Source organism: Nonomuraea sp. NPDC003804 (genome assembly GCF_040610675.1).
Taxonomy (GTDB): domain Bacteria; phylum Actinomycetota; class Actinomycetes; order Streptosporangiales; family Streptosporangiaceae; genus Nonomuraea.
On the sequence record NZ_JBEXMT010000013.1, the window covers coordinates 57,672 to 230,019 of the forward strand.

The window sequence follows — 172,348 nt, forward strand, 5'->3', positions numbered from 1 at the left end:
TGAAGCCGTTGGCGACGTGCCAGTTGATGGCCGCCGCGTCCGGGTCGGCGGGCCTCGGCGTCTCGAAGGCGCCGTAGGTGGCCAGGTAGAACTGCAGGACGACGAGGGCGAGCTGGACCACGGTGCAGACGACCAGAACCTTGCGCATGTCGTGCTCCTCGGGGGGATCGGTCCTGCCATGCTGCGCCCGAGACACCCGGCCGGGCATGAGTAGGCCCATACTCAGCTGTCCGGTAGCGCGTGGTACTCTCCTGCGCAACACGTTGAGGGAGACGAGTAACCCGGATCGTCAACGGCCGAGAGAGCCGCCGGAAGCTGGGAAGGCGGTCCCGCGACCCCGGGCGAAGACACTCCTGAGTGCGGGGAGGAAATGCCCCGCCGGGCTGACCTCCGTCACAGGGTCGGATGAGGCCGCTCACGAGGCGGCGAAGGCGCGGTGGCACCGGGAGTTCCCTTCTCCCCCGCGTCCCCAAGGGATCATGCGGCTCAAGGAGTTGTGATGATCTCTCGTGTCCTGTCGGCAGAGCTCGCCGAGCATGCCGGGCAACGAGTGAAGGTCGCCGGGTGGGTGCACCGCCGGCGGCAGCTGAAGTCCGTTTCGTTTCTCATCGTGCGCGACCGCGCGGGTCTCACGCAGGCGGTCACCTCGGGTGACCTGCCGGTGGAGGAGAGCGTCGTCGAGGTCACCGGCACGGTCACGGTCAACCCGCAGGCGCCCGGCGGCGTCGAGCTGACCTCGCCGGAGATCGCCGTGCTGGCCGAGCCCGCCGTCGCGCCGCCGTTCGACCTGTACCGGCCGGGGGTCCCGGCGTCGCTGCCCACCGTCCTCGACCACGCGCCCGTCGCGCTGCGGCACCCGGCGTTGCGCGCGCCGTTCGAGATCGCCGCGGCCGGCGTGGCGGGATTCCGGTCGGCGCTGGACGCCCTCGGCTTCACCGAGATCCACACGCCGAAGATCGTCGCCTCGGCCACCGAGTCGGGCGCCGACGTCTTCGGCATCGACTACTTCGGCCGGCCCGCCTACCTGGCCCAGTCGCCGCAGTTCTACAAGCAGGCGATGGTCGGGGTGTTCGAGCGGGTCTACGAGGTCGGCCCCGTCTTCCGCGCCGAACCCCACGACACCGCCCGCCACCTGGCCCAGTACACCTCGCTCGACGCCGAGCTGGGCTTCGTGCGCGACCACCGCGACGTGATGGCCGTGCTGCGGGAGGCGATCGCCGGCATGACCGAGGAGGTACGGCGGCGCGCGGCCCAGGCCGTCGAGACGCTGGGCGTCACGCTTCCCGAGGTGCCGCAGGAGATCCCCGCGATCCACTTCACCGAGGCGCAGGCGCTGACCGGCGAGGACGAACCCGACCTGTCACCCGCGCAGGAGCGGTGGCTGTCGGAGTGGGCGCGGCGCGAGCACGGCTCGGAGTTCCTGTTCGTCACCGGCTATCCGATGGCCAAGCGGCCCTTCTACACCCATCCCGACCCGGAGCGGCCCGGCTACTCCAACGGCTTCGACCTGCTGTTCAGGGGCCTGGAGCTGGTCACCGGAGGGCAGCGGCTGCACCGGTACGCCGACTACCTCGCCGCGCTGGGCGGCGACACCGGGCCGTACGAGGGCTACCTGTCGGCGTTCGCGCACGGCATGCCGCCGCACGGCGGCTTCGCGATCGGCCTGGAACGCTGGACCGCCAGGCTGACGGGGGCCGCCAACGTCAGGTCCGCGACGCTCTTCCCGCGAGACCTGCACCGGCTCGCACCCTGACCAGCACGGCGACCGCCGCGCCGAGCACGCACAGCGCGGCGGTCGCCACGAACATCTCGCTGTACTCGGTCCGCAGCGCCGCCTGCACCTTCGCGGTGTAGTCGGCCAGCTGCCGGGCGTAGGTCGCCGCGTCGACGCCGAGCGGCAGCGGGGTGTCGAGGTCGGCCGTCAGCGACTGGAAACGGTAGAACCCCCACGCCGACACCGCGGCGATGCCGATCAGCATGCCCATCATCCTGGCCACCACGACCGCGGCGGAGGCGACGCCGTGCTGGGCGGCGGGCATGACGCGCAACGCGGCGGAGGAGACGGGCGCGATCACCACGCCCAGCCCGGCGCCGGCGATCACCAGCTCGAGCGGGCCGGTGAGCGAGCCCGACAGCAGCCAGTAGCCGGCCGTCGCCACCAGCAGGCCCGCCGCCATGACCGGCGGCTCGCCGTACCTGCGGGTCAGCAGGCCGCCGGCGAGCGCGCCGGCCACCAGCGCGCCGAGGAACCAGGCCAGCGTCAGCGCCCCGCCCAGCGCGTCGGCCCCGAACAGCGTCTGCGCGGCCAGTTGCACGAACACCATCGTGACCAGCAGCGCCGCGCCCGACAGGAAGCTGACGCCGAGCGTGGCCAGCAGCGGCCGCTTGGCGATACCGGTGAGATCCAGCAGCCGGACCGGTGAGCGGATCTCCCACCACACGAACGTCGCCCCGACCAGCAGGCCGGCACCGATCAGCGCCGGCCCCCAGGCGGGCAGGACGGCCTTGGCCGGATCGGGGTTGTACAGCCCCGCCACCAGCAGCCCGAGCGCGACGGCCAGCAGCGCGCCGCCCGTCACGTCGACCCTGCCGCCGCCCGTCGCCGAGGGCGGGACGGTCCGCTGGACCGCGACCGCCGCCAGCCCGGCCAGCGGCACGTTCAGCCAGAAGATCGCGTGCCAGCCGCCCAGGTCCACGCCGAACAGCGTGAAGGCGGGCAGCAGAGCCACGACCGCGCCGTAGAGCGGGCCCAGCGCGCTGCCCAGCTCCTGCGCCGCCCCCACGGCGCCGAGCGCCACGGGCCGCTCGTCGTCCTCCCACAGGTCGCCGACCAGCGCCATCGTGATCGGCAGCAGCGCGCCGCCCGCGATGCCCTGCACGGTACGGCCGGCCACGACCATCGGCAGGGACGCCGCCAGCGCGGTCAGGACCGAGCCGAGCGCGAAGCAGGCCAGGCAGGCGTGGATGAGGGGACGCCTGCCGTACCGGTCGGACAGCTGGCCCAGCAGCGGCATCGCGGCCACGTAACCGAGCAGGAACCCGGTGACCACCGGGGTGGCCCGCTCCAGCCGGTTGACGGGGACGCCGACGTCCTGGGCGATGCCGATCAGGACGGTGACGACCACGTAGGCGTCGAGGGCGGCCAGCAGGACGGCGGTGCCGCCGACCCCGAGGGCGACGTTGCGGCGCAGGCTCATCCGGCGGGCGGGGTGATGGTGAAGCGGGCGTCGTAGTCCGCCAGCGTCACGGTGACGGAGCCGCCGTCGAGCGGCAGGTCGATCCGGTTCAGCCGGCTGGAGGCGGCGTCGATCCAGAGCTTGCCCTTGATGTCGGAGGTGACGCCGGGGATCAGCGTGCCCATCGTCCTGCCGGGGAAGGTGGCCGCGACGCGGTAGGAGCCGTCCTCCTCCGCCTCCGTGACCGGGTCACCGAGGCCGCCGAGGAGGGAGGAGATGCCGGTGTCCGGGTCGAGGAGCGTCGACGGGTCGTAGCCCACGCCCGCCATCAGCAGCCGCTTCGGCAGCTTCTGGTAGCCGCCCGTCATGGCCTTGAAGTGGACGGTGTCGCCGACCACCACGAAGCTGAACTCCTGCAGGCTGTTCATGAGAAGGACCTGCAACGTGCCGTCGGCCTCGCCGGTCGCGGTCAGCCTGCCGTCGGCCCGCTTGAGCTGGATCTTCGGCGCGCCGTCCGTCGTGATCGCGAACGAGGCGCTGGTCACCGCCTTCATCGCCGCCGCCGACTTCTTCACCAGCTCGGGGCCCGGCGGCAGGGTCTCCTGGCCGGCACAGGCCGTCAGCGCGAGCGCGAGGACGACGAGGAGGAGCTTTCGCAGCATGCCCGGATCGTAGCGCTCAGCGCAGGCTCTTGAGGTGCTCGAGAATCGGGTTGTAGGCCTGTTCGAGCGCCTGCAGCTGGTCGTCGGTCAGCAGGTCGACGAAATGGTCGCGGACGCTCTGGACGTGATACGGCGCGACGCGCTGCATCGTGGCCCACCCGTCGTCCGTCAGCACCGCGAAGGTGCCACGCCGGTCGTCGGCGCAGTCCTCCCTGGTGACCAGGCCGGCCGCCTCCATCCGGGAGATCTGGTGCGACAGGCGGCTGCGCGACTGGATCGTGGCGTCGGCGAGGTCGCTCATGCGCATGCGCTTGCCCGGAGACTCGGAGAGGTTGACGAGGATCTCGTAGTCGTTCACCGACAGGCCGAACTCCTGCAGGTCGATGCCGAGGCGGTGCATGAGGAGCTTGTGCACGGCGAGGTGGGCACGCCAAGCGCGCTGTTCTGTCGTGGTAAGCCAGCGAGGCGTGCTCATGATCCCAATTTACCTCTCCGGCGGCGCTCACGACCGCGTCGCACCCCAAACGCCTGCCGCGCAGGGGCGGGGACGACGAGGGCCTAACCGTGGAAATGCACGACGACCCTATTTCGCCGGGATCCGGACGGCAGGACGGTCGGTGATGACCGTCACCAGCACCGACCCGGGCGCCGTCCACTCCAGCAGATGACGGCCCCGCCACTCCTGCCGCTCCAGCGCCGCCAGCTCCGACAGGTCCACCTCGCCCAACCGGTCGAGGGTCAGCTCGCCGCGCTTGACCAGCGCCTCCTTGCGCGCCCAGATCCTGATGAGATCCGCGTTGCCGGTGACCAGCGCGCGCTCCCTGCCGGTGAGCGCCTGCCCGGCCAGAGCCTCGTCGAGGGGCCCGTCGGCCACCCGCTCGGCGTCGACGCCGACCTTTCCCTCACCGACCGCCGCGCAGACGTAGCCGTGGGTGTGGCTGAGGCTGACACCCAGCTCGGGATGCCCCTCCAGGTACGGCCGGCCGTGCCCGGCGCCGTGCACGTCGCAGTGTTGCAGCAGGGTGACCCGGTCGGGCGGCAGGTCGAGGTAGGCGGCGGCGCAGTGCCGTACGAGGAGGTGGGCGGCCACGAACGCGCGCCGGTCCGCCTCGCGGACGAACCTGGCGGCACGCTCCCGCTCGGCACCGGTCAGCCACCCCTCCGAACCGGTGATCTCCTCGACCGGTCCGCCCATCGCCAGAGGATCACGCATCCGCCCAGCCTAGAGGTCGGGAGGGGATGGTCCTAGCCCTTCTTGTCGAGCTTGGTCTCGGTCTCCTTGGCCGCGCCGAGGACGGTGACGTCGCTGACCTTCCACACGCCCTTCTGCTTGATCATGACCAGCTTCAGGTGCGTGCCGAGGACGTTGCGCACCGCCTCCTTGCTGGTGACCTGCTGGTCCACCGAGACCAGCGCCTTGGCGGAGGCGTCGTCCAGCTCGGACAGGTACACCTCGCGGACCGTCGCCTTGGAGACGGCCTCCAGCTTCACGATGACCTGTTCCATCGGGCCGCCGAACGCCTCGTCGTAGGTGGCCAGGAAGTCGCCCGCGGTCATCGCGATGACCTTGCCGCGGGTGGTCTGCAGGTCCTTGTAGTCGTAGCTGAGCAGGGTGGTGGCGAACGCGCCGGCGGCGCCCGACACCTCCAGACGCAGGAGGCGGTCGTGCTCCAGCGGGGCCAGCCGGTCCTGGAGGCGGCCCGCGCTGATCCACTGGAGCACCGCGGTCGCGCCCGCCGTGGCCAGCACCAGCGCCAGCACCGCGCCGATCGCCACGCCGCGCCACCGCGCGCCACGTCCTCCACCCGTACGGCCGGCACCCCCGTCCCCGGTCTCCCTGGCCGCGTCCCCGGTGGCGTCTCCGGTGGCGTCCCCGTTGGCGTCCCCGGCCGCGGTGCTCGCGGTCTTGGAGGCGACGGGCGGTGGATCGACGGCCTCCGAACCCTCTGCCTCCGGACCGTTGGTTCTCGAGGCCGGTGCCGCCAGAGTCTGTGCCCCCGGAGTCTGTGCCCCCGGAGTCTGTGCCTCTGGGGTCTGTGCCTCTTGGGTCTGTGCCTTCGGGGTCGCCGCGCCCTCGGGGACGCCAGCCTTCGGGGCGTCGGTCGTCGAGGGACCGGCCTCCGGGACATCGGGCCGCGCGGTCTCGGCTCCCGAGATGTCGGCCTCCGGTTCCTCGCGGGTCGTCTCCTCGGCGAGGGACTGCTTGGTGGTCATGTGTCGTCACTCCGTTCCGCGGCGGCGAGAGGACCGTCCCACCGCGATCCAGCCCAGCACCCCGCCGCAGACGACGAGGGCCAGCAGGATCGCGACGACGAGCGGTGCGAGGTTCTGGGAGGCGGCGGCCGTGGGTGCCGCGCCCTCGGCGGCCGGGGCGGACGGGCCGGCGTCCCGCGGCAGAGCCTCACCGGCGTCGCCATCCGATCCGGTATCGCCGTCGGTGCCGGGACCGGCGTCGGCGCCGGTCTTGTCCGCGCCCGTCGTGGCGTCCGTGTCGGCCTGGGCGTCGGCCTGGGCGTCGGCCTGGGTGTCGGCCTGGGTGTCGGCCTGGGTGTCGGCCTGGGTGTCAGCGGGCTCGGTGTCGGGTGCGGACTCCTGCGGGGCGGTGCCGGTCTCCGGTGCGGTCGTCGGGGCGTCCTCGTCCTCGTGCGGACCCCGGTCCACCGTGAAGTCGACCGTGGTGACCGGCGCGTGCTTCGGGCACTCCAGCAGCGGCGCCATCCTCGGCGGCCCGATCGGTTTGTCGTACTCCTCGGCGGGCTGCGGGCCGCCGGGGACGCTGAAGATGAACGTCGTCCTGCCGTACACGGTGCCGTCCGGGCGCTTGTCGCTGATGTCGTCGGTCAGGCTGAGCGCGGTCGGCACGACGCTGAGCAGGTGGTGGACGTCGCGTTCGGTCGCGGCGGAGAAGGCCGGCCGGTGCGGCAGGCCCGCGGCGGTGAGCGTGCACGACAGGCCGGGCCTGGCCCTCCTGATGAGGGTGTCGATCTGCCCGAACACGCCGGGCCCGTGGTCGAGGAAGGCGTGCAGGTCCTTGCGCGACTCGCGCAGCGAGCCGGTCACGGTCGCCAGGTCGGAGATGCCCGAGGCCAGCTTCTCCCTGCGGCCGGCCAGGGTTCCGGTCAGCCGGGTGAGCTGGACGGCCAGCTCGTCGAGGGTCCTGGAGTTGTCGGCGAGGGTGTCGGTCAGCCCGTGGGCGTCGTCGATGATGCTCCTGATCGTGGGCGCGCGGCCGTCCAGGGCCACCGCCAGCTCGTGGGTGACCGTCTTGGCGTCCTTGGCGGGGACCGCGTTGAGCAGCTTGCCCACGCCTTCGAACAGCTCCTTGTAGTCGAGCGGCACGCTCGTCCTGCGCACCGGGATCACGTCGCCCGGCGCGAACGAGGGCCCGTCCACGCCGGTCTCGGGCGGGGTCAGCTCCACGTACGGCTCGCCGATGGCCGACTTGCGCCGCACCTCGGCGGTGCTGGCCCTGGGCAGCCTGATCTCCCTGTCGATGTCGAGCCCCACGACGATCTTGCCGGGCGCGAGCCGTACGTCGCCGATCTTGCCGACGCGGACGCCCAGGTAGGCGACGTCGAAGCCGCGCACCAGGCCGGGGGAGGAGACGAACTCGGCGGTGATCCGGTACGGCTGGGTGATCACGTCGAGCTTGATGATCGTGCTGAACGCCCAGACCGTCATCACGACGCCGAGCAGCGCGAAGAAGCCCAGGTTGAGGTAGATGCGGGGTCTCATCGCGGCGGCTCCCACAGCAGCCGGAAGTCGTCCTTGCGGTTGGGCTGCGGGCCGGGGTCGACGTCGGGCCGGTTCGGGATGACGCCCTTGTTCTTCGGCAGCAGCAGGCCCTTCAGCCAGATGTAGATGAGCACCTGGCCGTTGACGGTGATCGGCGGGAGGTCGATGTAGGCCTGCATCCTGGTGACCAGCGTCTTGAGGTCCTCCTTGCCGCGCAGCATCGACGCGCTGATGGCGTCCACCTCCCGCAGCAGCGTACGCAGCCGGGCGGCGTGGCGCGGGTAGACCGTGACATTGGCCTCTTTCGCCAGTTTCGTCAGCGCGACGATCGCCTTCTTGATGTGTTTGCGGCCGTGCTTGACCCGGTCGGTGGCGGCGGCGAGGGTGCCGGGCAGCCGGTCGAGCTCCTTGCTGCCCTTGGCGAGCTGGCCGCCGAGCGCGGCCAGCCCCTCGATGGTGGCCGCGATCTCGGTCCTGGCGGCCGCGTAGCTGTCGGTGACCTGCGCGGTCTGCCTGATCAGCCGGTTGAGGTCGTCGCCCTTGCCGTCGAAGGCGGTGGCGGCGGCGTCGAGGATGGCGTTGACGTCCTGCGCGCCGAGCGCCTCGATCAGCGGGCCCGCCTTGGCGGTGACCTGCTCGATGTCGGGCTCGACGCTGGTGTCGGTGATCGTCGCGCCGCTGGGCAGGAAGGGCCCGGTGGCCATGGTCCTGCCCTTGGGCAGGGTGAGCAGCACGTAGTTCTCGCCGAGGATCGAGGTCTTGGCCACCGTGGCGCTGGTCCCGGTGGGGACCCGTTTGTCCTCCTCGATGGCCATCGTCACCCTGGCCCGGTAGCCGTCGAGCCGTACGTCGGTGACCGTGCCGACCCTGACGTCGGAGATCTGCACGCTGTGGCCGACCACCAGGCTCTGCACGTCGGAGAAGGTCGCCGACAGCGTCAGCTCGCCCTGCGTCGCGCCGACCGTCTGCAGCGTGCAACCCGAGGTGGTCAGGGCCAGGGCGAGCGCGGCGTGTCTGACTCTCATCGGCTCCCTCGCTCGTAGGGGCAGTTGCTCAGGCCGCCCGGCAGGCAGCTCATCCTGGGCAGGTTGAGCGACTCGAACAGGGGCGCCAGCCACGCCCTGGTCATCGCGTTGAGCACGACGCGGATCTTGAGGACGTGCTGCTCCTTGTCCCAGGCGTCGACGACCACGTCGGCGAAGTCGGCGGCGCCCTTGATGGCCTGGGCGAGCTGCTCGCTGTTGGCGCGCACGGTGAGCACCATCTCCGACAGCGTGGCGACGCCCTGGGGCAGGCGCTCCTGGTAGGCCTCGATGAGCACGTCGCCCCGCCGTACGAACTCGGCCATGCCGGCGACGAACCCGCGCAGCCGCCGGCGCTCCTCCGCCAGCGTGGCGCTGGCCTCGGCGAAGGCGTCGATGGTCTTGGTGACCTGGCCCTCCCGCTCGTTGAGGCTGGTGGCCAGCCTGTTCAGGCCCTTGGCCAGGTCGATGAGCTGCTTGTCCTGGGCGGCGAGCGTGCCGGTCAGCTTCGCGGTGTCGGCCAGCGCGTTGTTGATGGTCTTGCCGCGGCCCCGTACGCCGTCGGCCAGGTCGCCGGCCACGTCGCCGAGCTTGTCGGAGTCGAGGGCCTCGGTGAGCTTGGTGAAGGCGTCGAGGGCGTCGTCGATCTCCACGGGCAGGTCGGTGCGCCCGAGCGGGATGACCGCGCCGGGGGCGATCTTCGGCTTGCCTGGCTTCCACGGCGGGTACAGGACGACGTTGCGTTCGCCCAGGGTGTTCTGCGGGGCGACGACGGCCTTCACGTCGTCCGGCAGCGGGATCTCGGGGTAGACCGACATGTCCACCCTGACCTTGTCTCCCTCGATGGTGATCTTCTCCACGGTGCCGGCGTCCAGCCCCATGACCTTGACCCTGGCCTGCTCGTAGAGGCTCGGAGCCTTGGCGAAGATCGCGGTGAGGTGGTAGGGCGCGGGGCCGAGCAGCGAGCAGCCGCCGGTGGCGGCGAGCAGGACGGCCATGACGAGCATCGCCATGCCGCGCCGGGCGAGGGTGCGCGGGCGCCGCCGCGTGCCGGGGCTCATCGGTCGTTCTTCCTGTCCTTGGCGATCGCGGCCAGCACCTCGGGGTTGATCGGTCCCAGCCCGGTGGCGATGGCCTCGATCCACGGCCCCTGCCCGCCCATCGTCGACAACCCCGCGAACGTCGGGCCGGCCCACCCCAGCACGGAGTTGAACTCCTTTCTGCTCCCGGTCAGCTTCGTGGTGATCGCGCTGGTGTTGTCGAGGGTGTCCACCAGGCTCTTCTCGTGCTCGACGATCAGCTTGGTGGTGCCGGCGACCAGGTCGCTGCCGTCGCCCAGGAGCGTGCGCAGCTCGGCCCTGCGCGCCCGCAGCTCGTCCAGCATGACCTCGATCGAGTCGATGAGCCGCCCGATCTGCTTGTCCTTCTTCTCCAGGACGTCCATGATCTTGGTGCCGTTGTCGAGCAGGCGCTGCAGGTCGGGCTGGCTCCTGCTGATCGTGTCCGACAGGTCGCCGATGTTCTTCAGCAGGCGCGTCACCCGTCCCCGCTTGGCCAGGTCCACCTTGCCCAGCTCGGTGAGCAGCTTGTCGACCGCCTCGGTGTCGAGCCGTTTCACCAGCCTGGTGGCGTCCTTGAGCGCGTCGTTGACCAGGACGGGGGTGCCGGTGCGCTCGACCGGGATGGTCCGCTGCCCCTCGGGCAGCTGGTCCAGGTACGGCGCGGCCACCGGCCCGGTCAGCTTCACGTAGCGCCCGCCCAGCAGGTTGGACAGCGTGATGTCGGCCCGGGTGTTCCTGCCGAGCCGTACCTCGCTGTCGACCTTCCAGGTGACCACCACGTGACCCTGCCCGTAGTCGGGGCGCACCTCGGTCACCTCGCCCACGCGCACGCCCGCCACCCGCACGTCGTTGCCCGTCTTCAGGCCGCCGGAGTCGACGAAGATCCCCGACATGTAGTAGCCGCCCTCGAGCAGGCCGAGCGTGCCGACCAGGAACGTGCCGACGAACAGCGAGACGAGCACGCCGAGGGAGACGAGCCCCACCGCGATCCTGTTGCGGTCGCGGAACGATTTCAGCGCCATCACCCACCCACCATGAGCCTGCGCAGGTCCTTGGAGCTCTGGATCCTCAGGCTCTCCCGCAGCGGCGGCGGCGACTCCATGGGATAGGGGCACGGCTGGGGCCCGAGAGCCACGCACGGGACCGCCGAGATGAAGTAGTGGCCGCGGTTGACGCTGGCGTAGGCGCGGCTGAACAGCGGCCGGATGGTGTTCACCGTCCTGTCGACCTTGTTCACGTTGCGCCGGATGCCGGAGGTGAGCCGGGCCAGGCTGTCGGTGACCGCGCCGAGCTCCTCGGCGTTCTTGCCGAGCACCTCGTTGGAGACGCGGAAGGTGGTCGACAGCTCCACCAGGGACTCGTCGATCAGCCTGCGGTTGTCGGCGAACGACTCCGACAGCGTCACCAGGTTGTCGACCAGGCGGGAGATCTGCCGGTCGCGCCTGGCCACCACGCCCGTGACGGTGGCGTAGTCCTTCAGCAGCTGCCGGATGAGCTCCTTGCGCTGGTTGACCGTGCCGGTGATGTCGTTGACGTTGTCGAGCAGGCGGGGGATGTTCTCGTGGTTGCCCTCCAGGGCCTTACCGGCGGCGGTGAGCAGCTGGTTGATCTGCTCGGGGTCCAGGCTCCTGGTGAGCGGGCCGAGGTCGCTGACCAGCTCGCCGATGTCCACGACGGAGGCGGTGCGCGCGATGCGGGCGCCCGGCGCGAGCCGGTCGGGGGCGGTGCCGGGGACGAGGTAGACCACGCGCTGCCCGACGGCGTTGCGCCACCTGATGGCCGCCTCGCTGTCGGAGGGGATCCGCACCGCCTCCTGCACCTCCAGCGTCACCTCCGCCCTGCCGTCGACGACCCGGATGGAGCGCACCTGGCCGACCGGCGCGCCGGCGATCTTGACCTGGTCGCCCACCAGCAGCCCCGAGACGTCGTCGAAGGTGGCGACCAGCGGGTATCCGGCGTCCGTGCTGACCCGGGCGATCTGTACGGCGAGCACGGCGATCAGCGAGACGGTGACGGCGAAGAACAGGCCGAAGCGCAGGAGCGTCCAGCGGCGCACGACGCGTTCCCTGGAGACGGCCATCTCAGCGCTTCCTCCCGTCCGTCGGACCGCAGGAGCCGACGATCAGCTCGCAGATGTCGGTGGCGACGAACGCCTCCACCTGGAGCTGGCGGTTCCCGTCGGGGCCGGGCGCCTCGATGAGCTTGTTGAGCAGGTCGACCAGCGTCGTGATGCCGCGCACCCCGTCACCCGCGAGGCCGAGCTGGGCGTAGATGAGCGCGGTCACCCGCTCGGCGGAGTGCACGCCCTCGCGCAGGTTCCGCCGGTGCTTGCGCAGGCCGTGGGCGCCGAGCGCGGAGACGTCGGAGATCTGGTCGAGCAGGACGCGCACCTTCTCGGCCCGCTCCAGCAGGCCGGGGGTGATGGTGTTGACGTCGGCGCCGATCGCGACGATCTCGTCGCCCTTGTCGGCGAGCGTGGCCGACAGCGCGGCCGCGTCGCCGAGGAAGCGCCTGGCCCGCTCGCGGTGCCGGTGCGCGACGCCGACCACGGTGCCCGCGTCGTCGACGAGCTCGCGCATCTTGCCGCCCTTGCCCTCCAGACCCTTGGCGATCGTGTGCACGATGACCGTGACCTCGCGCGGGTCCACCGCGTCCAGGCCCCGGTAGGCGTCGCCGAGCGAGTCGGACAGGTCGAGCGGACCCTCCGTGTCGGTGATCACGGCGCCGGCCCCCAGGTAGGGGCCGCGCGCCTCACCGGAGCCGAGCCGCAGGTCGACGAACTTGGGGCCGAAGACCGAGCTCGGCTCGATGGAGGCGGCGGTCGTCTGCGGCAGCCGGACGCCGGGCTGGATGTGCATGGTGACGACGGCCTGGCCCTTGGCGTTCAGGTCGACCGCGGTCACGTCGCCCACGGTGATGCCGCGGATCTTGACGGGGGAGTTGGTGTCCATGCCCTGTCCCGCGCGGTCGAAGACCGCCTGGACCTTGGTGCCGCTGATCTCGGTGACGCCGCGCACGAGGAAGAAGCCCGTCGCCACCAGGACCACGACCACGACCAGCGCCACGGCCATGCGGGCGGGCAGGGACAGCTCGTGACGGCCCATGGCTCACCCCGTCAGCTTCACGCCGCTGCCGTCCCCCCAGAACAGGAACGACAGCAGCAGGTTGAGCAGGACGATCGTGACGATCGACTGGCGGATGGCGCGTCCCGCGGCCACGCCCACGCCGACCGGGCCGCCGGTGGCGTAGAAGCCGTAGTAGCAGTGGATGACGATGACCACGAACGCGAAGACGGCGACCTTGATCACGCTGTAGACGATGTCGCTGACCGGCAGGCCGATGTAGAAGTAGTAGTCGTAGACGCCGGGCGCCATCCCGAACAGCACCGTGCACATCAGCCGGGTGGCGAAGAAGCTGGCGAACAGCGCGATCAGGTAGATCGGAAGCAGCGCGACCAGCGCCGCGACGACCCGGGTGCAGATGAGATAGGTGAAGGCGTTGATGCCCATCACCTCGAGCGCGTCGATCTCCTCCGAGATCCGCATCGCGCCGAGCTCGGCGGTGAACGACGAGCCGACCTGTGCCGCCAGCGCCACCGCCGCGATGATCGGGGTGATCTCGCGGACGTTGGCGAAGCTGCCGACCAGGCCCATGAACGACTCGGCGCCGATCGCCTGCAGGCCCTGGTAGCCCTGCAGACCCACGGTCGCCCCCACGACGAAGGCCATCGTGAACACCACGAAGATCATGCCGCCGCCGACGACCGTCGCGCCGACACCCACGACCACGTCGCTGACCTGGCGCATGACGACCTTGAAGTACTTCAGGCGCAGGATCACGTCGCGGACGGAGTAGAAGAGCACCTTCCAGACGAACAGCGGCCAGTCGGCCAGGCGCGCGAAGCGCTCGCCCGCCTCGCGGCCGGCTGCCGCCAGGCGCAGGCCCGCCGTACGGGTGACCATCACAGCACCTTCGGGGGGAAGGCGAGGAAGTAGATCGCGGTGATCACGTAGTTCATCGCGAAGACCAGCATGAAGGTGACGACGGTGGCCCTGTTGACCGCGCGGCCCACGCCGACGGGGCTGGTGGCGCAGGTCATGCCCATGTAGCAGGACACCGCGGCGGCGACGAAGCCGAACACCCACGCCTTGAACAACGTCACCACCAGGTCGGTCGGGACCACCAGCGACAGCGCCCCGTCGAAGTAGGCGCCGGGGGTGACGCCCTGGACGACCACGTTGAAGAAGTAGCCGCCGGCCGCGCCCGCCACGATCACCAGCGGGGCCAGGCACACCGCGACCGTGCTGGCCGCCCACATGCGCGGGGTGACCAGGCGGTGGATCGGGTTGACCGCCATGACCTCCATCGCGGCCAGCTCGTCGCGGATGTGGCGGGCGCCGATGTCGGAGGTCATCGCGCTGCCTCCGGCGCCGGCGATCAGCAGCGCGCTGGCCATGGGGGCCACCTCGCGCACCAGGCCGACGAAGACCGCGCTGCCGGTGGCCGAGGAGGCGCCCAACTGCCAGGCCAGCTCGCCCACCTGCAGCGCCACGGTGGCGCCCAGGGGGAGCGAGACCAGCAGCACGGGCACGCTGGTCACCCTGGCCAGGAACCAGCACTGGGTGACGAACTCCCACCACCAGGCCTTGACGTCCCAGGTACGGCGCAGGCCCTCCAGGGCGATCACGAACAGCTCGCCCACCTGGCCCAGCACGCTCGCGGCCTTGCGGCCGACGTACCCGGTCAGCGCCATGACCACCTCGGGGGCTCGACTATGGATCAGTCACCTTACTGACGGGTAGTCCAGTAAGTCGATGGTTCCCTGGGAATTTGAGGAAAAGGTATGAGACGCAGCTCACAGGTTGTCAGCCCGCCACGAAAAGTGACGGCCCTGTGACCTTCGGGCGTCCACCGCCGCGGGAGCGCGCGGGCCGGGGCAAAGCGAAAGGCCCGGCCGTGATACACGGCCGGGCCTTTCCGAAGTAGCGGGGACAGGATTTGAACCTGCGACCTTTGGGTTATGAGCCCAACGAGCTACCGAGCTGCTCTACCCCGCGTCGACATGCATAAGACTAGCAGCTCGGCGGGAGTGCTCGGACACGTTTGCCTGAGTGCGCGGCCGCGCTCAGCCCAGCAGGGTCGCCATCCAGCCCTCCACCTCGTCAGGGTGACGGGGCAGCCCCGCCGACATCAGCCTGGCGCCGTCGGCGGTGACGACCAGGTCGTCCTCGATCCGCACCCCGATGCCGCGGAACTCCTCCGGCAGCGTCAGGTCGTCGGCCTGCAGGTAGAGGCCGGGCTCCACGGTGAGGACCTGGCCCTCCTCCAGCACGCCGTCCAGGTAGCTCTCGGCCCTGGCCTTGGCGCAGTCGTGGACGTCGAGGCCGAGCATGTGGCCGCTGCTGCAGACCGTGTAGCGGCGGTAGAGACCGCTCTCCATGAGCCGGTCCGGCGAGTCCTTCAGCACCCCCCAGTCGTGCAGGCCCTCGCAGATGACGCGCATGGCCGCCAGGTGGAAGTCGCGGAAGCGCGCGCCCGGCCTGAGCGTGGCGATGGCCGCGCTCTGCGCCTCGTACACCAGCTCGTACACCTGTCGCTGGACAGGGGAGAAGCGCCCGGACAGCGGCAGCGTCCTGGTGATGTCGGCGGTATAGAGGGAGTCGGTCTCGATGCCGGCGTCCAGCAGCAGCAGGTCGCGCTCGTCCAGCCTGCCGTCGTTGCGGATCCAGTGCAGCACGTTGGCGTGCGCGCCGGAGGCGACGATGCTGTCGTAGCCGACGGCGTTGCCCTCCAGGCGCGAGCGCAGGCCGAAGACACCCTCCAGGTACCGCTCGCCGCGCACCTGGCCCAGGGCCGCCGGTACGGCCCGCACCACGTCCTCGAACCCGCGGGTGGTCGCGTCGACCGCGAACTGCAGCTCGGCGACCTCCCACTCGTCCTTGAGCAGCCGCATCTCCGACAGGAAGGACTCCAGCTCCGCGTCACCCTCGCCCGGCGCGACCCTCGCGTCCACGCTCGCGTCGACGCCGCGCAGCACCCGCGCGGGCCCGCCCAGCGACAGCTCGCCGATGTGCGCGGTCGCCACCTGGTACAGGTCCTGGGCCTCGCCCAGGTCGGGACGGCGGCCCACCCAGAACTCGCCGAAGCGCCGGTCGCGGTAGAACTCCTGGCTGCCCGCCCGCGGCGAGCGGGGGCGCAGGTAGAGCACGGCCTCGCCGGTCGGCTCGATCACCAGCACGTCGTCGGGCTCGGTGTCGCCGGTCAGGTAGGCGAAGGCGCTGTGCGTCCTGAACCGGTAGTCGCTGTCGTTGCTGCGCACCTTCAGCGAGCCGGAAGGGATGATCAGCCGTTCGCCCGGGAACCGGGCGGCCAGCGCGGCGCGCCGCTTGGCCGTCCAAGGCGCGACGGGAAGCGGCTCGAGGCCGGTCTGCCGGGTGTCCGCCCAGCCCGTCTCCATGAAGGCGGCCAGCTCGTCGGTGATGGGCAGGTCGTGGCTGCCGGTGTTCAGCTTCTCGGACAATGCTGATCCCTGGGGTAGGAGGTGATATTTCACATGGTACGACGCCCGCGCCCCCCTGCACCTTAACGGCAAAAACAATGTCGCTCGTGATTGGTCCGAGTGAGCCCAGGGGAGAGTCAGGGGTACCTACAGCCGAGGCGGTGGTCCATGCTCATCGGAACGATCTTGCGGGGCAAGGGATCAGACGTGGTGACGGTGCGCCCGGACGCCACGGTGCGAGAATTGCTGACCAGGCTTGCCGACTACAACATCGGCGCCGTCGTCGTGTGCGGGGACGACTCGGTGATCACCGGGATCGTGTCCGAACGTGACGTCGTGCGCAGGCTCAACGACAGGGGCCCCGAGGTCCTCGACGCTCCTGTCTCGGACATCATGACGGCCGAGGTGCGCACCTGCCAGATCGACGCCAACGTCGACGAACTGCGCAGGACGATGACCACGCACCGCATCAGGCACGTGCCCGTGATCGACGCGGGACGCCTGGTCGGCATCGTGAGCATCGGAGACGTGGTCAAGAGCACCATCGAGCAGCTCGAGACGGAGAAGGCCTCGCTCGTCGACTACCTGCACCGCTGACCGGAGGCGGGGGGACATGGCACGCTTGTCCCCGTGACGTACGGCCACCCCCCGCCACCACGCGCCTCGAGCAGCCCGACGCTGATCCTGCTCGCCTCTGGGCTGACCGGGATCCTCGGCTTCCTCATCGGCTTCTTCGCGGGCCTCGGATCGTCGGAGCCCGCCGCGGCGCCGCCGTACTCGGCGCCGGAGATGACCGTGACCATGGAGAGCCCGTCGGAGAGCCCGTCGGAGAGCCCGTCGGAGACGCCGACGGGCGGGATCGCCACGGCACCGACGGGAGCGCCCACGGGAGGCACCGCCACGGGCCCGGCCACCGGCGGTCCGGCGCCGAGCCGGCCGCCCGCCGCGGTCCCCTCCGGGGAGTCGTCCGTGCCCTCGGCGGGGCCTTCAGCGGGGCTGCCGCTGGGCAGCGGCATCCAGGTGGTCGGCACCGACATCCAGCCGGGCACCTACAAGACGGAAGGCCCCGCCGCCGGCCAGCCGTTGTGCTACTGGGCCCGGCTGAAGGGCACGGGTGGCGATCCCGGCGACGTGATCACCAGCGGGATGCCCAGCGGGCCCGCGACCGTCACCATCGAGGCGACCGACAAAGCCTTCCAGAGCGGGGGCTGTGGACCATGGGTGAAACTGTGAAACTCAAGCTCGACCTGCACGACATCTACAACAAGGGCGACCAGATCGACAGGGCGCTGCGGGGCATCATCGACGAGGCCATCCGCAAGCGGGCCACCGAGGTCGAGATCATCCCGGGCAAGGGCAGCGGGCAGCTCAAGAAGAAGGTGCTGCGCTTCCTCGACCAGAAGGAGATCAAGGCGCTCTACCACCGCATCGACAAGGACGCCAAGAACCACGGGCGGCTCTTCGTGTACTTCCGCCACAAGTGAGCGCGGGGCGGAGCAGCCGATCAGGTGCCGGGAACACGCGCAAGCCGCTGTCCGTGGGAGGAACCGGGGGAGCGGGGAATGATGCGAGCATGTCGATCCTGCGAAACTTCCTGGAAAGCGTGCGCACCGGCGGCATCGAGGTCATCGACCTGACCGCGCCCCTCTCCGACCAGACGCCGATCCTTCAGCTCCCCGAACCCTTCGGGAACACGATCCCCTTCCGGCTGGAGGAGATCAGCCGCTACGACGACCGCGGTCCCGCCTGGTACTGGAACGACATCCACACCGGCGAGCACACCGGCACGCACTTCGACGCCCCCGTCCACTGGGTGACCAACCGCGACGGCCAGGATGTCTCCCAGGTGCCCGTGCAGCGCCTGCTCGCGCCCGCCGTCGTCCTCGACTTCGCCGCCGAGGCGTCCAAGGACCCCGACTTCCTGCTCGAGGTGGAGCACGTCGAGGAGTGGGAGCGGGTCAACGGGCCGCTGCCCGCGGGGGGCTGGCTCCTCTACCGCACCGGCTGGGACGCCAGGTCCGACAGCCCCGCCGACTTCCTCAACGAGGGCCACTCGCCCGGCATCTCGGTGGAGTGCGCGCGCTGGCTGGCCAGGCAGGCGCCGATCATCGGCGTCGGAGTCGAGACCGTCGGCACGGACGCCGGCGCCGCCCACTCCTTCGACCCCGCCTTCCCGTGCCACTCCTTCCTGCTCGGGGCAGGCAAGTACGGCCTGACCCAGCTGCGCAACCTCGACAAGCTCCCGCCCACGGGCAGCGTCGTGGTCGCGCCCCCGCTGCCGATCGTCGGCGGCTCGGGCAGTCCCGTCCGCGTGCTCGCGCTGGTCGAACGGTGACCGTCGCGGCGCTGGTCGGCCGGATCCTCGCCGAGCTCGGCGTGGAGACGGTCTTCGGCGTGGTCGGCAGCGGCAACTTCCACGTCACCAACGCCCTCGTGGCCGGCGGCGCCCGCTTCGTGGCCGCCCGGCACGAGGGCGGCGCCGCGACCATGGCCGACGCCTACGCGCGGATGAGCGGCCGGGTCGCCGCCGTCTCGGTGCACCAGGGCCCGGGGCTGACCAACGCGATGACCGGCATCGCCGAGGCGGCCAAGAGCCGTACCCCGCTCATCGTGCTGGCCGGCGAGGCGACCCAGGTCCGCTCCAACTTCCACGTCGACCAGGACGCGATGGCCCGCGCCGTGGGCGCCACGGCCCTGCGGGTCCGCTCGGCCGGGACCGCCGTCGAGGACACCGTCGAGGCGTTCCTCACGGCGCGGGCGGGCCGTACCGTCCTGCTCAACCTCCCCCTGGACGTGCAGAGCGAGGCCGCGGACCGGGACGAGGCGTGGAAGGCGGCCGTCCTGAGCGCCCGCACCGCCGCCGAGCCGCTCTCCGCCCCGTCCGAGGAGGACGTGGCCCGGCTGGCCGGCCTGCTGTCCGGCGCCGAACGGCCGGTGTTCGTCGCCGGTCGCGGCGCCAGGCACGCCCGCCGCGAGCTGGAGGCCCTCGCCGACCGGGCGGGTGCGCTGCTGGCGACCTCCGCCGTCGCCAAGGGCCTGTTCCGGGGCAGCCCGTGGGACCTCGACGTCAGCGGCGGCTTCGCCTCTCCCCTTGCGGCCGAGCTGATCGCGGGCGCGGACGTGCTGGTGGGCTGGGGGTGCGCCCTCAACATGTGGACGACCAGGCACGGCAGGCTCATCGGCCCGCGCGCCAAGGTCGTCCAGGTCGACCTCGACCCGGACGCCATCGGCGCCCACCGGCCCGTCGAGCTGGGCGTCGTGGGCGACGTCGCCCGGGTGGCCACGGCGGTGACGGCGGCGCTCGGCGGCACGCCGTCGCGGGCCTCCTGCCGCACGCCGGAGCTGGCCGCGCGGATCGCGGGGGAGGTGCGGTGGCGCGGCGTGCCGTACCAGGACGAGAGCGGGGACGGCAGGATCGACCCCAGGACGCTCACGATCGCGCTGGACGACCTGCTGCCCGCCGACCGCGTCGTCGCCACCGACTCGGGCAACTTCATGGGATATCCGGCGATGTTCCTCGACGTCCCCGACGAGCGGGGGTTCTGCTTCACGCAGGCCTTCCAGTCGATCGGTCTCGGCCTGGCCACCGCGATCGGCGCGGCGGTGGCCCTGCCGGACAGGCTTGCCGTGGCCGCGCTGGGCGACGGCGGCGCGCTCATGGGCATCGCCGAGCTGGAGACCGTGGTACGGCTCGGGCTGCCGATGGTGATCGTGGTCTACGACGACGAGGCCTACGGGGCCGAGGTGCACCACTTCGGGCCGTCGGGGCACCCGCTCGACACGGTCACCTTCCCCGCCGTCGACCTGGCCGGGATCGCCCGCGGGTACGGCTGCGCGGCGGTGACCGTCACGGAGCGGGGTGACCTGGACGCGGTCGCCTCGTGGCTGGAGGGGCCGAGGGATCGGCCGCTCCTGGTCCATGCGAAGGTCAGCGGGAGTCATGGGTCGTGGTGGCTGGAGGAGGCGTTCCGAGGCCACTGACCGCCCCCTCGGGCCGGCGGGGTGCCGAACGGCGGGCGTCGGGCTGGGGTGGCCGGGCCGGGCGGCGGTCAGAGCTTGCGGTAGGTGCGGGCCTCCTCCGCGGCGGCCAGCACCTGGGCGAGCGGCGCGCCCGCGGCGGCCGTCACGGCCGCGGCGATCGCGCCCTCCACGAACGGCACGTCGGCCAGCACCACCCGCCCCGGCTCCTCGAGGAGCTTCGCGGTCAGCACCGAGCTGCCGAGGTCGGGAACGAGCAGCACGCCCGCGCCGCCGTCCACCTCGGCCACGGCCCGCTCGATGCGGTCGAGGCTGGTGCCGAGCTCGCCGTCCTCGGTGCCGCCCGCGCCCGCCACCATCGCCTCGGGCCCGGCGATCTGCCGCGCCAGCGCGGCCGCCTCGGCCGCCAGCGCGGCGCTGTGCGACACCAGGACGATCCCCACCATGCCGCTCACGCTCGCCTCCCGGGCCGGCCCCGCCGGGCCGTCACCTTCGTCCTCCCGCCACCACCGGTGTCACGGGCCGGCCCCGCCGAGCCGTCACCTTTGTCCTCCCGCCACGGGTGTCCCGGGCCGCCCCCGCAGGGGAGGTCACGGGCGCAGCGCGGAGACGAGGAGGGCGGCCGAGGCGGCGCCGGGGTCCTCGTGGCCGACGCTGCGCGGGCCCAGGTAGCTCGCCCTGCCCTTGCGCGCCTGCAGGGGGATCGTCGCCTTGGCTCCCTCGGCCGCCGCCACCGCCGCCCGCTCGAGCGCGTCGTCGGGTCGCAGGCCCTCCCGCGCCGCGTCGGCCAGCGCGCGCGAGGCGGGTGCCAGCGCGTCGACCATGGTCTTGTCGCCCTCCGCCGCCTTCCCGAGCCGCCGCACCGCGTCGATCGCCGTCGCGAAGGCGGTGGCCAGGTCGCCGAGGGAGACCTCCCGCGCGTCGCCCAGCGACTTGCCCAGCTGGCGGAACAGCGTGCCGTACAGGGGGCCGGAGGCGCCGCCGACCCGGCGGACCAGGGTGGTGCCCACGAGGGTGAGGAGCTGCCCGGGGTTGTCCTGCGGGCTCTCGGCCAGCGCCTCGCGGACGGAGGTGAAACCGCGGTCGAGGTTGGTGCCGTGGTCGGCGTCGCCGATGGCGGCGTCGAGGCGGGTCAGCCGGTCGCGGTTGACCGACACGACCCGGATGGTCTCCTGGATCCAGGCGGTGAAGAAGGCGAGGTCCATCAGCGGCCCCACCGCAGCGCGGGCGTCTGCACGGGCGCGTCCCACAGGCGCGTGAGGTCGGCGTCGAGCCGGCACACCGTCACCGAGAAGCCCTGCATGTCGAGGCTCGTGACGTAGTTGCCGACCAGCGAGCGGGACACGCGCGCCCCCTTCGCCTTGACGTAGGCCGCCACCTCGGCGAAGGCGACGTAGAGCTCGATCAGCGGGGTGCCGCCCATGCCGTTCACCATGACCAGCAGGTCGCCGGCGAGGGGCAGGTCGCCGTGGATCGCGTCCATGGCGACGGTGGCGAGCTCCCGCGCGGGGGCGAGGGGCGCGCGGGAGCGGCCCGGCTCGCCGTGGATGCCGATGCCCAGCTCGACCTCCGTCTCGGGCAGGTCGAAGGTGGGCTTGCCGGCGGCGGGCACGGCGCAGGAGGTCAGCGCGATGCCGAACGACCTGCTGCGGGCCGCGACCTGCCCGGCGATCCGCGTGGTCTGCGCCAGCGGCGCGCCGCTCTCGGCCAGCGCGCCGGCGATCTTCTCCACGAACAGCGTGGCGCCCGTGCCCCTGCGCCCGGCGGTGTAGAGGGAGTCCTGGACGGCGACGTCGTCGTCGACCACGACGCTGGACACCGTCATGCCCTCCTCGGCGCACAGCTCGGCGGCCATCTCGAAGTTCATGACGTCGCCGGTGTAGTTCTTGATGACGTGGAGCACCCCCGCTCCGCCGTCGACGCGCCTGGTCGCCGCCACGACCTGGTCGGGCACCGGCGAGGTGAAGACGTCACCGGGGCAGGCGGCGTCGAGCATGCCGTGGCCGACGAACCCCGCGTGCAGCGGCTCGTGTCCCGAGCCCCCGCCCGAGACCAGCGCCACCTTTCCCGGCCGTGGGGCGTCGGCCCGCCAGACCACCCGCCCGCCGACGTCGACCCGCAGCGTGGGGTGGGCCGCCGCGAGCCCCGCCAGCGCGTCGGCGACCACGGACTCCGGGTTGTTGATGAGCTTCTTCACGCGCATCCTCCTGCCCGCTCGTTCCAAGGGACGTGCGATCACGCCGACCTCTTCTCCGGTTTACGCCTGGATGCGGGCCGAAGCGCCTCTTTACCTCAATCTTGACCCGGAGTTCTGACGGCTGTCCAGGAGGGCGGGGCCTCCAGTGATCACGCGCCGGTGCTGAGCGCTCGGCGAGTGCGTTACCTTCTGCACATGGCTGAGATCGTGTACCCGCCGGTTATCGCCACCGCGCGGACCCTCTTCCGGATCATGGACTACCGCTTCCACATGGAGGGGACCGAGCACATCCCGCGCACGGGCGGGGCGGTGCTGGTCAGCAACCACATCAGCTATCTCGACTTCATCTTCGCCGGCTTCGCCGCGCTGCCGGCCAAACGGCTGGTGCGCTTCATGGCCAAGGACGACGTCTTCAAGCACCCCGTCTCCGGCCCGCTCATGCGCGGCATGCACCACATCCCCGTCGACCGCGGCGCGGGCGCGGGCTCCTACGCCACCGCGCTGCGCATGCTCAAGGCGGGCGAGATCGTGGGCGTGTTCGCCGAGGCGACCATCAGCCGTTCCTTCACCGTCAAGGACATCAAGAACGGCGCCATCCGCATGGCCCAGGCCACCAAGGTGCCGATGATCCCGGTGGCGCTGTGGGGCAGCCAGCGCCTGTGGACCAAGGGCCGGCCCAAGCGGCTCACCCAGCGCCACGTGCCGCTCACCATCCTGGTGGGCGAGCCGATGCACCCCAAGCGCGGCGACGACATGGCCGAGCTGACCACGCAGCTGCACACCAGGATGTCGGAGCTGGTCGACCGGGCGCAGCGGACCTATCCGGAGATCCCGCCGGGCGTGTGGTGGCAGCCCGCCCACCTCGGCGGCACCGCGCCCACGCCCGAGGAGGCCGCGGCCATGGACGCCGCCGAGGCCGAACGCCGCAAGGACGACGAGTAGCGATCTTCTGGGAGGCTGGCTGCCAGCCGTACCGAAGGGGTCGAATGTTTGGGATCGTCCGCCCGTGCCGCCATGCGTTATGCGGTGGGTTGTTCAAGCAGTGGATGGCGCACCTGTGCGGGTTGTGCCTCGCGCTGCGCGACGAGCACGGCCATGCCTCCAGGCTGGTGACGAACTACGACGGGTTGCTGGTCTCGGTCCTGACCGAGGCGCAGACCGTCGCGGCGGCGCCGCGCAGGCGGGCGGCGCCGTGCGCGTTGCGCGGGTTCAAGGGCGCCGACGTGGTCGAGGCCCAAGGTGTACGGCTGGCGGCGTCGGTCTCGCTGGTCCTGGCGGCCGGAAAGCTGCGCGACCACGTCGCCGACGGCGACGCCCTCTACCGCCGCCGCCTGGTGGCCGCGGCCGCCGAGCGCGTGGCCGCCCGCTGGTCGCGGGCAGGGTCCGACACGGCGGGCGCGCTCGGCTTCGACCCGGGGCCGCTCACGCTGGCGGTGCGCGAGCAGACCCTGCTCGAGCGCACGCCGGGCCTGTCGCTGCTGGAGCTGACCGCGCCCACCGAGGCCGCGGTCGCCGCCGCCTTCGAGCACACGGCGGTGCTGGCCGGAAAGCCTCACAACCGGCAGACGCTGCGGGAGGCGGGCCGCTTCTTCGGCCGGCTGGCCCACCTGCTCGACGCGGTGGAGGACCTGCCCCGCGACCGGGCCCAGGGCGCCTACAACCCGCTGGCCGCCACCGGCACGGACCTGGCCGGCGCCCGGCGCCACTGCGACGACGCCCTGCTGGGCCTGCGGCTGGCGGTGGAGGACCTCGACCTGGAGCGGCACGGCCTGGTCCGGGCGCTGCTGGTCAAGGAAGCCGGCCACGCGGTCACCCGCGCGTTCGCGGCGACCGATCAGGACAGCCCCGAACGCGTCAAGCGGCGCCCGGTGGACCCCGGAGGGCTGCTGTCGCTGGCGTGCACGACGCTGAGCTGCTGCACCTGCGGCCTGTACCGGCCGGAGTGGGACGAGGAGCACGAGCGCAGCTGCTGCTCCCGGTTCGACTGCAGCGGTTGCGAGGCCTGCGGCAACTGCGGCGACTGCTGCTCGTGCTGCGGCGACGGGTGCTGCGGCGACGGCTGCTCCTGCGGCTGCGACTGCTGAGCGGCCCCCTCGGGGGGCCGCCTCGTCAGATCGCTTCCTGGTAGCTTCCCGGCGCGCGGACACTGGCCAGCATGCCCGCCACCCGCTCCGGCGAGGGACGGCGCGCGGGGTCGTGGTGGAGCAGACCCTCGATGAGCGGTCGCAGCATCCCCGCCCGGCGCGGGCGAGGGAAACCGCCCTGGCGGTAGAGCGCGAGGACGCTGGCGGCGTCCTTGCCCGGGTACGGCGGCCGCCCTTCGACCGCGCTGTAGAGCGTGGCCCCGAACGACCACATGTCGCCCTCCTTGGTGGCCATGCCGCCGGACAGCCGCTCGGGCGCCATGAAGGCGGGGGTGCCGCGCAGGCCGCCCGAGCGGGTGGAGGTCAGGTCGGCCTCGGCGGTGGCGATGCCGAAGTCGGTCAGGACGACCCGGTCGCCGGTCAGCATGACGTTGGCCGGCTTGACGTCGCGGTGCAGGACGCCTGACGTGTGCGCGTGGCGCAGCGCCGCCAGCAGGTGGCGGCCGAGGCCGGCGACGGAGGTGTCGGGCAGCGTGCCGACCTGGGAGAGCAGGTCGTGCAGCGACAGGCCCTCCAGGTACTCCATGACGATCCAGAGCCTGCCCCGCTCCTCGACGAGGTCGTGGACGGTGACGATGCTCGGATGGGTCAGCCGCGCCGCCAGCCTGGCCTCGCGCAGCACGCGCCTGCGCACCGCCTCGGCCTCGCCGACCAGTGTCAGCTCCTTCAGCGCCACCTCACGGTGGAGAAGCTGGTCGAACGCGCGCCACACCACGCCCATCCCACCCCGGCCCGCCTGCTCGCCAAGCCGGTATCGCCCGCCGCCGATCTCCCGCATGTCATCCCCTCGTCGCTAGGGGTAATGATGTCAAATGATCGCGAAGGATATGCCGCCTCGACTGATCTAGATATATGCGCGTTCGTAGGCATGCAGGTCAGAGCGGTAAGAACGTCGAGTCCGAGTCCCAGATCACTTTTCCTGACGGGTCGGTCAGGACCGCGTTGCCGTCGTCGCGCAGGACCAGTTCGCCGCCGGGCGCGCCTGCCGTACCGGAGCGGAAGGAGACCAGGTGGCGCCTGCGGTCGCGGGCCGCGCGGTAGACGACCAGCGCGCCCTCCGGCTGGAGCACGCACACGCTGCCGCGCTGGGGTGAGGTCATCCTGGCGTGGCGGCGGGCCACGCCGTCGGAGAAGAGGGTCAGCACGCCCTTGTCGGTGATCTCCAGCGAGTGCCTGCCGTCGGGGGAGCGGATGGGGAAGCCGTGCTCGATGGACTCGAAGCTTCTGATCCGGTTGTAGGAGGCCTGCCTGATCTCGGTGCCCGTGCACGGCGACCAGACGGGCCTGCCGTCGGGGGCGTAGATGACGAGGTTGCCGTCGTCGTGCAGGACCAGGAAGGAGCCCTCGGGGTGGCGGAAGGCGGGCTCGGGCCAGACGGCGCCCGCGGCGTTCCTGAGGCCGAGCGAGCGCCCGCGGTCCATGGTGAGCCTCCCGCCGGGCACCCAGTGGTCGGTGGCCCACAGCGGCCTGCCGTACCTGTCGCTCGGCAGGGTGCCCTGGTCGTAGAGGACGAGGTTGCCGTCGGTCTGATACTCCAGCTTGAACTCCCGCCGGCCCTGTGCGGTCCTGCGCGAGAGGATCCGGTCGCCGGGGTTCATCGACTCGCCTGACTTGAGTACGCGCGTGCGCTCGGCCATACCACTCACACAGCCACAGGCTCGGGTGTGCGGGCAAGAGCCCGGGCGGCGAGAGGCATGGCCGTGAGGCAGAGGACGACCGCCCCGACGAAGACGACGGGCAGGCCCGCCACGCCGCCGACGACGCCGCCGAGTGCCGCGCCCAGCGGGTTGCCGCCCATCCCGATGAGCCGGTAGGCGGAGTTGACGCGGCCCAGCAGCTCCTCGGGGATGATCCGCTGGCGGAAGGAGACGACCAGCACGTTGCCCGCCGCGCTGGTGGCGCCGAGCAGGAGGCCGGTGACGTAGACCGACGGGACCGTGGGCACGAGCACCGGCAGCAGCAGGGAGAGGCCGTTGACGGTCCAGAGGACGACCAGCGGCCTGCCCTCGCCGAACCGGCGGGCGGGCCGATGGGCGAGCAGCGAGCCCGCGATGGCGCCGACGGCCAGGACCGTCATGACCGCGCCGTACTGGCCGGCGGTCATGCCGATCACCGACTCCTCGCCGACCGCCCACAGGACGAACACCGACAGGTAGGCCGAGCTGCACATGTTCATCACGCCCGCCGCGACGGCCAGGTCGCGGACCCTGCGGTCGCGCACCAGGTAACGCAGGCCGGTGGCGATGTCCTGGCGCAGGGGCGCCGTGGAGACGGTGGCGGGGCGGTAGCGCCCCCGCATGCCGAGCAGGAGCAGCCCCGCGGCGGTGTACAGCAGCGCGGGCGCGCCGAACAGGGCGGCCGGCGCGAGGGCGGCCAGGAACCCGGCCACCGGCGCGCCGACGAAGCTGTTGCCGATCGTCTGCGCCGCGATGACGCGGCCATTGGCCCTGCCGAGGTCGTCCTTGCCGACGGTCATCGGCAGCACGCTCTGCGCCGCGGTGTCGTTGAAGACCTCGCAGGCTCCTGAGATCAGAAGGATGGCCAGCAGGAGCGGCAGGCTGAGCGCGTCCATGGCCACGGCGACGGCCGTGCCGGCCAGGGCCACGGCCCGCGCCCACGCGGTGACCACCATGATCCGGCGGCGGTCGCCGCGGTCGGCGAGGGCGCCGGCGTGCAGCGCCAGCAGGAGCCACGGCAGCGTGGTGGCCACACCGGCCAGCGAGACCAGCGCCGGGTCGCGGGTCAGGGTGATGGCGAGCAGCGGGGCGCCGGTCAGGAGCACGCCGTCGGCGAGGTTGGCCGAGGTCGTGGCGGCGAGCAGGTATCTGAAGGAGCGTCCCACGGTCTATCCTTTATGCGTAGGAAGTTGTGCACAGGTTTCTTTGCAAAGATAAGGCTGCACACTGTGGAAGGCAAGACCGTCAGAGAGATGGACGCCCAGGCGCTGAAGGCGTTCACGCATCCGGTCCGGATGCGGCTGTACGAGCTGCTCGAGGAGTACGGCGCGGCGACCGCCACCATGCTGGCCGGCCGTATCGAGGAGAACACCGGGGTGACCAGCTACCACCTGCGGCAGCTGGCCCGGCACGGGCTCGTCGTCGAGGTGCCGGAGAAGGCCAGGGGCAAGGAGCGGTGGTGGCGCGCGGCCGGCTTCACCAGCGACACCGACAGGTTCCGCAAGGACCCCGACACGGCCGAGGCCGCCGAGGTGCTCATGGCCGGTCTGGTACGCCAGCGGCACGCCGAGCTGGCCCGCTGGGTCGAGCAGTCGAGGACCGCGTCCCGCGAGTGGATCGAGGCGGCCACGCACACGCGGCGCCACCTGCGACTGAGCCGGGAGCACCTGGCCGAGCTGGGCAGGCGGGTGCAGGAGCTGCTCGACTCCTACGACGACGACGGTGACGACGGCGAGCGCGTCGTCGTCCACTTCGACGCCTTCCCGCTGGGCCTGTCCGGCGATCAGGCGGACGGCTGACCGGCAGCCGCCTCGGCGGACGCGGGCGGGCGGCGCCATCGTTCGGTGAACAGCCTCCCGGTCGGGGCCGGCCCGGGCAGCGGCTCGCGGTGCACGGCGCGCAGGCCGTCCACGGCGATGGCGACCAGGCGGGCACGGGCGGCGGCGGCCTCGGCGAGCATGTCGCCGCGCCCCTGCTTGCGCAGCTGGTCGAGCAGGGGAGAGCTGCCCAGCTGCTCGATCAGCAAGGAGACGTCGACGGCGGTCACGCCGGGCCGCAGCACGCCCGCCTCACCGGCCCTGGTGACGAGCGCGTCGAGCAGCTCGTCACCCCTGTCGTTCTTGACCCGCATCTCCTGCGTGCCCTCGACCGTGCCGGCGACCGGGCTCAGCGTGCCCTGGCCGAACTCCACGCAGGCGGTGATGAAGCCGGCCAGCCCCTCCCACGGGTCGTCGGTCGCCAGTCCCTGCTCCGCGGCCGCGATCCACTGGTCGAGGGAGAGCACCAGCAGCCGCTGGAAGAGCTCCTCCTTGGTGCGGTAGCGCCGGTAGAGGCTGCCGATCCCGACACCCGCGCGGGCGGCGATCGCGGCCACGGAGGCGTGCGCGCCGTCGGCGGCCAGCACCTCCCTCGCCGCCTGGAGCAGCGCCCGGTCGTTACGCTCGGCCTCCGCCTGCCGCCTGCCGCGAGGTCTGCTGTCGGTCATGACGCACAGCCTACGACGGCTCGCGGAGCCCTTCACTCCGGCCGGACTCAGGCCGCGCTCCGGCCGGACTGGGGCCGTACTCGGGCCGGACTCGGGCCGCGCTCCGGCCGCGCTCGGGCCGCGGCCGGACCTCGCGAGTGGGTCAGAGCCCCACCGGACCCGCGGGCAGGGCGTCGGCCAGGTAACCGTCCAGGTCGGGGACCTCGGGCGCCAGCATGTGGCGGACGAAGGCGCTGCGCTCGTGCTCCAGCGGCGGCAGTTCCCACACGCAGCCGATCCACGGCCGCTCCAGCGTCATGAAGTTCGTCGGATCCTCATCAGGGCAGCCGACGGCCGGCTGCCCCGCGCACGCGGTGTGGATCTCGATCACGTTGTCCCACACCCACGTGTAGACCAGCACGTAGGCGCCGCTGTCGCCGCCCCGGTGCAGCACGATCCAGCCCGCGGGCGAGTCGTCGGCGGGCGGGGGGACCAGCCGCGGAACGTACGCGTAGGCCGCCTTCTCCACCTCGGGCTCGATCTCGTGCCCCTCGCAGTCGACGTGATACCGCTTGTACGGCCTGCCGCCCAGCGTGACGGGCGGCAGGGAACGCAGATTCTTCTCCAGGAAAGCCATGACCCGGACGATAAGGATCATCCACTGACATCTATTGTCAGTGGATGCGCGCCTCCCGCCTGCTTTCGGTCCTCCTCCTGCTCCAGACGCGCGGCAGGATGACGGCGCAGCAGCTGGCCGACGAACTCGGCGTCAGCGTCCGCACCGTCTACCGCGACGTCGAGGCGCTGCACGCCTCCGGCGTCCCCCTGTACGGCGAGGCCGGCCACGAGGGCGGCTACCGGCTCGTCGACGGCTACCGCACCAGGCTGACCGGCATGACCGAGAAGGAGGCCCAGGCGCTCTTCCTGGCCGGGCTGCCAGGGCCGGCCGCCCAGCTCGGGCTCGGCGCCCTGGCCGCGGCGGCCGAGCTCAAGATCGAGGCGGCGCTCCCTCCCGACCTGCGCGAGGGGTCGCGGTACGTGCGCGACCACTTCCACCTCGACGCGCCCGGCTGGTACCACGACGGCGACCAGGTGCCGCACCTGCCCGCCCTGGCCGGCGCCGTGTGGAACAAGCTCGTCATCGACGTCCGCTACCGGCGCTGGCGGGAGCCGTACGAGGTGGAGCGGACGCTGGAGCCGTACGGGCTGGTTCTGAAGGCCGGCAAGTGGTACCTCGTCGCGCGCAGCGGCGACAGCCTGCGCACCTACCGCGTCAACCAGATCCTCGACCTGCGGGTGACCGAGCGCGCCTTCGACCGGCCCGAGGGGTTCGACCTGGCCGCCCACTGGCGCGCGCACCTCAAGGACTTCCGGGCCCGCCTCGTCCAGGGCCACGCCGTCGTACGGCTGTCGCCCGCCGGCGTCGAGCGGGCCGGCGAGGTGATGAGCTCAGCCGTGATCGAGGCGATCTCCAGCGGCGTGACGGGCTCGGACGGCTGGGTCACCGCGACCGTCCCGATCGAGTCGCTGACCCACGCGCAGACCGAGTTCCTCAAGCTCGGCGCGGAGGCTGAGGTGCTGGAGCCCCCGGCCCTCAGGGACAAGCTGGTCGCCACAGCCCGCGCCATGGCCGCCCTGTACGCGACCTGACGGCGGGTCCAGCTACGGCGTCCCGGCGGCGGCGAGCGTCTCGCGGATGACGTGGCGGGCGTTGGCGGAGATGACCGGGTTCGTCGCGCGGTAGTACGGGAGCTGGATGACGGCCATGGACAGCGCCCAGCCGCGACCGCGCGCCCAGGTGGCGTGGTCGACGTCCAGGGCGTCCCTGAACACGCTTCTGGCCGGGCCCTGTCCTGCGGGGGGCTCACGGCTTGCGGTAGGCGAGGAGCTGGCGGCGCTGGGTGATGGTGCCCACCCAGTGGGACACGTCCAGCAGGGCCGCCAGCACGATCCAGAACCACTCCCAGCCCCGCAGCCCGATGCCGGGCGTGTACAGGATGACGTACATCAAGGTAGCGAACGGCAGGAAGATGAGCCCGAGCAGCGGCCAGATCCAGGTGTGGAACGCCGCGTCGACCAGCAGGGGACGCGCCACCCAGATGATGAAGAGCCCCAGCCGCGGGAAGAGTCCCGCGAACACCGCGAACAGACACCCCATGCCGCCACCTCGCCGACCGCGGATATTCACCCCGAAAGGGTTGTAGAGAGGAAATCCCCGGTCCCGTGCTCTCGCGCTCCCAGCGCCTCGTCAAGATTGCGTCAGACATCCTTGACGAGCGCGGCCCGCATCATCGGGTGGCCGGCCCGGCGCTTCCCTCAGGGCAGGCTCGTCCAGAGGCCCTCCAGCCAGTCAAGGGCAGGATCGGAAAGCCAGTTCACGACAAAGCCGAGGACGAATGCCAGAACCAGGAAAACCGCTTGCTGAGCGAGTCCGGATCGATTCTGGCCCACGAACTGCCGCTGCAGCGCTTTCTCCAGCGCCTTCACCTGTTCGGGAGTGAGAGCTGCCAGGCGTTCCTTCTCCTCCACCTGGGCGCTGAGAGCGTCAAGGGCGGCGAGCCGTTCCTGGAGGTAGAGTTCCAGCTCGTTGGAGACCGCCTTGGCTTCCGTGACCACCGTGGTGAGCACCTCGATGCGGTTCGTGAGAACGTCCTTCCGGCGAAGGATCAGCTCTTCGCGACGCCTGCGGGCGCGTACCATCCGCTGCACGGCGGTGACGACGGCGAAGATGACGAGCGGGACGCCCAGCAAGACGGAGAAGAAGTACAGAAGGAAGATCGACCACTCCCCGTCGAGCCCGTAGAGCAACATCGCCATCACGAAGGCCGCCGCGCACCAGGCGCCAAGGACGGCGATCGCGATGGCGCAGCCGCCGCTCGTGTCCGCCTGTCGCTTCCCGTTCTCGGAATCAGGCGCGTCCGGTGCAGATGTCGCGGCGGTCGTCTTGGCGGTCGTCTTGGGGGGCGTCTTGGGAGGCTCGGTGCCGGGTTCCGGTTGGTCGGGAGATGCCGTCACGTAGGTAGAGTGCCGGTTCGCCGACCACACGATCAACCCAGATCCGCAGATCCACGATCCTCGGCGGCGGTCGATTCCAGCGAAGGTGTGGCCGCGCCGGCACCGGACCTGACGTCGTTCCCGGCAGGCTATCGTGGCGGTCATGGTCATCCCCCCGTCGTTGGAGCCCGCCGTCTTCCACGCGGCACTGCGCGATCAGTTCGAGGCGTTCCTCGACGAGCACCGGTCCGCGCTGAACGACAGCTTGACCGGGCTGACCGAGGAGCAGGCGCGCCGGTCGCTGGTCACGTCCAAGACCACGTTGCTGGGCCTGGTCAAGCACGCCACGTTCGTCGAGAAGGTCTGGTTCGACGAGGCGATCACGTGCCGGTCCCGCACCGAGATCGGCATTCCCGACTCGCCTGACGAGTCGTTCGACATCGACGACGGCGACACGATCGCCTCTGTCCAGCGGGCCTACCAGCAGGCCTGCGCGGCCTCGCGTCGGGCCACGGCGGAGCTGACGCTGGACGACCTCCTCCTGGGCAACCGCCGGGGCCCGCTGCCGCTGCGTTGGGTCTACCTCCACATGCTGCGTGAACTGGCCCAGCACTGCGGCCACGCGGACATCCTCCGTGAGCAAGTCCTCGGCGGCACCACACATCGCGGATAGCCGGGGAGCACCTCAGTCCGGCCTCAGCTACATCGAGGCGTGGCAGTTATGGCTGGACGGCAGCTCCACGGTCGGCAACGACCTGCTCGGTCTGCCGATGATCTGGTGGGGGCGCGCGGGGAAGATCCTGTCCTTCATCTCCGGAGCCGCGATCATCGTGGACCTTCTCGGTCCCGAGAAGCTGGCCCGCTACGGCGCGCGCGTGACGCGCTCGTGCAGAACGCCTCGCCGTGCCTGCCATCCGAGGAGCCGGCGCTACTCCGCTGTGATCTCTCGGCATCCGATGCCTGGCCGAGGGGCGGGCGGCGACGCCGACGGTGACGTCCAGGCGCGCGGCGGAGCGCCGGTCGCGACCCGTCAGGAGTTGCTCTCTCCGAGGATGTCGGGCGGCGTATCTTCCTCCTGGGGATCCCACACCTGGTCGGCGGATGGTGGGTCGATGACGACCGTGGATCCCCAGCCGGTGAACCGGACGTCGACATGGGTCCGGTAGACCTGACTGAGCTTGAGGTCGTTCGCGGACACGAGGCGGGTTATCAGCCCTTTCGAGTTGAACCAGAGCGTCCAAGTGATCTTCGGGTCGTCCTTGTAGGGACACGTCGCCTCACGAAGCCCGTCCAACTGGCAGGTCGTCGTCACGCCTTCGGCCATGCCGTCGCGACGGACGGTGGCGTGGTCCAGCAGGATGCGCAACTGCCGCGGGTCAAGGACCTCGATGCTGGAGTGAGTCGAGGAGGGGCCGAAGCCCTTTCTGACCATCCAGCTCTTGCCGGCGGGCAGGAGGTCCGCCCAGATGCCTCCGCGATGGTAGACGGTCTTGCCGATGACGATCTGCCGGCTGGGCCGGTAGATGGCCTTGTCATCCTCGTCCATCTTCCCGAGGTAGCGGTGCCTGAGGGTCTTGTCGGTGGCGACGACGCCGCGCGGGGCAAGAGCGACTTTGCCCTTCTCGTAGGAGATGAGATAGGTCTTGCCGTTCTTGGCGGTCTTGATCGTCGCCGACACCATGACGCCCTTGCCGGAGGCAAGCTGGGCGGTCAGCGCCTTCACGGGGTCGGGCGCGGCGTGCGCCGGTACGGCAGGCACCAGCGCCACCCATGCGGTCACCGCGAGTAGCACGGATCTCATGCGATTCCTTGGGGTCAGGCCGGAGTGCTCCGGTCATGATCGATGCGGTCGCCCGCCTGTTCGGTGAACGCCGAGGTTCGCGGAGCGAGCGGGACGGAGAGCGCCCCGCGACGGGAAGATCATCCCAGTCGGAGATCACGGGCTCATCTCGCGAACCAGGTCGCGTCGCGCCCGGCCGCCGCCCCGAACAGGTCACCAGGCGCACGCTCGCCCGGGCGCGGGCGGGTGGCAGCAGGCAGGCGCCGAGGGGCAGCGGTAGTGCGCCGTCGTCCGCCTCGACTCGGTTCAAGGCCGAGCACGGTCGTGCATGCCGTCAAGGTGACGCGGCGGTGGTGCCGAGCTCGACGCAGCACGCGCCCGGCCGGGGGACCAGGGCGGCCGTGATCGTGGTGGCGCCGAGCCCGTCGCAGTAGGCGGCCAGGAAGGCGTGGTTGATGCCGCAGACCAGGTCGGGGTCCTTGGCCGCCAGCGGGTGGAAGGGGCAGTTGTTCAGCTGGATCCGGGTCGGCGTCACGCGGACGGGTTCGAAGCCGTGGCCTTCCAGCATGTGCCCGACGTAGGTGAGGGCGCGTTCGGCGCCGAGACGGCCCGGCTTGAGCCGTTCGCGTTCGGCGTGGCCGAGGGCGTGGCCGCGGTGGCTCGCCACGCGCACGGCGGCCTGCGGCCCGCTCTCTTCCGGCCGTTGCGTCCGGATCGCGTCCATCAGGATCTCGGCGAGCAGGCCGTGCTCGCGCTGCGGGATGCTGATCCGCACCTCGAGGTCGGTGGGCCGGTAGACCTTGGGCGCCCGCCCCACCCGGCGTACCGCGTCGGGCTTGCCGTACTCCGCGGACAGCAACCCCACGTCGACCAGCTTGTCCAGGTGGAAGGCGGCGAGCTTGCGGGAGATGCCGGCGTTCTGCGCGGCCTCGTCCCGGGTGACCGGGACCGGTGATCGCCGGATGAACTCGTACATGCGGCGCCTCAGCTCGTCGCCGAGCGCCGCTACGGCCTGCACCGCGTCCCGCGTCACCCGAACACAATAACACCCACCCTGGTGGTCGAAACCGCGAAGCACTTGACCGTCGCGGGAATAAGACTAAGACTTGTTGGTGAAATTGGAGGTGGTGCCAATGTCCGATCAGCTGCATCAGGCCAAGCGTCCCGTCACGATGCTGGCCGGTCCGTACGGGCATCCGCTGCACCCGATCCTGGTCACCGTGCCGATCGGCGCCTGGGTGACCAGCCTCGTCTTCGACCTGGCCTCGCACGTCGTCGGCGACCCCGGCTTCCTCGCTCGCGGATCGCTGTGGCTGATCGCGATCGGGGTGATCGGCGCCCTGGCGGCGGCCATGTTCGGCTTCCTGGACTTCCTCGCCATTCCCCCCAGGACCGCCGCCTTCCGCACGGCCCGCGTCCATCTGGTGCTGAACCTCGCCGTCACCGCCGCGTACGGCGTGGCCTGGGCCTGGCGGTCCGGCGACCACGCGGGGCCGGTCCCCGTCGGGCAGATCGCGCTGTCGGCGATCTGCCTGGCCGTCCTGTCGGTGTCGGGCTACCTGGGCGGGATGCTGGCCTACCGCTACGGCGTCCGGGTCGCCGACGAGACCACCCAAGCAGAAGGCTTCCGTTCCTGACCTCAGGGAGGCAGATCATGGCCGTCGCCGCACTCGTCACCTGGTTGCTCACCGCACTGGGCGGCTTCTTCATGCTCGGCGTGTGGATCTCCCACGGCGGGCTCCGCCGCAAGGAGGCGGCATCCAGCCACTTCCCGCCGCCGGTGATCTTCGGTCACATGCTGCTCGCCGCGACCGGGCTGATCTTCTGGATCCTCTACCTGGCTCTCGACAGCGGGGCCCTGGCATGGATCGCGCTGATCGTGCTGCTCCCGGTCGCGCTGCTGGGCTTCGTCATGCTCGCCCGCTGGATCCCGGTGTACCGCGCCCGCGCCGCCGCCACGGCGGCGCCGCCCGAGCGGGCCATCCCGGTCCCCGTCGTGGCCGGGCACGGCCTGCTCGCCGTCGTCACCCTCGTCCTGGTCCTGGTCACCGCGGTGACCGGGGGCTGACAGGCGGTCTGGCGGCAGGCCCGCGAGGGGTGGGCCTGACGCTCCTCGACGATCATCCCTGCCGCCGGTTTCTGCACCTGACTCCTCGAAGTCCGGGCCGGATCCGCGGTGGCCGCCGTGCCAACCACCGAACGTGTCCTGCCGGCGCGCTCAACGACGATGCTTCTCGCGGCGTCGGTGCTCTTGCACAGAGGCACGGACTGCGTCGTCTCCACTGTCGATCGCCCGGCGGTACCAGGTGCGAGCCGCCGCCACCCGGCCCCGCTCAGATTTCAAGACGCCGAGATCGAACATCGCTGAAGGCGCAAGGTCGGTGTGGCCACTGTTGACCGCTCGCTGGAAGATCGAACGTTCACATCCATCGAACATCTCAGTCGTCGTGGGCGATGAGCGTGAGCTGCCGCCACAGCAGCACCACGAACACCGCGGAACCGGCGAAGGCGAACCAGAAGGGCGCCGCGACACCGAGGCGGGTGGCCAGGACACCGCCGATCAACGAGCCGACCACGAGCCCGGCGTAGACGCAGACGGTGTTGACGCTGCCCACTCGGCCCTGCAGTTCAGGTGGGACCGCGCGCTGGCGGACGGTGACCGAGGTCGTGCCCCATATGAAGGCGTGCGCGCCGAAGGCCAGGAAGATGCCCCCGGCGACCCACGGCGAATGGGTCAGGGCCAAGCCCAGGTGAGTGAACGTTTCGATGATGAGCCCGATGCGCATCAGGGCGCCGAGGCTCACCCTGCGGGTGATGGCCCCGTAGAGGCCGGTGCCGATCAAGCCGCCGATCCCGCCGATGGTGGTCATCAGACCGAAGCCCAGGGCGCCGAGTCCGAGCTGCTCCTGGGTGTAGAGGACGAGAACCGACCAGGCCGCGCCGAACGTGAAGTTGAAGATCAGGATGGTGAGCGCCAGCGTGCGGACCGCCGCGTGGTGGATCGTCCAGCTGAACCCGGCGATCAGTTCCCGCGCGGTGTCAGGCACGCGATCGTCGGCCTGCCGGCCGTGTGGTGGCAACCTGATCCGGGAGACCAGGACGATCCCCGCCACCGCCAGGAGCAACTGGCCCGCGAACGGCCAGGTCAAGCCCAGGCCGAACAGCGCCGCGCCGATCGGCGGCCCGGCGAGCTGATTGAGCGTGATGAACCCCGTGCCCAGGCGGGCGTTGGCGATGACGAGATCGTCCTTGCTGACCATCATGGGAGTCAGCGTGGCCGTCGCGTTGTCGGCGAACACCTCGGCGATGGACCGGAGCGTGAGCGCCACCAGCGCCGTCGCCACGGTCACGGTGCCAGTCACCATGAGCGTGACGAGCGCCGCCAGTACCACGGCCCGCACCGCGTTCGCGACGAGCACGATCCTGCGCCGGTTGTACCGATCCGACAGCACGCCCGCGTACAGGCCGAACAGCAGCGGCGGTGCCCAGCCCACCAGGGCCGACAGCGAAATCATCAGCGGGTCGCGCGTCAACGTCGCGATCAGCAGCGGGCCCGCCGCGGCCGCGACCCCATCGCCGAGATTTGTCAGCCAGCTCGAGGCCAGCAACCATCGGAATCCGGTCCCCAGCCGGGCAGGCAGGACTCGCTCCACCACTGTGATCACGAGCGCAAAACCATACGTTTCGAGAGCATCAACGGCAACGCGTTTTCGCGTCTACGCACGGTGCGGCGAGTGGTCGTAGACGACAGTCTGCCCAGCTCACGCTGCGACAGGCGCGATCCCCCTTGCCGCCACCGCCGGAGTCCAGGCGGTGTGCGCGCGTGCCGTAACCCTGCCTAGGAGATCTTGACGTAGCCGGTGGCTTCGGCGATCCGGCCGTCCCGGAGCCACATGAGGTTGACGCCTCTGGTCACTGTTCCGTCGGCCGACCTGGCGCGCCAGCGGATGGTCGCCCGCTCGCCGTCGCCGGTGACGTCCTCGACGGTCCAGGTGGTGCCGTGGTCGGCGGCCAGCGCCGACCAGAATCCCAGCGCCTGGCCCGGACCGGAATAGGTGGCGCCGTCAACGTTCTCCAGGACGCAGTCCTCGGCCACCACGTCGGCCAGCTCGGACGCGTCGTGCGTCTGGAAGGCCGCGTTGAACCGATCGATCACTTCGCTCATGGAAGCGATCCTGCCGAGGTGGCCTGCCGCCGGGCAATTCCCCCCAGGGAATCGTGGCCTGGAAAACGGCGGCGCCCCGGGCCCGTGCGGGGACCCGGGGCGCCGGTACGCGGTGCGCGTGGGTGCGCGCGCTGGTCAGGGGAGCAGGAATCCCCCAACTCACCGCGTGTGCGGAAATATCAGCCCATGTGGGGGTAGCGGTGGTCGGTCGGCGGCACGAACGTCTCCTTGATCGTGCGGGCGTTCACCCACCGGATCAGGTTGAAGATCGAGCCCGCCTTGTCGTTCGTGCCCGAGGCCCGCGCCCCGCCGAACGGCTGCTGCCCGACGACCGCGCCCGTCGGCTTGTCGTTGATGTAGTAGTTGCCCGCGGCGAACCGCAGCCGCTCCGACGCCGACGCGATCGCGTAGCGGTCCTGCGCGATGAGCGACCCCGTCAGCGCGTACGGCGAGGCGGCCTCCATCTGGTCGAGCACCGTGTCGAAGGACGAGTCGTCGTAGACGTGCACGCCGAGGATCGGCCCGAAGTACTCCTTGACGAAGATCTCGTCCGTCGGGTCGTCCGACACCAGGATCGAGGGCTTGACGAAGTAGCCCACGCTGTCGTCGTAGGAGCCGGTGAGCACGTCGATGGAGCCCGTCGCCCTGGCCCGGTCCAGCGCCGCCTTGTGCTTGGCGAAGGCCCTGTCGTCGATGACCGCGCCCATGAACGTGGACAGGTCGGCCGCCACGTCACCCACGGTCAGCGACTCGGCGGTGGCCACCAGGTCGTCCTTGATCCGCGACCAGATGGAGCGCGGGACGTAGGCGCGCGAGGCCGCCGAGCACTTCTGGCCCTGGTACTCGAAGGCGCCCCTGATGAGGGCGGTCGACAGCACGCCCGGGTCGGCCGACGGGTGCGCGAGCACGAAGTCCTTGCCGCCCGTCTCGCCCACCAGGCGCGGGTAGCCGCGGTAGCGGGCGATGTTCGCGCCGACGGTGCCCCACAGGTGCTGGAAGGTCGCGGTGGAGCCGGTGAAGTGGATGCCGGCCAGCTCGGGGTGGGCCAGGGCGACCTCGGAGACCGCCTGGCCGTTGCCGGTGACCATGTTGATGACGCCCGGCGGCAGGCCGGCCGCCTCGAGCAGCCGCATCGTGTGGTGCGCGGCGAACTGCTGGGTGGGCGACGGCTTCCACACCACGACGTTGCCCATGAGCGCGGCCGAGGTCGGCAGGTTGCCGGCGATGGCCGTGAAGTTGAACGGCGTGATCGCCAGGATGAAGCCCTCCAGCGGGCGGTACTCCATGCGGTTCCACACCCCGGCCGAGGAGGTCGGCTGCTCGGTGTAGAGCTGGCGGGCGTAGGCGACGTTGAAGCGCAGGAAGTCGATCAGCTCGCAGGCCGCGTCGATCTCGGCCTGCTGCACCGACTTGGACTGGCCGAGCATCGTGGCCGCGTTCAGCGTGGCGCGCCACGGCCCGGCGAGCAGGTCGGCGGCCTTGAGGAAGATGGCGGCCCGCTCGTCGAACGACAGCGCCCGCCAGGCGGGAGCCGCGGCCAGCGCCGCGTCGACGGCGTCCTGCACGTCCTGAGCCGTAGCGTCGTTGGTACGGCCCAGGACGGCGGTCCTGTTGTGCGGCTGCACGACGTCGAGGGCCGCGCCGCCTCCCATCCGCTGCGCACCGCCGATGGTCATGGTCAGGTCGATCGAGGACCCGGCCAGTTCCTTGATGCGGTTCTCCAGCGTGGTGCGCTCGGCGCTGCCGGGCGCGTAGCCGTACACCGGCTCGTTGGCCGGCGTCGGGACGTTGCTGATCGCATCCATGATCACTTACCCCCAAGGGCACGAAGGAAGAAGGCGACGTTGGCGGGACGCTCGGCCAGGCGGCGCATGAAGTAGCCGTACCAGTCGTCGCCGTAGGGGACGTAGACGCGGACCGTGTGGCCGGCGCCCGCGAGGGACTCCTGCTTGTCGGTCCTGATGCCGTAGAGCATCTGGTACTCGTAGTCGCCGACGGCGCGGGAGAACCTGTCGGCGAGCAGTTCGGTGATGGCGATGAGCCGGTCGTCGTGCGTGGCCACCATGGGGTAACCCTTCCCCGCCATGAGGATCCGCAGGCATCGCACGTAGGCCTTGTCGACCTCGGCCTTGCTCTGGTGGGCGACCGAGGCGGGCTCCCGGTAGGCGCCCTTGACCAGGCGCACCCTGCTGCCCTCGACGGCCAGGTCGCGGCAGTCTGCCTCGCTGCGGAACAGGTAGGCCTGGACGGCGACGCCGGTGGAGGGGAAGTCCTCGCGCAGCGCGCGCAGGATGCCCAGCGTGGAGTCGACCGTGGTGTGGTCCTCCATGTCGAGGGTGACCGTGGAGCCGTTGGCGGCGGCGGCCGCGCAGATCTCGCGGGCGTGGTCGAGCGCCATGGAGTCGCTCAGCTCCTGGCCGACGGCCGACAGCTTCACCGACACCTCGGCGCGCGTGCCGAGGCCCAGCGGGCGCAGCGCCTCCAGCAGCGTGAGGTAGGCCTTCGCGGTCGCGGCGGCGGCGCCCGCGTCGCGGGTCTCCTCGCCCAGGTGGTCGATGGTGACGGTCAGCCCGCCGTCCACCAGGCGCTGCACGGCGGAGCTCGCCTCGGCGACGCTCTCGCCGGCGACGAACCGGTCGACGACCTTCCTGGTCGGCGGCAGCCCTGACACGGTGCGGCGCACGAGCGCGCTGCGCGACCCGGCGAGAAGTACGTGACCCAGCATGTTTCCAGGCTAAAACCCCTGCTCACGAGGGGCCCATTGACGTCCGTAACGCGGGTTGTGGCAGGCTGTCATACAAATGCACAACACCGATGACCTACAGGAGACCGTCGACGAGATCGCCCGCGTTCTCGGGGTCTCCGCGACGCTGGAGGACCGCTCCTTCCGGCTGCTGGCGTACGGCGCGCAGCACGGCGACATCGACACCGTCCGCCAGGAGTCCATCCTGCGCAGACGCGCCAGCCGCGAGGTCCGCGACTACTTCGAGCGCTTCGGCATCGCCAGGGCGGAGGGCCCGGTCCGCATCCCCGCCGACCGGGAGCTCGGCGTCCTGGCCAGGGTGTGCGTCCCGCTCCGGCACACGTCGGTGACCTACGGCTACCTGTGGCTGCTCGGCACGCTCGGCGATGCCGAGCTGGCCCGCATCAGGCCGCTCACGTCCAGGGCGGCCGCCATGCTCGCCCAGGAGGCCCGCAGCCGCCACGACCTGGGCAGGGAGCTGACCGCGCTGCTGTCGTCGGACCCCGAGGAGCGGGCCGGAGCCGCCCTCGACCTGGCCGGTCCCGTGACCGCGATCGCCGTCAGGGAGTCGCAGGAGCGGGTGGCCGCCCTCTGGACGCTGCCGCGCGGCGTGCTGGCCCGCGCGGGCCAGCCGGTCGCCGTGCTCGCCCCCGCGCACCTGGCGGGCGAGATCGCGGGCAACCTCCAGGCCGCGTACGGCACCGCCGCCGGCATGGGCGCGCCGCGGGCTGATCCGGCCGACGCCTGGCAGAGCTTCCGCGAGGCCAGGCACGCCCTGCGGATCGCCGAGCACTTCCCGCGCTTCCATCCCGTCGCCTGCTGGCCCGATCTCGGCGTGCACCGGCTGCTGGCCCGGCTCGGCGGCGCCGACCTGCGCGAGCTGGCCGCCGAGACCGCGCCGCTGGACACCGAGCTGGCCCACACCGTCGAGACCTACCTCGATCTCGGCGGGCACGCCCAGAAGGCGGCGGCGGAGCTGGGCATCCACCGCCAGACCCTCTACTACCGCCTGGGCAAGGCCGAACGCCTGACCGGGCTCGACCTGTCGGACGGCGACGACCGGCTGGCCGTCCACCTGGGGCTGAAGGCCGTCAGGCTGCTCCGGTGAACCGGTAGACCTTCACCCAGTCGACGTACATCGACACGGTGTCGGGGGTGGCGGCGTTCCTGCACGGCGACCACTCGTTGCAGACGACGTCGTTCTGCAGGGCCAGTCCCATCTTCCTGCCCTCGGGCACGTGCGGGCCGCGGTAGTCCCACACCTTCCGGCCGTCGAGCCAGAACGTCAGCCGTCCCGGCAGCCAGTCGACGGCGACCGTGTGCCACTGGGTGAAGTCGGCGCGCAGCTGCTTCTGCGCCCGCTCGCGGCCCGCGTGGACGAAGATGCCGCCGCCGCGCCGCTGCGGGTCGACGATCTCGGCGAAGTCGATCTCGGCGTAGTCGCCGTCGCTCTGACTGTCGGGCCACAGCAGCGCGACCGGGGTGTAGCCGGCGCCGGCCTCGGCCTTGAACCTGACCTCCCACCTGCCGTACTCCTGGGACGAGCGCGTGGCCAGCCCGCCCGACAGGTCCTTGCCGCCGTAGAAGCCGCCCTTCAGCCGGAGCACGCCGCCGGAGACGGACGTGGCCTTGCCGGTGCGGGGGTTGGTCTCGGCGCCGGGGGAGTGGTAGACCATCCACCTGCCGGTGTCCAGGGAGTCGAAGCCTTCGGTGAAGACCTGCTCGAACGGCGGCCGCTCGGTCGCGGTGGTGGCGGCGGGCGTCGCCAGGAGCGCCGCCGCCACGAGATAACCAGGAATCGACATGAGTCTCAGGAAAGCACAGATTGCGCTTTGGTAACGGCGCTTTCGACCCTCTCGCGGTGTTCCGCGGCTTTGTGGCCGTCGTCCGTGACCGTGCCGCGCCCCTCGCCGACGGCCGGCCGCAGCCCGGGGAGCGGCGGTCGGGACGCGGGGTGGCTCACAGCGATTCGTACACCCGGAGCAGCTCCTGGCTGACGCGCTCCCACGAGTAGCGCGACCGCGCCCGGTCGGCGCCGGCGTAGCCGAGCGCCGTGCGCCTGGTCGGGTCGGCGAGCAGCTCGCGGATGAGCCTGGCGGTCTGGGCGGGCCGGTCCGGCGGCACCAGCAGGCCCGTCACGCCGTCGACCACGGCGTCCAGGTGCGCGCCCACGGCAGAGGCGATGACGGGGACGCCGCAGGCCATGGCCTCCAGCGCGACCGTCCCCTCGGGTGCCTCGCGCGGCAGCGACATGACCAGGTCGGCGCTGCGCATGAGCTTGGGCACCGACGTCTTCGGCACCCGGCCGAGCACGCTCACCCGCTCGGCCACGCCGGCCTGCCGGGCCAGCATGCGCAGCCGCCTGGCCTCGCGGTCCTCCTCCAGCCCCTCGGCCGGGGGCCCGCCGGCCAGGACCAGCTCGGCGTCGGGGACGGCGGCCAGCGCCCGCACCACGGTGTGCGCGCCCCGGTCGGGGGAGAGGGGACCGACGTGCAGCAACCGCCTGCGGGTGCCGCGGGCCGCCGCGCTGCCCTGGCGGCGGAACCTGTCCACGTCCACCCCGCAGGGCACGACCGCGATGTGGTCGCGGGGGACGCCCATCCTGATGAGTTCCGACTCCTCGTCGCCGCAGCCGGCGATGACCGCGTCGGCGCGCCGGCCGAGCACACGCTCCAGCCTCAGATGCGCCGGCGGTACGGCGACGCCCAGGTCGTGGTGGAAGGTCTGCGTGACCGGCACGCCCAGCCCGCTGGCCCCGGCCACCGCCACCAGCCCCCCGGTCCACGAGTGGGCGTGGATCACGTCGGGCCGTTCCTCGAGCCAGCGGCGCATCAGGTAGGCGCCCACGTCCGACAGGAACGGCACCACGTCGTCGGCGGGCAGATCCTGGGCCGGGCCCGCGGGTATGGACTCGACGGTGACGCCATGGCACACCTTCGTCCTGAGCTTCGCCTGGGCGTCACTGCGGCGGGAGAAGATCGTCACCCTGTGTTCGCGGCCCAGCTCGCGGGCCACGGCGAGGATATGAGTGCGCCGCTGGTCGGAAGCGACGATGGCGATATGCATGACACACCTCGGGCAGGTGACAGCTGCGGGGTGTGCCTGCGTCTTAGGCACTCACTTCCTTCTAGGCTTACCCCGGTGCCCGGGAAAAGTAAACCTGCTCGGGGGGCCCAAACCGGGCGGCGGTCACGCCACGCGGAGCGCGAGCACCACGATCTCGTCCCACACCCGCCCGCCGGAGAAGGCGTGCCTGTCCTGCTCGATGGACTTCACCACGGTCGAGGGCGGCTGCTGCACGCTGCGGGCCAGCACGTCGGCCAACCGCTCCTCCCCGTACGGCTCGCCGTGCTCGCCGCGCGAGGAGACCAGGCCCTCGGAGTAGAAGACCAGCGTCTGGCCCGCCGCCAGGGTGATCTCCTCCACCGCCGTCTCGGCCTCGGCCGCGATGCCGAGCGGCACGCCGCCGCCGGAGACGAAGCGCACCCCGCCGTCCGGCTGCACCAGCGCGGCCGGATGGTGCCCGGCAGAGCTGACGGTGATCGTCCTGCCCTTCACGTAGCCGGCCGCGGCCATGACGAACATGCCGGAGCGCTGCGCGACCAGCGCCTCGTTGACCTTGCGCACCGCGATGTCGGGATCGCTCTCCCACACGCTCAGCACGCGCAGCCCGCCGCGCACCATCGCGCTGACCGAGGCCGCCTCCTCACCGGAGCCGACCGCGCCGCCCAGCGAGAACCCCCATCCGTCCTTGACGGGGAACACGTCGTAGAACTCCGCTCCCACCGAGGCGCCCTGGTGGTAGATCGCCGCCGCCTCGAAGCCGGGGATCTGCGGCAGGTTGCGCGGCACCACGCTGGCCGTCAGCGCGTCGGCGGCCTGCGAGCGGTCGCGGAAGCGGTCCCTGGCCGCCATCGCCATGCCCAGGTGCGCGCCCAGCTCCTGCACCAGCCCCAGGTCGGCCAGCGTGTACGGCTGGCGGTCGTGCGAGCGCACCAGCGTGAGCACCCCGCGGACCGCCCCCTCCACGCCGATCGGCACGCACAGCATGGAGCCGGCGCCCATCGTGGTCAGCAGCGGCCCGTCGGCGGACGAGCCGAGCAGCGACTCGTCCTCGACCATCTCGTGCACCACGCCGGTGCCCTGGTCGAGCACCTGCGCCACGAGCGGGCCGGCGGCCGGGTCGGCCCGCTCGACCAGCCGTACCAGCTCGGCCACCGGCTGGTCCTTCGGCCCCAGCACCACCGACCTGCTCAGCAGGTCGTCGCGCAGGACGTCGCCGATCACCCAGTCGGCCCACTCCTCGGCCAGCAGCCGCGCGGCCCGTGACAGGGCCACCGGCAGCCGCAGGCTCTCCTCGTCGAGCAGCAGCGACGTCATCCGGGCCAGCAGCTCCTGCCGCTTGGCGGCCGTCATCAGCAGCGCCGCGTCGGACAGCTCGGGACGGGGCGTGCCGGGCTCGGACACCTGCACCTGCGTCGGCAGCGCCACCGCCGCCACCATCTGCTGCGGCTCGCCCGGCATCGTCAGTTTGGTCAGCACCAGCTGCGCGATGTGGGTGCGGCCCTGGTGGGCCAGCCTGGTCTCGAACGCGGCCGACTGTCCGGTCTGCAGCACCGCTGTCAGATGGGAACGGAAGGCCGCCCGCCGGGGCACGTCCACCAGCAGCGGGAACGACCTGCCGATCAGGAACCCGTCGGGGCTGCCGAGCAGCGCGGCCGTCTCGGCGTTGATCCGCCTGATCACGCCGCCGCCGTCCAGCACGATCACCGGCACGGGGAACACCCTGAACACCTGGCGCAGCAGTTTCAGCTCCCGCTGGGAGGCGCCCTTGCCGGCCTTGTTCCTGGCGGCGCCGGACAGCTCCGCCTTGGCCGCGGCCAGCAGCTCGGTGGCGGTGTCGAGTTCGGCCAGCGCGGCGTCGAGCGTCTGCGCCAGCTCCCCCGGGTAGGCGGACCGGGCCGCGCGCAGCGACGAGACGCGCCCCCCGAGCTCATCGAGGGCGTGTTCGAGGGCGGCCAGGCCGATGGGTTCGGTCACCTGTTTAATCTAGGCTCATCGGGAAGGGATTCGCCATGGCGAGAATGATCACCTCCGTGCTGGCGCGCGACCTGGCTGCGCTGGGCCGGGTCGGCGACGACACCTCGAGTGAGAGCGTACTTCGCGGGCTGACCACGACCCTGGCCCGGGGGGTGCCCGGCTGTTCGGGAGGGTCGGCCGAGCTGTGGCGCGACGACCGGGTGCTGGTGTCGGGGTCCCACAGCGAGCTCATCATGCTGGTCGAGGGCGAGCGGCGGATCGGCGAGGGGCCCTCCATCGAGGCGCGGGGCACGCGGCGCCGCGTGGTGGTCGCCGACGTGCTGCGCGACCGCCGCTGGGCGCGCTACGCGGGCCTGGCCACCCGGTGGGGCGTCCGTTCGGCGTTGGTGCTGCCGATCGAGATCCAGCCCGTGCTCCTGGTGGTGGGCCTGTACTCGGTACGGCCGGGCGCCTTCACCGCGCAGGCCGCCGCGCCGCTGTCGGAGATGCTGTCCGAGCAGGTCGGGGTGGCGATGGCGAACATGTGGGAGTTCGACGAGATGCGCACCGACGCCGCACAGCTGCAGGAGGCCATGGCCGGGCGGTCCGTCATCGACCAGGCCAAGGGCATCATCATGAAGACCAGCGGGTGCGGCGCCGAGGCGGCCTTCGAGGAGTTGCGCAGGGTTTCCCAGCACCATCAGGTCAAGGTCGCCGACCTGGCCCGGCTGCTGGTGGAGGAGCACCAGCGCAAGGCCCGCTGAGAGGTGCAGGTCCTGGAGCGGGGAGAGCATCTACCGGCCCGGCGCGAGGCCGGCCGGGAGGTGCCGGTCAGCTCAGCGCGGCGAGCGCTTCGTCGAGCGTCTCGTACAGCGGCAGCCGCTGCGCCAGCCCGGTGATCCACATCACCTTCGACGGCGAGTAGCGCACGCCCACCAGCGCGAACCTGCCACCCGCCGACGTGCACCCCTGCCAGTGGTGCACGATCAGGCCGAGCGCGCGAGAGTCCATGAAGGTGACCCCCGCCAGGTCGAGGATGAGATCGTGGCCGTGGACGGCCACCACCTCGGCCAGATGGTCGGCGAACTGCTCCCTCGTCGTGGCGTCGAGCACGCCCTCCACGGCCACCACGGGCAGTCCGCCGGCGATCGACGACGTCAGACTCAGGGCGGCCTTCGGCCACTCACCGTTCTCCGACACCGTCACCCGAAGCCTCCTCCGTCGTCCCCTGTCTGGCAGGGCAACCCTACTGTCACCGGCCAGGGGTTGAATACTCCATCCCAAAGGGGGAAAACTGAAGTCGAAGTCCAGCAGAGGGCTTCCGAGCGACCTCTCGTGAGGCGCGCCTCTGCCTGGGCTTTTTCGCTGTGCGGGGGCGGGCTGCGACCATATGAGGAGCAGACGCCAATGGCTGTTCAGGAACGCGTCCTCGACGACATGACCGCGGAGGAACTCCTGGCCGAGATGGTCAGGGACGGCACCCCTGACTCGGTGCGCGAAAGGGTGCGTGAGCGCGTCGTCGAGATGCACCGGCCGCTCGCGATGGAGATCGCCAGACGCTACCGCTACCGGGGCGAGCCGATGGAGGACCTTCTGCAGGCCGCCTACGTGGGCCTCATGAAGGCCATCAACGGCTTCGACGCGGGCCTCGGCCACGCCTTCAGGGGCTACGCCGTCGTCACGATGACCGGTGAGGTCAAGCGGCACTTCCGCGACCGCACCTGGGCGATCAGGGTGCCCCGGCTCTACCAGGAGCGCCGCTCCGAGCTCAACAGGCTGGTCTCCGACCTCAGCCAGGATCTCGGCCGCGCCCCCACGGTGGCCGAACTGGCCGCCAAGATGAACATCTCGGAGGAGGACGTCCTGCTCACCCTCGACGCCTCCGCCGCCTACAGCACGCTGTCGCTGGACGCCCCGCTGGGCGCCGACGACGACGCCGCCTCCCTGGGGGACGTGATCCCCGAGGACGACGACACTCTCAACACCCTGGTCGACCAGCAGGCCGTCAAGCCTCTCATCGACGCGCTGCCCTCCAGGGAGAAGAACATCCTGCTGCTGCGCTTCTTCGGCAACATGACGCAGGCCGAGATCGCGGCGGAGTTCGGAATCTCGCAGATGCACGTCTCGCGCATTCTGCGCAAGGTTCTCGACCAGCTCAGGGCAGAACTGATCGCGGAGCGCTAGGTGGGGGCTTCCCATGGACGGGGAACAAAGGAACGCCCTGATCAGAGAAGTGATCTTCCGGCTGTCCGACCTGCCGGAGGTCCGGGGTTTCGCCGCGGACCAGGCGCGCGCGTCGGGCCTGTCCGAGACGGAGGTCACCGACCTCCTCGTCGCGGTGAACGAGGTGACCACCAACGCGGTCACCCACGGCGCCCGGGACAAGGCCCGCCTGCGCATCTGGCGGGAGGACGACCAGGTCGTCGTGGAGGTGCACGACGACGGCCGGTGGAAGCTCGAGGGCGAACCGGGCGCCACACCGCCCGCGCCCGACGCGACCAGAGGCATGGGCCTGTGGGTGGCCCGACGGCTCGCCGGCAGCGTCGACATCCGTACCGGCGAGCAAGGCAGCACGGTTACGATGCGCTTCGGGGGTAGAGGAGCGCGATGACTCCTCGCATCGTTATCCTTGGCGGCGGCTCGGTGGGGATGTTCACCGCGCTGCGGCTCCAGCGCCGGCTTCGCGCGGGCGAGGCGCACATCACCCTCATCGACGTCGACTCCTACATGACCTACCAGCCGTTCCTTCCCGAGGCGGCGGCGGGCAACCTGGAGGCCAGGCACGTCGTCGTCTCGCTGCGCCGGGTGCTGCCACGTTGCACGATTCTCAACGGCGTCATCGAGGACATCGACACCGGCAGGCGCGAGGTGAGCTTCCGGCCGCACCGGGGTCAGGCGCGAAGCGTCGGCTACGACCTGCTCGTCGTGTGCCCCGGCTCGATCTCCCGCACCCTGCCCGTCCCCGGGCTGGCCGAGTCCGGCATCGGGTTCAAGACCGTGGAGGAGGCCATCCACCTGCGCAACCACGTCCTCGGCCAGCTCGACCTGGCCGCCTCCACCGACGACGAGGCGATCAGGCGCGAGGCGCTGACCTTCGTGTTCGTCGGCGCCGGTTTCGCCGGCGTCGAGGCGCTGGCCGAGCTGGAGGACATGGCCCACGACGCCTGCCGCTACTACCCGGGCGTCGAGCCGTCCGACCTGAAGTGGTACCTCATCGAGGCGACCGACCGGATCCTGCCCGAGGTGGGGCCCGAGATGGGCGCCTGGACCCTGGAGCAGCTGCGCGCCCGCGGCATCGACGTGCGGCTGAAGACCAGCCTCGAGTCGGCCGTGGACGGGCGGATCGTGCTCGACGACGGCTCGGTGTTCGACGCGGCCACGCTGGTGTGGACGGCAGGCGTCAAACCCAACCCGGTCGTCGCGCACGGCGACCTGCCCCTCGACGGCAAGGGCAGGGTGCGGGCCACGCCGTTCCTCAACGTCGTGGGCCACGACGAGGTCTTCGCCGCAGGTGACTGCGCCGCCGTACCCGACCTGACCAAACCGGGCCAGTACACCGCGCCCAACGCCCAGCACGCCATACGGCAGGCCAGGGTGCTGGCCGACAACCTGCTGGCCACGATCAGGGGGACGGCGCGCAGGCCGTACCGGCACGCCTACGCGGGCTCGGTCGCCAGCCTCGGCCTGCACAAGGGCGTCGCGCAGATCTACGGCGTGAAGTTGCGAGGGCCGCTGGCGTGGTTCGTGCACCGGACCTACCACCTGTCGCGGATGCCCACCACGAACAGGAAGGCGCGGGTGCTCATGGACTGGACGCTCGCGCTGTTCTTCCGCAGGGACATCACGGCGCTGGCCGCGCTGAGCGATCCCCGCCGGGAGTTCGAGTACGCCGCCATGACCGAACGGACCGTCTCCCACGCCCGCTGAGCACGTGCCAGGCCGGGCACGCACGAGGGACGCCCTCCCGCAGGGCGCCCCTCGTGATCTCAGGGTGGATCGTGGTGGCGCTAGCGCCTGGTACGGCGCCAGCCGCCGCGGTAGCCGCTGATGCCGGCCGTCCCGATGCCCGCCTGGTGCAGGGCGAGCAGGCACAGGCCGAGCAGGACGAAGGCCATTCCGCTGATGCCGGCGATCCTCGTGTTCAGCAGGTCGAGTAAGAACCCGAGCCCGAACACGATCGCCGCGACGATGGCGAGCATGTCATGTCACCTTTCCGCCGGGGTGAGAGTGAGGAGCAACTGGTCGACCATCAACCGGTATTCACGCAGGGCCTGGCGCAGCACCTCGGTGTCGCCCCCGCCGGCGTTCTTGCACCGGTCGCGCAGCTGGGCCGCACGGGAGGTCAGGGTCGCCAGCAGCTCCTCCACCAGCGCGTCGGCCCGGTCGACCGACTCGCGGGGATCGTCGACGAAGTAGGCCTGGACCTCACGCCAGCGGATGCGCACCTGCTCCGGGTCCTGGTCGAGCAGGAACCCGCCCGGCTCGGCGCCCTCGCGGCGGATGTCCTGGCCCGCGGCGGATCCCGGCCCGGCGGGCCCGGCCGTGGCCGGCTGCGTCCGCTCCGGCTCGGCCGTTCCCGCGCCCTGCCCGGCGGCCTCCGGCCGGGCGGTCTCGCCGCGGTGGCCGGCGAGGACGTCGTCCGGCGCCTGCGTCTCGTAGGGGTCGTGGTAGCGGGTGTCCTCCTGCTGACGGCCGGCGTCGGCGTCCATCATCGGCTGGTGCCGCTCCTCGTGGCCGCCCTCCCACGCCTGGCCGGCGCGCGCCTGGTCCTCCTGGGCCAGGTCGTCGCGCGTGCGGCCCTGCCACTGCCGCTCGGCGTTCTGGTCACGCGATTCGGCGGCGGTGGCCTGGAAGTCGCGGTCGGTGGCGTCGGGATCGTTCCTGGCCTGGTCGGCGCGCGGCGGGGGCACCTGTAGCGCGTCCTCGGCGGGTCTGTGCTCGGTCATATCGTTCACCGTCCTCTGGGTTCCTGACGGGGGAAGTGAGGGGCGTCGTCGTGCAGCAGGTCCTGGAACAGCGCGCGGTAGTGCACCATGGCCTGGCGGAGTTCCTCGGTCGAGGCCTCCTTCCTGGCCGCGCGGCCGCTGATCTCGTGGGCCTTGCGATAGTGGTCCAGCGTCGTGGCGTGCGCGACCGACAGCGTCGAGACCTTGTCGTCGTAGTCGCCCGTGGGGTAGCCGCGGTCACCCATCACCGAGGTCACCAGCTGGTCCGCCTCGGTCACCGCGAACCCTGGCGCGTCGACGAAGCGCTCCTGCACCTCGCCCCAGCGCACGGCGTAGACCTGCCGGCTGCCCTCGTCGAGGGGCCTGATGTCGAGCTCGGAGAAGCGCTGCTCCCGCGCCATCAGTTCCTGCTCCGCCTCGCGCGTGCTGTCGTGTTCGGCGACCGCGCGCTCGTATTCCGGCCCGAACCTGTCGCGCAGGCCGGCCCGGCGTCTTTGCTGAAGGATGACGTAGCCGACCGCGGCGATGGCGAGAACCACCACCACGATGACGGCCACCCAGATCAGCGTTGAGGTGGTCATCAGACGCCTCCGGGGTCTGTCGGGATGTGCCGTGATCGGCCTTCCGACTGCCCCGGAGGCGCGTGCCGAAACGCCTCTGTCAGCTACCCTCGACGGCCTTCACGGCGCGGCCCAGCACCTCGGCGACGTGCGAGCCGGACGGGGCCGCCGGGACCTCCGTGAACCCCTCCACCGGGTCATAGGCCACGTCGAGCCCCTGGTCCACCAGCCGCCGCGCCCACCGCAGGGCGGTGTTGAGCCGCTCGGGCGCCACCGGCCTGCCCTGCGCCGCCGCCGACAGGTTCCGCAGGTTGGTGGCGGGCCCCGACTGGGCGTGGGTACGGCTGAGCGTCCACGGCAGCGCCCCGCCGTGGTCGAGCTGCGCCTTGGCCAGACCCGCGGCCCGCTTGGCCTGCAGCACGCCCGACTCGCTCACCCCGAAGTGGGCCGCCAGCTCCCGCACGCTCATGCCCTCGCTGACCAGCCGCGCCAGCTCCGCCCTGTCGATCGTCGGCCTGCGCCCCACCACGTCCTCCAAGCTCGCCGTGGCGTCCAGGGTAGGCGCTCGCCGCCTGCCGGGTCACGAAAGGATCACCGGCGCGGATCCGATAGCGTCGATTCCATGCGGCTTCACGTGGGATGCGCGATGTGGACTCATACCCCATGGCAGGGGCGTTTCCTGCCGCATCCGCTCCCACCGGGCGAGCGCCTGCGCGCCTACGCGAGCTGGTGCGACGCGGTGGAGGGCAACACCACCTTCTACGCGACGCCGACGCGCGCCACCGTGGAGACGTGGGCCGCCCAGACCGGCCCCGACTTCCGCTTCGTGGTGAAGCTGCCCAGATCCATCACGCACGAGCGCCGCCTGAGCGGCGTCGAGGAGGAGCTGAGCGCGTTCCTGGAGGCGATCGAGCCGCTGGGGCCGCGGGCGCACGCCCTGTGGGTGCAGCTTCCCGGATCGTTCGGGCCGGCCGACCTCGGCGGCCTGGCCGCCTTCCTCCGCCGCCTCCCGCGCTCCCACCGGTACGCCGTCGAGGTCCGCCACCGCGCCTTCTTCGACGACGCCCGCTCCGAGCGGCTCCTCGAACAGGTGCTGGCGGGCGTCGAGGCCGAATGGATCCCGTTCGACACCACCACCCTGTTCCGCAGCCCGCCGACCAGCGACGCCGAACGGGACGCCTGGACGAAGAAGCCTCGCGTGCCCCGCCGGTCACGCGCGCTGACCGGCCGTCCGATCGTCCGCTACCTCGGCAGGGACGACACCGAGCGCACCGTCGAGGGCTGGCGGCACTGGATCGGTACGGTCACCGAGTGGCTGCGCGAGGGCCGCTCGCCGACCGTGTTCATCCACACGCCCGACAACGCCGACGCGCTGCCGCTGGCCCGCCGCTTCCACGACGAGGTGCGGGCCCGCCTGCCCGAGGTGGAGCCGCTGCCCGAGCCGGTGCCCGCCGAACCGCTGACCCTCTTCTGACCCGCACGTGCCGGCTTCGCGCCGCGTGCGTGGCCGCCGGGCGTCCACGGCGACGGGCAGCGGCACGCGTGGGGGCGGGAGACAACCGCGGGAAGGCGTGACATGATCGACGATCTCCAGGATCCTGGACGGCGAAGGAGTCGACCCATGATGCCCAGAGCCCTGCCGATCCTCGCCGCCGTCCTCATCGGCGCGGGGGCGGTCGCCGGCTTCGTCCCGGTCTCCGCTCAGGGCGTCGGCTGCGGGAGCGCCTTCGTCGCCGGCAACGCGCCGGTGGAGGCCGACTATCGCCATGTGCGGGCCCTCAAGGCCGCCGGCCTGCCGATGGACGTCATCGACCCGTACGCGGCGGCCTGCCGCGACGCGCGCGGCCGTGTCCTCCTGCCCGCGACCGCTCTGCTGGGCGCGGGCGCGGCGGGGCTCCTCGCCGGACAGATGTTGGCCAGGCGTCGTGTCAGACGCGGAACTCCGCGCTGAAGCCGAGAACGGCGGTGGCCCTGGTCAGCTTCAGCGGGACGGTGCGCCCCGGCAGGGGGCAGCGGATCTCGGCGGCGGGGTGATAGCGGCGGAGCAGATCCTCGGTGGGGTGGGAGACCAGGGTTTCCGGGGCCGCCACGGTGACGACGTGGAAGCCGGCGGGGCTGAGGCCGAGCAGGCACGCCCGGGCCGCGTCGCGGGTCTCGAGGTAGGCCCACAGGCCGGGCGCGTGCAGGCCGGGGTCCAGCTCGCACCGTCGCGCGAAGTCGAGGAGGCGCTCGTCGAAGCCGCCGACGTACGGCAGGCGCAGGGCGACCACCGACATGACGTAGCGGCGCGACATCATCTGCGCGGTCAGCTCGTCGACCTGCTTGGACAGCGCGTAGGGATCCTCGGGCCCTGGCGGTTGCTCCTCGTCCACGGGGACGTATCGCGGGTGGAGGGTGCGCGCGGCGAACGGCAGCCCCGAGATCGCCGTGCTGCTCGCGGTGCACACCCGGGTGATCCCCGCCTTGCCGGCCTGCTCCAGCACGGTGTAGGTGGCCTGGGTGTTGGTGGCGAAGACCGTCTCGGCCGGATGCCGCTCGGGGGTGGGGATCGCGGCGAGGTGGATCACCGCGTCGGCGCCCCTGAGTGCTTCCCGCACGGCGCGCGGGTCCGTCGCGCTTCCCTCGACGACCAGCTCGGCCCTGAGGTCTCCGGGATCTTCCAGCACGAGGGCGTTGGCCGGGATCCCCCGCTGGCCGAGCAGGTCGAGGACAGCCCGGCCGATACGGCCGGCCGCACCGGTGACCAGGACACGCTTCATGGGTCTACTCATACACGCGAACCGCCACGACATGGGCGTACGGTGTCCCGTTGCCGGCCTCGACCACGATCCTCAGCGCGTCGGCGGCGACCGGCTCGAGGTCGTGGACGTTGCGGCGGCGGCGGTTGCCGCGCACCTCGGCCACCGTCCGCCAGCCGCCGTCCTGCCGTACCTGTAGCCGGTAGTCGCGAAGCAGCGTCGGCATGATCTCGAACGGCGTGCGGTGGTGGTGCAGGTTGATCAGGTCCTCGTTGACGTCGTCGTCGGCCAGCACGTCGACGCGGCCGATCGTCACCGGCGACGGCCAGGACAGTTCGAGGGTGGCGGGCAAGGTGTCCGACACCCACATGTGGGGTCCGGCGTGCGGACGCTGGAAGCCGTCGAGCGCCCTGGACGGGGCGAAGGCGTCCGTCGGGCCGGCCCGGAAGCAGAAGGCGCGGCGCAGCAGACCGGCGTCGGACCACTCCCGCAGCAGCTGGGGCGCCTCGTCCTGGGGTCGCAGCGGGACCCGGGTCAGGCAGAGCACGCCAGGCGTCGGCTGGTCGGCGACATGGAGGCGGACATCAGGGTTCGCCCGGATCAGCAGGAACGCGTTCTGCGCCCGACCGGGCCGGAAGGACAGATCCACGCGGACCCACTGGTTCTTCCCCGGTTCCACCGGTACGGCATGCGAGGCGATCAGCTCCCGCGGCACGTAGTTCTGGCCCAGCACCGGATCGTAGAGATCCACGACCAGCTCGGTGCCGGCAGCCGCGTCGAGCAGGAGCTCGATCGCGTCCAGAGCCGGGTCGACCGGCACGACCAGTCCGGCGTCCGCCTCCAGCGGCCACACCTCGGCCGGGGTCTCGACCGCGAATCGGGTCAACGTGCTCGACGCGGAGGCGGTGGCGGCCCGCGCGAGATCCGAGGGGTCCTCGTACGGCAGGCCGATGATCGAGCCGTCCTCCTTCAGGAGGGTTCTCTGAAGGTCGCGCGCGTCCAGCTCGCGAGGTGAGAGACCGCCGGCCACGCACAGGGCGGCCGCGGTGCCGGCCGCCTGGCCGATCGTGGCGCAGGTGGCCATCACCCTGGTCGAGCCGAACGCCACGTGCGACGCGGAGATGTTCCGCCCGGCCATGAGCAGGTTGGGCACGTTCCGCGAATAGAGGCACCGGTAGGGGATGTGGTAGATCCCGTCGGCGTAGCGCTGCTTCGCGCCGTCCTCCTTGGCGTACATGCCCTGCGGCGGGTGCAGGTCGATCGACCATCCGCCGAAGGCGACCCTGTCGTCGAACGGGGTCTGGCCCAGCACGTCGTGCTGGGTGAGCACGTGGTCGCCGAGGAACCGGCGGTACTCCCGCTTGCCGGGCAGCGACCCCACCCACTCCAGGGTCATGGTCTCCGCGTCGAACTTCCCGGAGTTCTTGATGTGGTCCCAGATGCCGTAGATGACCGACCACAGCTCGTCGCGGATGCGGTCGTTGTCGTGCACGGTGTCCAGCTCGCCGCCGAACTCGATCCACCAGTAGGCGCAGCCGTTGTCGCCGGCCCTGATGATCCGCCGCTCGGGGATCGACGTCCCGGTGATGTCCTTGGCGAAGCTGGGCGGGACGTAACGGACCGGCTCGCCCGCGTCCTTGGTGTAGAAGAGCAGCGTGCTGCCGAGCGTGATGTCGTCGGGCACCTCCGGCGCCCACGGCTCGCCGTACTCCGCGCGTCCCTCGCGGCCGACGCGGTGGCTCGCGCCGGCCAGGTGGCCGACGAGTCCGTCGCCGGTGCAGTCCAGGAAGATCGGCGACTCGAAGGTGATCAGCCGCTCCGAGCCCATCATCCAGCCGGTCACGGCGCTGATCCGGCCCGCCGGGCACGACACCTCCCGCACGTCGGTGTTGAGGAAGAGCGCGATGTTCGGTTCCTGCCGGACGAGGTCGAGAACGGTCGTGTCCCAGAAGTAGGGATTGCCGTGCGGGTTCCTGTACTGGTTCTCCAGGAAGAGCTCGCCCATGATGCCGCCCTCGCGGGCGTGGTGGTTCCTGCCGTGCCCGGTCGCCCCGACCACCCAGACCCGGACCTCGCTGCTGGAGTTGCCGCCGAGCACGGGCCGGTTGGTGACCAGGGCGACCGTACGGCCCAGCCGGGCCGCGGCGACGGCGGCGTTGACGCCGGCCAGACCGCCGCCGATCACGGTCACGTCGTGGGAGAGGGATTCGGTTCTCATAGCTCCAGCCCGTAGTAGAGACGCGGGGCGCCGTCCAACGTGACCTGGACGCGGCGGCCCGTGGCGGTGATCGTGCGCTCCTGCCCGATGCAGTCGATCTCCCGGATCGCCGGACCGGAGGACTTCAGCGACACGCACGTCTTGGTCGGCCAGTGGTCCACCCAGCCTTCGGGGTGCGGGTACCACTGGTCCGCGCCGTGGTCCCGGTTGAGGATGTAGCCGTCCTTACGGCTCCACAGGACCGCGAGCTTGCCGCGCGGAGTGTCGAAGAGCAGGCCCTTCAGGTCGGGGTCGGCGAAGGTGAGCCAGCGCTTGAACGTCGCGCCCTCCAGATGGCGCGTGGCCGTCGCGAACGCCAGCAGCGCGGGCTTGGCGCTGGTGTCGCGGTTCAGCAGCCCGAAGTGGTATTCCGGGTTGTTCGGATCGGCCTCCTGCGGGTGGTGGATGGTGCTGTCGTGGGGCTGGTACCAGTTGACGCCGTCCACGCCTTCCGACAGGCAGAGCGCGAGCTGGAGCAGCGTGTTCTCGGCGGCCTGGCGGTGGGTGTCGTTCCACCAGCGGTTGGGTCTGGTGCAGGCGTAGGCCTCGGTCAGCCAGAGCTCCTTGTCGCCGCCGTACTCGTCGAGGGTCTGCCTGGCCTTGCGCAGCGCGCCCAGGAAGTTCCAGTAGGAGCCGTTGGCGCCCTGCTCCCAGTCCTCCGGCGGCGGGGCGTAGTCGGCGGTGAAGTTGCCCCGGCCGGGATGGAAGGCGAACGCGTCGATCAGGTCCCAGCCGCCGGCCGCGTGGAAGTTGGCCGTCCAGCGGTAGTCCATGCCGCCCAGCCCGCAGTTCATCAGCTTGACGCCGGAGTCCTTGAGCCTGTCGTGGATGGGTTTCAGGCCGTCGCGCACGTATTCGGCGGCCTTCTGCCCGGACATCCAGGGCTGGTTCAGCTCGTTGGCCACCTCGAAGTAGGCGGCACCCGACTGCACGGCGATCCTGGCCCGGTCGTCGGCCCAGGCGGCGATCTGCTCCGCCGTACCGTTGAAGATCACCCCGCCGAGCTGGACGTTGTGCCTGATGCCCAGCGCGTCGAGTTCCGCGGGCGGGATGCCCGGTGCGCCGTCGTAGGCGATGCGCACCCATCTCACGCCGATCCTCTGCATCAGCCGGCCGACCTGCTGCTTGTCCGGGACGAGCAGCCAGGTGTAGTTCGCGATGCCGAACCTGCCGTCGGCGCGGTAGGCGTAGGGCTTGAGGGTGGCCAGGTTCGTCCGCGCGAACGCCTCCTCACTTCCCGAGGTGGCCTTGACCTCGGCGAACACGAGGCCCTGCGCGGGCCCCCGCACGGTGAGCGTCTCCTGCCAGGCCGCGCCGGGCTCGACGGTCCTGGTGAGCCGGCCGGTGCCGAGCACGGTGCCGTTGAAGTCGCGGGCCCACCAGGTCAGGGTGACGGGCTTGGCGTCGGCGGCGCCGTTGACCACCTGGGCGTTGACCGCCATGGTCGCGCCCGGCTCGTAGAGGCCGAAGGGCTGGTCGCTCCACACGTCGACGCCGAGCGGCGCGGCGGTCGCCACCGCGTTGGCCGCGCTCGGCCGCAGGTCGCCGAGGACCAGCTCCACCCGGGTCGCTCCGTCCTGGCCGGCCGGCGCGTGGATCCAGGTGGCGTTGGTGAACGACGGATTGGAGGCCGCCAGCCGGAAGCAGGCGCGCGTGCCGGCCCACGTCTCCTGGTAGAGCGAGCCCGCGTTGACCTCGTACGGCACGCCGCCGCGAGGGTCCTTCGTCCAGACGGTGGCGGGCACGTACTTCTCCGGCGCGGTGTTGCCGACCAGAGCACGGGAGAACATGTAGCCGGTCGGGGAGAGCGTGGCGCTGCCGGTCACCTCCCAGCTCATGCTCGCCCGGCGGGCGGCCACGGTGAACGTGCCGCGCACGGTCACCGCCGAGGCGCTCGCCGGCATCGTGTAGGCGACCTGGAGGGCGGGCCGGCCGTTCACCGTGGTCAGGCTCGGCGTGCCGCCGAACGTGCGCTGCTGCCCGAGCACGGTGTCCTTGATCATGAAGTGGCCGATCCTGAGAAGATCGGTCCCCGAACCGTCGCGGACGAGGATCGAGCCGCCGGCCTCGGCGACGAGCGTGATGCCGTCGGCCGAGATCGACAGGGCGTCCGCCTGGGCGGGGGTGACGGTGAGCGCGGAGGCCGCGCCGGCGAGCGCGGCGGTCTGGAGAAGGGTGCGGCGGGAGACATCAGGCATGGGGGGTCCGCCTTTCGGGGGGTTAGCCTTTGACGCCGGTGAAGCCGAGCCCGGCGACGACGTACTTCTGGAAGACCGAGAACAGGAGAACCGGCGGGGCCAGCGCCATCGCCATGCTGGCGATCAGGAGGTCCTGCGGCGCCTGGTCGGCCAGCGTGGCCAGGGCCACGCTGATGGGTTGCTTGTCCGGGTCGGTGATGGCCACGAGCGGCCAGATGAAGTCCTTCCAGCTGTGCATGATCGCGATCAGGCTGATGACGGCCAGGATCGGGCGGCTCATCGGCAGCACGATCCTGGTCAGCAGCTGCCAGGAGCCGGCGCCGTCGACCCGGGCGGCGGCGAAGAGCTCCGGCGGCAGCGCGTCGAAGAAGCGTTTGGCCAGCAGCACGTTGAAGGCGCTGGCTCCGGCGGGCAGCCAGATCGACCAGTAGGAGTCGACCAGGCCCAGGTCGATGATGGTCAGGAAGAGGCTGGCCATGGAGACGGTGTAGGGGACGAACATCGTGGCCAGGATCGCGCCGTAGATCAGCCTGCCGAGCCGGGGTTTCAGGACCGACAGGGAGTAGCCGGCCGTGATCGCGACGACCAGCTGGACGGCCCACGAACCGCCGACGACCTGCACCGTGTTGAGCAGGTAGTGGCCGATGCCCAGGTCGTTCCAGGCGGTGCCGAAGTTCTCCGGCCTGGGGTCGCCGGGCCAGAGCTGGAGCGGCTCGGCGATCAGGTCGGTGGCCGGGGAGATCGCGCCCTTGACGGTCATGTAGAGCGGGCCGACGCCGATCAGCAGGAGGACGGCCAGGGTGAGCCACTGGACCGCGCGCACCGCCGCCCTGACCGCCGGGCGGCGCTCCTCGACGTGGGAGATCAGGCTCATGAGGAGCTCCAGGCGCGGGTGGCCCGCAGGTAGATCGCCGACATCAGGCCCAGGAAGATCGCCAGGAGGAAGGCGAGCGCGGCGGCCTGGCCGTAGGCGCCGTCCCTGAAGGCGTACCTGAAGATCAGCAGGAGGATCGTCAGCGTGCTGTTCTCCGGGCCGCCGTCGGTGAACACGTAGGGCTCGGTGAAGACCTGGGTGGTGCTAACCAGCTGCAGGAGCAGCAGCAGGCCGATAGTGGGGCGGAGCTGGGGCAGGGTGATGTGCCACAGCCGGCGCGCGATCGACGCGCCGTCCATCTGCGCCGCCTCGTAGAGTTCGGCGGGGATGGTGACCATGGCGGCGAGGTAGATCAGGACCGTGCTGCCCATCCAGGCCCAGGTGGACTGGATGACCAGGCTGAGCATCGCGGTCCTGGGCGACTCCAGCCAGGGGAAGGGGCCCAGGCCGGCCAGGCCCAGCAACTCGTTGAACAGGCCGTGCCCCGGGTCGTAGAACCACTTCCACAGCAGGATCGCCACCACCGGCGGGATCACCACCGGGAGGTAGACGAGGAAGCGGTAGATCCCCGCGCCCTTCCGCACCGTCGACATGACGGTGGCCAGGATCAGCGGCGCCGGAAACCCGATCAGCAGGCCGAGCCCGACGAACAGCAGGGTGTTCGCGATCGCCGTGGAGAGCAGCGGGTCCCGCAGGAGCGCGGCGAAGTTGTCCAGCCCGACCCAGGTGGCCGGGTCGACCAGGTTCGTCTCCTGGAAGGAGATCAGCAGTCCCCGGATCATCGGCCAGTAGGAGAACACCCCGAAGGCGACGAAGGCCGGGATGAGGAACAGGAACGCCATGACGGTGTTCCCCCGCCTCCTGGCGCGCGTCGCGACGGTCACTGCCGGCTCGCGGCGAGCTTGGCGTTCACGTCGGTCTCGGCCTTGGCCAGCAGGGCGCTGACGTCGGCGTCCCTGTCGGTCAGGACGGCCTGCACCACGCTGTCGAGCACGGCGTAGACGGCCTGGGCCTGCACCGGCGGCTCGGCGCGGAGCCGGAGCCTGGGGGTGCCCTCGATCCACGGCCGGAAGTGCTCGAGCTTGACGTTCACGTAGGGCCTGACGGCCTCGTCGATCTTCGCCTGCCGGGTGGCGTCGAACATCGGCAGCGTCGGCACGCCGACGGCGGCGTTCGGATCGGCCGCCAGCGCCTTGGCCCGTTCGGCGGCGGCGCCGGTGTCGTACTGCGGCTGGGCGTAGGCGAACAGCAGCCACTTCACCGCCGCCGCCGTCTTCCCCGCGGAGGCCGACCTGGGCACCATGTAGACGTCACCGCCGGTCAGCGTGGCGTTCCCGCCGGCCTGGGGGAGCGGGCCGATGCCGAACGCGTCGATGTTCCGCATGCCGTAGGTCATCTTGGCCAGCCGGTAGGTGCCGGGCGTGCCCAGGTACATCCCGACCTCGCCGGCGGCGAACCGCTTGATCACGTCGTTCTGGTCGTTGAGCTGGTTGGCGCCCATGGAGTCGTCGGTCCAGCGCATCTCCTTCAACAGGGTCAGCGCCTGCCGGGTGGGCTCGGCGTTGAAGGCGGCCACCCACCTGTCGCCGTCCAGCCGCTCCATGTCGCCGCCGAAGGTGTAGGTCAGTTTCGTGAGCTGCCAGCCGCCCTGGTTGTTCTTGGACTCGTGCACGAATCCGGCCTTGCCGGTCTTCTCGGCGATCCGTTCGGCGTGGGCCCGCACCTCCTCCCAGGTGACCGGCGGTTTGTCCGGATCGAGGCCCGCCTTCTCGAACAGCTCCCTGTTGTAGACGAGTCCCATCGCGAAGGGCGACTGGGGCACGCCGTACACCTGGCCGGCGGCGTCGCTCAGCGGCCGCAGCACCTGCGGGTTGACCTCCTTGTAGTGCGGCCACTTGGCCAGCTCGGCGGTCAGCGGCTTGACCTGCTTGCGGGCGATCAGGCCCTGCGGCTCGGTGAGCGGCACCTTGATCACGTCCTCGACCTTGCCGCCGGCCAGCTTGGCGGAGAACGTCAGGGGGTCGTAGGTGGCCGGGGAGCCCTCGACGGTGATGCCGGGGTTCTGCTTCTCGAAGTCGGCGACCGTCTTCTCGAACGCGGCCAGGCCCGGCTTGTCCGTCGCCGGAGGCATGCCCTGGACCCTGAGGGTGATGGTGGCGGACTCCTGCCCGGCACCGGAGGACGATCCGCACGCGGCGGCGGCCGTGGCCAGAACGGCGACGCCGAGGGAGGCGGTGATCTTCTTCATCTGAACTCCCGCATTCAGGTCATAGCAGGAAAAACGGTGTTGAAGACGGCATGACGGGATGGCGGTACGGCGCGCGCCGTACCTCGGGAACCGCGGTCAGCGGAGGACGGGGCCGGTCGAGGCTCTGGGGATGAGCCGGGAGCCGATCTCCAGGACGCGACCGGCACCGCGCCCGGCGATGGTGTCGAGCAGCAGGTCGGTGGCCTGGGTGGCGAGCTCCTCGGCCGAGATGCGGATGGTGGTCAGCGACGGGGTGGAGGTCTCGGCGAGCAGGGTGTCGTCTATGCCGATCACGCTGACCTCCCGCGGCACGTCGACGCCGAGCTTGGCGAGCTGGTGCAGCACGCCGAGCGCGACCAGGTCGTTGTGGGCGAGCACCGCGGTGGCGTCGCAGGAGGTGACCAGGGTGGCGGCGTGCACGCCGGTCTCGAAGCGCGGCTCGTAGGGGCCCAGCTCGACGAGGGACAACTCGTGCGCCTCGAACGCCTCTCTTATCGACTTGCCGCGGCTGAGCTCGGGCCGCGAGCCGTTGACGAAGACGCACCTGGTGTGGCCGTAGGCCTTCAGGTGCTCGGCCGCCTGGGAGATGCCGGCGGTCAGCGAGATGCGGATCTCCGGAATGCCGGGCACGTGCCGGTTCACCAGCACCACCGGCATGGTCCGCGCCAGCTCGGCGAGCCTGTCCTCCGGCAGGGTGGAGGCCCACAGGATCATGCCGTCGACCCGCTTGGCGACCGCGGTGATGGTCTCCAGCTCGTCGGACTCCCGCTCGTCGGTGTCGGCCGCCAGGACGGTGTAGCCCAGCCGCCTGGCGCGGGCCTGCATCGACTTGAAGATCGGCGGGAAGAACGGGTTGGCGATGTCGGGGATGATCAGCCCGAGAGACTCGGTCTTCCCGCCGCGCAGCGAGCGGGCCGCCGGGTTGGGCGCGTAGCCCAGCTTCGCGGCCGCGTCACGGATGCGCTGCAGGGTCTGGGGCTGCACCTGGTCGGGGGCGGTGAACGCGCGGGAGACGGTCGAGACCGACACTCCGGCGGCCTGCGCCACCTGCCTGATCGTCACTGCCACGTTGCCCTCCGCCACGTCGTCGGTACGGAGGATGGTTGCAAACGTTCCCGGAAGCGTCAAGAGCGTATCTTCGCGGTTCGAAACCTGGTGAACCCGCGTCTGGCGGACGGTGTGGAGATGATGCATGATGGCGTTTCTGAGAATCCCGGTAACGTTCTCATAGGAGTTCGCCTGTGAAGATCACTGGTTGGGAAGTGCTCACCCTGCCCGAACACGGCGACAGCATGATGCTGCTCGTCGTCGACACCGACGAGGGCGTGCACGGCATCGGCGAGGTGGGCATCCGCTCGCGGCAGAAGGCGGTCTCGGGGGCGATCGAGCACCTGGGCGAGCTGCTGCTGGGCGAGGATCCCGCCCGGATCGAGCACCTGTGGCAGGTGATGTTCCGCCGGGGCTTCTTCCCCGCCGACCGGATCGTGTCGTCCGCCATCGCCGCGATCGATGTGGCGTTGTGGGACATCCGGGGCAAGACGCTGGGCGTGCCGGTCTACGAGTTGTTCGGCGGGCGGGTACGTGACCACGTCCCCGCCTACGCGCACCTGGGGGACGACTATCACGACCTCGAGGCGTTCCTGGACCGGGCGCGGGCGCTCGTCGGGGAGGGCTGGCGGCACCTGCGCTTCGCCGTGCCCCATGACAGGGACGGCACCCTCGACCAGCGGGCCTCGATGCGCTGGGGCATCGAACTGTTCCACGCGGTACGGCAGGCCGTGGGTGACGACGTGGAACTGATCCTCGACGTGCACACGCGGCTCGACCTGCCCGAGGCCGTGACGTTGTGCCGCGAGATCGAAGCGGCCAGGCCGTACTTCGTGGAGGACCCGCTGCGCTGCGAGGGCCTCGAAGCGTATCGATCGTTGCGGTCCCGCACGGCGGTGCCGCTGGCGGCGGGCGAGCAGTTCGCGTCGAAATGGGAGTTCCAGCGGCTCGTCGAGCAGGACCTCGTCGACTACGCCAGGGTGGACGTCGCCGTGGCGGCGGGGCTCACCGAGGCCAGGAAGATCGCCGCGATGTGCGAGACGCACTACGTCAAACTGGCCACCCACAACCCCCTCGGACCGGTCACCGCCGCCTCGTCGCTGCACCTGAACCTGGCCGCGCCGTACGTCGGGGTGCAGGAACACCAGGCCCAGCCCGAGCTGGCGGACATCTTCACCGCTCGGCCGCAGGTCCGTGGCGGTCGCCTGGACGTCCCGGATCTGCCCGGCCTCGGCGTCGACATCGACCGCGTCCAGGCCCGCAAGTACCAGGCCGTCGCCGCCGAACGCCCCCACCTGCGCACCCGCGACGGGGCCTTCACCAACTGGTGAGCCGACGCCGCGGAACCCGCCTGAGGTCGGCATCTTCCTGCCACGCGGGAACCCTGGCCGCCGCCGGACCCGGATGGTGTGATCGAGGCCCGACGCGAAAGGAGCCGTCGATGGCGGACTTCGACCACTGGGCCGAGATCTACAGCGCCTGGACGGCGATGGCGCAGGACGACCCCGCCGAGATCGAGTTCTACCAGCGCCTGGCCGGCGCGGCCGACGGGCCGGTGGCCGACCTCGGGATCGGGGTCGGGCGGCTGGCGGCCAAGCTGGATCCCCAGGTGGGTGTCGATGTGTCGGAGGCGATGCTGGCCGAGGCCCGCACGCGGCTGGGGCCGGGCATCCGGCTGATCAGGGCCGACCTCGCCGCGTGCGAGCTGCCCGAACCGGCCGCGCTGCAGTACTGCGGCCAGAACACCCTCAACCACCTGTCCCGGCGGTCGGTGCCGGAGGCGTTGCGGTGCGCCTTCCGTAACGCCAGGCCGGGCGGGCGGCTGGCGTTCGAGGTGGTGCAGCCCCGGCCGGAGCGGCAGAAGGCGAGGGACGGGGTGCCCCGGCTGCGGGTCTGGGACGAGGGCCGGGCGATCTACGAGATCACCCGCATGCTCGACAAGCAGGGGCTGGAGGCCGAGCTGGTCGGTCTGGTGGAGCGGCTGGACGGTGACCGCAGGGTGGTCGAGCGCGGCTACTTCCCGCCCATCCGGTTCTGCTTCCTCACCATGGCCGAGGTGGCGGACTGGGCCGAGGCGGCGGGCTGGCAGGTGGAGGGCGCGTACGCCGGTTTCACCGGCAGGCCGCTCGCGCCCGAGTCCTCGACCGCGGTCTGGTGCCTGCGCAGGCCGCCGCGATGAGCCGGGTGAGCGGGGTCGGGGTGAGCGGGGTCGGGGTGAGCGGGGTGAGCGCCGCCCAGCTGGAGGGCACGCTGTCGCTGGTCACCGGTCAGGAGCTGGAGACTCCCGGCGAGATGCTGTACGTCGCCAGGCGGGAGCAGCCCTCGCTGGTGGCGACACTGCTGAGCGCCTGGGAGGGCGAGGGGCGGCGGCTGGGCCCGGGGCTGGCGCACGAGCTGGCGCAACACCGCGGGCGGATGGCGTTCTACCGGCAGCAGCAGGCGCGCCTGCCCGTCGCGGTCGTCTCCCTCAAGGGGCTGGAGATCGCCGACAGATACCCTGACCCGCTGCTCAGGTACATGAACGACCTCGACTTCTGGGTGCCGGAGCGGGAACGGCTGTGGGAGCTGGCGGCCTGGCTGCTGGACGACGGCTGGTCCATGCACACGGCCACCTTCATCCGGCTGGAGCGGGAGCCGGAGGTGATCCTGAGCCTGCGCAGGCGGCCCGACGACCCGTACGGCCTGCCGTACGGGATCGAACTGAGCACGCTCGCCTACCTGGGCGACGGCCTCGGGGCGCCGCACCGCACGAGCGTGCCGGGCGACCCGGTGGTGAAGAACCTCGTGGCCCTGCTCTACGAGCGCTTCGAGCAGCCCTACCGGGCCAGGGACCTGATCGACGTGGCGGTGCTGCTGGGGGCGGCCTCCCCAGGGACACTGCGGGCCTGCGCCCTGGCGGTCAGCGAGCTGGCGCTCTGGCCGGAGTACGCCGAGCTGGCGGCACTGCTGGCGGCCGGCCCGCTGGAGGTGCCCGAACTGCCGGGGGAACGCAGGGCGCTGGTGCGCGCCAGCCGGCTCCGGCGGCGCACGACGGTGGTGAAGGCGCTGCGCAGGCCGGTCAGCCTGGCCGCGACGGCGTTGCAGAGCCGCATGACGGGCGCCGCGGTGCTGGACCGGCTCAGCCCGAAGGCGGCGCTGGAGGCGGGGCTGGCGCTGTTCGCGCTTCCGGTCGAGGGCGGTGTCCGCACCGACCGGCTGACGATCGGCGAGAGCGGCGGGGCGCTGTGGGCGCACACGCCCGTCGGGCGGTTCATCCTGGTCCACGGCGACGAGGTGGACGAGGAACTGCTGGGCGGCGCGAAGGCGGCGGGCGCGCTGTGACGCGACCGGTCCGCGCCGATCCGGCGGGCGGCCCGCCGGCGTGGGTCCTGCACCGCCCGCAGGCCGACGTGACCACGGTCAGCGTGTGGCTGCGCACCGGATCCCGCGACGAGGACGAGGCCACCGCGGGCGGCACGCACCTGCTGGAGCACATCCTGCTGCAGGCGCCGTCGGCGGGCGGGGAGCGGGCGGTGGACCTGCTGGAGGCGCTGGGCGGCGAGGCCAACGCGATCACCAGCCGGGAACACCTGGTGCTGTACGCGCGGGTGCCCACCGAGGCGGCGGTGCGCGCCCTTGACGTGCTGGCCAGGGCGCTGGCCGAGCCGGAGCTGAGCGGCGCGGTGCTGGCGGCCGAGCGCAAGGTGGTCCAGGAGGAGCTACGGCTGGCCGCCAGCGACCCGCTGGACGTGGTGCACGACGTCTTCTTCGACCTCGCCTTCCCCGGCCATCCCCTGGGCCGCCCGGTCGGCGGCACGATCGAGGAGGTCGGCCGGGTGGAGCTGGAGGCGTTGCGCGCCCACCACGCCCGGTGGCTGGGCTCGGCGGGGGTCGTGGTCTGCGGCGGCGCCGCGCCCGAGGCGGTGGCCGGCGTCCTGGAGAAGGGGCCGCTGGCCGCGCTCCCGCCGTGGACGCCGCCCGCCTGCGCCGGCCCGCCGGTGGTGGGGGCCGGGCGGAAGGCGCTCGAGCTCAACAGCGACACCGCCGGGGTGGTGCTGGGCGGGCCTGCGGTGCCGTACGGGCACCCGTTGCGACCGGCCTGGCTGGTGCTCATGGAGTTGCTGGCCGGGGCCAGCTCGGCGCTGCTGACCGAGGAGCTGCGCAACCGGCGCGGGCTCTGCTACGAGCTGTGGGCGCTGGCCGCGCCCTACCGCGACACCGGGGTGTGGCGCGCCTTCGTCGCCACGGCGCCCGAGCATGTCGAGGAGGTCGTGGCGACCGCCGTCGCGCTGCTGGCGCAGCCCGCCTGGTCGCCGGCGGAGGTGACGCGGGCCGCGCGGCGCACGGCCGCGCTGCTGCGGCTGGAGGCGGAGCAGTCGCTGGAGGAGGCCCTGCTGTACGGCAGGCACGCCCTGGTGGCCGGCTGCCCGGACTGGACGCTCGCGGGCGAGCTCGCGGCCATCGAGGCGGTCGCGCCGGAGGAGATCGCGGGGGCGGTCGCGCTGGACGAGGCGGCGCGGGCGGTGGGGCAGGGAATGGTCGCGCCGTCGATCGTGGCCGTCGCCGGAATGGCGGTTTCCTGCCAAGAATTCCCGCTCCCGGAAAATCACCGGGAAATGGGGCGAACATAAGCCTAGGAATGAGCCGCGGGCGGCGCTTGTCCGGCCGCCCGCAAACGAAGTGAGGAGCAGAGAATGGACCGTAACCGAGTCGTGTCGCGACGTCCCCGAGTATCGAAGTCCCGCAAGGGCTGAGGCGTCTTCCAGGGAGTGACGGATGACCGGGATCGTGTGGGACAGGACCGTCCTGTTCCTGTTTCCGCCCGATGCGCTGATGCGGCATCTGTGCACTCCCGTCCTCGACATCCTTGAGGAGCACGGGTTCGAGCCGGTCCGTTACGAGGTGGTGTGGCACCGGCCGCCCAACCAGGACGCCTTTCACGAAAGCAAGATCACTTCCGCTTGGAAGGCCTACTTCTACCGGCAGGTCGACCTGGTGTTCGACCTCGGGCCCAGCCTCGTCCTGCTGGTAGAGGACAGGTGCACGGCTGACGCTCACGCGAGGCTGCGTGCCCTCAAGGGCGCCAGCGACCCGGCGCAGGCGGCGCCCGGCACCATCCGGGGCGACCTGCGCGGCGTCAACGTCATGCTGGACATCGTGCACAGCTCGGACAGCCCGCAGGACTCCCGGCACGAGGCGGAGATCTTCCTCGGCCCGGGCTGCGGCACCCCGCTCGACGGCGACCAGCGGGCGCTGCGCGACCTGGTGGCGCTGCTGGAGGCGGGCATCCCCAAGGAGAGCAGGGAGTTCGACGACGTGCGCGCCGGAGTGCGCTCCCGGGTGGTGGCCGCGATCTGGCACGAGCTCGACGACGAGGCGCGCAAGCTGGCCCCGGAGCTGGCCGCGAGCGCCCGGCCGGGCGCGGGCGCGGAACTGGCCGCCCTGCTGCCGCCCCGCCATCCACTGGCCGACCTGCTGGCCTGCGAGTTCCTGCCCGGCCTGCCGCGCGTGGACCTGCGCAGGGCCGCCGCCCTGCTCGCCTGCTACGGCCTGGCGCTCGACCGCTGGGAACAGGCGGTTCTGCAGACCTCGATGCTCTTCCCGCCCCTCCGGCGTTCAGGGTGACAGCTCGGTGGTCCGGGCGCTCCACTCGACGACCGGCTCGAGCGCCGGGTCGAGGGCGAGGACCCAGGCCGGCAGCTCGACCGCCCGGCAGCCACGGGACAGCTTGGCCCGCCAGCTGCCCTGGCCGTAGTGGAGGCGGGTGACGCCCTGCTCGGCGGCGTGGCGGGCGGGCTCGTAGAAGACGGTCGCGAAGTAGGTGTGGCGGGCCGCCGCGGAGCCGTACCACCTGGCGGTGCTGACGCAGTACCACGTCTCCCGGTGAGGGATGAAGAGGGCGTAACCCACCAGGTGGTCGTCGTGCTCGGCGCTGAACAGCAGCGCTCCGCCGTCGCACAGGGCCGCCAGGCGGTGGGCGACGGCCACCGGGTCCGCCGCGCCGCCGTACTTGCGGGAGTGCAGGCACTTCAGGTCGACCATCCCCGGCACCGGCCGGGAGATGTCGCTCACGCGCAGCCGTACCCCTGCCTCGGCCAGCCGGCGCAGCTCGCGCCGGGCCTCGCTGCGGCGCTTGGCCGGGAGCCGGACGCCGGGTGAGAGCTCGCACGAGTAGGACAGGGGGATGCGGGCGAAGCCCCGGCGCCCCAGGACCTGCTGCAGCTCCGGTGTGGTGGTGTAGAGGAAGGCGACGGCGCGCAGACCCTCGGCGCGTGACCAGGCCACGATTTCCTTCACCAGGTCGCCGAGCGTCGCGCCGTCGCGGGCGGCCGGGCCGAGCGGGTGGCACTCGTAGCCGGGCAGCATGACGACCAGGTGCGGGGTCCAGGCCGGAGACCCCGCGAACCGCCGGCGGGCGGCGCGGGCGGCCTCGCTGAGCGGCAGCTGCGCCGGGTCGGCGGTGAGGACGTACGGCAGGTCGAAGGGTTCTCCCGGGTGCGCGGCGCGCACCACCGTGCCGTGGAGCACCGCCCCGTCCAGCTCGAAGGTGTACGGCAGGCCGGGCACCCGGTCGCGCATCGCGGCCAGCCACCGGCCGGTGGCGAAGAGCGGCCCGTCGGCGATCGGGCGCAGGCCGGCCGTCACGCGCATCAGACCTCCAGCAGGCAGGCGTCCAGGCCGAGCCGGACCAGCCCGTGCTTGAGCTTGAAGGCGGCGTTGCCGCGCCCGCCCTCGAAGAGCGTCCGGCCCTCGCACATGGCCTGCTCGACCGTGGCGGCGTGGAGCAGGGGGTAGGGGCTGAAGCGGCCGTCGACCCGGTAGTCGACCCCGCAGGCCCAGGCGTGGAAGCGGTGCCGGTCGCGCAGGCAGACACCGGCGGCGATGAGCCGCTCGCCCTGAAGGACCTCGACCGCCTGCGCGAGATCGCCGAGCGCGGTGACGAAACCGGCGAAGAGCTCGGGCGGGTAGAAGCCGCTCGAGCCGTGCTTGGCCGCGGTCATGGCGCACAGCCTGCCGATCTCGGCGAGGTCGGCGGTGCCCGCGGGCCTGACCGTGTACGACACGCCGGCCTCGGCGGCCCGGCGGCGGTTGCGCCGCAGGTTGGCCCGGCCCCTCGGGGTGGCGGGGGCGGCGTGGTCCGTCACGCCGCGCAGGTCGAGGCGGAAGCGGTCCTCGATGTGCTCGGCCGGGAAACCCAGCTCGATCAGGGACTCGCGCAGGGGCGAGCCGTGGGCGACGTTGACGAAGCCGTACCAGGCCGCGCCCAGCTCGCCGGCCAGCTCGCGCATCGCGTCGACGACCGCTTCGAGGTGGCGCGCGCCGGGCAGCCAGGCGTCGTAGCAGTGCCAGACGTGGCTGAGCAGGCCAGGCTCCTGGCCGGTCAGGGGATAGCGGGCGCGGAGCTGGCCGAGCGGGTCCAGGCCGTCGATCAGCGAGACGGGCAGGACGGCCACGGCCCGGCCCCGTTCGCGGACCACGAAATAGCGAAACAACTTCACCGGTGTCAGCGGAAAGCTCTCGTATGCCCGCAGATAACGAGATTGATAGAAAACCGGCGCCCCCGAGGCTGCCACGACGCCATCCCATTCCGCGTCGTCAAGGGCTTCGATTGACGTGAATATGCCAACTTCCACGTTCGCTCTCATATCGCCCTTTCTTTGGATGTAGAACGATATTAAGCATTAATTGAGGCAAGGAGGAAGTCGTGGCTCATGTCGTCTTCCACAATAAGGTGGGCGGATCGGAAACCCTGGAGGCCGCCCCCGGCCGGCCGTTGACGGAGGTGCTGACGGCCCACGGCATTCCGGTCAACGCGGTGATCACCCTGCGGAACGGGAAGATCGTCCCCGAGGAGACAACCGTCGTCGGCGAGCACGACGTCATCGAGCTGCGCCAGGTGCGCCACTACGACCTCGACGTCACCCGCCGGCCCGCCACCACCGTGTACGGCACGCCCGACCCGATCTACACCAAGTCCATCCTGTTCGACACCGCCGGAAGCCTGGAGCGGCGCGTCGAGCAGTTCGACGAGGAGAGCTTCGTCCGCTACGTGGAGGAGACCTTCGTCCAGAGCGTCCTCAACCACGGCGTGCTCAACCCGGGCGACTCGGTCGTGATCGGGCTGTCCGGCGGCCGTGACAGCGTCGCCTTCCTCAAGCTCCTGGAGCGCACCCGGCACCGGCTGCCCGACTTCTCGATGACCTCGGTGACCATCACCGGCCTGCCCGACTGGGAGGAGCCGGCCACCTTCGCCGCCGCCAGGGCCTCGGCCGAGGGGCTCGGCATCGACCAGGTCATCGTCGACGCCGCCGACATCGAGCGGGTCTTCAAGCTCCGCCGGCCCTTCGTGGAGGCCATGAACAGCGTCGTGGGAGGGGATCGGCGCCACCTCAGCATGGTCGTCGGCCACCAGGTGCTGCGGCGCATGCTGGAGAACCACGCCGAGAGCATCGGCGCCGGCACGGTCGCCTTCGGCTTCAACGCCGACGACCTGGTGGCCAGCATGGTGACCTGGCTGACCAGCGGATACCGGATGGGCGGCATCCCTGTGCGGCACATCGGCGGGATGCGCTACATCTTCCCCCTCTACCGCATCCCCAAGAAGGAACTGACCATCTACCTGGAGCTGGTGGCGCCCGAGCTGAACCGCCAGGGCACCCCGGGCCGCTTCACCACCGGACCCCAGGAGCGCTCGATGGCCTACGCGATGGCCGACCACCTCTACGGGCTCTGGCCGGGGATCGACTACTACCTGTTCGAGGCCTTCGCCACCATGCAGCGCTCCATGTTCCCGCTGGTCGAGGACAAGTGCCGGGTCTGTGAGGGGGTGTTCGTGCTCCAGGAGGGCGTGCGCAACCCCATCGGCGTCTGCGACGTCTGCGACTTCTTCGCCCGGCAGGAGTTCGCGTGACAGGCTGGTACACCGGCTACTTCACCGAGGACTACTGGCGGTTCGCGCGGCACGAGTACACCGCCGAGCGCACCGCCGCCGAGGTGGACTACCTGGTGAAGGTCCTGGCCGAGCACGCGCCAGGGCGGCGGGTGCTCGACCTGGGCTGCGGGACGGGGCGGCACGCGGTCGAGCTGGCCCGGCACGGGTACGAGGTGACCGGCGTGGACGTCTGCCCGTGGGCGCTGGAGCAGGCCCGCGCGGCGGCCGTCCGGGCCGGGGTGCCGCTGGAGCTGGTGCCCGCGGACCTGCTGACCCGCGCCGAGCTGCCGGTCGTGGACGCGGCGATCTGCGTGCAGTCCTTCGGATGGGGACGCGACGACGAGCAGCTGGCCTTCCTGCGCCGGGTCAGGGACCGGCTGGCGCCCGGCGGCGTGCTGGTCCTCGACCACTCCAACGTCGCGGCGATCCTGGCCGGCTACCGGCCGACGGCGCGCTTCGAGGCCGACGGCGAGGTCTTCGACTTCCTGCGCTCCTACGACCCGCTGTCGGGGCGCAGCCGCGGGGAACTGCGCGTCACGCGGCGCGACGGCACGGTCGCGGTGCTGCGGGACGACGTCCGGCTCTACCTGCCGGGCGAGGTGGCGCGCCTGGTCGGGGAGGCGGGTTTCGAGCTCCTGCGCGCGGACGCGGACTTCACCGCCGGGTCTCCGGTCCGGCCAGGGACCCGTTACGTCCAGCTCGTGGCGGTCGCGCCGGCCCGCCCCGAGCCGGCCGTGCTCCGCCACGCGACCGCCGAGCCAGGCGTGGACCTGCGGTGGGCGCCGGACGAGGTCGAGTTCGTACGGGACGCCGTCGACCGCGCCTGGCACGGCGTCGGCCAACCCGGCGAGGCGGCCCGGCACTACGCCCTGGACGACCCCTACGGCGGCGCCCGCTCCGCGCCGGTCCTCAGCCGCCACTTCGCCGTGGAGCTCAGCCCCGGCCAGGTGGTGACCGGAGCAGGCACGACGGGGCTGCTGCACGCCCTGGCCGGGCCGGGCAGGCTCCTGCACGGCCCGCACGCCCATCCCGACCTGCCGGCCTGGGCCGCCCGGCGGGGCGCCGACGTGCGCGTCTTCGACCGGTGGCAGGATGTGGCGGCGCAGCGGCCCACCATGGTCCTGCTCGACCGCCCCGGCGTCCGCGGCGACCTGCTGCCCCTCGACCACGTCGCCGAGCTGGCCGAGGCGGTGAGCGCGGTGGGCGGGGTGCTGGTGGTCGACGAGGCGTGCGCCACCTACCTCGGCCCGGCGGCCAGCGCCGTCCCGCTGACCACCCGGGTGCCCGGCCTGGTCGTGCTGCGCAGCCTCTCCAAGGGCTACTGCTGCGGCGGGTTGCGCGCGGGGTTCGCGATCTCCTCTCCCGACGTGGCCGCCGCCGTGCGGTCCGCGGTGCCGCCGCTCGGCGTGTCGGCCCTGTCCCTGGAGCTGGCGCTGCGCCTGCTCGACCAGGGTGACGTGCTCGCCCCGCTGCGGGCGGCGGTGGCGGCGGCCAAGCCGGAGCTCGTGGCCGCCCTGGCCGCGCTCGGCTGCCGGGCCGAGGCGGGACACCCCGATCTGCCGTGGGTGGTGACCGAGGACGAGCTGCCCGCACGCCTGGCGGGCCGGCGGCTGCCAGGGCTGACCCGCGTCAGCGTGCCGCTGTCGGCGGCACGCCGGAGCGCCCTGCGCCGGCTGGTGGCCCGGACGGAGGCCCGGACAGAGGCTCGGACGGAGGCCCAGGCCGTGGCCCGGACGGAGGCTCGGACGGAGGCTCGGCCGGAGGCTCGAACAGCGGCTCGAACAGCGGCCCGGACGGTGGAGAGGTGAACGTCGGCGAGGCCGTCGGCCTGGTCCATGCCGGATTCGACGTCGACCAGGCCGTCAAGGACGTCGCCGAGCTGGCCGGGTTCGACCGCTACCAGGCCTCCGACGGCGTCATGGCCGCCGCGCAGTACGTCGCCGACCGCGCCGAGCAGGCCGGACTGCGCGATGTTCGGCTGCTGGAGTTCCCGGCGGACGGCGCGCAGCGCTGGTGGAGCTTCCGGTCGCCCCGTTCGTGGACGCCCGTGCGCGCCGAGCTGGCCGGGGTGGCACGCTACCCCGACCAGCCCTTCGCGCTGGCGGCCTACTCGGCGCCGACCTCCGGCGAGGGGATCGTGGCGCCGGTGGTCCGGCTGCGCTCCGGGGAACTGCGCGGCGCGCTGGTGGTGCACGACGACCCCCAGACGCCGGTGGCGGCCGCGATCGAGCTCGCCGCCCGCCACGGCGCGCTGGGCCTGGTCACCGACCGCCTGCCCGGGCCCGGCCGGATCGAGCTGCCTCCGGGCGGCCCGCTGGTGGCCTTCAGCCTGACCTCCGCGCAGGTCGCCGAGCTGGTCCGGCGGGGCCGCGTCCGGGTCGTGGTCCAGGTGCACGAGCGGGCGCCGATGCCGCTGGTGACGGGCGTGCTGCCGGGCGAGGCGGCCGAGGAGGTGCTGCTGTCGGCCCACCTGTGCCATCCCCGGCCGAGCGTCAACGACAACGCCTCGGGCGCCGCAGCGCTGCTGGGAGCGGCGGCCGTGGCCAGGGACCTGCCCAGGCGCAGGGGCATCAGGTTCGTGTGGGGGCCGGAGTTCACCGGCATGGCCGCCTACCTTCACGACGTGGCCACCACCGTGCCCGTCGCGGCGGTCAACGTTGACATGGCAGGGCAGGACCAGCGCCGGTGCGGCGGGCCGCTCATCGTCGAGCGCAGTCCCGACCACCTGCCCGGTCTGGTCAACGCCCTCGCCGAGCACGTCGTGGCGGCCCTGCCGCAGGCCGCCCGCTCGTACTCGGGCGCGGTGGCCTGCGACACCTGGGCCTGGCGGGCGACGCCGTTCGTCGGCGCCTCCGACCACAGCCTGCTGGTGGACTCCGCCATCGCCTGCCCCACGGTGTCGCTCGGGCACTGGCCTGACCGGTTCAACCACAGCGCCGCCGACACCCTGGACAAGCTCGACCCCGACGAGCTCAGGCGCACGGCCACGATCGCCTGCGCGACCGCGGCCGTGCTCGCGGGGGCGGCAGGCGATCGCGGCGAACTGGAGCGGATCGCGATGGGCTGGGGCGCGGCCCGCGTGATGGAGTGCCTGCCGGGGCGGGAACGGGCCACCCGGGGGTTCCTGCGGCACCGTACCGCCGTGGCGCTGGGGGCGCTCGACGGGCTGGACGCGCTCTACGGGCCGGGTGGCGGCGGGTCCCGCGACTGGTTGCGCGCGCTGTCCGGGCACCTGGCGGACCTGCTTCCCGGCGAGGTTCCAGCGGGGGCCGGCGGGCCGCGGCTGCGCCGTACCTGGTCAGGGCCCTTCAACCTGCGCGGGCTGGCCGAGGCGGCGGGTCCGGCCGGGCGGGCGTGGATCGACGGGCAGGTGGCGGCGGAGCGGGCCCGCTCGTACGCGCTCATGCTCGCGCTGGCCCACGGCATCGACGGTGAACGGGACCGGGCGGCCGTCGCCACGTACGCCGCCCACGCGGCGGAGCTGCCGGTCCCCGGCGAGTTCGCGAACGACTTCCTGACCGTCCTCGTCGAGGCGGGCTGGGCGGAGGAGGGCTGATGCGCCAGTTGCTGCGTGACCGGCGGTTCCTGCTGCTGTTCCTCGGCCAGACGATCAACATGGTCGGTGACCGGGCGCTGCTGGTGGTGCTGGCCATCTACGTCAAGGAGCTGACCGGCTCGGACGCGATGGCCGGGGTGGTCTTCGTGCTGCTGTCGGTGCCGTCGTTCTTCGCGCCGCTGACCGGGCTGCTGGTCGACCGCTTCCCCCGGCGGCTGACGCTGATCGTCAACGACCTGGCCGCCGGGGTGCTGGTGCTGGGCCTGCTGCTGGTGCGCCATCCGGGCGACCTGTGGATCGTCTTCGTCGTGACCCTCGGGTACGGCTTCGCCAACCAGATCTTCACCGCCGCCCGGGGCGGCCTGCTGCACTCGATGGTGCCCGACGGGATGCTCGGCGAGGCCAACGGGCTGTTCAGCTCGCTCGGCCAGGGGTTGCGTATCTTCGGGCCGCTGCTGGGGGCGGCGGTCTACGCGAGCCTCGGGCTGGGCGCGGTGGCGCTGCTGGACACCGGGACCTTCCTGGTGTCGGTGCTGGTGCTGCTGATGCTCAGGCGGGCGCCCGACCTGGCCCGGCCGCAACCGCACGAGCGAGGCCGGTTCCGGGCCGATCTGGTGGCCGGGGTCCGGCACATCCTGGGCGACCGCGAACTGCGCGGCGGCGTGCTGGCGGTCGCGGCGGCGCTCGGCGCGGCCGGTCTGGTCAACCCGGCCATGTTCGCCGCCGTGGAGCAGGGGCTGGGGCGTCCGGCGGCCTTCATCGGGGTCATCGGCGCCTTCCAGGGCGCCGGATCGGTCGCCGGCGGGTTTGTGGTGGGCCGGCTCATCAGACGGTTCGGCGAGCACCGGACGGCGGCGATCGGGTTCGCCCTCAGCACGGCCGGGCTGGCGCTGGTCATTCCCACGACCGACGTGACGATGTGCGTGGCGGGGATCTTCGTCGGCCTTTCCATTCCCATCTTCATGGTGGCCACCACCACGCTCGTGCAGCGGCGCACCGAGAGCGGACTGCAGGGCCGGGCGTTGACGGCGATGGACGCGGTCATCGACCTGCCTTTCGTGCTGTCGATGGCGGCCGGGGCGTGGATCGTGGGGCTGGTGGAGTATCGGGTGATCTATGCCTTCAGCGCGACGGCCTTCGCGGCAGTGGCGGCGTATGTGCTGGTGGCAAGGCAATGGCGGGTTGATGCCAGCATTTCTCATGCTAATTGACCCGAAAACTCCGGATTTCTAGAGTTAAATGCATCGGGTAGTGGACAAATTGTCCACCCGGCGCAGGAGGCGCATGTGATCAGGGAAAGCGTCCAGACCACGGTAAAGACGCCAATCATGACAACTCCGGAATTCGTCGAGAAGATGCTGGCCGCACGCCAGGAGGTGCAGGTCGTGAAATTCCGGACGACGTGCACCGATTGTGTGCCGAACTACTGAGATGACCGGGCCCGGGACAGGGATCGCGCCCCGTCCCGGGCCTTCCTTGTGTGATGTGCCCGGCCTGGTTCTCGACGAGCTGGGCCGGGCGGGTCGCGGCGTGGTCGTGCTGGCCGTCGACGGGCTGTCCTGGCAGGCCGCCGGCCGGGCATGGCGGGCGGCCGAGCTGAGCTGTCTCACCTCGACGTTCCCGAGCACGTCCGCCACCGCCTGGATGTCGTCGATCACCGGTGCGTCCGTGGCCGAGCACCTGGTCGTGGGCGCCGCCTACCGGGAGCGGGCCGGAGGTCCGCTGGTCGACGTGATCACGGGGAAGACCCTCGCGCGACCGGTCGACGGGCGCCCGGCGGCACGGGAACCGACGGGACCGGCCGCGGGGACGGCCGCGGGACCGGCCGGACGGACAGGCGTGGGGCCGGCCGTCGGGATGGTCGCGCAGACAGCCGTGGGGCCGGCCGGGGGGATGGCCGACGGGATGGCCGGCGGGATGGCCGGGGGGAGGGCGCTCGCGGGGTGGCCGACGCTCTTCGAGCGGGCGGCAGGGGTCGCCGAGGCGGTCGTGGCGGGCCGCGAGCTGGACACGCTCGCCAGCCCGTGGGTGACCGCCCTGACGCGTGGCGCGCGCCGTACCCCCGCCTCGGGGAGGCTCACCCGCGACCCGCAGGAGCTGGTGGCCGGGGTGGCGGCGGACGTCGAGGCGGTCATCGGGACGCGGCGGGCGCGCCCGCTGCTGCTGTGGATCTACGTCAACCTGGACGACCACGTGCACCGCCACGGCTACGACGGCCGGGCCATGGACGCGCTGGGCCGGCTGGAGCGGCACGCGCTCGATTGGGCCCGGCGGGGCTGGCACGTGATGGCCTGGTCGGATCACGGGCTGGTGCCCGCCACGCCGGACAGGGAGCTGGCGGAGCGGTGGGCGCGGCTGGACACGCCGGAGCTGTGCGAGCTGCCCGGCGGCGGTGCCGGCCGGGTGCGCTGGCTGTATCCCCGGCCCGGCCGCGAGGGGGAGGCCACCGAGCGGCTGGCCGCCGCGCTCGAGGGCCACGCGCAGGTGCTGCCCGCGACCGCGCTGGGGGAACTCGGCCTGCTGGAGCCGACCGGGCCGGTGCGTGAGCGGATCGGCGCGGTGGTGGCCGTCGCCACCTCGCCGCGCTTCCCGATCCCCGACCCGGGGCTGGCCTTCGAGCACGGGGCCCGCAGCCCCGAGGAGACGCTCGTGCCGCTGGCGCGCTGGGTCAGATCCAGCCGCGCCTGGCGGCCTCCGCGCCGGCCTGGAACCGGCTGGTGGCGTTGAGGTTCTCCATCACGCTGGCCACGCGACGGGCGAAGGTGCGCTTGCTCAGGTGCAGCCGGGCCGCGGCCCGGTCGTCGGTCAGCCCGTCGTTCAGCGCCCGCAGCACCTCGTGCTCCTCCTGCCCGCCGGGCACGCAGCCGCGCTGCTGGTCGGTCAGGATCCGGTGGATGGTGTCGAACACCCCCGCCACGGAGGCGGCGACCAGCGGGTTGGCCACCCGCTCCAGCCGGTCGGCGGCGGGCTGGTCGGGGTGCGGCACGTAGACGACCATCCGGTCCCGCACCAGCACCTGGTACGGCAGGCCGGCCACGGCGTGCACCATCGCGCCGGCCTGCCATGCCTGCGTGAAGGGCGAGGTGCGGCCCGGCTGCCCGGGTCCGTGCAGGATGCGGATCGCCAGGCGCCGCCTGGCCAGCTTGGCGAACAGCCGCGGCAGGGAAGGATGCATCCGGTCGGGCTCGGCCGACAGGACCAGCAGCTCCGAGCGGGTCTGCTCGGCCAGTTCCAGTTCGACGAGCGAGATGCCGAGGTCGGAGGGGGAGTGATCGCGATCCGCGTTCCGGGTCGTTCGGGGCCTGTGCTGTGCGGTCAGAGACATCGATACCAACCAGCTCACCTGAGGGGGACCGTCTGCCATGAACGGTAGATGGGCGCTATGTGGATGCGATTTCGGCGAGTTATCAGTATTTATCGGTGCATGTCAGGGGTGATTCGGCTCCGCCCGGTAGAAGTCCATGTGCACCACCACAAATACCGCCGACCCTTCTCGGCATTTGTGGCATTACCGATCTTCCGCGGGTACCGTACGATCTCCGGTGGAGAGAGCTCAGGAACGGCATCTGACCACGTCTGAGACGAACCCAGGTGGGCATGCGCATGGAGTTTCGCATCCTCGGTCCCCTCGAGGCCGTCTCCGGTGATCGGCATATCCCGCTGGGCGGGCCCCGCCAGCGCGCGGTCCTGGCGATGTTACTGATCAACGTCGGCAGGGTGGTCACCACCGACCGGCTCGGGACGGCCATCTGGGGGCACCGGCCGCCGGCCACCGCCCGCAACCAGGTGGCGATCTGCGTCTCCGGGCTACGCCGCGAGTTCGCCGCCGCAGGAGTCGCCCACGACCCCATCGTCACCGCGCCCTCCGGCTACCTGCTGCGCCTGGGCGAGGACGACGTGCTGGACGTCAAGCAGGTCGAGGAGATGCTGCGCCAGGGAAGGGCGGTGCGCGCGGCCGGCCGTCCGGAGAAGGCCTCGGAGTTCCTCGCCGACGCCCTGGCGGTGTGGCGGGGCGAGCCGCTGACCAGCGTGGAGGGCGAGGTGATCCGCTCGGAGGCCGAGCGGCTCAGGGAGTGGCGCCTGGCCATCCTGGAGGAGTTCTTCGAGGTCGAACTGGAGCTCTCGCGCGACTACCAGATCGTCGGAGAGCTGACCGCTCTGGTCACCGAGTTCCCGCTGCGCGAGCGGCTGCGCGCGCTGCTGATGCTGGCCCAGAGCCGGGCCGGGCGCCGGGCCGAGGCCCTGGCCACCTACCAGGAGGGCTACCGGCTCAGCGTGGAGCGGCTCGGGCTGGAACCCGGCGAGGAACTGGCCGGCCTGCACGAGGCCATCCTGCGCGGCGAGGCCGGCGCGCGGCAGGGCTGGCTGCCGGTGGAGCGTTCCGCGGCCGGCGCCCCTCCCGCCGTCCCCGCGCAGCTCCCGCCCGACGTCGCCGGCTTCGTCGCCAGGGAGAGGGAACTCGGCTACCTCGACCAGCTGCTGGAGCGCAAGCTCGAGAACGGCCTGCCGTTCATCGCGGTCATCACGGGCATGGGCGGCGTGGGCAAGAGCGGCCTGGCCGTGCACTGGTCGCACACGATCGCCTCCCGTTTCCCCGACGGGCAGCTCTTCGTCGACCTCAACGGCTACTCCGAGACCGGCCCGCCGCTGTCTCCCTTCGACGTCATCGACAACCTGCTGCGGGCGCTGAGTGTCTCCCGCAACCACCCCCTGTCCACGCTGGAGGAGCGGGCGGCCACGTTCCGCAGCGCGCTGGCCGGACGGCGGGTGCTGCTCGTCCTCGACAACGCCCGCGACTCCGGCCAGGTCCGTCCCCTGCTGCCGGGCGCGACGGGCTGCGCCGTGGTGGTGACCAGCCGCGACCAGCTCACCGGCCTCATCACCCTGGAGGGCGCCACCCCGCTGCGACTGGGCGTGCTGGAGCCCGAGGAGGGCGTGGGCGTGCTGGCCCGCATCGCCGGCGAGCAGCGGGTGAGCGAGGACATCGAGGGCGCCATGCGGCTCAGCGAGCTCTGCGGCGGGCTGATGCTCGCGCTGCGGGTGGCCGCCGCCCGGCTGGCCATCAGGCCCTCCTGGACCAGCGCGGACCTGGTCGCGCGCCTGACCGACGAGAGCCGTCGCCTGGACGAGCTCAGCCAGGGCGAGGTGGACCTGCGGACCAAGTTCATCCTCAGCTACCGCGACCTGGCCCCGCAGGTGGCGGTCATGTTCCGGCGGCTGGCGCTGATCGACGTGGCCGAGTTCGGCCCATGGCTGGGTGCGGCGCTCCTGGAAGTGTCCGAGGACCGCGCGCAGGACCTGATCGAGCAACTCGTCGACGCCCAGCTCCTCGAACTGGGCCAGCCCCGCCTGGGCGGGCAGGCCCGCTACCGATTCCACGACCTGGTGCGCCTGTACGCGCGCGAACGCGCCCTGGCCGAGGAGAGCGAGCACGAGCGGGAGGCCGCCCTGCGCCGCGCCCTGGGCTGCTGGCTCGGGCTGGCGGAGGCGGCCCACGCCCGGCTGCTCGGCGGGGACTTCGCGGTCCTGCACGGCTCGGCCGCGCGTTACCCGCTGGCTCCCGCGGTGCTCGACCGGCTGCTGGCCGACCCCATCGAGTGGTTCGAGGCCGAACGCCAGCAGCTGCTGTCGGCCATCGGACAGGCCGCCGCGGCGGGTTACACCGAGCTCTGCTGGGACCTGGTGATGACCTCGGCCACGTTCTTCGAGTCACGCAGCTACTACGACGACTGGCGGGCGACGCACGAGCTGGCGCTGACCGCCGCGCGGCGCGCGGGGAACGCGCGCGGCGAGGCGGCCATCACCTACGGCCTGGGCAGCCTCCAGCTCTTCCGCCAGCGCTACGACGCGGCCGAGCCGCTGCTCCTGCGGGCCGTGAGCATGTTCGCGGAACAGGGCGAGGACCACGGCCGCGCCCTGGCGCTGCGCAACCTCGCCCTGCTCGACCGCATCGCCGGCCGCTTCGAGCTGGCGCTGGATCGCTACGAGGAGGCGCGCGGCGTCCTGCGGGCGCACGGCGACCGGGCGGCCGAGGCGCATGTCACGGCCTGCGTCGCGCAGGTGCGGATGGAGCGCAGGGAGTACGGTGCGGCCGAGTCGCTGCTCAGGCTGGCCCTGGGCATGTTCGAGGAGATCGGCCACCAGCGCGGGGTGGCCCAGGCGCTGCACCGGCTGGGCGAGGTGCTGCTGCGCACCCAGCGGATCGACGCCGCCCGGCAGACCCTCGAGAAGGCACTGGAGACGGTGCAGCAGCTGCGCGACGTGGTGGGCGAGTCCTACGTGCTGCGGGTGCTCGGCGAGACCTACGCCAAGCAGGGCCGTACGGAGAACGCGGAGAAGGCGCTGCTCACCTCCCGGGACATCGCCTACCGGGTCAGCGAGCAGTTCGTGGTGGGGGCGGTCTCGCTGGCGCTGGGCAACCTCTACTTCGGGACGGGGAACGCCGCCCTCGCCCGCAACAACCTGACGCTGGCCGCGAAGGTCTTCGAGGAGCTGGGCGCCAGGGTCTGGCACGCGCGCGCCCTGGAGGCGCTGGCCGCCACCGAGGCGATGCTCCACAACGACCAGGGGGCGCACGAGCTGTGGGCCCGTGCCTCCGCCCTGCTCGCTGCGGAGCGCGGCTGAACGCTGCTGAGCGCGCCGCTACGGCTTGGGGACGACGATGACGGTCCCTGTCCAGTGGAAGTTGCTGGTGCCCTCGCCGGGGCCGCCGGGGCCGCCGGGCTCGTCCGAACCGGCCTGGGCCAGGCCGCCGGAGAGGGCGGTCAGGATCGCGGCAAGGACGACCGTGGTCGCGAATCGGCGCATCATCGTGGGTCCCTTCTGAGTGGATGGTTGCGCGACGGGAGGGGCGGGGCGAGCGGCCAGGGGAGCGGGCCCGGCACGTCCGTGGTGCCTCCGGTGCCGAAGGCGGACGTGGTCGCGCCGGCCGTCTCGCCGCCGTCGACGACGAGCTCCTGGCCGGTCATGAACGCGGCCTCCGGGGAGGCCAGATAGTGGAAGGCGGCGGCGATCTCCTCCGGCTGGGCGTGCCTGCCGAGCGGGATGGTGCGGTTGACCTCGTCGAACATCCCCGGGGTGTACTCGGCTTCCTGCATGGGGGTCAGGACCGCTCCCGGGCTGACACAGGCCACGCGCACCTGGGGGCTCAGCTCCAGCGCGAAGGTGCGGCACAGCGCCAAGATCCCCGCCTTCGTGGCGTTGTAATCCGCGTAGTAGGGATAGCCGCGCGAACCGTTGACGGAGGCGGTCGCCAGCAGCACCCCGTGCCCCTGGCGCGCCATGTAGCCGGCGGCGCAGCGCCACAGGCCGAGCACGCCGAGCAGGTTGACGTCCACCACGCGGCGCGCCGTGGCCTCGTCGATGTTGAGCACCCCGTGCCGGACGCTGATGCCCGCGTTGGCGATCACCACGTCCAACCGGCCGTGCTCGGCCCAGACCTCGGCCACCGCGGCCTCGACGGCCGGCCAGTCGGTGACGTCGGCCTCCATCCAGCGGACCGGCTCCTCGGGAACCGTGCGGGGCGGCTGCACGTCGAGGTTGATCACGATGTCGCCCGACCGCGCGAAGCGTTGGGCCGTGGCGAAGCCGATCCCGCTGGAGGCGCCGGAGATGACCACAGTACGCATGACGGTCCCCCTCAGAAGATCACCCGCGGGCTCGCGGTCGCCCGGTTGCCGATGGACCTGCGCAGGTTCCTGCTGACGGTCAGCTTCTTCAGCCACCGGTCGGTGCCGTCGTAGCGGGGCGAGAAGGGTTTGCGGCCATGGACCACCAGGTAGTTGTCGATCACCAGCAGGCTGCCCTGCCCGACCACCACGTCCTGCTGCCTGGCCTCCAGCTCGGCCACCAGCGCGTCCAGCGCCCGCTCCGCCTCCGCGTCGCCGTCCACGCACGTCATGAACGGCCGGTCGAGGCGGAGGTAGGGACGGCGCGGGTCGCCGACGAGGACCGGCACCGGCTCGGGTTCGTCCCGCATCCGGCGCATCAGCTCCAGCGCCGGATGGTCCGGCTGGCGCAGCTCCAGCTGGCGCAGGTGCTCGTCGTCGGGCCTGATGTGGAAGCGGGGCCGGCCCAGCAGTTCCTCCTGCTCGGGCGGCAGCTCCAGCTCACGCACCGACGAGACGGTGGTCGGCACCCGGTCGTGGTTGCGCAGGCCGAACAGCAGCAGGTAGTCGCAGCGCAGCGGGTGGAAGCCGTCCTCGGTGTGGAACTCCAGCAGGGACTGGCTGCCGTGGCCGCTCTGCCGCATCTCGTCGCCGCGGATCGGGACGATGTTCTGGACCATCCGGCCGCCCTGCAGGGTGGACCAGGCGAAGGGCTCGCCCAGGACCATCCCGCACAGGGCGAGGAAGATCTCCGCCTCGCTCGCCGTCCGCGACTGCCCGGCGCCCGACCAGTGGTCGGGGGTGGGGCCGAGCGCCCGGTCGTCGACGGGGAAGCCGTGCACCATGCAGACGCCGGCCGGCTCCGTGCGGCGGAAGTCCTCCAGGAAGCGCCGCAGTCCCACCGGCAGCTCCTCGCGGACGTGCCAGCACCGGTCGTAGAAGCCCGGGTCGGCGGGGTCCTCGTCCAGGGCCCTGATGCGCTCGGCGACGGCCAGTATCGCGTCCACCTCCTTGCCGTCGAGGAGGTACTCGACCGTCTCCGCCGTCATGCGAGCGCTCTCCTGACGCTGGCGGGGCGGATGTCGGTCCAGCTGCGCTCGACGTGCTCCAGCGCCGCGGCGCGGCTGTCGGGGCCGAAGACCGCGCTCCATCCCTCGGGCACCTCGAAGGCCGCCGGCCACAGGGAGTGCTGCTCCTCGGCGTTGACCAGGACGAGGAAGACACCGTTCGCGTCGTCGAAGGGGTTGGCGCTCATGTCAGCCCTCCGGGCGCAGATCGAACAGGATGCCCCTGGGCGGGGCGGCGAAGTGGCGCTCGTCGGCGCACACCCATCCGGACTCCCGGAAGGCCTGGTGCCACTCCTCGCGCGTGGGCAGGTAGACCCCCATCAGCGCGTGCACGAGCTCGAAGCCGAGGGTGAAGATGCGCGTGTCGGGGCCGGGCAGCGTCTCGCTCCTGACCACGTCGCACAGCAGCAGCCGCCGCGCGTTGGGGAAGGCGGTGCGCAGCTTGCGCAGGCCCGCCACGCAGGTGGCCTTGGGCCAGAAGTCGTGGCCGAGGAAGACGCAGGTGATCAGGTCCACGTCGGCGAACTCCGGCCTGGGCTCCAGGTTCCGCACGTCACCCGTGACGATGCTGACCCGGTCGGCCATACCGGCCTCCGCCACCGACGCCCTGGCCAGTTCCACCGCGGCCGGCGCGATGTCCACGCCCACCCCGCGCACCCCTGGCCGGCGACCGGCGGCGCCCATCAGCCGCTGGCCGGAGCCGCAGCCGAGGTCGGCGATGACCTCGTAGTCCAGTTCCGCCAGGAGCTCGACGAAGTGCGGCTCGACCTCCGTGTCGCCGATCAGCCGGGAGCCGACCGCCACCGCCCGCATGTCCCTGGTGTAGAAGTCGCCGGTCCGGTCCTCGGTCCTGGCGACCTCCGGCACCACGGAGAACAGCTCGCCGCAGCCCCGGACCATCCAGTAGAAGTAGCCGCGCGCGGCGTAGGCGCTCTCGAAGAGCGGGCCGGTGACCGCCTTGTCGTCGGCGACCTCCACGACCTCCGCCCACGAGAGCGTCACCAGAAGCTGGCGCACCACCCCGCGGTCGAGCCCGTCCGCCTCGGCGGTCTCGAAGGAGTAGCTGCCCTGCTCCTTCAGCGCCTCCAGGATGCCCAGCTCGGCGGCCGCCGACAGGGACACCGCGACGAGATAGGACGAGAACAGGTCCGCAACCGGGCCGCGCGTGAAATCCGCGCTCATGGGATTCTCCTTTTTCGCCGACATTTCGCTCACGCTTTTCCGGAATCGGCCCAGAGCGTGTCCATGGTCTCGTGCGTCAGCACCGTCTCCAGGTCGCTCTTGGCGGCGTAACCCATATTGATGATCGTGCGCACCCCGGCGCTGATCGGATAAACCCGGTGCAGGGTGGTGTTCGTGCGCATGACGTACAGGTCCCCGGCCCGCACCTCGAACGAAAGGGTGGGATTGCCGAGAAACGCGCGATGGATGGCCGGATCCTGCTTGTTCCATGTTGTGCCGGGCACGCACTGGACGAATCCGCCGTGTTCGGCGGGCGGGCACTCGACGACCCAGACCAGCGCGAAGCTGTAGTCGTCCCAATGCCAGCCGTGGGTGTCGCCGTTGTGCTCCAGGCGGGTGATGACGTACTGCTCCGGCTCGTACGGACAGGCCAGCACCGGCTCGTCCACGATCTCCGAGAGCAGCCCGACGAGCGCTTCCGACTCGTACAACGCCGGGATCACGCTGCTGCGCTCCGCGATCTCCGCCCGCGTCACGTTGCGCATCCTGCGCGGTGTGCCGCCGGTTTCCTTGAATCGCAGATCGCGCCGCACGCCGGATTCTTCGATGAGGGAGAGCACGTCGCCCGACACCGCCTCCTTGATGCTCGGCGGCACCAGGAAAGATGCCGTCGCGAAGCCGTGGGCGGCGAATTTCTGCCGGGCGGCCGACAATTCGTCGGCCAGTCCGGGGCGGCGTGCATGCTGGTTCAGCTCCTGCAGTATGAGGGCATTCACTGCGGGGATCCTTCGCTTCGCCTGATGGGGATCTCGCTGCTACGGAACGTAGGGCCGCGAGTGGGGGCGGAAAAGCGCCCGGCGCGACTGTGGCGAGAAATCGCCATTCATTCCCGGCGCGGCCGGGTGCCGGGCGGGCCCTTTTACGCTGGGCGGGCATATGAATTCCCCGGTTAGACAGGATGCGCCATGCCCGCCGGCGTCCCGCTCTTCCTCCTCCAGCTCATCGTGATCCTCCTGCTGGCCGTGCTGCTGGGCCGGCTGGCCGCCCGCTTCGGACAGCCGGCCATCGTCGGGGAGCTGTCGGCGGGACTCCTGCTCGGCCCGGCGGTGCTGGGACAGCTGGCGCCCGAATGGTCGCAGTGGCTGCCCAAGCCGGGCTCCGGCGCCCTGATCGACGCCATCGCCCAGCTCGGCGTGCTGCTGCTGGTCGGGCTCACGGCGGCGCAACTCGACCTGGCCGCGCTCGGCCGGCAGGCGGGCACCCTCGCCCGGATCAGCGCCTGGGGGCTGCTGGTGCCGCTCGCGCTCGGGGTGGCCGCGGGCTTCGCGGCCCCCGAGGTGCTGCTCGGGCCGGGCACCCGTCGCGAGGTCTTCGCCATCTACTTCGGCGTGGCGCTGTGCGTCAGCGCCATCCCTGTCATCGCCCGCACCCTGACCGACCTGCGGCTGCTCGACCACCGCATCGGCCAGCTCATCCTGGCCTCCGGCGCGTGCCAGGACGCCGTCGGGTGGGTGCTGCTCGCGGTCGTCGGTGCGATGGCGGCCACCGGCCTGGACGTCGGCGCGCTGGGCCTGTCCGTCCTCTGGCTGGCGGTGCTGCTGGCCGTGGTCCTGGCCGCCCGGCCCCTTGCCCGCCGCGTGCTGCGCGGAGGCGAGCAGGCGCCCACCATGACGATCGTGGTGGTGATGATCCTCACCGCCGCGCTGGCCGCCCATGCCGCCGCGCTGGAGCCGGTCGTCGGGGCCTTCATCGCCGGCCTGCTCGTGGGCGTCAAGGGCGGAGCCGACCCCAGGCACCTGGCCACCCTCCGCACGGTCGTCATCGCCGTGCTCGCCCCCGTCTTCCTCGCCTTCGCCGGGCTCCACCTGGACCCGGCCGCCCTGGCCGACCCCGTGGTGGCCGCCGCGGCGGCGGCCGCGCTGGCGATCGCCGTCCTGGGCAAGCTCGCGGGCGGTTACGTCGGTGCCCGCACCAGCGGGCTGTCGCACTGGGAGTCCTTCGCCATCGGCGCCGGGCTCAACTCCCGCGGCCTGATCGAGGTCATCGTCGCCACCGTCGGCCTGCGGCTGGGCATCCTCACCCCGGCCGCCTACTCGATCATCGTCCTGATCGCCGTCACCACCTCGCTCATGGCGCCTCCGCTGCTGCGGATGGCGCTCGCCAGAGCTTCGATTGGAGAGCCGGATGGCCGTCGCCAGAGTGAACGGAACCACGATCACCTACACTGACCAGGGCTCGGGCGAGCCGGTCATCCTCGTCATGGGCACCGGCAGCCCCGGCCACGTCTGGCAGCTGCACCAGGTGCCCGCCCTCCTCGCCGCCGGCTACCGCGTGATCACCTTCGACAACCGCGGCCTGGCGCCGGACGGCGGGCCCATGCCCGAGACCGACGACCTCGTCGGCGACCTGGCCGCGCTGATCGAGACGCTGTGCGGCGGGCGGTGCCGGGTCGTCGGGGTGTCCATGGGCGCCCACGTGGTCCAGGAGCTGCTGCTGGGCCGGCCCGCACTGGTCTCGCAGGCCGTGCTCATGGCCACCCGCGGGCGGCCCGACCACTTCCGCGCCCGGCTGTGCGCCGCCGAGGCCGAGCTGTACTCCAGCGCCGTGGAGCTGCCCGCCGCCTACGGCGCGGCGCTGCGGGCCGTGCTCAGCCTCTCCCCGCACACGCTCAACGACGAGCGGGAGGCGCGCAAGTGGCTCGACCTGTTCGAGGTCTTCCCCACCGCCAAGGCGGTGATGCGGGCGCAGAGCCGGCTCGAGAACATCTCGGACCGGCTCGACGCCTACCGGTCGATCAGCGGGCGGTGCCTCGTCATCGCCTTCGAGGACGATCTCATCACCCCGCCCCACCTGGGCCAGGAGGTGGCCACGGCCATCCCGGGCTGCCGGTACGCGCAGGTCGCCAAGTGCGGCCACTACGGGTACCTGGAGCAGCCCGACGAGGTCAACTCGCTGATCATGGACTTCTTCTCCGCCTCCTGACCCGGCCGTCAGGTGGTGGTCAGTACCGGCAGCCTCCGGCGGGAGCTGACCAGGGAGCGGCGCGGCCGGGGCAGCGGGTCGACCCCGGTCTCGACGAGGACGAGGCTCATCGCCCGCTCACCCTCGACGAAGATCAGCCCCCGCTCCCGCAGCGCGGCCACGTGCTCGGCGGCCTCGGGCGCGAGACGGTCGAGGCGCGTCGGGCGCTCCAGCGTGACGAGCACGTCGGCCACCGCGGGATCGAGCGGGTACCGCAGGGGCGAGCCGGACCGGGAGTCGTGGACGACCCACGCGCCGTCGTCGTCCCGCTCCATGCGCAGCTCCGGCGGCGTCCCCTCCCACGAACCGAGCCAGGCGCCCACGGCCGCGCTGAGCGGCCGGATCCAGCGGGCGACCCCGATCATGTACGGCGAGACCGCCCGGTCGGTGAAGTAGTAGGCGAGCCGCCGCAGCGACTCCTCGGGGAAGGGGTAGGTCAGCCGGTAGTGGTCCACCGGATGCAGGTCGAGCCCGAACTCGGCGGCGTTGTTGAAGTAGGGGCTGTAGCGGTCGAACCGCACAGGGAAGACGCCCTCGGGCGGCGGCAGGTGGGTCAGGAGCGGCAGGTCGTCCACGTACTTGGCGAAGGTCGACTCGGGCTCGCCGGGGAAGCCGATGAGCAGGTTCCAGGCGGGCGAGATGCCGTAGCGCACGCAGTTCTTGAGCAGCTGGATGTTCTGGAAGGAGGAGGAGCCCTTCTTCATCAGCTTGAGCGTGCCGGTGGACAGGGCCTCGATGCCGGGCTGGATGCGGTTGACGCCGGCCCTGGCCATCTCGGCCATGTCCTGCTGGTCGAGGCCCACCTTGACCTCGTAGAAGATCGAGGCCTGCGGCGGGGGCTGGATCTTGGGCAGGACCTCGGTGAGGTACTCCAGGGGCATGATGTTGTCGGTGCAGGAGTAGACGGTGCACCAGGGCGCGTAGGAGAACAGGCGCTCGAACTGGGCGACCGCCTTGTCCGGCGACATGGCCCGGTAGGCCATGCCCTGGCCGTTGAGACCGCAGAACGTGCAGTGCGAGCGCTCGCCCCACCAGCAGCCGCGGGAGGTCTCGAAGAAGAGGATGGGCTCCACCTTGTCCTCGACCGCGGCGGTGAGCTCGTCGAAGGACGTGGCGAAGGAGGCGTAGTCGGGCTCGACGCTGTCGTCGATGTCGGTGTCGGCCCCGATGGCGCGGCGGTAGCGCTCCTCGTGGCAGTTGTCGCGGGAGACGACGCCGAGGATCGTGTGCGCCGCCGGCAGCTCGCCGTCGAGCATCGCGCGCAGGAAGCGGGGGAAGGTGTTCAGCGCCGGGCCTGAGAAGACGAAGTCGAGCTGCGTGGCGTGCTCGACCAGGGCCGCGCCCATCGGGGCCTCGCAGTTGGCGCCGCCCATGACGGTGACGGTGTCCGGGGCGCGGTCCTTGACGATCCTGGCCATCGCCAGGCTGGGCACGGTCTGCATGAACATCGAGCTGAAACCGACCAGGTCGGCCTCGGCCAGGCGGTACTTGTCGGCCAGGAAGGCGCAGAACTCGCCCAGCCGGTCCCGGCGGCGCAGCAGCTCCGCGCGGAAGGGGGCGCGGTCGGGGCCGGCGAAGTAGCGGGCGAAGTACTGCTCGCCGTTGTCGGGCTCCTCGGGGAAGGCGACCTGGCGGAAGAGCCAGTCGCCGATGCCGGCCACGTGCTGCTCCATGCCTTCGGCGATGGCGTCGTAGAGCTCGGTGCCGAAGAAGCGCACGAAGTCGTGGTTGAGGTAGCACACGCGCACGTCGATCTCGGCGCCGAAGTCGCGGCGGACCAGCGCGCCGAGCTGACTGAGGGCGAAGGAGGGCCGTCGCCGATCCGCGAACGGCATGTTGACCAGGGCAACGTCAAGCACTGAGAGTCCTTTCGCCTTCCGTTCGCCAGACGGAGTACTGGCGGAAGCCGTAGAGGAGGGGAGTTTCGGGGGCGCTGTGGATCTCGGTCACCCGGCCGAGCACCAGAGCGTGGTCGGTGACCGTCCAGACCTGCTCGACCAGGCATTCGGCCCAGCCGTGCAGGTCCTCCTCGAGCCGGGGCAGGCCCAGCCGTCCGTAGGGTGACCACTGGACGGAGGAGAAACGGTCGGCGGTGAGGGAGGAGAACAGTTCGGCGACGGGGCGGGCCCGGGCGGGCAGGAGGTTCACGCCGAAGCCGCCGGAGCCGAGGGCGGCGGCCAGCGTCCGGCTGTGGATGTTCATGCTGACCAGGAACGTGGGTGGGCTGAGCGTGACGCTGATGAGCGACGAGCAGGTCAGGCCGCAGGGCTCGCCCTCCGGGCTGATGGCGGTGACCACCGCCACCCCCGTCGGGTAGGCGCTCATGAACATGCGGCAGGACTCCACCAGGGCGGTGGTCATCGCAGGCTCGTCAGGTATTCGTGCGCGGTTGGCAGGGCGGCCACCATGCGCTCGGCGGCGGCGCGGACCCCGGCGAACTCGGCCCGCGCCCGCGCCGGATCGATGTGGTGGAGCGCCGGACGCGGGCGGAGCGGTGCGTGCCCGAGCCCGAGCAGCATGGTGATCCACGAGTACAGCTCGAAGCCGTGGTAGTACGGGTAGACGGCGCTCTCGTCCGGCAGCCGTCCGGCAGCCAGCTCCAGCAGGTCCGACAGGCTCTCGGGGATCTTGCGGCGCTTGGTCTCCTGCCAGTACGGCGTGTCGGCGCGGGCGCCGGCCCGGTAGTGCAGGACCAGGAACTCCTTGACCCCGTCGATCACCCGGGCCACCTTGTCGTTGTAGCCCTTGCTCAGCAGCGGGTCCCAGCGCTCGTCGGGGAAGTGCTTGACCAGCTGCTCGATGCCGTGCTGGATGAAGAAGATCCCGGTGGACTCCAGGGGCTCGACGAAGCCGCTGGACAGGCCGATGGCCACGCAGTTGGCCACCCAGGAGCGGTGGTTGCGGCCGATCCGCATGCGGATGTGGTTGGCCTCCAGGTCGTCGCGGCCGGGCGCGGCGAAGGCGCGCAGCGTGCGCTCGGCCTCCTCGGGGGTGCAGAACTCGTCGGAGTAGACGTAGCCGGTGCCGTTGCGGCCGTAGAGCGGGATGGTCCAGATCCAGCCGGCGTCCATCGCGGTCGCCGTGGTGTAGGGGTTGATCAGCTCCTGCTCCTCGCGAGGCACCCGCAGGGCGACCGCGCGGTTGTTCGGCAGCACGTCCAGGAAGGGGCGGAACGGCTCGCCCAGCGTCTCGTTGATGAGCAGGCCGCGGAAGCCGGTGCAGTCGATGTACAGGTCACCGGTCAGCCGGCCGTGCTGCCTGGTGGCGACGTGGCTGATCCAGCCCCGCTCGTCCTGCCCGACGCCGGTGACGTCGTCGAGCACGTGGCGGACGCCCTGCCGTACCCCCAGGCCGGTCAGGAACCCGGCCAGCTGGGCGGCGTCGAAGTGGTAGGCGTAGGGGAACTGCGCGCGCTGCTCGTCGAGGGTGGAGCGGCCGAGCGTGCCGTCCAGACCGGAGGCGAACAGGCTGCCGTCGCGCATGCGGGGCGAGCGCCTGGCCTCGCAGAGCCACGGGGTGATGTAGCAGTGCCGGTCGAACGGCTCGGCGCCGTTGAGCCGCAGGTGCCAGTCGGCCAGGGTGAACCCGTCGCTCACGCGCAGCCGCTCGAACGGGTGGTAGAAGTGGGTGCCGTCACCGCGCCAGTTCTGGAACCTGATGGCCAGCTTGTAGGAGGCGGCGCACTGCGGCATCCAGTCCCGCTCGTCCAGCCCGAGGTAGTCGAAGAAGTGCCGGACGGTGCTGAAGGTGGCCTCGCCCACGCCGATCGTCGGGATCCGCGGCGACTCGACCAGGGTGACCGAGACCCGGTCCCCGAAGGCGGCCTTGAGGTAGGTGGCGGTCATCCATCCGGCCGTGCCGCCGCCCACGATCACCACGCTGTTGATCATCGCTACTGTCCTCTCAGGCTGAGCGGCCGCATGTCGGTCCAGATGGTGGCGACGTGGGCGAGGCACTGCTCCCGATCGCCCGCGAAACCCTCGTCCGTCCAGCCGGCGGGGTTGTCCCGGCCGGCGGGCCAGATCGAGTACTGCTCCTCGTGGTTGACGACGACTTTGAACATGGGCTCACGCCTCCCTGCAGTGTGCGGCGACGATCGGTCCGATATAGGCCATGGCGTCGGCCCTGGTCATCGCCTCGTGGTCGCAGTCGATCTCGTGGACGTCCAGGCGGCCGGCCACGTGCGGCCGCCAGATCCCGGCGGCGGACACCCCCGGAGCCCAGCTCCGCGTGGCGACGAAGAGCACCGCGTCGCCGCCGACGCGTCCGGGGCGGTGCGCGTCCAGCAGCCTGGAGTTGTGCAGGACGGTCTCGGTCATCGTGGCCACGAGCTCCTCGTCCAGCTCGGCCGCGTAGCCGACGGAGTCCATCAGCAGCTCGCGGGCCTCGGCCGGGTCCTCGATGCCCGGCCGTTCCGCGCCGGAGAAGGCCGGGTAGCTGTCGAGCAGCGCGAGCAGGGCCACCTGACCTTCCCGCTCGCTCTCCAGCCGCTCGGCCATGGCGTGGGCCACCAGGCCGCCGAAGGACCACCCGAGCAGGTGGTAGGGGCCCTCCGGCTGCACCTTGCGGACCAGCTCCAGGTACTGCTCGGCCATCTCGGCCACCGATCCGGCCCGGCCGGGCCCGGTGGACTGCAGCCCGTAGACCGGCCGGTCGGGCTCCAGGTGCGGCAGCAGGCTGCTGTAGCACCAGCTCACCCCGCCGACCGGGTGGACGCAGAACAGCGGCGGCAGGTCGCCGGCGGGCCGCAGCGGCAGCAGCATGTCGAAGGCGTCCGCGCCGCCGCTGCCGTCGAGCCGCTCGATGAGCTCGGCGACCGTGGGCGCGGCGAACAGGTCGCGGATGGTCAGCCTGACCCCGAGCGTGCCGCGGATGCGGCTGATCAGCCGGGTGGCCAGGATGGAGTGGCCGCCGTTGGCGAAGAAGTTGTCGTCGATGCCGAGCCCTGGGGCTTCGAGCACGTCGGAGAAGAGCTCCAGCAGCGTGTTCTCCCTCGGCGTGCGCGGCGAGCGGTGCCGCGCGCGAGGAGGTTCCGGCAGCGCGCGGCGGTCCAGCTTGCCGTTGGGGTTCAGCGGCAGCGCGCGCAGCGGCAGGTAGGCCGCGGGAAGCATGTGCGTCGGCAGGTGGGCCAGGGCGTGCTGGTGGACGGCCGCCGGGTCGGCGCTCTCCGGCGTGAGGTAGGCGACGAGCTGGTCGTCGCGGACGATGACCGCGGCCTGCGCGATCCCCGGGGCGCCGCCCAGGACGGTCTCGATCTCGGCGAGCTCGATGCGGTGGCCGCGCAGTTTGATCTGGTTGTCGGCGCGGCCGAGGAATTCGAGGGTGCCGTCGGGGTGGCGGCGGGCCAGGTCGCCGGTGCGGTAGAGGCGGCGGCCGCCGGTCCAGGCGATGAAGCGCTGGGCGGTGAGTGCGGGGCGGTCGAGGTAGCCTCGGCCGACGCCGGGTCCGCCGATGTACAGTTCGCCGCGCACGCCCGGCGGTACCGGCCGCAGGTTGCCGTCCAGCAGGTGGACCTCGGTGTTGACCAGCGGGCGGCCGATCAGCGGCACCTCGCCGTCACGCACCCGGTAGCCGGTGCTGTCGTTGGTGCACTCGGTCTGGCCGTAGTAGTTGTAGCTGTCGGTGTCGGTCGCCTGCCGCATCGCCCGCCACAATCCGGCCGAGACCGCCTCCCCGCCCACCATCAGCGCCTTCGGATGGTGCCGCCCCGGCGCGAACAGCCCGGCGGCGACCAGCTGCTCCATGAAGACCGGGGTGAGGTCCACGAAGCCGATCCGGTGCCGGTCGATGTAGTCGACCAGGTCCTCGGGCGTGCGCCGCGTCACGTCGTCGATGACGTGCAGCTCGTGCCCGTCGACCAGCCACAGGATCGAGTCCCACGAGGTGTCGAAGGTCAGCGGCACCACGAAGGCGATGCGCAGCCGCTCGCCCTTCGCCGCGGTGAACAGCCCGTGCCGGTGCGCGTGGAACAGGTGGGCCAGACCGCCGTGTTCGAGCACCACGCCCTTGGGCCGGCCGGTGGAGCCGGAGGTGTAGATGACGTAGGCGGCGTGCCGGGGCAGCGGCGGGGTGCCGGGGTCGTGGTCGGGCCCGTCCGGCACGTCCTCCATCGCCAGGGTCCGCTCGTACGGCAGCGCCGTGCCGCGGGTGGTGAGCAGGAGGAGCGGCCGGGCGTCCTGGAGGGTGTAGGCGAGCCGCTCCTCGGGGTGTTCCAGGTCGAGCGGCAGGTAGGCGGCGCCCGCCTTGTGCACGCCCAGGATGGCCGTGATCATGTGGACGGAGCGGGGGAGGGCCAGCGCGATGAGCGTCTCCGGTCCGGCTCCTTGTGCCCTGAGGTGGTGGGCCAGCCGGTTGGCCGTACGGTTCACCTCGTCGAAGGTCCAGCTGCGCCCCTCGGCCACCACCGCCACGGCGTCCGGGGTGCGGGCGGCCTGCTGTTCGAAGAAGGTCGGCAGGGTCTGCGGTGGCGCTTCGACGCGGGGGCCGTGGGAGTGGGCCACCGCCTGGCGGGTCTCCTCGGCGCTGAGCACGGGCAGCTCGCCGATCGGGGCGTCCGGGTCGGCCACGGCGGCCTCCAGCAGCCGCAGCAGCCGCTCGGCCAGCGCCTCGGCCGTGGCCCGGTCGAACAGGTCCACCGCGTACTCGAGGTAGGCGGCCATGCCCTCCGGCTGTCCGCAGGGGCCGTAGTTCTCGATCACGTCGAGGGTCAGGTCGTAGTCCGCGGTGCCGTGCCGTACCGGCTCGTGGGCGATGTCCAGGCCGGCGAAGGCGAGCTCGGCCGGGGCGTTGTTCTGGAAGACCAGGAGCACCTGGAAGAGCGGGAAGCGGGCCAGCGACCGGGTGGGGTTGACCGCCTCCACGACCCGCTCGAAGGGCACGTCCTGGTGCTCGTAGGCGGCCAGGTTGCCCTCCCTGACGCGCTCGAGCAGCTCGTGGAAGCTCGGGTCGCCCGAGGTGTCGGTCCGCAGCACGACGGTGTTGATGAAGCAGCCGACCAGGTCGTCCAGCGCCTCGTCGCCCCGGCCGGCCACCGCGGTGCCGATCGGGACGTCCTCGCCCGCGCCCAGCCGGGTCAGCAGGGCGGCCAGGGCCGCCTGCACCACCATGAACAGGCTGAGGTTGCCCGACTGGGCCACCTCCAGCATGCGCTCGTGCAGCTCGGGCGGGATCGTGAAGGGCACCGTGTCGCCGCGGTAGCTGGCGATCGCCGGGCGCGGCCGGTCGGTGGGCAGGTCGAGCTGGTCGGGCAGGCCGGCCAGGCCGGCACGCCAGAACTCCAGCTGCTCGTCGCCCGGCTCCTGCCACAGGGCGTAGTCGGCGTACTGGACGGGCAGCGGGCTCCACCCGGGCGACCCGCCGTCGAGCCGGGCGCGGTAGGCCTCGGCCAGGTCGCGCGAGAGCGGCGCCATGGACCAGCCGTCGCAGGCGATGTGGTGGACCACCAGCAGCAGGACGTGCTCGCGGGCGCCAAGCCTGAACAGCCGCATCCGCACCGGCGCCTCCCGCGTCAGGTCGAAACCTTGCGCGGTGGTCGCGGTGAGCAGCTCCGGCAGCTCCCGCTCGGTGGTGTCCACCGGCGTCAGGCGCACCGGAGCGGGCGGCAGCACGTGCTGGTAGGGGCCCGCCTCGTCCTCGGGGAAGACCGTGCGCAGCGGCTCGTGCCTGGCCACCACGTCGGACAGGGCGGCGGCCAGCGCGGGCACCGCCAGCGGGCCGCGCAGCCTGAGGCAGACCAGCGTGTTCTGGGCGTGGTCGCCGGCGTCCTCCAGCCGGTTGAGGAACCACAGGCGGCGCTGGGTGAACGACAGCGGCAGCCGTTCCGGCCTGGGCATCGGCCGCAGCGCCGGCCTGGCGTCGCCGCGCAGGACCTCCGCCAGGCCCGCCACGGTCGGGTGGTCGAACAGGTCGCGGATGGTGAGGGTGGCGTCCAGGGCGGTGCGGATGCGGCTGATCAGCCGGGTGGCCAGGATGGAGTGGCCGCCGTTGGCGAAGAAGTTGTCGTCGATGCCCAGGTGGGTGGCGTTGAGCGTGTCGTTGAACAGCCGCAGCAGCGTCTGCTCGCGCGGGGTGCGGGGCGGCCGGTGCCGGGTGGCCGGGGGCTCGGGCAGCGCGCGGCGGTCCAGCTTGCCGTTCGGGGTCAGCGGCAGCGCGGGCAGCGGCAGGTAGGCGGCCGGCAGCATGTGGGTGGGCAGGTGGGTGCGGGCGTGGCGCTGCACGGCCGCGGGGCTGGCGCCGGCCGGGGTGAAGTAGGCGATGAGCTGCTCGTCGCGCAGGATCACCGCCACCTGGCCGACGCCCGGCGCCTGGCTCAGCGTGTGCTCGATCTCGGCCGGCTCGATGCGGTGGCCGCGCAGTTTGATCTGGTTGTCGGCGCGGCCGAGGAATTCGAGGGTGCCGTCGGGGTGGCGGCGGGCCAGGTCGCCGGTGCGGTAGAGGCGGCGGCCGCCGGTCCAGGCGATGAAGCGCTGGGCGGTGAGTGCGGGGCGGTCGAGGTAGCCGCGGCCGACGCCGGGTCCGCCGATGTACAGCTCGCCGCGCACGCCCGGCGGTACCGGCCGCAGGTCGCCGTCCAGCAGGTGGACCTGGATGTCCGGCAAGGGCCTGCCGATCATGACCGGCCCCGGCTCGTGGGTCCACGCCGTCGCGTCCACCGTCACCTCGGACGGACCGTAGGCGTTGATCATCGTGCGCCCGGTCGCCCACCACGCCATCAGCTCGGGCGGGCAGCCCTCCCCGCCGACCACGAGCACCCGCAGGGCGGGCAGCGGCTGGCGGGGCACGGTGGCCAGCAGCGCGGGGGGCACGTGCGCCAGGCTCACCCGCTGCTCGCGCAGGAAGTCCCCCAGCGCCTCCCCGGTGAGCGTGGCCGGTGCGATCACCAGGCAGCCGCCACGGGCGAACGCCGTGGCGACCTCCGACACCATGACGTCGAAACCGGGCGAGACCAGCTGGAGCACCCGGTGCGCGGGCCCGCCCGCCCCGTCCAGCCGCTCACCCAGGTTGGCCGTCAGGTTGGCCAGCCCCCGGTGCTCCAGGACGACACCCTTGGGCGTGCCGGTGGAACCGGAGGTGTAGATGACGTAGGCCGCCCGGTCCGGCGCGAGCGGCAGGCCCGGGTCGTGCTCGGGCCCGGCGGGCACCTCCTCCATCATCACCGCCGTCTCGTACGGCAGCGCCGCCTCGCGCGTGGTGAGGAGCAGCACCGGCCGGGCGTCACGGAGCGTGGCGGCGAGCCTCTCGGCCGGATGCTCCAGGTCGAGCGGCAGGTAGGCGGCGCCCGCCTTGAGCACGCCCAGGATGCCGGTGATCAGGTCGGCCGAGCGGGGCAGGGCCAGCGCGACGAGGGTCTCCGGTCCGGCGCCGCGCTCCAGCAGGTGGTGGGCCAGCCGGTTGGCCATGCGGTTGACCTGGTCATAGGTCCAGGTACGGCCGTCGGCGACCACCGCGGGAGCATCCGGGGTCCGGGCGGCGTACGACTCGAAGACCCGGGGCAGCGGCTCCGGCCGCTCCTCGCGGCGCGGACCCTCGGCCTGCCCCTCCTCCTCGGCGCTGAGCACCGGCAGGCGGCCGATCCGGATGGCCGGGTCGGCGACGGCCGCCTCGACCAGCCTGGCCAGCCGCGCGGCCATCGACTCGGCGGTAGAGCGGTCGAACAGGTCGGCCGCGTAGTGCAGCGCGCCACTCAGCCCCTCCTCCGACTCGTGCACGGCGAAGGTCAGGTCGAACTGGGCGGCGGGAACGTCCGCGTCCTGCCGGGTGACCTCCAGCCCGCCGAGGCTCCACGCGTCGCGCGGCTCCTCCTTCGAGTACGTCACCAGCACGTCGAACAGGGGGTTGTGGCCGGGGCTGCGCACCGGGTTGAGCCGCTCGACGACGCGCTCGAAGGGGGTGTCCTGGTGGGCGAAGGCCTCCAGGACGGCGGCGCGGGTGCGCCGCAGCAGTTCGGCGAAGGCGGGGTCGCCGCCGGTGTCGGCGCGCAGCACGAGGGTGTTGGCGAAGAAACCGATCAGGGGCGCGGTGTCCGGGTGGTCGCGGCCGGTGGTGGGGGTGCCGACGGCGATGTCGTGCCGGCCGGTCAGGCGGGCGAGCAGGATCTGGACGGCGGTCAGCAGCACCATGTAGACGGTCGCGCCGTGCTCGCGGGCCAGCCGCCGGACGCCGTCGGCCGGCAGGCGCAGCGGCACGTGGTCGCCCCGCAGGGTGGGGGAGTGGGGCCGGGGCCGGTCGGTGGGCAGCTCGAGCGTCTCCAGGCCGGCCAGCCGGTCGGTCCAGTAGGCCAGGCCGTCCGCGGAGTCGTGGCGGCGCTGGTGGAAGGCGTGGTCGGCGTACTGGATCTCCAGGGCGGGAAGCGTCCGGCCCTGGTAGAGGGCGGCCAGCTCCGACCACAGGACGGGCAGGGACCAGCCGTCGCAGGCGATGTGGTGGAAGACCAGGAGCAGGACGTGGTCGTCGGCGGCCACGCGGTGCAGCCGCGCCCGCAGGACCGGCCCGCTCTCCAGGTCGAAGGGCTCCTCCCAGGCGCCCTCCAGCCCCTCCCCGAGCTCCACCGGGGCGGGCGGATCGACCACCTGCGCGGGGACGCCGTCGACCTCCACGTAACGGGTGCGCAGCACCTCGTGCCGGGCCACCACCCCGCTGAGCGCCCCGGCCAGCGCCTCGACGTCGAGCGGGCCGCGCAGCCGTACGGACACCGGCATGTTGTACGCGGGGCTGGCGGGAGCCAGCTTCCACAGGAACCACAGCCGCTCCTGGGCGAAGGACAGGGGCAGGGCCCCCTCGCGCGGCGCGCGCAGGACCGGCGGCGCGGCGGGCCGGGCGGTCTCGACACGGGCGGCCAGCGCCGCCACGGTCGGCGCCTCGAAGATCGCGGTGACCGGCAGGTCGACGCCGAGCTCCTCCTTGAGCGCGAAGAGCAGGCGGGTGGCCAGCATCGAGTGCCCGCCGAGGTCGAAGAAGTCGTCGTGCGCGCCCACCTCGTCCGGCACCTGGAGCACCCGCCGCCAGACGGCGGCGACGGTGCGCTCCAGCTCGGTGCGCGGCGGCTCGTGGCGGGCACGGGAGACGGCGGGACCGGGCTGCGGCAGCCGGGCCCGGTCGACCTTCCCGCTCAGGGTGCGGGGCAGCGCGTCCACCTCGACGATCCCCGACAGCCACATCGCGCGGGGCAGGCGCTGGTTGCAGAACTCCCGCAGCTCGCCGTGGCCGGTCTCCCCCGTCAGCACCACGTAGCCGACCAGCCGGTGGTTGCCAGGCCCGTCGGGCCAGGCCAGCACGTGGCAGTCGGCGACCGCCGGATGCTCGCGCAGGACGGCCTGCACCTCGCCCGGCTCGACGCGGTGTCCGCGGATCTTCACCTGGTCGTCGTCGCGGCCGAGGAACTCGATGGTGCCGTCGGGCAACCAGCGGCCCAGGTCGCCGGTGCGGTAGAGGCGGGCACCCGGCGCGGCGGCGAACGGGTCGGGCACGAAGCGGGCCGCGGTCTGCGCGGGCCGGCCGATGTAGCCGCGCGCCAGGCCCTCGCCACCGACGTGGAGCTCGCCCACGACGCCGATCGGCACCTGCCGGCCCTGCTCGTCCAGGACGTGGATACCGGTGTTGGCGGCCGGGGCGCCGACGGGCACGATGCCCGAGACCGTCCGCGCGCCCCTGCGCACCTCGTGGATGGTGCTGTCGATGGTCGTCTCGGTGGCGCCCCAGGCGTTGAGCACGCGCACCTCGGAGCCGAGGGCCGCCATGATCGCCTCGCAGTCGGCCACGGACAGGGCGTCGCCGCCCGAGACGAGCAGGCGCAGGTCAGGCAGCCGCCGTCCGCTGCCGGCCACGTGCTGGGCCAGCGCGTGCAGCACGGCCGGAATGCTGTCGAAGGCGTCGATCCGCTCGGCCACGAGCGCGTCGGCCAGCTCGCCGGGAGCCAGAGCCAGGGTGCGCGGCGCGATCACCAGGCTCCCGCCGAACGTCAGGCTGCGCACCACGTCGCCGAGGAAGACGTCGAAGGAGGGGCTGGCCACGGTCAGCCACCTGCGGGCGCGGTACCTGCGCGCGGCCCAGTCGGCGCGCAGGTTGGCCAAACCGCCCCTGGTGACCATGACGCCCTTGGGCGTGCCGGTGGAGCCGGAGGTGTGGATGACGTAGGCCAGGGCGGAGCCTGGGACGTCGCGTGCGGGCCGGTGGTCGGGCAGCGCGCCGAGGTCGCCGCCGATGTCGGCCACCCGCCAGGGGCCGTCGGGGATCTCCCCGGCGAAACCCGGGTCCGCCAGCACGACCGCCGGTGCCGTACCGGCCAGCATCGCGGCCAGCCGCGCCGGCGGCTGGTCGGCGTCGACGGGGAAGAACGCCGCCCCCGCCTTCAGGGCGGCCAGCGGGGCGATCACCGAGTCCGGGCCGCGCCCCACGCAGATCGCCACCACGTCCTCGGTTCCCGCGCCGAGCTCGCGGATCAGGTGGGCCAGCCGGTTGGCCCGCCGCTCCACCTGGCCGTAGGTGAGCCGCTCGGCCCCGCACACCAGCGCCAGGTCGCCGGGGGCCGCGTCGGCGCAGGCCTCGAACTGCTCCTCGACGCTGGACCTGGCGTTGCGGGCGAGCCGGGTCGCGTTCCAGCGCGCCAGCTGCCGCCGCTCGGCGTCGGTGACCAGGTCGTAGTCGGCGATCGGCCGGTCCGGGTCGGCCGCCGCCTGGCGCAGCAGCCCGTTCAGCTGGTCGGCCATGCGCTCGACGGTGCCCAGGTCGAACAGTCCGGCGTCGTACTCCAGGGCACCCGCGAAGCCGTCGTGCAGGCTGAAGGTCAGGTCGAACAGCGCCCCGCCGGCGTCGCAGGGGTACGGCTGCGCGGCGAGCCCGCCCAGCTCCAGCCTCGAGGTGGCCGCGTCGCTGTCGCCGGTGAACATGACGTTGAACAACGGGTTCCTGCCGGGACCGCGCACCGGGTTGAGCCGCTCGACGACGCGCTCGAAGGGGGTGTGCTGGTGGGCGAAGGCGTCCAGCACGGTGGCCCGGTTCCGGCGCAGCAGGTCGCGGAAGGTGGGGTTGTCGCCGGTGCCGGCGCGCAGCACGAGGGTGTTGACGAAGAAGCCGATGAGCGGGGCGGTGTCGGGGCGGTCGCGGCCGGCCGTGGGGGTGCCGACGGCGATGTCGTGCTGGCCGGTCAGGCGGGACAGCAGCGCCTGGACGGCGGTCAGCAGCACCATGAAGACGGTCGCGCCGCTGTCGCGGGCCAGCGCGCGCAGCGTGCGCGCCGTCTCCTCCGGCACGCGCAGCGGCACGTGGTGGCCCTGGTGCCCGGGCTCCTGCGGCCGGGGCCGGTCGGCGGGCAGTTCGAGCGTCTCCAGGCCGGCCAGCTGGGCGGTCCAGTAGCCCAGGCCGTCGTCAGTGTCACGGTCAGGGCCGGTGCCGGTGCCGCCGTCATCCTGGGCGGTGCCTGCCTGGGCGGTGCCTGCCTGGGTGGTGTCGGCGTGGGCGGCGGCGTGCCGCTGGCGGTGGGCGTGGTCGGCGTACTGGATCTCCAGGTCGGGAAGGGACTCGCCCTGGTAGAGGGCGGCCAGCTCCCGCCACAGGATGGGCAGGGACCAGCCGTCGCAGGCGATGTGGTGGATGACCAGCAGCAGGACATGGTCGTCGGCGGCCAGGCGGAACAGCCGGGCGCGCAGTACCGGGCCGTCCTCCAGGTCGAAGGGCAGCGCGCACTCACGGTCGACCAGTCCGCGCAGCTCGCCCTCCGCGGCGTGGATCACCGGCAGCTCGACGGGCGTGGGCGGGTCCACGACCTGGGCGGGCGCCCCGCCCTCCGCGGCGTAGCGGGTGCGCAGCACCTCGTGCCTGGCCACCACCCCGCTCAGCGCCCCGGCGAGCGCATCCACCTCCAGCGGGCCGCGGAGCCGTACCGCCGCCGGGGCGTTGTAGGCGGGGCTGTCCGGGGCCATCCGCCACAGGAACCACAGCCGCTCCTGGGCGAACGACAGCGGCAGCGGCGTGCCGTCACGCGGCGCGCGCAGCGGCTCGGACCCGCGCGCCAGCCGTTCGAGGAGGAGCCTGCGGCGCTCGGGGGACAGCTGCGCGATCCGCGTGGCGAAGGTCTCGGACATGCGTGCGGGTCCTCTCATGACTCGGACGGCAGCAGCCGCTCGAGCTCGTCGTCGGTGAGCGCCTCGACCATCCGCTCCAGCTCCTCGGCGACCCGCTTGGCCAGGGCGGAGATGCGGGGCTCCGCGAGGATCTGCTTGATGCCCAGGTCGACGCCGAAGGTGGTGCGGATGCGGAAGGCGATCTGCACGGCGTGCAGGGAGTGCCCGCCCAGGGCGAAGAAGTCGTCCTCGGCCCCGGCCCGTTCGACCTCCAGCACCTCGCGCCAGATCGCGGACAGCGCCTCCTCCACCGGGTCGCGGGGCGCGACGTACTCCGCCTCGGGGACGGCCTGGCCGGAGCCGGGCAGCGGGAGCGCGGCCCGGTCGATCTTGCCGTTGGGGTTGAGCGGCAGCTCATCCATGATCATCAAGCTGGCCGGCACCATGTGCTCGGGCAGCTGCCCCGCCAGGTGCTCCAGCAGCTCGCCGGCGCTGACCGCGGCGGCGGGCTGCACGTAGGCGGCCAGCCTGCCGCCGGGCGCGGTCACCACGCAGGCGGCCACCGACGGGTGCCCGGCCAGCGTCTCCTCGATCTCGCCCAGCTCCACCCGGAAGCCCCGGATCTTGACCTGGTGATCGCGGCGGCCGAGGAAGTCCAGGGTGCCGTCGGGCCGCCAGCAGGCCAGGTCGCCGGTGCGGTACAGGCGCGAGCCCGGCACCCCGGAGAAGGGATCGGCGACGAAACGGTCGGCGGTCAGTCCGGGCCGCCGCCAGTAGCCGACGGCCACGCCGGGGCCGCCCAGCCACAGCTCGCCGGGAACCCCGACCGGAGCGGGACGCAGCGCCTGGTCCACGACCCAGGCCTGCGTGTTGGCGATGGGCGGCCCGATCTGCCCGTTGGTGAGCGGCAGTTCCGCCAGCGGTCTGCAGGTGGAGATGCTGGTCACCTCGGTCGGGCCGTAGATGTTGTGCAGGCCGGAGTGGCGGGCCTCGCGGACGCTGCTCAGGTTGATGCGCTCGCCGCCGATGTAGACCTGGTCCACGGTGGCGAAGGCGTCTGGCACCTCGCCGACCGTCGAGTTGAACAGGGCGGTCACCAGGGCGAGCGTGGTCACGCCCTCGGCCCGCAGCAGCGCCGTCAGCCTGGCGGGTGACAGCACCGTCTCGTTGTCGGCGATCACCAGCCGCCCGCCGTTCAGCAGCGCGCCCCAGACCTCGAAGATGAGCGGGTCGAAGGACGAGTTCGACAGCTGGGCCACCACGCTGTCGGGGCCGAGCCGGACGTAGTCGGTGCCGCGCACCAGGCGCACGACGCCGCGGTGCGGCACCGCCACCCCCTTGGGCCGCCCGGTGGAGCCGGAGGTGTAGACGACGGTCGCGACACGGTCCCCGCCGCCGTGGTCGCCGTCGCGGAAGTCGCGGGTGCCGAGATCCTCCACGGCCATCGCCTGGCCTTCGGCGAGCGGCAACCCGGCCAGCAGGTGGCGGTGCCCGAGCACGATGCCGGCGCCGGTGTCCTCCAGCATGAACGCCAGCCGCTCGGCCGGATACCCGGGGTCGAGCGGCACGTAGGCCGCCCCCGCCCGCAGGATGCCGACGATCGCGCAGACCAGGTCGGCCGAGCGGGCGCAGCACAGCCCGACCAGGTCGCCCGCGCGCACGCCCGCCTCCCGCAGGGCCGCGGCGACGGAACCGGCCCGCCGCCACAGCTCGGCGTAGCTCAGCCGCACGTCGCCGTCGACCACGGCCACGCGCTCGGGCCGCAGCAGGACGTGCTCGGCCACCAGCGACTCCATCGAGCCGGCCAGCGGCGCCGGCCGGTCGGTCCGGTTCCACCGGCCGACGAGCGCGCGCTCGGCCGGCGAGGACAGCGGCGCGGCGGCCACGGGCGCGTCCGGATCGGCGGCCACCTGGTGCAGCGCGGTCAGGTACTGGTCGCGGACGCGCCGGACCTGCTCGGGCGAGAACTCGCCCCGGTGGAAGTCCAGCCCCATGAGCAGCCCGTTGCCGGAGCGCGGGTTGCGCAGGAAGCCGCAGACGAACGGGTAGTTGGTCGGCTCGACCCGCACCGTGGTGAAGGCGTCCAGCTTGGGGTCGACGAAGGCGACCTCGCCCGCGTCGAGCACGTCCTTCAGCACGTGGAAGTGGTTGTAGACGAAGTGCGTCTCGTACAGCGGGCCGCCGCCGGCCATGCGTTGGATCTCCGACATGGGGAAGCGGCGGTGCGGCAGCAGGCCGTTCTCCTCCTCGAAGACGCGCCGGATCAGCTCCGCCCACGTCCCGCCGACCCGCGCCCTGATCGGCAGCGAGTTGAGGAACAGGCCGCGGGACTCGGTGCCGTCGGCCTCCTCCAGCCTGCCGTTGAAGGCCATCCCGGTGACCACCTCGTCGGTCCCGGCCAGATAGGCCAGCACCCGCACGTGTACGGCCAGCAGCACGCTCTTCAGCGGCACGCCCAGCCGTTCGGCCACCTTCTCCAGGCCCCTGCAGAGGTCGCCGGGGATCTTGGTCTCCCGCCAGCCGTAGAAGTCGCTGCTCTCCTGGGGCAGGGTCCAGTCCTGGACGTCGTAGGCGGGGCCCGCGTCGTCGACCGCGCAGTCGCGCGGCCAGCGGGGCAGCACCAGCCGGTCGAGGCCGGCCAGCCGCTCGCTCCACCAGGCGCGCTCGTCGGCCGACCGCAGGGCCTGGCGCTCGGCCTCGATGAAGTCGCGGTAGGTGGAGGCCGGTCGCGCCGCGGCCGCGGCGGCCGGGTCCTGGAGCAGGGCCACGTAGCGTTCCAGGATCTCGGCGATCGTGGAGTGCAGGCTCCAGCCGTCGAGGATCGCGTGGTGCTCCACCAGCGTCCACTGGAAGGTGTCGTCGGTGCGCCGGTGGACGAAGAAGCGCCACAGCGGCGGCCTGGACAGGTCGAAGGGCCGCTCGCGCTCGCGGTCGACCAGCTCGCCGATGACACGCGCCTGCTCCTCGGCCGGCAGCTCGCGCAGGTCGGTGACGACGATCGGCAGGTCGGCCTCACGGTGGACGAGCTGCAGCATCTCGCTGTACTCGCTCAGGTGGAAGGAGGTGCGCAGGATGTCGTGGCGCCGCACCACCTGGGCGGTCGCGGCGCGGAACAGTTCCTCGTCCCACGGCGCCCGCAGGTGGAAGCTGTCGACGTTCTGGTAGAGCATGCGCTCGTCGGACTCCATGTGGAAGACCATGCCGACCTGGAGCGCGGCCATCGGGTAGGCGTCGACCACGTCCTCGGGCAGCCGGGCCCGGTCGGCGGCGGAGACCAGCTCGTACGGCTCCCGCTCCCGCTCCACCGGCGCCGCCGGCACGATGTCGGCGGCCAGCTGGGCCACCGTCGGCAGCTGGAAGAGCCGCTGCAGCTCGAAGTCGAGCCCGCGCTCGCGGGCCAGCGCCAGCACCTGCACGCTGCGGATGGAGTCCCCGCCCAGGTGGAAGAAGTTGTCGGTGACGCCGACCCGCTCCAGCTCCAGCACCTCGGCCCAGACGGCCGCCAGCTCCCGTTCCGTCTCGGTCCTGGGGGCGACGTAGTCCCGGCCCAGCGCCGGCCGGTCCTCGCCGGGCGGCGGCAGCGCGGCCCTGTCGACCTTGCCGTTGCCGCTGAGCGGCAGCTCGTCCAGGATGATCACCACGGAGGGGATCAGGTGCGCGGGCAGCCGCGGCTCCAGGAACTCGTGGACCGCCTCGACGGTCAGCTCGCCCCTGGGCACGACGTAGGCGACCAGCCGCCGCTCCGGCGCGCCGTGCGCGACGATGACGCACTTGGCCACGTGGGGATGCTCGACGACGGCCGCCTCGACCTCGCCCGGCTCGATGCGGAAGCCGCGGATCTTCAGCTGGTGGTCGATACGGCCGTGGAACTCCAGCGTGCCGTCGGGCTTCCAGCTGGCCAGGTCGCCGCTGCGGTAGAGCCGGGCGCCCGGCCGTCCCGAGAAGGGGTCGGGCACGAAACGCTGGGCGGTCAGGTCCGGCCGGTTCCAGTAGCCGCGCGTCACGCCGTCGCCGCTGACGTACAGCTCGCCGATCACGCCGGCCGCCACCGGCTGCCCGTCCGGGTCCAGGATGTGGATGCCGAGGTCGGGCAGCGGGACGCCGATCGGGCTCGGCCGCTCGGCCAGCAGCTCGCGGGTCAGCGGGGCGTAGGTGCTGTGCACGGTGGTCTCGGTGATCCCGTACATGTTGACCAGCTGCGGCGAGTCCTCGCCGTGCCGCTCCCACCAGCGCAGCACCGAGTCGCGGTCGAGCGCGTCCCCGGCGAAGATCACCAGGCGCAGGGCCAGGTCGGCGCCCCGCCGCTCGTCCACGGCGACGAACTGGCGGAAGACGGCCGGGGTGGCGTTCAGCACGGTCACCCGCTCGCGGGCGACCAGGTCGTAGTAGGCCTCCGGCTCGCGGCTCTCCCAGTGACTGACCACGACCAGGCGGCCGCCGGTGGTCAGGGCGTTCCAGACCTCCCAGACGGAGACGTCGAAGGAGCTGGAGTGCAGCAGCGTCCACACGTCGTCGGGGCGGAAGCCGTACCAGCGCCGGGTGCCCGACAGCAGCCGGATCACGTTGTGGTGGGTGGCCATCACGGCCTTGGGCGTGCCGGTGGAACCCGAGGTGTAGATCAGATAGGCCAGGTCGTCCGGGCCGGTCCCCGCGTCGGTGAAGGGCCCAGCGGCAGGCTCAGCGGCAGGCAGGGTGGCGGGGGAGTCCACCAGGACCTTCCGGTAGCCGCCTGACGGCAGCTCCACCCCGCGCTGGGTGACGACCACCCGCAGCCCGGCGTCCTCCAGCATGAAGGCCAGGCGGGAGGCGGGATAGGCCGGGTCGAGCGGCACGTAGGCGGCCCCGGTGCGGAGGATGGCGAGCATGCCGACGACCAGGTCGGCGCTGCGGCGGCAGGCCAGCCCGACCAGCTCGCCCGGCTCGGTGCCGAGGCGGCCGGCCAGCGCGCCGGAGCGTTCCCACAGCTCGGCGTAGGTGAGGCTGGTGGCGCCGTCGGTGAGGGCGACGGCGTCCGGACGGGCGCGCACCTGCTCGGCCACCAGGCGGGGCAACGAGGTGGTGGGGGCGATGCGCTCGCCCGGCCCCGACCAGCTCGCCAGCAGCCGCCGCTCGTGCTCGGGGAGCGAACTGACCTGGGAGACGGGCCGGTCGGGCGCGGCCAGCAGGCCGTCCAGCAGCGTCTGCCACTGCTCGGCCAGCCGGTCGGCGGTGGCGGCGTCGAACAGGCTGGTGGCGTACTCCAGTTCCACGCGCAGCTCGCCCTCGCAGTCCACCACGGTGACGGTGAGGTCGAACTTGGCCGTCCCGGTGTCGGCGGGCAGCAGCTCCGCCTCCGCCTCGCCCAGCCGCCAGCGCCGCCGCTCCTGCCGGTGGAGGCCGAACAGCACCTGCACCAGCGGCGGGTGCGACAGGTCACGCTCGGGCTGGAGCGCGTCGACCAGCGCGGCGAACGGGGTCTCCTGGTGTGACTGGGCCGGCGCCGACGACTCCCGCACCCGGGCCAGCAGCTCGGTGAAGGTCGGGTCTCCCGCCAGGTCGGCCCGGACGATGAGGGTGTTGGCGAAGAAGCCGACGAGCTCCTCCAGCTCCGGCGCCGGGCGACCGGCCACGGGCGTGCCGAGCACCAGGTCCGTACGGCCGCTCCACCGGCCCAGGAGCAGGGCGAAGGCGGCGAAGAGCACCTCGAAGACGGTGGCGCCCCTGGCGTGGGCCAGCTCGCGCACCTGCTCGGCCATCGGCAGGGTGAAGTACTTGGTGGCGCCGTCGAACTCCTGGACGGCCGGCCGCCGCCGGTCGATGGGCAGCTCGAGCAGCGGCGGCAGGTCCGCGAGGTACTCGCGCCACCAGGCCAGCCCCTCGTCCAGGGGCAGGCCGCGCTGCCAGGCCGCGTAGTCGGCGTAGTCGATGACCGGCGGCGCGGGCTCGTCGCCTGCCAGCTCCTCCAGCAGCAGCCCGAGCGACCAGCCGTCCACGGCGATGTGGTGGAAGGAGATCCACAGCAGGTGGTGCTCGGCGGTGTGGGTGATCAGCCCGGCGCGCACGAGGGGAGCGGCGGACAGGTCGAAGGGCTCCCGGAGCCGGCGGTCGGCCAGCCGCCGCGCCTCCTCCCAGGTGGCGGCGCGCTCCTGGCTCCAGGGCACGGCGGCCTCGTGCAGGTGGGTGCGCGGCCTGCCGTCGGTGGCGGTGAAGGCGGTGCGCAGGGCCGGGTGCCGGTCGGCCAGGCCCTGTACGGCTCGCCGCAGCCCGGCGGCGTCGGCCGGACCGGTGAGTTCCAGCAGCACGGGGACGTTGTAGAGCGGGATGCCCGGCCGCCACTGGTCCAGGAACCACAGCCGCTCCTGGCCGTGCGACAGCGGGTCGGATCCGGGCTCGCGGCGCGGGATCGCGACCGGTCTGGGCAGGTCGTCGAGGCCCGCCTCGGCCAGCAGCCTGCTGATGAGCAGCTCTTCTGCGCGGTCAATGTGCATCTGCGTTCTCTTTCTCCGCAACCACGCGGGCTTGCCGGACCTGGAGGACGATGGCCGCCACGCGGTCCAGCCGGTCGCCGTCCGCGCTGCGCAGCGCGGCGGCCAGGCGCCGGACCGTCTTGTGCCGGAACAGGTCGCGGACCGAGAGCGTCGTGCGCAGGGCGCGCTCGATCCGTGTGGTGACCTTGACGGCGTGCAGGGAGTGGCCGCCCAGATCGAAGAAGTCGTCGGTGGCGCCGAGCCGTTCCACGCCGAGCACCTCGGCCCAGATCGCGGCCAGCAGCTCCTCCACCGGCCCGTCCGGTGCCACCGCGGCCGCCTCGGCCCGTTGCCGCTCGGGCGCGGGCAGGGCGGACAGGTCGACCTTCCCGTTGGGGGTGAGGGGCAGCCGGTCCACGAGGATCAGGTGGGCGGGGATCAGGTGCTCGGGCAGCTCCCGCGCCAGTCCCTCGCGCAGCCCTGCCAGGGTGACCCCCGGGCCGGGCTGGACGTAGCCGGCCAGCTCCACCGGCCCGGACTCCGGCTCCAGCGCGACGACGGCGCAGCCGCGCACGCCGGGCAGCGCCGACATGGCCAGCTCGACCTCGCCGGGCTCGACCCGGAAACCGCGGATCTTCAGCTGCCGGTCGACGCGGCCGAGGAACTCCAGGGTGCCGTCCCCGTTCCAGCGGGCCAGGTCCCCGGTGCGGTAGAGGCGCGCGCCCGCCGTACCGGAGAAGGGGTCGGCCACGAACGAGGACGCGGTCCGCCCCGGCCGGTCCCAGTAGCCCCAGGCCACGCCGGGGCCGCCGAGCCACAGCTCGCCCGGCACGCCGGCGGCGGCCAGGTCGCCCGTGTCGAGGTCGACGACCCAGGCGGTGGTGTTGGCGATGGGCCTGCCGATGGGCCCGCGGACGGTGGGCGGCTCGGTGAGCCGCCGGCAGGTGGAGAAGGTGGTCACCTCGGTCGGCCCGTAGGCGTTGTGCAGGCTCTTCGGCCCGAGCCCGCCGCGCAGCACCTCCCCGATCCTGGCCACGTCCAGCGCCTCGCCGCCGACGTAGAGCTGCTCGACCGTGGCGAAGGCGTCGGGGACCTCGCTGGTGGTGGCGTTGAACAGGGACGTGGTGAGGAAGGCGGTGGTGACCCGCTCGGCGCGCAGCAGCGCGGCGAGCGCGACCGGGGACAGCACGGTCTCCGGTGGCGTCACCGCCACGCGGCCGCCGTTGGTCAGCGCGCCCCAGACCTCGAAGGTGATGGCGTCGAAGGAGGCGTTGGAGACCTGGGCGATGACCGTCGTGCCGTCGAGGGCGACGTAGTCGGTCTCCCGGACCAGGCGGATGATGCCCCGGTGCGGGATCACCACGCCCTTCGGCCGTCCGGTCGAGCCCGAGGTGTAGATCACGTAGGCGGCGTCCTCGGGGCCGACCTCCACCTGAGGAGCGGCCCCGATCTCGGCGCCCGGCCCGTCCACGGCCAGGCCGGCGCGTCCGGCCAGCGGCAGCCCGGCGAGCAGGTCGCGATGCCCCACCACCAGCCGCGCGCCGCTGTCCTCCAGCATGAACGACAGCCGGGCGGCCGGGTAGGCGGGGTCGAGCGGCACGTAGGCGGCCCCGGCCCGCAGGATGGCCAGCATGGCGACGACCAGGTCGGCGCCGCGACGGCAGGCCAGCCCCACCGGCTCGCCCCTGCGCGGCCCGAGCCGCGCGGCCAGCGCGCCGGACCGCGCCCACAGCTCGGCGTAGGTGAGCCGGACGGCCCCGTCGCTCACCGCGACCGCGTCCGGGCGGCCGGCCACCTGCCGGGCGACCAGCTCAGGGACGGACACCGGCTCCGGGCCGGCCACAGAGCCGGACCCGCCGGACCCGGCGGACCAGCCGGCCAGCCGCCTCCGCTGGCGTTCGGGCAGCGCGCTGACGCGGGAGACCGGCCGTCCCGGCGCCGCCAGCAGGCGCCGCAGCAGGGTCTGCCACTGCTCGGCCAGCCGGTCGGCGGTGTCCGCCTCGAACAGGTCGGTCGCGTACTCCACCTCCACGGCCATCTCGCCCGGCGCGTCGTGCACGGTGAAGGTGAGGTCGAACTTGGCGGTCCCGGTGTCCGCCAGCCGCATCGTGGCCGTCAGCCCGTCGGTCAGGGCCCAGGAATGGCGCGAGGGCCGGTAGTGCGCGAAGGCGACCTGCACCAGCGGCGCGTGGGTGAGCGCCCGCTCCGGCTGGAGCGCCTCCACCAGCAGCGCGAAGGGCACGTCCTGGTGGCTGAGCGCGCCCGCGACGCCGCGCCGTACCCGGTCGACCAGCTCGCCGAAGCTCGGCTCGCCGGACACGTCGGCCCGCACCACCAGGGTGTTGACGAAGAAGCCGACGAGCGGTTCCAGCTCGGGCAGCGGCCGGGCGGCCACCGGTGTGGCGATCGGCAGGTCGCTGCGGCCCGTCCATCGGCGCAGGACCAGCGCGAAGACCGTCAGCGCCACGTCGAAGACGGTGGCCGAGCGCGCCCGGGCGAAATCGGTCAGGGCGCGGGCCAGCTCCGGCGGCACGACGTGGCGCCGGGTGCCGCCGCCGAAGCTCTGCACGGCCGGGCGGCGGTGGTCCGAGGGGAGCTCCAGCAGCGGCGGCAGGCCGTCCAGGTGCTCACGCCACCAGGCCAGCCCCTCGTCCACGGGCCTGCTGCGCTGCCAGGCGGCGTAGTCGGCGTAGCCGAGCTCGTCGGGCGGCGGCAGGGCGCGGCCACGGCAGGCGGTGGTGAGGTCGTCGAGCAGGTGGTCCAGCGACCAGCCGTCGACGGCCAGGTGGTGCACGCAGATCCACAGCAGGTGCCGGTCGTGGGCATGGCTCACCAGCCCGGCCCGGACCAGGGGCGGCACGCCCAGGTCGAAGGGCTCCCTGAGGTGGCCGCGGACGGCCTCCCACGCCGCCGCCCCGTCCGCGGCACGCTCGTGCCGCCAGGGGACGGCCGCCGCCCGGGTCACCGGCCGCGGCTGGCCGTCGACGGTGACGAAGGCGGTGCGCAGGGCCGGATGGCGGTCGACGACCCGCTGGAGCGCCTGCCGCAGCTCACCGGCGTCGGCCGGGCCGGTCAGCTCCAGCACCAGCGGCACGTTGTGGAGCGCCGTGCCCGGCCGCCACTGCTCCAGGAACCACAGCCGCTCCTGCTCCAGCGAGACCACGGCGTGCCCGTCGGGCGCCTTGACCAGCGGGCGCACCGGGCCGCGCACCGGGCCGCGCACGGCGGCCGCGTCGACCACCTCGGCGCACCTGGCCAGGGTCGGGGCCGCGAACAGCTCGTCGAAGTGCACCTCGACGTCGAAGGCGGCGCGGATCCTGGTCAGCGCCCGGGCGGCGAGGATGGAGTGGCCGCCCATCGCGAAGAAGTCGTCCTCCGCGCCGACCCTGGGCACCTCCAGGACCTCGGCCCAGATGGCGGCCAGCGCCTCCTCGGTGGGGGTACGCGGGGCGACGTAGGCGTCCTCGTGCCAGTCGGCCGCGATCGGCAGGGCGTCCGGGGCGATCACGACCTCGGCCAGCGGGGTGCCGGGATCGTCGTCCAGCGACTCCAGGATCGACTCCAGCCGGTCCAGGTGCCAGGCCATGGTGGCCGCGGTGTACCGGTCGGCGTCGTAGTCGCACTCCAGCCGCCGGTCGCCGGCATCGCCGGCCAGCAGGAAGAGGCAGTCGCAGTCGCGCAGGCCCAGCGCCAGCCGGTCCACCTCGGCCCGGTCGGCGTCGGCCGCCACCAGCACCCGGGCCTGCGGGTCGGCCGGGTCCCGCTCGGGCGCCAGCAGCTCGGCCAGCGTGGTGCGCTCCCCGACGGCCGCGCGCAGCGTCACCAGCCCGCTCCCGTCCACCGCCGCCACCGTCACCTGCTCGGTTCCGGCCTCGGCGATCAACGCCAGGACGGCGGCGGCCAGCACGGCGCCGCCGTACGGACGGGAGAGCGGGCGGGTCAGCGACCCGCGCGCGTAGGTGGGCCGGACGGTCGCCGCCAGGTCGGCGGGCAGCGTGGTCGAGAGACTCACGACGCGCCTCCCGGCAGCACCACGTGGTCGCCGATGACCAGGCGGTCCAGGCCGCCGCGCAGGAAGGTGTCGACCGCCTCGCGCGGGGTGCGGACGATCGGCTGGCCGCGCAGGTTGAAGGAGGTGTTGAGCAGCACCGGCAGGCCGGTGCGCGCGGCGAAGACGTTCAGCAGCGACCACAGGCGCGGGTTGCCGTCCCTGCTGACCGCCTGGACCCGGGCGGTGCCGTCGATGTGCGTGACCGCGCCCAGGCGCTCGCGGTGCTCGGGGCGGGTGCGGGTGGTGAACAGCATGTGCGCGTACTGGCGCTCGCGGCCCCGCCTGATCTCGAACAGGTCGGCCGCCGCCTCCTCGGCGACGACGGGGGCGAAGGGCCGGAAGTCCTCACGCTTCTTGATCAGGTTGTTGATGTGGTCGCGCATCCGGGCTTCGCGGGGGTCGGCCAGGATGCTGCGGCAGCCCAGGGCGCGGGGGCCGAACTCCATGCCGTCCTGGAACCAGGCGATCACCTCGCCCCGGTCCAGCGCGGCGGCGGTCTCGGCGAGCAGCTCCTCCTCGTCGGTGACGCGGCGGTGGCGGCAGTCGGTCCTGGTGGCCAGGTGCTCGGCGATCCGGTCGGCGTCGAAGGAGCTGCCCCAGTACGGCATGAGCAGCGGCGTGATCGGGGTCTCCGGCTTGTGGTCGGCGTGCAGGTGGAGCGCGGCGCCCACGGCGGTGCCGTCGTCGCCGGCGCCGGGCGGCACGAAGACCCTGTCGAACAGCCGGCTGCGCAGGATGAGGCCGTTGGCGGTGCAGTTGAGCGCGACCCCGCCCGCGTAGCACAGGTCGCGCAGTCCCGTCTGGTGACGGTAGTGCCGCAACACGTGCAGCAGGCACCGCTCCAGCGCCGCCTGGACGGCCGCGGCGATGTCCATGTGCCGCTGCTCGATCGGGCCGCCCGGCTGCCGCGCCGGTCCGAAGATCTCCTCCAGCACGGCCAGGACGCCCCGGTGCGTCTCCCGCTGGAGCAGGTCGCCGTCGCGGGCCAGCAGCGGGACGCTGAACTCCGGCGCGGGCCGCAGGTGCACCAGCTGCCGCAGCTCACGCTCGTAGCGGGTGCGGTCGCCGTAGGAGGCCAGGCCCATCATCTTGTACTCGTCCAGGGCCATCTCGAAGCCCAGGTAGAGGGTGAAGACCCCGTAGAGCGTGCCGAGGGAGTGCATCGCGGGCACGGAGTGCAGCACGTCGAGCTTGCCGCCGGTGCCGGCGAGCACGGTCAGGCTCTCGGTCTCGCCCCGGCCGTCGGCCACCAGCACCAGGCAGTCGTCGAAGCCGCTGGCGTAGTAGGCGCTGGCCGCGTGCGCCAGATGGTGCGGAACGGGGACGAAGCGCGAGCGGACCTCCTGGCCGGGGAAGTGCTCGGCGAACCAGTCCAGCTGCCGCTCGGGGTCGTAGACCTCCCGGTAGCGCCGGGCCAGGTAGTCCTCCCCGGCCTCCAGCTCGGAGGGCTCGTGGGCGAAGCCGTGGCCGATCAGGTCGAGGTCTGCCAGGCCGAGCCCGGCCCGGTCCAGGCAGTCGCGGATGGCGTTGGCGGGGAAGCGGCCGGTGCCCTTCTCGCCGGTGAAACGCTCCTCGGCCGAGGCCGCCACGACCCGGCCGTCCACCACCAGGGCGGCGGCCGAGTCGCGGCCCTGGCTGATCCGGTACTCGCGTTCGGACAGGCCGGGAAGCTCGCGCCGCTTGAATTCCTCGGAATGGTGCAGGCCGCTGATACCCAGGACTTTCATCACGTCTCCACGAGGGTCTCGGCGTGCGACTGGAGCGCATGCCTGTCGATCTTCTGGCTGCCGGTCAGGGGAAGGCTGGGCACGATCGCGATGCGCTGCGGCATGAGCGCCCGTGGCAGCCACTGCGCCAGGTGGTCGCGCAGCTCGGCCGTCCCCAGCCGCGCCGCCTGCGCGTACAGGGTCAGGCGCTGGTCGTTGGCGCCGTGGTCGACCACCAGCGCGGCGGCCCTGGCCACCCGCGGATGGCGCTCGGCGACCGCCTCGATCTCCTCCAGCTCGATCCGCTGTCCGCGCAGCTTCACCTGGTGGTCGATGCGGCCGTGATAGGCCAGGGTCCCGTCGGGACGCCAGGCGCACAGGTCGCCGGTCCGGTAGATCCGGCCCAGCTCCGGGTGCTCCTGGAAGACGGCCGCCGTGCGCTCCGGGTCGCCGACGTAGCCGAGCGCCAGCTGCGGGCCGCTCAGCACGAGCTCCCCGATCAGGCCGACGGGCGCCGTCCGGTCCCACTGGTCGAGCACCGCGGCCCGGGTGCCCGGCAGGGGGCGGCCGATCGGCACGGGGTCGTGCGGCGGATCAGGCACCAGGTGCGTGACGGTGTAGATGGTGGTCTCGGTCGGGCCGTAGCCGTTCCACACCCGCGCGCCCGTCGTCCGCAGACCGGCCACGAGATCGGCGCTGAGCGCCTCCCCGCCGCAGATCACGTCGACGCCGTCCAGGCTGCCGGCGGTCAGGTGCGGCACGGTCATCCGCCAGGTCGTCGGGGTGGCCTGGACCAGGTCGAGCCGCCGGCCGTGCAGCCAGGCGGCCAGCCGTTCCGGATCCCGCTGCAGGTCCTCGTGGACCAGCAGCAGCCGTCCGCCGGTGGCCAGCGGCAGGAAGATCTCCATCGTGGACATGTCGAAGGTCAGCGTGGCCATGCAGGTGACGTGCGGGCGCTCGGCTCCGATCATGGCGGCGATGGCGCCGACGCTGTGCCGCAGGGCCGCATGGGGGATGGCGACCGCCTTGGGCGTGCCCGTCGAGCCGGAGGTGGACAGGGCGTAGGCCACCCCGTCGAGGGCGACGGGGAAGTCGGGGACGGCGCCCGCGGCCGGCTCGGCCGTCGCGCGCAGGGCGGTGCAGCCGGGCAGCTCCACCCCCTCGGGGAGCACCGCGTGCCCCGCTCCGGCGGCGGCCAGCTGCTGGCTCAGCCGGAGCGGCGGGTGCTTGAGGTCGAGCGGCAGGAAGCCGGCGCCCAGCGACCAGGTGGCCAGCAGGGCGGCGACGGTCTCGATCCGCCGGGGCAGGCCGATGCCGACCAGATCGCCCGGTCCCACGCCGGCCTGCCCGAAGCTGGTGGCGAGCGCGGCGGTCAGCTCGCCGAGCCGCCGGTAGGTGACGGCCGTGGTGCCGTCGTCGACGGCCACGGCGTCGGGGTCGTCGACCATGTGGTCCCTGATCATCGACGCCACGGTCCGTACGGTGTCCCAGTCGCGCTCGGCGTGCGCGCCCGCGACAATCCGGGCGTCCTCATCGCTCCAGAGCCAGGCCCGGCCGGCGGGCCGGTCCGGATCGGCGGCCAGCGCCGCCGCCAGCCGGGCGCGCAGCAGCGGCTCGGCGACGACCTCCCGGTCGCCGAGGTCGAACACGATGCTCCGGCCGCCCACGGCGACGCTGGTGGCCTCGGGCAGGGCGGCGACCGCTGCGACGATCTCGCTCAGCCTCGCCCGCCAGGGCAGCCGCACCTCGTGCCCGCAGACCTCACCGTGCACCTGCTCCGCGCCCGCGTGCGCGGCCAGCACCACCAGCGCGCCCGCCGCGAGCACCGCGCCGGGCGGCATACCGAATTTACCCGCGAGTCGCTCGGCGGCCTCGAATATCGGATTATCCATGTGGATCCCGTCAATTAAGAGAAGGGCTTTTCCACGAAACTCCGCGTGCTGATCCGGAAGTTAGCCCGGCGCCGCCGCGGCGGAGGGAAACGGGCGGCAAGGTGGCAAGTTCGCGCCACGTTCGGCAGCGTCCGGCGGGGGCGGTGCTAGCTTGACCCCGTATCCGCCGTCGCGCAGGAAGTGAGCTGGAAATGGCGCAACTGCTCCGGATTCCCCAGATGCGCTTCTACATTCTCGGAGACGTGCTCTCGAATTTCGGCGACTTCGCGCTGTTCCTCGCGATGGCCATCTGGGTGAAAACGCTCACCGGCAGCACCGCCGCCGCCGGACTGGTGATGTTCTCCTTCGCCGGCGGCAGCCTGGTGCTGCCCCTGTCCGGCTTACTCGTCGACCGCTTCCGTCGCCGGCCCCTGCTGGCCGCCTCCTACCTGTCCTCGGCGGCCGTCGTGCTCCTGCTGCTGCTGGTACGCGACAGCGGCGACGTCTGGCTGGTCTACGTGATCATGTTCCTCTACGGCGCGCTCGGCAGCGTCACCGGCCCGGCCCAGAACGCCTTCCTGCCCACGGTCGTCCCCCAGGAGCAGCTGGGCGACGCCAACGGCGTGGTCCAGGCGATGCGCGGACTGCTCAGAATCTTCGCCCCGATCATCGGCGCCGGCCTGTTCGCCTGGCACGGCGCCTCCGTCGTCGTGGTGATCGACGCCGCCGTCTTCACCCTGGCCGCGCTGGCCGTCCTGCTCATCCGGGTCGCCGAGCCCGCGCCCGTCCGCTCCGGGGAGCGCTGGCTCGCCGAGACCGGCGCCGGCCTGGGCTTCCTGCGCGACAACGCCGGGCTGCGCCGCCTCATCGTGGCCTGCGCGCTCACCATGCTCGTCATCGGGTTCTTCGAGTCCATCGGCTTCGCCGTCGTCACCGAGGGGCTGTCCCATGAGCCCACCTTCCTGGCCGTCCTGGGCGCCGTGCAGGCGGTGGGCACCATCGTCGGTGGCTCGCTGGCCGGCGAGGTGATCAGGCGCACCAGCGAGCGGGCCCTCGTGATCATCGCGCTGGTCATGGTGGGCGCGAGCAGCCTCATGATGACCGCGCCGCTCGACGCCGTGGTCCTGGCCGGCATGCTGGTGCTCGGCGTCGCCGCGCCCTGGATCGTCATCGGCGCGACCACCTCGCTGCAACGCCGCACCCCCGAGGACCTGCGCGGCCGGGTCTTCGCCGCCTTCGAGTTCGGGGTCACCGTGCCCCAGGTCGCCTCCATCGCCGTCGGCGCCGGACTGATCGCGGCCGTCGACTACCGGGTGCTCCTGCTCGTGGTCTGCCTCGTGGTCCTCGCCTCCGCCGCCCTCCTCGGCCTGGGCCGTACGGCCGGCCAGACCCCCGAACCCAGCCAGGCGCCCTCGGTCGAGGAGGAGGCCGGGCAGCCGGGTCGGTGAGCGCGGCCCCCGGGGCGGGTGCCCTGGGGGCGTCGTGGCTGTGGGCCCGGAACCGCTGCCTCCCGCATTCCGCTGTCCGCGCATCCCGCTGTCCGCTCGGCCCGGTGGCCGACGTGTGCCGCGCCGTCCGCGCGACCGGCATCCAGTGCGCGCCGCGCCGGCCGCCGTGGTGACACGCTGCTCGGCGTCGACGCCGTCCTCGGTGAGTGGATCGTGACGGTCGCCCGTCAGCCCGCGACCAGGTCCATCCGGAGGAACTCGGTGATGCGGAGCAGCCTGGGCGGGCGTGCCACCTCATCGGGGAGGGCCTGGAACGCCTCGTCTTCCCCGACCAGGCGGGGAGCGGTGAGTTCCACCTCCCTCCCGTCGACCCGGAGCCGCGCGCCGTCGGCTGCCAGGACGTTCCGCACCCAGTCCGAACGCGATCCGTACACCAGGACGAACAGGTAGCCGCCGTCGACAGGGTGCGCATCGAGCGGCGTGCGGTATGTCGCGCCGGAAACGCGGCCGACGTGAACCAGCACCGGCCACCTCCCGCCCGCGATCGCGCGAGGATTGAACACCCTCTTGTTCACGTGCCCCCACCACTGCGGCATCGGCATCGGGACCTCCTTCTCTCGCCCGGGCGCGTCGCGGCGCAGACGTTCGCCGCGTCCCCCGGCTGATGCGGCCCGCGTGGACTTACATCAGTAAGGTCACTTACGCATGTAAGGTTGGCTTACGCTCGTAAGGCTGTCAATCGCCCACACTCCGGAGCCGTCGTGCCACCGCCACAACCGCTCAGCAGAGCCCTCGTGCTGGAAGCCGCGATCAGGGTCGCGGACCGCGGCGGCGTGGAGGCGATCACGATGCGACGGGTGGCGCAGGAACTGGGCGTGGAGGCGATGTCGCTCTACCACCACGTACCGAACAAGGACGCGATCCTCGACGGCGTGGTTGACATGGTGTTCGCGGCGATCGAGCTACCCGGCGTCGAGTGCGACGACTGGCGCGACGCGATCCGTGCGCGCGCTTCCTCCGCACGTGCGGTCCTGTCGCAGCACAGCTGGGCTCTCGGCCTCATGGACTCCCGTCGCGACCCGGGGCCGGCGACGCTACGCCACCTCGACGCGGTCCTCGGTGTCCTGCGGGAGGCGGGGTTCACGCTGCCGATGGCCGCGCACGCCGTCTCGCTCATCGACAGCTACGTCGGCGGGTTCGTCCTTCAGGAGGCGAACCTGCCGGTGACGACGCCGAACGATGTCGAGGACGTGGCGGGCGGCATCCTCGAGCAGCTGCCGGCGGGCACGTTCCCGTACCTCACAGAGATGATCGTCGAGCACGCCCTGCGGCCGGGCTACGACCACTCGAGCGAGTTCGGCTACGGCCTGGACCTGATCCTGGACGCGCTCGAGGCTCGCCGGAGATAGCGCCCCCGGCACCGCCACATGACGCACCTTGTCCGAGAAGCGCCCGCACCGGGACCGGCGGCGATGTGTCTGCGCTGTTCACACACGGCTAGTGCGTTACCGGCGGCGGCATGCGGCCCGATTCGACATGGGGGCCGCTCGATTCGATCAGCACTCGCTCGCTCCGGTGAGACTGTGAGCGGTGGGCGGGTCCTGTCCAGGCGAACAGGACCCGCCCACCGGACATCAGCCCTTCGCCGGCGCCTCGACGCTCCACAGGCGCCCGTCGGGGTCGCGCAGCGTCAGCCGCCTGGTCCCGTAGTGGGTCTCCTCGAACGGCGAGACCACGTCGAGGGACGGGTCGGCCGGGAACGCCTCGGCGTCCGTGACCCGCAGCACGACCTGGGTGTCGGGCCGCTTGTCCTCGGGGACTTCGGCGAGGAGGAGATAGGGACCATCGCCGCGCCGGAACATGCCCGAACCGTGGTCGGTCGCGAACTCCACGTCGAAGCCCAGCGCCTGCAGGAACTTGGCGGCCTTCCCCCAGTTGTGGGTCTCCAGGTACACGCCTTCAATGCCTTCGGTGGCCATGTCATGTCTCCTTTCCTGAGGGTGGCCCGTCCTCGTGGGCCGCCAAATAGGTGCGCAACGCCTCGGCTACGAGGGCCGAGAGCGACATCTCGGCCTCGATGGCGTGGTGCTTCACCTGTCTGATGAGAGTCAGCGGCAGATAGACGTTGAACTGCTTTACCTCCTCGGTGGCCATGGCAAGAATGCTAGCATCCTAGAGTCCTAGGATCTGTTCCCTTCATTCCCAGCGCGATGAGCCGCGCAGCAAGGAGGATCTGGACCATGGCCCGCAAGTGGTTCACGCTGGTAGTGGCGTGCGCTGCGACGTTCATGCTGTTGCTCGACATCACGATCGTCACGGTCGCGCTTCCGGACATGCAGCACGCGTTAGGCGCGAGCTTCAGCGACCTGCAGTGGGTGACCGACGCATACGCGCTGACCCTCGCGGCGCTCCTGCTCACCTCGGGATCCCTCGCCGACCGGTTCGGCAGGCGGCGGCTGTTCCTCATCGGCCTGGGGATCTTCACGGCCGGCTCGCTGCTGTGCGGCGTCGCGCAGGACCCGCTGATGCTGATCGCCTCCCGGGCGGTCCAGGGGACCGGTGGCGCCGTCATGTTCGCGACGTCGCTGGCGCTGATCGCCGCCACGTTCCAGGGCCGCGAACGCGGCATCGCCTTCGGCGTGTGGGGCGCCGTCGCCGGCGTGGCCACCGCCCTCGGCCCGATCCTCGGGGGCGCGATCACCACCGGGATCAGCTGGCGCGGCATCTTCCTGGTCAACCTGCCGATAGGCGTCGCCGCGATCGCCATCGCCGCACGCCGGGTGGACGAGTCGCGCTCGCCGCATGCCTCCCGGGTCGACTGGCCGGGAGCCGGCACGCTGACGGCCGGGCTCTTCAACCTCGTGTACGCGCTGATCAGGGCGAGCGACACGGCGTGGAGCGACCGCGGGGTCGTGATCTGCTTCGTCCTGGCGGCGGTGTTCCTGGCCGCGTTCCTCGTGGTCGAGGCGAAGGTGTCCGAGCCGATGTTCGACCTGTCGCTGCTGCGGACCCCGACGTTCCTGGGCGGCTCGATCGCCGCGTTCGCCATGAACGCCTCGCTGTTCGCGATGTTCCTCTACCTCGTGCTCTACCTCCAGAACCAGCTCGGCTACAGCGCCCTGGGCGCCGGCGCCCGGCTGCTCGTCGTCTCGGCCTGCTCGACCGTCGCCGCGACGGTGGCGGGCCGGCTGTCGAGCCAGGTCCCGGTCAGATGGCTCATCGGTCCGGGCCTCGTCCTGGTCGGCGCCGGCCTGCTGCTGATGATGGGACTGGACGCCGGATCGGACTGGACACACCTCGTCCCAGGATTCGTCGTCGCGGGCATCGGCAGCGGCATGGTCAACCCGCCGCTGGCTTCCACCGCGGTGGGCGTCGTGCCGGTCCACCGCTCCGGCATGGCCTCCGGCGTGAACCAGACCTTCCGGCAGGTCGGCATCGCCGTCGGCATCGCCCTGTACGGCTCGATGTTCTCGTCGTCGCTGCACTCCGGCCTGAAGGACCGGCTCGGCTCCGCCCCTGACCTGCGCGGCTACACCGACCGGCTCGCGGACGCGCTGCACCGCGGCGATCCCGGCCAGGTGATCGGCTCCGCTGCACCGCAGGTCCGCGGCCGGCTCTGGGACGCGGTGGGGGCAGGCTTCGCGTCGTCCCTCAACGGCCTGCTGCTCGCCAGCGGCATGGTGGCCGTCATCGGCGGCATCCTGGCCTTCGCGCTCATCCGCAGCAAGGACTTCGTGCCGCTCCCCGCCCCCGGAGGCCCGCCGGCCGCCCCCGGAGGTCAGCTCCCCGGCCCCGGAGGGCCGTCCGGAGGCGGCCAGAGGCAACCGCAGGACGCCAACACCCCATCGGCGTCCCCCTCCTGACCTGCCTGCACGTGTGTGACACGGTGAGCACCGTGGTGAGCTGCCCTGCGTGCCCTACAGCTCGATCGCCGTCAGGGAGCCGTTGGACAGGCCGCCGATGCCGTACTCCGAGTCGAAGCAGTTCGCGCCGAGGGTGGTCAGGTTGGCGGCGATCTTCTGCGCGGCCGTTTCCGGGGAGCGGACGTCGAGCGTTGCGTGCGGTCCGATCTCGTACGGAAAGGCGTCTTCGGCCGGTACGGCGAAGCCTCACGTCCCGCTGACGCGGCGGATGGCCTCCCGGAATTCGGGGCAGAACTGCTCGCGGGCCTCCTCGTGGCGGCGATGTGCCGGGGGAGCGGACGCGGGCGGCTGGTGCCTGTGCGGGGAGAAGGCTGTACGGCGGCACTGTCGCAGCCATCGGAGCAGCCCGACCGGGTGGAGCCGCAGCGCGGTCAGGAGCCCCGGCCGAGAGTGCGAGAACGTTCTTTACGCGCTGTGGACACGTTCGATGCGTCGGCTTGAACAGATGCGGGTAGCGCGAACTCCACCCCAAAGTCTCATCAATACTCAACACGTCTAATGATGTGCTGGGGTTTGCGGATTAATGTCTGATTTGGCCGCATGTAGGCGCTCCCGCTAGGGGAGCTGCTCATGAGGGGGAATCATGGTACGTGTCGGCTTCCATGCCCGGAATGGCTGGAACAACAACTGGGGCGGCTGGGGCTGGGGCCGCAGACGCTGGTGGGGCCGACGTCGCTGGTGGGGCGGCGGCTGCGGCGGCGGCTGCGGTGGCGGCTGCGGCGGCGGGTGGTGGTGGTAATCACCCCCGAGGGGAGTCGACGGCCGGTCCGTCGGCTCTCCTTCTCTGTCAGAGCCGGATGAACATCTGTGCCGTCGGGTAGCCCCCGATACGCGAATGTCTGGCGAGAGTGCTCTTCGGTACGAACAAGTGATGTGCCGCCCGAATGGACCGCATGCAATTGAGGGCATGTTGACTCGAATGTATCTACAGCAGGCCGCTGATCAAGGTCAACCAGGCGGCGGCGAACGTCAACCGGGCTCAGTTCGAAGGCCTGCAGGTCATCACGGACAAGGATACTTCTATTCAGCGACGTTGGCCGGACATCGATAACCCGAAGGTGTGGGATCTCTTCTCGGTGAACTACTGCAAGTACTACTTCGAGGAGACGTACCAACCCCCGGACAAGGTGGTCGGCGGGGTTCCGAACAAAAAGGACGTGGCATGCGATGAGTATCCGTTCGCATCGACCAAGCAGGGGGCCGGCATGCAGGATGGGAACTACTCCATCAAGGCAGTCAGTTACGCCCACAACGACGCGCACGGGGAAGCTCTCGCCATGTTCTATGCCGATTACCGTGTCGTGCCCGACAGCCAGTTCTGGGTCAAGATCGTGAGCTAGTCCAGAGCCCGGAACGGCTCGGCCGGCCGGCGACCGGTGCCGGCCTGGAGGGCCGCGACGGCCTGGTTAGGGCGCCTATGGGGTGGAGGTGATTGCAGGATCGCCTCCACTCCGGCTTTGAACAACGTCGAAGGAGTGAGCTGGTGGACATGTCACGGGCTGTGCCGGTGGAAAGTCAGTGGGATCTCCTGGGGGAGCACAACTTGAACGGCCGGTTCGATGCGGCCTGGATCGACACGGAGGACATGGACGAGACCGCGCGGCGTTTCCGGGCGGATCGGGATTCCGGGATCCTTTGCGATCTCGATACGGCGTTCAACGAGGCCGATAGTGACGCGCAGGACACTCTGGTATGGATCGGGGCGCATTCTCCGGGCTGGTCCGTCGCGGTTGCCATCAGCGGGAGACTTTCGATCGGGGAGGAAGCGAGCGCGGGAAGAAGGCGCACGTCGGCATGAGGAAGACCCCGGTAAGACAGTCATCAGCGATCGGCACGTGGCCGCACATGGCAGGTGCCGGGTGCGGGCCGAAAGCCCGGCGTCGGGCGAACATGGCGCCGACGACGCCCTGGCGTTCCGTCGCGAGGACAGGCGCCCGATGGACCGTTGTGGCTTCCCAAGAATGAAAAAGGGCGCCTTCCTTTCGGAAGACACCCTTATCGACCAGCGAATATCTGGTCGGGACGACAGGATTTGAACCTGCGACCCCTTGACCCCCAGTCAAGTGCGCTACCAAGCTGCGCTACGTCCCGCCAAGCCCCTCGGACTCTTCGTTTCGGAGGTGTCCGCGGCGGCCTTGCGTGGAAAACACTATCACGGTCCACACCGAGCTCGGGCCGGAGCGGCGGGTGGTCCCGCGCCGCTCCGGCCGTCCCTCGCCGGTCCCCGTCGTCGTGTGGGGCGGGAAACGAGCCGCGCCTCCCCCAGGCGCCCCGTGACCTTCGCCGGCCCGTGCTCCCGCCCGGTCTTCATGATTCCCGCACCCGGTTGTGAGGACCTTGTCGCCGTTCGCAAGCGGTGTGAAAGCAGATTGGCATGGGATCCTTCCGAAGCGAGGCGAGGCGGGGAGGTAGTGAGGTGGGGACTCTCACGATCGTGCTGCGTGGCGGCGCTGTCAGGCCCGACGCCCGGCTGGCTGTCCGAAGCGCGCTGGACGGCTGGCGGGCGGACGTACCGTGCCGGTATGTCCACGGCGCCGACGAGTGGCAGGTGGAGCTGGCGGGCGACGGCCCGGTTGAGTTCAAGTTCCGCTGCGACGGCGGCTGGGAGCGGGGCCCGAACAGGGTGGTGAACGGCGAGCACGTGGCGACGATGACCGGCCGCGTCGCCGACCTCTTCGAGCCGCCTGACGACATCCCGATCGCGGACTCGCTGGCGGCGCGGGTGCATTTCCCGGCGGCGCCGGCCGACGGGGTCTTCGACTTCATCGTGGTGGGCAGCGGCACCGGCGGCGGCACGCTGGCGCACCGGCTGATGGCCGACAGCGGGGGCGAGGCGCGGGTGCTGGTCCTGGAGGCGGGCGGCTACCTGTTCCCGACGCACGTCGGCAACCTGCCGAGGCGGCACGGCCCCTTCGTCAACCGCAGCGTGTGGGAGCTGTGGAACCAGTTCAAGGTCCGGCGCTACGACACCGACCAGCCGATGGAGCTGGCGCAGGCGTTCTGCCTGGGGGGCCGGTCGCTGTTCTGGGGTGCGCTGGTGCCGAGGATGACGCCGGCGGAGTTCGCCGGCTGGCCCGAGCCGATCAGGCGGGAGCTGGAGAGCGGCTGGTACGCCAGGGCGGAGGATCTGCTGAACGGCTCGGCCATGCCGCGCGACACGCTGTGCGGGACCGTGCAGTCGCTGCTGCGGGGCAGCATGCCCGGGCTGGCCGACGACGACGCGATGCTGGCGGCCGAGCACGCCTCGGTGAACGGCCTCGGCATCCCGTCCGGCATCTTCTCCACGGCGGCGCTGCTGATGGAGGACATGCTGCGGGCCTCGTGGGCGGACCGGCTGCACGTCAACCTGCACCATCAGGTGTGCGGGTTCGTGTCCGACGGCGACGCGGTGACGGCGGTCGAGGCGTTCGACCTGCCGGCGGGGGTGCTGCGGACGTTCCGGCTCGCCGAGGGCGGCAGCGTCATCCTGGCGGGCGGCACGGTCGGCACGCCGGTCCTGGCGCACCACGCGGGTCTCGACCATCCGCTGGTCGGGCGGGGCATCACCGACCATCCGACCTACTACTGGAAGTTCACCGTGAAGGACGGCGCGCCCGGCTACAGCCCGGGTGACGCCGCCAAGCTGCTGCTCAGGGGTATGGCGGGCGCGACGCCGTACAACGCGGTGGTCGAGATGGGGGTGAACCTGAACCAGTACCACGTCGACGAGGACCTCGACCTGGACGAGGCGGACATGCCGTGCGAGGTGGTGTTCTTCACCGCGGTCCCGCTGGAGGAGCGCAACGGCGTCGAGGTGCGCGGGCAGGGCAGGGACGCCCGCCCGCGGGTGGTCATGCACCACGTGGAGGTGCCGGGGCTGGAGGAGGTCATGACGGAGGTGGGCACCGCCGTGATGGCGGCGGTGGGTGGCACGCCGCTGCAACCGCGTCCGACGCGTTCGGCGCTGGGCGCGGTGGGACACGAGGTGGGCACGATGCGCATGGGCGCCTCCGCCGACACCGGGGTGGTCGATCCCGATCTGCGGGTGTACGGCAGGCGCAACCTCTACGTGTGCGACCTGTCGGTGTTCCCGACCTCGCCGGCCGCCAACCCGTCGCTGACGCTGGCCGCGCTGGCGATGCGCCTGGCGGACCACCTCGTCACCGCCCGAGGCTAGACCGTCTCGGCCGGACCAGGCGACCGCCGGCCGGTGGGCGGAACCGGCGGCGCTGACCGGCGGCGGGGCCGTCCGGATCCTCCATCGTCGGCGCGATCCTGCTGCGCGATCCTGCCGGCCGACGGCGGCCGGAGCGCGCATCGAGGGGGACACGGCGTCATGGGACGGGCCCGCCGGGACCTGGTGTCACCGGGAGGGCCCGTCATCCGGCGGCCCCGCCGGGACCTGGTGTCATCGGGCGGCCCCGCCGGGACCTGGTGTCATCGGGCGAGCGCGCTGCCCTTCTTCCATTCGGTCCAGTTGAGCTGCCAGTAGCTCCAGCCGTTGGTCCAGTCGAGCTTCCGCTTGGTGCCGGTGATCTTGACGACGTCACCGCGCTGGGTGATGCCGAAGAACCACTTGGCCCCGTCGGGGGTGGCGCGGACGCAGCCGTGGCTCTGGTTGCTGCGGCCGAGGAAGTGGTAGAAGCCGGCGCTCTGGTGGACGTACTCGCCGGAGTCGGAGATGCGGACGGCCCACGGGATCTGCTCGTTGTAGTAACGCGGGTCCTTGGGGTCGGTGACACCGAGCCAGGACGAGGTCATGGTCTCGACGGGCTTCTTCGACATGGTCAGGTGGGTGCCGCTGGTGGTGAGGTAGACGTCGACGCCGTTCTTGACCAGTCCGCCGCGGCCCGCGCTGATCGGGATCTTCTTGGCGAGTTTCCCGTCGCGGGTGACCTTCATGACGTGCTTGCGCGTGTCGACGACCGAGATGTTGGCCGTGCCGACCTGGAACCGGCGGGTGACGTCCTTGGCCCTGTTGCCCGGCAGCGCGCTGAGGCGGGCGGTGAAGGTGACCTTCTGGTGGGCCTTCCAGTAGAACTTGGTCCGGTAGACCACCTTGCGCGGCGACACCCAGCGCCACGCGCCATCCACCGGACGTTCGGCCTGGACCTGCAGCAACGCTTCCACGGCCGCCTTGTCGGTGACGTCGCGGTCGAAGGTCACGATGATCGGGAAGCCGACCCCTACCTTCTCCTTGTCGTCTCCCATCGGGGTGATGTCCGCGATGGCCAGGGGCATCGAGCCGGGGGCCGACGGCGCGGGGGTGGGGGTCGGCGGCACCGCGCCGAGCATGCTCGCCACCAGCGCGGTCAGCGCTATCAGTTTCACGGGGGCACTCCGTCACATAAGGGGTGAATCACATTCCATATGTGAGAGACCGGAAGGCGGCTTCTGGTTGACCCGCTTTGATAACGATCACGACGACCGCTCGGGAGGCGCTCCTGCGGGGGTGGCGCGGCGCCGGGTCGTGGGAGGGCCGCGGCCGCGGACGCCGGGGGAATGGCGGCTCCACCATCGCGTGCGCGGGCCGGCTCGTCTCGGGACGCTCGCCGACGGCGGCGCGGCGGCGATCGCCGTCGAGGGAGGGATCGGCTCGGCGCGGCCAGGGAGCGGCGCTGCCCATGTTCTGCGAGCGGCCGGAGGAGCCGCCGCTCGGCGCGGTCGTCGGGGTGCGCGACGCCGCCGGAGCACGCTTTCGAGCACGCGCTGAACGAGCTGGTCGCGAGCCTGCAGCGGGCCGGGCGCGGACGAGGGTGTACTGATGGTGTGCACCATTAGTACACTTCGGGCATGCGAGTCGTCGCCAAAGTCACCGGCACCGTCCTGGTCACGATCCTGCTGACCTGTCCGCTGTGGGCGCCGCACTGGGGAAGCGGCATCCTCGGCGAGGTCGGCGCGCAGGGCATGCCCGGCGGGCTGATCGCCGTCGCCGTCTTCTTCGGCATCGTCGCGCTGTACTGCCGCGCGCTCCATCGCACCTTGGCCGCCATCCGGCCGGAGGCAAGGACCGCCGCGCCCGCCTCGGTCTGGTGGATGTTCGCCATCCCCTACAACTTCGTCGAGGACTTCTTCATCGTGCGGGCCGTCGCCACCTCGCTCGCCGCCGACGCGCGCCCGACGAGCCGCTTCGTCCGCTGGTGGGCCCGGCTCGGCTACGGTTGGTGCGCGTTCCAGATCCTGTCGCTCTTCCCCGGCGCCGCCGGGTACGCCGGTGGGGCGGTCGCCATCCTCCTCTGGGCGGCACACTGGATCATGACGGCCCGGATCCTGCGTACGCTGTCCGCCCGGCAGCCGGCCGTCCGGCCCGTACCCGGCCATCGTTAGGAGACCGGCCATCCCGCCGGCACACGAGCACGAGGAAACTGATGCCACTTCCCCGCTTCGACCGGCTGCCCGCCGACACGCGAGCCGCCATCCTCGCCGTCGCCCGCGCGCACTTCGCCCGCGACGGCAAGGACGCCGCGTCGTTCAACCAGATCATCGCCGAAGCGGGCATCTCCAAGACCTCCGCCTACCACTACTTCGACGGCAAGGACGACCTGTTCGGCGCCGTCCTCGCCGACGCGGCCGTCCGCACGCTGACCGCGCTCGGCCCGTGGACCGAGGTGGCGACGGCCGACGAGCTGTGGGAGCAGCTGGTGGCCGGCACGACCCGGATGGCCGCGCACCTGCGCGAGCATCCGGACGACCGGGCGGTCCTGGCCGGGCAGCCGCTGTCCGACGACGGTTCGTGGGTGCGTGACCTGGTCTCCAACGGGCTGGCGATCGGCCTGATCGCCCCGGCCCCCGGCGCCGAGCTGGTCACGGTCGCCACCATGGGGGTCATCGGCGCGCTCGACTCCTGGGCGCTCGACCATCCGCACGCCTCCGACCACGCCCTCGCCGACACGCTCGTGCTGTTCCTGGCCCGGCTCTGGGCCGCGAACCCCGCCCCAACCGCGAACCCCGCCCCAACCGCGAACCCCGCCCCAACCGGGAAGCCTGGCGCCGCTGCGAAGCCTGGCGCTGCCATCAACCCTGGCCCTGCCGCGAACCCCGGCTCCTGACCGGAAGCCACCCGCCACGGCTCGGCGACCGGCTCGGAAGGAAGGCGCACATGGAGATCATCAACACCCCGCCGCCGCCGTCAGGGCTGCGCAGGCTGCTGTTCCGGCTGCCCGTCCAGCTGTACCGGATGCGCCTGGGGTGGTTGCTGGGCGGGCGGTTCATGCTCGTCGTCCACATCGGCCGCGTCTCCGGCAAGCCCCGGCGGGCCGTCATAGAGGTGGTCGCGCACGACCGCGTCGGCGGCTACGTCGGCCCCTCCGGGTACGGCAGGCGCTCCGACTGGTTCCGCAACATCCTGGCCACGCCCGAGGTGACCGTCCAGGTGGGCAACCGCGTGATGGCGATGACGGCGCGGCCCCTCACCCCAGAGGAGGGCGCCGAGCTGATGGCCGCCTACGCCCGGCGTGCTCCCCGGACGGCGCGGCGGCTGGCCCGGTTCCTGGGGTTCCTGGTCGACGGGTCGGCGGCCGACTTCAGGGAGGTCGGCCGCCACATCGCCTTCGTTCGCTTCATCCCCCGCTGACAGCCGCCGCCCCGAGCAGCCGGTGCCGCCGCCTCCCGTACCGCCACGGGCTTCGGGCCGGGTGGTCAGCGGTTGACCGCCACCAGCACCGACAGCGGCGGCAGGTCGTGGATCTCCACGTAGCGGGCCCCGTCGGGCGAGGGCAGCACCGGCACCGTCGACCCGACCGGATGCTTGGTGCCGCCCACCACCTCCGCCGTGTTCGCCACGACGGTGAACGCCGAGACCCCCGCGTTGATGCTCGCGTCCACGTGCAGCCGCGCCGTACGGGCGGAGGGCCCGGGGTTGACCACGCACAGCGCCTCGTCGTCGGCGAGGATCCGCGACCAGCCGACCACCTCGCCCGGCTCGGGCGGGGTGAAGGACCCGTCGGCCCTGCCGAGCCTGCGCAGGTACTGCCGTCCGGCCGACAGCGCGGGGTGCGCCTTGCGGGCCCGCAGCAGCATCCTGATCCGCTGGTAGACGTCGTTGTCCTGATCGAAGACGTGGTGCCCGGAGGTGCCGAAGGGGCCGAATCCGGGGGTGTCGGGGTCGGGTTCGTGGCCGCCGAGCACGCGCGGGTGCGCGGGCCCGAACATGGCCTCGCGCAGGTAGATGTCGCCGGCCAGGTCCCTGACTCCCCAGCCGGGCAGCCACTTGCGCTCCTCCGGCTCGGGTCCGGTCAGCCCCTGCTCGATGCCGTAGTACAGGCAGGGGATGCCGAGCAGGAACAGCAGCAGGCCGGCGCCCACGACGACCCGTGACGGCGAGGACTCGAGGGAGCCGAACCGCAGCTGCGGGAAGATCGCCAGGTCGTCGTGGTCGTCGAGCATGGAGACGTACCTGCCGCCGAGCGCCCTGTGGGTGATGTCGAGCGGCGGCGTGAAGCGGCCGAACAGGTCCTCGGCCCTGGCGGTGCCCTCGGCCACCGCGCGCAGCGTCGCCCGCGTCTCGCCCGTCTCCAGGACCGCCGTCAGGTTCTGCCCGACCAGCCGCAGGTACTTCTCCTGGATGGAGTCGCCGCCGCCGACCTCGCCGACGATGAGGAAGTTCGACTTGCCGAGCTGCTCGGCGTACTCCCTGATCGCGCCGCAGAAGGCGCGGGCGTGCTCGAGCGGCACGTGCTTGAGGGTGTCGATCCGCAACCCGTCCAGGTCGGCGAGCGCGATCCAGTACTTGTAGATCTGGATCATCGTCTGCAGGGCGCGCGGCATGTCGATGTCGCGGCTGAACCAGTCGGCCCTGCGGTAGGGGGCGTTCGGGTCCTCGTCACCGCCGGGGCCGAAACTGCCGCCGTCGCCGCCGGCGCGGGTGTAGGCGTCGGGGTGCTGCAGCTCCTCGGGCCAGACCCCGTGATCGGGCAGCGTGGGCGCCGCCCCGTGCGGCAGCCTGCCGCCCTTCCCGTCGCGCCAGGTCCCGAAGGCGTAGGGCGGGCCCTCCCGGTACGGCGGGCGCGGCACGTAGCGCGGCGACCCCTCCTCGCCGAGGTCGTAGTCCCAGGTCTCGCCCGAGTGGTTGAGCAGCACGTCGAGGATGATCCGGATGCCGCGCTCGTGCGCCTGCCGTACCAGGTCGACCAGGTCGGCGCGGGTGCCGAGGCGCGGGTCGACCTCGAGGAAGTCCTGTACCGCGTAGCCGTGGTAGTCGTCGGGCTCGACGGGACCGCCTTCGACGCCGGCGGCCGGGCGCTGCTTCCACACCGGCCCGATCCACAGCGCCGTCACGCCCAGTTCGTCCAGATAGTCAAGCCGGGAAGCGACCCCCGCCAGCGTGCCGCCCTGGTAGCGTTCCCGTCCTGATCTGGCCCACCGGTCCCAGCGCCACCCCTGCGGCCTGGCGGCCCACAGGTCGGTCCTGTCCAGGAGGGGGCGTCCGGCTTCCCCGCCGTCGCTGAACCTGTCGGGGAGCAGGAAGTAGATGACCTCGCCGCGCCAGTCGACGGGTGACGGGTGGTAACCCTGCCGCTCAGGCCACGGGGCCTCGCCGATCCTGCGTGGCGCGGGTCGGCTGACGATCTCCTCGACGGTCGCCATCGGTGGCGCACCTCCAGATTCGTTTGGTTTCAGCCCGAATGAGTGACGCGTTACAGTCGCTTGCAAGCATGTACTTGCAAGCATTCAGAAGGGAAGCGCAGCATGGAAGCCCGCGTGGAGATCGGGATTCTCGGCACGCTCGAGGTCCTGGTCGACGGCGTCCCTGCTGCCCTCGGCGGCCACCAGCGCGCGGCCATCCTCGCGGTGCTGCTGCTGCACCGCGGTGACGTGCTCAGCGCCGACCAGCTCATCGACCAGGTGTGGGCCGGCCGCCCGCCGCGCAGCGCCACCAACACCCTGCACGCCCACGTCTCCAGGCTGCGCAGGACGCTGGGCGGCACCGCGCTGCTGCAGTCGCACGGGCCCGGCTACCGGCTGGTCATCGACCAGGAGCGGGTCGACGCCCACCGCTTCGAGCACCTGGTCACGCGCGGCCGGGACGAGCTGGCCAAACAGGACTGGAGCGAGGCTGTCACCGTGCTCGACAGCGCGCTGGCCTTATGGCGCGGCCCCGCGCTGGCCGACTTCGCCGCCGACCCGTGGGCGCAGTTCGACGCGATCAGGCTGGAGGAGCTGCGCTACGCGGCCGAGGAGGGCCGCACCGACGCCGAGCTCGCTCTCGGCCGCCACGCCGAGGTGCTGCCGCGCCTGGAGCAGCGCGTGGCCCGCCACCCGTTACGGGAGCGCTCCGCCGCCCAGCTGATGACCGCGCTCTACCGGTGCGGCCGGCAGGGCGACGCCCTGAACGTCTACGAGCGCGTGCGCAGGGTCCTGGCCGAGGAACTCGGCGTCGACCCCGCCCCCACGCTGCAGGCCCTGCACCAGGCCGTGCTCACCCACGACTCGTCGCTGACGGCGCCCGCCCTCGCCCAGGGGGCCGCCACCGCGCCGCCCGCCAGGCCGGCCACCCCGCGCCGCGTCTCCAACCTGCCCTCCCGCAACCGCGTCTTCTCCGGCCGCGAGGACCTGCTGTCCGAGCTGGCTCGCGGGCTCACCGCCAGCGGCGCCGTCGCCCTGTACGGCCTGGCGGGCGTCGGCAAGACCCAGGCGGCCCTGGAGTACGCCCACCGGCACGCCGCCGACTACGACGTCATGTGGTACGCCTCGGCCGCCGAGCCGCTCGCGCTGGCCGGCGCCATGGAGGACCTCGGCCTGCGCCTGGGCGTCAGGGAGCGGGCCGACAGGGGCGAGCTGGTCACCGCGCTGCGCGACCGGCTGGCCGGCATGGGCAGGTGGCTGCTGGTGCTCGACGACGTCGAGGACGCCGCGCTGCTCGAACGGCTGCTGCCGGACGGCGGCGACGGCCATGTGGTCATCACCTCGCGCAATCCCGCGTGGGGGCTGCACGCCGTACCGCTGCGGATCGACCCGTTCTCGCGCGAGGAGTCCGTCGCCTTCCTCGAGCGTCGCCTCGGCCTGCCCGGGCGCTCGGCGGGCGCCGCCGAGCTGGCCGACCAGCTCGGCGACCTGCCGTTCGCGCTGGAGCAGGCCGCCGCCTACAGCGAGCAGACCGGCATGACCTTCGAGGAGTACGCCGACCTGTTCCGGCGCAGGGCCGACAAGCTGCTGACCAGGGCGGGGGAGCGCGACCAGACCTTCGCCACGGCGTGGCAGCTGGCCTTCGAGCGTGTGCGGGCCGCCTCCGCCTCGGCCGCCGAGCTGCTGCACCTGTGCGCCTGCCTGGGCGGCGACGGGCTGTCGCTGCGCCTGCTGCGCGGCCTCGGCGGGGTGCTGCCGCCCGCGCTGGAGGCGGCCGTCGCCGACGAGGTCGGCCTGCAGGACGCCATCGCCCACCTGATGCGCCACTCCCTCGTCGACCGTGACAGGGGACGGCTGCGCATGCACAAGATGGTCGGCGCCGCGGCCATGGCCACGCTGTCGAGGGCCGAGCGGCAGGAGTGGCTGCTGCGCGGCATCCGCCTGGTCGAGGCGACCGCGCCCGCCGACCCGGACAACCCGACCAACTGGCCGCACTGGGACGGTGTGCTGCCGGGCCTGATCCACCTGGCGGGGCAGGCGGGCAACCTCGACACCGTGCCGCTGGCGCTGCCGCAGCTGCTGTGCGGGGCGGGCCGCTACCTGACCACCCGGGCGGCCTTCGACCGGGCCGCCTGGCTGTTCGAGACGTCGCTGGAACTGCTGCGCCGCGCGGGCGGCAGCGACGCCGACCTGGCGGCGGTGCTGACCGAGCAGGGCAAGCTGCTGGAGGTGGTGGGCGACCTGGAGGGCGCGAGGGCGGCGCAGGAGCAGGCGCTCGCCCTGGCCGAGGACGCCTTCGGGCCCGAGCATCCCGGCGTCGCCTACGTGCTGAAGCGCCTCGGCGACGTGCTGGTCTGCCAGCGGCGGCTGCCCGAGGCCAGGCAGGTGCTGGAGCGCGGCCACGGCATCCTGGCCGCCCGCGACGACGCCGACGGCAGGGAGCTGGCCAGGATCGGGCGCGACCTGGGCTTCGCCGCCTGGCTGGCCGGCGACCTGGCCGCCGCCCAGCAGTGGCTGACCAGGTCGCTGACCGCCTCGCGCAGCCTGCTGGACCCCGGACACCCCGATGTCGCCCACTCGCTGTCGGGCCTCGGCCTGGTGCTGCAGGACGCCGGCCGCGCCGAGGAGGCCATCAAGCTGCAGGAGCAGGCGCTGTCGCTGCTGGCCGGCGTCTACGGCGACGAGCATCCCGAGGTCGCCCACACCCTCGACAAGCTCGGCTACGCGCTGCGCCTGGTAGGCCGCTACGACGAGGCGAGGATGAGCCACGAGCGCGCCCTGGCCATCCTCGAGGCCTGCTACGGCCCCGGACACGGCGAGGTCGGCATGCCGCTGACCAACCTGGGCCTGGTCTACCAGGACATCGGCGAGCACGAGCTGGCCCAGGCCCACCAGGAGCGGGCCATGGGCGTCTTCTCGGCCGTCTTCGGCCCTGACCACCCGCACGCCCAGCTGGGCGCGCGCAGGCTCGGCGTGGCCAAGCTGCTCGGCGGCCGCGTGAGCGAGGCCAGGGAGCTGCTGGAGCGGGCCGTCGCCGGCACCGAGCGGGCGCTCGGCCCCGGCCATCCCGACGTGGGGCGCGCCCTGCTCGACCTGGCCGCCGTCCACGAGCGCCTCGACGACCTGGTCGCGGCCACGGAGTGCCGGACGCGCGCCGAGCGGATCCTGGCCGCCGCCTACGGCCCCGACGCCCTGCACGGCGGCGGCACGTCACCGTCGCTGCCCGCCGGATCGTCCTGACCCGAGCGGGCGGCGTGCCCCGCGGGAGCCGGGGTAGGGGCCCGGCATGGAGACGCTCGTGGGGACCTCCGGCTGGCAGTACAAGGACTGGCGGGGCGTGCTGTATCCGGACAAGGCGCCGCAGCGGCTGTGGCTGGAGATCTACACCGAGCACTTCCGCACGGTCGAGAGCAACAACGCCTTCTACCGCCTGCCGTCCACGGAGACGTTCGCCGGATGGGCCGAGCGCACCCCCGACGACTTCGTGATGGCGGTCAAGGCCAGCAGGTACCTCACCCACATCAAGCGGCTGGCCGACCCCGAGGAGCCGGTCGAGCGGCTGATGGCCGCCGTGGCAGGGCTGAAGGGCAAGCTCGGCCCGATCCTGCTGCAGCTGCCGCCGACGCTGAAGGCGGATCCCGGCAAGCTCGACCGCTGCCTGGCCTGCTTCCCGCGCGCGACCAGGGTGGCGGTGGAGTTCCGGCACCCTTCCTGGTGGACCGACGAGGTCAGGGGCGTGCTGGAGGCCAGGGAGGCGGCGCTGTGCTGGGCCGACAGGGAGAGCAGGGTCCTGAACCCGCTGTGGCGCACCGCGTCGTGGGGCTACGTCAGGCTGCACGAGGGCAAAGCCACCCCCCGGCCCTCGTACGGCGAGGCCGCGCTGAGATCGTGGGCGCGCCGCGTCCACGACGCGGGATGGCGGCAGGCCGTGGTCTACTTCAACAACGATCCGGGAGGGGCGGCGGCACGCAACGCCGCACGATTCGCCGAGCTCGTCTAGTGTTGTCGGTCATGGTACGAACCCGCTTGTACCGCGAGGGGGTCCTCGTGGCCGAGGGCTTCCCCATCGCCGAGGTCTCCGACCACGTCGCCGACCCCGGCAACGTGGTCTGGTTCGACCTGTGCGCCCCCACCGCCGACGATCTGGGATGCATCGCCGAGGAGCTGGGCCTGCACACCCTCGCGGTGGAGGACGTCTTCCACGAGCGCCAGCGGCCCAAGGTCGACGTCTACGACGGCCATCTGTTCGTCGCCGCCTACTGGCTGTACCAGGAGGGGCACCGGCTCCACACCGTCGAGATCGACATGTTCCTCACGGCCAACGCCCTGGTGACCGTGCGCGAGAACGAGCACTTCGACATCGACCAGGTGACCGCCCGCTGGGACGCGTCGGGCAGCCTGGCCAAGAACGGGGTCGCCTTCCTGCTGTACGGCCTGCTCGACTACGTGGTCGACGGCCACTACGAGCTGGTCGAGCGTCTCGACGAGGAGGTCGAGGCGCTGGAGGAGCAGCTGTTCGAGGAACGGCCGATGAGCCGGCTGGACGCCAGGCAGATGTTCACCCTGCGCAAGAACATGGTCGGCCTGCGCAAGGTCGCCGGGCCGATGCGCGAGGTGGTCAACACGCTGTTCCGGCGTGACCTGCACGTGGTCACGCCGGAGATGACGCCGTACTACCAGGACCTCTACGACCACGTCCTGCGCGTGGCGGAGTGGATCGACAACCTGCGCGACCTCGTGGCCAACCTGCGCGAGGCCCAGCTGTCACAGCAGGGCTTCCGGCTGAACGAGATCATGAAGAAGCTCACCGGCTGGGCCGCGGTCATCGCGGTGCCCACCATGATCACCGGCTTCTACGGCCAGAACGTGCCCTATCCGGGCTTCGGCACCAGCGCGGGCTTCTGGTGGTCGTCGATCATCATCGTGGCCGCCTCGGGGCTGCTGTACCTGGCGTTCAAAAAGCGGGACTGGCTCTAGCGGCCATCCACGCCAGCACCTGCGCGATCGGCCTGGCCTCCTGCCGGGTGCCGTCACGCAGCCGCAGCGCGGCCTCGCCGAGACGCGCCTCGGCCGGACCGACCACGAGCTGGAAGGGCACCAGCCGGTGCGACCTGACCCGCGCCCCGAGGGAGCCGTCGCCGGGCTCGGCCATCGACGCGCGCAGTCCCGCGGCGACGCACCGCCGTACCAGCTCCCGGGCGGCGGGGACCTCGGCGTCGGTGACAGGCAGCACCACCGCCTGCACGGGGGCGAACCAGGCGGGGAAGGCGCCGCCGTGGACCTCGATCAGGTGCCCCATCAGGCGTTCGAGGCTGCCGACCAGACTTCTGTGCACCATCACCGGCCGGTGGAGCGCCTGGTCGGGCCCGACGTAGGACAGGTCGAAGCGGCCCGGCTGGAACAGGTCGACCTGGACGGTCGAGATGGAGTTCTCCCGTCCCTGGGGGTCGACGATCTGGATGTCGATCTTCGGGCCGTAGAAGGAGCCCTCGCCGCGCTCCTCCTCGAAGTCGCGGCCCCTGGCCCGCAGCGCCTCCCGCAGGACGGCCTCCGCGCGGTCCCACATGTCCGGGTCGTCGACGTACTTGGCGCCGTCGCCCCTGAGCGAGAGCCGGTAGCGGACCGGCACGATGCCGAGCTGCCCGTGGGCGGCCTCGATCAGGTCGAGCGCGGCCGACACCTCGGCGGCGGCCGCGCCGGCCGGGCAGAAGACGTGCCCGTCGTTGAGCTGGATGGCCCGCACCCTGCTCAGGCCGCCCACAACGCCCGACAGCTCACCCCGGTACATGCCGCCGAGCTCGGCCAGCCGCAGCGGCAGGTCGCGGTGGCTGCGCGGCCTGCTGCCGAACATCAGCGCGTGGTGCGGGCACAGGCTGGGCCGCAGCACGAACTGCTCCCCTCCGAGCTCCATCGGAGGGAACATGTCGTCGCTGTAGTGCGCCCAGTGCCCCGATCTCTCGTACATCGCCCGCTTGCCGAGCACGGGCGAGTTGACGTGCAGATAACCGTTGCGGCGTTCGAGCTCGTGGACGAAGTCCTCGACGGCCTTGCGCACGGCCGCGCCCGCGGGCAGCAGGAACGGCAGCCCCGAGCCGATCATCGGGTGGGTGTCGAACAGGTCGAGCTCGCGGCCGAGCCTGCGGTGGTCGTTCAGGTGGTCGTTCATCGGAAACCCCTCGGAAAGACGAGGGCGAACGACCAGCGATCCCCGGGCGTTCGCCCGGGGAGCATGAGTTCAGCGCGCCGGGTACGGGTCCGGCGTCGTCGTGACGAAGACGTGAGCGCGCTGCATGCAGCTCATCCTAGCCCGGCGTTGACGATCCTGGTCGTCGAACGCCCCGGAATCATCTCCAGCTCCCAGCACTGGGCGCCGAGCAGCGCCGCCGCCGCGCACCTGCCGCCCGCGTGCGGGTCGCCCGCCGTGTGCGCGAGCGCGCCTGGCCGCATCGGGGCGAGCAGGTCGATGTAGTCCTCGGGACCGTGCGCCTCGGGCGGGCCGCTCACGATGAACACCCCCGACACCGCGCGCAGCGCCCCCAGCACCTCGGCCCGCTCGGCGGCCGGGTTCAGCGGCCTGCTCGGGCCCTTCCACGCGCGCACGCGCGGATCGTCCTCGACGCCGACGACCAGCGGCAGGCCGCGCTCGGCCACCGACCGCAGGTAGCGCACGTGCCCCACGTGCAGGATGTCGAAGACGCCCGTCACGACCGCCGCGCCGGGCTGTTCGTACGGCTGCACCCAGACGGCCTCCAGGCTGCTCACGCGCAGATTCCCCTTCCAGTCGCCTCATCCGATCGCAGCGTACTCGGTCGCCGCCCCGGGTTTACGACCCGCCTGCCGGTGCAGGGGAGACATCATGATTCTCACCAAGCTGGGCTATGCCGCCAGGGGCGTGCTGTACGCCCTGATCGGCCTGGTGGCGTTACAGATCGCCTTCGGCGGGGACGGCGAGGCCGACAAGAGCGGCGCGATCGGCATCGTGGCCGCACAGCCCTTCGGCGCCGTGGTGCTGTGGCTCATGACGGTGGGCCTGGCCGCGCTGGCCGTGTGGCAGGCGCGGGAGGCGCTGTCCCGTCGCGGCAGGGCGCGCGACAGGGCGGAGTCGGCCGTCCGGGCGGTCTTCTACGTGCTGCTCGTCGTCTCGCTGCTGGGCCTGCTGCTGCGCGGCAAGCAGGCGGCCTCCACCGACTCGCAGTCCCGGGACGTCACCAGGACGCTGCTCGACCTGCCCGCGGGACAGCTGCTCGTCGGCGTCGCCGCACTGGGCGTGATCGCGCTCGGCCTCCACTGGATCCACGAGGGCTGGACCGAGAAGTTCATGAAGGACATGACCGGCGGCGGGCAGGCGGTCCGTCGGCTCGGCCAGGCGGGCTACATCGCCCGGGGCGTCGTCGCCGTCGCCGCGGGCGTCCTCGTCGGCCGGGCCGCGATCGCCTACGACCCCGGCAGGGCGGTCGGCATCGATGGCGCGCTCAAGGCGCTCGCCGACGCCCCCGCCGGCCCGTGGCTGCTGGCCGCGGTGGCCGTGGGACTGGTGTTGTTCGCGGTGTACTGCCTGGCAGAGGCGCGATGGCACCGGACCTGACCCGGTTCCACCGGCAAGAGCATTCCTACCTTTTCGTGACCCCTCCGCCCCGCCGGGCGCCGCGTCCTTAAGAGGTCGCCGAAGTCGGGGAGGTCGCCGTGGAACCGCCGGAGTACGACAGTTGGACCCTGCCAGGAGCTCCCGACCAGGTCGCCGCGGCACGCCGCCTGGTGACCGCCGCGCTCGGCGCCGGACATCCGCTGCACGACGACAGCGTGCTGCTGACCAGCGAGCTGGTCACCAACGCGGTCGTGCACTCCGCCTCACGTGACGGCGGCACCTTCACGCTGACCGTGCTGTCCACCGGATCCAGGGTGCGCGTCTGCGTCAAGGACGGCGGCTCGGACGGCCCGCCGTGCGCCTGCCGCGCCTCCCTGACCGCGCAGAACGGGCGCGGCCTGCCCCTGCTGGACGCGCTCAGCAACCGCTGGGGCTACGCCAGGCAGAACGGTGTGAACACCGTCTGGTTCGAGCTGGTGCTCGTCACGATCCCCACGGAGTGGGCGGCCGCGGGTGTCTAGAGGTCGATCACGCACAGCCCCTCGGCCAGGGCCTTGGTGGTGACCCTGGTACGGCTGTCGCAGCCCAGCTTGGCGAAGATGTGCTCCAGGTGGGTGGTGACCGTGCGGACGCTCAGCACGAGCGCGGCGGCGATCTGCGGATTGGAGTCGCCCGCCGCCACCCTGGTCAGCACCTGCGCCTCCCGCGCGGTCAGTTCGTACGGCAGGCAGCAGGGCCGCTCGGCCACCACCGCCCCCTGCAGCGCGCCGTGCGAGCCGACGCCCGCGCGCAGCACCCGCACCTCCCGCCACCGGCCGCCCCGGTCCTGCCAGAGGCCCCGCCTGCTCAGCTCCCGCGAGTCGAGGAAGGCCCTGGCGTAGCCGGCCATGGCGGGATCGGCGGCCACCACCTCCGACCTGGGCACGCCCGCCACGTCACGTACCACGCCGCCGCGGTCGAAGGCGACCGCCGAGAACCCGCTGGGCAGCCCGACGGGGTCGATGACGCACCTGGTCAGGTCGGTGACGTGGGCCAGCGTGGGGGACAGCGCCGCCATGACGGTGAGCGCGTGCGCGGGGAAGCGGGGCGCCGACAGGTTCAGCAGCCCGGTGTAGCGGCCGTCGGCCAGCAGCAGCGGCGTGGTCAGCCCCTGCCGCCAGCCGTAGGCGGCCAGCCGCGCGCCGTCCATCGGGTACGGCCCGCCGCCCCCGGCGGCGGGTGTCCCGGCAGAGGGGAGCGGGCCGGGGGGACGGCGCAGGCCGTCGGAGACCAGGCTGCGGTGGCGCCCGGTGGCCGGGTCGAAGGCGACGAACTCGTAGGCGTCCAGCGGGATCACGCGGCGTAAGGCCCGCATCGCGCCGTGCGCCCCCGTGCTTCCCGCCACCTGGAAGCCCACCTCGGCGCAGGCGCTCAGCGTGATCTGGTCCATCGCGCCATCATGGCGCATCACCGCGTCACGCGCTCGGGTGCCGCGGCTGCCCTGATTGCCTCCGCCGTTCGCTCGTGGCAGGTTTGACGACCATGATCCAAGACGGGAGGACACGCTGGTGATGACCAGGATGGCCGGCTGGGTGACCGAGGTGTTCGCCCCCCAGGTGCTGGTGATCGCCATGCCGCCCGTCGTCGGCCTGCTCGCCCAGGGCTGGACCGGTGCCGTCTGGGGCCTGCTCGCCTCGGCCCTGTGCGGCGGCGTGCCCGCCACCGTCATCGCCGTCGGCGTCCGCAGGGGCCGCCTCGACTCCCGCCACCTGGTCGACCGGGCGCGCCGGACGGGGCCGCTGCTCACCGCGGTGGGCGCCGTGCTGGTGGCGTTGGTGCTGCTGGTCCTGCTGGGCGCCCCCACCCTGCTGGTGGCCACGGTGACCGCGATGCTGGCCGCCCTGGTGGTGACCGTGCCCGTGACGCTGCGCTGGAAGATCTCCTTCCACGCGGCGGTGTCGGCGGGAACCGTGGTCGTCCTGGCGCACGTGCTGCCGCCGATGCCGACCGCGCTGGTGGGCGGGGCGCTGGTCGGGCTGGTGTGCTGGGCCAGGGTCCGGCTCGCCCACCACACGCCCGCCCAGGTGGTCGTGGGCGCGCTGGTGGGTGTCGCGACGACCTGGGGCACCCTGGCCGCCTTCGGCGTCTGACCCCGTGGAGCCCGCCGCCGCGATGACGGCGGCCGTCGGCCGCCGGACGGCGCCTGGAGGCCCGGCGGGCGGTCCCGGTCACGCGGGTGCCGTCCGGCCGCGCGGGGCGTCCAGGTCGTCCAGGTCGTCCGCCTCGCCGGCGCCCCTGAGCTCCGTACCGGTCCGCCCGGTGCCGGTTTCCCCTGTGCCGGTCGCCCCCGTGCCGGTCATCCCCGTGCCGGTCGCCCCCGTGCCGGTCATCCCCGTGCCGGTCATCCCCGTGCCGCTCATCCCTGCGCCGGTCACACCCGTGCCGGTGACACCCGTGCCGGCCACGCCCGTGCCGGCCAGCACCTCGCCGTCGTCGACCGGCAGCCCGAAGACCGTCGCGTCCGCCACGGCCCGACGGCCGGGCAGGACGTGCTGGACCGGGCGGGCCTGGACGCCGTCGGGCCGCCGGCTCCTGGCGCGGTCGACCAGGAACAGGTAGCCGTCGGCGTTCAGGTGCCCGAGGTCGCCGGTGCGCAGCCAGCCGTCCCGCAGGGCCGCGGCGGTGCGGACGGGATCGTCCAGGTACCCGCTCATGACCTGGGCGGAGCGCACCCACACCTCGCCGGTCGCGCCGACCGGCAGCGCGCGGCCCTCCGGGTCGCGCACGCGCAGCTCCACGCCCTCGACCGGCCGCCCCACCGAGGCCAGCCGGTCGGGGCGCAGGTGGTCGAGCGGCGACAGGGCGGTGACGAAGCCACCCTCGGTGAGCCCGTACCACTGCAGGGCCACGGGGCCGAGCCCCATGACCACGTCCCTGCTGCGGTTCGGCACGGCCGCCGCGCCGCCGTACGTCACCAGCCGCACGCTGCCGGGATCGGCGCCGAGAGCCACCGGGCCCAGCCGGCCGGCCAGGCCGTACAGCTCGCCCGGCCGGCCGGCCGCGATCTGCGTGACGTGTTCCCTGGCGATGACCTCCGGCTCCCTGTCCCGCTCGGCGTCGGCCAGCAGGATCGCCGTGCCGCCCGTCGCCAGCGTCCACAGCGCGATCTGGTCGGCCACATGGTGTCCCGGCGGCAGCAGGAAGCGCCAGGGCTCGGGCGCGAACATCGCGCGCGCCGCCGCCAGCTGCGCGGCCTCGGCCCGCCGGCTGTGGGCGACCGGCTTGCGTTCGCCCGTCGTGCCGTTGGTGAACGTCACCGCCGACAGCGCGCCGGGCGGCGTCTCCGGCGGGTCGGGCGGCGCCCCGTGCGGGGTGGAGAACAGGTCCGCGTCGAGCCGGTAGCAGATCGGCACCGGCCGCGCGTCGAGCAGCAGCTCGGCGTCGTCCTGCCGGCACGGCTCGTGGAGCAGCACCGAGGTGCCGAGCGCGCGCATCGTGCCGGCCGTGATCCGCGCCGGCAGGCCCGGCGGCAGGTGGACCACGGGGCAGCCGAGCGCGAGCGCCACGAGCCTGGCCACCGTGGACTCCGGCTGGCGGCCGGACATGCAGGCGATCGTGTCGCCCGCGCGCACCCCGCGGGCGCGCAGTACGGCCGCCGCGCCCGCCACCATCGCCAGCACGTCGTCCCCGGTCAGGCGGCGCCGCCCGCACACCAGCACGTCACGCGGGCCCGCCGCGCGCACGCCGGCGAAGACGCTCCGGCCCAGGCTCATCGCACCCTCCTTCCCAGGTGCACGGGCAGGTACCTGGTGCTGTTGCCGAGCACCGTGCCGAGCGGCCGCCACCCGCTGTCCTGGTCGGCCGGCCTCATGTCGGGAAACGCCTCGAACAGCGCGGCGAGCGCGACCTCGCCCTCCAGCCGGGCCAGCGGCGCACCCAGGCAGTAGTGCGTGCCGTGCCCGAACGACAGGTGGGCGGGAGAGGCCGCGCGCAGGTCGAAGCACGCCGCCCCCGCGCCGTACTGGTCGGGGTCGCGGCCGGCGGCGGCGAAGCAGCCGATGACCGCCTCGCCCTTGCGCACCGGCACCCCGTCGATCTCGACGTCCCGTACGGCGTAGCGCATCGGGAAGTGCGCGATCGGCGAGTCCCACCGCATGGTCTCCTCGACCACCTCGCTCCACGACCGCTCCCCGGAGCGGACCATGGCCAGCTGGTCGGGACACGTCAGCATGACGCGCACGGCGTTGGTGATGAGGTTGACCGTCGTCACGTGACCCGCGATGAACAGCAGCTCCACCGTGTCGCCCACCTCCGCGCGCGTGAGCCGGTCGGGCCCGTCGTGTTCGGAGGCGGCGATCAGGTCCGTGATCAGGTCCTCGCCCGGGGTGTCGCGCCGCAGCTCGATGATCTCGTCGAGCAGCTTGTACAGCTTCTTGCGGGCATCGGTGACGTCGTCGGGAGTGTCGCCGACCCTGGCCGCCACGTCGGTGAGCTCGTGCAGCTCGTCCCGAAGCGCGTCCGGGACCCCCATCAGCTCGGAGATGACATCCCGCGGGATCGGATAGGCGTACTCCAGGCGCAGGTCCACCGGCCCCGGCGGCATGGCCGCCAGGCGGTCGAGGTGCGCGGCGGCGAACTCGGCGACCCTCGGGCGCAGCCGCTGGACCCTGCGCGCCGTGAACGACTTGGACACCGGCGACCGCAGGCGGTGGTGGGCCCCGCCCTCCGCGTTCAGCATGGAGGTGTCGGCGGCGAGCCTGGTGACCGCGGTGTTGGGCGGGGCGGCGGCCTTGGCCGCCGGATCCCAGTACTTCACCTCCCTGGACAGGTCGGGATGGGTCAGCACGGCCACCAGCGTGGAGTAGCGGGTGGCCGCCCACGCGCGCACCCCCTCGACCTCGACGGGGACCAACGGGCCCAGCTCCCGCAGCTGCGCGCAGTCGGCGTGCACGTCGTGGCTGGCGGGGTCGAGGACGAACTCGGCCGGTCGGATGTCCATGCCGCTCACCCCACCCGCTCCGGCCGTGCGGACAGCGTGGTCGTGTCGAGCCCGGGGTCGCGTCCGAGGTAGAGGTCACGGACCAGTTCCCCGGCCGCGGGCGCGTTGCACAGCCCGTGGCCGGAGAAGCCCGTCGCGTACAGGAAGGCGGGAGGGCCGGGCAGGTGGCCGATGAAGGCGGTGCGGTCCGGGCTGGCGTCACGGACGCCGGTGACCGCGGTGTGCAGGCCCGCCCCCGCCAGGCACGGATAGACGGCGGCGAGCTGGGCGGCCACGCGCCGCCGCCAGGCGTCCCTGTCGGGCCCCGGGTAGCCCATGCCGATCAGCAGCCGGTCGCCGCGCAGCCGTACCAGCAGGCCGCTGGAGGCGTGCAGGGTGACCGGGATGTCGGGCATGGCGGGCAACGGGTCGGTGGTGAGCAGTTCCTGGATGATCGGTTCGGTGAGCGGCAGGTCCACGCCCGCCGTGCGGGCCAGGGCGGCCGACCACGCGCCCGCGGCGCACACGACCGCGTCGGCCATGATCGCGCCGTCGGCGGTCTCCACGCGGCCCTTGACCGCGTCGATCGCCGTGACGGGGCAGTCGGTGCGCAGCTGCGCGCCCGCCCGCCTGGCCGCCTCCGCGTAGCCGCCGACGATCGCGGCGGTGTCGGAGACGTACGCCTCGGCCGACCAGGCGGCCGCCGTCAGCGGCAGTTCGCCGCTGATGAGCGGGTTGCGCCGCCTGGCCTCGTCCGCGCCGATCAGCTCGACGTCCACCCCGGCCGCCCGCTGGGCGGGCAGGTCGGCCTCGAAGGCCGCCACCTGCTCGTCGCCGGTGAACAGCACCAGGTAGCCGACCCGGCGCAGCGGCAGGCCGATGCCCGGCCGCAGCGGGAAGTCGTGGTAGGCCGCCAGGCTCCGGACGGCCAGCGCCGAGCTCACCGGGTTGCCGGCGAAGTAGGCGCGGACCACGTCCGCGGTGGCCCGCGACGCGCCCGATCCGAGCGCGTCGCGTTCCAGCAGGACGGTGCCGACCCCGGCCTCGGCCAGGTGGAAGGCGATCGACAGGCCGATCACCCCGCCGCCGACGACCACGACCTGCGTGTCGGCGCTCATGTGAACGCGCCCTCCCGCCGCAGATGGTCGCCGAGCTGCCACGGGAACAGGTGCAGGTTCCAGCCGCCGAGGCAGTTGACGTAGAGCGTCATCTGCGCCACGAGAGCGGCGAAGTCGTCGCGGTCGTCGAGCTCGTCGATCCGCTCGAGGGCGCGCTTGGTGAAGTCCCAGACCTTGTCCAGGCCGCAGTATCCGAGGAACTCCGCGGGCGTCGGGATCAGCAGGTGCGCCATGTGGCGCAGCGAATCCAGCGGCATTCCCTCGGAGACGGCCCGCACCAGGCCGCCGTAGCTGGCGTAGCCCAGCGGGCGGGTCTCGCCGTTGACGAACAGCAGCGTCGTCAGGACCGTGTCGAAGCTGCCCGCCTTGGAGGCGATGCGGCCCTCGTGCAGGTCGACGAGTTCCTGCGGCGGCTCCAGCCAGATCCGCTCGGTCTCGGCGTGCAGGTCGCCGATGAGTGTGTCGGTCTCGGGGTCGCTCGCCGTGAGGCGGGGCAGGCTGTGGCCGCTGGGCTCGCCGGCGCGGCGTACCTCGGCGATGACCGGCTTCTTGGTCGTGTACACCGCCTCCCAGACCGCGTGGCCCGCCTCGACCAGCGAGTCGAGGTCCTCGTCGAGGATCCTGCCGATCGGGGTGGCGGGCATGGGTTCGGTCAGCTCGCCGTACTTGATGCCGAGGTGCTGAAGTCGTGAGGCGAAGATTGTGCCGTCCGGTTCGGTGCGCCGGTCCTCGACCTTGTAGGCGGCGGCCTGGTGCAGCAGGTCGTGGACCGGGGCGACGTGGTAGAGGTGCTGGCCGGCCACCAGGGCGTGGCCCTGCAGGCTGCGGTACGGCAGTGCGTCCCACAGGCTCTGTGCCAGGGCGGCGTTGCGCTCGTCCAGTTCGGCGGTCACCGTGATGCCTAGTCCGGGCCACCCGATTTCTACGCGTTTCGGATTAGTCACAATATGTGATGTTAGCAGCACGTTAAGTAGCGATGTAGGGCTAATGTCCGATTTGACGGTGGGCTGACCGAGCGTGGGCGCCGCCCATCCCGCCCCGTTGCGGGCGCCGCCGGCCGCCACGGTCCGCCCGCGGACGCCATGCGCGGCGGCGGCGCGGGGAGAGCGCTCCACCGGGATGCCCGGCCGGGCCAAGCCCACCTTGGCGATGTCATGACGCGCGCGGGGTTGCCGTCATTCTCCTCGGCACCCGCCGACCGGCGGCCGGAAGGCGCGGGCCGCGCCGCCGACGGGCCCGCGCGCCGTCGTCCCGGTGGCCCGCGCGCCGTCGTCCCGGTGGCCGGCGCGCCGGCCGCTCAGGCGCCCGTCAGCAGGCGGTTCAGGACGCGGGTGCCGAACTCCAGGCCCTCAACCGGCACGCGCTCGTCCTTGCCGTGGAACATGCCGAAGTAGTCGAGATCGGGCCTGAGCATCAGCGGGGCGAAGCCGTACCCCTTGATGCCGATCCTGGCGAACGACTTGGCGTCCGTGCCCCCGCTCATCACGTACGGCACCGGCCGCGCCGCCGGGTCCTCGGCCACCAGCGCGGTCGCCATCTCGTCGAAGAAGGCCGAAGGGTACGGCGCGGACGGCGCGTCCTCCAGGTTGACGAACTCCCGCGTGATCCTCGGCCCGAGCAGCTCGTCGATCGTGGCCAGGAACTCCTCCTGCAGCCCCGGCAGGTACCGGCCGTCGACGTGCGCCTCGGCCGTGGAGGGGACGACGTTGACCTTGTAGCCCGCGGTGAGCATCGTCGGGTTGGCCGAGTTGCGGATCTGGCCCTTGAACAGGCTGCCGAGCGGCCCCAGCCGGGCCGCCTCGGCGTCCAGGCGGTCGAGGTCGACGGGCCGGCCGGTGATCTCCGACAGGCTCCGCAGGAGCGCGGCGACCGACGGCGTCAGCCGTACCGGCCACTGGTAGGCGGCGATGCGCGACAGCGCGTGCACCAGGGTGGCGACCGGGTTGTCGACGGCGGGCCGCGAGCCGTGACCGGCGACGCCGTGGGCGGTCAGCTTCATCCACGACGTGCCGCGCTCGCCCACGGCGATCGGGTAGACCCGCGCGTCGCCCGCGGTCACGCTGAACCCGCCGGACTCGCTGATGGCCTCGGTGACGCCGTCGAACAGCTCCCGGTGCGCGGTGACGGCGTGGCGGGAGCCGTAGTCGCCGGTCGCCTCCTCGTCGGCCAGGAACGCCAGCACCAGGTCGCGCTTGGGCCGCACCCCGCCGGCCTGCATGCCGAGCACCGTGGCGAGCGTCATCGCGCACGAGCCCTTCATGTCGACCGCGCCCCTGCCGTACACGCAGTCGTCGACGATCTCGCCGGAGAAGGGGTGCAGCTCCCACTCGGCCGGGTCGGCGGGGACCACGTCGAGATGACCGTGGATGAGCAGCGCGTCGGGCGAGTCGCCGGCCACGCGCGCCACGACGGTGGTACGGCGCGGCGCCGACTCGAAGACGGTGGGTTCCAGGCCCGCGTCGGCCAGCAGTGTGGCGACGTACTCGGCGGCCGGGCGCTCGCCCGAGCCGGGATTGGTCGTGTCGAACCTGATCAGGTCGGAGCAGATCTCGGCAACGCTCTTCACATCATCCCCAGAAATGTCGGTCTCACAGAGGGCGACGACAGTGTCCTGTCTGTCCCGCCCGTCGCGCGGCTGCCACGCCGGCTGCCCGCCGCAGTCCACTCCAACCCCATCCGCCCCGCTGACCCGCGCCGATCACCAATTGCCGTCGGATGGGGGAAGGGGGAGCTCCGGCGGATGCAGGACGTAGACGATCCCCGCGCTGCCGGAGCCGCGCAGCCAGACGTTCTCGAAGGCCGCCCGCGGGTAGACGCGCCTGACCCCCTCGGCGGCCGGATCGTTGGCGATCACGTCACCGGTCGCGGTGAAGCCGACGACGACCATGATGTGCCCGGTCGTGGCGTAGCCCGCGCCCGGCAGCTCGTGCTCCTTGAACGACTGGGAGGTGATCACCGGGATGCCGGCGGCCACCAGACGCTCCAGCTCCGCCAGCGACCGCAGCCGCGTGACGAACCCGGCCAGGCCGTACCGTCCGGCGTAGGCGACGCCGAACGGCCAGTTGCCGCAGCCCTGGTAGCTGTGGTCGTACATGTCGCGGGCCGCGTGGTCGACGGCCGGGCACGGATCGGCGGGGTCGACCCAGGCGAGCTCGTCGGCGGAGGGGCCCCTGCCCCAGTAGCCGAGCACCATCGTCACCGACGCGGGACCGCACCAGGAGCCGCCGCCGCCGTCCCATTCCGGGTAGTGGCCCGCGTGCACCCGCTGCGAGAGCGCGGGCACGGCCAGCTCGATCCCGCTCGCCTCGCCCGGCGGCGTCACGCGCACCGGGCCCGGCGCGCCCGAGGCCATCACGCTGACCGAGCCGACGGCGGCGCCCGTGCCGTACAGGGTGACGCGCACCTGGCAGGCGACCAGCGGACGCCTGGCGACCAGCGTGTCGACGGCCACGTCGCCGTCCTCGTCGCCCTGCCCGGGAAGCGAGGTGCGGCGGATGTCGGCGGCGGTCTCGGCCCACCTGCCCATCACGTACCAGCGGGTGTGACGGCCCTCCGCGGTCCTGCCCCGCAGCTCGACCTCCAGCCAACTGCCCGCCGGCGTGCGCGCCGTCCACGACGGCACCAGCTGGGCCGCGGGAAAGCCGATCTCGGCCTCGGGGCTGGTCCACGCGGCGTAGTCCCAGACGGCCGCCTCGCCGCCGAACGGATCGTGATAGCCGCGGGAGCCGCGCTCGACCGGCACGCACGGGGGGAAGGCGACACGGGATATCACCTGGCCGATTCTGGAGGAAGGCCAGGTGAGGCGCATCGGAAGGTTTACGTACTCCCGGCGGGCCGGGCGCCGCCGTACGCGCGCGTGCTCGACCGTGCGGCACCGCCGGACCGGCGGGACGCCGCCGCGACCCCGGGCGCGGCACCGGCGCCCGGGACCGGGGGAGCGGTCGCGGTCAGAGGTAGAGGCCGGGCTCGGCGGTGGTGGCGGGGGCCGAGGCGCGTCCCGCACGGGCCGCGAACAGCTCCGCCAGCGTCGCGCCCGCGGCGCCCACCTGCAGCGCGAAGTCCTGCGCGCCGCCCTCCTGTTTCGCGAGGTCCTGGTCGCCGCCCTCGGCCAGCCACCGCAGCGACTCCTCGCGCGACAGCCGTCCCACCTCGATCTGCGCCAGGCACCGTCCCGGCCTGATCGTCGCGGGGTGCAGCCGCGCCAGATCCTCGTTCGTGGTGATCGCCACCAGCACGTCGCGACCCTGGCCGAGCAGGCCGTCGGTGAGGTTCAGCAGCCTGGACAGCCCCTGTCCCGTCGCCTCCTTCGCGCCCGCCCTGATCAGCTCGTCGCAGTCCTCCAGCACCAGCAGCCGCCACCGGTCGCCGCGCTCGTCGCAGTCGCCGACGGCCACCTCCATCAGGTACCCGGGGTCGTTGAACAGCCGCTCGGGATCGAGCACGCAGTCGACCTGGCACCACTCGCGCCACTCCTTGGCCAGCGTGCGCAGCAGCGACGTCTTGCCGGTGCCCGGCGGCCCGTGCAGCAGGAGCAGCCTGCCGTTCACGTCCTCCGGCCTGACCGCCATGACCCGCCCGACGGCCTCGCGCACGCTCGCCGCGTAGTTGCCGCTGATCTGCTCCCAGGACGGCGAGGTGATGGGCTTGTCCGAACGGCGGGCGCCGTGCTGGCCGAACCACCAGAAGCCCATCTCGACGTGGTCGGTCGGCGGTGGCGGCTCGACGGCGCCGTCGGTGGTCGTGGACAGCACCGACCGGGCCAGGTCCTCGCTGACGGCGGTGACGCTGACGGTGGCGCAGCGGTTGCGATACCGCACCACGCGCAGTGTCCAGCCGTCGCCGCAGAACAGGCGGGCCTCGGAGCCGTCCTCCTCGTGGGCGGTCCGCACCAGGCGGCCGCCGGGCGGGATGAGCGCGGCGTCGGCCCGCACCCGCTCCAGGTTGGCCAGCCGGGCCCACGGCTGGGCGCCGGTCGCGAACGGCGACAGGGCGAGCGCGTCGACGATGTCGGCGGCCGAGTCGGAGTCGTCGACCCAGATGTTCATCGGCAGCTCGGCGGCGGCGGGGAAACGGACCTCCTTCAGCACGGACATGCGATCAATGATCCGCACTCCGCACACCGGCGTCGACTGCTTTTATCCGTGTTCTGTCCGTGGCCGCCGCTTCACCGGGTCCGGCGCCGGGAGTGGGTGGCCTGGACGGGGTCGATGTCCTCCACCGCCCAGCCGCGCGCCACGGCCAGCGACTCCGCCCGCCCGCCGGCCACGTGGCGCAGCGCGCAGGCGGCCGCCTCTTCCTGGTCGCCCGCCGCGATCGCCGCGTAGAGCTCGGCGTGCTCCTGGCTCTGCCGTCCGGGGTCGCGGTCGGAGGTGAGGCGGAACAACCGGTGCAGGCGGGCGTCCAGCGGCCGCATCAGATCGGCCAGCAGCGCGTTGCCCGAGATGGCCACCACCTCGTGGTGGAAGTCGGCGTTGGCGGCCGCGATGGCCGCCCTGTCCTCACCGGCGATCGCCTCGCGGGCGCGGTCCATGCACGCGCGCAACCTGGCCAGGCCGTCGGCGTCGGCCCGCTCGGCGGCCAGCCGCGCGGCCAGCGCCTCCAGGCTCTCCCGCACGTCGAACAGGTCGCGCACGTCGTCAGGGGTGAACGGGCTGACCAGCGCGCCCCTTCCGGGCACCAGCACCACCAGGCCCTCGGCGGCCAGGCGGCGCAGCGCCTCGCGCAGCGGGATCCGCGACACCCGCAGCTCGGCCGCCAGGTCGCGCTCGATCAGCCGCTCGCCGGGGCGCAGCTCGACCTCGACGATGCGGCGTTTCAGCGTCTCGTAGGCCAGGTGCGCGGTGGTCACGGCACCAGCGTACGGGCGCTCACGCGGATGATTTTTCGTCGCATGAAAGCCGCTGTACCTTTTGCCGTTGGTCAAGGTTCATTCACGGGGAGGTAAACGGTGTCTGTGCGGGAGCGCGTGCGTTACTGGTTCGACAACACCATGTCCAAGGGGACCGCCTCGCTCATCGGCTGGCTCGCCGTGGTGTCCGTCGCGATCGTGCTGGTCGTGGCCGGATTAACCGTCTGGGTCACCGACGAACCCGAGGGAGCGAGCCCGGGTGAGGTGCTGTGGCTGGCGCTCATGCACGCCATGACACCCAGCAAGGTCGCCAGTGACAAGGGCAGCACCGCCTTCCTCGCCGTGATGTTCGCCGGGTCGCTGGCCGGCATCTTCATCGTCAGCATCCTGGTCGGCCTGCTCTCCAACGGGCTCAAGCAGAAGATCGACCGGCTGCGCAGGGGCCGCTCCATGGTCGCCGAGAGCGGTCACACCGTCGTCCTCGGCTGGTCCGACCAGATCTTCACCATCATCGGCGAGCTGGTCAAGGCGCACGCCAGCCAGCGCGGCTCGGTCATCGCCGTCATGGCCGACCACGACAAGCTCGACATGGAGGAGGAGATCAGGGAGCGTATCGGCGACACCGGCCGGACCAGGCTCGTCTGCCGCACGGGACGGCCCACCGAGCCGGGCGACCTGCGCCTGATGAACCTCGACAGGGCTCGCTCCATCGTCGTCCTGTCACCCGACGGCGAGGACTCCGACGCCCACGTCATCAAGATCCTCCTGGCGCTGGCCAAGCGCGCCGGCGACCACCCTCCCGTCGTCGCCTCGCTCACCTCCAGCCGCAACATGGCCGCCGCCCGCCTGGCCGGGGGCGACCAGGTCCACCTCGTCGACGCCGACGACACCGCCTCCCGGCTGATCGTGCAGTCCTCCCGGCAGTCGGGCATGTCCGTGGTCTGCATGGACCTGCTGAACTTCGACGGCGGCGAGATCTACCTGCGCGCCGACGCCGCTCTGGCCGGCCGGACGTACGGCGAGGCGCTGCACGCCTACGAGACGGCCACGGTCATCGGCCTGCGCCGCCCCTCCGGCGTCGTGCTCAACCCGCCCATGGACACCGTCATCGCCGCCGACGACCAGGTCGTCGTCATCGCCCACGACGACTCGCTCATCCGCGTGGCCACCGCTCCTGCCGCCTACTCCGAGAAGGACATGGCCGGCGCCCCGGCCGCGCCGCCGGAGGCCGAACGGACGCTGATCCTCAACTGGAACGCCCGCGCCGAGCACATCATCCGCTACCTGGACGGCTACGTCGCCCCCGGTTCGGTCCTCGACGTCGCGGCCGACCACCCGAAGGCGGGCACCGAGCTGACCGGCCTGCGCAACCTCACCGTGAACGTCAAGGAGTGCGACACCACCGACAGGTACGCCCTGGAGGCGCTCGGCGTCGGCCTCTACCAGCACGTGATCGTGCTGTCGGACGACAGGTTCAAGCCGCAGCACGCCGACACCCGCACGCTGATGACGCTGCTGCAGCTGCGCGACATGCAGGCGGCCACCGGCGAGCGGTACTCGATCGTCAGCGAGATGCACGACGAGAACAACCGCTCGCTGGCCGAGGTGACCGAGGCCGACGACATCGTCATCAGCGACACGGTCATCGGCCTGCTGCTGGCCCAGCTGGCCGAGAACCGGCACCTGGCCGACGTCTTCGGCTACCTGTTCGACTCGCGCGGGTCGGAGATCTACCCCAGGCCCGCCGCCTCGTACGTGACCCCGGGCGCGCAGGTGTCGTTCTCCACCGTCATCGAGTCGGCCAGGCGGCGGGGCGAGACGGCGATCGGCTACCGGCTCGCGTCCGGCATCAACCAGGCGCCGCACTACGGGGTGGTGCTCAACCCGGACAGGAGTCAGCCGCTGACGTTCGGCGCGGGCGACTCCGTGATCGTCCTGTCCGAGCGCTAGGCGGGGGGCCGCCGCGACGGCCCCACCTCCACTGATGTGCCTGATCCTTCCCTCTCTACCTGCGGCAACGTAGGATTGTGTGCCTGCCGGCCCCGTCCGCACCCGCCCCCACGGCGCAGTCGCCATGAGCGAACCGTAGGAGGGATCATGACGAGGCCGAGTGAGCCGCGAGGGATCAAGCCCCCGGTCGTCAAGGTCCTGCTCGCGCCCGCGAACGTGTGGCGGGTCGCTCTCGTGGTGGCGGCCGTGGTCGCCCTGATGTTCTTCCTGCGTTTCCTGCTGACCGACGCCGGATGGCTGCTCGTCCTGCTGGTCATGGCCTGGTTCACCTCTCTGGCGATGGAGCCGGCCGTGCGCCCGCTGTCCAGGCGGATGTCGCGTCGCAGGGCCACGCTGCTGGTCATGGTGACCTTCACCGTGGTGGCGGTCATCTTCCTCATCCTGTTCGGGAACCTGTTCGTGCAGCAGGTCGGGCAGTTGCTGCTGGCGCTGCCCGACGTCGCCGCCGCCGTCCTCAAGTGGATCAACGCCCGGCTCGGGACGCAGTACAAGCTGGCCGACCTCCTCAAGTCCCTGAACGTGACACCCCAGCAGGCCGCCGCGTACGCGCAGGACGTGGTCGGCGGCGTCCTGGGCCTGGTCGGGACGGTGGCGGGCATGGTCTTCAAGCTGTTCATGCTCGTGCTGCTGACCTATTACTTCTCGGCCGACGGCCCCCGCCTGCGCCAGTGGGTGGCGCAGCTGCTGCCCAGCCGGTACCAGCTGGTCTTCATCAGGGTGTGGGAGCTGTCGACGGAGAAGACCGGTGGCTACGTCTCGGCCAGGCTCATCCTGGCCACGATCAACGGCGGGACGTCGGCCCTGGTGTTCCTGGCGATCGGCATGCCGTCCTGGTTCGCCCTCGGGGTGTGGACGGGCGCGGTCGCCCAGTTCGTCCCCACGATCGGCACCTACATCTCCATCGCCCTGCCGACGGTCGTCGGGCTGGCCTCGCCCCGGCCCTGGGTCGGGGTGGCGGCGCTGGCCTGGGCCGTGGTGTACCAGCAGGTGGAGAACCTGACACTGGAGCCGAGGATCAGCGCGCGGTCGGTCGACATCCATCCGGGGGTCTCGTTCACGGGCGTCACCCTGGGCGCGGCGCTGTTCGGCGCGGTGGGCGCCCTGCTGGCCATTCCCGTCGCGGCGATGCTGGTCTCGCTCGTCGACACCTACGCCACCCGCTACGAGCTGGTGGCCGCCGACGACGGGACGACCCCGCCGGTCGCCGCACCGGCGGCGCCGCGGACGGTCGAGCCGCCTCCCCCATGAGAGACAGGCGCGCCGCCCGCCGATGCCGACGGGATGTATGACGGTTCGGCCTGATTGTGTACGGTGCGCCTGTGAGGACGATCGACTGGGTCGACGGGGCCATCGAGCTCATCGATCAGACGCTGCTGCCGGACGAGCTGGTCATGCTGCGCATCACCACCGTGGACGAGCTCGTCGACGCCATCCGCCGCCTGGCCGTCAGGGGCGCTCCGGCCCTCGGCGTGGCAGGGGCGCTCGGCGTCGCGCTGGCCGGCGGCGACAGGCAGGCCGTCGCGCGCCTCAGGGCGGCCCGGCCGACGGCCGTCAACCTGGCGTGGGGCGTCGACCAGGCCGCCGCGCGCCTCGACGACGGACCCGAGGCGGTCCTCGCCACGGCCCTGCGGATCAGGGACGACGACATCGCCGCCTGCGTGGCCATGGGCGAGCGCGGCGCCGACCTGCTCGAAGGCGACAAGCTGCGCGTCATGACCATCTGCAACACCGGAGGTCTGGCCACCGTCGAGCGCGGCACCGCGCTGGGCGTCGTCCAGACCCTCCACGAGAGGGGACGGCTGGCCGAGGTGCTCGCGCTGGAGACCAGGCCGCTGCTGCAGGGGGCCCGGCTCACCGCCTGGGAGCTGGAGCGGATGGGCGCGCCCTACCGTCTGGTCACCGACTCCGCCGGGCCGTACCTGCTGGCCAGGGGAGGGGTGGACGCGGTGCTGATCGGCGCCGACCGGATCGCCGCCAACGGCGACACCGCCAACAAGATCGGCTCCTACGCGCTCGCGCTGGGCGCCGAGCGCGCCGGGGTGCCGTTCGTCGTGGTCGCCCCCGAGAGCACCATCGACGCGGCCACCCCCTCGGGCGAGCACATCGAGATCGAGGACCGGGGCGACGAGGAGGTGGTGTGCGTGCGCGGCATGCGCATCGCCCCCGAGGGGACCCGCGCGCTGAACCCGGCCTTCGACGTCACGCCCCATGACCTGATCTCCGCGATCGTTACGGACCGGCGCGTCTTCCGGCCGTAGGGAGACCAATAATCGACATTCCTGGGATCTGTCCGTACACCTCGCGTTACGCTCGGTTGTCAGCGTCCTCACCCGGGAGATCGCCGTGGCCATCGATCTTGTCCTGCGTCGTGACTGGCGTGCCCGTTCCCCGCGTGGCAGCTACACCCAGCTCGAGTCCACCAGAGGGGTCAAGGTCCACTACACGGGTGGCAGGGTCGATCCCGGCATCGTGCGCGACCACGCCAAGTGCGTGGCCCTGGTGCAGTCCATCCAGAACTTCCACATGGACTCCAACGGCTGGATCGACATCGGCTACAGCTTCGTGGCCTGCCCGCACCGCAAGGTGTTCGAGGGGCGGGGGGCGCACCATCTGCCGGCGGCCAACGGGGCCGGGCTCAACTCGGGCCATTACGCGGTGCTCGGCCTGGTCGGCAACGCCGGCCTGGTCCAGCCGCCCGACGGTGTGCTGCACGCCATCCTCGACGCGATCCTGCACCTGCGCGAGGAGGGCGCGGCCGGGCGCGAGATCAAGGGGCACCGCGACGGGTTCAACACCGACTGCCCGGGCGACCCGCTCTACGGCTGGGTCAGGCGCGGCGCCCCCCGGCCTGGCGGGCAGGAGCCGCCGACGCCCCCGCAGGCCCCGCCCTTCCCCGGGCGGCTGCTGAAGTTCCCCCCGGTCATGCGCGGCGACGACGTGCGCACCTGGCAGCGCCAGATGAGCAGGCGCGGCTGGACCGTCGACGTCGACGGCGCCTACGGGGCCGGCTCCCGCGAGGTGTGCCGGCGCTTCCAGCGCGAGCAGGAGATCCCCGACGACGGCGTCGTCGGACCCGTCACGTGGAAGCTGGCCTGGGAGGCGGCGCGCGCCTGACCGCGGACGCTGCCCCCGGATGCCCCCGGATTATTGTTCTGGTACGGCTGCGCCTACCATCCAAGGCATGAGACTCGCCGCGGACTTCCCGTCCACGACCCGCGACGATTGGCGGACCCTCGCGCTCGGTGTGTTGCGCAAGTCCGGCGTGGAGCCGGAATCACCCGAAGCCGCGCTGGCCACCGACACCTATGACGGTGTGCGGGTCGCACCCCTCTACGACGCCGGCGACCTGCCCGAGCTGCGCGCCCCGCGGCCCACGCACCGGGGCTGGGACGTCCGGCAGCGGCATGCCGTGCCGGACAACGAGGCGGTGCTCGCCGACCTGGAGAACGGCGTCACCTCGCTGTGGCTGGCGGTCCCGGTGGAGGAACTGGCGCGCACGCTCGACGGCGTCTACCTCGACCTGGTGCCCGTGGTGCTGGAGGCGGGCGAGCGCACCGCCGAGGCGGCCGAGGTCCTGCTCGGGCTCGGCACGGGGGTGACCGGCAATCTCGGCGCGGGCCTCGGCCCCGACGCCGTCGCGCTGGCGCGGCGCTGCGCGGCGGAGCATCCGGGGCTGCGCGCCATCGTCGTCGACGGCCTGCCGTACCACGACGCGGGCGGGAGCGACGCGCAGGAGCTGGGCTGCTCGCTGGCGACCGGTGTGGCGCACCTGCGGGCGCTGACCGCGGCCGGGCTGACCGTCGAGGCGGCCCTCGGCCAGCTGGAGTTCCGTTACGCGGCCACCGCCGACCAGTTCGCCACGATCGCGAAGCTGCGCGCGGCCCGCCTGCTGTGGGCGCGGGTGGCCGAGGTGTGCGGCGGGCCTGGCACGCAGCTGCAGCACGCGGTGACGAGCTTCGCGATGATGACCGCGCGCGACCCGTACGTGAACATGCTGCGCACCACGCTGGCGTGCTTCGCCGCGGGCGTGGGCGGCGCCGACGCGGTGACGGTGCGGCCCTTCGACGCCGCCATGGGCGCGCCCGACGCCTTCGCCCGGCGGATCGCCAGGAACACCCAGGCGCTGCTGCTGGAGGAGTCGGGCGTGGGGCGCGTCGCCGACCCCGCGGGCGGCTCCTGGTACGTCGAACGGCGCACGGCCGAGCTGGCCGAGCGGGCCTGGGCGTGGTTCCAGGAGATCGAGGCGGCGGGCGGCGTCCAGGCCGCCGGTGACCTGGTGAGCGAGCGGATCGCGCGGACCAGGGCGCGCAGGGACGACGACATCGCGCACCGGCGCCACCCGATCACCGGCGTGAGCGAGTTCCCCGATCCGCGCGAGCGCCCGCTGCGGCCGCCCGCCCCCCAGGGGGAGGCGATGCGTTACGCGCGGCCGTACGAGGAGCTGCGCGAGCTGGCCGACGCCCAGCCCGAGCGGCCGAAGGTCTTCCTCGCCACGATCGGGCCGGTCGCCGTCCACACCGCCAGGGCCTCCTTCGCCGCCAACCTCTTCCACGCCGGCGGCCTGGAGACCGTCCTGTCGGGCCCGAGCACCGACCCGGAGGAGATCGCGCGGGCCTTCGCCGCCAGCGGCGCCGCCGTCGCGTGCCTGTGCTCCAGCGACCGGCTGTACGGCGAGCACGCCGCCCCGGTGGCCCTGGCGCTGCGCCGGGCGGGGGCGCGCACGGTATGGCTGGCGGGGAAGGGGGATCACGAGGGGGTGGACGCGCACCTGTACGCCGGATGCGACGCGCTGGACGTCCTCCGCACGACCTTCGACGACCTGGGAGTGGCGCGATGATCCCCGACTTCACCACCGTTCCGCTGGCGCCCGTGCGCCCCACCGGCGCGGCCGGCGGTGAGCCGTGGGAGACCCCGGAGGGCATCCCGGTCAAGCCGGTCTACACGGCCGCCGACCTCGACGGGCTCGACTTCCTGCGGACCTATCCGGGGGCGGTGCCGTACCTGCGCGGGCCGTACCCGACGATGTACGTCAACCAACCGTGGACCATCCGGCAGTACGCGGGCTTCTCCACCGCCGAGGAGTCGAACGCCTTCTACCGCCGCAACCTGGCCGCGGGGCAGAAGGGCCTGTCGGTGGCCTTCGACCTGGCCACGCACCGCGGCTACGACTCCGACCATCCGCGTGTGGCGGGCGACGTGGGCATGGCGGGCGTCGCCATCGACTCCATCTACGACATGCGGCAGCTGTTCGAGGGCATCCCGCTGGACCGGATGTCGGTGTCGATGACGATGAACGGCGCGGTGCTGCCGATCCTGGCGCTCTACATCGTGGCCGCCGAGGAGCAGGGTGTCGCCCACGAGCAGCTGACGGGGACCATCCAGAACGACATCCTCAAGGAGTTCATGGTCCGCAACACCTACATCTACCCGCCCGGGCCGTCGATGCGGATCATCTCCGACATCTTCGCCTACACCAGCCGGCACATGCCGAAGTTCAACTCCATCTCGATCTCCGGCTACCACATCCAGGAGGCGGGGGCCACCTGCGACCTGGAGCTGGCCTACACCCTGGCCGACGGTGTGGAGTACTTGCGGGCGGGTGTGGCGGCGGGGCTCGACATCGACGCCTTCGCCCCCCGGCTGTCGTTCTTCTGGTGCATCGGCATGAACTTCTTCATGGAGGTGGCCAAGCTCCGGGCGGCCCGCCTGCTGTGGTCCAGGCTGGTGTCGGAGGCGGGGGCGAAGAATCCCAAGTCGCTGTCGCTGCGGACCCACTCCCAGACCTCGGGCTGGTCCCTGACCGCCCAGGACGTCTTCAACAACGTGGTGCGCACCTGCGTGGAGGCCATGGCCGCCACCCAGGGCCACACCCAGTCGCTGCACACCAACGCCCTCGACGAGGCGCTCGCGCTGCCCACCGACTTCTCGGCCCGCATCGCCCGCAACACCCAGCTGCTGCTGCAGCAGGAGTCGGGCACGACCCGCGTCATCGACCCGTGGGGCGGCTCCTACTACGTCGAGCGCCTCACCCACGACCTGGCGGAGAAGGCGTGGCAGCACATCCAGGAGGTCGAGGCGGCCGGCGGCATGGCCCGCGCGATCGACGCCGGCCTGCCCAAGCTGCGCATCGAGGAGGCCGCGGCGCGCGCCCAGGCGCGCATCGACTCGGGCAGGCAGCCGGTCATCGGGGTCAACAAGTACCGCCCGCAGGCCGACGAGCCGATCGAGGTGCTCAGGGTCGACAACAGCGCGGTGCGGGCGCAGCAGCTCGACAAGCTGCGCCGCCTGCGCGCCGACAGGGACGCCGAGGCCGTACGGCAGGCGCTGGAAAATCTCACCAAGGGCGCCGCGGGCGGCGACAACCTCCTGGCGCTCGCGGTGGAGGCGGCCAGGGCCAAGGCCACGGTCGGCGAGATCTCCGACGCCCTGGAGAAGGTGTTCGGACGGCACGCGGGGCAGATCCGTACCATCTCCGGGGTGTATCGCGACGAGGCGGGTCCGGTGAAGGGCATCGAGCTGGTACGGCAGGCGTGCGCCGACTTCGCCGTCGCCGAGGGGCGGCGGCCGCGCATCCTGGTGGCCAAGATGGGGCAGGACGGGCATGACCGCGGCCAGAAGGTGATCGCCACCGCGTTCGCCGACCTCGGCTTCGACGTCGACGTCGGCCCGCTGTTCCAGACGCCCGAGGAGGTGGCGCGGCAGGCCGTGGAGGCCGACGTGCACGTCGTCGGCGTCTCCTCCCTGGCCGCGGGTCACCTCACGCTGGTGCCGGCGCTGCGCGCCGCGCTCGCCGACCTGGGCGCGGACGACGTCATGATCGTGGTGGGCGGCGTGATCCCGCCCGGCGACTTCGACCAGCTGCGCGCCGCGGGCGCCTCGGCGATCTTCCCGCCCGGCACGGTGATCGCCGACGCGGCGCTCGACCTGGTGCGCGAGCTGTCCTCGCGCCTGGGCCACTGATGCGCCACCGGCCGGCGGAGGGCCGGTGCGGATGAGGGCGCTCGACGACTACGTCCACGGGGTGAAGTCGGGATCGCGCGCCTGGATCGCCCGCGCGATCACGCTGGTCGAGTCGACCAGGGCCGACCACGCCGAGCTGGCCCAGCGGTTGCTCGTCGAGCTCACGCCGCTGGCCGGGCAGGCCCGCAGGGTCGGCATCTCGGGCGTGCCGGGGGTCGGCAAGTCGACGCTGATCGACGCGCTCGGCACCCGCCTGACCGAGCGCGGCCACCGGGTGGCGGTGCTGGCCGTCGACCCGTCGTCGACGCGGACCGGCGGCAGCATCCTCGGTGACAAGACGCGCATGTCCCGCCTGTCGGTCGACCCGCAGGCCTTCATCCGCCCCTCGCCGACCTCGGGCACGCTCGGCGGGGTCGCCAAGGCCACCAGGGAGGCGATGGTCGTCGTCGAGGCCGCGGGATACGACGTCGTGCTCGTCGAGACGGTCGGCGTCGGCCAGTCGGAGACCGCGGTGGCCGACATGGTCGACACCTTCCTGCTGCTCAGCCTGGCCCGCACCGGCGACCAGCTGCAGGGCATCAAGAAGGGTGTGCTGGAGCTGGCCGACGTGATCGCGGTCAACAAGGCGGACGGGGACTTCGAACCGGCGGCCAGGAAGGCGGCCCGCGAGCTGGCGGGTGCGCTGCGGATGCTGCGCTCGGAGGCGGCGCCGCCGCCGGTGCTGACCTGCAGCGGCCTGACCGGTGGCGGGCTCGACGAGGTGTGGGAGCAGGTCGTCGCCCACCAGGACCGGATCGACGTGGCGGCCAAGCGGCGCCGTCAGCAGGTGCAGTGGACCTGGACGCTGGTGCGTGACCGGCTGCTGGCCGAGCTGCGCGGCAACCCCGCGGTGGCGGCGATCACGGCGGAGGTGGAGCGGGAGGTCCTGGCGGGCACCCTGACCCCGTCGCTGGCCGCCGAGCGGTTGCTGGCCGCCTTCAAGCGCCGCTGACCCCGCCGCGCGCCACGGGTGACCAGGCTTCCTCCCACAGGCCCGACCGCGCCGCCGACCTCGGGCCAGCGCCGGCCCAGCCGCCATCCCGTACGGCTCGCCCGCGGCAGATGCACCGCGCTGTGCAGGCGGAAGTCGGTGAGGCTGACCACGACGGGCTCCTCGCCCCTCGGTTCGGAGCCGGGGATCCAGCGGCTCCTGATCACGCGGCGAGCACCTTGGCCGCGTCGCGGATCTCCGCGCTGAACGGGGTGGGGCGCAGCGTCGCCGGGTCGAGGTTGACGTTGACCCTGCGGCCCTCGGCGTGCACGGTGCCGCCGTCCGGCGACAGGACGCGGAAGCCGTACACGCCGCTGGTGGTGCCCATCCGCTCGATCCAGAAGTGCACCAGCGGCTCGCCGACGCCCATGATCGGCACGTGGAAGGTGATGGAGAACTCGCGCACGGCCAGGAAGACGTCCTTGAAGCGGGAGTGGGCGGGGTCGAAGTTCCAGCCGAGCTCGGTCCAGAAGGCGGTGATGGCCCGCTCGACGAGCACCGAGTAGCGGGCGTTGTGCAGCAGGCCCATGGCGTCGAGGTCGTCGAAGTGCACCTGGACGGGACGGGTGTGGGACACGGTCAGTCCTCCGGGAGGAGCGTGGGGTCGGGGGAGAGGGCGCGCAGGCGGTCGAGGACGGCCCTGCGGGCGTGGGCGAAGGCCCGTGGCCGGTCGCGCAGGCGGGAGTGGATGACGACGGCCTCGCCGAGCGCCTCGATCTCGTAGGCGAGCTGGGCCGGGTCGGCGCGCAGCTCGCCCCGGTCGACGGCGTCCTGGATGGCCCGCTCCAGGAAGCCGAGCCAGTCGTTCATCGCCTCGGCCACCCGGTCCTTGACCGGGCCCGGACGGTCGTCGAACTCGACCTGCGCGGCGAAGAAGAAGCAGCCGCCCGGCAGGCGGCCCTCCTCGTAGAAGGCGAGCCGCGCCTCGTGCAGGGCCAGCACCCTGCGCAGGCCCTGGGGCACGGCCAGGGCGGGGGTGACCACGTGCTCGATCCACTGCCGCCGCGCCCACTCGACCGCGTCGAGCTGCAGCTGCTCCTTGTCGCGCCAGTGGGCGAACAGGCCGGACTTGCTGACGCCCGCCACGCCGGCCAGGCGGCCCAGCGTCAGGCCGTCGAGCCCGTCGACCGAGGCCAGGGCCACGGCGCTGCCGAGGATGGCCTCCCTGCTGCGCTGTCCGCGCACCTTCCTGCCGTCTGCCATGCGGCTCACGCTAGCAGATAAAAAGACCGATCGGTCGTTCGGATTTATGTCTTGGCCGCCTGTGCTAGATTTTGGCCATGCGGTCAGAAAACGAGGCATCCGGCCAGAAGCCGCGGTCGTTCATCGAGAAGGCCAGGCGGGCCCAGATCATGGCCAGCGCCATCGAGGTCATCGCCGAGGTGGGCTTCGCCAAGGCGTCGCTCGCCGCCATCGCCAAGCACGCGGGCATCAGCAAGGGCGTCATCTCCTACCACTTCGCCGGCAAGGACGACCTGATGGAGGAGGTCGTCGACCACGTCTACACCGGCATCGCCGACTTCGTGCTGGCCCGGATGGAGGGCAGGACCACCGCCACCGAGCTGCTGCGCACCCAGATCCTCAGCGTCGCCGAGCACATGCGCGACCACCGCACCCAGCTCAAGGCCCTGGGGGAGATCTTCATCAACCTCCGCCTCCCGGACGGCTCCCCCCGGTACGGCATCGGCGCCAACGAGGAGCTGTACCAGTCGCTGGAGAACATCTACCGTCTCGGCCACGCCACGGGCGAGTTCCGGCCGTTCGACCCGCGCGTCATGGCGATCACCCACTCGGCCGCGGTCAACGACATGTTCGCCTACTGGGCGGTCCACCCCGGCCACGACCTCGACGCCCACGCCAGGGAACTGGCCGAGATCTTCGTGCGCGCCACGAAGGGACCGCAATGAGAAGGCTCGCCTACGTCGACAACCTGCGCGTGGTCCTCACCGTCCTCGTGATCCTCCACCACGTGGCCCTGACGTACGGCAACATCCCCGCCTGGTACCACTTCGAGCAGGCCCACGACCCCTCCGGGTGGGCGCTCGACATCCTGGTCATGTTCGACCAGGCGTTCTTCATGGGTTTCTTCTTCCTCATCTCCGGCTTCTTCACCCCCGGCTCCTACGACCGCAAGGGCGGCGGCGCCTTCATGCGCGACCGGCTGCTCCGGCTGGGCATCCCGCTGATCGTCTTCCTCCTGCTGCTGCGCCCCCTGGCCATGGTCGGCGTCTACCAGGACTTCGACATGCCGTACTGGATGTTCTACATCGGGTCGTGGGACCCGGGCCCGATGTGGTTCGTGGAGGTCCTGCTGGTCTTCGCCGCGGTCTACGCCGCCGTCCGGCGCTACGGCCGGATCCCCCGGTCGGGCCCGGAGCAGGCGCCGGGAGCGGCTGCGATCGTCGCCTGCACGGTCGCGCTGGCCGTCGTCACCTTCGCCTGGCGTCTCGTCGTGCCCGTCGGCCTCTACGTGCCGGTGCTCGGCCTGCCCACGCCGTCCCACCTGCCGCAGTACGCCGGCATGTTCACGCTCGGCGTGCTCGCCCACCGGCGTGGCTGGTTCGCCACGCTGTCGCGGCGGGCGGGCAGGCTCGGCTTCGCCGCCGCGGGACTGGGGACGACGGTGCTGCTCCCCTTGCGCTTCATGTCCGGCGGAGCGGTCGCCGACCTCGCGCAGGCCGCGTGGGAGGCGGTGTTCGCGGCCGGTGTCGTCATCGGCCTGCTGGTGCTGTTCCGCGAGCGCTTCAACGCGCAGCGGGCGCGCGGCAGGTTCCTGTCCGAGCAGGCCTACACCGTCTACATCATCCATCCCGTCGTGCTGGTCGGCCTCGCCTACGCCTTCTCCTGGCTGCAGGCCGCCGCGATCGTCAAGTTCGCCGTCGTCTCCGTCCTCGCGCTGCCGCTGTGCTGGGCGCTGGCCTTCCTGGTGCGCGCGCTGCCGGGCGCCCGGCGGATCCTGTGAGCTGAAAACCGGCGAACCTGGGCACTAGATACAGCATGCGACTCCGATCCCGGCTGCACCGCCTCGACAAGCACCTGTACGCGGCCGTCGCACGGACCCGGCTGCCGGGCCTCGAAGCCGTCCTGCCGCGGCTGTCCAGAACGGCCGACAACGCGCTGCTGTGGGCGGGCGTCGCGGGCACGTTCGCGCTGAGCGGCAGGCGTCGCCTGCGCAGGGCGGCCACCAGGGGCATGCTCGCGATCAGCCTCGCCAGCCCCCTGGTGAACCTGGCGGGCAAGCAGGCCTTCGGCAGGAAGCGCCCCGTGGCCGACGTGCTGCCGCTCAACCGGCTGCTCAAGATGCCGCTGTCGGCCTCCTTCCCGTCGGGACACTCCGCCTCGGCCGCCGCTTTCGCCACCGCCGTGGCCCTCGAAGCGCCCCTCGCCGTCGCCGTCCCCGTGGCCGCGGTGGCGGCAGCGGTCTGCTTCTCCCGCGTCTACACCGGCGTCCACTACCCGGGAGACGTGCTCGCCGGCGCGGCCATCGGCGTGGCCACCGGGCTGGTCACCCGCCGCATCTGGCCGGAGGCGGCCGAGGCGGGACGGGCCCGGGCCTCGGCCACCGCGCCCGCCGTCGACGGCGACCCCTCGGGCGAGGGCCTGGTCGTCGCCGCCGACCCCGCGGGGGCGGCCGCGCGGAAGCTCCGCGAAGCCTTCCCCCGGGCCGAGTTCGTGCCGCCAGGGGCCCTCGACAGGACCGACGGCAAGGTGCTCGCCGTCGCAGGGGACGACACGAGCGTCGGACCCGCCGCCCGGATCGCGCTGGAGCGGGGCAGGCCGTTGCTGGTCGTCCCGTCGGGCACGCGCGACCTGTTCGCCGCCGAGCTCGGCGTCGCCGACGCGGACGAGGCCGTCGCCGCCTACCGGGCGGGCGAGCTGGCCGCCGTCGACGTCGTGGAGACCGCGGGCAGGGTCTTCGTCAACAGCGCCGGCCTCGGCGTCTATCCCGCCCTCGCCGAGCGCAGGGAGGCCAGGCACCGGCGGATCGGCACCTGGCCGGCGCTGCTGTGGGGCCTGGCCGAGGTACTGCGCCGCGACGCGGCGCCCGTCGACCTGGTCGTGGACGGCGTGCCGTACCGGGCCTGGCTGATGTTCGTGGGCAACTGCCGGTACGGCTCGCGCGGCGCCGCTCCGGGGCGCCGGGCCAGGCTGGAGGACGGCGTGCTCGACATCAGGCTGATGACGGCCGCCCGGCGGCTGCCCCGCCTGCGGGCGTTCGGGAGCGCGGTGGGCGGGCGGCTCGGCCTGTCGCGCCACTACCGGCAGTGGCAGGCCGACACGGTGCGCGTCGAGACGCCCTCGGGAGAGGTACGGCTGGCGCTGGACGGCCAGACCGTCACCGCGCGCGGGCCCCTGACGTTCGCCAAGCGCCCGCGCGCCCTGCACGTGTTCCGCTGACGTTCGCCGAGCGCCCGCGCGCTGCACGTCTTCCGCTGCCCCGCGACCGGCGCCGCGCGGCCGGGCGCTCAGGTGAGGGTGGCGTCCTTGTAGAAGGCGTCCAGCGTCTCCCCGTAGTGCTGCTCGACCACCTTGCGCTTGATCTTCAGGCTGGGCGTCAGCTCTCCGGCCTCCACGGTGAAGTCGTCGGCCAGGATCGCGAAGTCCTTGATCGTCTCGTAGCTCGCCAGCCCCGCGTTCACCTCCTTGATCGCCTTGCCGACCTCCTCGCGCATCCGCGGGTGGTCGCGCAGCTTCTCGGGGTCGCCGGGCAGCCCCTCGGCCGCCGCCCACGGCCGTACGACCTCCATGTCGAGCGTCACCAGCGCCGTGCAGAAGTTGCGCCGGTCGCCGTGCACGAACACGTGCGACAGGTACGGGCAGGCCGCCTTGATCCGCCCCTCGAGGTAGGTGGGCGCCACGTACTTCCCGCCCGAGGTCTTGATCAGCTCCTTCTTCCTGTCGGTGATGCGCAGCCGGCCGGCCTCGTCGATCTCGCCGATGTCGCCGGTGCGCAGCCAGCCGTCCTCGAGCGTCTCGGCCGTCTCCTCCGGCAGCCCGTGGTAGCCGCGCATGATGCCGCGCCCGCCGATGAGGATCTCGCCGTCCTCGGCGATGCGCACCTCGGTGCCGGGCAGCGGCTGGCCCACCGTGCCCAGCCGGAGGGCGCCGGGCCTGTTGAGGAAGCTGCCGGCCGACGACTCGGTCAGGCCGTACCCCTCCAGGATGGGCAGCCCCGCGCCGTCGAAGAACTCGCCGATGTCCTGTGACAGCGGGGCCGCGCCGGAGATGAAGGAGCGGATGCGTCCGCCGAAGCGGGCCCGCAGCTTGGCGAACACCAGCCGGTCGGCCAGCGCGTACTCCAGGCGGGTGGTCAGCGGCAGCGTCGCGCCGCGCTGGCGGGCCCTGCTGACCCTGACGGCCGTCCGCTTGGCCCAGTTGAAGATCCGCAGCTTCACGCCGCCCTCGCGCCTGACCGTCGCGACGACGGTGTTGTGGATCTTCTCGAAGATGCGCGGCGCGGCGGCCATGAAGGTCGGCCGCAGCTCGCCCAGGTTGTCGGCGATCCTGTCGAGGCGCCCGTCGATCGCGGTCGGCACGCCGATGTCGATCATCACGACCTCGAGCAGCTTGCCGAAGGAGTGCGACAGCGGCAGCCACAGGTAGTGCAGGTCGTCGGGGCCGATCAGGTCGATCTTGCGGACGGCCTCCGCGGCGTACAGCCAGTTGTCGTGGGTCAGCTCGACGCCCTTGGGCCTGCCGGTGGTGCCGGAGGTGTAGATGAGCGTCGCCAGGTCGTCCTGCCCGATCTCGTCGATCATGGCGTCGTAGTCGCCGTCGGCGCGGACCCTGTCGAGCGGGACGACCCAGCCGTCGTCGCTCGCGGCGCCGTCGATGACGACCACGTGGCGGACGCCGGGCAGGTCGGCGCGCACCGAGGCGAGCTTGGCCACCTGGTCGTCGTTCTCCGCGATGACCAGGGTGCTGCCGGAGTCGTTGATGACGTACGCGCATTCGTCGGCGGTGTTGGAGGGGTAGATCGTCGTGGTGGCCGCGCCCGTGGACAGCACGGCCAGGTCGGCGAGGATCCACTCCAGCCGGGTCGAGCAGAGGATGGACACCCTGGTGTCGGCGCGGGCGCCGAGCTCGGCCAGGCCCAGGGCCAGCGGCCGCACCCGCTCGCCCACCTGGGCCCAGGTCAGCGATTCCCAGCCGGTGCCCGCCGGATGGCGATAGGCCTCGGCGTCGGGGGTGGCCTTGATCCGATCGCGCAGCAGAGCGGGAATGCTGGACATTCCTGACCTCCGGTTGAGGGGGACGGCTTGGTGCGCACTCTAGGCCGAACGCGGCGGGTCAGTCGATGGTCAAGAACGGTTACGCGCCGGTTCACTCACCCGGCTGTCACGGTCGTCACACCGTGATCACCTGTCGCCTCTCCGGCGGGGTCGACGTGGTCGCCACGTTGCCGTGATCGGCCGTACGCACCTCCCACGCGCCGCACTCGCAGCGGAAATAGGAGATCACACCGTCCGAGGTCTCGTGGGTGGAGACGAGTGTCGTGAAATGCATGCCTCCAACCTGATGTAATGTCCTTATGCATTTCAATGCTTACGGGGGCAACGGGGCGGCACTGTCGGCCGACCTGGTCAACGCCGTCGACTTCACCCCCGAGGCGATCACCCCGTTGCTCGTCAGGAACGAGATGCTGCGAGCGGAGCTCACCCCCGCCCAGGCGGCCGAGCTCGGCAGGTGGGCCAGGCGGCTCGACCCCGTCTTCGGCGAGACCGACCAGGACACCCAGATCACCCTCGTCAACGACCTGCTGGCGATCACCGCGGCCACGCCGTACATCAGCGCGCACGACGGCCGCCGCCCGCACCTGCACTTCTTCGCCCTCGGCGCCGACATCGTCGCCAGGGCCAAGGACACCACGGCGGGCGGGCTGGCGATGGCCATCTGCTTCTCCGACGGCCGCCGCCTCGGCCGCTGCGACAGGCAGGGCTGCCGGACCGTCTACGTCGACACCTCGCGCAACGGCCGCCGCAGGTTCTGCTCGCTGGCGTGCGCCAACCGGGTCAACGTCGCGGCGCATCGCGCCCGGGCCCTTGCGGACGATTTTCCGGCCGGGTAATCTCTGCGAGTCGCATTTCCGAGCCGTGGAGGCTGTTGACGTGAGGTTCTGAGGTCGCGGGCACCGCGCCGTCTCGCCCTGTCGTGGGCACGTGCGCACCTGGACCTCGGGCGTCTTCGCGGTGGTTCCCGCCAAGTCCTGAATTCTCAGACTTTCCGACGGGAGCTCTCTCATGTCATTTTCCGTGGTGATCGACCACGTCTCCTACGGCTGGCCGGACGGCACCCAGGTGCTCGACGGCCTCGACGCCGCCTTCCCCGCCGGACGCACCGGCCTGATCGGCGCCAACGGTTCGGGCAAGTCCACCCTGCTCAAGATCATCGCAGGGGAGCTGCGCCCCCGCTCCGGCTCCGTCAGCGTGGCAGGGCAGGTCGGCCACCTGCCGCAGAACCTGCCGCTGCGCGCCGAGCTGACCGTCGCCGACCTGCTCGGCATCAGCGCGACCAGAGCCGCGCTGCACGCGATCGAGTCGGGCGACGTGCGGGAGCAACACTTCACCGCCGTCGGCGACGACTGGGACGTGGAGGAACGGGCGACCGCCCAGCTGGCCACGCTCGGCCTCGACCACGTCGGCCTCGACCGCACCGTCGCGACGCTGTCCGGCGGCGAGACCGTCATGGTGGGCCTGGCCGCGCAGTTCCTCCACCGGCCCGACGTGCTGCTGCTCGACGAGCCCACCAACAACCTCGACCTCGACGCCAGGCGGCGGCTCCACGCCGCGGTCAGGGCCTGGCCGGGGGTGCTGGTCGTCGTCAGCCACGACAGGGAACTGCTCGACCAGGTCGACCAGATCGCCGAGCTGCGCGAGGGCGCGGTACGCCTGTACGGCGGCAACCTGAGCGACTACGAGTGCATGCTCGCCGCCGAACAGGAAACCGCCGCACGCATGGTCAGGGTGGCCGAGGCCGACGTGCGCAGGCAGCGGCGCGAGCTCATCGAGGCCAGGACCAAACTCGACCGGCGGGTGCGCTACGGCGACAAGATGTACGCCAACAAGCGCGAACCGAAGATCGTCATGCAGGCGCGCAAGCGCGAGGCCCAGGTGTCGGCGGGCAAGCACCGCATGATGCACATCGACAAGCTGGAGGAGGCGCGTGAGCGGCTGAACGAGGCGGAACAGGCGGTGCGCGACGACGCCGAGATCCGCGTCTCGCTGCCCGGGACGGCGGTCCCCGCGGGCCGGGTCGTGCTGTCCTTCGCGACCGCACGCCGTACCGGTGAGGCGATGGAACGCCTGGAGGTGCGCGGACCCGAGCGGATCGCGCTGCTCGGCCCGAACGGGTCGGGCAAGACCACCCTGCTGCGAGCCATCGTGGCGGCAGGGGCGCCGGTCCCGGTCGGCTACCTGCCGCAGCGCCTGGACGTCCTCGACGAGAGCCTCAGCGTGCTCGACAACGTCCGCGCGCACGCCCCTGGCGCCTCCGTCAACGAGGTGCGCGCCCGCCTGGCCCGCTTCCTGTTCAGGGGCGCGCGGGCCGAGCAGCCGGTGCGCACGCTGTCGGGCGGCGAACGCTTCAGGGCGACGCTGGCGGCGCTGCTGTCGGCCGACCCGCCGCCGCAGCTGCTCCTGCTGGACGAACCGACCAACAACCTCGACCTCGCCAGCGTCAGGCAGCTGTCGCAGGCGCTGTCGGCCTACCGGGGGGCGCTGATCGTGGCCAGCCACGATCTGCCGTTCCTGCGGGGGCTCGGGATCACCCGGTGGCTCCGGCAGGATCGGGACAGCGGTCTGACCGAATCCTGATTGACGGCAGGGGATCAGCCGGGCGATAGTGTGGCAGATGCTTGCCCCCCGGTTGATCTCCTGCGTTCTCGGCCTGGCGACGCTGACCCTCACCGCGTGCAGCTCCACGGCCCAGGGCCCCGCCGAGCCCTCCCAGGGAGTCACGGGGCCGTCGAGCGGCACCGGCGCCCTCACCGCCGCCGCCTACCGCGACGCGCTCACCGAGCAGCGCACCGGCGTGCGGGCCGCGCTCACCGCGCTCTCCTCCGCGAAGACCGTCAAGTCACTCAACGATCGCATGGAACGTGCCGAAGAGACCCTCAGCGGCGCCACCGAGGCCCTGTCGGCCCTCGCCCCTCCCGTCGAGGCGCGCGTCCAGCACGAGGCGTACGTGGCCAGCCTGCGCGACTTCACCACCCAGCTCGGGATGACGCTCGGCAAGGTGGGCGGCAGAAGCGTCTGCACGGCGGGCGGGGTCTTCAGCGACGTCGCGGACAAGCTCCAGGCGCTTGACCAGGCGGGCAGGTCGCTGACCGCGCTCGGCGACTACCCGGCCGACGTGGTGCCGGTCAAGGCGGCCAGGAAGCAGACCAGGCGGCCGGCGAACGGGCGGTTCCTGCGCGCCGAGCGGCTCAGCGGGCGCAGCTCCCTGCTGATCGACAACGGCGGGTCGAGGGACGCGGTGGTGACCGTGATGCGCGGCAAGACCAAGGCGTTCAGCGTGTTCGTGCGTAAGAAGTCGACGTTCCGGGTGAAAGGCGTGCGCGACGGCACGTACGAGATCTTCTTCACCCACGGGATCGACTGGGACGGCAGGGCGTTCACCAGGTCGTGCAGCTTCGAGCGGTTCGAGAAGCCGGTGCAGTTCAGGACGACGTACACGGCGACGCAGATCAGGTGGCACGACTGGCGCGTCACCCTGCACTCGGTCACCGGGGGCAACGCGCCCACGACCGACGTCGACCCCGGCACCTTCCCGGCCTGATCGCCGGGGCCCGGCCCGGCCCGGCCCGGCCCGGCCCGGCCTGGCCGGTCCTGCGGCCGGCGGGAGCGGCGACCCGATGCGATCGCCCCCGCGTCCGGTGGGAGCCGCGATCCGGTCGGTCCGGCCCCGTAAGTGGCGGGACGGCGATCCGGTCGGTGGGCTTCCGTGTATGGCGGGACGGCGGTCCGGTCGGCTGGGCGTGTGTGTGTGGCGGGGCGGCGGTCCGGTCGGCCGGCCCGTGGCGGGTGGGGGGTGTCGGTCCTTTCGGCCCCGGAGTCGTGGAGGTCCGGTCGGCTCGCAACCGCGGGAGGTCGGGCCCTCGGCGGTGGAAGGGGCCGCCGGAGACGGAAAGGGCCGCGTCCCTCGCACTCGAGGTCGCGGCCCTTTTCACAGCAGGGTCAGGAGGAGAACAGCATCCCCAGGAAGCTGTCGTGCCTGCGCCGGTGACCGTAGTGACCGCCGTAGTGCGGGGCGGGGGCGCCCCACGCGGGAGCCCCGTGAGCCGGAGGCGGGGGCGCGGCGGGCGGCGTGTGGTACTGGGACTCCATGCGAGTCAGCGTCTCCAGCTCGCCGTAGTCGAGGAAGATCCCTCGGCAGTTCTCACACTGCTCGATGTGGACCCCGTTGCGCTCGTAAGTCCGCATGTTGCCGCGGCACTTGGGGCACTGCATCTGGTTGATCTCCTTGCCCATTGGCGGGATGTACACGGTCTGCGTGCGTCACTATGTCAGCCTCACCGGAGGCCCACAATCCTGTCGCACGACTCGACCAACGAACGTTCCACCTCGTCCAGTTCCCGACCCTCCCGCTGTGCGTGGGTGACCGCCACCGCGGCCAGCTGAACGGTGACCGCTCTGGCGGGAACGTCGAGCCTGGCCCAGGGGTCGCGCGGGTCCAGCGCGGGCCCGCCCGACGCGAGATAGGCGTTGAGGAACCGGTTCCAGATGCCGGGCTCGAGAAGCCCCGCGGCGAACCACGCCGCCGGACGCGCCAGGTCCCAGGCCGGGTCGCCGATCCCCAGGTCGTCCACGTCGATCAGCAGCCACCGGTCCGAGCGCCGCACCAGCTGGCCCAGGTGCCAGTCGCCGTGGGTGAGCAGCAGGGGCACGGGCTCGGGGGCGGGGAGCGCCGCCAGGGCCTGCCGTACCAGCCGCTGGTCCGGCCCGTCCCCCGGCATGCCGCTGACCGCCCGCGCCATCCGCGCGGGCCCGCCCGCCTCCGGCAACGGCGGCACCGTCGTCAGCGGTACGGCGTGCAGCCGGGCCAGCAGCCGCGCCCCTTCCTCCCAGGGAGCGGCGTCAGGGTCGTCGGGAGCGACCGGTGTACCCGCCGGCCACACGGTCACCGCCCTGTCGCACACCGTGCGCACGTCCATGTCCAGGGGGGCGAGCATCACCCCGGTCAGCGCGGCCGACGCGCTGGCCTTGAGCCTCAACCGGAGGGAGGCCGCGTCGTCCCTGGCCGAGTGCGCCTTGACCACGACCTCGCCGCGCCGGACGACGACGACGTCACTCCTCGTCGCGTGCCGGGTCGGCGTGCCTGCCCCGCCGTACTGGGCGGCCAGGCGGGCCAGCTCATCCTCGAGATCCACCCGGAAAGCCTACGAGGCGCCGCTCGTGGGCCGTTCCGCGACGGCGGCCGGGGCACGTCGAACGCTCAAGCCTGCCGTTCCCCCGCCCCGCCATCCGAGAGGGTGACACCACCGGACGGGTTCTGGGGCGGCACCGTCGGTACGGGCTTTCGGGAGGGCGACATCCTGGGTACGGGCGCTGCGGAGGCGGAACCACCATTGGGGGAGGGGTCCGAGAGGGCAGAGCCACCATGTGGGAGGGGTCCGGGAGGAGCGCCGCAGGCAAGGATTCCAGGAGCGCCGCACCTCCCGGGAATTCGCTTCTGAAGACGCGCGGAGCGAGCCGACAAGCGCCTCACCGCGTATGCCCGCGGTATCCAGGTGAAACTCCACTGCCTGGACGCGCCTTTCGAGGAGCTGTCCCGCAAAGTGGCGGCCCGCGCCGCTGAGGACAGGACACCGTCCCCATCACGCAGGAACAGATGGCTCACGACGTGACGTAGTTCCAAGTCCCGGATGCGCACGAGTTCGCCCTGTTCGACAGCCCGGCTGTTGCCGGGCCTTGTGAGTGAACCGTGCCGGCTGTCGTGGCCCCCGACGTTTCCGGTGGTCGAGGACTGTTTTCCGGTATGGCGGTGCGTTGATTTGACGGGGGACGGAGTCGTACATAGAGTTCACCAGTCCCACCCAGTCGGCGTTGATCGTCGGCTGTCCGGGGGAACCTCCTCAAGCGCATCCTTGCCGGTGGTCGTCATGTCCGTCGGCGGGTCCGGTTCGACAGGAATCGGATGCGGGAGTAGTTTTGAGGAGTCGCCCGGAAAAAGATGGGGCGGTCGAAATTCTCGGCAGGTTTCGCGAAAAGAGTCAATTTGACTCGGATCGCGGGGGCTGAAAGAATAGAGACACAACGAACGAAGCGAG

Annotated in this window: 150 protein-coding genes and 2 tRNA genes (1 of these 152 running past the window's edge); 62 read left to right on the forward strand and 90 right to left on the reverse strand. The window is 72.2% G+C overall.

The window, feature by feature from the left end; all coding sequences use genetic code 11:
* A protein-coding gene (locus ABZX22_RS19310) for a DUF6220 domain-containing protein (protein ID WP_354910646.1) crosses the window boundary here: on the reverse strand, positions 1-148 show its 5' portion. Its footprint begins 290 nt before the window's first position; the window shows 148 of its 438 coding nt (coding positions 1-148); its start codon is at positions 146-148; the stop codon falls past the left edge of the window.
* A 351-nt stretch (positions 149-499) separates the two neighbouring features.
* On the opposite strand from ABZX22_RS19310, the gene aspS reads away from it, so the two are divergent.
* Positions 500-1,753 (forward strand): aspartate--tRNA(Asn) ligase, encoded by a 1,254-nt coding sequence (aspS, locus tag ABZX22_RS19315; protein ID WP_354910648.1) that lies wholly within the window; start codon positions 500-502, stop codon positions 1,751-1,753.
* On the opposite strand, the gene ABZX22_RS19320 is transcribed toward aspS, so the two are convergent.
* The 15 genes from ABZX22_RS19320 to ABZX22_RS19390 form a co-directional block, all read right to left on the reverse strand.
* Positions 1,704-3,197, reverse strand: a complete 1,494-nt coding sequence (locus tag ABZX22_RS19320; protein WP_354910650.1) for an MFS transporter — start codon at positions 3,195-3,197, stop codon at positions 1,704-1,706. The two genes, aspS and ABZX22_RS19320, sit on opposite strands and share 50 nt — an antisense overlap.
* Positions 3,194-3,838 (reverse strand): LppX_LprAFG lipoprotein, encoded by a 645-nt coding sequence (locus ABZX22_RS19325; RefSeq protein ID WP_354910652.1) that lies wholly within the window; start codon positions 3,836-3,838, stop codon positions 3,194-3,196. The genes ABZX22_RS19320 and ABZX22_RS19325 overlap by 4 nt, the downstream gene beginning before the upstream one ends.
* A 16-nt stretch (positions 3,839-3,854) precedes the next feature.
* Positions 3,855-4,313: a MarR family transcriptional regulator gene (locus ABZX22_RS19330; RefSeq protein WP_354910655.1), complete on the reverse strand. Its 459-nt coding sequence runs from the start codon at positions 4,311-4,313 to the stop codon at positions 3,855-3,857.
* A gap of 108 nt (positions 4,314-4,421) precedes the next feature.
* Positions 4,422-5,051: a 4'-phosphopantetheinyl transferase superfamily protein gene (locus ABZX22_RS19335; RefSeq protein WP_354910657.1), complete on the reverse strand. Its 630-nt coding sequence runs from the start codon at positions 5,049-5,051 to the stop codon at positions 4,422-4,424.
* A gap of 32 nt (positions 5,052-5,083) precedes the next feature.
* Positions 5,084-6,052: a hypothetical protein gene (locus tag ABZX22_RS19340; protein WP_354910659.1), complete on the reverse strand. Its 969-nt coding sequence runs from the start codon at positions 6,050-6,052 to the stop codon at positions 5,084-5,086.
* Positions 6,053-6,058: 6 nt separating this feature from the next.
* Entirely contained in the window at positions 6,059-7,573 is a 1,515-nt protein-coding gene (locus ABZX22_RS19345; protein WP_354910662.1) for an MCE family protein, read from the reverse strand.
* Positions 7,570-8,598, reverse strand: coding sequence for an MlaD family protein (locus ABZX22_RS19350; RefSeq protein WP_354910665.1), 1,029 nt, complete (start codon positions 8,596-8,598; stop codon positions 7,570-7,572). The genes ABZX22_RS19345 and ABZX22_RS19350 overlap by 4 nt, the downstream gene beginning before the upstream one ends.
* Positions 8,595-9,656, reverse strand: coding sequence for an MCE family protein (locus ABZX22_RS19355; protein ID WP_354910667.1), 1,062 nt, complete (start codon positions 9,654-9,656; stop codon positions 8,595-8,597). Before ABZX22_RS19355 ends, ABZX22_RS19350 begins: the two co-directional genes overlap by 4 nt.
* The gene (locus ABZX22_RS19360) at positions 9,653-10,678 is read right to left on the reverse strand and encodes an MlaD family protein (RefSeq protein ID WP_354910669.1); all 1,026 of its coding nucleotides are present in this window, start codon (positions 10,676-10,678) and stop codon (positions 9,653-9,655) included. Before ABZX22_RS19360 ends, ABZX22_RS19355 begins: the two co-directional genes overlap by 4 nt.
* Positions 10,678-11,736, reverse strand: a complete 1,059-nt coding sequence (locus ABZX22_RS19365; protein WP_354910671.1) for an MlaD family protein — start codon at positions 11,734-11,736, stop codon at positions 10,678-10,680. Before ABZX22_RS19365 ends, ABZX22_RS19360 begins: the two co-directional genes overlap by 1 nt.
* A 1-nt stretch (position 11,737) precedes the next feature.
* On the reverse strand, positions 11,738-12,760 hold the full coding sequence (locus ABZX22_RS19370) for an MlaD family protein (RefSeq protein WP_354910673.1): 1,023 nt from the start codon (positions 12,758-12,760) through the stop codon (positions 11,738-11,740).
* 3 nt (positions 12,761-12,763) lie between these two features.
* The gene (locus tag ABZX22_RS19375) at positions 12,764-13,618 is read right to left on the reverse strand and encodes an ABC transporter permease (protein WP_354910676.1); all 855 of its coding nucleotides are present in this window, start codon (positions 13,616-13,618) and stop codon (positions 12,764-12,766) included.
* On the reverse strand, positions 13,618-14,409 hold the full coding sequence (locus ABZX22_RS19380) for an ABC transporter permease (protein ID WP_354910679.1): 792 nt from the start codon (positions 14,407-14,409) through the stop codon (positions 13,618-13,620). Before ABZX22_RS19380 ends, ABZX22_RS19375 begins: the two co-directional genes overlap by 1 nt.
* A 230-nt stretch (positions 14,410-14,639) precedes the next feature.
* Positions 14,640-14,713 (reverse strand) — tRNA-Met (locus tag ABZX22_RS19385).
* A 68-nt stretch (positions 14,714-14,781) separates the two neighbouring features.
* Positions 14,782-16,176, reverse strand: coding sequence for an aminopeptidase P family protein (locus tag ABZX22_RS19390; protein ID WP_354910681.1), 1,395 nt, complete (start codon positions 16,174-16,176; stop codon positions 14,782-14,784).
* A gap of 147 nt (positions 16,177-16,323) precedes the next feature.
* On the opposite strand from ABZX22_RS19390, the gene ABZX22_RS19395 reads away from it, so the two are divergent.
* The 5 genes from ABZX22_RS19395 to ABZX22_RS19415 all read left to right on the forward strand — a co-directional run bounded on the left by ABZX22_RS19395 (position 16,324) and on the right by ABZX22_RS19415 (position 20,136).
* Positions 16,324-16,752 carry a CBS domain-containing protein gene (locus ABZX22_RS19395; protein ID WP_354910683.1) on the forward strand — a complete coding sequence of 143 codons (429 nt, stop codon included), beginning with the start codon at positions 16,324-16,326 and terminating at the stop codon, positions 16,750-16,752.
* 33 nt (positions 16,753-16,785) lie between these two features.
* A complete protein-coding gene (locus ABZX22_RS19400) occupies positions 16,786-17,388 on the forward strand; it encodes a hypothetical protein (RefSeq protein ID WP_354910686.1) in 603 nt (200 codons plus the stop codon).
* The gene (locus ABZX22_RS19405) at positions 17,385-17,639 is read left to right on the forward strand and encodes a Smr/MutS family protein (protein WP_354910689.1); all 255 of its coding nucleotides are present in this window, start codon (positions 17,385-17,387) and stop codon (positions 17,637-17,639) included. Before ABZX22_RS19400 ends, ABZX22_RS19405 begins: the two co-directional genes overlap by 4 nt.
* Positions 17,640-17,728: 89 nt before the next feature.
* Entirely contained in the window at positions 17,729-18,490 is a 762-nt protein-coding gene (locus tag ABZX22_RS19410; protein ID WP_354910692.1) for a cyclase family protein, read from the forward strand.
* The gene (locus ABZX22_RS19415; protein ID WP_354910694.1) at positions 18,487-20,136 is read left to right on the forward strand and encodes a thiamine pyrophosphate-binding protein; all 1,650 of its coding nucleotides are present in this window, start codon (positions 18,487-18,489) and stop codon (positions 20,134-20,136) included. Before ABZX22_RS19410 ends, ABZX22_RS19415 begins: the two co-directional genes overlap by 4 nt.
* Positions 20,137-20,204: 68 nt before the next feature.
* Here ABZX22_RS19415 and dhaM read toward each other — a convergent pair whose 3' ends face one another.
* The 3 genes from dhaM to dhaK all read right to left on the reverse strand — a co-directional run bounded on the left by dhaM (position 20,205) and on the right by dhaK (position 22,330).
* Positions 20,205-20,579 (reverse strand): dihydroxyacetone kinase phosphoryl donor subunit DhaM, encoded by a 375-nt coding sequence (gene dhaM, locus ABZX22_RS19420; RefSeq protein WP_354911008.1) that lies wholly within the window; start codon positions 20,577-20,579, stop codon positions 20,205-20,207.
* Between the two features lie 144 nt (positions 20,580-20,723).
* Complete coding sequence (gene dhaL, locus ABZX22_RS19425) at positions 20,724-21,338, reverse strand: dihydroxyacetone kinase subunit DhaL (protein ID WP_354910697.1); 615 nt, start codon at positions 21,336-21,338, stop codon at positions 20,724-20,726.
* Positions 21,338-22,330: a dihydroxyacetone kinase subunit DhaK gene (gene dhaK / locus ABZX22_RS19430; RefSeq protein WP_354910699.1), complete on the reverse strand. Its 993-nt coding sequence runs from the start codon at positions 22,328-22,330 to the stop codon at positions 21,338-21,340. The genes dhaL and dhaK overlap by 1 nt, the downstream gene beginning before the upstream one ends.
* A 195-nt stretch (positions 22,331-22,525) precedes the next feature.
* Between dhaK and ABZX22_RS19435 the strand changes: the two genes are divergently transcribed.
* Together ABZX22_RS19435 and ABZX22_RS19440 are read left to right on the forward strand one after the other, a co-directional pair.
* Entirely contained in the window at positions 22,526-23,272 is a 747-nt protein-coding gene (locus ABZX22_RS19435; protein ID WP_354910702.1) for a lysophospholipid acyltransferase family protein, read from the forward strand.
* Positions 23,273-23,316: 44 nt separating this feature from the next.
* Entirely contained in the window at positions 23,317-24,414 is a 1,098-nt protein-coding gene (locus tag ABZX22_RS19440) for a DUF5685 family protein (protein WP_354910705.1), read from the forward strand.
* Between the two features lie 25 nt (positions 24,415-24,439).
* On the opposite strand, the gene ABZX22_RS19445 is transcribed toward ABZX22_RS19440, so the two are convergent.
* The 3 genes from ABZX22_RS19445 to ABZX22_RS19455 form a co-directional block, all read right to left on the reverse strand.
* Complete coding sequence (locus ABZX22_RS19445) at positions 24,440-25,252, reverse strand: serine/threonine-protein kinase (protein ID WP_354910708.1); 813 nt, start codon at positions 25,250-25,252, stop codon at positions 24,440-24,442.
* 97 nt (positions 25,253-25,349) lie between these two features.
* Positions 25,350-26,111 carry a hypothetical protein gene (locus tag ABZX22_RS19450; protein ID WP_354910710.1) on the reverse strand — a complete coding sequence of 254 codons (762 nt, stop codon included), beginning with the start codon at positions 26,109-26,111 and terminating at the stop codon, positions 25,350-25,352.
* Positions 26,112-26,116: 5 nt separating this feature from the next.
* Positions 26,117-27,316, reverse strand: a complete 1,200-nt coding sequence (locus ABZX22_RS19455) for an MFS transporter (protein ID WP_354910712.1) — start codon at positions 27,314-27,316, stop codon at positions 26,117-26,119.
* A gap of 63 nt (positions 27,317-27,379) precedes the next feature.
* On the opposite strand from ABZX22_RS19455, the gene ABZX22_RS19460 reads away from it, so the two are divergent.
* Positions 27,380-27,949: a helix-turn-helix domain-containing protein gene (locus tag ABZX22_RS19460; protein ID WP_354910714.1), complete on the forward strand. Its 570-nt coding sequence runs from the start codon at positions 27,380-27,382 to the stop codon at positions 27,947-27,949.
* On the opposite strand, the gene ABZX22_RS19465 is transcribed toward ABZX22_RS19460, so the two are convergent.
* Positions 27,934-28,635, reverse strand: a complete 702-nt coding sequence (locus ABZX22_RS19465; RefSeq protein WP_354910717.1) for a TetR/AcrR family transcriptional regulator — start codon at positions 28,633-28,635, stop codon at positions 27,934-27,936. The two genes, ABZX22_RS19460 and ABZX22_RS19465, sit on opposite strands and share 16 nt — an antisense overlap.
* Positions 28,636-28,777: 142 nt before the next feature.
* A complete protein-coding gene (locus tag ABZX22_RS19470; RefSeq protein ID WP_354910719.1) occupies positions 28,778-29,251 on the reverse strand; it encodes a hypothetical protein in 474 nt (157 codons plus the stop codon).
* Between the two features lie 44 nt (positions 29,252-29,295).
* On the opposite strand from ABZX22_RS19470, the gene ABZX22_RS19475 reads away from it, so the two are divergent.
* Complete coding sequence (locus tag ABZX22_RS19475; protein WP_354910722.1) at positions 29,296-30,264, forward strand: WYL domain-containing protein; 969 nt, start codon at positions 29,296-29,298, stop codon at positions 30,262-30,264.
* Between the two features lie 12 nt (positions 30,265-30,276).
* Here the strand turns inward: ABZX22_RS19475 and ABZX22_RS19480 are convergent, their stop codons facing one another.
* The 3 genes from ABZX22_RS19480 to ABZX22_RS19490 form a co-directional block, all read right to left on the reverse strand.
* A complete protein-coding gene (locus ABZX22_RS19480) occupies positions 30,277-30,447 on the reverse strand; it encodes a hypothetical protein (protein WP_354910725.1) in 171 nt (56 codons plus the stop codon).
* Between the two features lie 31 nt (positions 30,448-30,478).
* Positions 30,479-30,772, reverse strand: coding sequence for a hypothetical protein (locus ABZX22_RS19485; RefSeq protein ID WP_354910728.1), 294 nt, complete (start codon positions 30,770-30,772; stop codon positions 30,479-30,481).
* Between the two features lie 158 nt (positions 30,773-30,930).
* Positions 30,931-31,629 carry a hypothetical protein gene (locus ABZX22_RS19490; RefSeq protein WP_354910731.1) on the reverse strand — a complete coding sequence of 233 codons (699 nt, stop codon included), beginning with the start codon at positions 31,627-31,629 and terminating at the stop codon, positions 30,931-30,933.
* Between the two features lie 142 nt (positions 31,630-31,771).
* On the opposite strand from ABZX22_RS19490, the gene ABZX22_RS19495 reads away from it, so the two are divergent.
* On the forward strand, positions 31,772-32,281 hold the full coding sequence (locus tag ABZX22_RS19495) for a DinB family protein (protein WP_354910733.1): 510 nt from the start codon (positions 31,772-31,774) through the stop codon (positions 32,279-32,281).
* Positions 32,282-32,308: 27 nt separating this feature from the next.
* On the opposite strand, the gene ABZX22_RS19500 is transcribed toward ABZX22_RS19495, so the two are convergent.
* The 3 genes from ABZX22_RS19500 to ABZX22_RS19510 form a co-directional block, all read right to left on the reverse strand.
* Entirely contained in the window at positions 32,309-32,437 is a 129-nt protein-coding gene (locus tag ABZX22_RS19500; protein ID WP_354910736.1) for a hypothetical protein, read from the reverse strand.
* Between the two features lie 201 nt (positions 32,438-32,638).
* Positions 32,639-33,409 carry a hypothetical protein gene (locus ABZX22_RS19505; RefSeq protein WP_354910738.1) on the reverse strand — a complete coding sequence of 257 codons (771 nt, stop codon included), beginning with the start codon at positions 33,407-33,409 and terminating at the stop codon, positions 32,639-32,641.
* 313 nt (positions 33,410-33,722) lie between these two features.
* Complete coding sequence (locus tag ABZX22_RS19510; protein WP_354910741.1) at positions 33,723-34,421, reverse strand: helix-turn-helix domain-containing protein; 699 nt, start codon at positions 34,419-34,421, stop codon at positions 33,723-33,725.
* Between the two features lie 100 nt (positions 34,422-34,521).
* Between ABZX22_RS19510 and ABZX22_RS19515 the strand changes: the two genes are divergently transcribed.
* Positions 34,522-35,025, forward strand: coding sequence for a DUF2231 domain-containing protein (locus tag ABZX22_RS19515; RefSeq protein WP_354910744.1), 504 nt, complete (start codon positions 34,522-34,524; stop codon positions 35,023-35,025).
* Between the two features lie 17 nt (positions 35,026-35,042).
* Positions 35,043-35,456, forward strand: coding sequence for a hypothetical protein (locus tag ABZX22_RS19520; RefSeq protein ID WP_354910747.1), 414 nt, complete (start codon positions 35,043-35,045; stop codon positions 35,454-35,456).
* A 370-nt stretch (positions 35,457-35,826) separates the two neighbouring features.
* On the opposite strand, the gene ABZX22_RS19525 is transcribed toward ABZX22_RS19520, so the two are convergent.
* The 4 genes from ABZX22_RS19525 to ABZX22_RS19540 all read right to left on the reverse strand — a co-directional run bounded on the left by ABZX22_RS19525 (position 35,827) and on the right by ABZX22_RS19540 (position 40,278).
* On the reverse strand, positions 35,827-37,053 hold the full coding sequence (locus ABZX22_RS19525) for an MFS transporter (RefSeq protein ID WP_354910749.1): 1,227 nt from the start codon (positions 37,051-37,053) through the stop codon (positions 35,827-35,829).
* Between the two features lie 173 nt (positions 37,054-37,226).
* Positions 37,227-37,553 (reverse strand): nuclear transport factor 2 family protein, encoded by a 327-nt coding sequence (locus ABZX22_RS19530; protein ID WP_354910752.1) that lies wholly within the window; start codon positions 37,551-37,553, stop codon positions 37,227-37,229.
* 179 nt (positions 37,554-37,732) lie between these two features.
* On the reverse strand, positions 37,733-39,358 hold the full coding sequence (gene pruA / locus ABZX22_RS19535; RefSeq protein WP_354910754.1) for an L-glutamate gamma-semialdehyde dehydrogenase: 1,626 nt from the start codon (positions 39,356-39,358) through the stop codon (positions 37,733-37,735).
* A 2-nt stretch (positions 39,359-39,360) separates the two neighbouring features.
* A complete protein-coding gene (locus tag ABZX22_RS19540; RefSeq protein WP_354910757.1) occupies positions 39,361-40,278 on the reverse strand; it encodes a proline dehydrogenase family protein in 918 nt (305 codons plus the stop codon).
* A 76-nt stretch (positions 40,279-40,354) separates the two neighbouring features.
* On the opposite strand from ABZX22_RS19540, the gene ABZX22_RS19545 reads away from it, so the two are divergent.
* Entirely contained in the window at positions 40,355-41,404 is a 1,050-nt protein-coding gene (locus ABZX22_RS19545; RefSeq protein ID WP_354910759.1) for a helix-turn-helix domain-containing protein, read from the forward strand.
* Here ABZX22_RS19545 and ABZX22_RS19550 read toward each other — a convergent pair.
* The 3 genes from ABZX22_RS19550 to ABZX22_RS19560 all read right to left on the reverse strand — a co-directional run bounded on the left by ABZX22_RS19550 (position 41,388) and on the right by ABZX22_RS19560 (position 45,336).
* Positions 41,388-42,101 (reverse strand): glycoside hydrolase family 16 protein, encoded by a 714-nt coding sequence (locus ABZX22_RS19550; protein ID WP_354910762.1) that lies wholly within the window; start codon positions 42,099-42,101, stop codon positions 41,388-41,390. The genes ABZX22_RS19545 and ABZX22_RS19550 overlap by 17 nt on opposite strands.
* A gap of 154 nt (positions 42,102-42,255) precedes the next feature.
* Complete coding sequence (locus ABZX22_RS19555; RefSeq protein ID WP_354910764.1) at positions 42,256-43,362, reverse strand: glycosyltransferase; 1,107 nt, start codon at positions 43,360-43,362, stop codon at positions 42,256-42,258.
* Between the two features lie 123 nt (positions 43,363-43,485).
* Positions 43,486-45,336, reverse strand: coding sequence for a SpoIIE family protein phosphatase (locus ABZX22_RS19560; RefSeq protein ID WP_354910767.1), 1,851 nt, complete (start codon positions 45,334-45,336; stop codon positions 43,486-43,488).
* Positions 45,337-45,371: 35 nt separating this feature from the next.
* Between ABZX22_RS19560 and ABZX22_RS19565 the strand changes: the two genes are divergently transcribed.
* Complete coding sequence (locus tag ABZX22_RS19565) at positions 45,372-46,079, forward strand: GAF and ANTAR domain-containing protein (protein WP_354910770.1); 708 nt, start codon at positions 45,372-45,374, stop codon at positions 46,077-46,079.
* Between the two features lie 67 nt (positions 46,080-46,146).
* Here the strand turns inward: ABZX22_RS19565 and ABZX22_RS19570 are convergent, their stop codons facing one another.
* The gene (locus ABZX22_RS19570; RefSeq protein ID WP_354910772.1) at positions 46,147-46,521 is read right to left on the reverse strand and encodes an STAS domain-containing protein; all 375 of its coding nucleotides are present in this window, start codon (positions 46,519-46,521) and stop codon (positions 46,147-46,149) included.
* Positions 46,522-46,722: 201 nt separating this feature from the next.
* Here ABZX22_RS19570 and ABZX22_RS19575 point away from each other — a divergent pair, with 201 nt between their 5' ends.
* From ABZX22_RS19575 to ABZX22_RS19585, 3 genes are read left to right on the forward strand one after another with little or no spacing between them, the layout of a single operon-like run.
* Positions 46,723-47,499 carry a SigB/SigF/SigG family RNA polymerase sigma factor gene (locus ABZX22_RS19575; RefSeq protein WP_354910774.1) on the forward strand — a complete coding sequence of 259 codons (777 nt, stop codon included), beginning with the start codon at positions 46,723-46,725 and terminating at the stop codon, positions 47,497-47,499.
* 13 nt (positions 47,500-47,512) lie between these two features.
* Positions 47,513-47,926 carry an ATP-binding protein gene (locus ABZX22_RS19580; RefSeq protein WP_354910777.1) on the forward strand — a complete coding sequence of 138 codons (414 nt, stop codon included), beginning with the start codon at positions 47,513-47,515 and terminating at the stop codon, positions 47,924-47,926.
* Positions 47,923-49,242, forward strand: coding sequence for an NAD(P)/FAD-dependent oxidoreductase (locus ABZX22_RS19585; RefSeq protein ID WP_354910779.1), 1,320 nt, complete (start codon positions 47,923-47,925; stop codon positions 49,240-49,242). Before ABZX22_RS19580 ends, ABZX22_RS19585 begins: the two co-directional genes overlap by 4 nt.
* A gap of 80 nt (positions 49,243-49,322) precedes the next feature.
* Here ABZX22_RS19585 and ABZX22_RS19590 read toward each other — a convergent pair whose 3' ends face one another.
* The 4 genes from ABZX22_RS19590 to ABZX22_RS19605 all read right to left on the reverse strand — a co-directional run bounded on the left by ABZX22_RS19590 (position 49,323) and on the right by ABZX22_RS19605 (position 51,347).
* On the reverse strand, positions 49,323-49,514 hold the full coding sequence (locus ABZX22_RS19590; protein ID WP_354910780.1) for a hypothetical protein: 192 nt from the start codon (positions 49,512-49,514) through the stop codon (positions 49,323-49,325).
* Between the two features lie 6 nt (positions 49,515-49,520).
* Positions 49,521-50,261 carry a hypothetical protein gene (locus ABZX22_RS19595; protein ID WP_354910783.1) on the reverse strand — a complete coding sequence of 247 codons (741 nt, stop codon included), beginning with the start codon at positions 50,259-50,261 and terminating at the stop codon, positions 49,521-49,523.
* Between the two features lie 5 nt (positions 50,262-50,266).
* Entirely contained in the window at positions 50,267-50,842 is a 576-nt protein-coding gene (locus ABZX22_RS19600; protein ID WP_354910785.1) for a hypothetical protein, read from the reverse strand.
* A gap of 79 nt (positions 50,843-50,921) precedes the next feature.
* Positions 50,922-51,347 carry a hypothetical protein gene (locus tag ABZX22_RS19605; protein ID WP_354910787.1) on the reverse strand — a complete coding sequence of 142 codons (426 nt, stop codon included), beginning with the start codon at positions 51,345-51,347 and terminating at the stop codon, positions 50,922-50,924.
* A gap of 120 nt (positions 51,348-51,467) precedes the next feature.
* Between ABZX22_RS19605 and ABZX22_RS19610 the strand changes: the two genes are divergently transcribed.
* Both ABZX22_RS19610 and ABZX22_RS19615 read left to right on the forward strand, forming a co-directional pair.
* Positions 51,468-52,295 carry a DUF72 domain-containing protein gene (locus ABZX22_RS19610; RefSeq protein WP_354910790.1) on the forward strand — a complete coding sequence of 276 codons (828 nt, stop codon included), beginning with the start codon at positions 51,468-51,470 and terminating at the stop codon, positions 52,293-52,295.
* Between the two features lie 147 nt (positions 52,296-52,442).
* Positions 52,443-52,772: a hypothetical protein gene (locus ABZX22_RS19615; RefSeq protein ID WP_354910792.1), complete on the forward strand. Its 330-nt coding sequence runs from the start codon at positions 52,443-52,445 to the stop codon at positions 52,770-52,772.
* Here the strand turns inward: ABZX22_RS19615 and ABZX22_RS19620 are convergent.
* The 7 genes from ABZX22_RS19620 to ABZX22_RS19650 form a co-directional block, all read right to left on the reverse strand.
* Positions 52,750-53,580, reverse strand: coding sequence for an NAD(P)-dependent oxidoreductase (locus ABZX22_RS19620; RefSeq protein ID WP_354910795.1), 831 nt, complete (start codon positions 53,578-53,580; stop codon positions 52,750-52,752). The genes ABZX22_RS19615 and ABZX22_RS19620 overlap by 23 nt on opposite strands.
* A 4-nt stretch (positions 53,581-53,584) precedes the next feature.
* On the reverse strand, positions 53,585-55,777 hold the full coding sequence (locus tag ABZX22_RS19625) for an FAD-dependent oxidoreductase (RefSeq protein WP_354910797.1): 2,193 nt from the start codon (positions 55,775-55,777) through the stop codon (positions 53,585-53,587).
* Complete coding sequence (locus ABZX22_RS19630) at positions 55,774-58,014, reverse strand: hypothetical protein (RefSeq protein ID WP_354910799.1); 2,241 nt, start codon at positions 58,012-58,014, stop codon at positions 55,774-55,776. Before ABZX22_RS19630 ends, ABZX22_RS19625 begins: the two co-directional genes overlap by 4 nt.
* A 22-nt stretch (positions 58,015-58,036) precedes the next feature.
* The gene (locus ABZX22_RS19635; RefSeq protein ID WP_354910801.1) at positions 58,037-58,888 is read right to left on the reverse strand and encodes a carbohydrate ABC transporter permease; all 852 of its coding nucleotides are present in this window, start codon (positions 58,886-58,888) and stop codon (positions 58,037-58,039) included.
* The gene (locus ABZX22_RS19640; RefSeq protein WP_354910803.1) at positions 58,885-59,730 is read right to left on the reverse strand and encodes a sugar ABC transporter permease; all 846 of its coding nucleotides are present in this window, start codon (positions 59,728-59,730) and stop codon (positions 58,885-58,887) included. Before ABZX22_RS19640 ends, ABZX22_RS19635 begins: the two co-directional genes overlap by 4 nt.
* Before the next feature lie 38 nt (positions 59,731-59,768).
* The gene (locus ABZX22_RS19645) at positions 59,769-61,136 is read right to left on the reverse strand and encodes an extracellular solute-binding protein (RefSeq protein ID WP_354910805.1); all 1,368 of its coding nucleotides are present in this window, start codon (positions 61,134-61,136) and stop codon (positions 59,769-59,771) included.
* A gap of 96 nt (positions 61,137-61,232) precedes the next feature.
* A complete protein-coding gene (locus ABZX22_RS19650; protein WP_354910807.1) occupies positions 61,233-62,204 on the reverse strand; it encodes a LacI family DNA-binding transcriptional regulator in 972 nt (323 codons plus the stop codon).
* Between the two features lie 173 nt (positions 62,205-62,377).
* On the opposite strand from ABZX22_RS19650, the gene ABZX22_RS19655 reads away from it, so the two are divergent.
* The 5 genes from ABZX22_RS19655 to ABZX22_RS19675 all read left to right on the forward strand — a co-directional run bounded on the left by ABZX22_RS19655 (position 62,378) and on the right by ABZX22_RS19675 (position 67,787).
* A complete protein-coding gene (locus ABZX22_RS19655; RefSeq protein ID WP_354910810.1) occupies positions 62,378-63,514 on the forward strand; it encodes a mandelate racemase/muconate lactonizing enzyme family protein in 1,137 nt (378 codons plus the stop codon).
* Between the two features lie 110 nt (positions 63,515-63,624).
* Positions 63,625-64,362: a class I SAM-dependent methyltransferase gene (locus ABZX22_RS19660; RefSeq protein WP_354910813.1), complete on the forward strand. Its 738-nt coding sequence runs from the start codon at positions 63,625-63,627 to the stop codon at positions 64,360-64,362.
* The gene (locus tag ABZX22_RS19665) at positions 64,359-65,504 is read left to right on the forward strand and encodes a hypothetical protein (protein ID WP_354910815.1); all 1,146 of its coding nucleotides are present in this window, start codon (positions 64,359-64,361) and stop codon (positions 65,502-65,504) included. Before ABZX22_RS19660 ends, ABZX22_RS19665 begins: the two co-directional genes overlap by 4 nt.
* Positions 65,501-66,793, forward strand: coding sequence for a pitrilysin family protein (locus ABZX22_RS19670; protein ID WP_354910817.1), 1,293 nt, complete (start codon positions 65,501-65,503; stop codon positions 66,791-66,793). The genes ABZX22_RS19665 and ABZX22_RS19670 overlap by 4 nt, the downstream gene beginning before the upstream one ends.
* Positions 66,794-66,938: 145 nt before the next feature.
* Positions 66,939-67,787, forward strand: a complete 849-nt coding sequence (locus tag ABZX22_RS19675; protein WP_354910819.1) for a nucleoside-diphosphate kinase — start codon at positions 66,939-66,941, stop codon at positions 67,785-67,787.
* On the opposite strand, the gene ABZX22_RS19680 is transcribed toward ABZX22_RS19675, so the two are convergent.
* Together ABZX22_RS19680 and ABZX22_RS19685 are read right to left on the reverse strand one after the other, a co-directional pair.
* Positions 67,779-68,813, reverse strand: a complete 1,035-nt coding sequence (locus tag ABZX22_RS19680; RefSeq protein WP_354910822.1) for a GNAT family N-acetyltransferase — start codon at positions 68,811-68,813, stop codon at positions 67,779-67,781. The genes ABZX22_RS19675 and ABZX22_RS19680 overlap by 9 nt on opposite strands.
* Complete coding sequence (locus tag ABZX22_RS19685; protein WP_354910824.1) at positions 68,813-69,661, reverse strand: GNAT family N-acetyltransferase; 849 nt, start codon at positions 69,659-69,661, stop codon at positions 68,813-68,815. The genes ABZX22_RS19680 and ABZX22_RS19685 overlap by 1 nt, the downstream gene beginning before the upstream one ends.
* Positions 69,662-69,867: 206 nt before the next feature.
* On the opposite strand from ABZX22_RS19685, the gene ABZX22_RS19690 reads away from it, so the two are divergent.
* The 6 genes from ABZX22_RS19690 (at position 69,868) to ABZX22_RS19715 (ending at position 77,377) form a co-directional block, all read left to right on the forward strand.
* Entirely contained in the window at positions 69,868-71,073 is a 1,206-nt protein-coding gene (locus ABZX22_RS19690; protein ID WP_354910827.1) for a hypothetical protein, read from the forward strand.
* Positions 71,070-72,902 (forward strand): aminotransferase class I/II-fold pyridoxal phosphate-dependent enzyme, encoded by a 1,833-nt coding sequence (locus ABZX22_RS19695; protein WP_354910829.1) that lies wholly within the window; start codon positions 71,070-71,072, stop codon positions 72,900-72,902. The genes ABZX22_RS19690 and ABZX22_RS19695 overlap by 4 nt, the downstream gene beginning before the upstream one ends.
* Positions 72,899-74,650: a DUF4910 domain-containing protein gene (locus ABZX22_RS19700; protein WP_354910830.1), complete on the forward strand. Its 1,752-nt coding sequence runs from the start codon at positions 72,899-72,901 to the stop codon at positions 74,648-74,650. The genes ABZX22_RS19695 and ABZX22_RS19700 overlap by 4 nt, the downstream gene beginning before the upstream one ends.
* Positions 74,650-75,861, forward strand: a complete 1,212-nt coding sequence (locus tag ABZX22_RS19705) for an MFS transporter (protein WP_354910832.1) — start codon at positions 74,650-74,652, stop codon at positions 75,859-75,861. Before ABZX22_RS19700 ends, ABZX22_RS19705 begins: the two co-directional genes overlap by 1 nt.
* 75 nt (positions 75,862-75,936) lie before the next feature.
* Positions 75,937-76,080, forward strand: coding sequence for a hypothetical protein (locus tag ABZX22_RS19710; RefSeq protein ID WP_354910834.1), 144 nt, complete (start codon positions 75,937-75,939; stop codon positions 76,078-76,080).
* 55 nt (positions 76,081-76,135) lie between these two features.
* A complete protein-coding gene (locus tag ABZX22_RS19715) occupies positions 76,136-77,377 on the forward strand; it encodes an alkaline phosphatase family protein (protein WP_354910837.1) in 1,242 nt (413 codons plus the stop codon).
* Here ABZX22_RS19715 and ABZX22_RS19720 read toward each other — a convergent pair.
* Entirely contained in the window at positions 77,319-77,975 is a 657-nt protein-coding gene (locus ABZX22_RS19720; protein ID WP_354910839.1) for a LuxR C-terminal-related transcriptional regulator, read from the reverse strand. The two genes, ABZX22_RS19715 and ABZX22_RS19720, sit on opposite strands and share 59 nt — an antisense overlap.
* Positions 77,976-78,253: 278 nt before the next feature.
* Here ABZX22_RS19720 and ABZX22_RS19725 point away from each other — a divergent pair, with 278 nt between their 5' ends.
* Positions 78,254-81,274 (forward strand): BTAD domain-containing putative transcriptional regulator, encoded by a 3,021-nt coding sequence (locus ABZX22_RS19725; protein WP_354910840.1) that lies wholly within the window; start codon positions 78,254-78,256, stop codon positions 81,272-81,274.
* 18 nt (positions 81,275-81,292) lie between these two features.
* Here the strand turns inward: ABZX22_RS19725 and ABZX22_RS19730 are convergent, their stop codons facing one another.
* Genes ABZX22_RS19730 through ABZX22_RS19755 form a run of 6 tightly spaced genes read right to left on the reverse strand, consistent with a single transcriptional unit; the run spans position 81,293 to position 85,282 of the window.
* Positions 81,293-81,460, reverse strand: coding sequence for a hypothetical protein (locus tag ABZX22_RS19730; RefSeq protein WP_354910843.1), 168 nt, complete (start codon positions 81,458-81,460; stop codon positions 81,293-81,295).
* A complete protein-coding gene (locus tag ABZX22_RS19735; protein WP_354910845.1) occupies positions 81,457-82,278 on the reverse strand; it encodes an SDR family oxidoreductase in 822 nt (273 codons plus the stop codon). The genes ABZX22_RS19730 and ABZX22_RS19735 overlap by 4 nt, the downstream gene beginning before the upstream one ends.
* Before the next feature lie 11 nt (positions 82,279-82,289).
* On the reverse strand, positions 82,290-83,306 hold the full coding sequence (gntD, locus tag ABZX22_RS19740) for a guanitoxin biosynthesis L-enduracididine beta-hydroxylase GntD (protein WP_354910847.1): 1,017 nt from the start codon (positions 83,304-83,306) through the stop codon (positions 82,290-82,292).
* Positions 83,303-83,512 (reverse strand): MbtH family protein, encoded by a 210-nt coding sequence (locus ABZX22_RS19745; protein WP_354910850.1) that lies wholly within the window; start codon positions 83,510-83,512, stop codon positions 83,303-83,305. Before ABZX22_RS19745 ends, gntD begins: the two co-directional genes overlap by 4 nt.
* Position 83,513: 1 nt before the next feature.
* On the reverse strand, positions 83,514-84,506 hold the full coding sequence (locus ABZX22_RS19750) for a methyltransferase domain-containing protein (RefSeq protein WP_354910852.1): 993 nt from the start codon (positions 84,504-84,506) through the stop codon (positions 83,514-83,516).
* 29 nt (positions 84,507-84,535) lie between these two features.
* Positions 84,536-85,282, reverse strand: a complete 747-nt coding sequence (locus tag ABZX22_RS19755) for a hypothetical protein (protein WP_354910855.1) — start codon at positions 85,280-85,282, stop codon at positions 84,536-84,538.
* Between the two features lie 189 nt (positions 85,283-85,471).
* On the opposite strand from ABZX22_RS19755, the gene ABZX22_RS19760 reads away from it, so the two are divergent.
* Together ABZX22_RS19760 and ABZX22_RS19765 are read left to right on the forward strand one after the other, a co-directional pair.
* The gene (locus tag ABZX22_RS19760) at positions 85,472-86,734 is read left to right on the forward strand and encodes a cation:proton antiporter (RefSeq protein WP_354910858.1); all 1,263 of its coding nucleotides are present in this window, start codon (positions 85,472-85,474) and stop codon (positions 86,732-86,734) included.
* Positions 86,691-87,488, forward strand: coding sequence for an alpha/beta hydrolase (locus ABZX22_RS19765; RefSeq protein WP_354910860.1), 798 nt, complete (start codon positions 86,691-86,693; stop codon positions 87,486-87,488). Before ABZX22_RS19760 ends, ABZX22_RS19765 begins: the two co-directional genes overlap by 44 nt.
* A gap of 8 nt (positions 87,489-87,496) precedes the next feature.
* Here ABZX22_RS19765 and ABZX22_RS19770 read toward each other — a convergent pair whose 3' ends face one another.
* From ABZX22_RS19770 to ABZX22_RS19810, 9 genes are read right to left on the reverse strand one after another with little or no spacing between them, the layout of a single operon-like run.
* A complete protein-coding gene (locus ABZX22_RS19770; protein ID WP_354910863.1) occupies positions 87,497-89,386 on the reverse strand; it encodes a RiPP maturation radical SAM C-methyltransferase in 1,890 nt (629 codons plus the stop codon).
* A complete protein-coding gene (locus tag ABZX22_RS19775; protein WP_354910865.1) occupies positions 89,379-89,888 on the reverse strand; it encodes a flavin reductase family protein in 510 nt (169 codons plus the stop codon). The genes ABZX22_RS19770 and ABZX22_RS19775 overlap by 8 nt, the downstream gene beginning before the upstream one ends.
* Positions 89,885-91,417 carry a tryptophan halogenase family protein gene (locus tag ABZX22_RS19780; RefSeq protein ID WP_354910867.1) on the reverse strand — a complete coding sequence of 511 codons (1,533 nt, stop codon included), beginning with the start codon at positions 91,415-91,417 and terminating at the stop codon, positions 89,885-89,887. Before ABZX22_RS19780 ends, ABZX22_RS19775 begins: the two co-directional genes overlap by 4 nt.
* Before the next feature lie 2 nt (positions 91,418-91,419).
* Positions 91,420-91,590: an MbtH family protein gene (locus tag ABZX22_RS19785; RefSeq protein ID WP_354910868.1), complete on the reverse strand. Its 171-nt coding sequence runs from the start codon at positions 91,588-91,590 to the stop codon at positions 91,420-91,422.
* Between the two features lie 4 nt (positions 91,591-91,594).
* Positions 91,595-101,605, reverse strand: a complete 10,011-nt coding sequence (locus ABZX22_RS19790; protein ID WP_354910870.1) for an amino acid adenylation domain-containing protein — start codon at positions 101,603-101,605, stop codon at positions 91,595-91,597.
* A gap of 14 nt (positions 101,606-101,619) precedes the next feature.
* The gene (locus ABZX22_RS19795; RefSeq protein WP_354910873.1) at positions 101,620-108,051 is read right to left on the reverse strand and encodes an amino acid adenylation domain-containing protein; all 6,432 of its coding nucleotides are present in this window, start codon (positions 108,049-108,051) and stop codon (positions 101,620-101,622) included.
* Positions 108,041-112,042, reverse strand: a complete 4,002-nt coding sequence (locus ABZX22_RS19800; protein WP_354910876.1) for an amino acid adenylation domain-containing protein — start codon at positions 112,040-112,042, stop codon at positions 108,041-108,043. The genes ABZX22_RS19795 and ABZX22_RS19800 overlap by 11 nt, the downstream gene beginning before the upstream one ends.
* Positions 112,039-113,808 carry a carbamoyltransferase C-terminal domain-containing protein gene (locus tag ABZX22_RS19805; protein ID WP_354910878.1) on the reverse strand — a complete coding sequence of 590 codons (1,770 nt, stop codon included), beginning with the start codon at positions 113,806-113,808 and terminating at the stop codon, positions 112,039-112,041. The genes ABZX22_RS19800 and ABZX22_RS19805 overlap by 4 nt, the downstream gene beginning before the upstream one ends.
* Positions 113,808-115,679, reverse strand: coding sequence for an amino acid adenylation domain-containing protein (locus tag ABZX22_RS19810; RefSeq protein ID WP_354910881.1), 1,872 nt, complete (start codon positions 115,677-115,679; stop codon positions 113,808-113,810). Before ABZX22_RS19810 ends, ABZX22_RS19805 begins: the two co-directional genes overlap by 1 nt.
* 191 nt (positions 115,680-115,870) lie before the next feature.
* Between ABZX22_RS19810 and ABZX22_RS19815 the strand changes: the two genes are divergently transcribed.
* On the forward strand, positions 115,871-117,106 hold the full coding sequence (locus ABZX22_RS19815) for an MFS transporter (RefSeq protein ID WP_354910883.1): 1,236 nt from the start codon (positions 115,871-115,873) through the stop codon (positions 117,104-117,106).
* Positions 117,107-117,333: 227 nt separating this feature from the next.
* On the opposite strand, the gene ABZX22_RS19820 is transcribed toward ABZX22_RS19815, so the two are convergent.
* The gene (locus ABZX22_RS19820) at positions 117,334-117,708 is read right to left on the reverse strand and encodes a nitroreductase family deazaflavin-dependent oxidoreductase (protein ID WP_354910886.1); all 375 of its coding nucleotides are present in this window, start codon (positions 117,706-117,708) and stop codon (positions 117,334-117,336) included.
* 159 nt (positions 117,709-117,867) lie between these two features.
* On the opposite strand from ABZX22_RS19820, the gene ABZX22_RS19825 reads away from it, so the two are divergent.
* The gene (locus ABZX22_RS19825) at positions 117,868-118,515 is read left to right on the forward strand and encodes a TetR/AcrR family transcriptional regulator (protein WP_354910888.1); all 648 of its coding nucleotides are present in this window, start codon (positions 117,868-117,870) and stop codon (positions 118,513-118,515) included.
* 225 nt (positions 118,516-118,740) lie between these two features.
* On the opposite strand, the gene ABZX22_RS19830 is transcribed toward ABZX22_RS19825, so the two are convergent.
* Together ABZX22_RS19830 and ABZX22_RS19835 are read right to left on the reverse strand one after the other, a co-directional pair.
* A complete protein-coding gene (locus tag ABZX22_RS19830) occupies positions 118,741-119,085 on the reverse strand; it encodes a VOC family protein (RefSeq protein ID WP_354910889.1) in 345 nt (114 codons plus the stop codon).
* Position 119,086: 1 nt separating this feature from the next.
* The gene (locus tag ABZX22_RS19835) at positions 119,087-119,260 is read right to left on the reverse strand and encodes a ribbon-helix-helix protein, CopG family (protein WP_354910892.1); all 174 of its coding nucleotides are present in this window, start codon (positions 119,258-119,260) and stop codon (positions 119,087-119,089) included.
* An 86-nt stretch (positions 119,261-119,346) separates the two neighbouring features.
* Here ABZX22_RS19835 and ABZX22_RS19840 point away from each other — a divergent pair, with 86 nt between their 5' ends.
* The 3 genes from ABZX22_RS19840 to ABZX22_RS19850 all read left to right on the forward strand — a co-directional run bounded on the left by ABZX22_RS19840 (position 119,347) and on the right by ABZX22_RS19850 (position 122,827).
* Positions 119,347-120,969 carry an MFS transporter gene (locus tag ABZX22_RS19840; RefSeq protein ID WP_354910894.1) on the forward strand — a complete coding sequence of 541 codons (1,623 nt, stop codon included), beginning with the start codon at positions 119,347-119,349 and terminating at the stop codon, positions 120,967-120,969.
* Positions 120,970-122,087: 1,118 nt separating this feature from the next.
* Positions 122,088-122,369, forward strand: coding sequence for a hypothetical protein (locus ABZX22_RS19845; RefSeq protein WP_354910897.1), 282 nt, complete (start codon positions 122,088-122,090; stop codon positions 122,367-122,369).
* A gap of 143 nt (positions 122,370-122,512) precedes the next feature.
* Entirely contained in the window at positions 122,513-122,827 is a 315-nt protein-coding gene (locus ABZX22_RS19850) for a hypothetical protein (protein WP_354910899.1), read from the forward strand.
* A gap of 216 nt (positions 122,828-123,043) precedes the next feature.
* On the opposite strand, the gene ABZX22_RS19855 is transcribed toward ABZX22_RS19850, so the two are convergent.
* Positions 123,044-123,120, reverse strand: a tRNA-Pro gene (locus ABZX22_RS19855).
* Positions 123,121-123,445: 325 nt separating this feature from the next.
* Here ABZX22_RS19855 and ABZX22_RS19860 point away from each other — a divergent pair.
* Complete coding sequence (locus ABZX22_RS19860; RefSeq protein ID WP_354910902.1) at positions 123,446-125,185, forward strand: GMC oxidoreductase; 1,740 nt, start codon at positions 123,446-123,448, stop codon at positions 125,183-125,185.
* Between the two features lie 260 nt (positions 125,186-125,445).
* Here the strand turns inward: ABZX22_RS19860 and ABZX22_RS19865 are convergent, their stop codons facing one another.
* Positions 125,446-126,339, reverse strand: a complete 894-nt coding sequence (locus tag ABZX22_RS19865; RefSeq protein WP_354910905.1) for a L,D-transpeptidase — start codon at positions 126,337-126,339, stop codon at positions 125,446-125,448.
* 462 nt (positions 126,340-126,801) lie between these two features.
* On the opposite strand from ABZX22_RS19865, the gene ABZX22_RS19870 reads away from it, so the two are divergent.
* Genes ABZX22_RS19870 through ABZX22_RS19880 form a run of 3 tightly spaced genes read left to right on the forward strand, consistent with a single transcriptional unit; the run spans position 126,802 to position 128,581 of the window.
* Entirely contained in the window at positions 126,802-127,335 is a 534-nt protein-coding gene (locus ABZX22_RS19870; protein WP_354910908.1) for a hypothetical protein, read from the forward strand.
* 41 nt (positions 127,336-127,376) lie between these two features.
* Positions 127,377-128,057 (forward strand): TetR/AcrR family transcriptional regulator, encoded by a 681-nt coding sequence (locus ABZX22_RS19875; RefSeq protein ID WP_354910911.1) that lies wholly within the window; start codon positions 127,377-127,379, stop codon positions 128,055-128,057.
* 50 nt (positions 128,058-128,107) lie between these two features.
* Positions 128,108-128,581, forward strand: a complete 474-nt coding sequence (locus ABZX22_RS19880; protein ID WP_354910913.1) for a nitroreductase family deazaflavin-dependent oxidoreductase — start codon at positions 128,108-128,110, stop codon at positions 128,579-128,581.
* Positions 128,582-128,646: 65 nt separating this feature from the next.
* On the opposite strand, the gene ABZX22_RS19885 is transcribed toward ABZX22_RS19880, so the two are convergent.
* A complete protein-coding gene (locus ABZX22_RS19885; protein WP_354910916.1) occupies positions 128,647-130,593 on the reverse strand; it encodes an alpha-amylase family glycosyl hydrolase in 1,947 nt (648 codons plus the stop codon).
* A gap of 102 nt (positions 130,594-130,695) precedes the next feature.
* Between ABZX22_RS19885 and fxsT the strand changes: the two genes are divergently transcribed.
* Genes fxsT through ABZX22_RS19900 form a run of 3 tightly spaced genes read left to right on the forward strand, consistent with a single transcriptional unit; the run spans position 130,696 to position 135,549 of the window.
* Positions 130,696-133,812 (forward strand): FxSxx-COOH system tetratricopeptide repeat protein, encoded by a 3,117-nt coding sequence (gene fxsT / locus ABZX22_RS19890; protein WP_354910918.1) that lies wholly within the window; start codon positions 130,696-130,698, stop codon positions 133,810-133,812.
* Between the two features lie 46 nt (positions 133,813-133,858).
* Positions 133,859-134,572 carry a DUF72 domain-containing protein gene (locus tag ABZX22_RS19895; protein ID WP_354910920.1) on the forward strand — a complete coding sequence of 238 codons (714 nt, stop codon included), beginning with the start codon at positions 133,859-133,861 and terminating at the stop codon, positions 134,570-134,572.
* Positions 134,573-134,583: 11 nt separating this feature from the next.
* Positions 134,584-135,549: a magnesium transporter CorA family protein gene (locus ABZX22_RS19900; RefSeq protein ID WP_354910922.1), complete on the forward strand. Its 966-nt coding sequence runs from the start codon at positions 134,584-134,586 to the stop codon at positions 135,547-135,549.
* Here the strand turns inward: ABZX22_RS19900 and thrS are convergent.
* Both thrS and ABZX22_RS19910 read right to left on the reverse strand, forming a co-directional pair.
* Positions 135,527-136,738, reverse strand: coding sequence for a threonine--tRNA ligase (gene thrS, locus ABZX22_RS19905; RefSeq protein ID WP_354910925.1), 1,212 nt, complete (start codon positions 136,736-136,738; stop codon positions 135,527-135,529). The genes ABZX22_RS19900 and thrS overlap by 23 nt on opposite strands.
* Before the next feature lie 131 nt (positions 136,739-136,869).
* Complete coding sequence (locus ABZX22_RS19910; RefSeq protein WP_354910928.1) at positions 136,870-137,334, reverse strand: adenylyltransferase/cytidyltransferase family protein; 465 nt, start codon at positions 137,332-137,334, stop codon at positions 136,870-136,872.
* 94 nt (positions 137,335-137,428) lie between these two features.
* Here ABZX22_RS19910 and ABZX22_RS19915 point away from each other — a divergent pair, with 94 nt between their 5' ends.
* Positions 137,429-138,157, forward strand: coding sequence for a DUF1206 domain-containing protein (locus ABZX22_RS19915; RefSeq protein ID WP_354910930.1), 729 nt, complete (start codon positions 137,429-137,431; stop codon positions 138,155-138,157).
* Positions 138,158-138,255: 98 nt separating this feature from the next.
* On the forward strand, positions 138,256-138,678 hold the full coding sequence (locus ABZX22_RS19920) for an ATP-binding protein (protein ID WP_354910931.1): 423 nt from the start codon (positions 138,256-138,258) through the stop codon (positions 138,676-138,678).
* Here the strand turns inward: ABZX22_RS19920 and ABZX22_RS19925 are convergent.
* Positions 138,675-139,586 (reverse strand): LuxR C-terminal-related transcriptional regulator, encoded by a 912-nt coding sequence (locus ABZX22_RS19925; RefSeq protein ID WP_354910932.1) that lies wholly within the window; start codon positions 139,584-139,586, stop codon positions 138,675-138,677. The genes ABZX22_RS19920 and ABZX22_RS19925 overlap by 4 nt on opposite strands.
* 121 nt (positions 139,587-139,707) lie before the next feature.
* Between ABZX22_RS19925 and ABZX22_RS19930 the strand changes: the two genes are divergently transcribed.
* On the forward strand, positions 139,708-140,286 hold the full coding sequence (locus tag ABZX22_RS19930; RefSeq protein ID WP_354911011.1) for a phosphatase PAP2 family protein: 579 nt from the start codon (positions 139,708-139,710) through the stop codon (positions 140,284-140,286).
* 78 nt (positions 140,287-140,364) lie between these two features.
* On the opposite strand, the gene ABZX22_RS19935 is transcribed toward ABZX22_RS19930, so the two are convergent.
* The 8 genes from ABZX22_RS19935 to ABZX22_RS19970 form a co-directional block, all read right to left on the reverse strand.
* Positions 140,365-141,909, reverse strand: coding sequence for an AMP-binding protein (locus ABZX22_RS19935; RefSeq protein WP_354910935.1), 1,545 nt, complete (start codon positions 141,907-141,909; stop codon positions 140,365-140,367).
* Entirely contained in the window at positions 141,906-143,135 is a 1,230-nt protein-coding gene (locus tag ABZX22_RS19940; protein WP_354910937.1) for a cytochrome P450, read from the reverse strand. The genes ABZX22_RS19935 and ABZX22_RS19940 overlap by 4 nt, the downstream gene beginning before the upstream one ends.
* A 5-nt stretch (positions 143,136-143,140) precedes the next feature.
* Entirely contained in the window at positions 143,141-144,232 is a 1,092-nt protein-coding gene (locus ABZX22_RS19945) for an FAD-binding oxidoreductase (protein ID WP_354910940.1), read from the reverse strand.
* Positions 144,229-145,125: a hypothetical protein gene (locus tag ABZX22_RS19950; protein WP_354910943.1), complete on the reverse strand. Its 897-nt coding sequence runs from the start codon at positions 145,123-145,125 to the stop codon at positions 144,229-144,231. The genes ABZX22_RS19945 and ABZX22_RS19950 overlap by 4 nt, the downstream gene beginning before the upstream one ends.
* Before the next feature lie 404 nt (positions 145,126-145,529).
* A complete protein-coding gene (locus ABZX22_RS19955) occupies positions 145,530-146,798 on the reverse strand; it encodes a M20/M25/M40 family metallo-hydrolase (protein WP_354910945.1) in 1,269 nt (422 codons plus the stop codon).
* Between the two features lie 132 nt (positions 146,799-146,930).
* Entirely contained in the window at positions 146,931-148,004 is a 1,074-nt protein-coding gene (locus tag ABZX22_RS19960) for a C39 family peptidase (RefSeq protein WP_354910947.1), read from the reverse strand.
* A gap of 175 nt (positions 148,005-148,179) precedes the next feature.
* A complete protein-coding gene (locus tag ABZX22_RS19965; RefSeq protein ID WP_354910949.1) occupies positions 148,180-149,325 on the reverse strand; it encodes a DUF5925 domain-containing protein in 1,146 nt (381 codons plus the stop codon).
* Positions 149,326-149,396: 71 nt separating this feature from the next.
* Complete coding sequence (locus ABZX22_RS19970) at positions 149,397-150,080, reverse strand: GntR family transcriptional regulator (protein ID WP_354910951.1); 684 nt, start codon at positions 150,078-150,080, stop codon at positions 149,397-149,399.
* Positions 150,081-150,179: 99 nt separating this feature from the next.
* Here ABZX22_RS19970 and ABZX22_RS19975 point away from each other — a divergent pair, with 99 nt between their 5' ends.
* The 7 genes from ABZX22_RS19975 to meaB all read left to right on the forward strand — a co-directional run bounded on the left by ABZX22_RS19975 (position 150,180) and on the right by meaB (position 160,041).
* Entirely contained in the window at positions 150,180-152,030 is a 1,851-nt protein-coding gene (locus ABZX22_RS19975) for a TrkA C-terminal domain-containing protein (RefSeq protein ID WP_354910954.1), read from the forward strand.
* A 147-nt stretch (positions 152,031-152,177) separates the two neighbouring features.
* On the forward strand, positions 152,178-153,338 hold the full coding sequence (locus tag ABZX22_RS19980) for an AI-2E family transporter (protein ID WP_354910957.1): 1,161 nt from the start codon (positions 152,178-152,180) through the stop codon (positions 153,336-153,338).
* Positions 153,339-153,409: 71 nt separating this feature from the next.
* Complete coding sequence (mtnA, locus tag ABZX22_RS19985; protein ID WP_354910960.1) at positions 153,410-154,348, forward strand: S-methyl-5-thioribose-1-phosphate isomerase; 939 nt, start codon at positions 153,410-153,412, stop codon at positions 154,346-154,348.
* A gap of 85 nt (positions 154,349-154,433) precedes the next feature.
* Positions 154,434-155,204 (forward strand): N-acetylmuramoyl-L-alanine amidase, encoded by a 771-nt coding sequence (locus ABZX22_RS19990; RefSeq protein ID WP_354910962.1) that lies wholly within the window; start codon positions 154,434-154,436, stop codon positions 155,202-155,204.
* A gap of 67 nt (positions 155,205-155,271) precedes the next feature.
* Complete coding sequence (locus ABZX22_RS19995) at positions 155,272-156,927, forward strand: methylmalonyl-CoA mutase family protein (RefSeq protein WP_354910965.1); 1,656 nt, start codon at positions 155,272-155,274, stop codon at positions 156,925-156,927.
* A complete protein-coding gene (gene scpA / locus ABZX22_RS20000) occupies positions 156,924-159,050 on the forward strand; it encodes a methylmalonyl-CoA mutase (RefSeq protein ID WP_354910967.1) in 2,127 nt (708 codons plus the stop codon). The genes ABZX22_RS19995 and scpA overlap by 4 nt, the downstream gene beginning before the upstream one ends.
* 31 nt (positions 159,051-159,081) lie before the next feature.
* Entirely contained in the window at positions 159,082-160,041 is a 960-nt protein-coding gene (gene meaB / locus ABZX22_RS20005) for a methylmalonyl Co-A mutase-associated GTPase MeaB (RefSeq protein ID WP_354911014.1), read from the forward strand.
* 202 nt (positions 160,042-160,243) lie between these two features.
* On the opposite strand, the gene ABZX22_RS20010 is transcribed toward meaB, so the two are convergent.
* Positions 160,244-160,657, reverse strand: a complete 414-nt coding sequence (locus ABZX22_RS20010) for a thioesterase family protein (protein WP_354910970.1) — start codon at positions 160,655-160,657, stop codon at positions 160,244-160,246.
* Between the two features lie 2 nt (positions 160,658-160,659).
* Positions 160,660-161,283, reverse strand: a complete 624-nt coding sequence (locus ABZX22_RS20015) for a TetR/AcrR family transcriptional regulator (protein ID WP_354910973.1) — start codon at positions 161,281-161,283, stop codon at positions 160,660-160,662.
* 77 nt (positions 161,284-161,360) lie between these two features.
* Here ABZX22_RS20015 and ABZX22_RS20020 point away from each other — a divergent pair, with 77 nt between their 5' ends.
* From ABZX22_RS20020 to ABZX22_RS20030, 3 genes are read left to right on the forward strand one after another with little or no spacing between them, the layout of a single operon-like run.
* Positions 161,361-161,987: a TetR/AcrR family transcriptional regulator gene (locus tag ABZX22_RS20020; RefSeq protein WP_354910976.1), complete on the forward strand. Its 627-nt coding sequence runs from the start codon at positions 161,361-161,363 to the stop codon at positions 161,985-161,987.
* The gene (locus ABZX22_RS20025; RefSeq protein ID WP_354910979.1) at positions 161,984-163,042 is read left to right on the forward strand and encodes an acyltransferase family protein; all 1,059 of its coding nucleotides are present in this window, start codon (positions 161,984-161,986) and stop codon (positions 163,040-163,042) included. The genes ABZX22_RS20020 and ABZX22_RS20025 overlap by 4 nt, the downstream gene beginning before the upstream one ends.
* Positions 163,043-163,077: 35 nt before the next feature.
* Complete coding sequence (locus ABZX22_RS20030; protein WP_354910982.1) at positions 163,078-164,478, forward strand: phosphatase PAP2 family protein; 1,401 nt, start codon at positions 163,078-163,080, stop codon at positions 164,476-164,478.
* A 68-nt stretch (positions 164,479-164,546) separates the two neighbouring features.
* Here the strand turns inward: ABZX22_RS20030 and ABZX22_RS20035 are convergent, their stop codons facing one another.
* Both ABZX22_RS20035 and ABZX22_RS20040 read right to left on the reverse strand, forming a co-directional pair.
* Complete coding sequence (locus ABZX22_RS20035) at positions 164,547-166,313, reverse strand: long-chain fatty acid--CoA ligase (RefSeq protein ID WP_354910983.1); 1,767 nt, start codon at positions 166,311-166,313, stop codon at positions 164,547-164,549.
* Between the two features lie 115 nt (positions 166,314-166,428).
* The gene (locus ABZX22_RS20040; RefSeq protein WP_354910986.1) at positions 166,429-166,587 is read right to left on the reverse strand and encodes a hypothetical protein; all 159 of its coding nucleotides are present in this window, start codon (positions 166,585-166,587) and stop codon (positions 166,429-166,431) included.
* Positions 166,588-166,612: 25 nt separating this feature from the next.
* Between ABZX22_RS20040 and ABZX22_RS20045 the strand changes: the two genes are divergently transcribed.
* The 3 genes from ABZX22_RS20045 to ABZX22_RS20055 all read left to right on the forward strand — a co-directional run bounded on the left by ABZX22_RS20045 (position 166,613) and on the right by ABZX22_RS20055 (position 169,857).
* The gene (locus ABZX22_RS20045; RefSeq protein WP_354910987.1) at positions 166,613-167,149 is read left to right on the forward strand and encodes a CGNR zinc finger domain-containing protein; all 537 of its coding nucleotides are present in this window, start codon (positions 166,613-166,615) and stop codon (positions 167,147-167,149) included.
* 172 nt (positions 167,150-167,321) lie between these two features.
* Positions 167,322-168,893, forward strand: a complete 1,572-nt coding sequence (locus ABZX22_RS20050) for an ABC-F family ATP-binding cassette domain-containing protein (protein ID WP_354910989.1) — start codon at positions 167,322-167,324, stop codon at positions 168,891-168,893.
* Positions 168,894-168,930: 37 nt separating this feature from the next.
* Positions 168,931-169,857 (forward strand): hypothetical protein, encoded by a 927-nt coding sequence (locus tag ABZX22_RS20055; RefSeq protein WP_354910992.1) that lies wholly within the window; start codon positions 168,931-168,933, stop codon positions 169,855-169,857.
* Positions 169,858-170,255: 398 nt separating this feature from the next.
* Here the strand turns inward: ABZX22_RS20055 and ABZX22_RS20060 are convergent, their stop codons facing one another.
* Both ABZX22_RS20060 and ABZX22_RS20065 read right to left on the reverse strand, forming a co-directional pair.
* Positions 170,256-170,528: a zf-TFIIB domain-containing protein gene (locus ABZX22_RS20060; RefSeq protein WP_354911017.1), complete on the reverse strand. Its 273-nt coding sequence runs from the start codon at positions 170,526-170,528 to the stop codon at positions 170,256-170,258.
* A gap of 62 nt (positions 170,529-170,590) precedes the next feature.
* Entirely contained in the window at positions 170,591-171,448 is an 858-nt protein-coding gene (locus ABZX22_RS20065; protein ID WP_354910995.1) for a phosphotransferase, read from the reverse strand.
* Between the last annotated feature and the right edge of the window lie 900 nt (positions 171,449-172,348).

Coding starts and splice junctions, on each gene's coding strand:
- aspS (WP_354910648.1), top strand. CDS start 500: ATGATCTCTCGTGTCCTGTCGGCAGAGCTCGCCGAGCATGCCGGGCAA.
- ABZX22_RS19320 (WP_354910650.1), bottom strand. CDS start 3,197: ATGAGCCTGCGCCGCAACGTCGCCCTCGGGGTCGGCGGCACCGCCGTC.
- ABZX22_RS19325 (WP_354910652.1), bottom strand. CDS start 3,838: ATGCTGCGAAAGCTCCTCCTCGTCGTCCTCGCGCTCGCGCTGACGGCC.
- ABZX22_RS19330 (WP_354910655.1), bottom strand. CDS start 4,313: ATGAGCACGCCTCGCTGGCTTACCACGACAGAACAGCGCGCTTGGCGT.
- ABZX22_RS19335 (WP_354910657.1), bottom strand. CDS start 5,051: ATGCGTGATCCTCTGGCGATGGGCGGACCGGTCGAGGAGATCACCGGT.
- ABZX22_RS19340 (WP_354910659.1), bottom strand. CDS start 6,052: ATGACCACCAAGCAGTCCCTCGCCGAGGAGACGACCCGCGAGGAACCG.
- ABZX22_RS19345 (WP_354910662.1), bottom strand. CDS start 7,573: ATGAGACCCCGCATCTACCTCAACCTGGGCTTCTTCGCGCTGCTCGGC.
- ABZX22_RS19350 (WP_354910665.1), bottom strand. CDS start 8,598: ATGAGAGTCAGACACGCCGCGCTCGCCCTGGCCCTGACCACCTCGGGT.
- ABZX22_RS19355 (WP_354910667.1), bottom strand. CDS start 9,656: ATGAGCCCCGGCACGCGGCGGCGCCCGCGCACCCTCGCCCGGCGCGGC.
- ABZX22_RS19360 (WP_354910669.1), bottom strand. CDS start 10,678: ATGGCGCTGAAATCGTTCCGCGACCGCAACAGGATCGCGGTGGGGCTC.
- ABZX22_RS19365 (WP_354910671.1), bottom strand. CDS start 11,736: ATGGCCGTCTCCAGGGAACGCGTCGTGCGCCGCTGGACGCTCCTGCGC.
- ABZX22_RS19370 (WP_354910673.1), bottom strand. CDS start 12,760: ATGGGCCGTCACGAGCTGTCCCTGCCCGCCCGCATGGCCGTGGCGCTG.
- ABZX22_RS19375 (WP_354910676.1), bottom strand. CDS start 13,618: ATGGTCACCCGTACGGCGGGCCTGCGCCTGGCGGCAGCCGGCCGCGAG.
- ABZX22_RS19380 (WP_354910679.1), bottom strand. CDS start 14,409: ATGGCGCTGACCGGGTACGTCGGCCGCAAGGCCGCGAGCGTGCTGGGC.
- ABZX22_RS19395 (WP_354910683.1), top strand. CDS start 16,324: ATGCTCATCGGAACGATCTTGCGGGGCAAGGGATCAGACGTGGTGACG.
- ABZX22_RS19410 (WP_354910692.1), top strand. CDS start 17,729: ATGTCGATCCTGCGAAACTTCCTGGAAAGCGTGCGCACCGGCGGCATC.
- dhaM (WP_354911008.1), bottom strand. CDS start 20,579: ATGGTGGGGATCGTCCTGGTGTCGCACAGCGCCGCGCTGGCGGCCGAG.
- dhaL (WP_354910697.1), bottom strand. CDS start 21,338: ATGGACCTCGCCTTCTTCACCGCCTGGATCCAGGAGACCATCCGGGTC.
- ABZX22_RS19435 (WP_354910702.1), top strand. CDS start 22,526: ATGGCTGAGATCGTGTACCCGCCGGTTATCGCCACCGCGCGGACCCTC.
- ABZX22_RS19440 (WP_354910705.1), top strand. CDS start 23,317: ATGTTTGGGATCGTCCGCCCGTGCCGCCATGCGTTATGCGGTGGGTTG.
- ABZX22_RS19445 (WP_354910708.1), bottom strand. CDS start 25,252: ATGCGGGAGATCGGCGGCGGGCGATACCGGCTTGGCGAGCAGGCGGGC.
- ABZX22_RS19450 (WP_354910710.1), bottom strand. CDS start 26,111: ATGGCCGAGCGCACGCGCGTACTCAAGTCAGGCGAGTCGATGAACCCC.
- ABZX22_RS19465 (WP_354910717.1), bottom strand. CDS start 28,635: ATGACCGACAGCAGACCTCGCGGCAGGCGGCAGGCGGAGGCCGAGCGT.
- ABZX22_RS19470 (WP_354910719.1), bottom strand. CDS start 29,251: ATGGCTTTCCTGGAGAAGAATCTGCGTTCCCTGCCGCCCGTCACGCTG.
- ABZX22_RS19475 (WP_354910722.1), top strand. CDS start 29,296: ATGCGCGCCTCCCGCCTGCTTTCGGTCCTCCTCCTGCTCCAGACGCGC.
- ABZX22_RS19485 (WP_354910728.1), bottom strand. CDS start 30,772: ATGGGGTGTCTGTTCGCGGTGTTCGCGGGACTCTTCCCGCGGCTGGGG.
- ABZX22_RS19495 (WP_354910733.1), top strand. CDS start 31,772: ATGGTCATCCCCCCGTCGTTGGAGCCCGCCGTCTTCCACGCGGCACTG.
- ABZX22_RS19500 (WP_354910736.1), bottom strand. CDS start 32,437: ATGATCGCGGCTCCGGAGATGAAGGACAGGATCTTCCCCGCGCGCCCC.
- ABZX22_RS19505 (WP_354910738.1), bottom strand. CDS start 33,409: ATGAGATCCGTGCTACTCGCGGTGACCGCATGGGTGGCGCTGGTGCCT.
- ABZX22_RS19515 (WP_354910744.1), top strand. CDS start 34,522: ATGTCCGATCAGCTGCATCAGGCCAAGCGTCCCGTCACGATGCTGGCC.
- ABZX22_RS19520 (WP_354910747.1), top strand. CDS start 35,043: ATGGCCGTCGCCGCACTCGTCACCTGGTTGCTCACCGCACTGGGCGGC.
- ABZX22_RS19530 (WP_354910752.1), bottom strand. CDS start 37,553: ATGAGCGAAGTGATCGATCGGTTCAACGCGGCCTTCCAGACGCACGAC.
- pruA (WP_354910754.1), bottom strand. CDS start 39,358: ATGGATGCGATCAGCAACGTCCCGACGCCGGCCAACGAGCCGGTGTAC.
- ABZX22_RS19540 (WP_354910757.1), bottom strand. CDS start 40,278: ATGCTGGGTCACGTACTTCTCGCCGGGTCGCGCAGCGCGCTCGTGCGC.
- ABZX22_RS19545 (WP_354910759.1), top strand. CDS start 40,355: ATGCACAACACCGATGACCTACAGGAGACCGTCGACGAGATCGCCCGC.
- ABZX22_RS19550 (WP_354910762.1), bottom strand. CDS start 42,101: ATGTCGATTCCTGGTTATCTCGTGGCGGCGGCGCTCCTGGCGACGCCC.
- ABZX22_RS19555 (WP_354910764.1), bottom strand. CDS start 43,362: ATGCATATCGCCATCGTCGCTTCCGACCAGCGGCGCACTCATATCCTC.
- ABZX22_RS19565 (WP_354910770.1), top strand. CDS start 45,372: ATGGCGAGAATGATCACCTCCGTGCTGGCGCGCGACCTGGCTGCGCTG.
- ABZX22_RS19575 (WP_354910774.1), top strand. CDS start 46,723: ATGGCTGTTCAGGAACGCGTCCTCGACGACATGACCGCGGAGGAACTC.
- ABZX22_RS19580 (WP_354910777.1), top strand. CDS start 47,513: ATGGACGGGGAACAAAGGAACGCCCTGATCAGAGAAGTGATCTTCCGG.
- ABZX22_RS19585 (WP_354910779.1), top strand. CDS start 47,923: ATGACTCCTCGCATCGTTATCCTTGGCGGCGGCTCGGTGGGGATGTTC.
- ABZX22_RS19590 (WP_354910780.1), bottom strand. CDS start 49,514: ATGCTCGCCATCGTCGCGGCGATCGTGTTCGGGCTCGGGTTCTTACTC.
- ABZX22_RS19595 (WP_354910783.1), bottom strand. CDS start 50,261: ATGACCGAGCACAGACCCGCCGAGGACGCGCTACAGGTGCCCCCGCCG.
- ABZX22_RS19600 (WP_354910785.1), bottom strand. CDS start 50,842: ATGACCACCTCAACGCTGATCTGGGTGGCCGTCATCGTGGTGGTGGTT.
- ABZX22_RS19610 (WP_354910790.1), top strand. CDS start 51,468: ATGTGGACTCATACCCCATGGCAGGGGCGTTTCCTGCCGCATCCGCTC.
- ABZX22_RS19615 (WP_354910792.1), top strand. CDS start 52,443: ATGATGCCCAGAGCCCTGCCGATCCTCGCCGCCGTCCTCATCGGCGCG.
- ABZX22_RS19620 (WP_354910795.1), bottom strand. CDS start 53,580: ATGAAGCGTGTCCTGGTCACCGGTGCGGCCGGCCGTATCGGCCGGGCT.
- ABZX22_RS19625 (WP_354910797.1), bottom strand. CDS start 55,777: ATGAGAACCGAATCCCTCTCCCACGACGTGACCGTGATCGGCGGCGGT.
- ABZX22_RS19630 (WP_354910799.1), bottom strand. CDS start 58,014: ATGCCTGATGTCTCCCGCCGCACCCTTCTCCAGACCGCCGCGCTCGCC.
- ABZX22_RS19635 (WP_354910801.1), bottom strand. CDS start 58,888: ATGAGCCTGATCTCCCACGTCGAGGAGCGCCGCCCGGCGGTCAGGGCG.
- ABZX22_RS19640 (WP_354910803.1), bottom strand. CDS start 59,730: ATGGCGTTCCTGTTCCTCATCCCGGCCTTCGTCGCCTTCGGGGTGTTC.
- ABZX22_RS19645 (WP_354910805.1), bottom strand. CDS start 61,136: ATGAAGAAGATCACCGCCTCCCTCGGCGTCGCCGTTCTGGCCACGGCC.
- ABZX22_RS19660 (WP_354910813.1), top strand. CDS start 63,625: ATGGCGGACTTCGACCACTGGGCCGAGATCTACAGCGCCTGGACGGCG.
- ABZX22_RS19665 (WP_354910815.1), top strand. CDS start 64,359: ATGAGCCGGGTGAGCGGGGTCGGGGTGAGCGGGGTCGGGGTGAGCGGG.
- ABZX22_RS19675 (WP_354910819.1), top strand. CDS start 66,939: ATGACCGGGATCGTGTGGGACAGGACCGTCCTGTTCCTGTTTCCGCCC.
- ABZX22_RS19680 (WP_354910822.1), bottom strand. CDS start 68,813: ATGCGCGTGACGGCCGGCCTGCGCCCGATCGCCGACGGGCCGCTCTTC.
- ABZX22_RS19705 (WP_354910832.1), top strand. CDS start 74,650: ATGCGCCAGTTGCTGCGTGACCGGCGGTTCCTGCTGCTGTTCCTCGGC.
- ABZX22_RS19720 (WP_354910839.1), bottom strand. CDS start 77,975: ATGTCTCTGACCGCACAGCACAGGCCCCGAACGACCCGGAACGCGGAT.
- ABZX22_RS19725 (WP_354910840.1), top strand. CDS start 78,254: ATGGAGTTTCGCATCCTCGGTCCCCTCGAGGCCGTCTCCGGTGATCGG.
- ABZX22_RS19730 (WP_354910843.1), bottom strand. CDS start 81,460: ATGATGCGCCGATTCGCGACCACGGTCGTCCTTGCCGCGATCCTGACC.
- ABZX22_RS19735 (WP_354910845.1), bottom strand. CDS start 82,278: ATGCGTACTGTGGTCATCTCCGGCGCCTCCAGCGGGATCGGCTTCGCC.
- gntD (WP_354910847.1), bottom strand. CDS start 83,306: ATGACGGCGGAGACGGTCGAGTACCTCCTCGACGGCAAGGAGGTGGAC.
- ABZX22_RS19745 (WP_354910850.1), bottom strand. CDS start 83,512: ATGAGCGCCAACCCCTTCGACGACGCGAACGGTGTCTTCCTCGTCCTG.
- ABZX22_RS19750 (WP_354910852.1), bottom strand. CDS start 84,506: ATGAGCGCGGATTTCACGCGCGGCCCGGTTGCGGACCTGTTCTCGTCC.
- ABZX22_RS19760 (WP_354910858.1), top strand. CDS start 85,472: ATGCCCGCCGGCGTCCCGCTCTTCCTCCTCCAGCTCATCGTGATCCTC.
- ABZX22_RS19765 (WP_354910860.1), top strand. CDS start 86,691: ATGGCCGTCGCCAGAGTGAACGGAACCACGATCACCTACACTGACCAG.
- ABZX22_RS19775 (WP_354910865.1), bottom strand. CDS start 89,888: ATGACCACCGCCCTGGTGGAGTCCTGCCGCATGTTCATGAGCGCCTAC.
- ABZX22_RS19780 (WP_354910867.1), bottom strand. CDS start 91,417: ATGATCAACAGCGTGGTGATCGTGGGCGGCGGCACGGCCGGATGGATG.
- ABZX22_RS19785 (WP_354910868.1), bottom strand. CDS start 91,590: ATGTTCAAAGTCGTCGTCAACCACGAGGAGCAGTACTCGATCTGGCCC.
- ABZX22_RS19790 (WP_354910870.1), bottom strand. CDS start 101,605: ATGTCCGAGACCTTCGCCACGCGGATCGCGCAGCTGTCCCCCGAGCGC.
- ABZX22_RS19795 (WP_354910873.1), bottom strand. CDS start 108,051: ATGCACATTGACCGCGCAGAAGAGCTGCTCATCAGCAGGCTGCTGGCC.
- ABZX22_RS19805 (WP_354910878.1), bottom strand. CDS start 113,808: ATGAAAGTCCTGGGTATCAGCGGCCTGCACCATTCCGAGGAATTCAAG.
- ABZX22_RS19810 (WP_354910881.1), bottom strand. CDS start 115,679: ATGGATAATCCGATATTCGAGGCCGCCGAGCGACTCGCGGGTAAATTC.
- ABZX22_RS19815 (WP_354910883.1), top strand. CDS start 115,871: ATGGCGCAACTGCTCCGGATTCCCCAGATGCGCTTCTACATTCTCGGA.
- ABZX22_RS19820 (WP_354910886.1), bottom strand. CDS start 117,708: ATGCCGATGCCGCAGTGGTGGGGGCACGTGAACAAGAGGGTGTTCAAT.
- ABZX22_RS19830 (WP_354910889.1), bottom strand. CDS start 119,085: ATGGCCACCGAAGGCATTGAAGGCGTGTACCTGGAGACCCACAACTGG.
- ABZX22_RS19835 (WP_354910892.1), bottom strand. CDS start 119,260: ATGGCCACCGAGGAGGTAAAGCAGTTCAACGTCTATCTGCCGCTGACT.
- ABZX22_RS19840 (WP_354910894.1), top strand. CDS start 119,347: ATGGCCCGCAAGTGGTTCACGCTGGTAGTGGCGTGCGCTGCGACGTTC.
- ABZX22_RS19870 (WP_354910908.1), top strand. CDS start 126,802: ATGCGAGTCGTCGCCAAAGTCACCGGCACCGTCCTGGTCACGATCCTG.
- ABZX22_RS19875 (WP_354910911.1), top strand. CDS start 127,377: ATGCCACTTCCCCGCTTCGACCGGCTGCCCGCCGACACGCGAGCCGCC.
- ABZX22_RS19880 (WP_354910913.1), top strand. CDS start 128,108: ATGGAGATCATCAACACCCCGCCGCCGCCGTCAGGGCTGCGCAGGCTG.
- ABZX22_RS19885 (WP_354910916.1), bottom strand. CDS start 130,593: ATGGCGACCGTCGAGGAGATCGTCAGCCGACCCGCGCCACGCAGGATC.
- fxsT (WP_354910918.1), top strand. CDS start 130,696: ATGGAAGCCCGCGTGGAGATCGGGATTCTCGGCACGCTCGAGGTCCTG.
- ABZX22_RS19895 (WP_354910920.1), top strand. CDS start 133,859: ATGGAGACGCTCGTGGGGACCTCCGGCTGGCAGTACAAGGACTGGCGG.
- ABZX22_RS19900 (WP_354910922.1), top strand. CDS start 134,584: ATGGTACGAACCCGCTTGTACCGCGAGGGGGTCCTCGTGGCCGAGGGC.
- thrS (WP_354910925.1), bottom strand. CDS start 136,738: ATGAACGACCACCTGAACGACCACCGCAGGCTCGGCCGCGAGCTCGAC.
- ABZX22_RS19915 (WP_354910930.1), top strand. CDS start 137,429: ATGATTCTCACCAAGCTGGGCTATGCCGCCAGGGGCGTGCTGTACGCC.
- ABZX22_RS19925 (WP_354910932.1), bottom strand. CDS start 139,586: ATGGACCAGATCACGCTGAGCGCCTGCGCCGAGGTGGGCTTCCAGGTG.
- ABZX22_RS19930 (WP_354911011.1), top strand. CDS start 139,708: ATGACCAGGATGGCCGGCTGGGTGACCGAGGTGTTCGCCCCCCAGGTG.
- ABZX22_RS19935 (WP_354910935.1), bottom strand. CDS start 141,909: ATGAGCCTGGGCCGGAGCGTCTTCGCCGGCGTGCGCGCGGCGGGCCCG.
- ABZX22_RS19940 (WP_354910937.1), bottom strand. CDS start 143,135: ATGGACATCCGACCGGCCGAGTTCGTCCTCGACCCCGCCAGCCACGAC.
- ABZX22_RS19945 (WP_354910940.1), bottom strand. CDS start 144,232: ATGAGCGCCGACACGCAGGTCGTGGTCGTCGGCGGCGGGGTGATCGGC.
- ABZX22_RS19965 (WP_354910949.1), bottom strand. CDS start 149,325: ATGTCCGTGCTGAAGGAGGTCCGTTTCCCCGCCGCCGCCGAGCTGCCG.
- ABZX22_RS19980 (WP_354910957.1), top strand. CDS start 152,178: ATGACGAGGCCGAGTGAGCCGCGAGGGATCAAGCCCCCGGTCGTCAAG.
- ABZX22_RS19995 (WP_354910965.1), top strand. CDS start 155,272: ATGAGACTCGCCGCGGACTTCCCGTCCACGACCCGCGACGATTGGCGG.
- scpA (WP_354910967.1), top strand. CDS start 156,924: ATGATCCCCGACTTCACCACCGTTCCGCTGGCGCCCGTGCGCCCCACC.
- meaB (WP_354911014.1), top strand. CDS start 159,082: ATGAGGGCGCTCGACGACTACGTCCACGGGGTGAAGTCGGGATCGCGC.
- ABZX22_RS20015 (WP_354910973.1), bottom strand. CDS start 161,283: ATGGCAGACGGCAGGAAGGTGCGCGGACAGCGCAGCAGGGAGGCCATC.
- ABZX22_RS20020 (WP_354910976.1), top strand. CDS start 161,361: ATGCGGTCAGAAAACGAGGCATCCGGCCAGAAGCCGCGGTCGTTCATC.
- ABZX22_RS20025 (WP_354910979.1), top strand. CDS start 161,984: ATGAGAAGGCTCGCCTACGTCGACAACCTGCGCGTGGTCCTCACCGTC.
- ABZX22_RS20030 (WP_354910982.1), top strand. CDS start 163,078: ATGCGACTCCGATCCCGGCTGCACCGCCTCGACAAGCACCTGTACGCG.
- ABZX22_RS20035 (WP_354910983.1), bottom strand. CDS start 166,313: ATGTCCAGCATTCCCGCTCTGCTGCGCGATCGGATCAAGGCCACCCCC.
- ABZX22_RS20040 (WP_354910986.1), bottom strand. CDS start 166,587: ATGCATTTCACGACACTCGTCTCCACCCACGAGACCTCGGACGGTGTG.
- ABZX22_RS20045 (WP_354910987.1), top strand. CDS start 166,613: ATGCATTTCAATGCTTACGGGGGCAACGGGGCGGCACTGTCGGCCGAC.
- ABZX22_RS20050 (WP_354910989.1), top strand. CDS start 167,322: ATGTCATTTTCCGTGGTGATCGACCACGTCTCCTACGGCTGGCCGGAC.
- ABZX22_RS20055 (WP_354910992.1), top strand. CDS start 168,931: ATGCTTGCCCCCCGGTTGATCTCCTGCGTTCTCGGCCTGGCGACGCTG.
- ABZX22_RS20060 (WP_354911017.1), bottom strand. CDS start 170,528: ATGCAGTGCCCCAAGTGCCGCGGCAACATGCGGACTTACGAGCGCAAC.